This window comes from Lentibacillus songyuanensis (genome assembly GCF_039548255.1).
Taxonomy (GTDB): domain Bacteria; phylum Bacillota; class Bacilli; order Bacillales; family Amphibacillaceae; genus Lentibacillus_C; species Lentibacillus_C songyuanensis.
In genome coordinates this window covers 1-230,686 of record NZ_JBCLVH010000001.1, presented here as the reverse complement: position 1 = coordinate 230,686, position 230,686 = coordinate 1, and the positions used below count along the sequence as shown (strand labels likewise).

Here is a 230,686-nt window from a genome sequence, read left to right as displayed (position 1 = left end):
CGGAAATTGCTGTGATTGATAGCGATAAGGATGTTGCTTATGGGGAAGCGCTGGACCAGGAACATGCAACCTCACTTACATATATGGCGAATACAACAGTACGTGCTGGCGATTATTCAGAATGCGCAGATGCGGATGTGATCATCTGTGCTGCTGGCCCAAGCATGATAAAAAGTGAGAACGACCCCATGCCTGACAGAGCACAATTGGCTCTTGTTAATTCAAAAATCATTCGGGAAGTCATGACAGGTATTACGAAATATACGAAGGATGCCATTCTCATTTTTATCACAAACCCGTTAGATAGCATGGTGTACATAGCAGAAAATGAATTCGACTACCCGAAAGGACGCATATTCGGAACGGGAACAATGCTTGATTCCGCACGCCTGCGTAAAGTGATCGCCACGAATTATGACATCGATCCAAAAAGCGTGACAGGTTATATGATGGGCGAACATGGACATACTGCTTTTCCCGTATTGAGCCGCTTAAATGTGCAAGGGTTCGGTGAACAGGAACTCGACCACGTTTTTCAAGGAAACGTGCCTTTAAATCGGGAAGTAGTAAAAGAACAAGTGGTAAAAGCCGCCTTTGATGTTCTGAATGGAAAAGGGTGGACCAATGCTGGTGTTGCCCAAGCTGCTGTTACATTGGCGAAGGCTGTCATGCTGGATGAGCGCAGCGTTTACCCAGTATGCACCACATTAAACGGCCAATATGGCTACAATGGAGATGTTGCATTAAGCATGCCGTGTATCATCGGCAAAAATGGCGTGGAAAAACAATTGGAAATTGACCTCGATGCCCAAGAAATGGAATGGCTGCATCAATCCGCGGATTATATAAAAAAAGCAATGGAAGTCGCTGGGACAGGAAAGAAGGTCTAAATCCTTCTTCTCTCCGATACTTTATTTAAGCAGATATGCACGAGAACGGAACACTAAACGATATGCTCCATAATTTTACCCCGTCCTACTATCGGACGGGGTTATTTATTAGTACAGATGTCAAATTCGTCCATCCTATCCCAATTTATTTCTTCATCGGTGATAACAGCCTTTTCCTATCCCTATAAGTCTATTGCGTTAGCTTTAATCATTAGACAAACTATTGACACACATATTAGTTCTTGCTAATATAATGATTATAAAAACATATTAGCTTTAACTAATATAACAGGAGGTTGGAACGTGATAAACATTGACATAGACACGAAGATGAAATTCATGCATGGCTTTTCACATAAAACGAGAGTTCAAATACTTGAATGCATAAAAGAAGAAGAAAAGACAGTTTCGCAAATCGTGGATAATCTTAAAGGTAATCAATCCAATATATCTCAGCATTTAGCATGCTTAAAAGGCTGCGGATTAATTGTAGGGAGGCAAGACGGAAAATATGTTTATTACCGCGTACGCAATCAATTAGTGCGGGATTTATTAACGATGGTTGATGTCGTACTGGAGGATGTCCAAAACGATGTGGCAAGCTGCCAGAATCATATAGATTAGAAGGTGGAATATATGACTGATCAAGGTTGCGGTTCTAACAAACATAACACTGCGACTGTTGTTCATAACCAAGCATGTTGTAATCACCACGCTGCAGTCAATGAAAAGGAAATGAAAAAGGAGCCATGCCGCAGCCCTAAGATAGAAGAAATGAAATCCAATCGTATAACAGAAACCAGCCAATGCTGTTGTAGTAATCATACAGGCGAAACGCAAATGGATGATCAACCATCCATGACAGAAAAAAAGGCTGAATATCATATAATTGGAATGGATTGTCCATCCTGCGCTTTAACAATCGAAAAAGGATTGCGTGGGTTAGATAACATTCAGGAAGTAAAGATAAATTATAACACTGCAAAATTACAGGTTATCGGCCACACCACCCAAGCCTTTGCTTCAATCGAAAATATCGTTCAAAAGTTAGGGTATACAGCTGAGCCAATTGAGCAAAACAAGCATGTTAGAACGTACGAGGTAACAGGAATGGATTGTGGCAGTTGCGCCAAAAGTATTGAGAATCACTTAAATACGATTCCGGCAGTTAACAGTGTGCAGGTTCATTTTTCAACTGGGAAAATGAAGATAGAACATGATAACACCGTAGACGATATTGTGGCCGAAGTATCGAAGCTAGGGTACAAAGCTTCCTTGATCACAGAAAGTCATAAACCTGCTCAATCCCAAAAATATAAAGAGGGATACGGATTTATTATTTCTTCGGGTATTTTAATTGCAATCGGTTTTATTGGCTCTTACAGTGGCCTTTCATCATTATTATCAACCCTTTTATATGCAGCAGCTATCGTTATCAGTGGCCATAAACCGGTGAAAAGTGCCTATTTTTCGATAAAAAGCCGATCACTTGATATGAATGTTCTCATGTCAGCTGCTGCCATTGGGGCTGCTTTTATTGGAGAATGGTTTGAAGGTGCAACCGTCGTATGGTTGTTCGCTTTGGGGAATGTACTGCAAAACAGATCGATTGCGCAAACAAGAAAATCTATTCGCAATCTAATGGATCTGGCTCCAGCAGAGGCTTGGGTTAAAGTTGGCGCAGAATTAGTAAAAAAGCCAGTTGAAGCTATTTCCGTTAGCTCAATTGTCATCATTAAACCTGGTGAACGAATTCCGTTGGACGGTGAGGTTATTCAAGGCGAAACAAGTGTTAACCAGGCGCCGATCACAGGTGAATCCATTCCCGTCGACAAACAAATTGGTGACACCGTTTATGCGGGTACCATTAATGAGAGTGGTTCCATTGAAGTTAACGTCACCAAGTTAGTTGAAAATACAAGTCTATCCAAAATTATTCATCTTGTGGAAGAGGCCCAAGAACAAAAGGCACCTAGCCAGGCATTTGTCGATAAATTTGCTAGTTTATATACACCAATTGTTTTCTTGTTGGCTATTGCTGTCATCGTTGTTCCACCACTGCTCGGTTTTGGCACATGGGGAGAATGGGCTTATAAAGGTCTTGCATTATTAGTAGTGGCTTGCCCTTGTGCATTAGTAATATCTACTCCTGTTGCGATCGTTTCCGCGATTGGGAACGCGGCAAAGAATGGCGTGCTAATAAAAGGCGGCACATTTCTGGAGAAAGCAGGTGCGATAAATACAATTGCATTTGATAAGACCGGAACATTAACGGAAGGAAAGCCAAAGGTTTCTGAAATAAAGGCACTGACCATTTCAGAAAATGAATTACTATCCTTGGCGTCCACACTCGAGGATTATTCCACACATCCGATAGCCAAAATGATCGTTGCCTATGCGAAAGATAAGGGTATTCCATCTAAACAGGGAACCTTATTTAGAAATATCGCTGGTAAAGGTGTGCAAGCAACGATCGATGGTAACATATATTACGCGGGCAATCTAAAGTTATTTGAACAAATGGATATGCCCTTAGAGAAAGTGAAAGCCAAGATTGACACAATCCAAAATCAAGGAAAAACGGTCGTGATCATCGGTACAAGTGATAAAATAATGGGTATCATCACTGTGGCTGATACAATGCGCACAACGACTATTAAAGCATTACATGAATTAAAACAGGCTGGAATTAAGCAACTTGCCATGCTGACAGGGGATAACGAAGGTACTGCAAAAGTTATTTCTAAGCAAACGAAAATCAATCGCTATTTTGCAGAACTACTGCCTGAGGATAAAGTAACCGCTATTAAACGGTTACAGAATGAAGGAAGAACGGTTGCCATGGTTGGTGATGGTATCAATGACGCACCAGCATTAGCTACCGCGAATTTGGGAATTGCGATGGGTGGTGCAGGAACAGATACAGCAATGGAAGCAGCTGATATCATCTTAATGGCAGATAATCTGGAACAATTGCCCCATACGGTTAAACTAAGCCGAAAAGCATTGGCGATTATTAAACAAAATATCTGGTTTTCCCTACTAATAAAATTAACAGCATTCATTCTTATATTCCCGGGCATACTTACGCTTTGGATGGCTGTATTAAGTGATAGCGGAGCGGCTATTATAGTAATATTGAACGCTCTGCGTCTTCTAAAAATAAAAAAATAATAACAAAGGCTAAAAGCACCCGGACTAAGGAACGCCGCCTAAGTTCGGTACGTCCTGTGCCAACGTCAGCATGACCTGCATCTGGCGGGCCAACGTACACACTGCGCCCTGCCACTTAGATGGGTCGACTTTGCCGTGCAATGCGGGGAACTTAGCTGATCTTCCTCTTCATCCGCAATGAGATAATGTTACATGCTACTGCAACAGGGGTGGACATGACCCCAAGCGACAGCCAGTTCTTAGTCGGCCTTCCTTTGTCCCCTGAACCGATGTGCTTGATCTGCGTGAAGAAGGGCGAAGTTTGCTTTGGCGCTGGCGCCGGACATAGCCTATTTTGGAATGAGTAAAATAGAGTCTGATTTTTTCAAAAACATTTATGTATTAAGATACGCTATAACAAATTAAAGTGCGTTGTATAGATTAATCGTTGATTGAGCGCTATCGAAAACGCAAATAAGATATTGTCACAAAACAGACTTGTCATGTTAGAAGTAAGAAGGTGTATTAACGGCAGGCGACATTTGTGCGCCTGCCTTTTTGCCATACATTAGCTTTCAGCTCACTCCATAATTATTTTACACCTGTTCCCCGTTTATTATATAGTAAAGGTACGGTGTCAATTTATCGGAAAGGTTTAAATAACTTGTTATAAACAAATTATTCAACGGGAAAATGTAAGAATTGGTGTACAAACGAGTGGGAGGACAGGTCATGAACAAAGAAGAACAGCTTATAATAAATTTCAGGGATTTATTCAACAAGTTGTCTTGGATTAATAAACCTAAGATGGAAGAACATCTTAAGGGGTATAAGCCTTCCGAAGTACATTGTATCGAATCCATTGAAAAAAATAGAGACGCCAATTTGACAAAACTTGCGGAGTCCCTTTATATGACTAGAGGTGCCATCAGTAAATTAACAAAAAGGCTTATCAACAAAGGTCTTATTGAAAGCTACCGAAAACCGGATAACAAAAAAGAAATCTATTACCGGCTAACGGAACAAGGGAAAGTAATTTTTAATATACATGAGGAACTGCACAAGGAATTTCAAGAACGGGACAAAGCCGTATTTGAAAACGTAACTAAAGAAGAAGTTGACACTATGCTTCGATTCGTGGAAAGTTATCGCCGGCATTTGGATAAAGAAATAAAGAAACAAGGCATAGCTATTCATTAAAGCAGATTACATTTGAAAGTAAGTAAAGTAATAGGCGGCCCAACATTATATGAAACAGGCTGCTCTTTTTATTGCTACCTTTTTGTTGACAAGGAAACAAAATGACGTTATTATTTTGTTGACAGGGAAACAAAAAACTTTAAAAGGAGTATATGATGTCAAAAGATAATGTAAAAGAATCAGGTCTTCCAAAAGAAATTCTTGCTGCCGCCTGGGCTATTGCACTGGGAGCAATTGCTCCAATGCTTGACTCAACCATGGTAAACATCGCCATCGACAAACTAATGAAGGATTTCAACACGACATTGGGCACTGTTCAATGGTCCGTTACAGGTTATGTGCTAGCTCTTGCAATTGCAGTTCCAGTTTCGGGATGGTTGATGAACAAATTTAATGGAAAGAAAGTCTTCATCGGCGCAGTGGTCGCCTTTGGTGTCATTTCAATTTTTATTGGACTTAGTTGGGATATTTCAAGCTTCATCTTCTTTCGGTTAGTACAAGGATTTAGTGCCGGGATTATTACCCCGCTCATGTCAACACTTCTGGTTAAAACAGCAGGACCAGAAAATCTGGGAAGAGTGATGGCAATCGTCAGCACACCTATGATCCTTGGCCCAATCTTAGGACCTGTAATCGGCGGTTTTATCGTTCAAGGTGCCTCATGGCATTGGATCTTCTTCATCAACGTATTCATTGTCTTGATTGCTGCGCCACTTATGATGAAATATATTCCGGACTTTGAAGCCTTCAACAAGAATAGTAAACTCGATGTGTTTGGGATTGTCAATTTGTCCCTCATGAGCGCTTCCTTAATATATGGGATTACGAAAGCGGCCGACCACGCATCATTTCACAATCATGAAACAATCCTGTGGGGGAGTATTGGCCTTGTTTTAGCAATAATTTACCTTATGTATAACCGAATCAAGCAGAATCAAACAGTGCTTCCAATGAATTTATTTGCACACAAAACTTTCTGTGCATCCAGCATCGGGTTGTTTTTAGCAAATATTGCTGTGATGGGACCCATGTTAATCCTGCCCTTGTTCTTTCAAAACTTCCGTCATTTCACGGCCATCCAAGCAGCGCTTGCATTAATTCCTCAAGGCGTTGGGATGCTCATCACTCGACCAATGATCGGAAAAATGATTGATAAGTTCGGTGCAAAATATGTGGTAATCGTCAGCCTTGTCCTTTCACTTATCGGATCTATTCCACTTATCTTTATCACAGATAAAACAAGCATGATTTGGATCTCCATCGTGTTGTTCATCCGTGGTACCAGTTTTGGAGGGATTATGCTTCCATTGACGAGTGACGCGTATACAGGACTTAACAGCAAACAACTGCCACAAGCAGGAGTTGGTATTAATATTATAGAAAACCTTGGGTCAAGCTTTGGGGCAGCCATGATCGCAACTGTTGTTGCAACAGTCATACAAGGGTTTCAGCCAACAATCGCCAATGGCTTAAAAGGTTATCATGCCGGATTCTTCGTGTCCACCATCGTTCTTGCGGTAATTTTCATACCAAGTCTATTTCTCACCCATAAAAGGGATACATCATCATAGGAATTCAGAACTTGGGGCATGTTCTGAATCCCTGTTTATCTCTTATTTATTTGGAAAATGCTATGTTCATACAACCGGATGCTGAAACTATCCTTTTCCCATTGTATCGTTTCAGGTTGTCGCTCCTTCGTCGTCATTTACTTTTGGTATTTGTCTCGATGCAAATGCAACTCGATGAACTTCATTGTTCTCGTTTCTCATAAAACGAATGGTAAAATCCATTTCTCTCATATTAAATAAAAACAAGTCGTGTCCAATTGGCGTCAGCACAGCTTCCAGCAATCCGGTGATGCCCATATGCAGCTGTTTATCCTTCACATCGAACGCACATCTCATCCCATCCCCTGAGACGAACGTTCCCTCATACTCACTTAAACTTTCGGGTACTACATCTACCTGTTCTGCATTGATGTGTGACGCAGCTAACGGCTTGCCCAGGTGGTCGGCAAATGCACTAAAAAGCAGTTTGGACGACGGTGCGCCCGCTAAATTGGCAAGCGATACTCCTGTTAGACCGATTTCGGGAAGGATATTCATTTGGGCCGTTACTCCCTTCATATCTCCACCATGATGAATAAGCTTATAACCAAAGAAATCCGGGATGATCATTAAACCGTATCCGTAATAAGCACCAGGCTCACTTTGGATGTAAGGTGTTGTCATAGCCCGCACACTTTCTGGTGACAAAATTCGCACATCATCAACCTTTCCGTCATTTCGAATTACTTCCATAAACCGGAGCATGTCGTTCACCGTCGATTTTAAAAATCCCGCTGCACGCATGGCTGGTGCGTCCCACGGATGATTAGACCGAACAGCTGCCGCTTCATCATTTTTTGGTTGCATATCGTATAATACTGCGATGTCTTCATGTTCCTTCGAGTTCTCCAATTGAAAACTACTGTTAAACATACCAGCAGGCGATAAGATATTTTCTTGCACATATTGTTCATAGGACTTATCGCTGACGCGTTCAATAATCGCTCCTAACAGGCCATAGCCATCATTGGAATAACTGAATTCACACCCTGGTTCACCAAGCGGCATAAATGGTGCATTGGCGATCGCCTTCATTAACGCTTCATATGTATCAATTGCCTGGAGGGCATCCAATGGATTGTCTTCCTGTTGATTGCCTGCAAACGCTGGATCCTTTTCAATACTGCTCTTCACTGCACCCATTAGTGTTGGTAAGGACGGCAAGCCGGATGAGTGGGTCAAGAAATGATGGACCGTTAATTGTTTCGTTTGTCTTTCATTTGGCAGCTTAAATTCTGGCAAATAGCTTGTAACGAGATCGTTTACAGACAGCTTCCCTTTCTCTTGTAACTGAAGAATCGCAACAGCTGTGAATGCCTTTGTTATAGAGCCGATGCCAAAAACCGTATCCGGGGATAACGGAAGTGCTTTTTCCATATCCCGAAACCCAAACCCGTTTTCATACGTTAGCTCACCGTCTTTGGCTAGTCCGATCGCAAAACCAGGCACATTATATTTCTTCAGTATTTTCCCGCAGTATTGTTCGAAGTCCTGCATTTCTGTTTTTTGTTTCATATGTATCCCCCTTGTATGTTATTGAAAGGAAAAAATCAAGCGGGTAACGTAACGTTAAACGCTGTTCCTGCCCCGGATTCACTTTCCACCTGAATTTCACCATGGTGTAAATCCACAATCTTTTTGACAATGGATAAACCGAGTCCACTGCCCCCACTGTTGCGGTTCCGCGATTGATCCGCTTTATAAAAGCGTTCAAATATATGCATAAGCGCATCCTTTTCCATCCCGATCCCGGTGTCTTGTAGGCTTACCGTCACCATTCCTTGTTCTGAGTGAAACGCTTTGACTGTAATGGTGCCACCTTTTGGCGTGAACTTTATACTGTTATGAAGCAGATTAATCCATACTTGATCCATCATGTCTTCATCAGCAGTGATCGTTCCATTTTCAAGCGAGATATCCATGTTTATTGCTTTCTCCCTCCATTGCGGCTCATTTGCAAGTATGATGCGCCTTAATTGATAATCGAGCCGATACGGTTTTCGCTCCAGTGGTAAATGTTCGGATTCAAGAGACGAAAGCTTTAATAGATTTTCACTCAGTTTAGACAATCTGGCACTTTCCGTTTCAATAATGTGCAGATAGTGTACTCGCTCCTCTTCACTTAAATCGCTATTCTTCAACGTATGTGCAAAGCCGCTGATAGACGTCAAAGGGGACTGGATTTCATGCGACACGTTCGAGATGAATTCCTGACGCATTTCCTCCATTTCCCCCAACTTCTCTGCCATATCCTGGATACTAGTAAAAAGTTGGGAATAGGGGTGATTATCCCTTTCTCGAAACTGGTTTCCATAAAACGAAAAGTCGATATTAAAATTTCCTTCTGACATCTTCTTCATTGCCTGAAGCAAAGGGCTGAGAAACTGATTTTGTTTTGATCGAACCCATGGCAATTTTGTTACAATAGCAATGATAAAACCAAAGAGAAAGAACCCTAAAAAGGAGCTAATAATCTGTCTGCTCCATTCATTCAAGCTGATTTGCGTCCAATCAGAAAAAAGTGTTGCTAGCCAGTACCCAAAGGACCAGCACAAAAATAAGGATAGCATCACCCCAATAAAACCCAATACACGTTTTATGATTTCGGTAATTTTCATTACTTTACCTCCAGGCGATAACCAAGTCCGCGAATGGTCGTGATTTTAAATGGACAGCCTGCATAAGAAAACCGCTCCCGCAAGCGTTTAATGTGTACATCAACGGTCCGGTCATCCCCTTCATAATCAAATCCCCATATATCTTCAATCAACTGTTCCCGGGAAAAGGTTTTTTGTGGATGTGAGGCAAACTTAAACAACAGTTCAAATTCTTTTAAAGGCAGTGTCATTTCCCCGCTTCCAATCGATACCTTAAAAAGGTCACGATCCATGACGACATTTCCGATTACCACTTGATTCGACAGGTTGATTTGATAACGTTTTAGCAGAGCTTTCACTCGTACCGCCAATTCAGCTGGTGCAAATGGTTTAACCAAATAATCATCGGCTCCAAGCTCAAACCCCTGTACCTTTTGAGTTGTTTCCCCTTTTGCAGTCAACATAAGGATGGGCAATGTCTCGGAGTAATAGTTGCGTACTTCGCGGCAAAAGGTCCATCCATCCATATTAGGCATCATAATATCAAGTATAATGGCGTCTATTTTATTTTCATCAAGCAGGGAAAGCGCGGCTGTCCCATCTTCTGCCTCCAGCGTGGATAAGCCTTCATTAGCTAACGTGACACGAATTAATTCCCGAATATATGGGTCATCATCAACAATTAATAGTTTGGCCATCTCGTTCAGTCCTTTTTTATCCCGCCTTAACGGACAGTATAACTCCCACTTCAAGATGTTGAGGTGGAACGAAAAAACAAGTAGGGGTCAACTGCCAGTAAAGCTCCGATTCTGTTCACTACGGAGAACTGCCAGATCAAGAAGCAGTTCATTCAACATATCGTATACTTACTTTATCACTTTTTCCTTTGGCTTACTATGCGCGCCGCATATAAGCACGTACGGTAATAGGAGCGAAAATTGCTACAATAACCGCTGCTCCAATAAGCGACAGGGTGAAGTCCCAGCCAAACGTTCCGTTATTGGTTAAGTCCCTTACCGCCGTTACCAGGTGTGAGATTGGATTGATTTTAACAAACCATTGAAGCACTTCAGGCAGTGTCTCCGCCGGCACAAATGCATTTGAAAGAAACGTAAGTGGAAATAATACAATCATCGAGATTCCTTGTACACTTGAGGCTGTACGTGAAATAACTCCAAAGAAAGCAAATATCCAACTAATCGCCCATGCACAAGCAATAATCAGAATACCCGCAAGAAACACATAAGCTAAACCACCTTCAGGACGATACCCAATAATATATCCCATGGAAAACGTAAGCAATGTTGCAATGGTATATCGAATGGTATCAGCTAATAAGGCCCCTGCTAATGGGGAAATACGCGCTATGGGAAGTGATTTAAATCGATCGAACACTCCCTTATCCATGTCCTCTCTTAATTGTACACCTGTCACAACGGATGTTGTAATAACAGTCTGAACAAGAATTCCCGGAATAATCACGGGCAGATAGCTTTGTATATCCCCGGAGATTGCTCCCCAAAAATGTATGTGAACATGAGCGTAAAAATTATCGGCTGCAATGTCACATCAAATAATTGCTCTGGCGTGCGTTTGATCTTAAGCAGGCCCCTATATGCCATGGTTAAAGAGTTTTTTACCGATTTCCGAAAGCTTGTATGGTTACGGAGCCTTTGTTTATTAGATATGCTTCCTACTGTGTTACTCATATGATCTCCACCTTTCTATCCGATTTCCCAGCTGTGTTTTCCGCTTGTGAACGCGCATCCTGACCAGTGATCGACAGAAAGACCTCATCAAGCGTTGGTTTTTGTACACTTAATGCTGCCAATTGAATGCCCGCTTCCCTAAGCTTGATCAGCAAATCCGTTACCCGGTCAGCATCAGCCAGTGGCGCAGTGATTTTTGCACCCTCTGCAGACACCGCAGTCTGGACATGAAGCACGTGACGAACAATAGAACAGGCCTTCTGCATCTTGTTTTCGTCCTTGATCGTTACATGCAGAGTTGACGTGCCAACAGACTCCTTCAGTTCATCTACGGTACCTTCTGCCACCACTTTTCCTTGATCAATCACTGCAATACGATCTGCCAGTTCATCCGCTTCCTGCAAATACTGCGTTGTCAGCAGAACGGTTGAGCCTTCATTTATTAACCGTCGGATCGTATCCCACATCTGGTTGCGTGTTCGCGGGTCCAAACCGGTAGTAGGCTCATCTAAAAAGATAAGCGGTGGTTTAGCAATCAGACTTGCAGCTAAATCCAACCTGCGTCGCATTCCACCTGAAAAATTCTTCAATGGCCGTTTTGCCGCTTCTGTTAAGCCGAACTCCTCCAGTAATTCCACCGCCTTGCGCTTTGCTTCATTTCGACCGAATCCTAACAAGCGGGAAAAGATAACTAAGTTCTCCGTAGCACTAAGTGACTCGTCAACAGAAGCATACTGACCGGTAACGCCGATTAATTGACGCACCAGCTGCGGCTCCTTTTGCACATCGTGTCCAAAAATCTTTGCTGTACCGGCATCTGCCTTCAATAAGGTTGCAAGCATTCGAATCGTCGTTGTTTTCCCTGCTCCGTTAGGCCCGAGTACACCATAGATCTCACCTGCACGCACGGTTAAATCGACCCCATCAACCGCACGATGATCTCCAAATGTTTTAATCAATCCTTGTGCCTCAACAGCAATGTCCCGATTATTTATCCCTTTATGATTATTCAATCGTTTACTCAACGTATTTCCTCCTTCATATGCTTAGATGAACCATGTGTAGATACTAAACCGCTTATATGAACTGAATATGAACAAAAGGAATAAAGTGAACTTTTATTCAGCGGTGATCTTACTTCCCGTTAAGGCGGAATAAAATAATCACCCGTGTACGCCTGAAGTCCTAGTCAAAGATATGGCGCAGGCTGGTTACCGAAAGCGCAACACTTCCCGTATGATATAAGTAGCATTTCGAAAGGAGGCGAATCCCGTATGAAAAAGTTTCTTTTATTTGTTGGCGGACTGGCTGCCCTCACCATTTTGATTGTCAATCTGGGGCCTATGGTGCTCATGGGTGTGGGCATCTGGTTATTGTATATCGTATTTAAACAGTTCTTGAAGAGCCATTCTACCCTGGCTAAAATTGCTTGGGTCATTATTGGATTGTTGCTGGTTAGCATGGTGCTTTCCAATGTGCCCGCACTAATAGGACTTGGCGCAGCCGCGGTTCTTTACTTGATCTACAAAAACTGGAAACAGGATAATGACGAACCTGAAGTGGAAATTATCGACAAAAGCGATGACCCGTTCACTAATTTTGAATGGGAGTGGAACCATCTAAATCTCTAAAAAGGAGCAACTAAACATGACAGCAAATATATTTACACGTATCAAAGATTCCATCTCTGCGGACTTGCACACCATGATGGACAAAAAGGAACAAAAAAACCCAATGGCCGCTCTCAATCAGTACCTACGCCAAAGTGAACAGGAGAAAGAAAAGGTACGCAAACTGATTGAACGCCAATACAAGCTGCGGGATGGGTTTTCCCAGGAATATTTGAAAGCACAGGAAATGGCCGATAAGCGTCAAAAGCAAGCAACGATTGCAGAAAAGGCTGGGGAAGCGGACATGCAGCAATTTGCTCAAAAGGAATATGAAGAATATCAGGCACGTGCAGAGCGCATGAAAGAATCCCGGGCGGAAGCAATTCAACAGCTGGATGCCATGGAACAGAAATATGCCGAAATGAAGCATAAACTCAAGGATATGCATTTGCGTCGAATGGAATTGATGGGACGGGAGAACACGGCTCGAGCGAATCATCAGATGAATAAAGTTAATACGGAAGCAGTTGATAAGCCGTTCTCGCGCTTTGAAGAGATAGAGAATTATATTGACGGTCTGGAACATCAGGTGAACCGTTCCTATTACCGCAGTACATTCGATGCAAAAATTGACAAACTGGAAAAAGAGTTAGAGCGAAATATAGCGGAATAAGCAATCCAAATATGCTATAATAGGCGCTCAAGCAGACACGAGTTAACCTATTATAAGCGGGATGATACTTCTTATCCTGAAGGAGATAGTCAAGGAGGGTGCGCCGATGTTTAACCGTTTATCAACAGACACATGGAACTGGATTTTACTCATTGGTGCCATCCTCTTTGCAGTAGAAATTACCTTCTTTCACGGTGGCACGATTATTTCTGCCTTGATTTCTGGTTTTCTCATTTATTTTGGTAAAAAGCGTTTCCATAAACTGCATGGAAAAATCATCTTTTGGATTGGTGTTGTTGGGCTGGCGTTTTCTGCTATTAGCATGTTAGCGGTGCGCTTTTTTATCGTTGTCGTCATCATTCTATTCGCCTTGGAATACTATCGCACGCAGAAGGAACCATATGTGATCCAGCCAAATATTGCGGAACAACAGGAAGTCCATACCGAAGCGATCATCGAGCAAAAACCATTGTTCACGCACCGCATCTTTGGCAATCAGGAAACAGATGACACCGCTTATCAATGGCGTGACATTAATATTCACAGCGGAATCGGCAACCGAATCATTGATCTGAGCAATACAGTGCTGCCGAATGATACCGTGATTGTGTCCATTCGCCACATTGCCGGCAATATCGAGATCTTTGTTCCATATGATGTAGAAATCAGTTTACACCACAGTGCAGTATTTGGCCGGGCAGACATTTTTAACAAACGCCATCTTAAATTAATGAACGACACCATCTTCTATCAGACACAACATTACGATGATACAGTGCCGCGCATTAAAATTATCACCTCCGTTATGTCAGGGAACATTGAGGTGAGGCGCATATGAGACATATTATTCGGCAAACATTGATAGCTATGTCCTATGGCATCATCATTCTAATGCTTGCGATCGGCGTTATGCTATATATATTTGAAATAGACTGGAAAACATTATTCACACAGAACATAAACAATATTCCACTTGTAGGCATCCTGCTGATGATTCCCATTCTTATCGGGGTCATTATTGGAATCGTTACCGGGTCCTATTGGTCACAGCATATCCAACGCATAACAAGACAGCTGGAGCAATTAGTAAATGGGCAGCCCTTAAGTCAGGAAATTAACCCCGAGCAAGAATTACAAGAGATCCAACAACAAATGGAAAAGATTCAGGAAAAAATCAAGCAACAAACAGAACTGAACCAAAAAATGGCAACAGAGCGGGCTGTGGAGCGTGAACAAAGCTTACAGGAAATCGTGCTGCAGGAACGGAGTAAATTGGCACGGGAGTTGCACGACTCTGTCAGTCAAGAACTGTTTGCCGTTTCGATGATGATGTCCGCCATGAATGAAACCAAACTGCCTATGGACGAGGGAATACAGCAACAACTGCAAACAGTGGAAAAAATGATCAACCAGGCACAGTTGGAAATGCGCGCATTGCTTCTTCATTTGCGTCCGGTTGCACTAAAAGGAAAGACGATGCAGGAAGGGATCCAGGATCTATTAAATGAACTACTGCAAAAGGTTCCACTTGCCATTGAATGGAAAATAGAGGCGTTTTCCGTTGATAAGGGAGTAGAAGATCAGTTATTCCGCATTTTACAGGAGTCTGTTTCCAATACTTTGCGTCATGCAAAGGCCAATACGTTACGCGTTATGCTGATCAAGCGAGATGGATATATCATACTCCGGGTCGCCGATGACGGGGTCGGATTTGACATGAAACTGGAAAAGACAGGATCGTATGGACTGGAAACGATGCGGGAGCGTGCATATGAAATCGGTGGCTCCTTTAAATTAATCAGTCTGCCCAACCAAGGGACGAACCTCGAAGTAAAAGTTCCAATTCTAGGAAATGAAGGTGATGTAAATGATTAGTGTGTTATTTGCAGATGATCATGAAATGGTACGCATTGGTGTATCCGCTTATCTCGCTGCGCAACCTGATATTGAAGTCATTGCTGAGGCAGATGATGGGCATGCAGCAGTAGAACAGTCCCTTCGTTTACGGCCGGATGTCATCTTAATGGATCTTGTGATGAAGGACATGAATGGCATTGATGCGACCAGAGAAATTATCGACCAGTGGCCTGAAGCAAAGATCGTGATCATCACCAGTTTTTTAGATGACGAAAAGGTTTACCCTGCGTTGGAAGCTGGTGCCACCAGTTATATGCTAAAAACATCTAAAGCGAGTGAAATTGCGGACGCCATCCGTTCTACATACAACGGGAAGCCGATCCTTGAACCGGAAGTTACCGGAAAATTAATGGACCGCATGCGCCAGAAACCAGCAGATGTGTTACATGAACAACTCACCGAACGGGAAATGGAAATTCTTCTCTTGATGGCAAAAGGAAAAACAAACCAGGAAATTGCAGATGATCTCTTTATCGCACTAAAAACCGTTAAAGTCCATGTCAGCAATATCCTTGGCAAGCTTCAAGTGCACGACCGTACCCAGGCTGTCATTTATGCCTTCCATCATGAGCTTGTCTAACCAACAGGGCTGGAAGAAGACTACTGAAAAAATACTTTTTATAACTCAGGGTTACTGGATTAAACTCTTTTAAAAAGGATCGTATTACTACGATCCTTTTTAAGTTTGCCACCGATGCATCGATAGAAGACCGCGGTTTTCAGACCGTGCCCACTGGCATGCTCCAACTAATAGAAATTCAGCCATGATTTCTTCCACCGTCATTGATGGCTCTCCACCTTCAACTATACCATACAGTCAGAAATTAAAATTCGATTATAAAAGGGTGACATAATTTTTCTAAAAAAAAGTAATATTACAGCTCAGGAAAAACGTTGATTTCTACACGAAAAACTATATGGTCAACATTTGGTTAATATGTAAGCGAAATATTATCTGTTTCATAAATTGTTATAAATTAAGGTTTGCGTGCCAACACCTAGTTGTTTTTCTCTGAAAAAAGTCACGAATCCTTTAACAAAAAAATTGACAAAAACCATTCGGTCAATTAGAATAAAAAACACTTTCTACTTTGCAGTTCTTTTATGACTGGTCGGTCATAAAATTAAAAAGCATCATTATTCTATAAAGAAATGGGCAAATTGCGACACCCATAAAATATCATGCAAACTAGCAATCAACCAAGGAGGGAGGAACAATGAATAAGAAAGAAGAGATTATGCAGTCGGCTGTTCGTCTTTTCTCAGAAAAAGGTTACGTTTCTACATCAGTCCAGGAAATTGCCAATAGCTGTAAAATTTCAAAAGGAACATTATATAAGTACTTTGATTCGAAAGAGAAATTATTAATTCAAGTTATCGAGCACAGCCATAAAAAAATGATGCAAAATGCTGTCAATGTTAATTTTGATTCATCTTTGTCTGCTAAAGAAAAACTCATCAAAAAAATTATCATACAGTTTGAAGGTTTTCGAGATAACAAAGACTTTATATTGATCCTATTGAGGACTATACTGCCTCAAAACAACTCCGAAGTTTCCTGTCTTATTAAGCGTATAAAAGTTACCATGTTAAACTGGTACAAAGATTGTCTAACTGAAGTCTATGGAAGTAAAGTAGAACCTTATATTTGGGATTTTTCCATCATGCTCCAGGGGGTTTTGAGAGAATATACTTCTCTGTCGTTTCGTGATAATAAAGACATTGATTCCCAACATGTTGCCCGTTTCGTAGTTGAAACATTTGAAAGAATGATTGAACACACAATGGATCTGCAACCTGTTTTAACATCTCGTGAGATGGCGGATTTCGAAACCATCGCAACAGATTTCGAAGCAGAACCTCTTGATGAACAGCTCCGGAAACTGTTGAAAGAACTCCGGGAAAAGGTCCTAACTTCACCGATTCCTGAGCAAATCAGGCACGAGTCGATTGCAGCCGTTCACTATTTGCAACAAGAAGTACAGGAGCAAAAACCGAGAAGCTTTTTAATCAAATCACTCCTGTTATATTTAGCACAGATCGAAACTTGTGAGCCTATTATACGCCGTATGGAGGTAATCCTAAAGGCAATTTGTACTGAAAAAAGTGGAGAATGATGTGTGTTTTATCATAAAAAAAAGGTATCGATATGAACCCTGCTCAGGCATCTGGTGGCTTAATATAAAAACAAATTACTAGTATAGCAGAAGCATAGTTCAATAGATGGCTCTGCTGCAACGATAACATAGATGAATAAAAAAGAAATTCGTAACGAAGGGAATGGAAATAAATGAATGCAAAAAAAATGATCATGGTTAATATTGTTGTATTAATCATCCTAATTGGCGGTGGAATCACTGGATACTATTTTTATTATCAAGCGGCCAATTATGTAAAAACGGACGATGCTAAAATCGATGGAAAAATGATCACAATCGGAGCTACGGCAGATGGCAAGCTATCTGATTGGGACGGAGAGGTTGGCAAGAAATACAACAAAGGGGATACATTAGGAAAAATTGAAACGCCATCGGAAAACGGCATGACCAAGAAGAACGTTACGATCCCTCAAGATGCAACGATTGTAAAAGATGACACGGTGAAAGATTCCATGGTCGCAGCAGGAACGAAACTGGCTCAAGCATACAATTTAAATGATCTATGGATAACAGCTAATATTAATGAAAGCGACATTGATCATATAAAAGTGGGAAAATCGGTAGACGTTATTGTGGATGCCTATAAAGATACAACCTTAACTGGAAAGGTAGAGCAGATTGGTCTCGCAACGAATGATACCTTTTCCTTGCTGCCCTCAAGTGGAAATGATGACGATAATGTAATTCCGGTCAAAATATCCATAGACGATTACAAGGGGCTCCGGCTTGTTCCAGGAATTAACGCGCACGTTAAGATTGACCGATAGGAGGGTGATTCTATGTCCTTCATGATGACAGGATACATCATTTTTGCGTTGCTTGTTCTTGTTTTAGTCAATGTTGCTATACGTGTATCAGGCAAAAAAAAGACAGAACGTGCGAAACAACAAGCGATCGCTCGTTCTACTGATGATGAACAAGTCAAAACAGCGGCACATGAAACACGAACGGAAAAAGAAGATGCTCCAACCAACTCTCGAGAACCAGCTATGGTGGATGCAAAACAGCAAGATGAACATGACGTTCCAATAGCTGAACGAAGCAAACGTTACACGAACAAAAAGCAGCAAAAAAATGACGCCGATCCCTCTTTTGATCCAAGAGAAATCAAGAAGGGGCCCCTTATGGCCGTTATGCTGCTCGGAGCCTTTGCAGCGATTTTAAACCAGACATTGTTAAATGTGGCAGTTCCAAAGATTATGGAAGACTTCGATGTATCTGCCAGTACAGCGCAATGGTTAACAACAGCATACATGTTAGTTAATGGGGTTTTGATCCCGGTTACAGCCTTTTTGATGCGGGCGTATCCAACAAGAAAAATTTTCATTACAGCCATGAGCCTGTTCGCTGCGGGTACGATTCTTTGCAGTTTTTCCCCGACATTCTTTGTCTTGTTGCTGGGAAGAATCATCCAGGCATCAGGTGCGGGAATGCTGATGCCATTGTTAATGAATGTATTTTTAACCATTTTCCCACCAGAAAAACGTGGGGCAGCAATGGGAACAGTCGGCATTGTAATCATGTTTGCCCCTGCAATCGGACCGACGCTTTCGGGATGGATTGTGGAACATTATTCATGGCGGGTTCTGTTCTACGTTGTATTGCCATTTGCGATCGTTGACATTATATTAGCGTATTTTTTATTAAAAAATGTACTAAAGCTGACCTTTCCGAAGATCGATATCTCAGGGATCATTCTTTCCACAGTCGCATTCGGTGGAATCTTATACGGATTTAGTGAAGCAGGAAATGATGGCTGGAGTTCAGCAAAAGTCATCCTTTCATTCGTCATCGGTGGCATTGCACTCCTGTTATTTATCTGGCGTGAATTGGTCGCTGAGGAGCCAATGCTGGAGCTTCGGGTCTTCAAATACAACATGTTTACATTATCAAGTCTCATCCGTTTAATCGCCGTGATGGCTATGTTTTCTGCTATGCTGCTGATCCCGATTTACATGCAGACGATCCGCGGTTATACAGCATTGGAATCCGGATTACTGTTGTTGCCCGGTGCCATCTTGATGGGTATTTTTCAACCGATTACCGGCATATTATTTGATAAAATCGGGGCCCGTCCACTTGCTTTGATTGGACTTGCGTTAACCGTGTGGACAACGTGGGAATTACATGATCTATCCGCAACAACATCGTTTAGGTTTATTATGATTATCTACGCTCTGCGCATGGTCGGGCTAGCAGGGGTGATGATGCCAATCATGACAGCAGGACTCAATCAGCTTCCACAACGGTTAAATGCACACGGAACCGCAATGGCTAACACATTGCAGCAAGTCGCAGGATCCATCGGGACTGCTGTTATGGTTTCCATTTATACTGCCCAGACGAAAACACATATGGGAACGATTAGTAACCAAATGACATCTGAACATACCCATCAGCAATTTTCAGACCTGGTCCATCAGCTTATGGGAGCCACAGGAATGTCATCCGACGCGGCTGGAGCTGCTGGACAACAAATGATTTACGGTCAGGCATACAAACAGGCATTGATTGAAGGAATGAATGATTCATTCTATGTTGCCGCCATTTTAGCTGCGATAGCATTTGTTTTGTCATTATTCCTAAAACGGACCTATCCACCTGATGAAGAGCAAGAAACCAAAACAAGGTGAGCATGGAGATCGTCCTATTAGGAGACAATCAATGGTTTGCATGAAAGAAGGCACAATTAGCGGGGGTAATCTGCTACTTGTGCCTTCTTTAAGCTCCCGTAAACTAACTGCAAGACTAGATGCAATAGATCCTGCTTAATAAAGGGAAACTTCATTAAGTGGGGGGTCCTTCTCGAAATCCCGAATTAAAAGGTAAACGGCTTATGCTTAATTTTTCTATACTCAAAAATTAACAATTCCATCAGGGAAGCCTTTTATTGCCAATTTACCTATCCGCTATTTTATTAGAGGAAGAAATATCTCATCTATAATCTCTTCAATTGTCTGCTCTGTTACAGGTTCATATGTGGTTAATAGTTCATGTCTAACCAGATCGACGGGAAGTGTTGCTATCCTCGCCGATACTTTTTCTGCTTTTATTTCTCCCCGCTCAATTGCTTGTTTTAGAATTGTCTGCATGGTATTCGTTCTTCGCATATTTAATAACTCGGAAAATGGAATCCCTGCAAGTACAGTCATTAACCCATGTATGGTCTCGGGGCCAATGGTGGAGATAAGATTATTGATTCGTTTCAATACGATAATAACGTCACTCCTTATAGATCCTGTATTCGGAATGTCATCGATTGGGTTTGGTATGTTTTTCTGGATTGCAGCTAATACAAGTTCCTCTCGATTCGCCCATCTGCGGTAAATCACTGGTTTACTTGTTTTTGCCTTGATCGCAACTTCTTCTATCTTCAAATTTTGGTATCCAACATCCATCAATTCTTTCCAGGCAGCTTGAAGAATAGCATCTTCCAGCTCCACGCCCCTTCTTCTCGTATGCATCGTTCCATCTCCCTTCTTTTTCACCTGCACAACTTGAAATAAAAAACCTTGCGTTTCTTATTATTTTATTATATCATATTTACGAATAGGAAACTTAAAGTATCTTATATACAAAAAGGAGTCTTAAAAATGGATAAAGCAATTAATAATGAAAAAATTGATCCAGCTGTCTTAAAAATAGCATGGATTTTGCTAATAGGGGTTTTAGCCCCTTTGTTTGACACAACCATTATGAATGTAGCCATCGATACGCTGGGTCATTCATTAGACGCACCTGTTTCTATGGTTCAATGGGTTATGACCAGTTATTTAATCGCACTTGGCATCGTTGTCCCTATTTCAGGATGGGCATTGGATCGTTTTGGTGATAAAACGATGTGGATCTTTGCTTTAAGTTTATTTCTAATAGGATCCATTTTATCCAGTTTAGCCTGGAATATTGAAAGTCTTATCATATTTAGAGCCGTCCAGGGACTTGGCGGGGGATTGATGATGCCGATTATGCAAACCATTGTCGTGCGGGCTGCTGGTGGCGAAAAGTTAGGAAAGCTGATGGCCATCGTAGGCTTACCTGCACTACTTGGTCCGATTTTAGGCCCTGTTTTAGGCGGCATCATCATCAACTCGCTTGATTGGAGATGGGTTTTTTATGTTAATATTCCCCTTTGCGCAGTTGCCTTAGTACTGGCAATCTGGAAGCTGCCAAAGGATAGTGCTCCAAATAGATCGCAAAAATTAGACATCATTGGATTATTGCTGCTCTCACCTGCCGTTATTTTAATTATTTACGGACTTAGTTTAGTTAGTGACTATCATGGATTCCTTCATCAGCACGTCCTGATTCCAATTGGAGTCGGCATCATAATCCTGATTCTTTTCTGTATGCATGCATTAAAAAAGAAAAGCAAATCCATCATGAATATCCTGCTGTTTAAAAATCGCTCTTTTACAGCTTCCTCATGCCTGTTGTTTCTATCCGGGTTAAGTTCTTATGGGGGAATGCTTTTGCTGCCATTATATTTCCAGCAAGTTCGGGGAGACAGTGTGCTTATGGCCGGAATTTTACTAATACCCCAAGGAGCAGGAATGCTGCTCACTCGTTCCGTGGCAGGCAAGCTGACCGATACAATCGGTTCGCGATGGGTTGTCTTTTTGGGTACGGCGCTTACCATACTTGGTACCATTCCGTTTGTCTTTAGTGAGGCAGATACATCCACCGTGCTCATTTCTTTGGCGCTGATTCTGCGTGGTGCCGGGCTTGGTGCCGTATTGCTTCCAGTTATGGCAACCGCTTATATCGGATTAAATAAAGAAGAAATACCCCATGCAAGCAGTATGACACGGATCCTCCAACAAATCGGCGGTGCCTTTGGGGCTTCGGTACTGGCAATTATTTTACAAAGCCAATTTCATTCCCTGCAAGCGATTGATATTACCGCCCGTAATATAGCGTTCAACCATACGTTTATGTGGTCAACCATCTTTACAGCAATCTCCTTGATTTTTGTTGTCATGTTGCCCACTAAATTAAGCAAAAACCAATCAGTTGCTAAATAGAGAAAACAATTGGGGTATTTGGGCTTTCGAGCGTGGCGTCCCCACCACATTCCTTATCTATTTTGGATTGAGATATCTCAAAAAACAAAAGCTGCCACGATTGAAATTGTTCGTGGCAGCTTTTATTTTCGTCCTTGTTTGATAATGCTTTTTTAGTAGTATCCATAATATGGCGGGTACGGATAATTAGGATAGCCCTGATATGGTGGGTAAGGTGCTGATGGGTAAGCTGGATAATATCCAGTATTAGGGTAAGGTCCATATGGCGGGTAGCCCCCGTATGGAGGGAACAAAGAGCCAGCCAGCAAACCTCCTGCTAATCCACCCAGAAAAGGCACACCGCCTTGGAAGCCACCGTGAGCTCCATGTGATCCATGAGGCGGTTTACCATGACCACCATGGTGCCCTGGATTCCCATGGTGGGGTCCGCCATGATATCCGCCTCCATGTCCATGCTTCGGTTCTCGCATCATTGCCTCTTGCACATCCCCTTGCTGGTATGGAAAAGGCATTGGATCCGCTTGATACCATTCATGATTCATGTTTTTCCCTCATTTCAAAATAATCCTTTATCCATACAGCATATGCAACCGCCTATTGAGGTTACTGGGCAGTTGTCCTTAAGATTACAGATTATTGTTCATTTCAGCAGGAGACCCTTCCATAGCGGGAGTATGCAGCAGATAGTTGCGTATTTATTTCACCAGCCTAGAAACTGACAGGATAGCAGGATGACGCAGACCTAATAAAACAACCTGCTTCATCCGTGATAACCATTTAGCCCCAACAAGCACCTCTAATTCAGTTAAACCGTATGGAGACTTTTTCGAGTTTAGTATCTCTATGTTCGTCTAATACCAATAACACGGCCAACTATTTTCGGCTTTTCCTCCAATGTGTGCTGCTTAGCAAGTTCCTTTACACGCGTAAAAATGGCGTCTGGAAATGGTGCAGCTTTCCCTGCCGTCTGATCAATGCCCATCAGCATCTGTTCACATGTTGCTGCATATTTCTTATTTTCACCGATCAATTCATAAAATAGATGTACACGTTTGTCATCATAATCAATCACTTGCATATGAATTTCAAATGATTCACCGTAGTTCATTTCATCCAGATAGCAGATATGATTTTCCATAGTAAAGATCGTGTACTGCGTCTGTTCACGAAAATCATCGGTAATACCAATCCATTTCATGAAGCGGTCCACGCTCCAGCTAAATGCACGGGCATATGCAGCATCATTCATATGACCATTATAGTCAATCCAATCTTTCGGTACCTTGTCCTTAATCAGGATTGTTGGTTCACCCACATAAACCCTCTCCTTTTTAAAACTTTTGCTACAGCTTTCCTGATAAGTTTGCGCCTGGCCAATACTTTTCCAATAATTGCTGCAGCTCAATAAGGAATTGATCGCGACGTTCTTCTAGTTGTTCCATTTCTATTTCTTTGGTTTGACCTTCCGTACCCATCACAACTTTGTCGGCCAGTTCATCTGTTAATTCTGGAGCTTCTAATTTCGTCCATGGAAGTTTCAGTGCCGGGCCAAATTGTTCCAGAAGATGGCGCATACCTTGCTTGCCTCCACCCATGTGTAATGTTAAGAATGGCCCCATTAGTGCCCAACGCAAACCCGGACCGTAAATAATGGAAGCATCTACTTCTTCCGTGGTTGCCACCCCATCATTAACGATGTGCAAGGATTCACGCCATATTGCCTCCATTAAGCGATCAGCGATATGCCCTTCAATTTCCTGTCGAACGATAAGTGGCTTCATGTTCATAGACTCATAAAAAGATTGCGCCGTTTCGATATAGCGTTGCGCTGTTTTTTCACCGCCAACCAGTTCCACAAGTGGCATCAGGTACACTGGATTGAATGGATGGGCCACCATTACCCGTTCAGGATGGTACGTACAATCGGCTTGTAATGTACTTGGCAATATACCAGATGTACTGGAGGCTATAACCGCTTCCGCTGGTGCATATCGATCAATATCCGCAATCACGCTTCGTTTTAATGCTTCTCGCTCAGGAACATTTTCTTGAACAAAGTCTGCTTGCTCTAACGCTTTTTGCAGATCTTGTTCAAAGGATAGATTATCTATGGCTGCCCCATCAGCCAAACCCATTTTCTCCATGGCTGGCCATGCTAGCTGCACAGCGTTGCGGGTTTTACCTTCAGCAGCTGGGTCCGGGTCAAAAGCCGTTACGCTGTATCCATTTGCTAAAAATCGTGTAATCCATCCGTTGCCAATCACGCCTGTCCCCACGACAGTTATTTGTTTCATTGGTTTTTCAGGTATCAATTGCTAGCCTTCTTTCCATCTGGGTTGGATAATTTTAACTGTTCACGTGCCTCCGCTGGTGTCATAATCTCTGAACCAAGACTATGGGCAATCCCAACTGCTTTATCAACAAGTTGTTCGTTCGTTGCCAGCTGGCCTTTTTTCAGGTATAGATTATCCTCAAGTCCCACACGAATATTCCCGCCTTGTAAAATCGATTCTGCAACCATTGGCAGTTGCATTTTACCAATTCCAAATGCTGACCAGCGGCCATTTTCCGGGATACGGCTTTTCATGTAAGAAACGGTTTCTGCATCTACTGCCGCACCCCAAGGTATACCGAGACAGAACTGAAACATTGGATCTCCCTCAATCAAACCTTCGTTAATCAATTGGTTTGCAAAGCGGACGTGACCTGTATCAAAACATTCCAGCTCTGGTTTAACTCCACTTTCCTGCACAAGTTTAGCCTGCTTCCTCAGCCAGTCAGCTGGGCTAACATATAACATATTGCCAAAGTTGACACTGCCACAGTCAAGCGTACACATTTCCGGGAGCAATTTCCCAATCGGTTCATGGCGTTCCTCTGGTGTTTGCATATCTGTTCCGGCACCGCCTTGTGTCGGATCATCGGCACTTGGTATCCAATCACCACCGCCGCCTGAGGTAAGGTTAATAATCACATCCGTCTCTGATTCGCGGATTCGTTCCACAACTTCCTGAAATAAATTAACATCATGGCTTAGCTTGCCGGTTTTTGGATCGCGCACATGAATATGAGCGACCGTTGCCCCGGCTTTTGCCGCTTTAATCGCTGAATCGGCAATTTCCTTCGGTGTAACTGGCACGTGTGCACTTTTTGCTGTTGTATCTCCCGCACCTGTGAGTGCACATGTTAGGATGACTTTTTTATTCACTGCTGTTCCCTCCTGATTGTTTTTTGGGTACATACTTGAATATTTCTCCGGTCTCAAACAATTCCGTAACCCGGCGTATCCAATCGTAATAATCTACCCATTCTTTTATTTCCCGCAGAAACGCATTTATGATTTGCTCATCTTCTTCTGTCAAATCCGGCTCCTGCTGCAGTTTATCCAACTTTTTCATCAGTTGCTGTTCAAAGTTACGGCTTCGATTTGCCGCCTTTTGCCACGTGGCGGTAAAAAGGGAGATAAACGTTTCATAGTAGTCCTCTTCAACGTGATATAAATCTTTCCGGACACCTTTTTTAAAAACGCGCTCCGCAATATTCATATCGATCATTTCGCGGACAACCTGACTCATTCGTGTCTTACTCATTCCCGTTTCTCTTGAGAGATCATCCAGTGTCATGGGGTCTCCATTCATATAAATTGTCCCTAGCACACGGCCAATACTTGTAGAGACGCCAAACGCGTTCATGTTATCCGTGATTTTTTCAATAAATTGCGTTTTGACATCTTCAAATTTAGCGTTATGATTCATTATACGTATCTCCTTTTCAACAGGCATCCTGAAATGATCGTTTACGTTCATTTATCATTTCCCCAAGCAAGTTGTGCTATGACCTCTGACGTCATTTATCCCGCCTTAAGCGGGCAGCCAGCCATGTGTTATCGGAAACAACGTGGTTGGCTGACGATCGAAGTGTATCGATCCTATTATACGTCATTTGTACCTGGAAAACGATACAAGCTGATCGCCCACTCTTGCCTGGGGTACCGTAGAATCAAAGGTGTCCGTATCCGAAAATGCTGCGGCGTTTGCCATTCGTAAGCCGACTACCTGTCCAGGCATAAGGGTAACAATATTACCGCCATATCCCTTCATATTAGGCAGATAAAACTCGTGTCCTTCTGATGTGCGATAAGGCTCCACGTGCCAATTCATCGCATAATATTTTGGTCCAAATTCATTCTTCGCTTCTTTGGGAAGAGCTAACGTAGGGGGATCCTGTTTTGGCAATATACTATCCACCAATTCGCGATGTAAGATCTGATTGCCATTCCAGTTGCCATGCTTTTCATAAAGCAACGCAATTTTAGCCAGCTCGTCCAGTGTGGCGTAATAACCGAAATCCATTCTCGGATGACCAGCTGATTGGTTTTCCTCAATCGTGTGATTTACCGGCTTGTAGTAAATACCAATTGGTTCATACACTTCATCCTGAAGCATTTGGTCCAACGTAGCGTCCTCACCCTCTTTGCTTTGGAGGTACTTCTCAAGGGCAACCCCAAGAAGAAAGGCATCTTGATCCCGATAGTTATACTTCGTTCCCGGTTCCCAAACCCGCGGGTAATCTAATGATTCCACGACCTTCTTATTCTTCGACGCTGCTAAATACCATCGGTGGTAATCACACAAATAACACGTGGGATCATCTGCGGTGGCACCGCGTCCGGAAGCCATGTTAGCCATATCTAAATACGTGACATCATGCCAATCTTCTTGGGAGTCCGGTATATTTATATAGTCAGCAATCCTCTGTCCCAGCAGGTCTCGCCCATATTTCTCCGCTAAACGTAACATCGCAACGTTCATCATCGCCGTTTTGGTAACTGACCAAACACCATAACGAATTTCATTGCAATAAGGAAACGGACCACCAGCAAAATGACAAGGCGATAGATAAAGCACCCCTTCATAAAGCAAACCTGTCTGGAGAACGTGTTTTTCCTCCGCTTCGTCCGTTGCTCCATTAAACGCGGCCAAATGATGCTCACCGACCTGTTGTTTTAATGCATGAAGCGGGGCAGTTGGAAATCGGCTTTCAAGATGAAGACGATAACTCTTTTTGTGTTTCTCCAGGTTTTCTATTCCGCCGGGCTTGTATGTCGCTTTCGCAATCCCCCAGGAGTTAAAATAGCCTGACACATCAAACGAACCTGTCTGGGCCACGATTTGAAATCGAACATAAGAAACCTTCTTTTCTTTATAAAGGAACATGGCAATCCCAATATGTGTCTCTCCCTCCAAACGATTGACAAGCGAAAATGGAAAGGAGGCACGATTCCAACCATTATCTTGGGCGTCGCTCCATACGCGCCCCGGTTGGACAATGATATCCCAGTAACTTTTTGTCCCCTCCAACGTACCATTTGGGATGACATCCAGTGTCACAGGGACTAAATATTTATGATCTACCGTAAAAAACTCCAGCGATACGTCCGGAAAAAAGGTAATATCTTTTCCGTCTTCGTTGTTTGTATGAAACGCTTTGCTCATACCCATGTGTGTACCCGCAAGCGTTAACGTACCTTCAAATTCCGCAGAGGGAGCCTTTGCGCTATCAAGGGGTGCAAAAAAGCAATTCTTTGTTAAGCCCTTGACTTCTGTCCCCTCCATGAGTTCTTTCCACATAATTGGTTCGTTAGCTATCTTCATTATTTTATAGTCCTTTCTTGCCTTTCTCCAACCATAGAAAGTTACTAGTTGACTGTCTATTTCCAGTTGCCTTCATCCACAGAGTCAAGTTAGAATGATCGGCTAAATGAAGAGCAACTCATTTAACCGATACGACATGAAATAGAAAACTTGTGATCCTGACAATTCTTTAATTTCCTTTTTTCATTTTGTCAATTTTATCTTGATTGTTATCGATCCAAGCCTGTGTGACTTTATCGGGATCCTTCCCATTATCAATTTCAGCGATCATCTTTTCCATATCTTCTATTGATATACTCCAGTTGCTTAAGAAATTGTATGCTTCAGGCGCTTGTTCCTTAAACTTTTTATTCGCAATCACATGAACACTGCTCTTGTCAAACAACCCTTCCTCAGAAGCTGCCTTTTTATTGGTCAGTATCTTCAAGTCGTATTTTTCAAACATGGAATGCGGGCGCCATCCATAAAACAAGACAGGTTTTTTCTCTTCCATTTTTGGCAGAGCAGCTGCTAACATGGCCGCTTCAGAAGAATTGATCATTTCAAGGTCAAGATCATAGAAGTCGATCATTTTTTCCATCTCCTGCATCGCTGGATCCCCTTCGCCAATGGCAAACATTTCATGATTTACTATATCTTCCTGGCCTTTTAAATCTTCCACGTCATTGATGTCTGTCATATACTTCGGAACAACCATCCCTGAATTTGCATCATCATAACTGACAGCAATACTTTCTATGGAATCAGCGTACTTTTCAATGTATTGTTTTTGCGCCGGATACCATGAATCCATAAAAACATCAATATCGTCATTTGACATCCCGGTATAAACACTTCCTGCATCCGCATTTATTTCCTCTACTTTATAACCCATATCCTTTAAAATTTTTTCAGCTATTTTCGTTGGCGGAACGGTACTTGTCCAATTTGTAACACCAAACGTTAATGTTGGTTTGTCCCCCTCACTTGCATCCTTTGAATCACCACTTGATGAGCAGCCATACATGGCCAATGATACTAAAATTGTTATTAGAACAAATAACGTTTTCTTTTTCATTATACTCTCTCCTAACATATTAAATATCGTCTATTGTAGTGCTAAACTTACAACAAATAAGCTCTTAAATGGTTCATTGTCTCAGGAACACTCATACCAAAACAAAGCATCCCCAGGTCTCTCCAATCCTCTGGTATATCTTCATTCTGAATCAAATCCTATCCCTCTTTCTCGTGGGCATAGAGAAAATAGTGCCTATGTGTTATTACTTTTTGTTAAGGACAACGTATCACTGGTGTAGGCTTTTTAAGCCATTTTCATAATCGCACTTCACTCCCTTACGATGGTTACAGAACACGCCCATCGTTACTTAGATATTAGCAATGCAAATCTGCCCGATAATCAATTAATGTAACAGGCATTCCGTCAAGACTCTTTTTAAGCGTAAAGCAACTCAAATTAAAAATCAAACACTTTATACAATAAATATTGTACAAATAATATATATTATTTAAATTGCACACGGGTTTCCTTTTGTTTTCTCCGTATATCTGCGTATATCTTGGAAATGATTGTTTTGAATTTTGTTTCCAGCATGAAATGGTAAAAGTCAAGTTGGTTGGGGGATGTAAAATTTAAAGAAGTAACAGTATTTTCACTTTTATCCCGTCTTTTTTTAAGCCGCTGGCAGTTCCTCAATCGCATGCAAAAGGACTTGGCTACTGCGTATATTGGTAATTATAAGCGAATGGAGAAACATATGGGTCACTGTGAAGATTGTCGGAACTGTTTAAACAACAGGAAAGAGGATTTATATGATGCGAGAGTTAGGGCTGAATAGTTGAGGGGGAGTGTAACTGTGGGTGTGCGACTCTTACTTCGCAATACACTCCCGCGGATTCAAGAACTGGAGACCAAGTGGGAAAGTGGTCATATGATCCAGAATTGGAATGATGGTGATGAATCAGTTTATCCCGCCTTAACGGGCAGTAAGACCCCTACTTCAAGATTTTGAGGTGGAACTAAAAAGATAAGTTGGGGTCAACTGCCCGTAAAGGTCCGATTCTGTTCAACTAACATTCAGTGGAGGAAAAAAGGAAACCCCCACTGAATGAAGTTTCACTTTATTCTTCATAGTACTTCAAAGACAGGGTTTTAAAATATCTAGAGTAAGTTATGACTTACACACTTTTTTTTGACAAACCCGATAAACCCTTTTCATCCATGAAATTTCTTGTAGAGCTTATTCTTTCTACCACTATCCCTAATTATAGTACGTTTCAGTTTCCGTTATTAAAACATTCTATAAGTCAGCGTGTTAATTATCATAAGCTTTATACCAATGATATGGTTGAATATGAGTATTTATTTCTTTAGGTCATTGTTTTCGATAAAGCGTTCAAAGTCGTCATTAGACTGATAAGTAATTCGTTCTTGATTATATTTTTCATACTCCTGAATTGCTAATTTATCAGCCACGGTCTTTGAAATTTTCCCTGCATTTTCAAGAATTTCACGATCATTAAACTGAAGAAAGGCATTAAGTTTATCAATCCAATCCTTCATATGCATTGGCTGTTGTCTTTCTGCTTGATCTTCAGCATAATCTAGATACATTGTGACAATACGATTGAGTGACTTTAATTCCTTTTCCGTTAAGTAATTTTTAGCAACTATTACATCTCTTTTTCGGACTTTGTCGCCTTTCCATGAAGTGAGACCCATATTTTCCTTTTCTGATTTTGCTCTTTCTACTATAAGTTCAGCAGCTGTTTGACCATGAATGGCAAAGTGTAGTTTATTTTGAACAGTAGCGAAAAAATCCTGTGTGATTTCTGCTTTTGAATCATAGTCAACAGATGTTGCATAAATATCTGTAATATTTTGATAAAACCTTTTCTCTGAAGCACGAATGTCACGGATTCTTTCCAACAACTCATCGAAATAATCCTGTCCAAAGTTGCGCATTTCTTTCAAACGATCGTCATCCATCGTAAACCCTTTAACAAGATATTCATTCAAGCGTTCTGTTGCCCACTTACGAAATTGCGTTCCTCGGTGAGAACGAACACGGTAGCCGATTGCGAGAATCATTTCAAGGTTATAGTGTTTGGCTTTTCTTGTTACTTCTTTTGAACCTTCATTTTGAACTTGTAAGTAATACTTACAAGTTGACTCTTCCTGCAATTCTGCTTCCTCATAAATATTTTTAATATGAAGTGTAATATTTTGTGGTGAAGTTTGATATAACTCTGCTATGGCCTTTTGTGTCATCCAAACAGTTTCATTTTCTAATCTAACATCTATTTTTGTGTTTCCGTCCTCTGTTTGATAAATCAATATGTCAGTTTTATTTTGCATTGCTCATACCCCCTTTGTATAATAAAAGCTATCTTTCTCACCATCTAAATCTTTTATTATGTAGTATTATACCACTTACAAATCGAATATTTAATATTATAGGGAACGTTTATTCCTGTAAATCTTGATCTTTTTAGTTAAAAACTGACTTTATGGATACGGGTCGCCGTACCGGTTTGTAGGGTAAAATAAATTATTTCTTGTCATCCAAATACGAGGTAAAACCATATTCCGTAAAGGTTTTACCTCGTTTATCATCCCTAATGTCCTTATTATGTCCCTATTATTGTCCCTATTTTCCTGTTGGCGCTTTGATTATAGAGAATCCAATTCGAAAATATGTCCACTTTTGTCCCTATTTTTTAAGGGGCATAAATATATTTAGTTCCTGCTCCTTTTCCTACAATCTTAACACCATCAGGTTCTAATTCTTTTACCAAACGTTGTACTTGCTTCTGATTCATACCTGTTAATTGCCTTATTTCCTTGTTAGTCAAACTTCGATCTGTTTTTAGTATGGATAATATACGAATTTTTACTGCTTCCTTGTCCAAACTTTGCCGTCTCTCATATTGCATGTCACCTTTTAACAATTCATATGCACTACGTGAAAGAGTAAAGTATCTTCCCTTGCCACGACCAACTGATTCTAATAGGTTAAATTCATTTTGCATCTTACTAAGCAATTCACGGGCTTGTTCCATGCTTCTTTGTGCAACATCAGCAGCTATTGAAGTATCAATTTCTTCATGCCTTATTAGATATTGCAGAATAAGCAGATGGTCAACGTCAACATGGTTGCTTTCCAGTGTCATATGATCAATTAAATTTTTAAAGTCCTTATTTAAAGGCGAAGATATAAAAGTGAGTTCAATGTTGTTGCCAACTTCTCTATATATTGGAGGTTCTTTTCCTTCAACCAACAATGAGCGAAATATCCTTGATACCCCTAAATTTGAGCGGTTTACCAACTTTAATCTGTCTAACAAATCCATTAAGTGATTATTCCTTGCTACTGGTGGATGATGAAGAATATTCTGAGGTGTAATCCCGCCGACAAACTCCCCTGGATTGGTAAGTATCAACTTATCCTTGTATTGTTTCAGCATAATCGTTCCATTCATTCGATAATCCCGATGGCCAAACGCATTGAGTAAAGATTCCCTTAAAGCGATAGTCGGATAGGTGCTAAATTCCGGATGTACAAGTCCTGATTCTACTGTTACCATTGGATTATCTACAGCAATGTATCGTTCTAATTCATATAGTGCGACTGGAATAGCATGTGTTCCGTCATCCCTGTGAGAATAATCTGTATCACTAATCATTTTTCTGTAAGACCATCTATGTTGAGGAATAAACCTGGAAATAGCCTCAGGTTTCCCAACAAGTAATAAAGAACCCTTTGTAAGGAAATTATCTTTCAATGCCCCTATTGATCTCAATAAATCTTCATCAGTTAATGTTAAAAGACTTTCATCGGCTCTTTCTTTAGACATAATTTCACGAACACGTTCCATTGCAGAATGTGAGAAGAGATCTTCCCAATCTTCATGAATAACTTCAGCAGTATAATCCATTTGGATTGAGGTATCCATCATTTTCCGTCTTAATGTTCCCGTGTACGGAATGCAATCCTTACCTTGCCTTATCGTTGCTGCCCCATCTGTTGTAGTATAAGGTGGCATTCCCGGATAAACATTCATCAATAGTAAGCGCTCTGTTCCTTCTGATACAGTGATATCTTCAAATACAGGAGTCAAATGTGGATCAGTTTTTTCATAAATCCTTTTTTGAAGTACAGTAGTATCAATCTCTTGTGGAACACCTAATATAGCATTAGACCTTCCTTTTACCTTGTCTGCTACACCAAACACAACGCTTCCCCCACCGCCATTTGCCATGCACACAGCCATTTTTAACATCAACTTAACATTGTCATCCAAACTCCTTTTAATCCATTGTTTAAAATCTAATGTTTGTGATTCAAGGTCATCAGCTATGTTTGATTCCAGTCTGTCTAATAACTCGTGAATTTCTTCCTTGGATATCATCCTAGTGCACCTCCCCAGCATTCGAAATTTGACATATTATATCATTAGCAACCCCGCCAAAAAGCCTTGCTTTAATGGAAATTCCAGTTTATCAATAATGATTTCTATTTCCGCAATATTTAATACATCTTTTGCAACCAGGAGCGCAACGCTCCTGCAACTATCGGTGTTTGTCCATGCCGCTTCAATTAGAAAATAGCGATATAAGGGGATCTTTCTTCATGCCCTTTTGTCACATACTTTTTATAATATATAGATTTATCTTCCCAAAGTATACTTATGACCTTGTTCGCCTATTATCATTTCTTCCTCCTTATGTGAATCTACAGGATCAGTTTGTAAGTCTTTTATCCATATTTCTGACGGCAATACAGTTTTTGACGGTTCACCAAATTCTTCTCCATCTATTTTTACCTCCATAGGAATAGCAAACGAGTCGCCAACAATTAATGCAACTCCCGTTCTTAAAAATGATAATCTGTTTAATTGACCATCGTTTATATATGGGATACTTTTTCGCATTTGCTCTAGGTCTACGTTGTTGCGAATTCGATGTAAAATATAATTATTACATTGTGATAGTACTGTTTTGGACAACTCCCCTGGCCTTTGACTAGATAAAATTAAGAAAACACCAAACTTCCTCCCTTCCTTGGCCACTGTCCGAAACATTTTGGAGTAGTCCACTATATTATCCTCATTTTTTTCTGAAATATATTTATGTGCTTCATCAAATACAAAATTATAACTTTTAGTAATACTTCCAATTACCCTTTTCATTTCAAGTTGTTTATTAAAAATATTTCTTAAAACATAATTTGTGAAAAACAAAAGAACATCATCATCGATAAAGGTGCAATCAAATACTGTAAAAGTTTTTTTAGTTAGCAACATGTCTTCTAACTCTGCTTGTCTTGTAAAATCCTCAGAAAAAAGGTTATCGGAATATGTAGCTTCCAAGTTATCTATTCGGGTCATTAAGGTAGAACAAAAAGTTCTTATCTGACTGTTACCTTTGGATTCCTCTAAAAGCAATACTAAATCTACTGCCAGTTTTAAATCTTTAATAGTTTTAGTTTTACATTCAGTAGATTCTAAACAACCAATTAAATATGAATGAACATCGTCATATTCGTAACCCGTTTTATTCTTTACATAATCCTTAATTTCACTTCTAAATGTTTCATCATAGCTATTTGGCTTAAAGTTTCCAAACTGGGCATCATAATAATTCAGGCATTCATTAATTTTCGGTGAATCTATTCCCTCCAACAGGCCCTTAATCTTTGCCCTTTTTGGAACTGCATCTGTTGACTGGCTATTAAACAATTGCAATGCACAAAAAGCTTTTATCCACAAAACATCATTATTATTTGAATCAAGATGATTAGCTAATTTTAATGCATTAAGTAATACAGGCCTCTGCGTCGCATGTGAAGGTTGCAGTAAATTCATCCAATCCTCTGTTGTTAGGTTCTGCAAATTTATAGAAATATCATTAACCTTTTTTGATACTGTTAACTCTGGTGGTAATTCCGTATATTCACCATGAACATCGAAAATGAAAAAATTTGCTTTCGAAATATCAATCATCGGATTGTCTTTAAGTTTCGTTATCTCATTTAATAACTTTCTTACTGTAGTAGATTTACCGGAACCAGTGTTTCCTAATACACTCATATGATTAGTCAATATACTATCTACACTAATCTTGGGAATTATATCTTGAGTAGTTAATTTTCCAAACCTAATCGACATTTTGTCATCAGATAACACTAACATGGTTTTTATATCATTGACATTAGTTAAAAAGGTCTCTTCACCAATAACAGGAAATGTAGCCAAGCCGTATTCAAATCTGTCGTGTAATATTTCCCCCACGGGTGCAGCTTCAAAAAAAGCCTTTTGACTAAATTTCGATTGCTCTTGTTCATTTAAAGGCTTTTCTTGTTCATACAAGCCTGTAATTTGATAAATATACTTATGCATTCCATTATCATATATAGTTATAAAATCATTTAATCCATTAAGCATATACAGACTTCCCTGATAGTTATGTTGAATTAATGTAGTATCCGGGACTTCTATCACAATCTTTCGAAAAAACACCTTAGTAATTACACCAAATGCATGTTTAATCATCTGTGTCATCACCTTTCACATACCTAATTATGTTATCAAAATGATGTCCGTCATTAAAATCAACATCTTCAGAAAAACAGCCACCTATAAGATGAATATTTTTTATATCTTTATGTTTATTGAAAAAGTCTTCTATCTTCTTTTCAGATAAATCCCCAAAGATAATTAAGGTGAAGTCCTCATTGCTTAATGCTTGTGACATAAGCTGGTTAATATGTTGATCTGGAAAACCATATCCTAAAACCATTAAAGTACTATTTGACTTTTGTAGATTAATAGTGAATTCCCTAAATAACTCGGAGTATGGAGTTTGCTGTGTTTCAATATGCTTATTGATTGTGGGATATATTAAAACATTTTGTGTATCATGATCAGAATTACTTTTTTGAATCACTTTTTGAGATTCTATATCATAAAACCAATCTATCGATCCATGGATTTTATACAATTTTACAAACCTACGAACAATGCTCCACTTATCCTTATAACGATTTAAATCATCTACTAGCCTAAAATGAAATTCAGAAGGATCAAATACTCTATTTATGGTACCTCTAAAACCGTTTGTATATCTAATATTTAATTTTTCCAATGCTATTTCGTTAAACAAATCATAGTTGGTAGTGAATATTTTTACTGGTGAATAATCTTTGTTTCCCCTAACAGAAAAAACCTCGTTATAAAAGTCCTTGTACAAGTCCATAACCCGTGTATTTGCTTTATAGTCAATTTTAGTGCTTTCAGCAAGGGCTTCTTTGGTTTCCCTAAAATTTTCCTGATAATCCTTAATTGTTTCCTTTGATTGTCTTGATTCCTCTAAAAATTTCAAAGCCGTATTTAACCAATTTAAATAGTCTTCAATATCCTCATTTTCTTCATCTATATATTTACCCAGAGCAGTTTCATTCAACTTTGTTTTTACCCCTTTAAAGGTATCCCCCATTGAAGGTATTGCCGAAAAGGAACATCCAGATCCCATAAGGAAATTTAGGTTATCAGTTAATAATTGCCTTCTAATAAAGGAACCTATTTCTTTCCTTTGTTCTTTTAAAGATAATCCCTCTATAATATCTTGATTCCCTTGATAATGGTATAAGCCTTCTGATACTTGGGACATATGCCTCCTCCTTATGTTTGTGTAAATAATTAACTGTTTATATTCGCTCAAAATTACTTAAAACACCTAATTAAATGATTTAAATAAGTATTTAATTAGGGTATAATGTGTATCTGGTTGTAAATACCTGATGCTAAACGAACTCTTTTAACTTCTCATAACTACTCGTAACATCGTACTTAATACCATTTTCCAGTGTAGCAAAATGTTCACGTCCATATGACTTTTTCCCATCTTCATGTAAACGGAGAATAATTTTTCTACACCATCATTTTCAACTAAGATTTCCCAATCAGGATTGTAGTTCCCAATGGTGTGTCAATAACAAAGGATCCGCATATAAGACATTCCACTATCCCTCCGAGTTATATTACTCAGTTTGAAAATACAAACCACTATAACTATATCTCTTTACTTTTCTCCACTGGTTTTCCTGCGAAAACAATTTCCTCCAATGGTTATTTCACCAATTGATTTTCAAAGTGCTTTAGGATGTCCCTTTAGACGTATTCTGTGGGGCTAGCTTACCTTTTTTTCATCAAAGCTTTTTTCATAAACATTTTACGTCATCTTTACCACACCGGAGATAACCAGTCTATCTCTTCCAGATCTATAATGCTTAAAACATTCTCATTATATTTGCCAAAGAAATCTAACTGATCAGGCAACAAGTATTTCCTCGACCTTATATCTAGTAAATACTCAACCATATTCACTACAATATTAAAAATATGTTTCACTGCAAGATGTTGAGCTTGATGATTGATTTTTAACTCACTCAGCAAATTACCAGCTTTATCTATAAACTCACCGTTTAAATTATGAAACATAAAAATATCATTTTTATGTAGTTCATCAAATAATTGTCTATTTTCAAATTCAGTTATATTTTCTTTGTATCGTTCAATAATAAGACCTTTAATCCGTTCCCATTCTGCTAATGGGTTCTTATTATTTGAATTACCTTTAGACATAATATCAACATTATAATATCTTGAAGTATTAGCAAATTCATTCAAAAGGTTAATTATAGAGTTATCAATTTCATCGAAAAATTTTATATCAGCCTTTTTAAGTAGAGTATCTAATTTATGTCCATATTTCCTTATTCTATTGCTATTCGGAAAGTGACCATCATTCTGAGCTCTGTATTCTGAAATCAAAATAATTTTCAATAATCTCTCAATACCAATTGACAGAGAAAAGAGAGCTTGATAGTACAATCCTTTTTGGGAAATATTCGCCTTACTGAGTGCATCAAATCCACTATCAATCATTGAAACTGTTAATGCACATTCATTAGCCATTAATTTTTCTTTTTCTGAAAACATATTACGTATCCCCCCTATTACGTCAGCCTCTACTCAGGTACATACATCTTCTGCAACGGCAACAATGCCCTCGTTTCATTCGGCATTTGTTCATACCATTGTACAACTAAATCTACTAACTCCTCCAAATCCACTAACCTCACATAATTACGTTTTGCTACTGCTTCTGCATGTGAAGTAAATCCACCTGTTGAAACAAATAAATTATTAGCATCAATAGGGTTTGCACCTAACAACTGTTGAATCTCCTGTGAACCTGACGTAGACTTTCTATGCTTTACCTGTACCTTGATTATAGGTTTTTCAAATCCAAATGCATCTTTGTACGCTAATACATCCACTCCGCCATCAGGGCCTTTAGGACTTACTTGAGCATTATAGTCCATTGCTTGTAAAAGTCCTCCAACCAATTCTTGCATTTGCCATGGGTCAAGTTTGTCGACTTTATCTTGCACCATAACTAATGCTTTACTGACGAGATCTTCAATTATTTCACTTTCTTCTATTTCATCATCTTCATTATCATCCGGCTCATAAAACGGTTCTTCTAATAACTTTTCAAATTCACTTCCCCAATCATCCACTCGAAAGACTGTTAATACTGACCCCAAACTATTTTTAGCGGCTTGTGATAATGCATCTCTTTCTACAGTAATACCTTCCCAATCTACTCTTATGTTATTTGGATAAGCAGGATCACCGATTGATGTATCAAAAAAGTGCTCCTCCGTAACTGTTCCTACCATATAAATTCGAGTCTCTTTAAAATAAGTTATTACACGATCACCTTTATTGATTTCTCTGCTGAAACGCCATACTTGATTCACCCAACTATTTCTGGACTTAGGTTTACTTCCTGCAAAAACATTATCAGCCTTTGCAACCATTTCTTCTTTTGACCGATATTGTTTTGGATCACCTAATTTTGGCCATCCAATAGAAGCAATACCTTTTTCCTTCCAAACCGGGATTAACTCATTATTATCCCCTGCACGAATCATCCACCACTTTGTCATTGTTCAGTCCTCCCATTAAATAAACATTAATCCCTGTTCTAATCGGTGCTCTGTTATTTGGTTTTCAATTAACTCATAAATAAACAAACGGCTCTTAATCGTCTCATAATCTTCCTTAACGAGTTGCTGTTGAAATTGATGTAAATCGTTCGTAACTACAATTAATCGATTTTCTCCATCTACTTCTTCACTAATGAAATCAACTAACCCAAATGCTTGCTGTTCCTTTACATTCAACCTACCTTGTTGTAGCTCATAATCTTCAATTATTGGTAGATAGTCTTCAGGTACAACGCGACCATTAGCCACACCGCTAGGTTCAATTTTAAATTGCGCAATTCGTTTAACAGGCTTCAATTGAATCGAGCGTTCACGATCAATTTGGCTCAATCGTTCTTTGCTTCGGTCTTCCATTTCATCAATTTGAGCGTAAGTTTGGTTGATCAAAGCACTGTTCTTTCCCTCTACATTTTCCTGTTGGTATTTAATCAGTCGCTCCTGTAAGGTTTCCATCTGATCTTCAAATGATTTTCTCAAGAAGACCCGTTTGCGATTGGCATAGTCTTCACGTTTACGTTGAATCGTCTTTAACAGTTTTCTAGCGTGTTTGATGACATGACGTTTAATATCCCGATTTTCACCGACATATGTGCACGTAACATCTAGTGACTGACTGAAGAGAAAATATGGTGAAACATGTATAAAATCCCCGTTAGCACGTTGTCCAATCATCAATAGCTGTTGTTCGAGCTCCCGTCCATTACCATCCACGATCGTGACCTGATTTAATTCCATCGTCATTGCTTCCGAAATAGCAGATTTTACTTCATAGAATGGTAAAACCGCCTGTTGCATCTCTTTAATCGTCAGTTTCATTACTAAATTAAATAACGGTTCATCATTTTGAATCATCGGCATTGCATCCGTTTCTTTCGTTGAGGTTAAGGAAAAACGGATGGAGTCATCAAAATTGAGCATCAATTTCTGATCATGCGCGAAGTCACGTATTCGTTTCGGAAAACGATCAATACGTGCCGTTTTTCGATCTGCAGAAATATTTAAGCGCGTTCTCGTGTTTTGTAATTCATCAACTACAAACTGACCATAAAAACGATTCGGAATGCTTTGCATGGAAACTTTATCAAATGAACGCTTGGCACCAGGTAAATCAAAATTATTATCCAATCGTTCGTTTTTAGCAAGTTCCAGTAACCGTTTATGCTCTACTGATAATGTTTTCTCCATATGTTCGATGACTTCATCCAAATTTTCCCGCCCTGTAATCGCTTGTTCCATCACAGAAGATAAATCAGCTTGACGATCTTCCAAGACTTCACCAATGAAATCATAAACTTGTTCTTGTCCAAGATCCTCACGCATTTGTTCCATCTTCGTTAGAAGTCGAATCAATACGTCGCCTTCACGTGTGTTTGTTGCTACTAAATTAAACACAAACACTTCATTCTTCTGGCCAATACGATGAATACGACCCATTCGCTGTTCAAGTCTGTTCGGATTCCATGGTATATCGTAATTCACCATTTGATTACAGAATTGTAGGTTAATAGATTCCCCACCGGCATCAGTTGCTACCATGATTTGGACATCGTTCCGAAACTTCTCCACTTCATCCTGTCGTCTATCCATGGAAAAATCACCAACGATTTTCGCTATGTCAGACACATAGGCTTTCAGCTTCTTTTCTAAATAATTAAGGGTGTCCTTTGATTCAGTGAAGATTAAAATTTTCTCCCCTTGTGCTAATAAACCACCAGCTCCGAATAAGGTCTTCTCCAATTCTAAAAATTTCCGTTCATTTTCATTCTGTCTAACGACGTTTGCCTTTCGGATGAGTTGATCTAGCATCTCAATTTCTACTTGTAACGCCTCAAAATCAATTTCTTCATACTCACCTTCAGCACGCTCTTCCATCAATTCTTGTTCTTCCAGTGAACTGTCTTCATAATCATCAAAGTCCAATACTTGTTGGATTTTACGTCCTGTTTCTAACACTTTTTGAAGACGTTCTTTACGTCGGACTAGTGATAAATAAATGGCTTCCACGGATGAACTTAATCGCCTTTGTAAAATCATCATCGCAAAGGCAACATTTGGTCTATTATTTTGTTTTGCTCGGTTAAAATAATGTCTTACATATTCAGTAACCGCTTCATATAAATCAATTTCTGCGGGACTTAGTTCAAAGCCTAATGTTTTGGTGGTTCGTTTCGGAAACAAAGGTGTACCATCAAAATTAACCATGTTTTCTTTTAATCGTCGAATGACATATGGATTGCTTTTGTCTAAAATAGAATCCCCACGGTTTAACTGCGAAAAGATATCATGATCAATCAAGCTCATTAAATGACGAAAATTTTCCCTGTCACCTTTGTGTGGCGTTGCCGTTAATAGCAGACAATGCTCTGTATGTCTCAGCAAGTTTTCGCCAAATTGAAACATTTTTGTCCGCTTCACTTTTCGTTTTTTCTGACCAACTGTATAAGCTGCCATCTTATGTGCCTCATCGACAATGACTAAATCAAACTGCGAATTAATAATCATGTTTTTAATATCTTCTCTAGATGCCCAGTACATCGAAGCAATAACTTGTTGATGCATTTCAAAGGGATTTAGTTCCCCCGATACATCCAAATAAGACCGTGTGATGATTAAGAAGTCTTCATCAAACTTTTCCTTTAATTCTGTTTGCCATTGCTTTAAAACAAGTGGAGGAACTAAAATCAATGTTTTCCTTATCATGTTTCGTGCTTTTAATTCACGTATGAGCATCCCAGACATAATGGTTTTACCTGCACCTGGATCATCGGCTAATAAATAACGTACCTGGGGTGCTTGTAGCATTTTACTATAAACAGCTTCAATTTGGTGCGGTAACGGAATCATGTTTTTATTCCCACGAGCCCGTGACTGGGAATATTCTTTCTCTGTTTTTAGCACATGATATTGCAGATAATGTTGAAACCTTTCCTTCAATTGATCTGAAGCATTTTCATCGGAATAATGCTCAACTTCCTGTAATTGATGTTTCTCTAGATAATTTTCAAAGAATTGATTGGACTCTCGCCCCACCGCTTCTACTAAAAACAAATCATCATCAATGGTTTCAATATGTTTCACCTGCACAGCCTCTGGCCAAAAAGATGCCCCGACAATTTCACCTTTTTTCAGCAAAAGTAACACCTTCTTTTCTTTCCAACTTAGTACAATGCTTCATACATTCGTAAGACAAAATCTTCTTCAATATACAGCTCTTTGCCTTTTTCCGCTATCGTTTCAATCCTAAGTGTACACGTGTCACCAATCTTATAATGTTTCTCAATCAAATCAAACTCAACTTGTATATTGCGATCACGATTTTCTCCTCTTAAATCAAAAACGAGATCTACCTCATTGGATATACGTTCGTCTCCCTGGTAAAAAGCAACACGAACTTTACGGGAACTATATTCATCTGAAATGCTTTGCTCTTGATAGAAGGAAATTGGAACACGATAATTCGTAATCACCTTATTAATCATTGCAACAGCAATCTCAACGGGTTGCGCTTTTTCAATACGACGGTAATCAATTAACGGTACAACCGCTTCCTGTGGCAAAGCTCCACCATGAATAAACTGGAGGCCACCACCTGTTTTAAATCGGTTCATGCCTTTTGCCAAAACAACTTCAACATTTTTTAATGGTGTCTGCTGTTCGGTTAGTTTCATAGAACCTTCAGGAATAGATAAATCATATCCGATAGCAAAACGTCGGTTATTATCCATCACTTTTCCCTCAACTGCTGGTATCTTTCCATGGGCTTCTATTTGTTTTAGCTGGAATAAGAAACCATGGTCAGCTGTAATAAAAATTCGTTTTGCTTGAAGACGAGACAATCGCTCTACAGCATAATGTAAATCATGAATTGCTTGTTGAACAGCCCCATAGGTTTCGTGTTCTGACTTAGTCGAATCACCATGAGCATCGATATGATCATGGTATAAATAAACTAGTCTTTTGCCTTTTAATAACTGATCGGCCTCACGTGCTTTCATATTCAGAAGATCTTTTAACCGCAATGCCGCTGCGTTACTCTCGGCATGCTGTAGGATTTGACAACGTTTATCTACCCCTTTTGTGGAATGTCCATCTGCAAGAATTCCTTTTCGTTCGTCTGCTTCCAGATTTTTATGCGGTAATAACGATGCCATACCCAATTGCGTGTACGTTGGATAACTAGCAGCCATTGGTTGAATGCAAGACTTCCCATTTTCTCGTTGTTCTAATCTTTCATGCAGCTCATAAGCCGCTTCATAACGTAAGGCATCTGAAATGATGACAAACACTCTTGTCTGCTCTTTATCCAATATTGGCCGAATGACTCTGGAAAAGAACGTTCGTTGTGGCATCAGATTTGATACATAACCATCTTCCAACATATAGTTTGTTTCCTGTGCAAGTCGAAGCAAAAATTCATTCTCATACCAATTCGTCATACTGCTTGCAACATCTTCTAACATCACTTTCGCATCAAGGCGTGAATAATGATGCATAAAATGACGATAAGTCTGGTCAATTTGATGGAGATGTTCCGCATAGTTTTGATAAAAGTCATCTTCCTGATGCATGCGATGGATAATATGCTTCAACTTATCCATCCGTATCGCTTGATAGAGCGTTTTATATATAGCTTCTAATTTTCCTTTTGATCCCCAAAATGTCTGTAAACGTTGTCCAATTAAAGACAAACGCTCATCAACTTGAATTGTTTTATGATCCAACTCATCAATACATTTTTCGATGACAAGGACATCAACCATCGGAAATGTAACGACCTGTTGGAAGTTTTCGATGTCCTGATTACTTAAAATACCTCTTACCTGATATGTTTTTTCCCAGTCTTTGATATATTGTTCAAGTATGTCATGATCATTATGCTGGAACCATTCTTCAACAAATAGAGCACAAACATTAGGGGAAGAGGATGCCCATTTATTTTCCCATTCCTCCATCTCAAAGACTGCATCCCGTCGGAAATGTTGATAAATCAGCACATGTAAAATTTCCTTCAGGGCTTCATCTTTGTTTTCAATTGACATCCCAAAATAACGACCAATGATTTCAAATGCACGTTCTATGGAGAAGTTACGCTTGATTTGTTTAATAAACTCATTTTCTTCCATATGTAAGTCATTCATAAGTAATTGACGTGCAATGACTCGTATATCCGGAACTGTAGTCTTGACTAATACAGCCATCATGCTTAGTTCAAAGTCATATTCCTCTGCTTGCTGAGACAACACTTTTCCTAGCTTTTGCTTTCTTTCTTGCGCTTTAAAAAACAATGGATATTGTTCCATCATTGGACGGAGTATGTGATCGGATACCTGCAATGTCTCAGAAAGAATAGCCACTTCATCTGCTTTAAACTCGACACTATATGATAAAATATCCAACAACACATTTTCCTTATCGTTCGGTCTTGGGGCATCCGAGTATATCAAAAATGATTGCTTTGATTGTTGAAGTTCAATTTCTACTTTCAACTGGAAAAAATTACGATCTGTTAAATGTCGAACTAGAATATCATCAAGTTGGTCACTCAATTCCTCTACACTTACTTGTGCTTGTGGATCATACCAAAACACGATTGCACGTCCCTTGGTTTCCTTTTCCTGTTGTATTTTTTCTTGTAACTTCTCGATTACATTCACGGATTCCACCTCAATATGTAAGGAGAAAGAGGGGAACACCCTCCTTCTATTATTTAATCTTCGATAATACCTTTTCAAACTGTGCATAGTTTACATTTACACCGTCATCTAGGTCAATATCAATTGGTTCACTAGCATAGGTAGCTAAATGTTTATCGAATTCCTGTAGTTCCTCTATCTTCTTTTGATAAACAGTTTTCAATTTTTCAAGTCCCCGTCGATCAGTTGCTGATAAACTTGGATTCGCTAGTCGCGTATCAATCATATCAATTTCATTCTGATATTTAGACTGAATTTCTTGAAGTTGCTCAAATCGGATTGTTGCCATTGTATCGGGTTGATAACGATGCATATAAATTAGTGTTCGTAATCCTTTTTGTTTTCCCGAATCGACTAACCAATAAATTGGGCGCTTTTGATACGTTTTACAATGATCTTTAAAAAAATCGTCTAGGAAATAGCGACGCAAACGTTCTTCAGGCGATTCATTTTTCTTCATTTTCAAGGATTCAGCTAACCATTGCATATTCTCATCTACAGTATCAGGACTAAATGCCACAGATAAAAACTCGCGCAAACGCACAATGATATCATTATCAAAATAATGAACATCGGTTAGTTGAATTAATCCATCATTATTTGGTTTAAAAGTTTCATAGTTTGATTCATTAAAGTTCCCACCTGCATAAGCAAATCCTTCAACATCTAAAGAATAGCGACCCATGATACAACCAATAAAATAAGATAAAAATGACTTTGTATCTTTTTCACAATTAGCTACTTCCAATGTAATCTCTTCATCAGTCACTTCTGGCTCTAACTCTTCTTCTATACCATATAAATTAATAAAAATCCTATTAAGTTCTACCTCATTGCTTTTCATCTTTTTAAATTGTTCTTCTTTAATTTCCTTCCAGTCACTAAATGCATTGCATAACAAAGACGTGTTGGAACAAAGAAAAGGATGCTTTTTAAAACCCCAAGATATCTCTAGTGAGTCAAGATCTGATCTTGAGATTTCTATATTATGGTTTGCAAGCCTAATTATTTGGTTTACAATCTTACTTTCTATCGCATCTAAATATGGTAGCCGAGAAATATTACCTTGTTCAAAGTTTATAGTTTCTGAAATTTGACCAATAATTAGCTCTACTATTTTAGAATTAAGAAATGAAAGGATTACCTTAATACTACCTTTATCAGCAAAAATCTTCATTCCTGCATCACTGAATATGAATCCTTCCTCCACATATCTTACAGAAAATAATCCACTAGAAACTTTTCCCCACGTTACACCTTCTCTAAAGTAGAAGCTCATATTTTGAGGTCGTGACTTTATTTTACCTTTGTCATCCTTAAAGTTACGAATTTCAAACCCATCATTTTCCCAATTTACAACATAATCCCTATCCCCATACCATTTCCTATATCCTCCGCCTTTATTGATAGGAAACCACTTTTTCCCGCTATTGTTAGCATCTATTCTATTATTAAATCCAAAACCAATGTCTAAATAGTCCACCTCATGCCATAGCTTTAAAAATCGATTTGTATCAGAGGATTGTAACCCTACCTTGGGTTCAGAAAAGTCACCTAACAGCTTATTATTTCTAAAAATATGACGAACCTGATCAGATGCCCAGTATGCAATTGGAGACTCAGGTATGTATTTATAGTCTTTACTATTAAAGTGATAATAATAATCCACATTATTATTATCCGCTGCTTCTTTTACCTTTATTGGTTGTATGTCCTCTCCATGAAATTCACTTAAACGTATATATGAACCTACCGGTGAATTAATTTGATTTTGAATAACGAAAGTGCAAATAGGTACAGTTGCTTCTTTAAATGCAGAATACTCAAGCTGTACTAGGCTTGTAATACTTTGGTCGTTAATTATAAAACGCCTTAATTTCTCATGCGAAGAAATAAACATCCATGTAAAAGGAGACATTAAGGTTGCGTACCCATTTTTCCTTGTCATTTTTATCGAACAATATATAAAAGCTGAGTATAAATCAGATTTATAATTTTTATATTCTTTGTTCATAAACTTCTTAAGTACAGAATTATATTTATTATGATATGGTGGATTTGTTACTACCACATCATACTTTTGAAACAACAATAATGCTTGTACAAGCACTGGCAATAGCTTGTCTTTTAATTCATTAAAGTAAGATTCATCAAGCAAATCGTTGTTTCGGCATTCTAATTCATTTATCCGTTTAATCCATTCTTCATAAGGAATTTCAATTGGATTTATTAATGAACCAAATTGTTTTCCGTTCTCAAATTGGCTTACTAATTCATTGATCAATGATTTTTCCGTTTCACTTTCCGCAAAATAATTAATCGCTTCTTCAGATAAGGATTGGTCTGCATCAACAATTTCATATACGTTCAGCTTTGGACTTTTTCCTTTGCGACTTAATCGTGAAATAAAACGTGGTTGCTTTTCAGCTGCTTTCATTAATAAGGCGAAGTTTGCAATTTGTTGCGCACGTTTGTCAATGTCCAATCCATACAAGTTATTTTCTAATATCAATTGTGGAATCTCTCTTGATGGATATCCCGTTTCTTCATACATGTCATACAGCATTTCAAAAGCGTAGAGAAGAATATGACCCGAACCACAAGCCGGATCTATAATCTTTAAATCTTCCAAGGAATCGAACTCTGGACATAAATGATGATTTTCTTCGTGCTTTAAATAATACTCCCAGTTCCGAGACAACTGATTGCTTTCATACTTTTCATCGTACAATTTTCCCAACGAATTCTGCACCATATACTGCACAATCCATTTTGGTGTAAATAATTGCGTTACGACAGGTAGGTCTTCTTTTTTAACGGCTGTATTTTTCAACCCACCAACCTTTTCCTTTTTCTCAGACATATAGTACTGGTATAGCCAACCCAAAACCTCTACATTATCTGACCGGGATCCGTCATCATGAAGTTGATAGAAGTTTTCTTCAGATAGAGAATGAACGATTTTTCGTATAATAGATTCCTCATCGAGTAAGTAATCAGGTAACAGTAATTGTGTATAATCCTCAATTTTTTCAAACAGAAAAGGCAATATCTTGTTTAATGCATTACATTGCGCAACAAACAACCTTCGATAAACTGGCTCGTTATTTTCTTGTTGCTCCAAATCCTTTATTTGTTGATAATCAATGTCTATATTCATTGTTTCATATTGAAGTAAGATATCTGGTTCATCTTTCCCTGTACTACTTGATAAGACATTCACTCGATCAGGCAGGTAATTGTTTACTTCCATATAACGAATCGCAATAATGCGGTTAAACCAAGTGTATGCAACTTCCTCAATAAGCTGTTCATAATTTGTTGTATTTAAACGTTTTTGAAGGCTTTGAAATGCATGTTTCATTACTGTTGGGTAGGTTTTACCATTTACAATTAATTGTCCAAAGTTTTCTTCAATCTGTAGACCTTGATCTTTGGTTATACCGTATTGTTCAGCCTTATATGAAACTTTTTCAATTAAATCACGTCTTGCTTCTACAGCGAATTTCTTTAACTCAGCCTTATTCATTGTTCCACCCCTATATGTAGAGGAGCAGATAATACACCTGCCCCATAATTTATGATTTCACGAAATAATGTGTCTGTAATTCCTTCATTAGACTTCTCTTTAATGATTCAACGGCACGATCTAAATCTTCTTCTGATTCAATTGTATCAACTTGACTAAAGAATGACTCGTACAATTCCTGCTTCGTGATTGTCTTTGGTTGCCTTTGAACTTTATCAGATTCATCCATTAGATCACTCATCATTCGACGGGCCTTTGATTTTGTTGTATCAACGTGTTCATTTAATTGTTGCTGGTTAATTCGGGCACTAGAAATACGTTCACTGCCTTTTATTTTTTCGTAAAGTTGATTTGCCTGATGTCTTTGCGATTGAATGTAATTGACAATTTCTCCATATTGGCCATATTGATCCAATAAGTCGTTAATTTGAAACAATAATTTTTCTGAGTGAACCAGCACTGCCTGTTTTTGTTTGTTGGTCTCTTCTTGGATTACATTCTTTAAAGTCTCCGTTAATCTCGGTAATTGACTAATTTCCTTGGTCGGTTTTTCATTTAATAAGATCTGCTTCATTCGCTGTGCTGTCTCTTCTAATTCGTCATTATGAATGATTTCAAGATCTTGTTTATGTTCATTTAATGCTTGGACAGCTTTATCATAGTTAGCAATTGGTTTACCTTTATAAAACCCCTGAAGATTATCTAATATGTTATACCAACTTTCCATATCATCTTCATATTGAGTAAATGTCCGACAGAATTGTTCCGGATCAAGAACTGTGAGTAATTTTTGAGTTGCATTCACAACCGTGCTTATATCCCCCTCACCAGGATAAGGATATTCATTCGATGGATTTTGTTGACGTCTTTCGCGTATAGATTTAATGGGTTGAACAAATTCAACATCAACCTTTTCTCGTATAATTTCAGCATAAGCATCATACGTGTCATATGTTTGCGTAATGGAAAAGAAATCACGAACAAGCGCAATAAGTTCCTGTTTGACTTGATGATCCATTTCAACAATTGGTAACACAACGATACGATCACGTTCTGACACCTTTTCAAGACGATCATAAAACTGATTAGAGTTAGGGTTAAAAACTTCACCTGCATACATAAATCGAATTTTACCTGCATTCATCAGTCCCATTAAAATACCAATTGTGTCCTGTTCTTCCCAACCATACGGGACAGCTTTAAACTTTTGCACGACTTGTTTTAAGGTGCGCTGGTCATGGAAACGCTCAAGTTCTTCAATAAATCGTTTCATTTCATCGAATGCATCTTTATTTAAGTCACTAAACAATTCCTGTTGCCCTACATTTTCTGCTACCTGCATCCATTCATTTTTACTATTTTTGAATGAAATAGGCTCATCAATGTAGCGAAACTTTTTATACGTATTACGTATCAGCATGTCCATTGCTTGATCAACTTTACTTTCAAAGTTTCCGCTAAAATCGCGACGTTGACCTTGAATATAAAATTCAGCGTTTTCACATGCCTTCTCCAATAGTTCCTCAGACTTCTTTGCGTACTCATCTACTTCAGTCAGCTTCGTTTCATAGATGCGTTTTTGCTGTTGCGTTGTTGTGGTTGATCGTTTACGCCGGACATAACTATCTACTTGCTGAATATATGCAAATGCACTTTCTGCCTCAGCAACGAGTTCTTTATCCAACAAGATAATTAAATGTCCAGAGTTGGCTTGTGCAATTGCCTCTGAATCCGTCATTCCTTCCGAAAACACTTGCATCGTTAGTTCATGATTCATTTGGCCTTTTACATAACTGTCAAATCGCTTATTGTAATCAAAATGCTTCGTTTGCGCATGGTGTTTATATTCATATTTTGGATAACGGTACATGACGTTGAAAAAGAGATTGCCCAAACGTTCTTTTACAGCTGCCGTATTATATTCTTCAACACGGATTTCGCGATTAATCTCTTGTTCCTCATCCGACAAGAAGGAATACGTTCCATCAGCATGTTGCTCAATAAACATCTTCGTTTGTAGACGGTTCAATGACTCTTTGACACGATACTCCAGAGGTTGACGTTCATCATAGATTGTTTCAACCATTAAGGTTGCAATATTACCAGGTGTTGCTTTGATGTCATCAATTCCTTTAATTAAATAGAGAACCTGTAATACTTTTACATCATAATCTTGTAATCCTTCATTATTTCTAGCACGATCTTGAGCTCTTGCAATCGTGCTCGTAATAGATGATTCCAAATAATCACGGATAGAAGGATAAAATTCAGCCATTGTCACCATATTATCGACATTCTCATTTGCATTTAATTGCCCAGCCTCTTGGAAAGCTTTTAGCAGAGAACGTTCGCCACGAGATGTATGCTGTCCACCTTCACCCAAATTACGAATTTTAGTGAAGATCTTCTGCAGTAACTCTATTTGATATGGTACAAATGGATAGAACGATACAAATTCTTCTATGGAACGATAACCTGATCGCAACTGTGTATTTTTCACATCAAAGGCTAAACGATTGTGAATCAGTTTACCTTCCTGATCGTGTATTGTTTTTAATGTATCCGCACCAACATCTGTTTTTTCTAACAGACGCTTTTTGATAACTTCATCTGTATTCGCACTTGATAGGTTGATTTTTGTTTCAAAACGACCCTGAATTTTAGAAAAGTCCTTTGTGCTATCCAGGTCAGAAACCGTCGCTTCTAGTTTTTCTTGTGACGTTACAATCACCCATGCCTGACCTTTACAAATATCACCTAAACGCTCTGTGATTGTTTGTAAATTAAGCATCAAGCTTGTGTTCGTACCAAGGTACTGCCCAACCTCATCAGCAAGAAAAACGATACGATATTCTGGCCCTTGTTTTTTACAATAGTCCGCTACTAAATGAGCTACCCTATCAGCATTGACTGAGAACCAATCACGGCTCATATTAAAGAAACTTTGAGCTGTATCTTCATCATATCCAATATTCACCAAAGCCTGAATAACCTTCTTCTTTCGCAATAATATCTTCAACCGAAATTCATCCCAGGGTTTACCGTTTTGATCATAGATAGCTTGTTTAAATGCTTCATATTTACCATCGTCATCCAATTGTCGTTCCATTTCCGCAACCCACAATGTATCCGAATAACCTAAATGATTGTTGAATACTCGCAGGAACACTTCAAAAATACGCTCTTTTTCCGAGTCATTAGATGATGATGTGGAACGAGAGTCTATATTAAATAGTAAGGCATCCGATTTTTTCTCAGATACTTGCTGCATCATGTTTAATAGCTCTTGATTCTGTGTTTTTTCACGAAAATAATCGGCAGGTGTCCTTTCTGCAATAGATTGATTGTGTAATAGATAGGATAATATCTTTAGAAAGTGTGACTTACCGGAACCGAAGAAACCAGAAATCCACACACCAACCTTCGTTGATGGCTGTTTATAAACAGCTAGATAATTACGATAAAAACGCCCTAAATAATGTTCACTTTCTTCTGTTAGAACATATTCCTCTAATTCATTTTTAACAACTTCCTCTTCAAGCTGTTCTGCCTGAACAACATTATTAATCGGACGGAATATATCTTTAAAAAATATGTCTTTAATTTGCATTTTTGTCCCCCCTAAGAAATACGAGATAATTGATAGTCATCTTCATAATCCAGAATTCCAAATAATTTTAGCCTTAACCCTGTGAATTCACCAGGATAAAATAAAACAATCGGCTTTTTATATCCTTTACTTGCTATAGCTTTCAACAGCTGACTGGATCGCAAAAATGGATGCGCTGTACCAACTCCCGTAATAAAAATTAGATCCGCTTCTTCAGTAGCATCCACAAACTGCTGCAGCATTGTTTTGCTTTCATTTAAAATTGGTTCAAATACATCATTTAATCCCCGCAGGCCTTCTTCTTCACATACTTCATATAGTTCTTCTATTTCATCCTCTTCAAAAAAGGAAAGTAGAAATTCAAATAAATTTACTTCTTTGATATTAACTTTCGTACGCTTCAGCATATTTTTTATATAAACACGAACTTGTAATTCGTCCTTAGCTGGGTAATCTAGTACAAAATGAGGGATGTCACTTCCAATTCCTTTTGGTTTTGTGAATCCATCCTCCGTGATTCGTGCTTCCATCTGTTCTAAACGCCCATAAGTTGATTTCATTGCTCATTCACCTTCTCTAGGACTGTAAAAGAATACAAAAGTGATGCATTCTTCTCAGCATAAGTTTTTAAGGATTGACTCATATGTATTGGTCTCACTGTATACTTCGTCTGATCAACCTTTTCAATCATCTTTGATTCCTTAAAAAATAGATATAACGTTCGTGTGAGGCGCTTGATGGTTTCAGGTCTCCATTGGCGAACCTTTTCACTTTCATTCGCTTTTCCTTCAAAGAAATAATGAAGGTCACTAGTGTACAATTGCTCTTGCTGTTCATATTTATAAACGATGACTTCCAAGTAGAACTCTAATGGCGCTCTATACACTTTCAGAAACGAATATAGCGTCATAGCTTTACGATCATAATCGTTAGCTTGTAAAAAGTACTGTTTCATCCAATCATCCAGTGCAGAAGCACGATTATAGACCATATTAAAGCGATTTTTAATACTTAATGGGCTCCTCAACTGAAACAAATTATGATCCGTAACGCGCTCTAATATTTCCTTTTTAGTTTTCCCCTGTAACATAAGCTCGAGAACAATAGCAATATCATTCTCTGACCATTTTTCTTTCGTAAATCCTGCCGAATATTCCATGTCATTTAACACCCGACTTCCTTAAACGACGTTATATTGATTAATAACCTTATCAACCACTTCAAGTCTACGTTTCCCGCATTGCTGCCGAAGAATTGTTGTATAGTTACCTCCTTTTTTAAATTTATTTGTATTGGTAGCATATAACTTTTGAATAAGCTCAATCATATTAGATTCATCAATTTCATCTTCCCAGTATTTATCAATAACAAGGTTAATAGATGCTGCTAGATCTCTTTGCGTCTTCTGAAACAACTTTATGTCCATCGAATCACCTCGGTGTTCTTACTTTTTTTATACTTTATCTTTATTCTATATGTAGTTCTTTAGTAACACAATAGAATATCAAAAATACCAACACATTTTCTAACTACCACCCTTCATTATAAACAAAGGGGCATACCATCGTTTCATGCCCCACCCCTTTTAATAAGCCGTTATTTTATCACTGGAATAGATCGAAACTTCATTCCAATACCGTAATTTTAATGATTGTTCACCATCAAAAAGAGGGGCATCTCAAAACCGATGTCCCCCTTTAAAAAGCCTGCTCCCTACATATGAACAAGTGTAATACAGTGTTTTTATCATATCTACTTCAAAGCATTTTCTAGGATCGCTTAGGAATTCATGGTATCATCATCTTCCTCAACTAACCGTTATGTTACCCCCATTTCGTCGTCTTTCGTATTCGCTCGAATAGTTCAGATTTTTATTGCGGCTGAATCTGCTTAAAATGTTGTTCCAATTTTTCAAGTGTCAGGGCACCTTCAACAATTTCTTCAATCTTCCCATCCGGATTAATAAAAAAGGTGCTTGGTATAGGCACGATTTTGTATAAATCCATAACCTTACTGCTTTTATCCCGCGTTATGGGGAATGTCAGATCATACTTATCGATAAAACGGTGTACAACCTGTTCATCGGCATCTATATTTACACCAACAATTTCTATTCCCTTATCCTGGTATTCCTTATACAATTTCTGCATATAAGGCATTTCTGCTTCAGATGGTTCACTGTAGGTTGCCCAGAAATTTAGCACAACACCCTTGCCTTCCAGATCACTTAAATGGATGGTTTCAGAATCATTATTTTTATTTATTTGTTCGAGCTGAAAATCAGGTGCCTTATCACCGACACCGCCCAAGTTAGTGGAAGCAACTTTATTATTGTCCCGATCCTCCCCTTTGTCAGTTGCCCCATAACTTTCCAATAAATCAACAACACTGGTAAATTTTTTATCTGTTGCTGCATCTAATGCCGAACTCCCATTTACAAATATGGTATTTGGATCTGCACCATTTTCTAATAATAGGGAAACCAACTGATAAGCATCATCTTCTGTTAGAACTTCACCTTCTGGAAAGCTAGCCAATGCCGCTTCTAATGGGGAATAACTGACCGCTGCGCTAGTTAGATTCGGATCTGCACCAGCTTCCAGTAACATCTCTGCTATTTTTAAATGTACACCTCCGATAGCAGCAATTAATGGCCTTGTATCCTTGATATCGGCATTGACATTGACATCTTTATGAATTAATTTTTCCACACGATTAATATCGTTGTCTGAAATAGCATGGTATAACAATTCTTCATTAGATAACTTTTCTGATGAATGGTTACTTGAAGAATCGTTAACACTACCCTTATCTTCAGCAACTGTATCTTCTTTGTCATTAGTAACTGTGTCATCATCTTCCTGAGTATCTTGTTTTGCTGAATTGCCGTCCCCTGTATCCAAATCATTAGCATCAGGACTAATATATCCTTTTAACTCCTGTCGATGGGTTAAATACATTTCTAGTGCATCTCTTAAAGCATAGGTATCTTTATGTTGACTCGCCTCATAGGAATCTTTAGCATCCAATATGATATTTACCACAAGATCGTATATCTTCTTTTCTTCGCCCGTGTTTCCTTTACTTTTGTACCTAGATATATATTCCTCAAACGACTGCACATCATTTTCATTGAGCTCGTACCTATTTTCAAAGTAATAGTCTATTTTCCCAAATGTCTTTTCCGAATCATCTATGAATTGGTCATCCATCGAAATTGCATTTGCTGAATTGGTATCATCTGATAACAGCACTGCTGCAGACAAAGTGGAAAACGTTATTACCAAAAACAATATAAATCTAGCCATTATCCCACTCCTGCTACCTACTTTTTATTTGAACTACACATCCACTAGCCATATCATGTAGTGCTTGCTTTTTCTCCGTCATTGCAACCATTAAATATCCAATCAGCAATGTTAGATTAGATAGTAGATGAAGAAAATACCGTGCTGTTGCTCTAAAAAAAGAAATCCTATCACCATATTTATTACATACAATAATATTCATTGCCTTTTTCCCTATTGTTCCTTGCCAAGTCGAGCTATCAAGTAACGCATAATACATCCAAGCCAAGAAGAACCCTATTAAACCATATGCCCTATCATCAATAGGCAGATATAATACTATGACGATGATGAACGCAATCCATATGATGCAGTCTATTATTGTAGCAGCCACTCGTTTCCAAAAACTTGCATAAATGATATCAGACTGTTCATCTTCTTCTTGACCATTCCTTTGATATGTAGTTGAGTGATAACCTTCTTGTGTGGCAGCAATTTCGTCATATGTTTCGAACACATGAGATCCACACTTAATACAAAAATTTGCTTCTTTATTAAGTTTGTATCCGCAATTTAAACAGTAAATCCTTGACTCCCCCTTACGTTTCAATAATTGAATGTCTAATATGTAATATCGGTACAAAAGTATTGTTTATAAAGCTAAATAGTACTCATATGCAAAATAAACGGATGTTTTTTCTATTTTGTGTATCTGTTTGTTAATGAAACACTTCTCTACTCTAAAAGAGAGGTGATTGAAATGCCTGATCTGAAAAAGGTAATAGGTGAGCGAATTCGTTCAATAAGGAAAGATAAGGGTCTTACTCAGGAAACATTAGCAGAAAAAGCAGATATCCATTATTCATACATTGGCGGAGTGGAACGTGGTGATCGAAATATTTCCATTGAGACATTGGAGAAAATCATAAATGCACTAGAAATACTGCCAGTAGAGCTGTTTCAATTCACCACAATTGATGACGATAATAAGGTCTTATCAAAAAGAATGTCTATAGAAGGCTTAAATTCTATTTTGTTGAGCCATAGTGTTGACGAAATTAATTTAATACATAGGATAACTAAAGATATATTTAACACGCTGGATTCAAAGGAAGATTAGCCTAACATACAATCATTTCTTAATACATGGTCTGTGACTTTCAAAGTCGCAGGCCTTTTTTATTTGTCCAAATTTCCCAAAAGGTAGCACAGTTTAAAAATACCAACACATTCTCTCTCTACCACCATTCAATATGAACAAAGGGGTACACCACCGTTTCATGCCCCACCCCTTTTTTATAAGCCGTTATTTATCCAATCGGATAGATGGCGGCTTTCTTTTTATTTACAGAGACGACAAGCGCGGTGAGAGGAGCGCATTCCTAAAAGGAGGTGAAAAAATGAATGATTCATTAGTACAGATCCTTGTCAGTGCAAAAGAAATGGACAAGTGGGTTCCAGTGAAGTTCTTGATCAAGTATGACATACGGGATGTGGATCTTTTGGACTTGGAAGATCGGGGTTTACTGTTGGTTAATCGAAGCAAAACGAATGAACTTTCTTTGAAGCTTACACTAAAAGGCTATCACTACTTTGGATAGTTCACCAACGCTTCAACAAAAACACATTTATTAGGAGGAACTTAATTATGAGAAGAAAATATCGAAACACAGATGAGTTGTTAAACGGAAAAAGCATTTCAATGCCGGAGATTAGAACAATCTATCAAACATTGATTGATCAGTATGAAGGCTTATCGAGCGAAATAGTAGATTCAATTGAACGAAATGATTATGTCAGGCTGTCACACCTACTGACTAGGAGAAAGAAATTACAAACAGCATTAGAAGATATTGAGTCTTTGCACGAGGATGAGCTAATTCCGCAGCGAACTGTTAAAGAAAGAATTGCTAATGTATTTAAAGTAAGTGCGGAAGTAACTGAATCAAAAGGTGAAGATACTTTGATTAAGATCACTGACAGCATTGAAAAAGTAAATCATTCAGCGCACAACATTGCATCGAAAACATTGGGTTTCTCAAATAAAACAATTAGCAAAGGCAATCAGCTTAATCACAGCGTTGGAAAGTTTCTTGTGAATAAGACATCAAAGGGCTTATCAAAACTTGCAGATGTCTTCAATAAGTCACGAGGTTAATCCCTTGAAAGGAGGTGAAAATCAAATGAGGGTGGATAAATATGCAAACAACATCGTACCATTTGCGAATAAGTCAGATGTAAATCGATCATCTCTACCTAATATTGTCCTATCATCAGATGCATCGAAACATCGTATTGAAGAGCTACAAAAATTCGTTCAGGACGTGATGATCAAAGGAGTTGATTATGGGTTAGTTCATGGGTTCTCAAAGCCCACGCTACTAAAGCCTGGTGCTGAAAAACTATGTGATGTATTCGGCTTCTCGAAAACAGCTGAAGTCGTTAACCGCATTGAGCAGTGGGATTCAGGAATATTTGCATATGAAGTGAAGATGAAGTTGATACGTAAAGACAATGGTGTTATAGAAGCTGAAGGTTTAGGTTCATGCAACAGCAAGGAATCATCATTTCAACACCAAGATCCCTATACGATCGTCAACACTGTACTGAAGATGGCAAAAAAGCGGGCATTGATTGATGCGGTGTTATCTGCAACACGTTCAAGTGGATTGTTTACGCAGGACATCGAGGATTTCCCTAAGCAGCAGAACACGAAAAGAAGTGGTGACCTAGCAACAAAAGTTCAATTGCTGACGATATTCCGCATCGTCAAGGAAATTGATATGCGGAACGACGTTGCAAAAGAGATGATGAAGATGACTTTTGGCGTTGAACGTAGTACGCAGCTTACAAAGAAACAAGCATCCGATTTCATTCAAGATTTGTTGTACTTGAAAGAGGCCTATGAGGAGGTGAAGGAGTAATGGAATTACAGGAAAATATTCATCAATGAAAAGCTCATGGATTGCAAATGCAGTCGATGGTTTTTTTATTGCACAAAAAAGATGAGATCATCTGCACATGAACTCATCCCTAGAGACGCAAGTGTAATTGCTTAATTACATTGTATCTCATAAAGGCTATTCACTCAATCAGGAGGGGCGTATATCGCCTCTCCTTTTTTCATTCAATCAGACAAATAATGGAGGAATTTATAATGAACAATTCAATCGATAAAATCACTTTTAAAAATCTATTGGCAACAACTACACGGGAAAAGGAGGACAGCTACGTGGTGAGTGAACTATTCAGCCGCTACCCATCAATCCAAGAATTGTTGGACGTAACTGAGGAGGAACTGTTGCAAATCAAAGGAATAGGGAAAGTAAAGGCCAAACAAATCATCGCTGCACTGCAACTTGCTCGCATGAATCCGTGTCCAGTTGAACAGCGATTTACGATTCGTTCACCTGAAGATGCATATGATTATTTGAAGGACATGCAATACCTCGATAGGGAGCATTTTGTTGTGCTTGGCTTAAATACAAAGAATGAAGTATTGTTTCGCGAAACAATTTTTATCGGTTCGCTTAATGCATCAATAGCACATCCAAGAGAAATATTTAAGCATTTAATACGTAGGAGTTGTGCAAGTACCATTTGTGCACACAATCATCCTTCCGGCTCACCACAACCTAGCCAGGAGGATATTCATGTTACGAGACGATTGTCCGAAGTAGGGAAAATGGTTGGTATCGAATTGCTTGATTCGATGGTTATTGGCCACGAGAAATATGTCAGCTTAAAGGAAAAAGGGTATCTATAAAATCATGCTGAGAGTCAGTGACTTTGCTGACTCTCTTTTTATTTAAAACTTATTGGGCTAACCTTTAAGCTTATATAAACTCTTTGTCTTAGTACCTGCACGAAAGCAGGCAGAATGTTGATATAACAGCGTTCAATGCTATCCCATCATTTAACGTTTATTAATGGAAAGGATGGAATAACACATTACTTTGTATTAATCGTTCACGAGCCGAAATTGTAACATTGGAATAACAGGTTTTTTAGATTACCTCTAGTATATGTTGCATATTAGGGGGTGTCATGTATCTGCTAAAACCCTTGATATACATATCCTGAACTACGGTTGCGTACTATTACAATTTACATGCATCTCTATTAACCCTTTCGTATTTGGATCATGTACCTTTAGCAATTCAAGCGCAACAACATTACTTTCCTCAAGTGACTGTGATTGAAACATGATGGGTAGATAGCATTTCGCCATATTGTCTAAATCCTTCGATTGCACTGCTCCTGTGAAAGATAGTCTTACCGCACACTCATCTGCACTGGACATTTGAAATCCATCTTTACTTAAGGCCTGCCAAACGTAATGGGGGTATAGCTCAAGGTGAGGATAAAAAAACTCCTCATCACGACCATTAACCAAGAATGGATTGCGTTTCGGTACAATAAATGTGCAAAGTTCCTTAAATCCTATTACAGTCCTGTTCATTGTCATATCTACAATGGATAATGTAACTTTATCTAAAGGGACACTTTTGTTGGCTCTAGAACGCGAAGTGAATCTACGAACGTTAATTTTCAATCTGTAAATCTCATCATCATCACAGACTACCTCATTATTTATTGCATCTACAATTGCTTTAGTAGTCTGAACAATAGGGACATCGTTCGGTGGCCTCTGTGTTGTTATATAAATTTCCACACCATACATCCCATTATTAAGTGGGAGATGAATGCCAAGTTGTTTTGCATGGGCACGAAGAACCATAGATATTTTCCCCTGAAAATCCATCATAGAGATATCTTGTAATCGATCATCAGATTTGGAACTGGCATGTGGTAACTCTTTAGGCTGATCATGTAATTGAATATACATGTGTTGATCATGCTCTATTAAAACATTTCTTCCTGATATGTTTGTATTTAATTTCCGTAGTTTCATAAAATCATCACCTTCTCTTGGTATCTAGTTCTTTCCTAAATATCTTCTTGCTCGACAAGTGTGTTGGGCGTAATACCGAATACCTCACCTCTCTTGGTTGAGGAGGAAGCAAAGCTTTGTCACCAGCATACACACCGTTTACAAAGGATACATCTACAACATTTATTAAAGACATACCCATGAGCACTCTAATTGTTTTGATAACTTGTTTCTCGGATCCTTGCATATTGAAAGAGAATGCTGGATTAACAGTAATCCCGCTGGAATTGTGATCATCAATCCTAATAATGTCTGGATTTATTCCACCAAAGTATTCAAGCCAACAGTGTGCATATAAATTCAAAAAGACCTTAAGCTTAAAATATGTCCATTCCCGCTTTGAAGTAGCGGTGTCCATAAGCATACGGGTGGTAATAGCATCTGATGGAATCATAATATAACCCTGATTTCTGCTTTTTAACGCACCTGTATGAAAAGGTATATCCTCACAGCTAGCAAAAGAATTTGTGAATGGATTATAATCAGGTGCTGTTAATATACTCGCCTGATACATTTGTTGTTTATGCTTATTGGTTCTCTCGATAAAGAAATGATTCTCAAGCCAATCTAATGTTTGATTTAGCTTTACACGACTTAAATTCAAATCATGTTGTATTTGGCTCTTTGCTTTTCGTACCCTTTGCAGTTTCCACTCGTATGATTTGCATAGATAAATGTATACCTTAAACGTTATTAAGTCTGGAAAATCAGGATAGATATCAGAAAAGATCTTCCTCTGCACAATAAACTGACCGTTTGTTGATACGTTAAATTGAGTAACACCTGATGAATGAGTATGTAGTACCTTAAATTTCTTCACGTCCATAAAATATTATCACCACTTCTATTATTTTGGTTTAAAACCCACATATTTGCATTTATGTTACAATAATGTTACTATTAAATCAAGAAATTATTCCCAAGAGGTGTTTACATGTCAGGAATTTATATTAACTCTTATGATTTTCAATTCTTAAAGGGCCGTAGTCTAGGTGGACGGCTCCGCTTTTTCAGGCAACATATGTTACAGTATCATGGATCTGATTACTCTATCACATCACTCGGTTCAAGAATTGGTGTCGCACCACAGTCAATTTCAGCTGTTGAAAGGGGAGATTCTAATAATCCGTCTTTCCAATTGGTTCATAAACTTACACAGGAATATAGTGTTCCACTTGAGTCGGTTACAGATGAATTCTACAGTGGTAAGGAAAAACTATTTCCAATAGGCAAACCTGATACTATTACTTTAGATGATGAGGATTTTACATTCGAGGACGAGTTTCCAACTGGTAAATGGACAGATCACTATGAAACTTTAGATGATTATTTCGCGGATAATGATGTTAAAGGGCTATTACTCTATCATTGTGTGGATAAGAAATCCATAACACCTTTATTCCATACACATTTAAAAGTGGACATTACTCATGATGAGATTTTCCAACTGGTCTCCAGACTCATATTTGAAACCTCAATGCTTAAAGCTGATGCAATTGATGAAAACAAGGATTCACATCCAATGACAGAAGCAAACGATCTATTGGATAACATCGAGTATTCTTTATCAGCCGATGAGCTATTCCATCTTTTATCTGAAAGAGTTATTGATTAAAACTACTGACTTTGGAAAGGAGAGAATTCTGTGCAAAAAAAGCCGGAAAAAGGAATCGTTGATATACTTGAAGCAGAACAGCGAAAAAGGGATGCATTTTTAAATCAGATGGTTTCAATTCTAGAAAACACACTATCAAAGATCGAAGTAAATTCAAAAAGCAGTAAGGGGCAATGAAGCATATGACAATAACAAGGAGGGGATTCACATGTTAACGGGGGTCATCTATGCACGTGTAAGTACTGAAGAACAGGCTTCTGAAGGTTACAGCATTGAAGCACAGAAGCAACTACTCCATGACTACGCTCAACAACGTAATATTCAAATCATTGACGAGTACATCGATGAAGGAAGGAGCGGAAAAAGCATTCAGGGTAGACCACAAATGCAGCGTCTACTGAAGGAAGCAAAAAGTGGGGATTTTGATGCTGTTATCACCTACAAGCTTGATCGATTAGCTCGCAAAACGAGGGATTCACTAGAAATCGTTGAAACCCTTGAACGTCATAATGTCCAGCTTATGAGTTACTCAGAAAGTATTGACACAACAACACCTGGTGGCAAAATGTTCTATACGGTCATGAGTTCTGTTGCAGAAATGGAAAGAGCAACAATAATTGATCGTGTGAAGTTGGGGATGAATCAGCGTGCTAATCAAGGATTGTGGAATGGTGGAATTGTTCTCCTTTACGATGTTATCAACAAAGAACTTAATGTAAATGCAGATGAAGCGAAAATAGTAAAAGAGATATTCCTTTTGGCTAGTAAAGGCCATGGATATAAGAAAATTGCCTATGAGATGAACAAGCGTGAGTATAAAACGAAAAAGAAAAAAGATTTTTCCATCTCAACTATAAAAGGAATTCTTGAAAACCCAGTATACATAGGGAAAATTCGTTTTAATCAACATGAGAACTGGTCAGAAAAGCGAAGAAAGGGTAAAAATAAAACGCCTATAATTAAGGACGGAATCCATGATCCGGTAATTGAGATGGAATTATGGAATCAAGTCCAACAAAAATTAAAAAAGCGCTCCTCTCGTCCAGCTCAATCGACAAAACCATATTTTTTAGGTCGTTTGCTCCGATGCCCGGAATGCGGATATGGAATGACTGCTGCGAAATCCAGAGGTAAAAACGGCAAACAATATAGACTTTATCAATGCGGTCAGTATAAAAACAAAGGTAGGACTGCTTGCCAGTCACATACCATTAATGCAGATAAAGCAGAGAAGTGTGTTATTTATGAATTAAAACGGGTTGTAACGCTACCTTACTTTATTGATAAATTAGTCGATAAAATGAATGCGGAACGGTTAAACGCTGAATCTCCACTATTAGATGAGAAAAAACGGCTGCTGAAAAACAAAAGGAAAATAGAAAAGCAATTAGACAACCTAGTGACATTGCTTATGGACGATCCTGATTTAAGGGATATTTACAGTAAGAAAATGATGGATCAGAAAAAGCAACTTACTGCACTAGAAAGCCGTATAGAAAATGTAGATCAAGAGCTACAATCCATCAGTAAAGATCCGATTGACGCAGAAGCACTTACACATCTACTTAAGAATATAGACACTCTACTAGATCAGGCAGATGCAGCTGAAAAGAAGGAACTACTCGCCCTTTTTGTAAAAGACATTCAGATCACCAAAGAAAAGGTATCGCATAAGGAGGGGCGACAAATCAAGTGCATAAACTTAATGTTTGATTTCACTGTTGAATCATTACAGGGTAGTTCAAGTACATTAATAAATGAAATATCCAAAATAAACTGCATCGCACCAGTAGATTTGTCCTTTATGGATGCATCATTTTCAAGGGAAGAAATATACAGGGAAACCTTTTCTTCCCTTAGTATTTTACCCTTATTTATGGTACGGTTCTCCCCTAACAATCCGAAACCCCCGATAAACCTGCTCCAACAACACCAGCCGCATAACCTGATGTGGAAACGTCATTTTAGAAAACGACAACGCCAAATCACTCCGCTCCTGCACTGCCTCACTAATCCCAAGTGAACCGCCAATAACAAATGCAACCTTACTCTTCCCATACGTAGCCAGCTCGTCCATTTTCGCTGCAAACTGTTCCGAACTCAACATCTTTCCATTAATCTCCAGTGTAATCACAAACGTATCTGGCTTGATAGACCTGAGGATACGCTCGCCTTCTTTTTGTTTGACCTCTACCATTTCCGCTTCACTCATGTTTTCCGGAGCCTTCTCGTCCGCTACTTCCACGATCGAAACCTTGGCATACACGGTAAGCCGTTTCATGTATTCCGCTATCCCTTGCTTGAGGTATTTCTCTTTTAACTTGCCAACTGCAACAATGGTGATATTCATGTATCCGTTCCGTCCCTTTTCTATTGAAATAGATGATGGAGCATGCGGTCTTTATCCGTGAAAAATTGCTTCATCATTCGATAATGTCCGGTTTCTTCCAGTACGGTTTCCTGCATGCCATCCACTGTTAGTTCTAATATTTTTGCGTCATCATATGCCATGATAATCGGGGAATGCGTCGAGATGATGAATTGCGACCCTTCATTCACTAAATCATGGATTCGGGTTAACATGGACATTTGCCTTAAGGGAGACAGGGCGGCCTCTGGCTCATCCAGGATGTAGATGCCATTGCCGCGGAATCGATTGGTAAATGCTGCGAAAAAGGCCTCGCCATGCGATTGTTTATGCAGTGAGGTACCGCCATAACCATCAATAATCTTTGGACCAGGCCCCTTATCCAGATCTTCAATATTCGTTGCCACATTATAAAATGTCTCCGCTCGGAAAAAATAGCCATCTTTTGGTCTAATGAATCCCTTTGCCACACGCAAATAGTGATGCAACTCCGAGTGGGAATCATAGCTGGAGAAATTATTATTTCGTGTCCCGCCCTCAGGGTTAAACCCTAATGCGACAGCTATACCCTCTAACAGTGTGGATTTGCCCATCCCATTTTCCCCAATTAAGTACGTCACATTTGGATGAAAGGTTAGCGCATCTAACGTCTGCATTACTGGCAAGTTGTAAGGAAACGTATGAAAGGATGGTATCTCTTCACGTTTTAACGAAAGCCTTTTTATGTATTGTGTATGATAATCCAATTTAGCCATAGCCAAAACTCCCTATGCACATGGTAAACAACCGCTTATGATAACCAGTTTATCAAATCAGCGTGCATTTACCTAGCCGTGTTGCCACAAAAATTGTAAACAAAAATGATAAGGGGCATCACTATGGAAGGTTCACGATTGTTAGCGGCACAAGATATGGGATAATGGATAAAATCACAGTCTTTTTCAGCAGGGAGAATCCAAAGTAATATTCGATGCGCACCAAATCCGATAGATCGATGGTCCAATCGAGCTGACCAGTCCGTTATCCTCCTCATGCAGACTCTTATGTGAAGTGAAAAAATTGCTGGGGGTAGATTGAAGTTATTGGGTTACGACTTGGGGATAGCCTAGCGTTTATTGTTTCCGTTGGCCATGGTTCCGATAAAAATATTATGGAAGCTCCTCCAGAAAGAGGGACCACTGATAAGTTAACGGTTTCTGCCTCGGTGCTAGGTGGCTCGCTCATCTACTAAACTTCGTATGAAAAGTTTATCAGCGATTCACCTTTTCAGTAGTCCCAAACTAATCAAAAGGGGCCTAATCGTCATCCACAAATGGGAATAATATACCTTCCCAGGAAGATGTGAACATACATTGCAAAAACGCTACAAAGGCCAAACAAATAAGTTACTTCCTCGTATCCTCATCCATCGCAACCAGATACTCATTTTTACGAGTGTTATACTTAAGCTGTACCAAATCCGGACGCGAATAATGACCAAGCAGATCAAACATATTCTTGGCCGCTTTAATCAAGCTGCCATCCAATTCAGCGACAATGAGGGCCTCTTTATCATAGACCGGTTCCACAACATAATTGCCATATGGATCAACAATTGAACTTCCGCCATTGGCCCAGTCCCAGTTCGTCCGTTGTTTATATGGAAAACTATCCGGAACTGTATCAGTCGGCTGATAACCACATGCACTAATCACAAAACTCTGCGCTTCAAACGCATGTGCCCGGATGGCCGGCTCGATGTCCGATGTGTTATACGATTGTGGATTTTTACCTTCATGATCTCCAAGCGTCATTTCCGGTGTTGGCATATTACTCCACGTTCCCGGCCATGTGGCGATATGCAGTTCTTCCCCTTGAAAAGCCATTAGTGCGCGAACCAAAATCATATGATTTTCCCAGCAGACCAAACCGCCAATGCGGCCAATATCCGTGCCATATACCTTAAGGTTATCGCCACCGTCACCTCGACCATGGAACGTCCGCTCCTGGTTCGTCGGCATGACTTTTCGATGACGGCCATACAGCATTCCCGATCGGTCAAAGTAAAGCATGGTGTTGTACAAAGTCCGTGAGCCCACCGCGTCATCCAATTCCGTACAGCCCATGACCAAGTGGACACCTGCTGACTTTGCTGCCTGTCCCAATATGTCCGTATCCTCGGAATGGACCACAAGTGCCTGATCCTGAAAATTGACATGGACATCAAACCATTCAGCAGCGTTATCGTTGGGACCCTGCTGCCAATACGGGTATGCCGGAATATATGATTCAGGGAACACAACAAGATCCGCTCCTTTTGACCCTGCCTCATGAATATAGTGAACGGCTTTCTCAATCGTTTGCTGTTTATTGAAGAAAACCGGTGTGACTTGGGCAATTGCTACTTGAATACTGCCTCTTCCTGCAAATACTTCTTTACGCATGCTATCACTCCCGATGATTACAATTACTGGTTTACTAGTTAAAATTGCCTGACGCTGAGCCCCGCCTATGTATCGGATAGCAATACCGCTACATTGCGAAACCTTTTCTAACACCAGGTTTATTCCATTTCTGCTAACTAGGAAGCTTTCTTCTTCGCCTCTTCTTCCTCCAAATCGTGTCGCAAATACTGGTTAATTGGTTTGATCAGGCTCATCAGATAGTAGGCTATTCCACTAACAATCACAGCAAATCCAGTTGCCGTGGTGAACATGAAAATAGGTGACCGCGGTACGGCATGAATCGGATCATAAACGAAAACATAGCCGGCAACTCCTAATGCAAATGCGACAATGGCCGGAATATTAAATCCCTTCGTATATCTATACGCATGTTTTCCTTCCACCCGATACAATGACCGCATGGAGAACTTCTGCTTCCTAATCAGATAAAAATCTACCAGAATCAGCGCTACAGCCGGTCCACAAACGGCACCGACGACGGAAAGAAAGACATTGTAGTACTCCCAGATTCCGCCCCAGAAGATCAGTACAAAACACCATACCGACCAGAAAATAGCAACCTTGTTAAAACTCCACTCCGGCCTAATGACTTTTGTACTGACAGTCATACTGTATACAGCGACTGCCTGTGTGGTAATATTAGCAATCCCGATAAAGACGAGGGAAAGCAACCCAAATAATGGACCACCCATTTCAATTAGCCAATCGGTCGGGTCATTTGACTGGATTCCTGTTCCCGCAAGCATCGCCAACGATGTCAATGCTCCAAAGCCGATAAATACTGCCATCAAGACGGAAAATCCGCCAATATGACCCCAATAACTGGATCGCTCTGTTTTAACCAGCCTTGCAAATACTCCAAGTGCCACAAACCAGGCAAAAATAAACGCAATATTCCATTCTGTCACGACCATATAACCTTCCCAAAAGCTGGAATAGGTATTACCTTCTGGCGGCTTGATACCAGCCATATCACTCGCTGAATATTTCAGGAATACCGATGCAACAATAATGACCCCAACAATGATTAAACTGGGAACCATGATTCGCGTCGCCCGTTTAACGGCAATTGGCCCCCTTAAGGCAATTATCCCACCTAAGATAATACACGTACTGGCAATCCAGGGACTCCACCTATCGGATAATGATACACCGGATGCTTCGACAATCTTCATGATCGAGCTGGCATATACTTTTGCATTAAGCGCTGGATAGCCAAACTGGGCAGCAATCATGAATATTGCAAAAAATATTACTCCCGTATACCCAAACAAAGCCCGTTGATACACCCAAATATCAATCCCGTGCCTTGTCGAAATGATAACCAAAAAATACATTATCAATCCGACCAAAACCATACTGAATAGTGTATTGGTAAGGGCCGCCTTCAACCCGACAATTTTGGCAATCTGAGCACCATGGACATAGCACCAGGTTGCAATTGCCCATGCCCCTGTCGCCAGCAGAACGTCCCAAAAACTATAAACTCTTTCATGACGTAACATAGGAATAATTCCATAATAAACTTCATTGTCTGTTTGATTTAAGCTATTTTGTTTACTCACCATATCACCTGTCTTTGTGTAGTTTCATGTATTAATAGACCCCCCATATCAAACCCGCTATACATATGATGCCAAGCGTTGCGATGCCAATGAAATCTGCACGTTTTAAACACGGTCCATGATCATAGGATGCGCTTTCCATTTTATTGATTCGCTCGATTATTTCCTTATCCATATCATTACTCAAATTAATCTTTTCTCCCACCTGTTAGCCTCCTTCCGTTCATCGCGCTATTATGTAACAGTGAAGTTATTTCGGGCAAATACAGCTCATTTTCATAGCTGCCGTCATCTTAAGTTCGCGTCACAACGCTAATTACAAAAGTGTTATATATAAAATGATAGATAAAATAGCGTTTTATATCAAACAGTTATTAATACAGGATATGTGAGTAAATCAACAAGATAATGAATATAAACTCGTTGTGTTACAAGAAACATTTAAATAAAACGTTATATTAGCCTTTTTAAAGCTATTCGCGTAAATATCCAAATTACCAATATACGGAATATTATAACATTAGTGTTCCACCAGGGTAATTACTATTTATAGATGAAACTCGATTCACCATTACGTATCGAAAGTATTATTGGAAACTGGATTATAAAAGGACTAACTATGAATCAATTTGACAAAAGTTGCCGAGGTAACAAATGCTGCCAATGTGTCAGAGCTGTTTATATCATCATTTTAAATCGAAAAAAAATTAAACCTTGAAGTATTAAATCGACCCTTCACTGGTACTGAATCACGTTCCCAACATCATTTATCTTCATTGAAAACAAATAATCACATGAATAGTTGCCAAACGATTCATTTCTACTCAAAATTACACATAAAAATCCTGACTACAAAAAAGGGGTAATTTTGTAGTCAGGATTTTTCAGTTCCTGTGAGAGATCCTTAAGCCATATACACCTCCATTTATTTTTTAAAGTTCCGAAGCAGTTTCTGATGAATCGCTTGGAACTGCTTGATTTCCTCATCTGTTAACACCGAAAACAATTCTTCTCGTAATGCTTGTCCTGTTTGCTGTGCTTCATCAAGCAGTGCTTTTCCAGCATTGGTAATCCCCATGCGGATAATCCGCCGATCAGCTTGATCATAGATACGCTCAGCATACCCATCCTTGATGAGCCGGTTAGCGATATTGGTCATTGCCCCAGGGGTATATCCCAATTCTTTGGCAAGTTCAGATTGCTTTTGCGCCCCTTTTTGCTTTAATTGGAACAGAACAAGGATGGGTGAAATGCCAATATTATGCTGAAAGGATTTTGTCCATTTGATTATCGATTCATTCGTAAACAACTCGACTGTTCGAATGAGTTGAAACACATTGCTTTCTTCCAAAACGCTCACCCCCTATTAGCGCAATTTGATTGAGCCTCCGTCAACCATGATCGTCTGTCCTGTAATATAATTGGAATCGTCACTCGCCAAAAATACAGCGGCCCGTCCAATATCACTCTCCAACTCACCAAACCGGCGCATCGGGATGTTGTTCAATACCTTCTGATAATATTCTGGTTCTTCCTTCGCCCATGCCTGCACCCCTGGTGAATTAGCGATTGGTGAAATCAAGTTCACATTAATGCCAAATGGACCAAATTCATTGGCAGCCACTCTGGAAATAGCCCGTATCGCTTCTTTCGCTGCTGCATAAGAAGCCTGTGTTGCATGTCCTTCAATTCCGGCACCAGAAGCGAAATTAATAATGCTTCCTTGTGACTCTTTTAAATATGGTAACGCAGCTTGCATCAAATAAAACGTTGGATAAAACCCGGTATTAAATGAAAGATCCAACTCTACTTTCGTTGTATCTGCAATGGTATTACGCTTTGATGCATGTGCATTATTTACCAAAATATCTAATTTGCCATATTTATTCACGACTTGCTTGACCATATCTTGGAGTTTATCATGTTCCGCGAGATTCGCCTGAATAAACATGGAGTTTGGCTGATATTCCTGTAATTCTTTAACCGTTTCTTGACCTGTTTCTTCGTTGAGATCGACAATAGCAACCGTTGCACCCTCTTTAACAAAGGCAGTCGCCATCCCTTTTCCAATACCACCAGCACCGCCTGTAATGATGGCTACTTTATCTTGTAATTTACCCATTCAAATCAACTCCTTATACGTTTATTTTAACATTAAACTATTTAACAATAAAATAATTTAGCTTAAAACGTTAAAAAAGGACTGTCACTCATGTGGTTAGTAACAGTCCTTGTTTTATGTATTTCTAGGGGCCTGTCCCCATGTAAAGTGCATCGGTTATTAATCTTACTGTGACAGTCATAAACTTGACCGCAGTATTATTGGTAAAGAAGCGCAAAGATGGGGGAGATTATATATGCTGATTCTATCACTCATTATATCGATTATCGCTCTAATTTCTTTTGCAAACGTGGTTCCCAACGCTTCGATAGACGAACGCAAATCAGCAATTCCTTGCTCAATCACCTTAGGCTAATGCTTGATTTCAACACTCATGATCGATTTTCCACCTCCAACTTTTTCGCCGACAGTGTTGCCAGCTGTGTTTCTAATGATGAAATACTGCCTTGTAAACTTGCGATTTCTTGTTGCAACGTCTCCATTCGTTCACTTATTTTATCTGCTGCATCACGAACTTGTTCATTGGGGATAGCCTCAAAACTCACCTGTAATGCATCATCCCTCAATGTATCCAAATGGTCAGCATTCTCCCCGTAAAGCGTTGTTTTCGTAAACTTGGGTTCCAGACAAATTCCTTTTGACTCTGTAAAATCACTTTTGTTATTTCCCAATTTGGTTAAAGCCTTCTTTAAACGCCTCAAATCATCTTCCTTATCGCTCAATCGTAAACTGTATGCCCCCATCAGCCGCTGAGCCTCCATCAGCTCCGTGTTGATACTGTACAAATCTGCACGCATCTAACCACCTCACAACATTCTCCACTAATCCATTAGTCTTAATTTCAATCGTAAAATTAACGTACTTTTCTAGTAATTTAATCATACGTGAAAACCAATATGGTTTGCAGGGTATTTGGTTCCATTTTCCATCACAAAATGGGACTTCTTAGGATTTTTAAGCAGGTAAATAGAACTAAAAATATATTTTGATAAACCCGTCGGGGGAAATACTAGTGTTTGCTGGTTTAGTGGAGAGGAGCACAGATCCTTCATCGTTGTACTAACTAAGGCGTGCATTCACCCAAGTATATCTTGTAATGCATCCGCGTATGCCTCATAGTCTTTTTTCGAAAATAACGTCATGACAATCTGTCCGAATGAACATTTCTGTAAAAAATCAACGAGCGTACTCATGGCAATTTGCGCAGCTTTATCAACAGGGAAATGATATACACCGGTTGAAATGGAAGGGAAAGAAATACTGGCAAGATTATGTTCAACAGCGAGCTGAAGAGCGTTTTCATAGCAATTGGCCAATAACGTTTCTTTCTCCTGCTTATCTCCGCTCCAAACCGGTCCAACAGTATGGATGACAAATCTTGCCGGTAGTTTATATCCCTTGGTGATTACAGCTTTGCCGGTACTTAAGCGTTCCCCGTTCAGCTGATTCTCTCGTACCTGTTTACACGCTTGGAGCAATTCTTTGCCTGCCGCGCTATGAATAGCTCCATCCACTCCGCCTCCTCCCATGAGCGTTCCATTCGCTGCATTGACAATCGCATCGGTATTCTGCTTCGTAATGTCTGCCGTCACCAGGATCAATTCATTATTATGGATTGTTATTTCCATATTCTGTCCCCCTCTTTGCTGCAGGACAATCAAGATATAGATTATCCTGCTTTGTTTCTTCCAGTTTCTACCGCTGTATTTTCTGCTTCATTCCCTTTTCAAATACCTTTTCCTTTCCCGCATCAAACGTCCAGTTGTCCATTTTACACGAGAATGACAATAGGAAATGACATTTCAAACTATTTTTGATATTGTATAACAATATATACCATAACGTTATGAGGTGACGGAAAATGGGAAAAGAGAAATTACATAACTATTTAATTGAACATAAACAGGAAATGATACAGAACTGGTTAGACCATGATACATTTGAAGAAGACTCTTTTTATACTGTTCCTGCCTCTTCATCTGCGGAACAAGCTTTTAGTAAACAATATCAGGATTTAATCCAAGGGTTGGCTGACTTTCTCATACAACCGGAAGATGAATCACGTCAACACTTAATTGATTGGGCCACGAAGGTAGCGCAAGACCGGGTCCAGAACGGTACGACAATCGTAGAATGGATTACGCATTTCCAGTCCTTTTGTGAAGTTTTCTGGAGCGATGTTAGTTCCTATATTAAAAACACGTCTTCTATATCCAAGAATACCACCATCCTGTGGGCTGATTTGTTTTCATCCATGTTTGACACCATTACAAAGGAATTTATTAAAGAATACCTTGATATTACAGAAGGCCAATTGAAGGCACAAAGGAATACCATAACCAGATTAAGTTCACCTGTTATTCCTATTGCGAGTGAAATTGGTGTACTTCCAATCATCGGAGAGTTCGATGATGATCGTGCACAAGCCATTCTAAACCAAACCCTAACCGAATGTGTTAATAAGCAAATATCCCATCTCTGCATGGATTTATCCGGTGTACCAACGATTGATACAATGGTTGCTTACCAAATCTTTAGGATTATAACCTCCCTAAAGATGATCGGTGTTAAAGTAACTTTATCTGGAATTAGTCCGGAAATTGCACAAACCGCTGTCCAAATGGGAATTGACTTTAAACATATTCCAGTGCAAAGCACATTGCAAAAAGCCCTCTATGATATTGGGTTTAAGGTTGAGACGTGAGATCTCATCCAAAAGCGTATCGTTCATCCGTATCTTTTTATAAAATCATAACAAGAAAGGGGTAATATCAATGCAACAACTCTTATTCATCCAAACTGGGACAGGACTTGATGTACATGGACAGGATGTAACCAATGCAGCACAGCGAGCGGTGGAGGATGCAATTCATTATAATTCCATGCCCGGGATTGCCAAAATGCTTCCGGGTGAAAAGCTGGAAAATATGAAAGTAAACCTAAAATTAGCGATCCCAGCTGATCAGGATCAACTAGATACAGAAAAAATAAAGGCAATGATTCCATATGGTACGGTAACCGTTGAGGTCGTTACTGGCGGAATGGCCACCACAAGCGGGATTTTTCTTAAGGATAAACAGGATAAGAATGATCTGATGTATATCGTCAACGCAGCGGTTGAAGTGGGGTATTAAACAAAGCGATCCAGCACCGGGTACGCTATGTAGTTCGGTATCCCAGAAATTGTCCTTTCCCGACTATGTAAACTCCCTTACATCAAGCAAATGGAAATAGGCAATACTTTTTAAGAAGTTCCTAAAAAATACAATGTTTTTTACTCGTAAGAAGCTAGCAATTACGCTATCATAGGACTAATGGTCACACAAGTATGTCTAGGAATGGGCTGGAGTACACGGGCATTGAAAAAAGCAGGATCCTTGTAATAGAGCACAACTTTCAACACCATTTCAATTTTGGATAAAACGTAAAAATAGACCATCTAAAAAATCAGTACAGCAACAGGAGTGAATGTCATCATGTTAAAACATGTCTCGAATGGTTATGTCGCAAAAAAAGTTTTTAATAGCAGTTTACCGAAAGTAAAGAACGATGATCAAACAGCCCAGCAATTTGAAAAGGGATTTCATTTATCTAGAAATACAATGCGAATTGTAGGTCTTTTTGAATTTGTCGGTTCGCTATTTTTATTTATGACGTTATTTGGTAAAAAGTTTGTCCGCATTGGAACGATTCTCATTAATATCGTCCTGCTTGGGGCCATTTTTAAACATTTAAAAGCCGGCCATGGTCTCAAAGGAGCCAAGTCAGCACTGGAGTTATTCGGTTTAAATGTACTTAATTTTATAGAGACCCTGCGCAAATAAGTGTTTTACGAATGGACAGAATAGAGCCGAATACTTTCTTTACTAAGACAAAGGCGTATCCAACGATGTGGATACGCCTTTTATACATGCTAATCTTATGCCCGTTTTGGTTCAGATTCTCTGGAAACCATTGGTCTGGTCAAGGAGAACATGGCACAAAACAATGAAATAACAACAATGACACAGCCAACCCAGGCCATATCCGCTACAGAACCGATGTGACCCATCGCGATACCGCCGATTGCGGAGCCAAGGGAAATGCCAATCTGCAAGGCCGAGTTATTAAAGCTTTGCTGAATATCAGCTGTACCTGGATCTGTTTGAATCAAATAACTTTGCTGTGGTGGGGCAAGTGCCCAGCTCAGCGCACCCCATATGATCATGACCGGCGTAAATAAGATAAGCGAAACAGTTGAAAATGGAAGCACAAACAGGATTGCCGCGAATAAACCAATCACAATGAGAATACTTTTCTCGGCTCCAATCTTGTCCGAAAGCGATCCACCGAATGCCCCGCCACTTACTGCTGCTATTCCAAATACAAAATAAGCAATGCTAATCCATGTGGAATTCAGGTGGAGTGTCGTTTCCAAAAACGGTGTGAAATAAGCATAGAGGGTATAGTGTCCAGCGAGCATAAACATGGTAGCCAGATGTGCACTGCCCAGTTTCGCACTTCCTAACGCCTTTAATTGCACCTTTAACGGGACAGATTTAACGCTCGGAATCCTCTCTAGAAATAGCGAAATGAGTATAAACGAACCGATACAAAAGGCGGCGATGCAGAGAAATATAACTCTCCAGCCAAATGCATCTGAAATTAAAATACCTAATGGAACACCTAAAACCAGCGATGAGCTGATTCCCATATATACCAAACCGACTGCCTTCGCTCGATGGGCAGGTTCCACAACCTTGGTAGCAATGTTCAACGATAATACCACAATTAATGCGGCACTCATCGCCATTACAATTCTAGCAATCATCATAAATGTAAAATTAGGACTGAAAAATGTCATAACATTACCTGCCAAAAACACGAGCAATGAAATAAGATATAATTTCTTCCGCTCCATGTTACCGGTTAATACGAGTAACACGGGCCCTGCAATTGCATATACAAGCGCAAACACCGTGATCAGCTGTCCGGCAGTTCCGATTGAAATATCGAAATCAGTTGCAATGACGGGTAATATTCCCCCAACAATTAACTCCACAAGACCAACTGCCACCGCTGAAATTGCTAGTATAACTACTTTTAAATTCATAAAACCATAATTCCTTTCTACTTTATCTTGACGTTAAAAATAACAAAAAAATCCTGACCACAAAAAGAGTAAATTTTTGTAATCAGGATTTTTCGGTTCCTGGTAGAGACCCTCCAGCCATATTCTGGAGGTTATACATTGTTATTTAATTCACCTATAACATATTCCAATATATAAATATACTACGCTATTTTCTATTTTTCAAGGTTTTATTTCTGGTAGATTTGAACAAATCATTACTTTCCTAACGCAAAAGCCGCTTGTATTCTATCATACAAGCGGCTTTTAACATGTTTTTAGCGGAAAAGATCCAACAGCCGATCCCAAAAGCCTTTATCTTCTTCTTGATCTGTATCGTCCGTTGTATCGGGTTCTTCCGCTTCAATCGGGTCTGTTTTCAGGACGAACTGAACCACATCAATGTCTTTATTCTTATCCGACACAAAGGATACCGGATCAAAATCAGATGCGTCATATTCGTCCAGCATATCATCTACTTCTGACTGCATTTCATCCGGCATATCGCTCGTTTTGTCTTCGAGCTCTTTTGTTCCATCCTGTAGTTCTCCAGTGCCATCGTTAAGCGAATCGGTACCTTCTGCAAGGCCCTGGATCCCTGTATCAATGTCCTGGTAATTTGATGCCAAATCACTCACGCCATCGGTATACTTTACTAAACCTTGATGGAACGATTGATACTGGGAAGCAAATTCAGATAAACCGGACTGCAGATCATCCAATTCATCCAGTCCGTCCATATCGTTCAAGCCACTTTCAATTTCCGTTGCCATCGCATTCGCTTCATCGGCCATTTTTCGTATGGAAGCCGAAACGTCATCCAATGTCTCTGTCACCGCATCAAACGCTTCTTTCACTGCTTCGTACGTCCCTTTCGCTTTCTTCGCTGCTTTATAGGTATCTAATAATTGGTTAACCACTTCCTGATCGGCATCGCTTCCTAATAGTTTCTTGATTTGACTCTCGGAAATGTCATGATCAGGAATCTCACCTATTGCATGATCCAATTTTTTATAGGCCATAGCATAGTTATCATGCAATTCATCCAGTCCATCAGCCGATTGCTCTAACCCATTGGCCATCTCCCGGATACCATCAGGCAATTGGTTGAAATCACTCATGTCTGGTGCTTCATCTGGGGCACCTTGTACCGCTTTGCTCAATTGTTGAAAAGCATCACTCATTTGCGATGATCCATTAACAAGTTTACCGGACGACTGATCCAGCTGCTGGATGCCATTCAGGTAGCTGTCGGATCCATCACTTAGCTCCATGGCACCATCATTTAAATCTGAAATACCATTTTTTAAATCCCCAACACCGCTATTAATCGCTTTAATTGCATCGGCTAATGACTCTATATCACCTTTCATATCACCCAGATCCGGGTCATCCATCGGCATGGAAGCTGGTGTGGCCGAAATATCTATCGGATCCATCTCTACATCCGTTACATCAGCTGATACAATGAATGTTTCTTCCTTTTCCGGCAGAACGGTGAACGTCAGGTTCGTATCTTTACCGGATTTTGCTTTCGTTGCATCCGGTGCCTGAATCTTGTCAAAATGCACCGGATCCAATGTTAGCGAAATCTGCATCATATAGTTTTCAAAAAACGCAGGATCTGCATCCTTATTGCCGGAAGTTTTAATCTGAATTTCCAGCGGGCCATCTTTACCAGCCAATTTATCCGGGTTGATTTTTTTCCCGTCCAGTTTATAGGTAATATCGATATTCCACGGTAATGGCTGATTTTTCAAGGCACCCTGATAGTAAAAGTCCTTGTCACCTTTTTCTGTCTGGAAGCGGACTTTATCATCATCCGATTGATTGATATCCGTTAAATTACTCAAGTTGCGAACATCGGTATAATTTCCATGGTCTGTGATGGTACCAGGCTTCGTATCATGAAACGTATTTACCACATACATTTCCTTTAATGCGCCATTTGCCCCCAGGTTACCATAAATGGCTTCGTCCTTTGTGGAGAAATTACCGGTTTGCTCATCCTTGTTCGGATTATCCTTCGCAATTGCAGAAACAGGAAGTGAGCCAAATACCAAAACAGTCCCCATCATCACGGTTGCTAGTTGTTTCCATCGCATTGTATCACTCTTTCCCTTTATAAAAATTTGGTCTCCAGGTCGTTTTTTCAATCACCCGGTCAAATATAACAAGCAATGCCGGCAAGAAGAATACCACCAGCAAAAATGCCAGTAACGCACCGCGTCCGAGCAAGAGCCCGATGGACGAGACGATCGGATCGGATGATGTGCCCGACAAGATAAACCCGACACTGGAAAGAATCGATGCCGACACCCCAATGGAGAAAATCTTCTCATTAATCGTTTTCTTCACCGCATCAAAAGCACTCATTTCTTTGCGAAGCTGTGTATAGTTTTCCGTAAACAAAATGCCGTAATCGACGGTTGCTGCCAGCTGGACCGTGCTAATAATCAAATACCCGACATAAACAAGTGGTGTATCGGTCAAATACGGCATGGCCAGGTTAATCCATACCGACGTTTCGATCGTGAGCAGTAAAATCACCGGAAAAGAAATCGACCGGAATGTCACCAGCAGAACAATCGCAATGGAAATCACGGTCAGGGCATTGACGAGCGTATTGTCTTTTTCCACAATATCTTTCATATCATACATCGTTACGCTTTCCCCAAGCGCATGATAGTCATCACCATAATAACCAGCGGTAATATCTCTCACCTTGTCAACCAGGGCAAATGCCTCGTCCCCTTCTGTTTCGGTTGTCGTGTTTAACGTGATTCGACTGTAATGCTTGGAGAAAAAACTTTCGGTTTCCGATTCATCGAGGTACGCTGGCGGGATGCCTGACCCGACTGTATTCACGTACGATATCGTACTTTTCACCTGGTCAAGGTTATTCAGATCATGCACCAGTTCGTCCTCGCGCGCCAGATCTCCTTTTGGGACCAATAGAACCATCGGAGTAAATTTATCAAATACCGTTTCAATCGCCTTTTCATCCTGACCGGCACGGGTATTATCCGGATTCCCTCCCGTTCCATAAAGAAAATTCGTTTGTCCTTGCGCTAAAAAGGCCGGCACAATAAGAACCGCGATAAGTAACAAAACCGGAATCCGAAGCTTCATGATATATTTGCCAATAGGATATTTACTTGGCAGAAATGGTCTGTGCTTGGTTTTATCGATCCATTTATACAATATTAATGTAAGAGCCGGCAGGAAGATCATAACGCTGATAAAGCTGAGCAGAATCCCTTTTAACAGATTTAGTCCCAAATCCGCCCCGAGTTCAAACTTCATAAACATCAACGCAGTAAACCCGAAGATCGTCGTCGATGCACTCGCTGCTATAGCCGGGAACGACCGCTTCATTGCCAGCTTCATCGCTTCTCCCGGTGTCTGTGCTGTCTTGCGGTAATCGGTAAAACTATGAAGCAGGAATATGGCGTAGTCCAGTGACACCGCCAGCTGTAAAATTGGCGCAACTGCTTTGGTTACAAAAGAAACTTCACCTAAAAAGATGTTCGTTCCCATATTAATCAGTACCGATACACCTATGGCAATTAAGAAAAAAGCAGGCTCCAGCCATGACGTTGTAGACAGAACCAGAATGATAATGACTACAGGTACGAGAATGAGTGCAGCATTCATCGTCTCATCACCCGTCGATTGCTGCGAAATTGCCGTATCCAGGGCATCTCCCGACATGGCATTGTCCTTACCAATCAAATCATAGACTGCATCTGTCGCTTCCACTTCTTTTCCACTTTCAATTTCAAAGGAGAACAGCGCATTTCCATCTTTATAGTACGATTCAACCGTATCCTTGTTTTCCATTTCAATTGGTGTCGTAATGTCCATCACATCATCGAGCCACATGACACTAGAGACACCATCAATTGCCTCTAATTTATTCTTGTATGTTAGTGCTTCCTGAATGTCAACGTCCTTTACCATCACTCGTGTGTTGGCCACGTTATCATCAAATTCCTCGTCCATCACATCCTTGGACTTGATGGACGGTGCATCATTGGACAGATAATCGACCATATCAAAATTGGTTTTCACACCAAACTGCGCTGCCACACTAACCAAGGCAAGAACAATAAACGTAATGACAACCGATTTTTTATGCTTTAAGATAAATTCAGTCATTGCTGTCTTTTGTTCATCCTTTCTTGCTTCATGCATTCAAACACGATACCATTATAAACGACACCGTGTTGCAGAGACAACAAACAGTTTCTTTACATACGTATAAAAGACAACATATAACATGAATGTGTTGAAAAAATAAAGCAAACGAAGGTGACAATTATATGAACAAAAAACTCGACCGACGAAAGAAATATACCCGTATGGTGTTAAAAGACAGTTTAATGACGTTGCTAAAAACGAAGCAACTACCATCGATAACGGTGAAAGAAGTTTGTGAACAGGCAGATGTGAATCGTTCGACGTTCTATGCCCATTATCAGGATTTATTTGATTTAAGGGGGCAGATAGAAGAAGAAATAATCGCGGATTTAAACACCTATTTAAGTCAATGTGATCTCACAGAGGAGAAGGAGACCCTGCAATTGACCGAGAAACTCCTGGAGTATATTGCTTCGGATTACAACACTTTCCGGACACTCCTGAATGAAAATAATGATCCTTCATTTGAACGGCGCATCATGGATGTTGCACGAAGATTTTTGAAGCAAAACTGGGCCGAGCAGTACGGCTTTGATAGTGATGTATCCGCGTACGCTGGAACCTTTTTTATCGGTGGGGGGATTAACGTCATGAAATATTGGCTGGCAAACGACATGGATCAGCCGGCCGAAAAAATTGCCCGGCTGATTAACAGTGTCATGATTCAGAAGACGTCGGATAGTAAATAAAAAACAGTCCGGTATCTATCTGTTTAGGTGAGTTTACCTTATCAAGCACCGATTTAAAATGTACGCAGCAGCATACAGGATCCCCCGTTAAATCAGCATAAACGATATTATTTCTAAAAGAAACTACTTTTATCTCATGCTAGGAACGAATAACCGCTATATCTCTCAATATATGGTATTATATGAAATTTGTATGTAAATCGAATATACCGTAAAGTATTTTGTAATAGTGTATAAGAGAGGAATGGATGGTAATCATTATGTTGAAGAAATTTTATTTAATCGGTTTCATTGGTGTTATTGTTATGTTTTCAATTCTATTATCTGCTTGCGGAAACAGTACGGACAATAACTCCAAGAAAAATAAAAATGGTACCACTAAAACGGAACTCGGGCAAGAAAAGTTGACGATGCCCTATGTTTCCTGGGCGTCTACAGTCGCCGGGGTTAATGTCATGAAGGCCGTACTTGAAGATACAGGTTATAAAATTGATTTAAAACAGGTATCACCTGGAGTAGTATTCGCAAGTCTTGCCGATGGATCAGCAGATATTTCAGTTGGTACAGTTACACTTCCAACCACACACGCCGACTACTGGAATAAATACAAAGATCAATTGGAAGATCTCAGTGTATCCATGAAAAAAGAAGTTACAATCGGTTTAGTGGTTCCTTCTTATGTAAACATTGATTCCATTGAAGATTTGAAAAAGAATACGAATAATATTGGCGACAAACTGGATTGGACAATCACCGGAATTGACCCTGGCGCAGGACAAATGGAAATTACCGAGAATGAGGTAATGCCAAAATATGGGCTAAACAAATGGGATCTGCAATCCAGTTCCGATTCGGCAATGACGGCTGCACTTAAAAAAGCAATAGATGCACATGAACCTATAGTTGTAACACTTTGGGAACCACACTGGGCCTTCTTAAAATGGGATTTAAAATATTTAGATGATCCCGATAATCTATTTGGAGATCCGGACAGCTTACATGCGGTGTCTCGTCAAGGCCTGGAAAAAGATGCTCCCGCTGCAAATAGGATTTTAAAACAATTTCATTGGACAGCTAAAGATATGGGCGAGGTCATGGTTATGATCAATGATGGAATGGATCCTTACGAGGCCGGGAAAAAGTGGGTCAAAGATAACCCGGATAAAGTAAGCGAATGGACAAAAGGTGTGAAATAGATCTATTATTCACCGATTGTGCGGTACATGGAAGTGGTTGTACAGGGGCAGCTGTTTACAGACCTGAATGCCTCAAATTTACCTGTTGGTTAACATTACCGTACTAAACTTTTATAACCCATAATATGCAAAGAGGTAATTTCTTTTGAGCCTAATTTCTGCCTGTTTTTGGCGGTAAATTAGGCTTTTGTTTTTCAAAAATTGCACCTGTTACTTGCGGATCATTTGTTGTCTTAGTCTATAAGCGGGGGAGGTATGTATTCCAAAAAGGCAATTAGGAAGGCCCTGGAGACCCCAAAAAAGCTTAGTATCTAAGGCTTGTCCGCTGCAACGATTTATCTCATACTGAACTTTTTAATTTTCGTATGGAAGCACGGAAATTCACACTTCTAAATGCCAACGTACAGATTAATGTAAACAGAATATACGTCATACCAACGAGAAAAGAGCTGTGCAATGGGGGAATCCATTGTGTTAAAAACCCTGCTCCAATCATTGCAATGCCCATCGAGCTATTCTGAAACATGGATAAAGTACCGAATAAAAATCCTCTTTTAGAAGCAGGTAGTATCTTCATCAAGACCGTATCAAAGCATATGTCACTTATTCCACCGACAAAAGTTATTGCTATGGCAAGCAATAACGCTTGTACAAAAAATAATGATTGACTAAGTAATAGATGACCTACGCCTTCTAGTAGAATCATCAAAACCCCTATTGCTATATATTTTCCACGAATATACTTAACAATCGTTGAACTTAAGACAAACCCCATCCCTAGCGCTGCATAAATGAAACCAACTCCTAAATCTCCTTTATCAAAGATATCTAATGCAATTAAGTTAAATATGACATTATCAACACCATTTGCCAGTGGCATGAGCAGCATGACCATTAAGAATACGCGTAATAAAGCAACTCTTATGATAAGCAAGCTGCTTTCTTTCAATGAAGATTCTGCAACTTCAATTTTTCGACTCTTGGTAATATCACTTCTTGTTAAACGCCGTACTAGAACTGCCGCTAGCATAAGAAACATCGCATGGAAGAAAAATAAAACAGTACCATCAGATACAAAAGCGATGATACCTCCTAGCAGAGAGCCCGAAACAAGCGTTATACCAACAACATTCTGCTCTAAACCATTAACAGAAACTAAATTTTTCTTTTCAACGATATCAGGAATAATGGAAAATCGAACTGGTTTATATACTGCCTGTCCGCTAGCGATAACAAATGTACTAAGATACAGCAGGCCTAACTGTCCTGTAAATGCTGCCCAAATTGGAAGTAATGCGAATGGTGCTCTTAAAAGATCTGTCCAAAATAACAGCTTCGCCTTATCAAAACGATCAGCCAGGTATCCGCTAATAGGAGCGAATATAATTGTTGGTAAGACAAGCAGAGCCATAAGCATCCCTAGAGCAACCCCGGACTCAGTTAATAGATAAAGTAGCGCAAAGGAACCAACTTGAGCGAATCGTCCCCCAATACCATTCAACACCGAACTCCAAAATATAATTTGATATTTTGGTTCCTCTTTCAATATTTGAAAACTAAACAAACCAACCCCTCCAACAAAATAGACATGTATCTAATTAGATGTTCAAAAAATTGACCTGATTATACAGGCCACATTTCAACCGGGTTAAGTTCATAAATGCTATCCTGGCGATACATAAAGTGAGCCATTACAAATTCACGCCTAATCGTTGCGAAATCTTGATGATATTGCTGAATATGTTCATTGATTTCTTTTTCCGGATACGTTTTTCCGTGTTCTAGACCGCGCAACATATATTCTAAGAGAATTAGCTTCTTCTTTCTTTGTGCTGGCAACGTCTTTAATTTTCCATTACCATCTATAAAATTCCTAATAACATTTGATTTTTCTTCATCTGTTATCGTAAACTTTTCGAACATTCCTTCACCCCCGATTCGAGTAATCTCCAGCGCCATCCGTTCAAGTTTATCTTCGTTTAAATAAAAATAAATCGTATTCTTATCTCGCCGTTGATAAACAATATCAATCTCTTTTAATTTTGTTAAATGGTGCGAAATTGTCGGTGGCTTTAACCCTAACTTACCTGCAATTGCTTGACCATGAAGAGGCCCTACTTTCAATAAGCTAATAATGCGGATTCGAGTTTTATCTCCAATTGTTTTATGAAAATTAACCATTCGATCTAATTGCATAATAGTCCCCCCATCTAATTAGATTATAATCTAATTAGATGGGTTTGAAAACACTTTTGTTAAAAAATTATTTATTATTGCTTTTTATCAGAAGAAGAAAATCTCTTTTACACTTATTGCAGAAAAAAGACTGATTGTTTAACTAATTAAGCAACTTTCTATTAAAAAAATATATACGTAATGGTTAACAAAAACAACATAGCAACCACAAGAACTGTTGCTTCATAAGGCTAGTCAATAAAATGAAACTTCATTCAGTGGGGCTTTCGACGCACAGGACGTGACGGTGGTTTTAGCCTGCCCTAACTGCCCCACTGAGACAGGGCAACAAAGACTAAGAGCAAGAACGTCTGAGTTGCAACACCTTTGTGACCTGCATCGTGCAGGCCCGCACAGAATCGGCCCGTTGTCATGCAGTTCACCCTCACTTACTTTTTTGTTCCACCTCAAAATCTTGAAGTGGGGGTCTTACTGCACGTTAAGGCGGGATAAATGAATACTGCTTTGCCGCAAACACACCGGATTGTTCAAATGACCTACCTAAAAGCTGATACTCAAGACACACAACCGAATTAGATTGTTCTTACCTTAACTTTGCAGCGTTTGTTTTTTTCGTATGGAGAGCCATTTTCCATAAGTTCCGCAACGCCAAATCCATTCTAAGGGACCATACTTAAAAAATTTGAGCCACAATGACGAAGCAATGATCTGCGCTATCACCACAAGTGCACAAGTAATGGTTGCTATCGTGTACGAAGCCGCCCTATCCATTGGAATAAATAGTAATACGATAAGCAATATAATGGATTGACCAATGTAATTTGTAAACGCCATTCGTCCAAATGAATTCAATGGTAACAACAATTTTCCTACCAGGGGTTCAAGCAAAACAAGAAAACTAACATAAAAAACGGAAAAGAATGGTGCGAAAGTCAAGGCCAAGTCTGCGAAATCATAAAAAGAAATATTAGATTCTATTTGTGTTTCAGTTAACTTATGCCCTTCCATAAGGGTTACCAATCCGTTGTCAGGTGCTTTTTGCCAAAGAAAAACGATGATAATACTAGTTGCAATAAGTGAAAGAACAGCAACTGTCATCCACGCTTTCCGTTTTTCCTTGTACGTTTCAAATACACGATATTGCCCAAATGCCAAACCCAAAATCATTAACGGTAACGTGGTTAGCACTTTTACCCCCAAAAGACTTGCTATAATAATTCCAGCTATTCCTAATATTAAGTTGACCTGTTTTGGAGCCTTATCAAGGAAAAGAACAGGAATTCCCATAATTGCGTAAACCAACAAGGCTTCGCCAGGATTTATTAGGTGATGCATTATTCCCACTACTGCCAAGATCAACATACGCCGAATAAACAGGGCATATGGATGATCATTTTTTTCTTTAGCTCGTGATAAAAATATCCAAAGTCCTAAGCCAAACAAGAAGGAAAATATAGCGTAAAAGCGCCCTTCAATAAATATATATAAGAAGCGCTGAATCCAAATATCCCCTTGCGTTCCTGATAGGCTAAGGTTTGTGCTCCAAAGGGCAAGCACATTAACGAAAGGAAGCCCAATCAGGGCAAATCCTCGAATTAGATCAATAACATTAATTCTATCCGTATTTATGGTTGGTTTCATTCTTTTTTACCTCTCTCCTATAACTTCACGTATCGTTCTATTATAGGAAAAACACAAAAAAGTAACCATCGATTTTTCTTACAATCCATCTTAGAGTATTACGATTTTGTAATTTAAAGAATCAAAAAACCCAATATTGATGTTGCTGCGTATTCATAATTTTGGCTCATTCGTGCATTATCTCACATAGTTAGCGACCAATAAAGTCGTTTAAATCAATTAGCCCCACCACATGAATAAAACAAATAAAGACCAACAAGAGGTAAGCAGGCCGACAATGAAAAAGACGGAAATATATGCGCCGAATTTGTCCTTTTCAATTTTTTGTTTTTTATACTGAATATACGTTAAAACAAGAGAATTTAAAAACAAGAATATGCTTACTAATGTTAAAACTGTTAAATTATATATCGGGTCTAATTTAGTAAAATTTTCATGCAACAAGTAAGCAAAGTCCTGACCAAAAATCCCAAGTATAATCCCTAAAATTAAACTTCCAAATATGACAGCATTACTTTTTTTCACCAATGCATCCCCCTATTTTTTTAGCCTGCTCTTTTTCAGTTGATCTTCACTTATCTTTTTTCGTCCCACCTCAAAATCTTGAAGTGGGGGTCAACTGCCCGTTAAGACGGGATAAGTAACCACAATCCAAATGACAAACACATACTCCAAATACTTCTAAAAGCTTTCAACCAACCACCGAGTCATCCCGCTTGCTCCCGCTATAATCACGCATCAAGAAGTAAGCACAAATGTATAGTATCGCACACACAATGAAAACCATAACATCCGGTTTACGTATGAGTTCTATCGTCGTTTCATAGGTATAAGCATGGGAAATTTCACTAAAGCTAAGAATTGCCAGCACACCATTCACCAAGCCTAGGATGAAAGCAGATATAAGCAGTTTCTTGCGTTTAAGGGTCGTGATTTGATAAAAAAGGTACCAAATCGTACAAACAACGGCTAGCAGTACGACCAATAACGTAAGTACAACAATCGCATTCGATTCACGCCCCAGCCCGGAAAATACCAGCATGATATAGGCGAATGCGAGTATAATAAACGTATTCACCAAATTTGCAATGAAAAGGAAGATAGACCCGATTATTTCCCTTATCATACCAACCGCTCCCAATAAGTAATTAACCAAATTATAGCAAAATATGAACCATAGTCTCCCGAATATGCATAACTTTAAAAAAATGAGCAAAAGGTCTTACTGCTATGGAGTAAAAAGGAAAAAGAGGAAGCATGAAAGCTTCCTCTTCTAAAAGTTATTCATTTGGTGTTTTGCTGCTCTCGTTTGTTTCTTTTGCCGATTCTGCTTCGTTATCACTAATCAGTTCATTGGCTGAATGCTTGAATTCATGCAGTGTTTGTCCAGCTGCCTTTCCGATTTCTGGAAGTTTTTTCGGACCAAAAATAATCAGCGCCAACACGACAATCAGAATTAATCCAGGGATGCCAATATTGGTTAGTCCCATAAGGTCACCTCTTTTAATATTTCCTTGGGATCGTAGACATTTGTATTTTAACCAAATGAGTGTACCTTATTCCTAATCACCCCATCAAACAAGCAGGCCACCACCTTTATTCAAGTAGTGATCAATCCCTTCCGCTGCTCGGTAAGCAAAAGCCCCAACAGTCTCGGTAGGATTATAATTACTAAAATGAGGAAAGGAGGAGGCCCCCACCACAAATAAATTATCCATATCCCACATTTGGGAGAAATTGTTGACAGCCGATGTCTTTGGATTGTCCCCCATAATTGCTCCGCCAGCAAAGTGACCAGTGGTGTACGAACTATTAAAGGCAACATCATCTGGAATTTTATCCGGATCGACGGTGTCTGCTCCCATTTCTGCCATAATTTTTTTACATTTATCCACTGCATAGCGACTTATATTACGATCTTGGTCCATATATTTATACGTTACTCGCAATAGTGGATTACCAAGGAAATCCTTGTAGGTAGGGTCCAAATCTAAGTAATTATGTTGCCAGGGCATTGCCCCTGATAAGGCATTTACATAAAGGTTTCGATTCGTATAATACAGCGATTTATCCTTGAATTTCTTTCCCCACGATGGCGTTCCGTCCGGGACAAAATTGTATTCGATTGGTCGATTACCCGTTGTCTGGATCTGCACTTCAAACCCATGCAGGAAATCCAAATCCGTATGATCGATGTTGTCTCCGCTAAAATCATCGATTGTCGCTCCTAATGCCCCCGCTCCCATAAAATTATTGAACTTTTTCTCATCAAAGAACCCTCTGGCACCGAGATACGTTATATTATTAAAATGCCCAGTAAAGTTTTTTCCGATGGTCCCCGTACCTGTTTTTGGGTCATATGGCTGTCCAATATCAGATACTAACAATAAGCGGGTATTGGTGAAAACGAATCCGGCCAAGACCACAATATCAGCAGGTTGCTCATACTCCTGACCTGTGCTTATGTCAACGTACTGTACGCCAGTTGCACGTTTACCATTATGTAATACCCGTGTCACCATTGCTTCATTTCGCAGTTCATAATTTCCGGTTTTCTTTGCAGTTGCCAGAACCGTAATAATGGGATCTGATTTTGCCCCAAAGTCGCAACCATACGTTTCACAAAATGCACAGTACATACAAGCATTAATTGTCTCCCCATCCGGATTTTCATACGTTTCTGACAGATTAGCAGATGGAATATGATATGGATGGTAACCAAGATCTTTTGTAGCTTTTTTGAATAATTTAATTGCTGGGGTATCCTTCATCGGCGGAGTTGGGTATTTATCAGAGCGCTTTGGACCAATGGGATTTTCCTCTCCAGATATCCCGGCTGTTTTTTCATAGCGATCATAATATTTCTCTAATTCGTCATATGTGATGCCCCAATCCTGCAAGATCATCCCTTTAGGTATTTTCCCTATCCCATACCGATCTACCGTTTGACTATATATTTCAAAATCATAGGGCAAAAAGCGGAAGTTCACCCCGTTCCAGTGTACACCACCACCGCCTGTATCCGTGCCGAATAAGGCATTTTCATTGGTTCTAACAGGAAGTGCCTTTTGCTCTGCGCCATTTCTAGAGGTAATCGTTTCTTTGGTTAAATCCTGCATCATCTCATATCGTCTTGAATAGCGAAGTTCGTCTTTGGAGCCGATATAATCATCATGCTTTTTATCCACCCCACGCTCCAGTCCCACAACGTTGTATCCTTTTTTAGTGAGCTCGGCTGCGATAATGCCACCTGCCCAGCCAGAGCCAACAATCACTGCATCTACTTTGTTCATCTTTTTTGCCATTGTTTTTTCCTCCCATCTTCAAGAGGCTTGTTTTATGAATGCCCTTGATAATTGTTTAAACTAATTGGCTTCATCTTTGCAAATTCGTCTTTTTCAATAACACTGGTATAGGATGGCTGGGCACCTGGAAATTCCTTCATTTTCCATCCGAGCATATCCTTATTGCCTCCATACAATGGATCCGCATAAGCCCCTTCCAATGTGGATTGGCGCAGTAAAATGAAGAAGTTCTCTGCAGCCACTCCTTTCATTTGAACTTTTCCATTCTCAAAGTCCTGCAATATTTCAATTTGTTGATCTTCCTTCGCTTTATCAAAAGTCGTTTTAAACCGATCCTTGCTTTCTTGATTCATTTTCCGCAACCCTTCCACGAAAATATCCCTTCTCGTTAGCCGTGATTGGTTGCGCTGATTTTCAGTTGCTGTTTTTCTGTCTTGTCCCTGTGCCCCTTGTGGATTTGGCGGCGCCTCTTCGTCAGCATCCTTTGCCGCTTGGTTTCCTACTTGTTGGAACTTCATGAATGGACCCTGCCGGTAATCCTTGGCATTCAGGCCCCATGAACCCGCCAGTTGTTTATCAATAAAGTACGGTACCCCTAACTCAATTGCTCCTGGCCCATTATCATCCTTTGGATAAATGCACTCTGTTGCCGCTTCTAGTACAGCAAAGTCTTCCAAACGACTAAAAAACGTTCGCGCCCTTTGAAATGTTTCCGCATGTTCCTCTTTGGGTTTGGTATTTGGCTCTGTTTGCCATTGATTGGTGAAAAAACCACCAAGTAAGGAGCCGCCAACCACGCCCCCTGCAACCATACCAGTATTACGAATGAATCGCCGCCGACTTATCCCTTCCTCTTGATTCGCATGAGAGTCTTCCTCTGTTTTATCAGCTGACTTGTCTTTTGAATCCTTGTCTTTATCGGAATATTTATCTGTCACTTGGCCTTCCTCCCAACCTATATGTTTTTCTAACCTACGAATGATTGTTATCATTTTTATACTTTGTCATAAAGCCATGATTTATTCTGTAGAATGAAGATAGACCTCAAAGTTCAAAAAGGGATTAAATTTAAAGCAAGAAGGTGGAGGTGACAGTGTTTCCAGCAGGGCAGGCTTGCACAGTACGTGGGTTTTAGTAGAAGATCCTTATCCCAATGCATACGCAGGGAGAAACAAGCCAATAAAGGGAAACTTCATTCAGTGGCGGTTTTCGACGAAGGGACGTGGCGTTCCTAGTCTGCCCATTCTCCCACTGAATAGAGGAACAAAGGCTAAATTCTCAGGCATCTGAGTTGCAACGACTTTGTGACCCATCGTACAGGCTGAGAACGGAATCGGGCCTTTGTCATGCAGTTGACTCCCGCATATCATTTCATTGCTTTTTGTGGGATAAAAATCTAACCTTCACTGAATTTTGTGATACAATATCAGGTAACCAATTGATTAGATAAGGGGTGTTGTTGCCATGTTCTATCAAGAAGTCGATGAAGAAGTCACATTAAAATTATTGGTGTTCACTGATGCTCAAGCCTTATTTCACTTAACCGATCAATCACGTGACAATTTGCGGGAGTGGCTCAGCTGGGTGGACCAGACAGAAACAGTCGATGATTCCCGGGCCTTCATTGAACATACATTGCAACAGTATGATGACAACAAGGGTCTTACCGCTGCAATCATGTATCAGGGGCAGCTTGCTGGAACGATTAGCTTTAATAGCTTTGACTGGTCCTGCAGAATTGGCTACATTGGCTATTGGCTGGGTGAGGAATTTCAAGGCCAAGGGATTATGACACGGGCGGTTCGTGCATTCATCGATTATGGCTTTACCGATTTAGCACTCCATCGTATCGATATTCGCGCTGCATATGAAAACAGCAAAAGTAGAGCCATACCTGAGCGATTAGGTTTTGTCGAGGAAGGCTTGTTACGTCAAACGGAATGGCTCTATGACCACTATGTTGACCATGTGGTGTATGGGATGCTCGAAAATGAATGGCAAACACCTCAAAACGAGGATTCTCCAGCATGAAATTTTATATTGCATCCAGCTTTACCAACAAGGAACTCGTCAACTATGTCCGTCTAAAGCTGATTACAAAAGGATACCAGCTTACCTACGACTGGACCAAAAATCAGCGGGCAACCACCACTAAAACATTACAGGTTATTGGAGAAAATGAGAAAAAAGCAGTTGCCTCCTGTGACATTTTTATTCTCCTGCTCCCGGCTGGCAAGGGAAGCCACACAGAGCTTGGTATGGCTCTCGCCTTAGATAAACGTGTATACCTTTATTCCCCAAAACATTTGGATCCATCCGCAGCAACATCCTTTTATTTCGTCGATGGGGTCACACGTTTTTACGGCGAGATTGATGAATTTGTACAAATAATTGGGCTGGCATAGGGGGAGATAAAATGGAAATTAAAATTACCGCATTAGATGGATATTCACCGCAAATCGGACATTTGATATCGATGATGAATTATGTCCGGAAAACCACATTAGATGCCGTTCATGGATTAGGTGTTGAACAACTTGATTATTTGCCACACAAGAAAGGAAATTCCATTGGGGCTCTGTTATGGCACATGGCTGCTGTCGAATTCGGCTTTCAGGTCGAACTTTTTGACGGCCGAAAACCAACCAAACAGGAAGCAGACGAATGGGGTGCGGCATTTGACCTTGGGGAACAGGGGAGGCAGGTCATCAAAGGACATTCACTTGAATTCTATTTAGAGAAATTAGCGCATGTTCGTAAACGGACCTTAGCTGAATTCAAGAAAAAAGATGATGATTGGCTATACCAGAACGTAGGATGGGGAGACATTCCATCTAATCCTTATTTCATCTGGTTTCATGTTTTTGAGGATGAAATTAATCACCGCGGACAAATACGAGTCATCCGGAATATGCAGGCTGTGTAAAAATCAGCCTGTGTGTCATCACTCTTTACGCTCTGTCTCCACAAACCTTAGCATATCCAGCATCTCCCCAATTTGTTCTTGTTTGTACTTTAGTTCCTGCTCCTCTTGCTGGAGCTGTCGCTGTTGTTCTTGTAATTTCTCGGTTATGCTACCCAATAGCTCCGGCGAACCACAACCGTTGCTGCGCTTCAGGCCAAATACCCCTTGCACTTCCTTTAAAGACAAGCCAAATGCCTGCATTTCCTTAATTGCTTGGAAATCTTGGATATCCTTTGGTGCATATATCCGCCGATTGTTCTGCCATGACGGGCAAATCATCCCTAATTCTTCATAATAACGAACCGTATCCTTCGTTGTTTCTACTGTTTTAATAAACTCACCAATTTGCACGTTTCCATCACTCCTAAAAAGTTCCTTTACATGGGGTTCACCCCACCATATATGCTGGATATATAGCTCAATTGGAGGGGAGGGTCGCAAATGTTGCCCAGTATCATCATTATTCTTTATTCACTTCTTAGTATAGCAGGAAGCAGCATAGCTTTCCGTAATAATTTTAGCCGATGGAAGCTGCCGCAGCGATTGTCCATTATGTTGTTTGGTTTTGTTCATTGCTTATTTCTGGCTATTGGTATCACTGCTCTTTTCACTACCATACCTGTTTTTTTGCTTATTATCATTATGGTTTTAATCATTATTTCCCGGGTTATTAATGGCCGGTTCTTATACGGGAAAAATAATTGGCGCCATTATTTCATTAGCATTCCCATCCTCGGGATTATTTTTATCTTGTACGTTTTTGGTTGGTGAAATGGTAACCACACTCATCTCAGTTAATGGTATACTAGTAGAAAATTCCGAGAGGGAGGTTGAATCTCATGAATTACATGATCCGCACCATGACAGTTGATGACATTTCACAGGTACAGCATGTCGCGAAAACAAGCTGGAACAGTACGTATGATGGATTAATTCCAAAGGCAGTACAAGATGACTTTTTAAAAAGGGCCTACAGTGACGAACGAATGAAACAGCGTCTGGAAAATTCTTTATTGCTTGTGGCCGAAGCAGGGGGTGAAATCGTAGGCTTTGCAAACTTTTCACCGGTAAACAAGGACGGAATTGCGGAACTTGGCGCTATTTATCTTCTGCCTGCCTATCAAGGAAATGGAATCGGAACAGCATTACTAGATAAGGGGTTAGAGCAACAGCCGCGTACAAAGGAATTATTCATAAGTGTCGAAAAGGATAATAAGATTGGCAAGCAATTTTATGATGCAAAAGGTTTTAAGGTTATTTCCGAGTTCGAGGAAAACGTTGCAGGCCATGTCCTGCAGACTGTTCGCATGGTGTTACGGATATAAAGCTCGCTAAATTGCGAGCTTCTTTTTTCATCATTTCCCGGGAAATATCGACAAAATTCTCACCTGCGGGATATTCATTTTGACATCCTGTCCTTTTAACTACTTCTCCACTTGTTCGAATAACTGATCAAAGTAACGAATCATTTCAAAGTCTAGGTCCGTCAATCCCTTGGCCTGCCAGGATGTGATTTTTAATGTAACCGCTTTATAATCAATAGAAATAAAAGGATGGTGATTCTTACTTTCGGCATATTCAGCTATTTGGTTTACATAATGGACACCAGCCAAAAAGTTTTTGAAATGATATTTTCGCGCCATCCATTTCTCATCAAGCCGCTTCCATTTAGGCAATTGTTCCAGTTCATTTGCAATTTGCTCTTCACTCAATCGTTCCATCCGTTTAACGCTCCTCCTTTTTACATTTACATATCCATCCCTATTCACATTCCCGGAAAAAAATACCTATGCACAGCTTATCCACAGGTTTCTGTGCATAAGTTTGTGGAAAACACTACTTTTCTTATTATAACTGATTTATCCACAACCTTTCAAACTGTAGCTTAACAAAAAGAGGACGCTGTACGAAGCGTCCTCTTTCCATTACCGCATCTGTGCACGGTGCAAATGGGCAAATATTCCATCCTGTTTTATTAATTGATCATGATTTCCTTCTTCTTCAATGCCATTTTTGGTCACAACCATAATCCGATCGGCATTTTTAATTGTCGCTAGACGGTGGGCAATAATCAAGGTTGTCCGATCCTTAGCCAATTCGGTCAGCGCCTGTTGGATAATCATTTCTGTTTCTGTATCCAACGCCGACGTTGCCTCATCCAAGATTAGAATCGGAGGATTTTTTAAGAACATACGTGCAATAGCAATTCGCTGTTTTTGACCGCCAGATAGCTTGAGACCACGTTCTCCCACCTGTGTCTCATACCCATTCGGAAGTTCCTTGATAAACTCCTCCATATGGGCCCGTCTTGCTGCTTCTTCAATTTCCTCCATGGACGCGTTCAATTTACCATATGCGATATTTTCTCGCAATGTCCCGGTAAATAAAAAGACATCCTGCTGGACAATACCAATCTGCTGACGCAACGACTCTTTCGTCATGTCCCGAACATCAATTCCGTCAATGGTAATATGCCCGCTATCCACATCGTAAAAACGAGGGATCAGAGAACATATCGTTGTTTTTCCTGCTCCCGACGGACCGACAAATGCAATCGTTTCGCCTGCATGAATCGCAAAGCTGAGGGACGTTAACACGGGACCTTGTGTTTTTTCATAGCCAAACGTCACATGATCGAATGCGATATCACCATTTAAGTAGGAAACAGTCTGAGCATTTTTGTGATCCACTACTTCAGGCGAAACGTTTAGCATATCGGTAAAGCGTCGAAAACCAGCCATTCCTTTTGGATATAATTCCAGTAATGCACTGATTTTTTCAATCGGTTTGAATAACACATTTGCGAATAAAACAAACGCGACCAATTCACCCATCTCAAGCTCGCCTTTAAATGTTAGCCACGCGCCAACAACAAGCACAATTAATACAATCAGCCGCATCAGCATATAGATATTCGAATTGACAAAAGCCATTACTTTATAGGCGCTTAATTTAGCTGTACGAAAGCTGGAATTATCCGCAGTAAAGCGATTCATTTCAAATGTTTCATTGGTAAACGATTGGACAACCCGAACCCCGGAAACAGCATCCTCTACCCGGGCATTTACTCCGGCTATATCATGATACATCCTCCGCCAGGCTTTACTCATTTTAATATTGCTATAGGCAATCAGCCAGATTAAAATAGGTACAATAATCAAGATAATGACGGCCAGCTGAAAGTTAATATTGAACATTAAAATGAAGGCACCAACAAACGTCATGATTGCAATAAAGAAGTCCTCCGGGCCATGATGTGCCAATTCTCCAATATCAAATAAATCATTGGTTATCCGGCTCATGATATGCCCTGTCTTGGTATTGTCAAAAAAGCGGAATGATTGCTTTTGCACGTGATTAAACAATTGCTGCCGCATATCCGTCTCAATATTAATGCCGAGTTTATGCCCCCAATACGTCACCACATATTGTAAAAATGTACTGAGTAAATAAACAAGCAGCAGACCGACACTGACTAACACAATCCAATTCCAGTTTCCACTTGGAAGAAGTTTATCGATAAACGATTGCACGGCTACTGGGAAAGCAAGCTCCAGTAATGCCACAACTACGGCGCAAGAGAAATCAATCAAGAATAGACGCCGATGGGGTTTATAGTATGAAAAAAACTGTCTGATCACCTGTTGCACTTCCTTCTATAAATAATGCATTACTTGCTAGAAAACAAAGCAGCACTCATTTTGCTATCTATCGGAATTATACGTGCTGATCACATACTTGGCAACAGGAATGCATTTGGACTTTCTGGTCTGTCGAAATATGAATTCGTGACTAGCTACAGTGATTGTCTTCTTGTTTGCGTTGATCCTTACCTAGCACCGGTTGATGTCAGCTCCAGTTTCCTAAAAAAATTATTTCCCCGCACATTTCTGTAACTGCTTGTCAAGGTTGTCTCCTCTTCTGCATAGACATTAATAAACACGAGATCTGGAGGTGTACGTAATGAAAAACCTGTCCCTGTTCCATTGCGTCTGTTATGCGGTTGGGTATGTTTTTATTATTTCCGGTATTTTGAAGCTGATTGATAGCAACTTTCGGGTTATGTTCAGCAACCTGGCATTGCCATTTCCTAATTCGTTTCTTTTTCTAATAGCAATTACCGAGTTAGTTTGCGGCACACTTATTATTGCTCGACTTTATTTAAAACACGCTTCAGGAGCCCTTATCATTATCATGCTTGGTGCAATCTTTCTTACTAAATTTCCTATTCTTACCACGGACCGCGGATTGCTAACTTTCTTATTCGAAGCACGCCTGGAAATTGTCATGCTGATGCTGCTGTTTCCACTATGGTTTCAAGCACCAAAGCGGATATAAGGTTTGGCTTGAGATGCCAGGTACTTACATAATCCCGTTTAAAAAGACTAGTTAACCTAGTCCATGCTCACTTATAACAAAGGGTCTCTCGCAAGTACCTGGTACCATCCCAACTTATCCACAACTTTATCCACATGTGCACAAATGTTCGCGAATCAGATGGCACTATTTTTTTCACTAAAAAACTGCCCCAATACAGGAGCAGTTTTTACTTTATTTCTCCGCCAGTTTAATCGACGTAGAATGTTTCTTCCCATTTCGGTAATACGTAATATCGACTGTGTCACCAATTTTCTTCTCCCGGTAAAGGATTTTTCGTAAATCAATCATATCATCTACATCCTTGCCGTCGAGCTGGGTGATCACGTCAAGACGTTTCAATCCGGCTTCATCAGCTGGGGATAACGGTTCAATACTCCAAATATACACACCACCATCAACTTCTTTCGGCAGCTTCAGCGTACTCTTCCATTCGGTTTGCGGGACTTCTTCGAGTGAGTAAATCTCTACACCAAGGTACGGTCTGACCACTTTTCCGGTTTCGGCTAATTCATTGACAATTGGTTTTGCCGTATCAATCGGTATCGCAAAGCCTATGCCCTCTACGGCTGTTTGATTGATCTTCATGGAATTAATCCCGATCAGCTGTCCTTCAATGTTAATCAATGCCCCACCACTATTTCCTGGATTGATCGCGGCATCCGTTTGTAACACCTCAGCCTGCCAGTCAGCCCGCCCATCCTGGTTAAAATCCTGTGGAATCGTCCGCTGTTTGCCACTGATGACACCTTGGGTTACTGATCCGGAAAAGCGCATGCCAAGCGGGTTTCCGATGGCAATTGCCGGTTCACCAACCTTTACATTTTCAGAGGTGCCCATTTCAATCACACCAGCTGCTTTATGATCCTTCATTCGCATGACGGCCAGGTCAGAAAACAAATCACTTCCCAATAATTCAGCCTTTAAATGGGTTTCATCAGATAATACAACTTCTAATGCATCAGCACCCTCGACGACATGGTGATTGGTAATCACATAGGCATATCCATCCTTCTTCTTATAGATAACTCCGGATCCAGTTCCTGCTTCGCTTTCCTCTCCTTGCTGATCCCAAAAGTCACCCTGCCGCTGGATATTGGAGACGCCAACTACCGCCGGACTTACCTTTTCCACAATATCTGTCAGCTGTGTTGTAACGTCAACATTAACATTTCTACTTTCTACAGCCCCATCATTTGGCGCGGGTTCCAATCCGGAATCATTCGGCTGTTCGGCCTGTTCAGTCCATGTATCCGGCATGAAGCCTGTTCGCATTAATGTTGGCATGGCTGCAATCACCACGATAATCCCGATCACAACACCTAAAAGAATGGGAGCCCAACGACGCTTCTTATTATTTCGATTCGGTGATCGATAATCATTATCGTAATAGCCCATACATTCACCCCTTCATTCTACCCATATCATATGTATAATTGACAACTATCATGCAAGTAGTTATACATGTGTTATACCTCTGATAAGTTTTTTCTCAAAAGTAAAGAGAGTATGATGTAAATGTCGGCAAGGGTTAGCCAACCTCATACAAAGCGGTTGGCTTATACGGATCTGTATCACATAGTTTGATCGTATGATTCACATCAATTCCTCGTTCATTGAGAACATTGCCGACAGACATACGAGCCAGATCCTTCATGTTATTATCTTGACTTAAATGGGCTAAATAAATACGCTTCGTCCGATTGGAAATAATATCACATAAAGCAAGTCCACTATCATCATTCGACACATGACCCGAGTCACCAAGGATTCGGCGCTTGATATTCCAAGGATACCTTCCCATCCGCAGCATCTCCACATCATGGTTTGCTTCAAAAATATAGGCATCCGCATCTTCCACCGTCTTCTTGATCCGCTCGGAAACATAACCCAAATCCGTTACCAGGGCAACCTTTTTCCCATCGTGACGAAATGTATAAAACATTGGTTCGGCAGCGTCATGAGAAACACCAAACGATTCAACTTCGATGTCGCCAAATGTTTTTACTTCTTCCATGCCAAAATGAAATTTCTGATCCAGCGATAGTTTCCCAATGGATCCCTCCATTGCCTGCCATGTTTTTTCGTTAGCGTAGATCGGCAGGTTATATTTGCGGGCAACAATCCCAAGGCCTTTAATATGGTCACTGTGTTCATGGGTGACCAAAATTCCTGTTAATGTATTTGGATCAACGTGCACCTCTTTTAACAGCCCGTCCATTTTCTTCCCGCTAAGTCCTGCATCAACTAAGAGACGTTTTGTTGCCGATTCAATATAAAATGCGTTTCCTGTACTGCCTGATGCCAGCACACTAAAACGTAAGGTCATTTTGCTTCACTCCGGTTAATCATTTCTAATTTCATATCAAGCTGTTTGATGATGTTCTTAAAATCTTTATCCTTCTGAATTGTGGCGAGTGACCCTTTGATGGAAGTCATGGAATCCTTTAAAAACGTGACGTCGTCCATAGGAAACACAAATCCCTCAATGGCGTGAATAAAATAATTTCGTTCGCCATTCACCGTAATCTTCCATGTCGGTGCAAAGGTTTGGTCCTCACTTGTTGCAATTGGCTGGGTTGTATAGTACCCGATCTTGGCACTGGTGATTTTCTCCCCAGAATACAGTTCATTTCGATTATATAACGTATCGATTGCCCTGATCGGCTTAATTAACAGTTTCTTGCTGTTATCAAAGTCCTTATTTTCCTTCCCAAGCATTGTTTGGGTATAACCCACCATCTCATCGTTATCATTTAAGAAAGCAAGCAGCAGACCTTTCTCATTATAATAAATAGGCTGATCATGTTTCTTTTGGAAAAAAATGATCACATTCAGATCCTTATTCCAATCCCAATAATCATAATCGTCCGACTCCATAACATTACTCATAATGACTTCCTTCGCATCATCGCTATCCTTAATCTTAATCGGCTTATCGAACTTCGAAACAAGCAGTGTATCCTTTACCACTGTGATCTTTTGATTATCCGTACTGTTTATTTTACGTAAATCCGTCTCGGAAAATTTCTTCTGTTGCACAGAGATATACGATTCCTCCAGTTCTTCATCTGGTAACGTCGGCAGCTTGATATCTTCTAAACTGAGTTGTTGTTCAATCGTCGACTCCTGCTGTTCCATGACATCCAGGTCATTTTTATCCTGCTTGTCAAAAAATTGGATGACCAGGTATATATCTAACACGAGAAAGCAGAGGATAAACAGCGTTTTGATTTGACTCCATTGCATCCTCTAACTCCCCCCTTTATCCATCGATAACTCATCAAAGGTAAGCTCTACCCAGCTGCCATTATACTTCACATACCAGGCTGGTTCCATCGTTACATAAAATGATGCATTTTCATCAGCAGTCAAATGATAACCAACACGAATATCATCAATATCTTCTGTTTTAAAACTTGATCTTTCAAGCAAATAAACAACATCCTCACCAGATTGTAATTCAACAACACTTTCACCTGGCTGATTATTAAAACTAACGAGCGGTCGCTGGTACTTATATATATCTTCATTGCGCAATTCCTGTTCAATAACCGCTAAATCATTGTTAAACACCGGATATCCGGAATAATTCATGCGAAATCGAGTGAAATTGGTCGCCGGCCGTAGTTCTTCCAGGCTGAATTCAGCAGTCCATCCCTTTTGTTCATTGATGTTGTTCATGCTTTTGTCCAATAATTCATTTGGTTCCATTTGATGGTAATTCTTATTAGATGGATTAAAGAATTCAATACTTTTTCCATTCCCTTTTACCCGCATACCACGAAGATCATCGGTATAATAAACCTCCCCAGCATTTGACGTTTCCCGCCTGACAATTTCCGGATTGCTAAATAGAATATCAACCAGCTCACCTGGATTAATGTCTCTTATCGTCAATTTCCGCTGTTTCATTTCCGGTTTATATTTAGGAATATAGATCGGCCTGTCTGATGCGTCAAATGAAATGTATTCCACTAAATCATTCTGCTTGGTGACATACGACCATAATTGATTATATTTCTTTGAATTATTGACAAGCACACTTGCCTGTTTATCCTCATTCGCTGACAGAAACTGCACCTTCAATGATGAATCGTCATTAAATGTGATAAACATCCGCTTGAAAGACCAATTTGGCAGGTCCACCTGTGCCTGCTCATTGAACGTAAACAGACTATCGATCATACTCATCGGCAGCTTATCCGGAAATACCAGCTCTATTTGATTATCTTTTTCAGGCGGACCATTTGCATCGCTTACTTTAAAGTTATTCATCACCCATGACTGCATATCATGATACAGGTGTTGCTGCTTTTTCGGATCGGTGAACCCATACACACGGTTATATCGATGGAACACAAGAGTGGCTGGCTCGACGACATCCTTCTTGTGCAGTTCACCGTTTCCGCCAATATCCGCTTCCGTGTAATTTATATTTGCTAAAAACTTGTAATTTGGCTGGTAGCTCCACAGCCCCAGCGTTAACAACAGACTAATCCCAATTAAAATTGCCAACGTAAATGATTTTACCGTCTCTAATTTCATAAGCTGGTCCTCCGCTTCTGATTCATCAACGGAAGGGTAAAGTAAATGGTCGTTCCTTTCCCCTGTGTACTGCGTGCCCAAATCTTTCCGTGATGGGCTTCGACCAATTCTCTGGCAATTGCCAGTCCTAAACCAGTCCCACCGAGTTTTCTTGTTCGGGCCTTATCTGCGCGATAGAATCGGTCAAAGATTTTATCCACTTTGTCATATGAAATGCCGATACCTTCATCCTGGATGCTAACGAGTAATTGATAGCGGTGTTTCTCAACAGCAATACAAATTGTTCCGCCCTCAGGTGAATATTTAATCGCATTGGAGATAATATTATCCAATACCTGGGTTAATTTGTCCTTATCCATCCAAACATAATATTGACCATCATCCGGCAGCACACGTTTAAGCTTGATCCCTTCATAAGCATTCATCTCAAACCGATCGATAATATGGTGAATATATGTCATGAAGTCGGTCTTTTCCCAGTGCAGACCATAATCTTTATTATCCATTTTGGAAAGCTGCAGCAAATCATTGACCATCCGGATCATCCGCTCGGTTTCATTTTGGGTTACCTGCAAGAATTTAGGCGCAATCGTTTTCTCCTGCCAGGCACCGTCCGTCAATGCCTCTAAATAACTCCGCATCGTCGTTAACGGGGTGCGCAGCTCATGGGATACGTTTGAGACAAATTCCCGACGCTCCTGTTCGACTTTCTCCTGGTCGGTTACATCACTAATAACGGTAATAAAGCCAATAATATCGTCTTCATCATCAGCAATCGTCGAAAAGTTCGCCCGGATAAGAAAGATATCCTCCTCTTCACTTAAATCAATAACCATCGATCCGCTATCATTCATTTGGGTTAAATCAACATCCTTTTCCCCCAACTGTAATACATCAAGCAAAAATTGTCCTTTAACATCATCTGGATTTTGACCAATTAACTTACCCGCGGCATCGTTCAATAGATTAATGGCTCCGGTTCCGTCCGTTGCAATCACACCATCAGACATGTTGGATAGGACCGTACTAAGCTTGTGCCGCTCTTCATCAATGGTCGCATAAGAGTGTTTCAGCTGATCATTCATATCATTGAATGCTTCTGCTAGATTACCAATTTCATCGTTTCCATACACATTTACTTTCTGGGTAAAGTCTCCCTTGGCCATGGTCTGTGCCTGCCGACGCATTTCTGTAATCGGCTTGGTAATTGTCCGTGCTACCAAAATACCTAACAGAGCGGAAACGATGATGGCCAGGATGGAGGCCTGTAAGAAAATCCGGCTGATTTCCTCCAGCTGATCATACACATCTTCTAACGACGACTCCAAATAGATGGCCCCAACGACTTCCTCACCTACCTCAATCGGCTCTACCCGGACAAATACACGATTCCCGGTTTCACCGTTGAGCATCGTATTTTTATATGGTACATCATAAGAAAGTGCTTTTGTAATGGCATTGTCCGTTATTTTTTTTCCGACCTTGTCCTGGTCGTTATAGTTATTGGCACCTATTACCCGGCCAACTTTATTGACGACCAGCAGGTTAGTAATTTCTTCTGGGGAAACATTATTAACAATATCTTGTACATCTTCCTGCAAGGTTGGCACGGTGTCATCCTCGGTTCGTTCTACAGTAAAGGCATCCTTCAAATTATACGATAGATACTCCACCCGATTGTTAACCGATTCCTTGAAATTATCTTTCAATCGTTCCTCCAGTTCCCTTGCAACATACGATCCAATTACTTGTACAGCAACGAGCAGAAGTAGAATATAAATAATAATAAACTTTAATTGGATCGATCGGAAAAAACCGACTTTGTTCATAAAAACCTACTCCTCGCCAGGATTACGTAAATAATAACCAACTCCGCGGCGTGTTACAATCCACATAGGATTACTTGGATTCTCCTCAATTTTTTCACGAAGTCGTCGCACGGTTACATCAACGGTTCGTACATCACCAAAGTAATCATAGCCCCATACGGTCTCCAGCAAGTGTTCCCTTGTCATTACTTGGCCAACATGGCGCGCTAAGTAATGGAGCAATTCAAACTCCCGATGGGTAAGATCAACTTGCTCACCATCACGTGTCACCGCATAAGCATCCGGGTGAATGACAAGGCTGCCCATTACGATGTCTTTGGTTTGCTTCACTTTATCGTCCGGAACATGCTGCTGCCGCCTTAGGTTTGCTTTTACCCGTGCAACCAGCTCCCGGTTACTGAATGGCTTGGTGACATAATCGTCGGCTCCAAGCTCCAGCCCTAAGACTTTATCAATTTCGGTATCTTTTGCTGTCAGCATAATAATTGGCATGGATTGTGTTTTCCGGATTTCCCGGCACACTTCATTTCCATCCTTATTTGGCAACATAATATCTAATAATACCAGGTCCGGGGTTTCCCTTTCTGCAAGTTCAATTGCCTCATCTCCGTCATACGCACAAATGACTTGATACCCTTCCTTTTCCAGGTTGAATTTCAATATATCTGCAATTGGTTGTTCATCATCTACAACTAAGATCTTTTGACTCAATCCAGTCACATCCTTTTACGAAATTAGCCAGAGGCAGGAGCTTTAAGGTGACGTTCTCGTTCGCTATAGCACGAAGAGGCTCCCACGTTAAACTAGGTTATTTTTATTTAAGCTCAGGCCTTCATATGACCCTACTTTTCCATCATTAAACGAAGTGATGATCGGTTCACCACATACCTTTATCTATTTTACCTTACTTTTTGCAAAAAGTCTTTCTTTGAATTTATTTAGGAATGAGTCAAGTTTTTACAGCCTGTAACCTAGATGTCCTAAGATCCTATCCCTTGCTTTAATTGCACCGTTAAAAACGAATGGATTATTTGCTTAGACCTTGATAATGATCAGCAAGGTACTGCAAATCCTCCAAGAATCGTCTCCATAGATTGGGACGTCTTCTTACTGCAGTTGGTAATTCTTATTAGGTAAAAAAATAAGCCTTCATGCTGCGTGAAGGCTGTTGGTAAACTTATACGGGAACTGGCGGAATATCACTTTCCTGATAGCGATGATCCAAGTCAACAAACTTATTATATTCTTTAACAAAAGCCAGCTCTACTGTGCCAACCGGGCCGTTCCGCTGTTTAGATATGATAATCTCAATAATGTTTTGTTTCTCTGATTCCTGGTCATAGTAGTCATCACGATAGAGGAAGCCAACAATATCTGCATCCTGCTCAATACTTCCCGACTCACGCAAGTCCGACATCATGGGACGTTTATCTTGACGCTGCTCCACACCACGGGAAAGCTGTGATAAAGCAATGAGTGGTACATTTAATTCACGGGCCAGTCCTTTTAGAGCCCGAGAAATCTCAGAAACTTCCTGCTGCCGGTTCTCCCGTGAATTAATACTTCCTTGAATAAGCTGCAAGTAATCAATTAAAATCATACCTAATCCGTGCTCCTGCTTTAACCGGCGACACTTGGAACGAATTTCACTCACCCGTATACCCGGAGAGTCATCAATATAGATCCCGGCATTAGAGAGGCTTCCCATTGCCATAGTTAGCTTACCCCAGTCATCTGCCTCCAGGCTTCCTGTACGAAGGCGCTGGGCATCAATATTGCCTTCTGCACAAAGCATCCGTTGAACAAGCTGCTCGGCTCCCATCTCCAAACTAAAGATCGCAACATTTTCATCCGTATTAATGGCTACGTTTTGCGCAATGTTTAACGCAAATGCAGTCTTACCAACCGATGGACGAGCCGCAATGATGATCAAATCATTGGGCTGAAAACCAGAGGTGATTTGATCAAGATCCCGATAACCGGTTGGTACACCTGTTACATCTGCCTGATGGTTATGGAGCATTTCAATATCGTCATAAACTTCTATCAGGACATCCTTGATCGACTTAAATGCCCCAGAGCTTTGCCGCTGAGAAACCTCCAGGATATTTTTCTCTGCTTCATTTAATACATCATTAACCTCATCTTCCCTGGTAAACCCTGTTGTGACAATATCAGTTGCCGTACGGATTAAACGTCTGAGAATTGATTTCTCCTCAACGATTTTACTGTAGTAACTTATATTCGCCGCGGTTGGCACACTTCCAGCTACATCAGTTAGATAGGAAACGCCGCCAACCTCGTCCAACAGCTTTGCATTGGATAATGATGTCGTTACGGTGACCAAGTCAATGGGTTCACCAAGGTCAGAAAGCCGCATCATCGTTTCAAAAATACGCTGGTGACTGGCCCGATAAAAATCTTCTGGCATTAATCGTTCAGAGGCTTGCGAGAAGGCATCTGGTTCCAAAAAGATAGCACCAATTACCGCCTGTTCCGCTTCGATGTTATGTGGTGGCGTACGATCAATCCAATTATCATTCATTTGTTACCTTTCTCCCTTTGAGGCGAGACCAATGGAGGTTGTCTTTTATGTCCCACCAAATGAGCGGTGGGGCAGGAGAATCCTCCCATGTCCCATTATTTTTCTGCAACATGTACTTTGATGGAACCAGCTACTTCGGGGTGGAGTTTAACTGGAACGGTGGTATACCCCAAGGCCCGGATCGGTTCGTCTAATTCAATTTTACGTTTATCAATCTTATATCCGTACGATTTCTCCAATGCTTCGGCAATCTGTTTACTTGTTATGGAACCAAACAAGCGGCCGCTTTCCCCTGATTTTGCCTGTAATTCAACCGTTAGATCAGCAAGGGTGTCTTTTAAATTCATTGCTTCTTCTTTTTCCTGTTGCTCTTCCTGGGCCTCTTTTCGTTTTTTTGCGTCCAGTGCTTTCATATTTCCTTGTGTAGCTTCTTCTGCCAATTTATTTTTAAGTAAATAATTGCGCGCATATCCATCGGAAACATTCTTGACGTCACCTTTTTTTCCTTTTCCTTTTACGTCTTTTAAGAAAATAACTTTCATTCTATTTCTCCTCCTCCGAAATATTCTTCCAGTATTTCTTTTAACAGTGCTTCCGCATCATCGATGGTGGTATCCTGAAGCTGCGTTGCGGCATTGGTTAAATGACCGCCGCCATTCATTTTTTCCATGATAACCTGGACATTTACATCACCGAGTGACCTGGCACTTATACCAATTTTATCATCTTCGCGTTCAGAAATAACGAATGAGGCATTGATCCCACTCATCGTCAACAGCGTATCTGCCGCCTGGGCAATCATTACCGGGCCGTAATTTTCCCCCTGATTTCCCTTGGCTATCGCAACCGAATGATGATAAAGCTCAGCGTGTTCGATTAACTTGCTGCGTTTAATATATAAATTTAAATCCTCTTTCATAAATTGCTGGACCAATACCGTGTCGGCACCCTTCGATCGTAAATAGGAAGCGGCATCGAACGTTCTCGATCCAGTCCGCAATGTAAAGCTTTTCGTATCGACTATGATACCAGCAAGCAAAGCCGTAGCCTCCAGCATCTTCAGTTTCAATGTCTTCGGTTGGTATTCCAAGAGTTCGGTAACCAGCTCTGCCGTAGATGACGCGTACGGTTCCATATAGACAAGCGTAGGATTATCCACAAACTCTTCTGCCCGGCGATGATGATCAATAATTACTTTAAAATCTGTCTTATTCAATAAGCGGGCATCAGCCGTCATGGATGGCTTATGGGTATCAACAACAACGACCAGGCTTCTGCTGGAAACGAGCGCTTCTGCTTCATCCGGCTCAATAAAATACCTCCATAGGCTTTCCTCTTTCTTAATAGCCTCCATCATCCGATATACACCTGTATTAATATCGTTTGGATCGAGGACAATATATCCTTCTACATCATTCGCTTGAGCAATATTTAAAATACCAATTGCGGCACCAACCGAGTCCATATCAGGGGATTTATGCCCCATGATCAGAACGTTATCACTTTCCTGAACCAATTCCTTCAGTGCATGCGAGATAACCCGGGCACGGACTCTTGTGCGCTTTTCCATTGGGTTTGTTTTTCCGCCATAGAAACGAACCTTGCCCAGATCATCCTTGATCGCTACTTGATCGCCTCCCCGGCCGAGAGCAAGGTCCAGACTGGATTGTGCCAATTCTCCTAGCGCAGGAAGATCCATGTAGCCATACCCGATACCGATACTAATGGTAAGGGAGAGATTTTGCTCGGAGTTTAGTTCTCTCACCTCATCAAGGATGTCAAACTTTGCTTTTTCCAGCTCAGCAAGAATTTCCTTTGTACCAACTGCCAGGAATCGTTCCTGTGATGTACGTTTTAGATATAATCCATACGCATGTGACCAATTGTTTAAAACCGATGTTACCTTTGAATTCAATTGACTCTTCAATGTATCATCCATGTTTTGTGTGATTTCTTCATAGTTATCTAAAAATATAATGGCTAATATCGTCTGGTCATTTTGATACAATGTCTGAATCTTATTCTGCTCGGTTCGGTCAAAAAAGTACAATAAACGTTCTTCTTTCCTGATAACCGATTGAAAGCTATACCCTTCCAATTCAAACCATACGTTATCTTTTCCCTCTTTAATCATTGGAATTAGTTCTTCAGACAGTAGATTCAGTGACTTACCAACTAATGTATCTTCCTCATTAAAACGATTCATATAGGGATTTACCCATTCAATGTAGTAATCCTCATTGTAAAGGACGATCCCGATCGGCATTTCCAATAATGCCTCTTCTCCCACCTTCTTAATCCGATGAGACAGCGTTGCGATATATTCCTCGGTCTGATTGATAATTGTTTTTTCCGTCCTGATACTATAGTAAAAAGACGCAAATAAAAACAATGTCATTAATATCCCTAATATCCATTGGTAATACCAAATAACACCAAGCAGGATGATCGATAACAAATAAATAATCCATAAATGCCTACTAAGTGCTGTTTTCTTCTGTAAATCTGGCATAGAATTCACTCCATAACCTTATTCGGGTCTGTAGTAGACGGCAAGACGTGCTGTTCACAACTGTTTACACTGATTGTTGCCGACTTAACAGGCCCCATGACGCTTTTCCTTCTTTATTTTTTTTCAGCTGTGATTCGATCCCGTAACTTAAAGCCAATGTCAATGATACCCAGAATACGCACTAAGACCACCACAATGGGTATAAGGAGTGCCGCAATAATGCTAATGACGGGTATCGCCTTTGACCACTTTTTATGATGGGAATAAAGAAAAATTAGCGAGTATCCTTGCAAAATCATTAAGGTTCCCACCAGAATCAACACATTATTCACTGCCAGAAACAATGTTCCGCTTGAATCCAAATCAAAAAAAGTAAAGATTAACGCGAAAAAGTAAATCCAAACCAGGGATACTGGCAATGTCAGATTACGAAATGGCGGAAAGCGATAGTCCTTGCTCCACACACGGTTAATCACCTTATAACTAAGCCATTGGCTAATAAAGGCATAAATAATCCCTATGATCGCAATCCCGGCCGGTAATAAATTTTTCATTATATCGATTTGCTGTTCCATCATTGCCAACTGTTCCTCTGCCTGATCAGCAAAACCGAATTGTTTCATGATTCCTTGTGCCTGGTCCATGGATTGATTAAGCATTTGGTTGATTTCTTCTACAATATTCACGTTAAAGACAAACTGTGTAAGGATGAATAGAAAAACCATGCCAATTACAAATCCTACTGTACCTCGTGCCCAAGTTTCATATGCTGATACATTGTTATACATAGCGGCACCAATCATAATCCCGCCAAGCGCCATAAAAATGGTTAACGGAACGGACATGATTGTTGCAAGTATTGCTGACAGAATGAGCGAAGCAGCCAGCATTACGAGTGCCGGCTTCCAACTATACCTCGATGCATATACCACGAACGGGATTGGCAACAGGAAGATAGCAATACTCCCAACCACCGGCACCATCATGGAAATGACAAAGAGCACCGCATAAATTGCTGTAAATAATGCCCCTTCCGTCAGTATTTTAGATCGATTCATGAATTGCACCTCTTAAAAGAATTTACGTATCTTTTTCATATCATTACTATATGATAACATTTTTTATAGGCGTTTGGGGGCTGAAAATTATAGAAATATATTTCCCAGGCAATGTTGAAGGAAAGTGAAACTTCTAGTTGTCAGTTGACAAAGCCTTTTGTTGCATTCATAGAGAAATTGTTAAATTCTATTCACCACCTTATACGCGATTTTTCTCGTTTTTTTTACTATAATAGGTGGGAAATAGTTTTCGCATTGCATGGAATAGTATAGATCAATTATTTGACGACAGAAGGATGAATCGGAATGGTTTTTTTACAAGCATTACGTCACAGCATCAAACTGCCAGCAAAAGAGGCCATGTTTAAGCTGAATCGAATTGGAATGGATATCACAGTCGTGTATATGTTTATATTACTGCTGATTGTTTCGATGCCATCATTATTGGATCGCCTGTTAACACCTAGTGAAACAGGGCTTACCGTTCATTTTTTCTTTTTAATCATGTACTTTTTTATTTTTTATTATTTGCCATTAGTCATTTTTGTATTTATCATGCTCGCGGCAACTGCGTATGTTGGCGTCTTAATCAGTCGCGGCCTGTCACGTAAAATTCGCTTTTCCATCCTGTGGAAAATGTGCGCCTATACAACGACAATCCCTTTTATCATCTATACGTTCGTTGCTTTGCTAACTCCAATTAGTGATCGTTGGCTATGGCTATTTCTTGTATATACTGTAATCCTAATGGTTAAGATCATAACCGTTTATCCCAGAAGAAAGAAAAGGAGGAAAAAATAATGCGTTCTCTTTTACTATCGACCTTATTCATTAGTCTCCTGCTTGCTGGCTGCCAGCATAACACTCCTTCTGATCAGAAGACAACCGAAATCTTTGTCTCTGCTGCTGCCAGCCTATCCGATGCCATGGATGAAATCAAACAGGAATATGAATCCGCCCACCCGGATGTGAACCTTACGTTTAACTTTGGCGGATCTGGTAAGCTTGCACAGCAAATTCAACAGGGGGCAAATGTTGATGTATTCTTATCGGCAAATCAGGATTGGATGGATGTCTTAGCAGACGAAAAGATGATTGTAGCCGATACAAGATCCGACTTTGTAAAAAATAAACTCGTCATGATAGGTAAGAAAAATGCCGATTTAAATTGGACAACATTTAAGGATATTGATGCATCAGTCGGTCAAATTGCCATTGGAAATCCCGACAGTGTCCCTGCTGGTAATTATGCAAAAGAAGTACTAACACATTTGGATAAGTGGGATGCACTAAAGGATAAATTTGTTTATGCCAAAGATGTCACCCAAGTGCTTTCGTATGTAGAATCGGGTAATACAGCAATTGGCTTTGTTTACCAGAGTGATGTATTACGCTCTAATAGTGTGGAAGTATTGGCAGAAGCAAATAAAAATTGGTATACCCCGATTGTTTACCCGGCTGCGGTAACCAGTTCAAGTGAAAATCGGGATGAAGCTGATGACTTTATCTCCTTTTTAACAAGTGATGAAGGACAGGCCATTTTAGCCGATTATGGATTTGCCAAATAGCCGTCTTGATGGAAGGAAGAGGTAAATGAATTACACACCACTACTACTATCATTAAAAATAGCCAGTATCGCCACCGGAATTGTACTTGTATTTGGCATTCTCTTTGCCCGTATTCTGGCAAGGCACCATTTTCCCGGCAAACGGATCCTCGAGTCCATTTTAATGTTGCCTCTGGTCCTTCCACCAACCGTTGTCGGCTTTGGACTTTTATACATCTTTGGCAGAAATGGACCAATCGGCAAGCTTTTCTTGCACACCTTTGACCTCCAGATTGTCTTTACCTGGGTCGGTGCCGTCGTCGCAGCCACCGTTGTCGCATTCCCGCTCATGTACCAAAGTGCATCTGCAGCCTTTCAAAATTATGATCAAAACGTGGAAAATGCAGCCCTGACAATGGGTGCCTCAAAATGGCGGGTCTTCTGGACAATCTCTTTTCCCCTTGCATGGCCAGGGCTGTTAGCTGGATTGGTCTTAACCTTTGCTCGTGCATTAGGGGAATTCGGAGCGACGCTGATGATTGCCGGATACATACCAAATAAGACGGAAACCATCCCATTAGCCATTTATTTTGCCGTCGAATCAGGTGACACAAGCACAGCTGTTTTTTGGGTGGTTGGCATTATCATCATCGGATTCAGCGCTATTTTATGGCTAAATTGGTGGAGTGACCGTAATATTTTGAAATTCAAAAAGTAATGAACAAAGGCGCAAGCGACCGGACGAAGGACGTGGACGTAATCTGTTCTTAGCCGGCCTACCTTAACCCAGCGAACCGATATTGACATATCGCACGGAGGCAGATGTCAGCTACCAGTATCTGGGAGCTGGGGCTATCGCTGACAGTAAAATTAACAACGCCAAATTTTATACTTTCTTTAGTTTAAATGATAGAAGGGATTTCAATGTTAACCTGTACGTTTGAAAAAAAACTGCCCGCCTTCACAATCGATATCGATTGCCAGATTGGAGAAGAAATAGCCGTACTATTCGGCCCATCCGGAGCAGGAAAAACGACTATTTTAAATTGCATCGCGGGCCTTTCCCATCCAGATGCTGGGGAAATTACCTTAAATAATGCTGCCCTTTATCGAAAACGGCATAAACCAATGCCTATACAAAAACGGCAGATCGGCTATTTATTTCAGGACTATGCGCTATTTCCCCACATGACCGTGAAGAAAAATATTACTTATGGGGTGAAAGATCCAAATCTATTGGATAAGTTGGTACAAGTGATTGGAATTGAGCATCTGCTGGACAGCTATCCACACCAGATTTCTGGAGGAGAAAAGCAACGAGTCGCGCTCATTCGCGCACTAGCTACCAAGCCACAAGCATTGTTACTGGATGAACCATTTTCAGCTTTGGATGAACAAACACGTAACGAATGTCACGAGGAGTTACTGCACCTGCATCAACTGTGGAAGATACCAATTGTTATGGTAACGCATAATCGAGAAGAAGCGGAGAAATTGGGAGATCGTATTTTTAATATTGAACAAGGAAAACTGATTTGAGACAAGATCGTCTAAATAGGTCCAACCTCATTGTAAAAGGCACCCAAAATAATTTGGGTGCCTTTTACTTACTCAGAAACGTAAGGCAATAATGCCATTTGACGAGCGAGTTTAATTGCTCTAGTCAATTTACGTTGATATTTTGCAGATGTTCCTGTTACACGGCGTGGAAGAATTTTTCCGCGCTCTGAAATGAAACGTCTTAGTAGATCAACATCTTTATAGTCAATGTGTGTGATTCCGTTTGCTGTGAAGTAACACACTTTACGACGCTTTGCACGTCCGCGACGAGCTGCCATTTTTTACTCCTCCTTTTTATTTATGTTTAAAGGTTTCACATATGGAATAGTACTTTAAACAAGTATTCTAAAACGGTAAATCATCATCTGATATATCGATAGGCTCCCCATTATTTCCAAATGGGTTCCCTTGATTTTGGTTTTGCTGATTTTGATTCTGATCTTGTCTCTGGTTTTGGTTCTGATTCTGATTCTGGTTGTAATTTGGCTGAAAATCAGATGGCGCTTGGCTTTTATTCTGCGAAGATCCTTTTGTTTCTAAAAATTGTACACTATCTGCGACAATTTCCGTGACAAAAACTGTCTTTCCATCCTGACCTTCATATCTGCGTGTTTGCACACGGCCATCAACACCGATCATATTACCTTTTTTCATGTAATTTGCAAGGTTTTCTGCAGGTCTGCGCCAAACAACACAATTAATAAAGTCTGCTTCTCGTTCACCCTGCTGATTGGAAAAAGGTCGATTAACCGCAATGGTAAAGTTAGCTACTGCTACTCCAGTTGCTGTATAACGTAAATCTGGATCCTTCGTTAACCTGCCAACTAGTACGACACGATTCAACATCAGAACCACCCCTTAATTATTGATCTTCTTCTCGAATTGCCATATGACGAATAATGTCATCGCTAAATTTCGCTTGGCGATCAAATTCATTAATTGCATTTTCATCACCAGAGAAATTAATGACGACATAGTATCCATCACGATAGTCGTTAATTTCATACGCAAGACGACGCTTGCCTTTTTCGTCAACTTTTTCAATCTCCGCGCCATTATCAGTTAGAACGTTATTAAAGCGCTCAATCAAAGCTGTTTGCGCTTCCTCTTCTATGTCTGGGCGGATGATGTACATGATTTCGTATTTTGTCATCCGTTACACCTCCTTTTGGTCTTAGCGGCCCCTATCTATTGTTAACAAAAGAATCAAGCTTTCATTTTCCGCAATAGGAGCAAGGAGTAATCATTAGTAATTACTCACAATAAAATATTATATCAAATCAATTAAGAAAAGACAACTATTCGAGAGAATCCAAATTTACATTTTCTAACTTTCCAAGATCAACCGTTCTGACAGCCTCTGATACCTAATTTTTGCCCTACACATTAAACCGGAAATGGATAACATCACCGTCTTGTACGATATAGTCTTTTCCTTCTAACCGTACACGACCATTTTCACGAGCACGGGCCATTGACCCCGCAGCCATTAAGTCCTCATACGAAACAGTTTCTGCACGAATAAACCCGCGCTCAAAATCGGTATGAATAATTCCCGCTGCTTGTGGTGCTTTAATACCTTTTCGGAATGTCCAGGCCTTTACTTCCTGCTCGCCGGCGGTAAAATACGTTGCCAATCCAAGCAAGCTGTAAGAAGCCTTGATAAGCTTGTCCAATCCGGATTCTTCAATGCCAAGTTCTTCTAAAAACATATCCTTTTCATCCGGATCTAATTCGGCAATTTCTTCCTCAATTTTTGCACTAACCACAATCACTTCTGCATTTTCCCTCGCAGCAAAATCCTTCACCTGTTGCACATTCGCATTGTCAGCTGGATCAGCAATCTCCTCTTCCTTCACATTGGCTACATACAATGTCGGCTTACTGGTTAATAAATGCAGGCCTTTGACGACTTTCCACTGTTCTTCACTGAATTCCAGTGCACGTGCAGGTAACTCGTCTTCCAGCCCTTGTTTTAATTTGCTAAGCACATCATATTCCTGAACTGCCGCTTTATCTTTCTGCCGGGCTAATTTTTCCACACGTTGATAGCGTTTATTAACGGTTTCCAGATCTGCTAAAATCAGTTCCAAATTAATGATTTCAATATCAGCAATCGGATCTATCTTGCCAGATACATGGGTAATGTTTTCGTCTTCAAAACAGCGCACAACCTGACAAATTGCATCCACCTGGCGTATGTGGGATAAAAATTGGTTCCCTAAGCCTTCCCCCTTGCTTGCACCCTTCACAATACCGGCAATATCAGTAAATTCAAATGCTGTTGGTACTGTTTTTTTCGGGTTTACTAATTCGGTTAATTTATTCAAACGATCATCCGGTACTTCAACAATGCCAACATTCGGATCGATCGTCGCAAACGGATAATTGGCCGCTTCAGCCCCTGCTTGCGTAATTGCATTAAATAAAGTTGATTTCCCAACGTTTGGAAGACCAACGATTCCTGCTGTTAAAGCCATAACTAACTTCCACTCCTTAAGGATTCCATTCCATGAACGCGTTCGTTACTATCATTATAAGTACATGCTTAATAATTGACAAGTAATCAAAAAGCAAAAATGGGCATACAAAACAGACCATTTTTGCCAATTTGTCATTCAAAATTTAATTTTTGTTGTTACTATCTGCCTGTAAACAACATTTTCAAGCAGAAAAAATAATTTTAACCTTTTTTATCCCGCCTTAACGGGGCAGTAAGACCACTACTTCAAAATTTTGAGGCGGAACCAAAAAAGATAAGTGGAGGCCAACTGCACGATGCAGGTCACAAAGGCGTTGCAACGCAGATGCCTAAGAACTTAGCCTTTGCTCATCTATAAGGAAAACCTCCACTGAATGAAGTTTCACTTTATTCCCCTGCTTTTTCAAGCACTTTTTTCATTTTTTTCGTAAAATCCTTGCGTGGAATCATGACACTATGGTCACAGCCCATACATTTGATTCGAATGTCCATTCCCATGCGAATAATTTTCCAGCGGTTTTCGCCACATGGATGTTGTTTCTTCATTTCCACTACATCGTTTAACGCAAATTGTTTATTGACCATTCCCATACCTTCCTTTCCCTGTTAATGATCATTGTCCCGCAACCGATCCTGAGCCCGATCCTGACTTATTTGAGCCTCATTACGCGTGTACATGACAAGCCTTGGTGCTGGGATTTCAATACCTTCATTATAAAGTCTCTCTTTTACTTCTTTGCGAATATTTCTGGCCCCAGCCCATTGATACACTGGCCATGTTTCTGCAATAACCCGGATAACATAATGGGAGGTTTCCAGTGATTGAATTCCATGAATGGTTGGTGTCTCCACTATTTCTTCATACTTCGCAGGTAAATCCTTCATTGTCTCTTCAATGATTCGCTCTGCGGCTGGTATATCACTTTCATACGGAACATTTATATCAACAACAGCCAATCCATTATGAACGGAATAATTAGTAACTTGTGTCACATTACCATTTGGAATTACATGTTGTTCCCCAGTCCAGCTCATAATTTTCGTTGTACGAATACCGATTTCTTCCACTGTTCCCTCAGCATTTGACGTAATAATATAGTCCCCAACAGAAAACTGATCTTCAAAGATGATAAAGAAGCCGGATATAATATCACGTACCAGATTCTGTGCACCGAAACCAATTGCTAGTCCTACAACGCCGGCTCCAGCTAATAGTGCCCCGACATTAAAGCCAAATGCATTGTCCAATATCATAACAATCGCGGCAAAATAAACCGTATAGGCCAACATATTCTGAATTAATTTTTTGAGTGTAGCCTCTCGGCGCGCCGATATCCGAAGCGGGCCACGCTGTTTATTAATAAATAATCGGCCAATCACCTTTTTGCCGACGCGAACAATAATCACAGCCACTAACCAAATGAGAACAATTTGGAGTACTTTTTCGCCTAAGGTGAGCCAAAGCTTAGCACCAGTCAAATTATCCCATAATTCGTGAATGTCGTTCATATTAATTCCTCCAAAAATAGTAAACTCATAATGGATACTCTCCTCTATAAAGTTTACATCAAGATGGGGAATTAGGAAAGGAAATAGCAATTCAGAACACATCCTTTTATCCCACTCTGAATAGGATTTCATACCCTGCTGAATGGAGATTTACTTTAACTATTTTTATACCAAAGTGGAAATAATAGGAGCCTGGTCAGGACATATAAATTGAGTACGCCATAAAAAGGATAGACATAGGTAATTAAATTTGAGAAACCGAGTGTTGTTAGTGGCACCATAATAATCAACAACAACAGTACCAATAACCATAATGGTACATGGATATAATGCTGCAATCTGGTAACAAGTCCCATCACACCCGAAGCTGCTGTGGTAAAAATAGCGAACCACAAGAGAACAGACATAAATATAAGCATTCCAAATGAGTAATGTTTTAAGATAGCAAATAACGGAATTTCATAGAGTAATAATTCATCTGCAATCTGAATCAAACTATTATTATAGATATACGATATACTCCCTAAAATAACTCCGCAGCCAATACTGGCAACCCATATCTCTCCTTTCGACCGAATCTTGTTGCCAATGGCTCCTAATACAGCAATTAACGGTAATATGTTCAAGGCTGTAAATGGAAAAGCTGCCGTCCAATTCCGCTGTTCATGCCAATGTGAAAAAAGGGTTAGTTCCTGATCATGAGTGAACAACAGTAAGACATAGACCAAACCGCCAAGCAATAAAGGCAATACCAGCTGATTAATGGATAAAAGCCCACTAATATCCTTTGAAAACAGTAAGACGAGGGTAATGACAATGAAAATAACGCCCCACCAGTAGGAAAAGTTAAATGCCTGTCCTGTTGCACCACTCCCGGCAATCATCACAACCGTGGTCGTGAATAAATAAAGAAAAATCATAACGTCATAGAAACCCGAAAACTTCCTACCGACAATATCACGTAATATTGGTACATAATCGGTCGACTGCCTTCGATAGCTTAACGTTAAAATAACGTAAACCGATATGGAAAAAAACAATGCAAACAATACGATAGCCAGTCCACTTTCATGCCCAAAAAACTGCCATAACTCTCTCCCTGATGCATAGCCAGCACCGATGGTTGTACCAATAATTAAAAACATCCATTTTAGACCAGCTCTAATCATTACTGTTCCTCCAATAATTTTTAATGTGGTATGTATACTTCCCTTTTAAAATCCGTATACTAATACCAATATGTTTGTGGAGGATAAGCTATGAATCTAAAAAAGCGATTACGCACAAAAAATGATGTTTTACGAATGGCCTATACTGATCCTGACGTACTTGAAATAATGAGTGAAAAACTTATCTCATGGCTTCCTAAACTTCCTCATGAGTATGTCGTTGTCTGTATCGGTACGGACCGTTCAACAGGAGATGCGCTCGGTCCATTTATTGGGAGCTTTTTCAACGAATTAAAGCCAAGGCATATTACGGTCTATGGAACGTTAAATAAACCCGTTCATGCTGCCAATTTAGCTGATTATGTACAGCATATTAATCGGCGGCATCAACATCCATTTATCATTGCCATTGATGCTTGCTTAGGGAAGAGTCATTCCGTCGGATCACTGGTTACCGGAACAGGACCGATCAAACCTGGAGCAGCCCTGAATAAGAACTTGCCGAAAATAGGCGATGTCCATATAACTGGCGTGGTAAATGTCGGAGGATTCATGGAATACTCCGTACTGCAAAATACTAGATTATCCATTGTTGTCGAGATGGCTAAAAAGGTAACGTCTATTTTAGATCGAATTGATCAGCAATTAACATATGGCCGAACTCTCCCAGCAATTATTGCCCACAGAACGGCAGCATCATCCATTATTGATATATAACATCATCTATTTCAGGGATAGAACATATAAAAGAGTTTTTTATGGTTTGTGACTAATTATATAAACTGCACGTAACGGAATTTATTTTCGGTAGGTGTGCTGCGGCCGGCGTCCGGGATCGCTCCGGGCGGAGTATTCTGACGGAGCGAATTTAAGCTCTCATCTTCCATTAGAACAAGGAAAACGGTCACGATAGAAAATTATTCACTACGTCGCATTTTCTATCAAATTTATGAAAAACATCTGATTCCAAAACACTTGTTATTATGCAGTATTTGGTCTTCCTATTCATCTAACAAATTGCTTGTCCAGACTCCTGTATTTAGTAATCATAAAACAAGCGCCCTTTCTGGGTGATTTCACCGGTCAAGGGCGCTTATCTTTACTAAAATAATTGATAAATATAAAATATAATACCTACTGTCACAAGAGCGGGCAACAAATTACCGATGCGAATGTTCGTCAATTTTAACAAGTTCAGACCAATTGCAACAATCATTAGTCCGCCTACCGCTGTAAGTTCGACAATAAACCCATCAAGGAAATCCTTTGGCAGCCAATTTTCAATTTGTGTGGCTAACAAGGCCACCAAACCTTCATAAAGAACAACCGGAATCACCGAAAAGATGACACCAAATCCCAGCGTTGTAGTTAACACAAGGGCCGTAAATCCATCAATCACTCCCTTTGTGATTAATATCTCATGGTCCCCTCGTAACCCGCTATCTAAAGCGCCAAGGATCGACATTGCACCGATTCCAAAAATAAGAGATGCCGTAACAAAACCCTGGGCAACACTAAAATTGTCTCCCTTTGTTCTAAATTTACTGCCAATCCATTCCCCAAGCTGATTCAACCATTCTTCAATATGCAGCCACTCCCCGATCAGTGCCCCACTTAACAGACTTACTAACAAAATAACAATAACATCTGCCTGGAAGGCCATCTGCAGGCCAATTAGTATCACAACAAGTCCAATTGCTTGCATAACAGTTTCTTTATAACGTTCTGGTATCTTGGTGAAAAACACTCCAATTAAACTGCCGACAATAATGCATATACCATTTACGATCGTGCCGAATAGTGCCATTAGCCCATCTCCATTATCTCGTTAAAATTCATCATCATAAGCTGCCGCGATTTCGGTTATTGCTTGAAGGAATTCCTGTACTTCTCCCTCCGAATTACAAAAACCAAGACTGGCTCGCACAATTCCTTGGTCGGTTGTTTCCAGCATTTCATGGGTCAATGGACTGCAATGTAATCCAGCTCGTACTGCAATATCGTAATGGGAGTCAAGAATGGTAGCTACCTCTTGTGAATCTACATCCATGATATTAAAGGCGACTATCGGCATTCTGGCTTCCACTTCCGACGGACCATAGCATTTTACACCAGAAATATGCTGAAGCCCGCGATATAATTGATTTGCTAATAATGTTTCACGTGGAACATTATCTGTTTTTCTTTGTTCGTAAGTTGTAAACGCAGCATAGAGACCAGCAATGCCAGGGGTGTTTAGCGTACCACTTTCCAGCCGCTCCGGCCATTGATCCGGTTGATTCGGATTGTCTGAAAAACCGCCTGTCCCGCCGTGATGAATTGGTTCCAATTCAACACCCTTTTTGACAAGCAGCATTCCCGTTCCTTGTGGCCCAAGCAACCCTTTATGGCCTGGAAAGGCTAACATATCAATACCTGTTTGCTGCATATTTATCGGCAAATGCCCAGCTGTTTGCGAAGCATCCACCAGTGTTAAAATTCCATTCGTTTTAGCGGTGTCCATAATATCCTGAAGCGGGATTACCGAACCAGTCACATTCGAGGCATGTGTCATGGCAATTAACGTCGTAGCAGGCTGGATCGCTTGCTGAACATCTTTAACAAACGCTGTACTGCTTCCTTTCCATGGTATATAGGTAACAGACACACCAAACGTTTTCTTTATGTATTCCAGCGGCCTGCGAATCGAATTGTGTTCAAACGATGTGGCAATCACATGATCACCTTCTTTCCAAGGCAATCCCTTTATTGCCTGGTTCAATGCTAAAGTTGCATTATAATAAAAAAGGGCCCGTTTTGGATCCTGTAAGCCAAATAGTGCTGCTGCTTTTTCTCTTGTCTGATTAATAATCTCAGATGCTTTGCGGGCAAGCCTATGGCCCCCTCTCCCGGGATTTGCACTATAGTTTTCCATTACATCTACCATGGCGTTGACCACTTCTGGCGGTTTTGGAAATGATGATGCTGCCTGGTCAAAGTATATCATACAGGAGACCTCCTTATTTGTGAATGTTAACAAGCGCCATCTTTTTGATAGAAAAAAAGACTGACAGGAATCTGAACGTCAGTCTTTATTAATCCTATTTTATCTCCATTGATTCCATAATTCGTTCTAAATCCTCGTCGGAATAAAATTCAATTTCGATCTTTCCTTTTCGTTTTCCCCGCTGAATCGTGACAGGAGTACCAAAACGATCGCGTAAAACAGACTCATGCTCTTTTAGAAAAATATCCTTTTTTGGTTTTTCCTTTTTCCGTTCCGGTTTTTTATTTAGTTGAATAATAAGCTGCTCAACTTGCCGAACGTTTAGCTTTTCCTTGCGAATTTTATTAACAAACGGGATAAGTTTGGTTCGATCCTTTATTCCTAAGAGTGCCCGTCCGTGCCCCATGGATAGTTCACCATTATTAATGTACGCAATAACCTGATCCGGTAAGGAGAGTAAACGGACAATGTTGGCAATATGTGATCTGCTTTTGCCAAGCCGTTGGGATAAGACTTCCTGAGTAATATGCAGTTCATTCATTAAATTAGCGTATGCGTGTGCTTCTTCAATTGGTGTTAGGTCTTCACGCTGCAGGTTTTCCAATAATGCAAGCTCCATCATCTTCTCATCGGTTAATTCCTTGACGATGACCGGAATTGTTTTCAGACCCGCTTCTTTCGCTGCCCTAAATCGTCGCTCCCCGACAACAATTTCATAACCTTTAATACTTTCACGAACAATTAATGGCTGAATAATTCCATATTGAAGAATGGACTCTTTCAATTCTTCAATAGCATCTGCATGAAATGTTTTTCTGGGCTGGTACGGATTTGGCCTGCATTCTGTAATAGCGATTTCTTGAATGTTAGCTTTATCCTCCTCTTCTACCCCGGGGAAAAGCGCATTAATTCCTTTACCTAACCCTCTCGCCATTATTCATCACTTCCTTCGCTAATTCAAGATATACTTCGGCACCTCTTGACTTCGGGTCATACGTAATAATCGGCTGACCATGACTTGGGGCTTCCCCTAAACGAACATTTCGTGGAATAACTGCATTGTACACCTTATCCTGAAAATATTTTTTCACTTCTTCAATAACCTGAATTCCCAAGTTAGTCCGGGCATCAAGCATGGTTAAGAGAACTCCTTCGATCATCAAATGCTTATTCAAATGTTTCTGAACTAAACGAATGGTATTCAATAATTGGCTAAGGCCTTCTAACGCATAATATTCGCATTGGACAGGAATTAAAACTGTATCGGATGATGTTAATGCATTGATTGTCAGCAGTCCTAATGATGGTGGACAGTCAATAATGATATAGTCATAGGTCTCTTTCAAGCTATCCAGTGCTTTTTTTAAGCGGATTTCACGTGATATGGTTGGGACTAATTCAATTTCTGCTCCTGCCAGTTGAATGGTGGCTGGTATAATATCCAAGTTGTCAACATTGGTCGGAACACATACATCTTCGGCAGGTAAATCCTCTACAAGTACATTGTATACACATTTATCCATGTCTGCTTTGTTAATACCCACCCCACTTGTAGCATTTCCTTGTGGGTCAATATCAACAAGTAATACCTTTTTATTCATATACGCCAGACAAGCACTTAAATTAACTGATGATGTTGTTTTTCCAACACCACCTTTTTGATTTGCTATGGCGATTGTTTTACCCATGTTGTCACCTACCTAAAAACTCTATACATAGTATTTTATCATTTTTTTAATAGAAAGAACTACCTTTTAGAAAAAAAACAGGTAAAATCTCTATTTAATAGCAACCAAATAAGGAGCGAACAATCTAATAGTTGGCGCATATCAACCGGCTTCGAAAATATACTTCGCTTTCCGCGGGCGGCTGAGGGAGCCCTCAGGCCAACACGATGTTAGTCATGAAGGCGTTGCGACAGGACGTCACGCTCTTAGTCTTCCATATCCTTACTTGTGACTTCTGCGGGGTCTCACCTAAGCCTTTCCTCCCGTAGAAGTCTACGTATATTTTCTACGCTAAAATATTGCATTGTTCGTCTTTTAACATGTAAAAACTACCCATCAAAGATAGGTAGTTTCGTTTCATTATCATTAACTTTACTTATTCTTAGGGATTTTAATAGTGATCTGATAATATTCATCCAGGTCTTTTTCATCTGTTTCCACATCAATACCCGTGTCAGAGACCATCGTTAACGACTGCCGAATCGTATTCATTGCGATACGTATATCTTTATTAACACCTTTTAATTTTGGGCGTTTTTTCTTTTTTTCTTCTGTTTCCTCGCTTAACTTTATGATACGTTCTTCTGTTTGTTTGACATTGAGATCCTTGCCCAAAATTTCCTGAAGCAGCTTTTCTTGCTTTTCAAGGTCTTTCAGCTTTATTAAAGCCCGCGCGTGCCGTTCAGTAATCGTCTTTTCCATTAGCGCCATTTGGACGCTCTCTGGCAATTTTAATAATCGGAGTTTATTTGCAATAGTCGATTGATTTTTTCCTAACCGTTGGGCTAACGCCTCTTGGGTTAAACCATGAAGATCTAATAGTTTAGCATATGCTGTCGCCTCTTCAATGACTGTCAATTCCTCCCGTTGCAGGTTTTCAATTAATGCAACCGAGGCTGTTTCTGCATCCGTCATTTCTCGAACAATTACTGGCGCCTGTTCCCATTCCAGTACTTGAATAGCACGCCATCTCCGCTCCCCGGCAATTAGTTCATACGACTCCTCGCCTACCTTTCGAACAACAATAGGCTGAATCATCCCGTGGGTATGTATAGTTTGCGCTAGTTCTTTTATTTTCTCCTCATCAAACACAGCTCTTGGCTGAAAGCGGTTCGGCTCTATACTTCGAACAGGAATCTGAATGACCTCATCCGAGCGATATGACGCTTCTTCCGCCTCCGGATCTGACTTTTCACCCAATCCAAAAATGCGGTTAAAAGGCTGCAACATGATCAGACACCACCTTTACTTTAAGTGAAACTTCATTCAGGGGGGTTCGACGCACAGGACGACATGCTAGTGCAGGCATTGTCACAGGACGTGACGCGTTTAGTCCATCCTTTCTCCCCTACTGAATGTGTATACGGACCATACGACATGGATACATAGAAGTGCCACATGGTATGGTGTGGTTCGTCTATGTTTATCATTGCTTTTTACTCAAATATAAATAATAACGATAAAATACAAATTGTTTCACGTGAAACATCATCCTAAAAACAAGTAAAAATATAATAGCAAAAAATATGATACTAGAATCTACCATGTCTCACAACGATATCTTTCCATCTATTGATATATCGTACATGCCCTTGCCCCTATTCTACCACAGATAGAACGATAAAAGTATGGCATAACAAAAAATAAATTACCGATCACCACTGGTTAGGAAAGTGGTTTTTTATTTGGAACGCCTGGTTTTCTGGGATATTTAGAAGGCGTGTGGCGTTCTTTATGAATGACAACAATCGACCGTTCACTTTCTTCTTCTGGTAACTCAAACGTATATACGCGTGGAGCTCCTCCACCTAATAGTTTTAGCGCAGCCTGGGAATCCTTTAGTTCTTCACTGGCTTGGGCACCTTTCATTGCCAGAAACGCTCCATCCTTTTTACATAACGGCAAGCATAGTTCACTTAAAACAGACAATCTAGCTACAGCACGGGCCATAACAATATCGAATTGCTCCCTAAAAGCAGGGTTCTTCCCAACATTTTCTGCACGATCATGGTGAAATGTAACATTCGTTAAGTCAAGTTCCGATGCCAAATGGTCAAGAAAATTAATTCGCTTGTTTAAGGAATCAACGATCGTCACCTGTAAATCCGGAAAACATATTTTGAGCGGGATGCTTGGGAATCCAGCACCAGCACCCACATCACAAATATGCTGTTCATTGGTAAAATCGTGGTAAAAAGCAGCTGAAATAGAATCATAAAAATGCTTTAAATACACATCTTTTTCCATCGTCAATGCTGTTAGATTAACTTTTTCATTCCATTCAATTAACGTTTTAAAATAGATGGAGAATTGCTCTATTTGACGGTCATTGAGTTCAATTCCCTTCTGTTGCAGTTCATTAACAAATTGCTCTGGATTCATGACACTACGTCTCCTTATTGTTAGTTCGCCACTCGTGCGATCTTCCCTTGTTCAATATAAATTAGCAAAATCGATACATCGGACGGGTTTACCCCGGAAATCCGTGATGCCTGACCAACAGATAATGGTCGTACTTTCTTTAATTTTTGTCTTGCCTCCGTTGCAATACCACTGACATCATCATAATCCAGATTATCGGGGATCTTCTTATCCTCCATTTTCAACATACGTTCAACCTGCTCATTAGCCTTTTTAATATAGCCTTCATACATGATCTGGATTTCTACCTGCTCTTTCACAATCGCTGGTAAGGTATCATCTCGCTCTATCACACGTTCAAGCAGTGCATAGGTCATCTCTGGACGCTTTAATAAATCTGACGCCGGTACCGCTTCTTTTAATGGTGTTGCATTTACTTCCTTCAATAGCTCCTGTACATTTTCTTGTGGTTTAACTATTATTTTTCGCAAACGAGCCTTTTCCTGCTCCACTAACCGATTTTTTTCCAAATAGTTTTGATACCGTTCTTCGGTAATTAGTCCAAGCTGGTAACCTACCTCTGTTAATCGTAAATCCGCATTATCATGGCGCAGTAATAAACGATATTCCGCCCGGGAAGTCAACAAACGATATGGTTCTTTCGTTCCCTTCGTTACCAAATCATCAATTAATACACCAATATATGCCTGGGAACGGTCCAAAATCAATGGGTCCTTCCCTACTACTTTAGCAGCTGCATTAATTCCAGCCATCATCCCTTGAGCAGCAGCTTCTTCATAGCCGGATGTACCATTAATTTGACCAGCCGTAAATAGTCCCGGGATTTTCTTTGTCTCCATAGTTGGCCAAAGCTGAGTCGGAACAATCGCATCGTATTCGATCGCATATCCTGCTCGCATAATTTCTGCATTTTCCAGCCCTGGAACGGAGTGTACCATTTCATGCTGCACCGATTCTGGTAAAGAAGTTGATAATCCTTGGACATATACTTCTTCTGTTTCCCGTCCTTCTGGCTCTAAAAATACCTGATGGCGCGGTTTATCGTTAAAACGAACAATTTTATCCTCAATCGATGGACAATACCGTGGACCCGTTCCACGTTTGGCACCGGAGTACATAGCAGATAAACTTAAGTTATCGTTAATAACCTGATGCGTAAATTCATTCGTGTATGTTAACCAGCAAGGAATCTGATCCGTAATGTATTCCGTCGTCTCATAGGAAAACCCTTGTGCTTTTACATCACCAGGTTGGATTTCCGTTTTGGAATAGTCGATCGTATGACTATTCACCCGTGGTGGTGTTCCGGTTTTAAATCGAGTAAGTTCAAAACCGAGTTCCTCTAAATGCTCTGACAATTTAATCGATGGACGCTGGTTATTCGGGCCACTTTCATATTCCAGATCACCCATCAATACTTTTCCACGCATGAAGGTTCCGGTAGTAATAATAACTGTATCCGCATGATAAGCAGCTTTCGTTTCCGTAATGACCCCTTTACACACGCCATCTTCTATAATTAATTGATCTACCATTCCTTGACGAAGCGTCAGATTTTTTTCGTTTTCCAATGTCTGTTTCATTTCCCGGATATATAATGGCTTATCCGCTTGTGCACGTAATGCCCGTACAGCAGGACCTTTTCCAGTATTTAACATTCGCATTTGGATATAGGTCTTGTCAATTACCTTTGCCATTACTCCGCCAAGTGCATCAATTTCCCGAACGACAATCCCCTTTGCTGGTCCCCCAAGCGAAGGGTTGCATGGCATAAACGCCACCATATCTAAGTTAAGGGACAGCATTAATGTCTTGGCACCCATTCTGGCAGCGGCAACACCTGCTTCACAGCCGGCATGGCCTGCACCGATGACAACAACATCATAATGTCCAGCATCATATACCATATGATTCATCCTTTCCTATATATCAACTAAAGTATCCGTTATCGAATACTTAACTTTTAAATAACCGTCTGCTCCAGCGCCCAGCGGCTAGTCGGGCGCTCTTAGCCTTTGAATCCTATTTTCCTAAACAGAATTGCGAAAATAACTGATCAATTAAACTGTCACTCGCTGTATCGCCGATTATTTCTCCTAACAATTCCCATGTTCGTGTGACATCAATTTGCACAATATCTAATGGCATCGCTATTTCCAGACTGTTTATGGCATCTTCCAATGCCTGATTTGCTTCTTTTAGCAGCTGAATATGTCGAACATTGGAGACGTACGTCAAATCACCGGTATCTATATCTCCTGCAAAAAACGTTTGCGCAATGGCAGTCTCCAGTTCATCAATTCCAGCTTCATTGACCAATGATGTAGTAATGATCGTGTTCCCCTCTGCAAGCGTATGGAGCTGATCCAGATCAAGCTTCTTCGGCAAATCGGTTTTATTGATAATAACAATATACTCCAAACCCTCCACCGCTTCAAATAGCTGTTTATCTTCTGCGGTCAGTTCCTCATTATAATTCAGTACAAATAAAATAAGATCGGATTCCTTCAGTACCTTTCGTGACCGTTCTACCCCAATTTTTTCGACAATATCCTCTGTCTCCCGAATTCCTGCTGTATCGACCAGCTTCAACGGCACTCCACGTACATTGACATATTCTTCAATAATATCACGTGTTGTTCCAGCAACTTCGGTGACGATGGCTTTATTTTCCTGGACAAGGGCATTCATTAATGATGACTTGCCAACATTCGGACGTCCAATGATAGCAGTTGCCAGTCCCTCACGCAGGATTTTTCCTTGCCTGGCAACTTCTAATAGCTGGTCAATTTCATCATGCACCTGGCGTGTTTTCTCACGCATCACCTGATGGGACATTTCCTCGACATCATCATATTCAGGATAATCGATATTTACTTCCACATGGGCAACTGTTTCCAGCAATTCTTGGCGTAAACGCTGAATCAAGCCTGATAATCGTCCATCCATTTGTTTTAATGCTACCGACATGGCTTTATCGGTCTTAGCTCGGATGAGATCCATCACTGCTTCCGCCTGAGATAAATCAATCCTGCCATTTAAAAAAGCGCGTTTTGTAAATTCCCCAGGTTCCGCTAAACGAGCCCCTTTATTCAGGATAATTTCCAGCACCCGATTTACCGAAACCATTCCACCATGACAATTGATTTCTACCACATCTTCTTTGGTAAATGTCTTCGGTGCACGCATTACGGAAGTCATAACTTCTTCTGCAATGGCCCCTGTTTCTGGATCAATGATTTTTCCATAATGAATCGTATGGGAGGGAACCTGTCGCAAATCTTTCCCACGAAATAATCCACTTGTTATTTCAACCGCTTTCGGTCCACTCAATCGAACAATTGCAATCGCACCTTCACCAATCGGCGTCGAAATGGCTGTAATTGTATCTGTTTCCATTCTTTTCACCTCCATTACTCCATCTATTATCTATAGCAATTAAATTAATTTTAAGGTCACTAACTTAACAGAATATCATAATTTCCTGGAAAAATAAACTTATCCACAGCAAAAACATATTCGTTTTTTGTTTGTCAATTATCCACATGTGTATAATTATTTTTCCCATGAACTCGTCTATACACACCCTTACTTTATCTAAATAAGGATAAAGTGAAACTTCATTCAGTGGGGGTTTCCCTTTCTCCTCCACTGAATGTTAGTTGAACAGAATCGGACCTTTATGCGCAGTTGACCCCCACTTATCTTTTTTAGTTTTACCTCAAAATCTTGAAGTGGGGGTCTTACTGCCCGTTAAGGTGGGATAAAAAAGACTGGAACATAGCGGAAACCTTCTATTCTAAGAACGAACATTTACAGGAGATTGAGACTTTAGAATGTAATTTTTTTAAGAAGGATGGAATACACAGTTGATGGATATTGCGACGTAGTGAATATTGTCTAACATGACTCTCGTTCTATTGGAAGAGGTGTGCTAACGCCGCCGTCCGGGATCGCTCCGGGTGGATGCTTTCCGTGGGCACGGCCTCAGTTCCTTGCCCCTTCATAGGGGTATGCCGACGTTGGCCGCAAAGGCCGTTCTTAGTCGGCCTTCCTTAATAACCGCTGTGGGGTCTTCGGACACGTGCTGTTCTCAGCAGGAATCAACTACCCTTCGATTCAATGCTCCAATTATTAAATAGTTAAGCGATGAGCGCATATAATTATAGGTGGCACCAACCCTAGCGAAGGAAATACACGGAGACTCTTGTGGGACAAGTGGCCAGCGTGAGACCCCGCAGTGCGTCACAAGCAAGGATGGAAGGCTAAGTGCACGACGTCCTGTCGTAACGCCTTCATGACCAACATCATGTTGGCCCGAGGATCACGGGTCACCCACGGAAAGCGTAGTGTATTTCCGTAGCGGTAAGATAACTACTGTCCAAAGTTACGTCGCAATATATGCATATTTGGTACTTAAAAAACTTAGTTACAATGAAATATCTCAATACTAATGTTCTAAACGCTGCTAATACACAAAAAATCCGAACGAATCCAAATTCCAATGGAGGAAATTTGGATCATCGTTCGGATGTCTCTATGACGAACACACTTTGTTCCAGTCTCTTTTTAATTCTATTTAGGATGGCTTAATAACAATATGACGATGCGGTTCTACACCATCAGAATACGTGGAAATACCGCTATTGTTTTGCAATGCACTGTGGATGACTTTACGTTCAAACGCAGGCATCGGTTCTAAGGCAACTTTTTTATGCAAACGCTGCGCTTTATCCGCCATTTTTTCTGCTAACGCTTGTAATGTTTCCCTTCTCCTTGCACGGTAACCTTCTGCATCAACGGTTACTGTATAAAATTGCTCACCATCTTTATTTAAAGCAAGGTGAACCAAGTATTGCAGCGCATTTAAGGTTTGTCCGCGTTTGCCAATCAACATGGCAATCTTTTCGCCCGTTAACTGGTAGTATACATGGTTACCTTCAACAGTTGTCGTAACCTTAATAGATACATTCATTTGTTCCGTAACTTCATGAAGATACTGCTCAACTAATTCTATCTTGTTCTGTTTAACAGTTACTTTCACAACTGCACGTTTCGATCCGAAGACACCAAGAAGCCCCTTTTTTCCTTCATCAATAACTTCAACCTCGACATGGTCCCTTGTGGTGTTTAACTGCTCTAATGCTGACTGGACCGCTTGCTCAACTGTTTGTCCACTAGCAGTTATTTCTCTCACTTTTTGTCTCCTCCATTACTAGTATTCATCATCGGTTTACGGATAAATATAGTCTGTGCCACCATGAAGCAGTTACCAACTACCCAATATAACGCTAATGCGGATGGGAAGAAAATAGCAAATACCGTAATCATAATCGGCATCATATAGAGCATGACCATCATTTGCGGGTTTTGTCCAGCAGGATTGCCTGCCATCATTAACTTTTGCTGTAAAAACGTTGCGCCACCAGCAATTATCGGCAAAATAAAAAACGGATCGGGTGAACCAAGCTCAAACCACAAAAATTGGTGTGATTGCATCTCTTCTGTACGTCTAATCGCATGGTAAATTGCAATTAAAATCGGCATTTGAATAAAAATTGGCAAACATCCAGCAAGTGGATTCACCCCATGCTTTTGAAACAATGCCATCGTTTCCTGCTGCAGCTTTTGTTGCGTGTTGGCATCTTTGGAACTGTACTTCTTTTGCAGTTCCTTTAACTGCGGTTGAACATCCTGCATCGCTTTCGAACTTTTTAATTGTTTCACGTTCAGTGGTAATAATATCATGCGTATAATAATCGTTACAATAATAATTGCCAACCCATAGTTACCCCCGAATAAGTCGGCAAAATAAGTAATAAGCCATGACATGGGATAAACAAAATATTTATTCCAAAATCCGGTACTCTCTGCTGTAATCGGTTCATTAATTTCGGTACAACCAGAAAGCAGTGCCAGCAAACCAACCAGGCTCACAAGCAGCAATATTTTTTTACGCACCCTGTTTCCTCCTAACTCTCATGCTATAGCCTTTTAAAAAAGGTATAGCCAAAGACAAGCGTATGTATAGATAGCCTATTCATTAGTTTATCATTAAATTAGTATAAAACTCTATATAAAACAAGTCTTCATTTCATATTTTTTAAAAGATGTTCCTTCATTAATAAATGCAGCAAACTCTTTTTTATTTGATGAAAGTGCATTTCTTTTGTTGGCCGTCTCGCAATAATCACGATGTCATATTCTGGCCGTATATTAGCCTCTAATTCATGAAATGCCTGTCTTAAGTATCGTTTAATTTGATTTCTTGTGACTGCATTGCCAATCTTTTTCCCCACCGATAGACCAACTCGAAAATGGTGCTGATCCGGTTTTCGTAAAAAATAAATAACAAGCTGCCGATTGGCAAACGATTTCCCCTTTTTAAAGACATGCTGAAATTCTTTGTTCGCTTTTATTCGAAATTCCTTCTTCATACGTCAATCACCTTTATAAAATGCATAAGCTTGCGACATAAGGAATCAAAGGGCGCCCATTAACAAGGACACCCGCCATCCTCTTATATAATACTGCTTTTGCCTAAATATCTTAAACGGAAAAAAGACCACTGACGCTTTCAGTGGCCTATGCAGATAATACTTTTCTTCCTTTACGACGGCGACGAGCCAAAACCTTACGTCCATTTTTTGTGCTCATGCGTGTGCGAAATCCGTGAACCTTTTTACGTTTACGATTATTCGGTTGAAACGTTCTTTTCATCTATCATGCACCTCCCAGGGGAAATAAAATATTAGAAAACTTGGCATTCGCAAGCATTTTGGTAAATGCCTTAGTTGCACTTATGCAGAAGGAAAGAATTATTATACTTCCTTCCTGCCATCTTTAAACTAATCCTTCAGACAGTCTAACTAATTATACGTAATACAAGCACCATCTGTCAAGATACAAAACATTCTCCAAACCTTATCTTCCTCCTCGTCATTTTTTCACATTGAGTCAATTTCATAAGTACTTTCTTTTATTTGTAATTCAAACAATAAAACATATTATCGCTTTCATGTTCGTTAAATGCACAACATTGTTGATTGGAACGAAAGGTGGCAACTCCTGCGGGAAAAGCATGAGCCTTGAGACCCCGCAGTGAGCGTAGCGAATGAGGAGGCTCAAGCCATACCCGTGGAAAGCGTCCGCCTGTAGTGGAAATCAACGGGGCTAGCACATATTCGAGTTGTTCAGAATTTCATACTGCTTTTGATTATGAAATTGACTCACATAACATCCTTATTCACAAAAATCTTTCCCATTCTTTTTAATCAAATTTTTTATCCACAGTACATTGTTGTTCCTTTTTCGACATATTTTTCTATCCACAGCAGATATCGACAAGAAATTAACAAAATATAGTGGTGTGGATAACAACTATCTACAACGTATAGTTTTTGTGGATAACTGTCGAAAAACCGTTGCACATTACGATTTTATTTGGTATTATATTTGTGTTTTAGTATGTGGAAAAAGTTTAATTGATTTTTGTTTATCCACAAGTTGTGAATAACCTGTGGATAGTTGTACACATTTATGTTAGTCTTTTATCAACAAGTTAGTGGATATTGTTCATAAGTTTTGTTACAACTTATCTATAAACCAGTCGGCTGTCCACAGATCAGAAAGCAATCATTTTTGATGCAAGATGTTGAGATGAAACCAAAAAATAAGTGGAAATCAGCTGTTTGACAAAGGTTCCATTCCGTTCTCAGCCTGCACACAATACATGCATGAGAACGCAGCTTTTGTTTCTCTATTCAGTGGATAAGAAAAGGCAAGCTAAAACGTTACGCCCTGTTCGTCGAAATCTCCACTTAATGAAATATCACCTTATAGATGCCTTTCCATCTTTAGTATTTACTAAAAAGATTGAGAGAGGCTTTTTTTATCATGATGTCCTGAAAGGAGTGAAAATCGATTTGGAAAACATTGATGAACTATGGATGGCTACATTAGAAGTAATTGAGGAACAAATTAGTAAACCTAGTTATGAAACCTGGTTGAAAAACACGAAAGCATATTCGCTCCATGACAACACACTTACGATTTCAGCTTTAAATGAATTTTCCAAGGATTGGCTGGAAAGCAAATATACCAATTTAATTTCCAATGCTTTATATGAAATTACCGGATCACAATTTCAGGTTAAGTTTGTTATTCCTGAAATAAATACCAACTCAAGTGAATCAAAACCAGCACCAAAACCAACTGCAAATACAAATTCCCAAGGCCAACAAGTTTCAAAAACGATGCTCAATCCGAACTATGTTTTTGACACATTTGTCATCGGATCTGGAAACCGTTTTGCTCATGCTGCATCCCTGGCAGTTGCGGAACAGCCAGCAAATGCCTATAACCCGCTGTTTATTTACGGTGGGGTTGGACTTGGCAAAACACATTTGATGCATGCCATTGGCCATTATGTCCGGGAACATAACCAAAAAGCAAACGTCGTTTATATTACTTCGGAGAAATTTACGAATGAATTTATTAATGCCATTATGGACAATAAATCAAATAATTTTCGTAATAAATACCGAAATGTCGATGTTTTACTGATCGATGATATTCAATTTATTGCTGGAAAAGAATCAACACAGGAGGAATTTTTCCATACGTTTAATGCATTGCATGAAGAAAATAAACAAATCATTATCTCTAGCGATCGGCCACCTAAAGAAATACCGACACTGGAGGATCGCTTGCGTTCGCGCTTTGAATGGGGTCTCATAACGGATATTACCCCACCTGATTTAGAAACGAGAATTGCTATCTTAAGCAAGAAAGCTAAAGCGGAAGGTCTTGACATACCGAGTGAAGTCATGAATTACATCGCCAATCAAATTGATACTAACATCCGGGAGTTAGAGGGTGCATTAATACGTGTCGTTGCTTACTCATCACTGGTAAACCATGATATTGATGCCTCCCTTGCTGCGGACGCCTTAAAAGATATTATCCCAAGCAGCAAGCCAAAAGTCATCACCATTGATAAAATTCAACAGGTTGTAGGTGAGAAGTATAATGTCAAATTAGAGGATTTTGCAGCGAAGAAACGAACTAAATCGATTGCCTTTCCTCGACAAATTGCGATGTATTTAGCACGCGAATTAACCGATTTCTCCTTGCCTAAAATTGGTGATGAATTTGGCGGCCGTGATCATACAACCGTCATTCATGCGCATGAAAAAATAGTTAAGTTACTCGAAAATGATACCTTGCTGGATCGAGAAATTGAGCAAATCAAAGAACAACTGAAATCATTTTAGAATTATATACACATGTGAATAATGTGAACAGCAGAACATATTTATTAACAGTTTATCCACATGTGTATAACAGCGTTTTAAAACTCAAAAATGTACTTATCCACATAATCACAGGACCTATTATTATTACTATTACTTTTTTATAAAAAATAAATATACCATATCAACAATCGCCCTGTTAACAGCAGCCGGCATATGCAATCACCGCTTATGCTGTGACTTCGTATATGTACTCTAACGTCCACATAGGAGGATATATTTCATGAAATTTATAATTCAACGCGACCAATTAATTGCCAGTGTACAGGATGTCATGAAGGCAATTTCAACAAGAACAGCAATCCCAATCTTAACCGGAATGAAAATTGATGCACATCAACATGGAATCACGTTAACTGGCAGTGACTCAGATATTTCCATTGAATCATTTATTCCAGCTGAAGAAGATGGTATTGTTCAAGTAGAAAACATAGAAAATGGAAGTATTGTATTACAAGCCAAATATTTTCCAGAAATTGTACGAAAATTACCAGAAAGCATGGTAGAAATTGAAGCAGATGAAAACTTAAAAGTGACCATTCGCTCCGGTAAAGCAGAATTCAACCTAAATGGTCAAGACGCGGCAGAGTATCCGCAGCTGCCAAAATTACAAACCGAAAATAGTTTTCAAATGCCAACTGATTTACTCAAGAGTTTAATTAAACAAACCGTGTTCGCTGTATCCACCATGGAGACACGTCCCATTTTAACTGGGGTTAATGTAAAGCTTAATGATAATATACTGAGCTTTAATGCAACCGACAGCCACCGTCTTGCATCACGTGATGTTCCTGTGAGCGGTGCAGCTATTGAGTTTTCAAATGTTGTTGTACCAGGAAAAAGCTTAACCGAATTAAATAAAATTTTGACAGATTCTGAGGAACCTGTGGAAATTAGTGTAACCAATAACCAAATCTTGTTTCGAACCAAGCATTTATATTTCTTATCCCGCTTACTAGATGGGAATTATCCAGAAACATCCCGTTTAATCCCTGACCAAAGTAAAACAGAAATTACTGTAAACTCGAAGGATTTACTGCATACAATTGATCGTGCCTCCTTATTAGCAAAAGATGAACGCAATAATGTTGTAAAACTGATAACAAAAAACGATCAAGTATTAGAAATCACTAGTAATTCTCCTGAAATTGGACGCGTTGTTGAGGAAATTTCCGCAGACCTGTTAGAAGGCGAAGAATTAAAAATATCATTCAGTGCGAAATATATGATGGATGCTTTGAAGGCTATTGATAATGACACAGTTAAAATTGAATTTACTGGTGCCATGCGCCCATTTATCATCCGTCCTGTCAACGACGAACCAATTTTGCAACTGATTCTACCTGTCCGCACATACTAATATATGTTAATTCACAAGTATGTAATAAGGCTCTTATCTTATTTGGGTAAGAGCTTTGCGTTGTTTCAATACTACTTATATCCAAACAATTCACAGGTCCTTCCTTCCCTTAATCGTAAAACTTTAGTAGAATAGAGAAAGAACGATTTATGTACGTTGAACAATTTGTAAAAAAGTGGTGAATAGATTGCATAAGAAAATGGAAATAAACACGGAATTCATTACATTAGGTCAATTGTTGAAACTGGCGAATATTTTTGAATCCGGCGGGATGATCAAAGGCTTTTTACAGGAACAAGGCGTTTTACTAAACGGTGAAAGAGAGCATCGTCGTGGTAAAAAGCTCTTTGAGCATGATGTGGTTGAAATTGAACGGAATGGTTCTTATGTTATTGTGAGAAAGTAGGATATCCTAAACAAATGGAAAAAAGAGGAATTTGAATGCATATTCAGCAATTAACCCTGAAAAATTACCGAAATTATGAACAGCTGAACATCGCGTTCGATGATAAAGTGAATCTAATTATTGGTGAAAATGCACAAGGGAAAACAAATTTGATGGAAGCCATTTATGTTTTAGCGTTTACTAAGTCTCATCGAACCTCAAGAGAGAAAGAACTTATCCATTGGGGACAGGAATATGCTAAAATAGAGGGAAGGATAACAAAACGTAACCAATCACTGCCACTTGAAATGGTTATATCCTCCAAAGGAAAAAAAGCAAAGCTGAACCATATAGAGCAAAAACGCCTAAGCGATTATATTGGTGCATTTAACGTCGTCATGTTCGCCCCGGAAGATTTAACGTTAGTAAAAGGTGTACCACAAATTCGCCGGCGATTTATCGATATGGAGCTTGGGCAAATTCAACCTCGTTATGTGTATCATTTAGGACAGTATCAAAAAGTACTAAGGCAACGAAATCATTTATTGAAACAAATGCAACGCCAGCCAGGAGTAAATAAAACGATGCTTACCGTGTTAACCGAACAATTAATTGAGCATGCAGCAACATTGCTGGAGAGACGATTTGGTTTCCTTGATTTATTACGGAAATGGGCCGGTCCCATTCACCAGGGGATAAGTCGTGGATTGGAAAACCTTGAAATCCAGTATTCTCCAACGATTGAAGTATCAGAAACAGCAAATAGGGAGAAAATAGAAACGATATACCTAGAGAAGTTTCAAAGCATTCAGGAAAAGGAAATCGAACGGGGAACGACATTAATCGGTCCACATCGGGATGATTTGCTCTTTTTTGTTAATAACAAGGATGTGCAGACGTTTGGCTCACAAGGACAACAGCGGACAACCGCGTTATCCCTGAAGCTCGCTGAAATTGAGTTGATTTGCAATGAGGTTCGTGAATATCCTGTATTGTTACTTGATGATGTATTAAGTGAATTGGATGATTACCGGCAGTCCCATTTACTCAACACGATTCAAGGAAAGGTGCAAACGTTTGTATCCACAACTAACATTGAGGGAATTAAGCCCAATACCATGAAGGAGGCGGAGCTTTTTCATGTAAAGGATGGAGCAGTAGATACATAGGGGTGGTGAAGCAGGTGTTTATTCATATTGGCAATGATACAGTAATTCAATCAAATGACGTTATTACTATTGTTGATCGAAACGTTGTTACATCATCCTCGATTATGGAGGAGATGATCAACGATGCCCAACGGAGGAAAAAATTAGCTGGTGATATTCCCGATTCAAAGTCCGTTGTAGTAACAAACGATCATATTTATTACAGTTCATTATCTGTGTCCACGCTCAAAAAACGAGCCAGCATGATTTCAACAATAAGCAAACTTGATGATTACTCAGATGAGATTGAGTAAGTATGTAACCATCAAGTACTTTTTATTTTTCAATAACAAACAGTATAAACAGCTGTAACAATCAAATCAATACCTTTTAAAAGAGAGCATCTCTTGTATATAGAAATGTGGGTGAAAAGATGTCAATAAATGACAGAGTATCAGAAAATCAAGCCTATAATGCCGACCAGATCCAGGTACTTGAAGGACTGGAAGCTGTTCGTAAACGGCCAAGTATGTACATTGGTTCAACAAGTGGAAAAGGCTTGCATCATCTTGTATGGGAAATTGTAGATAACAGTATTGACGAAGCATTGGCAGGATACTGCGACCATATCCAAGTGATTATCGAAAAAGATAACAGTATCACCGTGAAAGATAATGGCCGGGGGATCCCCGTTGACATTCAAAAGAAAACCGGAAAACCAGCACTCGAAGTAATCATGACTGTCCTTCATGCAGGAGGAAAATTTGGCGGTGGAGGCTACAAAGTTTCCGGCGGCTTGCACGGTGTTGGTGCTTCTGTTGTAAATGCGCTGTCTACTAATTTGGAAGTGTATGTTCATCTTAATGGAAAAATCCATTATCTTGCATTTGAAAAGGGCGTTCCATTACATGAAATTAAAGTAATTGGTGAAACAGAAATTACTGGTACCATCACACACTTTAAGCCTGATGCGGAAATCTTTACGGAAACAACAACATTTGAATTTGAGATTCTGCAGCAGCGTGTACGAGAATTAGCCTTTTTGAACAAAGGAATCCGGATTTCCCTTGAAGATAAGCGTACAGATGAAGAACCAGTGACGTATCATTATGAGGGTGGAATCAAGTCGTACGTTGAGTATATTAACCGGACCAAAGAAGTATTGCATGCGCCATTTTATGCTGAAACAGAAGAACAAAAAATTACGGTAGAAGTTGCGATCCAATATAACGATGGATTTGCCAGTAATATCTATTCATTCGCTAACAATATTCATACCTATGAAGGTGGAACACATGAATCAGGGTTTAAAACAGGGTTAACCCGGGTGATTAATGATTATGCTCGAAAAAACAGTTTGTTTAAAGAAAATGATCCGAATTTATCCGGTGACGATGTTCGGGAAGGGTTAACTGCGATCGTGTCTATTAAACATCCCGATCCACAATTTGAAGGACAAACAAAAACAAAACTTGGAAATAGTGAAGTACGAACGATTACTGATGCTGCCTTTAGTGAACTGTTTTCCACGTTTTTATTTGAAAATCCGACAACGGCAAAAATAATTGTTGAAAAAGGATTAATGGCTTCACGTGCACGGATGGCTGCTAAAAAGGCCCGGGAATTGACACGAAGGAAAGGTGCATTGGAAGTATCTAATTTGCCAGGAAAACTTTCTGATTGTTCGTCAAGAGATGCAAGTATTAGTGAACTGTATATCGTTGAGGGTGATTCCGCAGGCGGATCAGCAAAACAGGGACGTGACCGGCATTTCCAAGCTATCCTGCCATTACGTGGTAAGATTTTAAATGTTGAAAAGGCACGCTTGGACAGAATTTTATCAAATAATGAAGTTCGGGCAATGATTACAGCTTTAGGTACTGGGATTGCGGAGGACTTTGACATTACAAAAGCACGCTATCATAAAGTCGTCATTATGACCGACGCCGATGTCGATGGTGCCCATATCCGAACCTTATTATTAACCTTTTTCTATCGCTATATGCGCCCATTGATTGAATATGGCTATATTTATATTGCCCAGCCACCGCTTTATAAAGTACAGCAAGGAAAAACTGCTCATTATGCATATGATGACAAAGAGCTTGACCGAATTTTAGCTGAGATTCCTAAAACCCCAAAACCAGGATTACAGCGGTATAAAGGTCTTGGAGAAATGAATGCTGAGCAGTTATGGGAAACAACAATGGATCCAGAAACAAGAACGTTATTGCAAGTAGAACTTACCGATGCAATTGATGCAGACCAGGTATTTGACGCTTTAATGGGTGATAAGGTCGAGCCAAGACGTCACTTTATTGAGGAAAATGCACAATATGTCAAAAACCTGGATGTATAAGATAGCATCAGGATGGTATAAAGACGAGGTCGGAATCAGGAGGTAAAGTAAATGGCGGATCAACAACGTCCAAATGTTCTAGGGGTCAATCTTAGTCAGGAGATGCGTACATCTTATCTTGACTATGCCATGAGTGTTATTGTATCACGTGCACTGCCAGATGTACGTGACGGTTTAAAACCTGTTCATCGCAGAATATTATATGCCATGAACGATTTAGGTATGCATGCAGATAAAGCATATAAAAAATCTGCCCGTATTGTCGGTGAAGTAATTGGTAAATACCATCCACACGGTGATTCGGCTGTTTATGAATCCATGGTACGTATGGCACAGGATTTTAGCTATCGTAACATGCTTGTGGATGGACACGGAAACTTTGGCTCGGTAGATGGTGATTCAGCTGCTGCAATGCGGTATACAGAGGCACGGATGTCCAAAATATCGATGGAATTATTACGTGATATCAATAAGGATACAATTGATTATCAGGATAACTATGACGGTTCAGAACGTGAGCCTGTCGTGTTTCCATCACGTTTTCCCAATTTACTTGTGAATGGAACATCTGGTATAGCGGTTGGGATGGCTACCAATATTCCACCACATAATTTAGGTGAAACCATTGATGCGGTTCTTGCAGTTAGTAAAGATCCGGAAATTTCCATCGATGAATTAATGGAGAACTATATTTTTGGTCCTGACTTTCCAACTGCCGGGCAAATTCTTGGCCGTAGTGGTATTCGTAAGGCATATGAAACGGGTAAAGGGTCCATTACCATCCGGGCGAAGGTAAATATTGAGGAACAGGCAAATGGCAAAGCAACCATCATCGCTACGGAACTTCCATATCAGGTCAATAAGGCAAAGCTAGTAGAAAAAATCGCCGAACTTGTCCGGGATAAACGTTTGGAAGGAATTACCGATTTACGTGATGAGTCTGATCGAAATGGCTTACGTGTCGTAATTGAGCTGCGTCGGGATGCGAATCCAAATGTAGTCTTAAATAATTTATATAAGTACACGGCGCTCCAGACTACATTTGGGATTAATATGCTGGCGCTAGTCGATGGACATCCTAAGGTGCTAACAATCAAACAATGTCTCATGCATTATTTGGATCACCAAAAGGTTATTATTAAGCGTCGTACTGCTTTTGAGTTAAGAAAAGCAGAAGCCCGTGCCCATATTCTAGAGGGCTTGCGTGTAGCGCTGGACCATCTGGATGAAGTTATTTCCCTGATTCGTAATTCGAAAACAACGGATATTGCCCGCGACGGGTTAATGGAGCGCTTTCAGCTTTCGGAAAAACAGGCACAAGCCATCCTGGATATGCGTCTGCAGCGGTTAACAGGATTAGAACGGGAAAAGATTGAGAATGAGTACAACGAACTCAAGCAATTGATTGAAGAATTACGCGCTATTTTAGCAGATGATGAAAAGGTATTGGAAATTATTCGTGATGAATTAACCGAGATCAAGGAACGATACGGTGACGAACGTCGTACGGAGATTATGTCCGGTGGTGCAGACTTTTTTGAGGATGAGGATCTCATTCCAGAAGAAAATATCGTTATCACCCTGACACATAAGGGTTACATTAAGCGTCTTCCATCATCGACCTATCGCACACAAAAGCGTGGCGGCCGGGGAATCCAGGGTATGGGAACCAATGAGGACGATTTTGTAGAGCATTTGGTATCGACATCCACTCATGATACTGTACTTTTCTTTACCAATAAGGGGAAGGTATATAAAACAAAAGGGTATGAAATTCCAGAATTTAGTCGTACTGCGAAGGGAATTCCAATCATTAACCTCTTGCAGGTAGAACAAGGGGAATGGGTGAATGCTGTCATTACGGTCAGCGAATTTGCCGATGACTGGTATTTCTGTTTCACGACGAAATATGGAATATCGAAGCGGACAAAGCTGTCCCAATTCGCGAACATCCGAAAAGGCGGCCTCATTGCCTTAAATGTACGGGAGGATGACGAGCTTATCTCGGTACGTTTAACCGATGGATCGAAACATATTATGATCGCCACCCGAAATGGTTACCTGATCCGCTTCCCAGAGGAACAAATTCGCTCTATGGGTCGTACAGCTGCCGGAGTCAAAGGTATTTCATTACGCGGTGATGATAAAGTTATCTCTATGGAAATCCTTGAGGAAGGGTCTAATATCCTAAATGTCACTAGTAAAGGATATGGCAAACAAACACCAGAAGCAGAATATCGGGTAACGAATCGTGGTGGTAAAGGAATATTCACCTGCAATGTAACAGAAAAAACCGGTCATGTCGTCGCAGTAAAGGCTGTTACAGGTGAAGAAGATATGATGCTGATTACGGTTGCAGGCGTATTAATTCGCATTCCTGTAGAAGGCATTTCCGAAACGGGAAGAAACACACAAGGTGTCCGTTTGATTCGTTTACATGATGAAGAAGAAGTTGCAACGGTTACCATGGTTGAACGTGATGATGAGGAAAATGAAGAAGAAACCGTATCAGAACCAGAAGCTGAAAAAATAGAAGAAGCAGAAGAGAACGGTGAACAAGAATAATGCCTGGATGCAGGAGTTCGTTCAAAACGTATGGATAAGCGAATCGAAATGACGTTTGTAACATCCTCATAAAGGCTTCTCAAAGGCGATCAATGCAAACAGACTGCTGTGCTATTGTGTCGCCTTATTTTTACAATTTAAACCGTAAGCTATATAGCAACAGTCGAGATGAAATAAGCATTATACAACGAGTCCTGGGAGGAGAGGAAAATGCAGGTAGATTCATCACAGCTTGTGCCTGGATGCATATTGATGCGTGATATTCTTGGCAAAACAAATAGGCCGATTATTCCAATGAATACGGTTTTGACTGAACAACACATTACGATACTGGAAAAGTTTATGGTTCCAACCGTGGAAGTAGCTGCCAAACTACAGACAGGCGAGCGCTTCACCCCAACATACATAAGTAATGAAACAACAGAAGAAAAAGGCAAGTCTCAACTAAAAAACATCACTCCAGCTTGGCGGGATCAGTATAGTAAAGCTGTGAAACAGTACCGGCGGATGTTCACCGGCTTGCAAAATGGAGCCATGCTTGATATAGCTGCAATTAGAAAATTAGTTACCCCCTTGTTGAAGCGGGTAACAGAAATTGGTTCAGGCGTATTCACCCTGGATCGTGATGTAACAAAACAAAATTATTTTTATCATCACAGTGTTGCCGTTGGAGTATTAGCAGCCTATATAGCGCAAAAAATGGGATATTCAAAGCAGAAGCAATTACAAATTGGATTGGCTGGATTGTTGGCAAATTGCGGGATGGCAAAGCTTGATATAGAGACAATCCAAAAAGAAGACGAACTGACGGCAGTGGAACGGACTGAAGTTAGAAACCACCCAACATACGCTTACAAATGGATCCGGGATGATACCACCATCCATGATAAGGTGAAATTAGCTGTCCTGCAGCATCATGAACGATTGGATGGCAGCGGTTACCCACTTGGACTAACCAAGCAAAATATTCATTCCTATGCACGAATTATTGCTGTTTGTGATAGCTATCACGCCATCATTTGTGAACGTCCATACCAGCAAAAGCAATCGCCACTTCAAGCGATGGAGGAAATACTCTCTGAGGGAATTGTACGATTGGACCAACAAGTAGTCCGCACGCTGACTGGCAGCTTGCGTAATTTTTTAATCGGCGCACACGTCCGGCTTTCCAATCAGAAACTGGCTGAGATCGTTTTTATAGAGGAAAAGCACCCAACGAAACCCATTGTAAAATTAGATGCTACCGGTGAGGTCATATCTCTAAAAACGAATACCACATTGGTTATGGAAGAAATAGACCTATCGTGCCAGGAAGCTTAGCGAATGGTTGGGCTGGACGGACGGGACTTTTTATCCTGATGATGAACAATTACAGATGTAGTTTCATACGTGGTTGATATATTGCAACGTAAGGAGCCTGTTCATTTTCGATAACATGTGCTAATGCCGCCGTCCAGCTAGCGAAGGAAATACTTGCCCATGATGAGGCCCGAAATGTTGCCGGAATTCCGGGAACAGTGGCTTCATCCAAGCGATGAGGCCACGAACGAAGGAATTTTTCTCGCCTTCGTGGCTTCATTAAAATGATGAGACCCGAAAACGAAGCTGAAATTCCAGGCAAAGTGGCTTCATTGATGTTATGAAGACATGTATTTCATTCGTTCGTACGCCGCACCCGCAATTTCTATCCAATCTAATTGACTCAATCTAATTAGATAGTCAATTCCTGCGCTAATAAAAACGGTATTTTTTCCGTAGCCGTTAGCAGAAACTGTTTAATCAGTGGAAAATCGATGTCGGATTTTGCTGTTAGTAGTTCTCCCCACCATTCCGTTTCATATCGACTGATCATGCTCAAATTATAAAGCAGCAGATAATGGATTAGCGCTTCAGGTATTGCCAGATAGTAGTCTCTGTCGCTTGGAAAGTAAATCGTTCCATTCTGGTGACAAAAAAACGGTCCGTTTGAACAGAGGATTGGTCTATCTAATTCAATATGAATGTGCTTGGCTTGTAGGGAAATGTCGCGAATGACAGGTATGTGTGCTGAAATACGATGGACAAATGCTTTTTGTGTTAAACAGTAATCATCTAAAATGGTTGCTGGAAAGAGGAGTCGATTGTTGTCGTTTCTTCCAACGACAGTTAGCTTCGATTGACCGGAAAACGCCCATAAATCATTCATTTCCGGAAGAAGTGAAAATAATTTTCCCATCTTGATTTTCGCTAAACGAAGGCTGTCCATGTTATATACATGTTTCGCCGCATAAGAGAATAACCCATTATGCTGTATCTTTACCTCGTCATTTACAAATGTATATTGTTTTTTTTTCCGTTTTCTTGTTGAAACGCCGTGCGCCAGAATGGAGGTGGATTCTGGATAATTTGGACGTTTCGTTAATAGGCATGCCTTCAATAAATGGGTTAAGCCATAAAAAAGTAGAATTGGCTGCATGAACATAGGAGAATGCCGACTAGCAGTGAAAAATTGATTGCCATGGTCAAGGTAGTACATGAATGCGGTACAGTTTTCATAGCTTTTTGCCTTCGCTTCTCCACTGTTGAGTCTTGTGTATTGTTGCTCTAAATAACTCTGGGCAGTCTCTTGGGATTGTAAATATGTGTAGAATAATGCTGGATCCTCTTGTGTCATAGTTAACCCCTTATGGAATGAAAAGATTTTGAATCTACTTTCTTTTTATAGAAAGCTAACTTTTATTGAAAAAGCAGGTTAGATGTCGTATTGTAAATAACAATAATAATTAGTTTAACCTAGTACTTATAAATATACACAAACGATTACATCAAAGGAGGAGATGTCATGCGAACGGATAAGTTTGCCAAAGAGGGATTAACGTTTGACGATGTATTACTCATACCAGCTAAATCAGATGTCCTGCCAAAGGAAGTAACACTGGCAACGCAACTATCAGCTAAGATCAAGCTTAATGCCCCATTGATTAGTGCTGGAATGGATACAGTAACCGAGGCAAGTATGGCAATTGCCATGGCCCGTCAAGGTGGTTTGGGTGTCATTCATAAAAATATGTCGATTGAAGAACAAGCTGGGGAAGTGGACCGGGTCAAACGGTCAGAAAGTGGTGTCATTACGAATCCATTTTTCCTGACTCCGGATCATCAAGTCTATGATGCAGAACATTTAATGGGTAAATTTCGCATTTCGGGAGTCCCAATCGTGAATAACTTTGACGAACAAAAACTGGTGGGGATTTTGACGAATCGTGATTTACGGTTCATTCAAGATTATTCGACATTAATTAAAGATGTCATGACGAGTGAAAATCTTGTCACTTCACCAGTGGGAACCACGCTTGATCAAGCAGAAAAGATACTGCAGCAGCATAAAATTGAAAAGCTGCCATTAATCGATGACCGGGGAGTTTTAAAAGGATTGATCACGATTAAGGACATTGAAAAAGCGATTGAATTTCCAAATGCTGCTAAAGATGAACATGGCCGGTTATTGGTTGCTGCAGCAGTTGGGGTGACCGCTGATGGCATGAAACGTATTGAAAAGCTCGTCGAAGCTGGCGTAGACGCGATTGTTATTGATACGGCGCATGGTCACTCGATGGGAGTAATTGATCAGATACGCAAGATAAGAGAAGCATACCCTGATATAGATATTATTGCCGGTAACGTGGCAACTGCGGAAGCAACAAAAGATCTCATTGAGGCTGGGGTAACAACAGTGAAGGTTGGAATTGGACCAGGATCCATTTGCACGACCAGAGTTGTTGCTGGAGTCGGCGTACCACAAATCACAGCGGTTCATGATTGTGCACAAATGGCTGAGCAGTATGGTGTGGCAGTAATCGCTGACGGTGGGATTAAATATTCCGGTGATGTTGTCAAAGCGATCGCAGCTGGTGCCCATGCGGTAATGCTTGGCAGTATGTTTGCTGGCGTTTCGGAAAGCCCTGGTGAAACAGAAATTTTCCAAGGCAGACGCTACAAAGTCTATCGGGGAATGGGATCAGTCGGTGCGATGAAGGCTGGCTCGAAGGATCGTTATTTCCAGGAGTCATCAGAAACGAAAAAGCTTGTCCCAGAGGGCATTGAAGGCCGAGTTGCATATAAAGGACCACTCGCTGATACGGTTCACCAGCTGTTAGGAGGATTACGTTCGGGGATGGGGTATTGTGGTGCTGCAACCATCCATTCACTGCGGGAAGATGCTCGATTTACTCGTATTACGAATGCCGGATTGCGGGAAAGTCATCCACATGATGTCCAAATAACGAAAGAAGCTCCAAACTATTCGGTGTAAGTTTTGCTTAGAGAGAATATGTACCGACGTTATATTAAAGTTAGATTACATGATGCCTGCTAAAAAAATGACAGACCTGTTTAAACCCCTGTTATGATGCAAGGGAAACGGGCTTGGTCTGGTATATTTTCCTATAAAAAATTTACTAGATAGGGACTATTCCCTGTCTATTTTTTTATCATTTCTTATGGTAAAATACTAAAGATGCATACTATTTTTCGGTGGAGGTAGAAAAGGTGAAACACACGTTACAGAAGAAATTGTCACTATTACTTGCCATGCTTGTTCTAATGGCATCGTTTTTAGTACAACCATTTACGGTACAAGCAGCAGCAGTAGACATTGATGCGGAAACAGCTATTCTAGTTGATGCAAATACAGGGAAGATTCTTTATTCCAAAGACCCTGATGTCGCACTCCCTCCAGCTAGTATGACCAAAATGATGACCGAATACCTTGTATGGGAAGCTATCGATAAAGGTCAAATCAGCTGGGATACAACAACACAGATTAGTGATTATCCATACAGTATATCTGCAGATAATATTGCTTCTGGTATTGGCTTAACACAAAATAAAGATTATACGGTTGAAGAACTCTATAAGGCCATGGCCATTAATTCGGATAATGGCACAACGATTGCGCTTGCCGAGTTAATCGCTGGTTCTGAAGGGGACTTTGTTAAGCTTATGAATAAAAAGGCAAAGGAAATGGGACTGCCAGATTATAAGTTTGTCAATTCAACCGGGTTGGCCAATGCGGATCTTGGTGATAATTACCCAAAAGGTACAAAAGCGAATGATGATAATTTAATGTCGGCCAGATCGGCTGCCATGCTTGCCTATCATCTGGTGAAGGATTATCCGGAGGCATTGGAAATTTCCAGCGTGCCAGAGGCAAAATTTGAGGATAAGACGATACGTAATTGGAACTGGATGTTAAAGCATGACGAAAAGGATGCAAGTTCGTTAACCCAATTTTACTACGAAGGGGTAGACGGTTTAAAAACTGGTTTTACAGATGCTGCTGGTTATTGTTTCACCAGTACCGCTGAGCGCGACGGTCAACGTCTGATCTCTGTGGTGATGAAGACCAAAAGTGATAAAGCACGTTTTAAACAAACAGCCAAATTACTGGACTATGGTTTTCAAAATTTCCAAACCAAAGAGTTGTTTGCAAAGGGTTACCAACTAAAGGATAAAAAAACCCTGCCGGTTACCAAAGGCAAAGAAAAAACAGTTGGAATTGCAATCAACCAAGCAGTAAAAACACCAGTTAAAAATGGGGATGAAAAAGAGTATTCCCTTGAATATCATATTGATAAAGATAAACTGAGTGAAGATGGTGAATTAAAAGCACCGGTTAAAAAGGGTGAAAAGATCGGTACTGCCGAGATCAAATATAATGGTGAAAAAGATGATGGTTTTATCACTGATAAAAGTGGATCTGATCAAGTTGATATTGTGACAACAGATTCCGTGGATAAAAAGAATTGGTTTATGCTTTTACTTGGATCTATTGGACATTTCTTCAGCAATCTATTTTCAACAATTGCTGATACTGTAAAGGGCTGGTTTTAGTGCTATAATAAAAGATAAAAAATGACAAGGGGGAATTTGGAATGGGGAATACAGGCACAGACCGTGTAAAGCGTGGAATGGCTGAAATGCAAAAAGGCGGCGTCATTATGGATGTTGTTAATGCAGAACAGGCAAAAATAGCGGAACAAGCTGGGGCAGTTGCTGTAATGGCATTGGAACGCGTTCCATCCGATATTCGTGCTGCTGGTGGTGTTGCGCGTATGGCGGATCCAACGATCACGGAGGAAGTTTTAAATGCAGTATCCATTCCAGTAATGGCAAAAGCACGTATTGGCCATATTGTGGAAGCACGTGTGTTAGAAGCAATGGGTGTGGACTATATTGATGAAAGTGAAGTACTAACACCTGCTGATGACGTATTTCACTTGAAAAAATCAGATTATACCGTACCATTTGTTTGCGGCTGCCGTAATTTAGGAGAAGCAGCCCGCCGAATTGGTGAAGGTGCTTCTATGCTGCGAACAAAAGGGGAACCTGGAACAGGAAATATTGTGGAAGCTGTCCGGCATATGCGTCAAGTACAGTCGGAAATCCGCAAGCTTACCGCAATGTCTGCTGATGAAGTCATGACTTTTGCCAAAGAAATTGGTGCACCATATGAACTTCTATTACAAATTCGCGAAGAAGGCCGTCTTCCGGTTGTTAACTTTGCTGCTGGCGGTGTTGCGACACCAAGTGATGCAGCCTTGATGATGGAATTAGGTGCTGACGGTGTATTTGTTGGTTCTGGTATTTTTAAATCGGATAATCCGGAACGATTTGCTAAAGCGATTGTCGAAGCAACCACACATTACACGGATTATGCATTGATTGCTGAGCTTTCTAAAGGGCTTGGAACGGCCATGAAAGGCATTGAAATGAGTACACTTCAGGCTAGTGACCGCATGCAGGATCGCAGTGAGTAGAAAGAAGGAATCTCCGATGACAACGATTGGTGTACTAGCATTACAAGGTGCTGTTCGTGAGCATATGCGTTCGGTGGAGCAAGCAGGAGCAAAGGCTATAGAAATTAAGCGGAAGGAACAGCTGGAAGCAATCGATGGGTTGATTTTGCCTGGTGGGGAAAGTACGACAATGCGCCGGTTGATTGACAGTTATCATTTCTCTGCTGCCATTCGAAAATTTGGTTCACAGGGCAAGCCGATTTTTGGTACTTGTGCTGGTCTTATCCTATTGGCACGTGCGATTGAGGGTCAAGAAGCCCATCTCGGGTTAATGGATATGAAAGTAGCCCGAAACGCATTTGGACGCCAGGTGGCAAGCTTTGAAGCCGAGCTTTCGATTGCCCATGTTGCGGATGACTTTAATGCTGTCTTTATCCGTGCACCATATATACTGGAAACTGGTAAGGATGTTGAGGTGCTGGCAACGTATGATGATAAAATCGTTGCGGCCAAACAAGGGAATTATGTTTGCACTGCTTTTCACCCGGAATTAACCGATGATAATCGATTTATGGAATATTTTTATCAGTTAGTGGAAGACTCAGTAAAAACACTTGCTTCTTAAGCTGTTATTAGCTATGATGTTAGATAATAAAGAACGAAAAAGTAATGACGGGAAATAGTAACAGGATTACTTGCTAAAGAGAGTCGATGGCTGGTGGGAATCGATGCAGGTATGCTGTGAATCCATCCTTGAACTGGTTTGCTGAAATGAGTAAGTAAACCCGGTTAATCACCGTTATTGTATGGAGCCGGAAGAATCTTTTCTTCAACAAGGGTGGTAACGCGGGAATATACTCTCGTCCCTATTTTTAGGGGCGGGGGTTTTTTGCTTTATATGGATGAAATAGGAGGAAAATAATCATGCTTGATATGAAGTATTTACGTAACAATTATGATGAGGTAAAGGGGAAATTGGCGCATCGCGGTGAGGATTTATCAGAGCTTGAGAAATTTGGGAAGCTTGATACACAACGCCGTCAATTGATTGCGGAAACGGAACAATTGAAAGCAAAACGCAACGAAGCGTCACAACAAATATCGGCACTAAAAAAGGAAAAGAAGGATGCTGATGCTGTCATCAAAGAAATGCGTCAGGTGGGTGAACAAATCAAAGCCTTTGATACCGAGCTTAAAGAGATTGAAGAGAAGCTGTCACATATTATGCTCTCTATTCCAAATATCCCTCATGAAAGTGTGCCCGTTGGCGAAGATGAGGAGGATAATGTGGAAATACGTCAGTGGGGAGATATCCGTGCATTTACATTTTCAGCAAAACCGCATTGGGATATTGCTACTGATTTAGATATTCTTGACTTTGAGCGGGCGGGAAAGGTAACTGGAAGTCGATTTGTTTACTATAAAGGACTGGGTGCCCGTCTGGAGCGCGCATTGCTTAACTTTATGATGGATTTGCATGCAGATGAGCACGGCTATGAAGAAATGCTGCCGCCGTATATGGTGAATCGGACAAGTATGACAGGGACCGGGCAGCTGCCGAAGTTTGAGGAAGATGCGTTTAAAATTTCCGACTGGGATTATTTCCTGATTCCGACCGCAGAAGTACCGGTAACCAATTATTATCGTGGGGAGATTTTAAAAGCAGCAGATTTGCCAAAAAAATACGTTGCCTTTAGTGCCTGTTTCCGTTCTGAAGCGGGTTCAGCCGGACGGGATACACGCGGCCTCATTCGTCAGCATCAATTCAATAAAGTAGAACTCGTTCATTTTACCAAACCGGAAGATTCGTATGTTACATTAGAAGCTTTAACGGGTCATGCGGAAAAGGTGCTGCAGCTATTGAAATTACCATACCGTGTGATGAGCATGTGCACTGGTGACTTAGGGTTTACCGCTGCGAAAAAGTATGATATTGAAGTATGGATTCCGAACCAGGAAACATACCGGGAAATTTCTTCTTGCTCCAACTTTGAGGATTTCCAGGCAAGACGGGCAGGTATTCGCTATCGCAGAGAAGACAATGGCAAACCAGAATTTGTCCATACCTTGAATGGATCTGGGCTGGCACTCGGCCGAACAGTTGCCGCCATCCTGGAAAATTATCAGCAGGAAGATGGAACGGTTGCGGTTCCGGAAGTATTGCAACCGTATATGGGTGGAAAGAAAGTAATCAAATAAGTAACGTTTTAAAAAACCTGGATGTGTAAGACTCAGTCCAGGTTTTTTATTCCGCCTTAACGGGCAGTAAGACCCCCACTTCAAGATTTTGAGGGGAAACAAAAAAAGATAATTGGGGGTCAACTGCATGACAAAGGTCCGATGCTGTTCGAGCCTGCACGATGCAGGTTACAAAGGCGTTGCAACAGGATGTTGCGAACTTAGCCTTTGTTCCTCTATTCAGGGGAGAAAGGGAAACCCCCACTGAATGAAGTTTCACTTTATTCTATTGATGTTTTAGCATCTTAACTAAAAATGGGAGAGAGAAAAGAATTATTTCTCGCCTAGTCTCTCTTCAACAAAGTTACCTAATTCATCGGCAAATTCATCAAGCTTTTTAGGTGTGATATCATCTTTATTTGTTCCTTCTCCTTCGTGTTTTCAACTGTTCCATCTTCAAATTGCAGCCATAAACTCCAACTGTATCCATCCTGGTAGGAATTCGGTCTTCCATGTATAATCTGTTTTCCAATTTTTCTTGCTGAATCCTCGTGTCCAGTTACAGTCAAATACAAAGTGAAAATAATTAAGAAGCAAACGATTTTTTCATGGGTTGTCACCTGCTATTCCATTAATTGTTTTGATTCAGTTAGAAATTGTTCGATGCTTTGTATTCCTGCATTATTGATTGTCTTCCTCTTTTTACATACAGAATGTCTCTAAAACCCATGGCGCAGGGGAGACATATAAATACATTGAAAAGTTTTTATTTTATGTGTCAACTTTTTAGAATTATTTAGATATTGATAAATATAATTATAACTAGAGTGAACATAAATAAACATCAATGATCATCAATGAACGCTGGCGAGGAGTGGAGATATGGAAATGAAGGACACTGTGAATTCAAGAGCTTATCGGTTGATTGAGCCGGAAAAATTTGAAGAAGTGATCATTCAACATACAATCAACAATAATCAAGTTGTGGTACAACCAAGTCTAGCGAGTATATGTCATGCAGATACTCGTTATTATACCGGACAACGACGAAAAGAAGCTTTGCAAAGGAAGCTTCCTATGGCTCTATTCCATGAAGGGATTGGTCATGTCGTAACGTCAAAGAGTAGATCCTTTAGTAAGGGCCAACGTGTTGTTATTGTTCCTAATATCCCTGCAAGACGCTTGAATACAATCGAGGATAACCTAACCTCTAATGGGCGAGCTGTGAAGGATAATTATTTACCAGACAGTGTTTTCCTGGGCAGTGGTTATGATGGGATTGGACAGCAGTATGTGGTACTTCCCGCAGAAAATGTGATAGCTATACCTAATGATGTTCCGGATGAAATTGCTGTTTTGGCTGAACTGACTTCTGTATCATTACATGCTGCTAGTAATGTACGCGATTACTTAGACGATGGTAAAGTAGCTGTTTTTGGAGATGGCCCGGTCGGTTACTTGACGGCAGCCGCATTACATCATGTTTTTGGTATATCAAAAGAAAATCTGTTCGTTTTTGGTGCTGTAAGTGAGAGATTGGCACATTTTGATTTTGCGACAACATATCTTGTGCAACATTTCAATTTTAGAGAGGAGGCTAATGTTGTAGCGGTAATGGAATGCACAGGAGGAGCATTCAGCAAAAGTGCTATTAATCAAGCAATTGATTTAATCGAGCCACAAGGAAAGATTATCTTAATGGGGGTATCAGAAGAACATGTGCCTATTAATACAAGAGACATTCTTGAGAAGGGATTAACGGTTTATGGCAGCTCTAGAAGTACAGAAGAGGAATTTAAAAGACTAATGAATGCTTTTCAGAGTCAAGCATATCAGCATTCGTTGCAGAAGCTATTACCGGATCAAAAAGAATTAATTAGAAATGCAAAGGATTTAGAAATAGCGATGAATAAAGCTACCAAAAACAAGGACTGGAGAAAGACCTTCTTATCCTTTGCCTGGAATTAATGTCCTCGAAATGGTATTTTAATCAGCCTCATGCGTGAGTTTGGAGACATGAATGAAAAGGAACTTCATTATGCATAACAAGGGAGGAAAGGAAGTTGAAAAAAGCCTTTACGTTTATTTCGATCATTTGTGTGTTATTTTTAGCTGCTTGCGGAAGTAGTGAAACATCTAACGGGGATAAAGGCTCATATGATAAATTGACGCTGTATACGCCTATGCCGGAAGAAAACGCAGAAGCATATATAAAAAAGTTTGAAGAAGATACTGGGATTGAAGTTAATTATACCCGTCTTAGTACAGGAGAGATCCTGGCCAAACTGAAAAGTGAAAAAGGCCGTAGTGATGCAAGTATATGGTTTGCTGGACCATCTGATAGTTTCATTGAAGCAGATAAGGAGGGTCTGTTGGAAAAATATGACCCTGATAACCTGGAAAATCTGGATGAAATTGATGAAAATGCAATGATAGAGGATGCTAGCTGGCTCCCGATTTATCAAGGACCCATAGCCTTTGCATCCAATGAAGATTGGCTGAAGGAAAACAATGTGGAGGCGCCAACGAGCTGGGATGATCTATTAAAACCAGCGTTTAAAAATAATATAATGCTGGCCCACCCTGGAGCATCAGGAACTGGATATCAGTTTATATCAACACTTGTTCAATATATGGGAGAAGATGAAGCATTCGATTACTTAAAAGCGTTTAATAAAAATGTAAAACAATGGACGAAAGGTGGTTCAGCAAACGCACAATTTATTGGGCAAGGTGAAGTTGGTACTGGGCTTGCCTTTGCTCAGGATTTGTTACCGCTTAAAGAGGAAGGATATCCTATTAAAATCACTTATCCTGAGGATGGTGTATCTGTAGCTATTGAAGGGGCAGCTAAAATAAAGGGCGGACCGGAAAAAGAAAAGGAAAATGCAAAAAAGTTTATGAAATGGATCAACAGTAATGAAGGACAAAATGTGTATGCGGATACTGGTTTCTACCATCTTCCCGTAATACCGGACGCTAAAATACCCGAGGGTGCTCCGGATTTGCGTAAATTAAATGTAGCTGAGACAGATAATGTTTGGGCAAGTGAACATCGTGATGAACTAGTTGATAAATTTGAACGAGAGGTTCAGTCAGAAGATGCGGCTAGTGACAAATAACTAACTTTTTCAAATTTTGCTTTATCTAAACCGCTTAAATATGGTGAAGCCTTTATATTGGTGAGTCAATTCCATAAGTAGTTTCATTTATCCCGCCTTAACGGGCAGTAAGACCCCCATTTCAAGAATTTGAGGGGCAACTAAAAAAAATAAGTGGGGGTCAACTGCTCATAAAGGTCCGATTCTGTTCGGTCCTGCATGATGCAGATCACAAAGGCGTTGCAACAGGATGTTGCGTTCTTAGCCTTTGTTCTCCTGTCTCAGTGGGGAAGAAAGGGCAGGCTAAAACCATCACGTCCTTATGCCTTCGCCTGCACTAGCTCGTCTGAGTGCATCGGCCCCCCACAGAATGAAGTTTCACTTTATTTGTAACCCGAACAATAAAACATATTATCGCTTTCATGTTTGTTCGTTAAACGCACAACATTGTTGATTGGAACGAAAGGCGGCGACTCCTACGGGAAAAGGCATAAGCCTTGAGACCCCGCAGTGAGCGTAGCGAATGAGGAGGCTCAAGCCATGCCCGTGGAAAGCGTCCGCCTGTAGTGGAAATCAACGGATCTAGCACATATTTGAGTTGTTCGGGATTTCATACTGCTTTTGAATGACGAAATTGACTCTGGCAAATAGAAAAAGAACTGCTTGAAATAATGGCGTGATTCTAAAATAATAACTTTCTGATATGGAGGATTTATTACATTGTCTTATTCAAGTGTCGTTGGGAAATCGTTCAAAAATAAGCTGAAAGCAATCACAAAGAATCCATATTTATTTGGGTTAGTCACTTTGGTGTTACTATCACTTCTTTTATTTTCGGTTTATCCGATCTATAGTATTTTCAAAACAATTTTTGTCGGTGAGAATGGATTGGATTTTCAAGCAGTGCAAAATCTCTTTGACAAGCCGCGTATCTATCAAACGGTATGGAATAGTCTGGAGCTTGGCATTTCATCGGCAATCATTAGCACGTTGATAGGGTTTATTTTTGCTTATTCCGTAGCAAGAACGCGTATGTTTGGCAGGAAATTTTTTAATTTTATTGCTGTATTTCCGGTTATTTCTCCTCCCTTTGTATTAGCGTTAGCTATGATTTTACTCTTTGGGAGTTCCGGCTTAATTTCTAGAGAAATATTTGGGATGCAAAGCACCGATGTTTATGGTTTTAAAAGCTTATTAATTATTCAAGCTATGTCGTTTTCTCCTATTGCGTATCTAAATTTAAAAGGTGTACTTGAATCAATGGATGCTTCATTGGAGGATTCTGCTTTCAATTTAGGTGCTTCCAGATGGAAGGTATTTTGTACGATCACTTTACCATTGGCGATACCTGGCATTTTTAGTTCGTTACTTTTAACGTTCATTAAATCATTGGAGGATTTTGGCAACCCGATGATTATTGGCGGAGACTTCTCAACCTTAGCAACAGAGGCATATATGACAATTACAGGCAGAAGCGATTTAAGGACAGGTTCATTGTTAGCCGTTTCGATGTTGCTTCCTGTTTTAACAGCCTATTTGGTTCAACGGTTTTGGGTCAATAAAAAGTCATATACTACCGTAACAGGGAAAGCCTCTCAAGGATCAACAATCATCAAAGAAAAAAAGGTAGTTGTACCATTATTTATCATCTGTATGTTCATCACAGGAACAATCGTTTTATTTTACGGAACCATTATTGTGGGCGCTTTTGTCAGACTGTGGGGGGTAGATTACTCCTTATCGCTGGATCATTTTAAATATGTTTTTGATTCGGGCTTAGGCACGGTGAAGGATACAGTAATTATCGCTGTTATTGCCACTCCGATAATGGTTTTGCTAGGTATGGTAATTTCATTCTTAACGGTACGAATACGTTTTCCAGGAAAAAAATTAATCGAGATAGGCTCGATATTGCTCTTTGCCGTCCCTGGAACAGTTGTTGGCATCGGTTATCTTTTAACATTTAATAGCCCTCCATTAGCGATTACAGGAACGGCAGCCATTATCATTTTGGTGCTTGTGTTTCGGTACATGTCCCTGGGTATTGAAGCGGGATCGAACGTTTTAAGACAAATTGACCCATCGCTGGAGGAAGCATCCAAGTCATTGAATGCGAACGGGTTCACTACTTTTCGGAAAATAACTTTTCCATTAATGAAGTCAGCGCTATTTTCAAGTGCAATTTATGCATTTACCCGGGCAATGACGTCTATAAGTGCGGTCATATTTTTGGTTTCTGCGAGTTGGAAGCTGATGACAGTGGCCATTTTGTCCGCGGTTGATTTTGGTAAGCTAGGTGTTGCTGCAGCTTATTGTGTTATCTTGTTCGTCATTATTTTCCTTGCATTCTCCGGCTTGAATTTATTGTTAAAACAAAATGAAAGGTCGATGTAAATGAGCTTAAAGCACGCAGAATCGAATTCTGTAAAGATGAGAATCGAAAACGTAGTGAAACTATTTCCATCTCGTAATAAGAAAAAAGATTTTAATGCGGTTGATCATGTTTCTTTAAATTTTAAACACGGAGAATTAACAACATTATTGGGTCCTTCTGGATGTGGCAAAACAACTACATTACGCATGTTAGCGGGATTTGAGTTTCCTACAAGCGGCAAGGTGATTGTGGATGGGGAGGATATTACAAACCAGCCTCCAAATAAACGCGATGTAGGTATGGTGTTTCAAAATTATGCCTTATTTCCTCACTTGACTGTTTATGAAAATATATCGTATGGCTTGAAAATAAAAAAAGTAAACAAAGCTGAGCTTAAGAAGAAGACAGAAAACGTATTATCGCTTATGAATTTAAGCGAGTTGAAGGATCGCAGTCCGTCACAGCTTTCGGGAGGACAACAACAACGTGTCGCCATCGCGAGGGCAATTATAACGGAGCCAAAAATATTGTTGTTTGACGAGCCGCTTTCTAATTTAGACACGAAGCTTCGTCAGTATATGAGGACAGAGATTCGAAATTTACAGCAAAGGCTTGGTATCACGAGCATATATGTTACCCATGATCAGGAAGAAGCAATGGCTATTTCCGATCAAGTAGTCATTTTACATGAGGGAAAGATTCAACAAGTGGGTTCACCACTGGATATTTATTTAAATCCTGTTAATAGCTTTGTGGCAGATTTTATTGGGGACTCAGATATCTTAACGGCTTCCGTAAAGGATATTACGGAGGAATTTGTAAAGTTAAACCTTGAAGAAACGGTTTTTCAAGTGAAAAATGTCGCTGATCATACATTTCAAAAAGGTGATGAGATTCATTGTGTAATGAAACCCGAGTTCTGGTCCATCTCTGATCAAGGGAATTTTTTAGTAGAAGTCATTCAAGCTACATTTTTAGGATCTCATGTGGAATATGAAGCACGACTAGGACAACAATCATTTAAATTTTTTGATTACCATTATTATGAAAACGGGCAAAAAGAAATAGGATCAAAAATACGATTAAAATTAAGAAATGATTTGGTTAACGTCTTAAAGTACAACACGTAAAAGAAAAAATTCTGATATGACTATTCAACAAACACCAATAAGAAAAAAACTGGAAAGAGATGATATCATGCTTCCACTAGAAAGACAAAAAGGATTATTGGCATTCTTAAAACAAAATCATGCATCGACTGTATCAGAGCTTGCTTCCCAATTTCAGGTTCATGAGGCAACCATTCGACGTGATCTCACCATGCTGGAGAAAAAGGGGCTAATGAAGCGAACTTATGGCGGTGTGATGTTGGAGGAAGAAGTCCATTCCGAACCCTCTTTTCAGGACAGGGAATCCGTTCAATATGAGGAAAAAGAAAGAATAGGAAGTTGTGCAGCGGAACTTGTAGAAGACGGCGATACGATTATTCTTGATTCCGGAACAACCACATTACACATTGCAAAGTCAATCATGAACAAGAAAGACCTCACAGTTGTTACCAATGATATTAACATTGCAGCAACATTACGCTTTTCCAAGTCTATTAAAGTGATTGTAACTGGTGGTGTGCTTTTTCCCGAAAGCTACATGCTAAATGGAATGATCACGGATGAAACATTACGTACAGTAAATATCCAAAAAGCATTCATCGGGACACCGGCCTTACATTATGAAAAGGGCCTAACGCATTTCGATGAATACCTTGTACCAGCAAAACGGGGAATGATTCGCGCAGCAAAACAAGTGATTGTCACAGCTGATCATACAAAAATTGGCCGAATTTCGATTCATTCCGTTGCTGACACAAATAAAATTGACGATCTGGTGATTGGTCAAGAACTTGAGCAAGTCGATGTAAAACAATTGCAAAACACAGGTGTACATCTACACCTGGCGTAATCAGTTTCAAACCATCGAAGAAGTAGCTTCACACAAATCAATCCTATCATCGGATACTTTTTGGAGGTGGTATATGCTCAATAATAGCAAATCGGGTGTACACTTGCGAAAAAAGACAATCACACATTTGGTCAATATGAAGCTGGGAGAATCTATTGAAATGGGTCACGTGAGATGTTCGGGATAATAAGAAAAACTTTAATGATCATGGGAGGATTATCATGGGGAAAATGAAATCGTTCATACTTTGTCTGTTAGCTATAGTTGCACTCTCTTTTACATTTGGCAGTGCAGTTCATGCAGAATCAGCTGACAAGACCGATGATTGGCTGCGCAGTGATAAAACAGAAATAAGTGCCCATCGCGGTGCACATGTTGTCGTTCCAGAAAACACTGCCGAAGCCATAAAGTGGGCCGGAATACTAGGATATGATTTTGTGGAAATCGATATACAGAAAACGAAGGATGGTCAGTATGTATTAATGCATGATGAAAAAATCGATCGAACAACAACGGGCTCAGGAAAAATAGAAGATTTAACGTTAGAAGAAATTAAAAGCTATAACATGGTAGATGCAGATGGAAATGAGACAAATTATAAGGTGCCGACGCTAAATGAAGCGTTAAAAGAAGCTGACAGTTATAATGTTGGTGTTAATTTTGATGGTTCAAAAGGTGATTGGGATAATAAGAAATTCGTAGATGATGTTATGCATATAGCTGAGCAAAATGGAGTATTAAACCATTCCTTTTTTGTACTAAGCGATAAGAGCATTCGAGATCAGTTCAACGCTTGGTACCCGGAAGCAACTGTCACTTTTCTTGGAAATGCATCAAAAAATTTAGAGGCAGATATGAAAGAATTAAAGAAATATAATCATGCGATTTATACAACATCCATTAACAATATTGATAAAGCAGCTGCGGAAAAAATTGCTGAAGAAAATATAAAATTACACGTTTATCAAGTAAACTCAGCAGAGACATACGCGAAAGCTTTGCATATAGAACCACGTTTAATGGAAACAGATGTGATTGTACCGGATGGAATCGATCAATTAGTGGATCTTGTGGAGCAGTTGCGTAAAGAAGGGGTAATAAAAAACGATCAAACTGCGCATGCTTTGAAGATACACCTGATTGCGATCAAGCATTTTGAAGAATCAGGAAAGGGTGATAAGGTCGTTAAACACTTGCAGAACTTTAAGAAGCTATTAGAACATCAAGAACACAAACAGTTGATTACTGAAACGACTTATAACACGCTGAATGTTAATGCAAATAAATTGATCGATAAATGGCAGTAAACGTTTAATGGTGATGTCCTCTGTGGCAAATTATGAATTTGTCACAGAGGATTTTTTTGTTAGCCAAGGTCAAAGGGGTTACAAAAATATCCAAAACATAAAAGCATGCAAATCTTTTACGTATTGTTAAAACCCACGTGAGTTCAACCCCTTCTGCATGACACCATTTCGAGCAAAGAATAGAAGGGTAATAGCAACCAATCCTTCAGCTATCGGCAAGGCCAGCCAGACCCCATTTGTGCCAAACAAGAGCGGTAAAATGTAAAGCGCCCCGATCAATAGAATAAACCCACGAAACAATGTGATGCTGATTGCCGGGCGCACATAACCGATTGATTGATAATAGGTCATATAAATGAAATTCGTACCCATAAACAAGTAGCCAAGGAAGAATAATTTTATTCCTTTGGCGGCAAGTGCAGCAGTTTCCTCGTCAGCCACGCCAAAAATAGCAACTAACACATCTGCGCCAGCATAACCAATACCTAAGAAGAGCAGACCAAGAATAAGACCGGTAATTTCAGCAATTTTAACTGTTTGCTTAATCGAATCATCTTGTTTTGCCCCATAATAATAACTGATCATTGGCTGAATGGATTGCCCCATGCCAATAAAGGCCAAAAACATAAAGGTGTGCAAATAATTAATCACGGAAAAGGCAGCCAGCCCCGTTGTGCCAGCATAATAAGCAATCGCTATATTGTAGCCCATGACAAAAATTCCTGTACCCGCCTCAGATAGAAAACTTGGCAGGCCAATAGCGCTAATTCGCTTTAAATCACGTTTGTTCCACTGCAGGCGGGTGAATGTTAAACCGGTATCTTTTTTGAAAAAATGAAACAGATAAACAAGCAGGCCGATCAATGTGGCGATCACTGTCGCCAATGCTGCTCCAGTAACTTCCCACTTCAGAATAAAGATCATCCAGTAATCCAGCACAATGTTAAATAAAGCAGAAACAACCAGCCCAATCATGGCCAGCTGCGGATCGCCATCATTTCGGACAAAAATACTAAAAAAATTTTCCCACGCTAAGATCAGTGAAAAAAGAAACAGGATGCGCATATAATCAACCGCATAGGTCAACGTTTCTTGATTTGCGCCTAATAGATGTGCAATAGATTCCATGTTCCAATAGCAAGCCACAGTGATGATAATGGTAATGACTGTCAGTAGTGCAAATGTCATCGTGAAAAGCTGCTGGGCCTGCTTTGGTTTCCCTTCTCCCATCAGCATCGAATAGATGGTTCCACCGCCAACCCCAATAAGCAGTGAAATGGATATAATAATCGAAAATACCGGTACAGCCACATTAACACTGGCCAGGGCGACAGAACCAACCCCATTCCCAACAAAAATACCATCCACAACAATGTTTACTGACATTAGCATCATACCCAGAAGCGTGGGAATAAAATATTGAAAAAAACTTTTTGTTGCTGATTGGGTATTTAACCGTTGATTTACTATACTCATCAGTGCCACCTACGTTTAAAAGTTACTTTTTTCCTGTTCAAATTGGCTTCCCCTTTTTAATATAATTTTGCGTAACTTTATTTTTTTTACTAACTCAATCGTTTCGAATTTGCCGTTCCAAGTTATTTGCACATTAATTTCATCTTTATGTTTATGATCAATTGGGGAATTCACCTTTAATATACCTTTTTTAAGATTATCCTGTCCATCTGTTGTTTTCAACCCTTGTTTGATGTCATATTTTATTTTTTTCGGAATTTCATTGTCACCGATATATTCCATTATAAAATTTCTGTCTCTTTGATACGTTACTTGCCAATTATCACTCTCGCCAATATAATTTCTATTATTATCAGTTGAACAGGCATTTGAGTAGATTGCAAGTAGTAGAATTAGAAGGATTATAATTGACGTTTTTTCAGCATAATGATAGTTCCTCCTTTTTAAGTATTCATATAATTGGATCTAGTTTCTCCCTTTTACATTATCACATGAATCAGTTACCCTCATTATTAAAAACTTAACTTTTCTATTTCAAAACAGATTATAGCCGGATATAATAAATCGTCGATTATTTAGATTCAAATAGTTGCTTTGTACATATTTCATCCTTTAGTATAGGTACCATTAATAGGTGCCAGATAGGAGCTGGGTATATGAAAGCAGTCATTGTAACGAATCCAGGTGGACCAGAGCAATTACAGATGATGGAGCAGCCGAAACCGACGATAAATAAAGGGGAACTGTTAATTGAGGTAAAGGCATGTGCGATTAACCGTACCGATATCATGACACGAAAACAAGGATCCAGCTATATGACAAACCCGATTCTTGGTGTTGAGGTTGCTGGTGTCGTAGTGGATGCTGGGGCAGCGTGTGATGTAGAAGTTGGTACCCGAGTTATGGGATTGGTAAACGGTGGTGGTTATGCTGAGTATGCCGTCATGCCCGCAGACCGTGCCATGGTCATTCCAGATACTCTTTCATTCCAAGAAGCAGCAGCAATCCCGGAAGTTTTTCTTACTGCATATCAGACATTGTTTTGGTTAGGAAATGTAACGGATCAGGATACGGTATTAATTCATGCCGGTGGAAGTGGTGTTGGCACAGCAGCAATCCAGTTAACCAAACAGTTAAGCCATGCCAAAATTATTACCACTGCCGGATCGCAGGAAAAATTAGATTTCTGTCGGTCTCTTGGGTCGGATATTGATATTAACTACAAAGAACGGCAATTTGATGAAGAAGTGTTAGCAGCAACAAATCAAGCTGGTGCCGATGTAATTCTTGATTTCATCGGTGCATCCTATTGGGAGAAAAACATGAACAGTATTGCCGTTGATGGTCGCTGGGTTCTCATAGGTGTCCTAGGTGGGTCAACCGTCGACAAGGTGGATCTCATGTCACTGATGGCTAAACGAATTCATTTAAAGGCGACATTATTAACACCAAGAAGTGATGCGTATAAACGACAATTAGCCGAGGAATTTACTGAAAAGGCACTTCCACTGTTTGCACAAAGGAAACTAAAGGCAATTGTTGACCGAACGTTCTCATTGACCACTATTCAGGATGCACATCGATATATGGAAGCAAACAAAAATATTGGCAAAATCGTGATTGATTTAACATGATCGCATGTATGTAAAAAGTAATATTATAAATAGATCAATTTTTTGGGTGTTCTCCGTTGACAAGCTGTTTCTATTCATGATATATTAAATCTTGTCGATTACGGAGGTATACCCAAGTCTGGCTGAAGGGATCGGTCTTGAAAACCGACAGGCGGGTCAAACCGCGCGGGGGTTCGAATCCCTCTACCTCCTCCATTGAAAACATTCGCGCATAAAATTTGGAGATAAAATAAAGCTGTTACAATCATGTAGCAGCTTTATTTTTTTAACAGAAGAAACTACCACGGTTCACTACTTGACAATTCACGTAATCCATCGTATAGTACATAAACATATATAATTTAAACATTTTAAACCGAATGGGATTTTCTTGTTCCCCTATATAATAAGATGAAGAACAGGCCAGTAGCAATTGTTAGCCCGATAGAGATTGGAATTCACCGGCTGAAAGATTCCATCGCATACTGCAATAGTGAACCTACCTGGGAGTCGTTAGACCAAAATCTAACCGCAGAAGCATGCGTTATCAGATCAAGCGGGCATAATTTATGTATGCCAAATTAGGTGGTACCGCGGATAAATCAAGACCTCATTTCCGTCCTTATAAATAAGGGCGCAAGTGGGGTCTTTTTACAGTTAAAAAGTAAAAAGAAAGGATGGTTTAAATATGGTTGAAAAAATTTGCTTTATTGGCGCGGGATCGATGGCTGAATCAATTATCGCTGGAGTGATAAATAAGCAATTTCTATCAAGTAGCCAAATAGTTGTAACGAATAAGAATAACCAGGAGCGGTTAACCAAGCTGCAAAACAAATATGATATTCAGAAAACAATCGATAAGAAGTTCGCGGTGGATGGAGCGGATATGATCATCCTGGCCACCAAACCACATGACATTGGTGATGCGATTGCTCAGGTCAAGGATTTCATTCAGCCAACCCAGCTCATCATCTCCGTTGTGGCTGGAGTAGCTACTGGATATATTTCCGATCGATTGGGGTCCAATGTACCAGTCGTTCGCGCTATGCCAAATACATCCGCTTCGATCGGACTATCCGCAACAGCAATGACTGCTGGAATTTATGCCCAACAGGAGCATATGAACTTGGCTGATTCCCTGTTTAAGAACATTGGTTTAACAACGACTGTTGCGGAAAAGGATATGCACGCAGTGACAGGAATCTCCGGAAGCGGTCCAGCATATTTCTACTACCTGGTAGAAGCAATGGAAAAAGCCGCTATTCAGGCAGGACTGGATCACACAGTTGCAAGTGATTTAATCACGCAAACGATTATAGGTGCAGGTGAAATGCTCAAACGTTCCGGCGATTCAGCAAGCACACTACGTGAAAAAATTACCAGCCCAGGGGGTACAACACAGGCAGCCATTGAGACGTTGGAGGCAAGTCATTTCCAACAAATGATTATGGAATGTGTGGATCGTGCCAGAAAACGATCGATTGAATTGGGAGGAAAGTAAACAAGAGATGGCGGAGAAAGCCCTGCTCCGTCATCTCTTGTGGACAATTAGCTTTCTTTGGCTTATATTTGTGCATGCAATGTTGCAATCATGCCATAAAATGCAAAATAGAATTCATCAGGCGCATCAAGCCGAAAATGACCAACATCACTTGTATCAAAATCCATTGCCGCCTCCAGTAAACGATAGGTGGAATAAGCGTAAAAACAAAAATATTTGTAATCAAACTTGGGCATTTTCTCATATATTACTGCTATTTCCTCTTTGTATTGATCGATGTTTTTCGTTGCTTCGTCGATTAGAATTTGCAAATCTGGTAAATCCGCTTCCAGAACCATATCCCGCTCATTTTCCATTCGTATCTTAGCCATCCTTATACCTCCATATTATCAAGCATTACCTTTATCATAACCGATGAACAATCAATTTTCGGTGATGTATATCACGCTAAAAATGAAAATGGCTGCTGTTTTAAACAAGTAAACAGGCACTTGATAAGAAAGGCATAGATGACTTTCCTATTCTTGATCTCTGCCCAACATTCGTAAAGGCATGGAAGATAGATCACACTATTTAAAACATGACAAAATTGTAAGGTTTGACACGACAATTGAAAGGAAAATCGATATTCGTTTCTACATTTTCCGCTTTATAATGGAATTATCGTTGGAACTATTAATACGCACGCTTACGGTTTGTGATGTAGCATTTTCAACAATAAGGAAAGGATGCGTTTGTAATGAAACAACTCTTTATCGTTTGCATGGTCCTCAGTATAGGTCTACTGACTGCCTGTAGTCCGCAACCAATTAAAACGATTGGTTCAAGTAAATATTACGTACAAATTCAAGATAACGGAGAAGAATATACGGAACAAGATAATACTAGATACAAATATAAACTCCAAGGTTTTAATGAAGATGGAGAAGGTAAAAAATTTACATTCACGGCCAATCACCAATTGAAACAAGATGCCTATTTACGGATTTATTCCAAGAAAGATGAAGTGATCACTTATGAAGAAGTTGATTATGATGACATCCCAAAAGAGGCTCAACAGCTGTTGGAGGACGGGAACAATTCTTAAGATACCGTCAGTTTAATCTCATTATAAAGAGGTGAAGCGTATGAAGGCAGATAAGCTTTTGTCATCCTTATGTTATTTTAGTATCTTTTTTGCACCATTTTTATTTCCAATCATTATGTATATTGTTGCATCAGGGGATGTGCGGCACCATGCGGGGAAATCATTATGGACACACCTGGTTCCTTATCTTTCTTTATTTATTGGTATAGGAGTATTGGCTTTAAATATTGGGAACCAAAGTTCATCACTGCTCATTATTTGTATTTTTACTGCGATTGCCGCCTACTATTTGATCTTAAACTTTGTAAGAGGAATAAAAGTGTTAATCGAGAGTTAAACTTGCGAATCGGGTAAATAAATAGTTAAAGTTAATATTCCCAATCGATCGTGACTGTTCTGTCCTACTTTTTTAAACAAGTAAGAAGGCATTCTATTCTAAAAAAAGCGAGATAATAGATCTCCTATCATCTCGCTTTTCCTATTTAATCATTTCCCCAGATTTCCAGCGTCGTGACTGACGAATAAAATGGCCAATCTTTTCTAAGATCGGTTCAATGGAGTTTCCTTCCGTTAATAAATCGTAATCGGATATGTTCAAGCGTAGGATCGGACAAGCATTAAAATTATTAATCCAGTTGTCATATCGCTCGTACATTTCTTTCCAATAGGAAACAGGGGTACTTTTTTCCATTTCTCTGCCGCGGAGTTGAATTCGTTGCAAAATCTCATCCAGGGAGCCTTCCAGATAAATGAGTAAATCCGGATGTGGAAAGTACGGGGTCATCACCATCGCCTCAAACAAATTGGTATAGGTTTCATAATCGACTTTGGACATGGTCCCATTATCGTAATGCATCTTGGCAAAAATGCCTGTATCTTCATAAATCGACCGATCCTGAATAAAGCCGCCGCCATATTCAAAAATTCGCTTCTGCTCTTTGAAACGTTCAGCCAGAAAGTAAACTTGCAGATGAAAACTCCAGCGCGCAAAGTCAGCATAAAAGTTTTCCAAATATGGATTCGTATCTACCTTCTCGAAGGATGTTTTAAAACGAAGCGCATTGGCAAGAGCTCTAGTCATCGTGGATTTTCCAACCCCAACCGTACCAGCAACGGTAATAATGCTGTCATTGGGAATCTGATATTTCTCACGTAAATTCATATTGATTTTCTCCTTCATTGTTTCAAAGTCTTCTTGTGTTGATAAAGCTGGTGTTCAACTAGTTGGATAATCCTGTTTAAATCATCCTGCCGTTTAATGAAATCTAATTTATCACCATCAATGCGTATCACTGGAATGTCCGGATGAAGCACCTCGAACTGACGCATATAATCCTCGTAATCCTGGGCAAGCTGAGCCAAATAGGAAGGTTGAATGTTCTGTTCAATCGCTCTCCCTCGCAATTTAATCCGCGCTAAAATGGTATCAAGACTGGCATGTAAATAAATCATCATATTTGGTACAGGCATATCGCTTGTTAAAATATGATATATCTGTTCATATTTTTTATATTTATCCTGCTGTAGTGTACGCTTGGCAAAAATCATATTCTTAGATATATGATAATCAGCAATAACCGCTTTGTCCTGGTTTAAGTATTGTTGTCCAATATCTTCCAGTTGCTTAAATCGATTGCATAAGAAAAACATTTCGGTTTGGAAGCTCCACGCATCAATATCCTCATAAAATTTGCCAAGGAATGGATTTTCCTCGACAATTTCCTTTAGTAAGTGAAAATCAAAATGGACGGAAAGTTTTTTTGCCAGTGATGTCTTTCCAATACCAATCGGCCCTTCAATAGCAATGAATGGAACCTCTGCCATCGGTTTCCCTCCAATCAAACATGTATAACAGATGGGTTTATTTTATCATATGAGGGCGGATGGTTCCATAAGGCAGAAGTGAATGCTTTTCATTTTCCGTTGATTTTTGTATAATATATATTGTCGGTTTATTAGCCCCCGTAGCTCAGGGGATAGAGCGTTAGTTTCCTAAACTATGCGTCGCAGGTTCGAATCCTGCCGGGGGCGTTATATCTTAAATGAATTTTAATAACCTCATTATTTGTATGGTAGACAACCGTCCCCTTTTTGGCATGCAGTAATTCTTTGGTTGCCTCCCTGGGGTCAGAGATAGTACGAATTAGCGAAACATCATCAATGTATTGGATATCTCCCGCAGTATGCGATTGAAGAATACCTAGTAAGATATATTGATTAGGATAAATGTTTCTTACTTCTTCCCACTTCATTTAAAATACCCCTTTCATTAATTTGACTTTATTTTATCATAAACTTCTGTAAGTGTAATTGTAATGTTGCTGTCTGTTTTGCCCCTGTACATTCCACATGTAAATTCTCCCTTTTTGAGTATATCACTTTAAAAGTGTCACAAAATGTTCTAAAATATGAAGTAGTTAGCAAAGGTTTTGATTCTTTTCAATAGTATATTTTCTACTGTTGAAAAAAAGAAATTTATAAAACAGCAATTGTAACCGATTTCAAATTTACAGATGAGGTGATGGAATGGATATGCAGCGTATACCTGCACGAGAAGGTAATTATAATTTACAAGACTATGAAAAAATTCAAGCTAATTTTTCCTGGGAAGATGTACACAAAAACTTTACCTGGAATGATACCGGAAAAGTGAATATTGCGTATGAGGCAATTGATCGTCACGCAGCAGATCCTGATAAAAAGGATAAGGTTGCCCTGTTATATTCTTCGCCAGATCGGGAAGAAGCAATGACCTTTGCTGAATTGAGCAAGCAAAGTAACCAGTTTGCCAATGTGTTAAAAAAATACGATATTGAAAAAGGCGATCGTGTTTTTCTATTTTTACCAAGAAGCCCGGAGTTTTATGTTACATTCTTTGGGATACTAAAAACGGGTGCGATTGCTGGACCGTTATTTGAGGCATTTATGGAGCAGGCCGTTCGTGATAGATTACAAGATAGTGAGGCACGCATGCTGATTACCACTCCCGAACTGCTAAGTCGTGTTCCACAGGAGGATTTGCCAGCATTAGAAAAGATTGTACTTGTTGGCGATCATAAGGAAACTGGTGAGCAATATATTGATTATGCGGCGGAGATGAAAAATGCTTCTGAGGATTTTGCTATCGAATGGGTTGATCTGGAAGATGGGATGGTGATTCATTACACATCTGGTTCCACTGGTAAGCCTAAAGGTGTGTATCATGTGCATAATGCGATGATCCAGCATTATGCTACAGCAGAATGGGTATTGGACTTGAAAGACGATGATGTCTACTGGTGTACCGCTGACCCTGGCTGGGTAACCGGCACAAGCTATGGAATTTTTGCGCCTTGGTTAAAAGGAGTTACCAATGTCATTCGTGGTGGACGATTTACACCGGATGACTGGTATGGCACGCTGGACAAATTTAATGTAACCGTTTGGTATACAGCACCAACCGCATTACGGAAATTAGTGAGTGCCGGCGAAGATGTGGTGAAGAAATATGATCTTTCTTCATTGAGACATGTAATGAGTGTGGGTGAACCACTCAATCCAGAAGTTATTACGTGGGGATTACAAGCCTTTGACTTACGCATTCATGATACATGGTGGATGACGGAAACAGGTGCCCAGCTAATTGTTAACATTCCATCACTGGAGATTCGCCCTGGTTCGATGGGTAAACCAATCCCAGGAGTGGAAGCATCAATTGTTGACAATGAGGGAAATGAATTACCGCCAAATCAAATGGGTAACCTAGCCATTAAACAAGGTTGGCCTTCCATGATGCGGAAAATATGGAAACGTCCGGAGAAGTTTGAGAGCTATTTTATTAATGGTTGGTACGTATCTGGTGACAGCGCGTATAAGGATGAAGATGGCTACTTCTGGTTCCAGGGACGGCTTGATGATGTCATTAATACATCAGGTGAGCGCGTGGGCCCATTTGAAGTGGAAAGTAAACTAATTGAACATCCAGCTGTGGCAGAAGCAGGTGTCATTGGAAAACCGGATCCAGAGCGTGGAGAAATCATTAAGGCGTTCATCACTTTAAATGACGGTTATGAAGATTCGCCTGAATTACTGGAAGAAATTCGCCAATTCATTAAGACGGGATTAAGTGCACATGCAGCACCAAGGGAATTAGAAGTGAAAGATACGATTCCAAAAACGCGCAGTGGTAAAATTATGCGCCGCCTTTTGAAATCATGGGAGTTAGGGCTTCCTACCGGTGATACGTCAACTTTGGAAGAATAAATATGTAAGAAAAGGAGCCCGATTGGCTGGGCTCCTTTTGGAGAGGCAGAGGGAAGGAATAACTCCTTTGTCTCATTCTTTATAGGAAAAAAAGTGCGGCCAATCGACCTGTCTCTTCGCTCCATTTAGGCAGTGATATCATCTGCCGGTCCAAAGATTTCAAAGTGAATATCGGTATCGGCAACTTGATGCTTTTTCAATACTTGATACATAGCACGCATGAATCCTTTAGGTCCGCAGAAGTAAAATGCCGCATCATTGGTCGGTACAACCGATGAGATCCATTCATAATCGATATAGCCTTTTTTATCGAAATTACCATCATCGTCAGTGGCAGGACGGTCATAAACGGTGTATGCGTGTAGTTGTTCATGTTCGGCAGCCAGGGTGCGGATGCGATTCTTCATGGCATGCACACGTCCATTTTGTGCGGCGTGGACATAATAAATTTCCCGCTCTGGTTGTTGTTTCAACGTTGTCTCCATCATGCTAAGTAATGGTGTTAAGCCAACCCCGCCACTTATGAGAACTAATGGCCGTGTGTCTTCCTGATCCAGCACGAAATCTCCGGATGGTGCACTAATTGGGATAATGCTGCCTTTTTCAACATGGTTGTGGAGATAACTGGACACAATGCCGGCTGGAAGATCTTCAAGTGCATCTTCCCGTTTGACACTGATTCGATAGACACCTTCGTTCGGTGCACATGACAAGCTGTATTGGCGCAAATGATCATGAGGTTCACTGTCAATTTCAGCCTTAACCGTTACATATTGGCCAGGCTCGTATCCCGGGAATGGGTTTCCATCGGCTGATTCCAAGTAGAAAGACGTAATGACGTCACTTTCGACTACTTTATCAATCACCTTAAATGGACGAAAACCTACCCAGCCACCGACTTTATTTTTCATTTCTTCATACATTTTTCGTTCTGTTTCAATAAACACGTTAGCAATCACGTTGTATGCCTTTTCCCATGCGTTGATCACATCATCATTAGCAGCGTCCCCCAACACTTCTTTCATCGCTAATAATAAATACTTGCCAACGATTGGATATTGCTCAGGCTTAATATGCAAGCTCTTATGTTTTTGGGCAATTTGTGTAACCTTTGGTAAAATTGCTTCCAATTGATCAATATTGGCAGCAGCAGCTAATACAGTTCCAGCTAGTGCCTTTGATTGATCGCCTTTTCGTTGATTCGTTTGATTGAAAATGTTTTTTAATTCGGGATGGTTCTCAAACATGCGCTGATAGAATCGTGCGGTAATGACATCCCCTTGTTCTTGCAAAATTGGTACCGTAGCTTTTACAATATCCATAGATTCCTTATCTAACCCTACAGCAGCTTGTGTTGCCAAAGCAAAGCACTCCTTCTTATCTAGCTCCTGCGCCCAGTGGCCAGTGTACAACATCCGCCTTCGTATGATAAGTGAACATCGGTTCAGGGGAAGTTCGGTTAAAACCGCGATGCTATGCACAGCAATACTGAACCACCCTGCATGGCAGAGCGCAGCACATACGCTACTAAACGGGCGCATCCGCTTTTAAGTTTTAAAGATGTATTTCGAATACATGTTTATTGTATCGAACCATTTGCACTGTTTCAATAGGGTAAACAGGGATAACTGTTACAGTTTTGTGAAAAAATTAACAAGGAGTAAAATCATGAACTTAAAAAAATATACCGATTATGCATTACGGGTGCTTATCCATACTGGGTTGAAACGCGATGGTGAATTAGCCAGTATCAAGGAGATATCGGAAGTATTTTCCATATCCCAGCATCATTTGGGCAAAATTGTGTTTGAGTTAAATAAACTTGGCCTGCTGGAAACGGTGAGAGGCCGTAATGGCGGTATTCGCCTGGCAAAAAAGCCGGAAGAGATAAATGTTGGTACGGTGGTACGTGAATTGGAGAATGACTTTGTGTTGCTGGAATGCTTCGATAAGAACAATAACTATTGTGTGATCTCTCCTGCCTGTAAGTTAAAACATGCTTTACATGAAGCATTGCAGGCATTTTTCAACGTGCTTGATCAATATACCATTAAGGATTTATTAGCAAATGATACTGAGCTGCTTCAATTAATGGGCATGGACTAGCTATGTTTTATTTCATTCCAGACGGGAACAAGTATCATGTACTATTTTTACAAGGAGCGGATAAAAATGGGCAAAAAAATAGCTACTGTTGTAACCAATATGTTTGAGGATGTCGAATATACCGATCCGGCCAAAGCGTTTAAAGATGCTGGTCATGAGGTCGTTACCATTGAAAAGAAAAAGGGTAATAAGGTGACTGGCAAGAATAATGAAGCAACGGTCACCATTGATGAAGGAATTGATGATGCAAATCCGGATGACTTCGATGCACTCTTTATCCCTGGTGGATTTTCACCGGATCAGCTGCGTGCAGATGAACGCTTTGTTGCGTTTGCTAAGCATTTCATGGATGTAAAAAAACCGGTATTTGCGATTTGCCACGGACCACAGCTGCTTATCACGGCGAAATCACTGGAGGGTCGTGCTGCAACAGGGTATAAATCCATTTGGGTAGACATGGAGTATGCCGGTGCTAGTGTAAAAGACCAAGAAGTTGTTGTATGTAGTAATCAATTGGTAACCAGCCGTGACCCGAATGATATTCCGGCGTTTAATCGGGAAGCATTGAATCTGTTGAAATAAAAATTTTAAAGGGACAGTCCCCGCCATGTTAATACTAGTGGGGACTGTCCCTACTTATACCTTTCTAATCGCAAAATTATCCTGAAGTAACAGCCAATTCTGTGGGAAGCTCAACCCAAGCTTCCAGTAACTGATTCCGCGTAATCCCAATTCCTTTATCAGGTCAAACTTTGCCTGAATCGAACGGGCATCTTCAAACCAAACTTCATGACGATTCCCTTCCGTATCCGTATAATGAAAAAACGGTGCCTGTGCTTGGCTATCATATTGGATGGCTGCATTGTTTTCTCGGGCAATGGTAATCGCCTGCTGTGGACTTACAGCACGTGCAGCTTCCCCTCCCTGTTCATATGGCAATGTCCAATCATAGCCATATAAATTCTGCCCTAGTAAAATTTTATCCGCTGGCATGACACTTATGGCAAAGTCCACCACTTTACGTACTTCATTGATCGGTGATACTGCGAGTGGAGGTCCATAACTATATCCCCATTCATAGGTCATTAATACAACCATGTCAGCAATTCTTCCGTGTGCAGCGTAATCATGAGCCTCATAGAGTACACCTTGTTGGGTTGCACTTGTCTTTGGGGCTAAAGCGGTTGACAGTAACAGCCCATTGGCATGCAGCTGATCTCTAGCTTTTTGTAAAAAGGCATTATAGTCTTCCCTGTTCTCTGGTGGGAGAAATTCCAAATCAAAGTGGACATCATGGTATCCCCCATTTGTTGCTGTTGTTATAATATTATCTAATAAGTTATTTTGTACGGTTTGATTGGTAAGGATTCTCCTGCCTAATTCGGTACTGAACTGAGCCCCTTGTAGATTGGATACAACAAGCATGAGTGATGCACGATTGTTTGCAGCTATTTGTCTAAAGTTATCTAACGGCGGTGCGCTAAGTGTTCCGTCATTATTAATGGTGTAGCTGAATGGTGCAAGATAGGTTAAATATGGTGTGGTGCTGGTAGCGGCATTGATTAACCCTTGTGAGACCGTGTTCCCATACGGCTCAATATATGCATTGGCTGTGATCTCGGGTTTTGGCTGTTGCGGAATATACAATCGTAAACCAATTTGTAGAGGGTGATTGAGCTGGATTTGGTTGATCTGGGCCAGTTGCTCGGCTGACATGCCAAAATTTTGCGCGATAGAGGACAGGGTATCTCCAGATTGAACAAAGTAAAATTCACCAACGATAGGGATAACCAATGCTTGCCCGACAACAAGATCGTTTGGTGCAGCAAGTTCGTTTGCGTCAACTAAATGGTTGATTGTTGTGCCATATGTATGGGCGATTTGAGCAAGATTATCTCCTGGTTTGATAACATATATTTGCAAGGAAACTTCCTCCTTTCCATTTTGTCTCTGCTTACAAATTATGTGGAGGAAGCTTCCGATATGCATAGGTTCTTAAGTCTTTCTCAAGATGATCCCCAACGTGGCAAGTGAAACGATTGATGCAATAATGGAAATGATGAACGATAAAATAAGCATACACAAATCTCCTTTGCACTTGCGCTTTTTTATTAATAATACCGTGGTTAAGTTTATAACTGTCACAGCAAGATTAATTATCGAACCGGCAAGGATGATTATATTCTTCATCATTGGTTCCCACTTTTCAAAGTGGGGGTTGAGGATTACCATACCCTCAATGTAATTATACAATCTATCATTGTTGGAATAAATTGAATTTACACTCATGACGCGATCTAAATTGGTTTCGTATTTGCATCCATCACCGTACGCATTAAATAGAGCGCGTATTCATTCCCTTGTTTTTCATTGGAGGCCATACAATTCTCCGGAATATGCAGAGAATATTCATACATATGCGCATCCTTTGCCGAAAAAAGGATACAAATATCACCAGCAATTCCTGACATAATCAAATGGGTCTTGTTTAACTGATTCAGTAATGACTGTAACGGTGTTTGGAAAAAGGCCGAGTGTTTTGGCTTAATGAAAAAGTAGTCATCTTCCTCGGGTTTTATTGCTTCAATAATGTCACGGCTCATATCGTTCGTACAATAATCCATTATTTTATGAAAATCAGATTGCCATAAGTTATAATGGTCATTAATGTAAATAACAGGCAGGTTGTTTTGTTTGGCGAATGCTTTCAGGCGTTTTACATTTGGCAGGATTTCTTTGGTATGTTTCAGTAAACGTTCGCCCCGTTCAAATTTAAAATCATTGATAAAATCGATGAATAAGACAGCACTGTTTTCTAGCAAGATGTTCATAAAATACTCCTTTCGTTTCTCTTATAATTTTAACCCGATAAACAGATTTCAAACTCTTTCTTAAAGTGGTGATGACTAATGGATGATGAAAAGTATATGCGGCAGGCAATCCAACAAGCACTAATGGCAAAAGAAATGGGAGAGGTTCCGATTGGTGCTGTGATTGTTTATGATGGAGAAGTCATTGCAACGGGATACAATGTCCGAGAAACATCACAATCAACCTTGTCACATGCGGAATTAATTGCGATGGAACAAGCAAATAAAAAAATCGGTAGCTGGCGTTTGGAGGATTGTACACTTTATGTCACCCTGGAGCCTTGTCCGATGTGTGCCGGGGCGATTGTCCAGTCACGTATTCCTCGAGTTGTATATGGAGCTGCTGATTCAAAAGCTGGATGTGCTGGAACACTCATGAATTTACTAGGTGAGGATCGATTTAATCATCAGGCAGAAGTAGTTTCTGGTGTGTTGGGGAAAGAATGCGGACAATTATTAACAGATTTTTTTCAGGAGTTACGAAGGCGAAAAAAGCAAAACGCGCTGGATGAAGGTTAAATAAATCTGTTATGTATTTCCATTGCATTTGTCCGGTAAAATCGTTATAATGATAAATGCCGTGCTAAGTGGGGAGGTAGCGGTGCCCTGTACTCGCAATCCGCTATAGCGAGGCCGAATCCCCATCTGAGGTGGAACGTTTGTAAGGTCTGCCTTAAGGGATTGGTGTTGACGCTCTAGGTCCTGCGCAACAGAGACCCATGAACCCTGTCAGATCCGGAAGGAAGCAGCAGTAAGTGGACTCCTCTGTGTGCCGCGGGGAAGCCTGGGCAGAGCCATGAACTTGAGTAACGCTTAGGAATGTTTCATCGAAGCTGGGTGCACGGTATACATATTGCAAAAGGCTGTATCAACGCTACGTGGTAAGTTGATACAGCCTTTTTATACATAAAATTGACGAATTTAGAAGATGCACTAATTCCATCCAAAATAAAGGTTTTGGTTCACATTCATGCCCCATATCGGGTATAATTAGAATGGATTAACAAAGGGGCCGTGCATTATGAGTTATCAAGCATTGTATCGTGTTTGGCGTCCGAGAACGTTTGCCGATGTTGTCGGGCAGGAACATATTACAAGGACATTAAAAAATGCGATTGTGCAGCAGAAATTTTCTCATGCCTATTTGTTTTCCGGCCCACGTGGAACAGGGAAGACAAGTGCAGCGAAGATTTTTGCGAAGGCAATTAATTGTGAACGTCGACCGGTGGAAGAACCATGTAATGAATGTGCATCCTGCCGCGGTATTCAAGACGGGTCGATATCCGATGTTATTGAAATGGATGCGGCATCGAATACAAGTGTGGAAGATATCCGCGAAATACGGGATAAAGTAAAATACGCATCAAGCTCTGTTCCATATAAAGTGTATATTATTGATGAAGTCCATATGATATCGGTGAATGCGTTTAATGCCCTGTTAAAGACTTTGGAAGAGCCCCCGAAGCATGTGGTATTTATATTAGCAACAACTGAGCCGCATAAAATACCATTAACAATTATCTCCAGATGCCAACGTTTTGATTTCAAACCGATTACCAACCAGGCTATCGTTGAGCGTATGAAGACGATTGTGGAGGCAGAGAACATTTCTGTTTCCAGAGAGGCATTAGATACGGTGGCACTTGCCGCTGAAGGCGGAATGCGAGATGCGCTGAGTATGTTGGATCAAGCAATTTCATATAGTGAGGATCAAGTGGAATTAGCTGATGTGCTGGCGGTTACTGGTGGGGTCTCCCAGCAGATTTTAACGAATATGGTAAAGGCAATGTACAATCAGGAGGCTCAGCAGGCATTAACATTACTGGATGAATTAATTCAGCGCGGTAAAGACCCGGGAAGATTTGTCTTTGACCTGATTTACTTTATGCGGGATTTGCTGCTTTACCAAAGTGCACCCTCCTTAGAAGGCATTTTGGAGCGGGCGATGATTGATGAGCAGTTTAAACAATTGACAGATCAGGTACCTGCAAGCTGGATTCAGGAAGCCATTATCCAGTTGAATCAGTGCCAGCAGGAAATGAAATGGTCGAACAGCCCAAAGGTATTTATTGAAATTGCCATACTGACGATTGTAAACCAGCATCACGAACCAGAAGCAGCGGCTGGAGGTCTTGATAATCAGGTTGTTTTAAAGCTTACCAATCGATTGGAACAGTTGGAAAAAGAATTAAAAACGCTGAAGGATACACCTGCCCAGCCAGCCAATCAACCGACACATACGGAGCCACGGCGTACACAGCCAAGACCATCTAATAATAGCTACAAAATACCGTATGAAAAAATTCGTTATGTTTTACAAGACGCGACGAAACCGGCACTGAAGCAAGTGAAATCAGAGTGGGCTGCATTTTTAAATGACCTTAAGGCAGCAAACGCACCGGCACATGCGTCCATCCAGGACAGCAAGCCAGCAGCAGCATCTGAGCAGGAACTTATCGTTGCATTTAAATATGAAATACATTGCTCCCTTTTTCTCAATCATCGGGAAATGAGTGAGCATGTACTGGAAAAAGCAATCGGTAAACATTTGACAATTATCCCGATACCGGACAATAATTGGCAAGAGTTACGCCGTGAATATATTCAACAACAAGAACAACAATCACCAAGTCAGCCAGAGGAACAACAAGTTGATCCCCTCGTTGAAGAGGCAAGGAAATTAGTCGGTGATGAATTGCTGGAGATCAAGGATTAGCGATAATAAAGTATGTATCCAGTTTTTGCTCCCCGTAAGTAAAGCATCGAACATAAACGAAAACATTTAAGGAGGAATTTTTCCATGAAAGGGAATATGGGTAATATGATGAAACAAATGCAGAAAATGCAAAAGAAGATGATGGCTGCACAGGACGAATTATATGAAATGAATTTTGAAGCAACTAGCGGTGGCGGAATGGTAACCGTGAAAGCAAATGGAAAAAAGGAAATCACTGAGGTGGAAATTAAAGAAGAAGCGGTGGATCCGGACGATGTGGAAATGCTGCAGGATATGATTTTGGCAGCTACAAATGATGTCATCAAACAAATCGATGATAAAACCAATGAAACCATGGGGCAATTCACGAAAGGATTAAATATGCCCGGCATGTTTTAGGGGGCAACAGTATGTACTATCCAGAACCGATTTCTAAACTAATTGATAGCTTTACCAAACTGCCAGGGATCGGACCAAAAACAGCAGTCCGACTGGCTTTTTTTGTCATTAATATGAATGAGGATGACGTCATGGATTTTGCCAATTCACTGGTAAATGCCAAACGTGAGCTTACCCATTGCTCCATATGTGGGCATATAACGGATCAGGATCCATGTGCCATTTGTCAGGATAATTCACGCGACGGATCGATTATTTGTGTTGTCCAGGACCCAAAGGACGTTATTGCGATGGAAAAGATGAAAGAATTTCATGGCAAATATCATGTATTGCATGGCGCCATCTCTCCCATGGATGGGATTGGACCAGAAGATATCAATATTCCTGACTTGTTGAATCGGTTAAAAGACGATGAAGTCCAGGAGCTAATCTTAGCAACAAATCCAAATATTGAGGGTGAAGCAACTGCTATGTATATTTCCCGACTTGTGAAACCATCAGGGATAAAGACAACACGAATAGCCCACGGCTTGCCGGTTGGTGGTGACCTTGAATATGCTGATGAGGTTACGTTATCTAAGGCATTAGAAGGCAGAAGGGATTTGTAAGGAATGTTCAAAAGGTCCGGTGAAAATGACATATAAAAAGGGGAACTTCCACTAAAATCGTCCACGTCCTGTGGACAACGCGGAAGTCACCACATCCTGTGAAAGCTCGTTGGCTTGTTTTTCCGCTGCTCATGTATTTAAATAACATACACTGTGCTGCTCAAAACTACACCGCCTCGAACTTCGACGCACAGGACGTTGCGACCTTAGCCGCCCTCGGTCCTTTTCATCCTCCTTTTTGAACATGCTATTGTAGGAGTTGGTTACATCATGAGCAAAAAGATAAAGAAGAAAGATATCGATGAGGAACTATTGGATGCTATTTTTACGTTAGAAAGGGAATGGAAGCAAATCCGTTCCCTGCTGGAAAAGAGTATTGAACCAATGGATTCCAGTGTACACATGGAGAAACTTGCTGAGGCAAAATATTTATATTTGCTGCGTGAGGCGCGCCACCGAAAGATTAGTGCGATTCGTTATAATTCATAGTTGATAGGTTCTTTTTCCCTCCTTTTTTTCATAGATAATAGAAAGGGACAAGGAGAAGGAGTTGAAGGCATTGAGCTCTACTGTAGTTATTTCGATTATGGTTGCACTAATTATTGTACTTTTAATTGTTGGCGCACCAGCAAAGCCAATGCGATTTATCGCCCATAGCATCGTGAAATTGGGTATTGGCGTCTTGTTTTTATTTTTCTTTAATGTATTTGGTGGTGCAGTTGGATTGCATATCCCTATCAATCTATTTACAACCATTATCTCAGGGTTCTTAGGATTATTTGGGGTTGCCTCTCTTGCTGCTATTCAGTTATTTATTATTCCATGACCCGAATTTTGCATGTTTAAAATAACATCCACCTCACTTTTTGGAAACAAACAGGCCTATGAAACATATAGTTAAATTAAAGGAAAGTTTCACAGTTTACATGTATACATTTCGTTAGATTAGGAGATACTAAGCTAACGGAGGTGGGGAGATGAAACAAACTATTTTAATCGAACGTTGTGGAATATGTGAGGAAGAAAAGGAAACGGGAATTCATTTATACAATCTGTTTATCTGTTGTGAGTGTGAGCAAAACATGATTCACACGGAACCAAGAGAAGAAAAATACCACTATTACTTACAAAAATTAAAAAATATGAATCAACCAACATTATATTCCTAGCATGTTAAGTCTTTGCATTAGTTACGTGCAAAGACTTTTTTCTTAGGATATGGAACAAGTGCACATTTTAAAAAATACACTAGGTTAATGTTCACGTTCCTAGGTCGATGATGAGCTGAATTGGGTTGATGTCCTCGTTCGCGGGTCGATGATAAGCCGAGTTGGGCTGACGTCCTCATTCCCAGGTCGATGATGAGCTGAATTGGGTTGATGTTCTCGTTCGCGGGTCGATGATAAGCCGAGTTGGGCTGACGTCCTCATTCCCAGGTCGATGATTAACCGGATTGGGTTGATGCACACGCTCTCAGGTCGATGATGAGCTGAATTGGGTTGATGTTCTCGTTCGCGGGTCGATGATAAGCTAAATTGGGCTGATGTCCTCATTCCCAGGTTGATGATGAGCCGAATTGGGTTGATGCACACGTTCGCAGGTTGATGATAAGCCGAATTGGGTTGATGCACACGTTCGCAGGTTGATGATAAGCCGAGTTTGGTTGATGCACACGCTCCCAGGTCGATGATGAGCCGTGTTTGGTTGATGTTCTCGTTCGCAGGTCGATGATAAGCTAAATTGGGCTGATGTCCTCATTCCCAGGTTGATGATGAGCCGAATTGGGTTGATGCACACGCTCCCAGGTCGATGATGAGCCAAATTGGGTTGATGCACGCGTTCGCAGGTCGATGATAAGCCGAATTGGGTTGATGCACACGCTCCAGGGTTTATGATTAGCCAAAATCAGTTGATACTGCCGATGCTAGCAATAACAACTATGCTCGGACAAGTAGTATTGGAAAGGTGAGGGAAATTTTGAAACAAAACCAGCAGCATAAACCTTTATATACAGCATTAATTCAATTTAACCAGCAGCATTCAATTTCCTTTCATGTACCAGGGCATAAGAATGGAACTATTTTTCCACATGAAGCTAGAAACGCATTCAAAAATATCCTGCCAATCGATGTGACGGAATTAACTGGTCTGGATGATTTGCATGCGGCGAGCGGTGTGATTGCTGAAGCCGAACAACTAGCTGCAGATTTTTTTCATGCTGATCACACTTTTTTCCTTGTTGGTGGTAGTACAGCAGGGAATTTGGCGATGATCATGGCCACTTGTGCACCTGGGGAAAAAGTAATTGTGCAACGAAATAGTCATAAGTCGATTATTAACGGGTTAGAACTGAGTGGGGCGAACCCGGTATTTATCGCACCTGAATATGATGAAGCAGCTAACCGTTATACATCTCCCAGTCTGGATACCCTAAAAGCAGCTTTACGGAAGTATCCTGAAGCAAAGGCGGTTGTGCTGACCTACCCTGATTATTTTGGCCGGACATATGCGATCGATCCAATGATTCAACTGGCACATGCATATGATATTCCTGTTTTAGTTGATGAAGCACATGGGGCTCATTTTATACTTGGTGATCCATTTCCAGCGTCTTCCTTAGCACTTGGTGCCGATTTGGCTGTGCAATCTGCACATAAAATGGCACCGGCGATGACAATGGCGTCCTATTTACATATAGCGGGGCAACGTATTTCTAACGATCGGGTGGCCCACTATTTACAAATGCTGCAATCCAGTAGTCCCTCCTATCCGCTAATGGCCTCATTAGATATTGCGCGGGCCTTTTTAGCGACATTTTCCGAGCGGGATATGAAAATGGTGCTGGGAAGTGTCCAACAGGTGCGAAGGCTGTTTGCCAATAGTGATTACTGGAACCTTATTCCGCTTACAACACATGATGACCCACTTAAAATAACCTTAAGCATCAAACAAGGCTACACCGGATTCACAGTGGCCCACTTTTTTGAACAGGCTGGCATCTATCCGGAACTAGCGGCGGACCATCACGTATTATTTATTCATGGTCTGCAAGCCTTCCAAAAATTAGACAAATTAAGTAACGCCATAAAACAAGTACAAGATCGATTAAAAATTACGGCAAAACATGCTACAATAGAAGTAATAAAACAGTTCCCTGCCAAAATAAATACACTTGCTATGTCATATGAACAGATGCGAAAGTGTCAAACTGCCATTGTTCCATTTCAACAGGCAAAAGATAAGGTGGCGGCAGAGGCTGTTATTCCATACCCCCCAGGAATCCCGCTTATTATGAAAGGGGAACAGGTCACAGGGGAACATATTAAGCGAATCGAGCAACTAATTATGCAGGGTGCAGCTTTTCAGCATCGCGATCTAACAAGCGGTATACGTATATTAATGAAGAAAGGCTGAAGCTAAACATGGCTTTGGTATAAAGGAGAAACATACGTGAACGGACATTTTATAACCTTCGAAGGCACGGAAGGCGCTGGAAAAACAACTATTCTTCATTCATTAGGAAAAAAACTCAAGCAAATGGGTCTGCCTGTAATCATTACCCGTGAGCCTGGCGGGATTGAAATTGCGGAAAAAATTAGGGAGGTTATCCTCGACCCACGGCATACAGAAATGGATAGCCGTACAGAAGCGTTGCTATATGCGGCAGCACGGAGACAGCATTTAGTCGAAAAAGTGTTACCAGCACTGCAAAACGGGAATATTATATTATGTGACCGGTTCATTGACAGTAGTCTTGCTTATCAAGGGTATGCAAGAGGGTTGGCAATGGATGATATTTGGTCTATTAATCAATTTGCAATTGAGAACTGTATGCCGAACCTGACATTATTTTTTGATATTGATCCAAAGAAGGGATTACAGCGTATCACAGCGAATAAAGATAGAGAAATGAACCGGCTTGATTTAGAAACGCTTTCATTTCATGAGCGCGTATATGAAGCATATACGATACTAAAAGAAAAATTTTCAGACCGGTTTGTTTCCATTGATGCTGAATCACCTCTGGAACAAGTAGAATCAGAAGCACAACATAAAGTTATCGCTTATTTGGAGCAACAAAATATGTAAAGGAGGTTAGTTCCATGAAGTTAATTATTGCAGTCACACAGGATAAAGATTCGAATCGTCTTGTCGATGCACTTGGTGAGGGAAATTTTAAAACAACGAAGCTTGCGACAACAGGTGGCTTTTTGAAAGAAGGCAATACGACATTAATGATTGGTTGTGAAGATGCGTATGTTGATGAAGCGTTAGATATCATTCGTGATAATTGCTCGCAACGTGAACAAATGGTGGCTCCCATTTCGCCAATGGGCGGGAATGCAGATTCCTATATTCCCAAGCCAGTTAAAGTAGAAGTAGGCGGAGCAACTGTCTTCATCCTGCCAATCGAGCAGTTTCTTCAATTTTAAAACAAATTTGCTGGAGTAAGGGTATTCCAGGCATTCGCTGTGGGTGTATCCAATTTACCTACTCTTAACGGGTGGTAAGACTCCCCTTCAAGATTTTGAGATAAGATAAAAAAGATAAGTGGGAGTCAACAGCATGACAAGGGTCCGATTCTGTTCGGGCCTGCTCGATGAAATTTCACGTTATCCAATCATCCCATGCCGTATAAAAGGGGTTAAACCTATGAAAATTAGTCAGGAAATGCGGGCGCAAATGGATCCCACGACCAACCATAATCGAAGCAGTGCGGCGGAGAAACCATCATTTGATGGTGTGATGGCATCCCAGACGCAAAAAATGAAATACCAGGAATTACAGCAGTTAATGGATAATATTACCAGGCAAGGAGATAAACTTGCCCGGTTTCGCTCTTTTCGTGATTTCGTGAAATTTAAGCGTTTGGTAAAAGGATTCCTGCAAGAGACGGTACATAGTGGCCTTGCATTGCAAAGTGGTCATAGTTTTCAATTAGATACCCAAAGCAGGAAACTGAGCATTGTGAAAGAAGTAGATGAAAAATTAGTAGAATTAACCGAAGAAATGATGAGTCAAGAAAAGAAGACCGTTGATTTGTTAGGAATGATCGGAGAAATCAAAGGGTTATTGATTAACTTATACAGGTAATGAAGGACGAAAAAATGATGAAAACATGGGCAGAGATTATGGAAATCCAACCATTAGCGGGAAAGATAATTACAAACAGCATGCGGAAAAATCGGATTTCCCATGCTTATTTAATTAGCGGGGAGCGTGGAACCGGGAAAGAATCGATTGCCACCCAGCTTGCCAAAAGCATGTTTTGCACCAATAAGGATGGAGTAGAGCCATGTCAAACATGTCATGCATGTAAACGCATTGAATCCAAAAACCATCCGGATGTACATTGGATCGAACCTGAAGGGCAATCGATTAAAAAAGAACAAATCGATAATTTGCAAAAGGAATTCAAGTATTCAGGTCTGGAATCCAATCGGAAAGTTTATATTATCAAAGCTGCTGAAACACTGACATTAAATGCAGCGAATCGCATTTTGAAGTTCCTGGAAGAGCCGAACAAAGAAACAACCGCCATCATGCTGACAGAGAACAGTCAATCGATTATCCCTACCATTCGCTCCCGCTGCCAGATACTTGAATTACAGTCATTAAATCCCTACTACTTTCAGCAGCAGCTAATGGATGCCAACATACCAGAAGGAAATGCCAGATTGTTTAGTGCACTAACCAATAATTTAGCAGAGGCAACCCATTGGAATGAAGATGATTGGTTTGCCAGTGCACGAAAGTTAATGGTACAATTAATTGAAAAGTTCATCGAAAATCCAGATGATGCTTATTTGTTTATCCATAGTAAGTGGTTGCCCCACTTTAAGGAGAAAAAGGAGCAAGAACATGGCTTGGATTTGTTGCTATTAGCATTTAAAGATATTGTGATGTCTCATATTGGATACGATGAAGCGATTGTCGTCTTTGATAAGTCAAGTCAGAAGTTAGAAGACCTCACGATGGCTTTTTCACAAGCAAAAGTCCTTGCAATTTTAAATGCCATTTTATCAGCAAAACAGAAATTGAAGCAAAATGTCCATCCGACGTTGGTGATGGAGCAGCTTACACTTCAAATACAGAGGTGATATTGATGATTGAAGTGATTGGAGTCCGTTTTAAAAAGGCGGGTAAAATATATTATTTTGATCCTGGTGAACAGGAGATTGAGATAGATAGTTACGTAATTGTGGAAACAATTCGTGGCATTGAATTTGGCAAGGTTGTTATTGCCGGTAAGCAGGTTGATGAGGAAGATGTCGTCCTTCCGTTGAAGAAGGTTATTCGGATTGCCGATGAAAAGGACAAATTATCGGTTGTCGAAAATCAGGAACAGGCGGAAGCAGCCTTTGAAACATGTGCGCAGAAAATTATCGAGCATAAGCTGGATATGAATCTGGTGGAGGTAGAATATACATTTGACCGGAACAAGATCATTTTTTATTTCACAGCAGATGGCCGTGTTGATTTCCGCAATTTGGTCAAAGATTTAGCAGCATTATTTAAAACACGGATCGAGCTCAGGCAGATTGGGGTACGGGATGAGGCCAAGATGCTTGGCGGGATTGGTCCCTGTGGCCGGATGCTATGCTGCTCGACTTTCTTGGGTGATTTTGAACCAGTGTCCATTAAAATGGCCAAGGATCAGAATCTTTCCTTGAATCCGGCAAAGATCTCGGGACTATGCGGCCGGTTAATGTGCTGCTTGAAATATGAAAATGATGATTATGAAACAGCAAAACGTGTATTGCCTGATCTAGGCGAAATGATTACAACACCGTTCGGAAACGGAAAAGTGGTTGGTCTGAACATCCTTGAGCGTGTCATCCATATTGAGCTTCCAGAGAAAGAACGTGTCATTGAGTATACATTAGATGAACTAATCGAAGAAGGAATCATTTCAGCACAAGCCACAGAATAGTGGGGTGTAAAGCTTGAGCAAAAGGGAGATTTTTGACCAAGTGTCGGATATGGAAGAACGAATTGGTAAATTATATGAACAACTTGGTGATTTAAAAAATCAATTAGGCAGCTTGCTGGAAGAGAATCAGCGTCTAGCGGTGGAAAACCATAATTTGCGTAATCATTTAAACACAAAGGAACAAGCTAGTGATGATACAAGAGATGCGACGCATACGAAAGATATTCCTGGTGAAGGGTACGACAACCTGGCCAGATTATATGAAGAAGGATTCCACATTTGTAATTTGGAATTCGGCAGTCCAAGAAGGGATGAGGATTGTATCTTTTGCTTGGACTTCTTAAGCAAAACAAAATAGGGAACAAATTAGAAATCACCGGTATAAAGCTGTCTCATGTCTTCAATAAGACACACGAGGCAGCTTTTTTAGTGAATGTGTCCAACTGCTGCAAAGAAGGGAGAGATGAGAATGGTGCGATTACATCATGATGAGCGGATGGATTATTTACTTGGGGACGAAGAAATGACAATTATTCAAAGCCCTACCGTATTTTCATTTTCACTAGATGCAGTGTTACTTGCCCATTTTGCTTCTGTTCCAATTAAACGGGGAAGTATTCTTGAGCTTTGTTCCGGAAATGGTGTGATTCCGCTGCTGTTATCAAGGAAAACCAATGCCCAGATCACCGGGGTAGAAATTCAGGAGCGACTGTATGATATGGCAAGAAGAAATGTGCAGATGAATGGATTGGAAAATCAGGTGACCTTCCTTCATAAGGACTTAAAAGCACTAAAGCCTGCACTTGGCCACAGTAAGTTTGATGTGGTTGTATGTAACCCTCCTTATTTCCGTACCCCGGCAAAGACAGAGCATAATAAGAATGACTATTTAACGATTGCCAGACATGAAGTTTTCTGTACGTTAGATGACGTGGTAAAAGCTTGCAAACTACATGTGCGTCCTGGTGGCAAGGTAGCAATGGTACATCGGCCAGGTAGACTGGTTGACATTATCACCGCATTTCGTCAGTATAAATTGGAACCAAAACGGATGCAGCTTGTTTATCCCAAAATGGGCAGGGAGGCAAATATGCTTTTAGTGGAGGCAATCCGGGATGGCAAGGCAGATCTAACTATCCTGCCGCCATTATATATTTATAATGAGGCTAACACATACACGAACGAGGCAGAGGAAATCATCTATGGGCGAAAATAAGCACATCGTTTACATACTGCAATGTCATGATGGCACGCTATATACTGGGTATACGAATGATATGAAACGGCGTCTGCGTTTACATGAGTCCGGTAAAGGGGCAAAATATACACGGGGGAGAGGACCGTTTCAGGTGAAATATATGAAACATTTCCCTACAAAGGAAGAAGCGATGCAACAGGAGTATGCGATTAAACGGTTAAGTCGAAAGCACAAAGAACAATTAATATGTCGTAACCATGAGGAAGATAGGCATGAAAATACAGAAGAGTTTTGAACATCAGGAGGCAGGGACCATTTATGTTGTTCCGACACCAATTGGGAACCTGGAGGATATAACGTATCGGGCGCTAAAGACCCTGCAAACGGTTGCCGTGATTGCTGCTGAGGACACACGTAATACAAGAAAGCTTTTGAATCATTTTGATATTACAACTCGGTTGACTAGTTATCATGAACATAATAAAGAGACAAAAGAGGCTCCATTGATGGCCCGATTACATGCTGGTGAATCAATTGCGGTTGTTAGTGATGCCGGAATGCCGGGGATATCAGACCCAGGGTATGAGCTTATTCGTGCTGCGATTGCTGAGGACATCCCCGTCGTTGTCTTGCCAGGGGCAAATGCTGCATTATGTGCACTGGTGGGATCCGGACTTCCGTCTACAGAGTTTCTGTTTTATGGATTTTTGCCACGGAAAAAAAAGGACAAGGTACATGAATTAGAGCGTCTGCAGCAGATGCAGGCAACATTACTATTTTATGAATCCCCATTTCGGGTAAAAGAAACACTGGCAGTAATACATGAGGTGTTCGGTAACCGGCATATTGCGATTGCCAGAGAATTGACCAAACGATATGAAGAATATACACGAGGCACGATTGCGGATATCCTGGCTGCCGTTGAGGATCAGACGTTAAAAGGCGAGTTTGTGATGGTGGTAGAAGGCAATACCGAAGAGGAAAAGCACCAGGAAACATTATGGTGGGGACATCTATCTGTGGTTGAACATGTCCATTATTACCTGGATCATGATGGTATTTCCAGTAAGGATGCCATCAAACAAGTTGCCAAAGATCGTCATATGCCAAAACGGGAGGTATATCAGACGTTTCATGTTGATCATGATCCGAAAGAATAAAGTGAAACTTCATTCTGTGGGGTACTTTCCCGTTGAATTAGAGGAACAAAGACTAAATTCTCTTTGCGTCTGAGTTGCAATGCCTTTGTGACCTGCTTCGTGCAGGCTAAGAACAGAATCTAACCTTTGTCATGCAGTTAACCGGCATAAAAAAGAGGCTGACGTTCGTTGCGAAAGCGTCAGCCCCCTTTATCACATGGAGGTCATCTATAGTAGTCATTGCTCACTTTTTATTTATCAAGCCGTGATTGTATTTCACTGACCAAATGCTTGGCTCCGTCTGGGCTAAGTACCAGTTTTCCATCGGCAAAGGCCATGTTTTCGTCAGAGGTTTCCCCAGTAATTTGACAAGTCATGTTGGGCGTGTATTTCTTTAATACTATTTTATCATTATCGACATAAATTTCTAATGCGTCTTTTTCGTGAATATCTAGTGTTCGACGTAATTCAATCGGAATGACAACGCGTCCTAATTCATCGACCTTTCGTACAATCCCTGTAGACTTCATACATTTCCTCCTCCCTTTTAATAGATTAGAACAAATTTTTCGTCAAGGTTCGACAAGTATCTAGCAATATCGTACCAACCTTTACCAAAAGTGTCAATTAATTTTTTAAAAGATGTGAAATTATAAAATTCATCGTAATCTTGTGTTGTACCCTGTTAAAATTGGAAATGATGGAAAAAAGGCATGAATACCCCGAAAATGGAAATCTTGTGATAAAATCGCTACAATAGAAAGAGGAATTTAGTCGTATAGGAGGAAGAGTCACATGTCAAACGAAAAGAAGACATTTTATATCACGACACCAATTTATTATCCGAGTGGCAATTTGCACATTGGACATGCATATTCCACGGTAGCTGGTGACGCGATTGCACGGTATAAACGGTTGCGGGGATTTGACGTGATGTATTTAACCGGTACAGATGAACATGGTCAAAAGATCCAGAAAAAGGCGGAGGAAAAGGGTGTTTCGCCTCAGGAATATGTGGACGATATTGTTAGTGGTATTCAAGCACTATGGAAAAAGCTGAAGATCACCAACGATGATTTTATCCGTACTACGCAACCGCGCCATAAACAAGCGGTGGAAAAGATCTTTGCCCAGTTGTTGAAGCAAGGGGATATTTACCTTGATCAGTACGAAGGCTGGTATTGTACATCCTGTGAATCTTTTTTCACCCAACGGCAATTAGTGGATGGGCATTGTCCAGATTGTGGGGGCCCGGTTGAAAAGGTAAAAGAGGAATCGTATTTCTTTAAAATGAGTAAATATGTCGATCGGCTTGTCCAGTTTTATGATGCGCATCCGGAGTTTATCCAGCCGGAGAGCCGTAAAAATGAAATGCTGAACAACTTTATTAAGCCTGGATTAGAGGACTTAGCGATATCCCGGACATCATTTGACTGGGGTATTAAAGTGCCAGGAGATCCCAAACATGTGATTTATGTGTGGGTCGATGCCTTGAGCAATTACATTACGGCGCTCGGGTATGGCACGGATCATGATGAAAAGTTTCAAAGATATTGGCCGGCGGATGTTCATTTAATGAGTAAGGAAATTGTCCGATTCCATACTATCTATTGGCCGATCATGTTAATGGCATTGGATCTGCCATTACCGAAGAAAGTGTTTGCTCATGGCTGGATTCTGATGAAGGATGGCAAGATGTCCAAGTCAAAAGGAAATGTCGTTGATCCTGTCAGCTTAACCGACCGGTATGGACTGGATGCATTGCGTTACTATTTATTACGTGAGGTACCATTTGGATCGGATGGCGTATTTACACCGGAGGGCTTTGTGGAACGGATGAATTACGACTTAGCCAATGACCTTGGCAACTTGTTAAATCGTACGGTTGCTATGATTGAAAAATATTTTAATGGAGAAATTCCTGCATATAAAGCATCGGAAACGACAGTTGATCAGACCCTGAAACAGTTTGCTGAGGAAACAATTCAGAAAGTGGAAGATGCATTGGAGAACATGCAGTTTTCGGTAGCCCTGTCTTCCTTATGGCAATTAATAAGTCGGACGAATAAGTATATTGACGAAAATGAACCGTGGATTTTGGCGAAAGATGAAAGTAAAAAAGAACGGTTAGGCAATGTCATGGCTCATTTAGCGGAATCATTGCGCATTGCTGCTGTTATGCTCCAACCATTTTTGACCGAATCACCTGCAGAGATCTTCAAGCAGTTAGGGATCAAGGATGACGCGTTGATGGAATGGGAAAGTGTCCATCAACAAGGGCAAATTAAAGCCGGAACAAAGGTGGAAAAAGGAAACCCAATTTTTCCGCGTTTGGATGCAGAGGCAGAGGTTCAGATGATTAAAACCATGATGCAAAAGCCTGCGGCGGAAAAGAAGGAAACGACGTCGCAGCAGCCTGCACCAAAAGAACAAATTGTTTATGATGACTTCATGAAGCTGGATATGCGTGTTGCTGAAGTTATCAAAGTGGAGAAAATGAAAAAGGCAGATAAGCTTTTAAAGTTTCAGCTTGACTTAGGTAATGAAAAGCGCCAAATCATCTCCGGTATTGCCCAACATTATCAGCCAGAGGAGCTTGTTGGCAAAAAAGTAATTTGCGTAACCAACTTAAAACCAGTGAAATTACGTGGAGAGATGTCTGAAGGAATGATTCTTTCCGGTGAATCTCCTGAAGGTAAACTCGCACTTGCTACGGTTGAACAAACACTACCGAACGGGTCGGTTGTAAAGTAATATCAAAAAAGTCATATCCAAGGTACGGATATGACTTTTTTTACCAGTAAAAAGCTAAGTGAAGTGGAGGAAAAGTTTAATGTTATTTGATACTCATGTCCATGTAAACGTGGAACAATTTGCTGAAGACCGTGAAAAGGTAATACAGCGTGCATTTGATACAGGTGTGAAATACATGGTTGTTGTTGGGTTTGACAGGGAGACAATCCCGCTTGCCATTGAACTTGCCGAACAATACGAAACGATTTATGCCGCAGTGGGATGGCACCCGGTTGATGCGATTGATATGACCGATGAGGAATTAGCCTGGATTGAAGAGCTGTCCGCCCATCCAAAGGTAGTGGCTATCGGTGAAATGGGGCTGGACTATCATTGGGATAAGTCACCTAAAGATGTGCAAAAAGATGTATTCCGTAAACAAATCCGTCTTGCCAAAAAAGTAAATATGCCGATTATTATTCATAACCGGGAGGCCACTGAGGATATATTGGAGATTTTACAAGAGGAGGATGCCAAGCAGATTGGGGGGATCATGCATTGTTACAACGTTTCTGCTGATTACCTGCAAACGTGCCTGGATATGGATTTCTACATTTCTTTTGGTGGTACAGTTACGTTTAAAAACGCACCATTACCGCAAGAGGCAGCCATTCAGGTGCCGGCTGACCGGCTCCTCATCGAAACCGATGCACCATTCTTAGCTCCACACCCAAATAGAGGGAAACGAAATGAGCCGGCATATGTTAAATTGGTTGCCGAAAAGATCGCTGAACTTAGGGAGACAACGATCGAGGAGATTGGCAAGATCACGACAGAAAACGCCTTTCATCTCTTTGGAATCTCGTAAATTCGTCGTAAATTGACTGTAATAGTCGATAAAAAAATCACTATATATTTTAGGGATCAGCAGGGTTGCTGGTCTCTTTTTTTACAATTATGTAACACGGATGATCGCTTGATATACCAACATTTTACAGGTTACTTAGAAAAATAAAGTGCTGTTAGGATTGTGTGTGTAATTTGTTTGTAACCAAACCGTAAACGTAATGGCTTTGACTTTGTATAGGAGTGTTACTATACTCGATTAGGAAATGAGGGGAGGCAAAAAGCATGGAGATTATTTCAAAGCTTATGCCGGCATCGAAATGGAAGCTGGTTATCTCTAGTATTGGTGTAGTAGCACTTGCAGTATTCTCCAGTCTGTTGCTGATCGAAGCACAGAAGTCAGAGGTAGACATAACAGAAGACGGCGAACAACGAACAGTGAGTACACATGCAAATACGGTAGAAGAACTGCTTAACGAGGAAGGAATAACGGTTAGTGCACATGATGAGTTATCGGCAGATCCTAATACAGAGCTGAAAGATGGCATGGAGATTACATTAAATCATGCCAAGCGGATTACAGTCCTCATGGATGGTGAGGAGCAGGAGTTTTACACAATGATGCAAACGGTTGGTGCATTCCTTGATAAACCTAAGAATGGCTTATCGGTTTCCAAGCATGATGAACTGTCTTTTAACCGAGGTGATGAACTAAAAGATGGCATGCAATTAACGATCGATAAGGCTTTTCAAATTACTGTTAACGATGGTGGAAAGAAAAAGAAATATTGGACGACAGGCGTTACTGTTGCAGATTTCCTTGAAGATAACGAAATTACATACGAAGAAGACAGCAAGGATAGAATTAAACCAAAACCAGGTGATCAGATAACAAAGGATACGAAGATCGCCATTACCCGTATTGAAAAGTTACCGAATATTGTTTTAGAAGAGGAGATCCCGTTTGAAACAGAAACCCAAAAAGACAACACCTTGGCCAAAGGGGAAGAAAAGGTGCTGGAAGATGGCGAGAATGGAATACGGGAATTGACATATAAGGCATTTAAGAAAAATGGCAAGAAGAAAAAAGGCAAATTAATCGACTCTGAAGTAACAACAGATAGTCAAAATAAAATTATAGCAATTGGAACCAAAGAGCCAGACCCGAAACCAAAACCGAAAAAGAATGCAGAACCGAATGTTGTTAACACGTCATCTAGTAATAATAATGCAAATAGTGACGTATTATATATGACTGCAACAGCTTTTACTGCAGACTGTAGCGGCTGCTCCGGCCATACTGCAACAGGTATTGACTTGCAGGCAAATCCAAATGCAAAGGTGATTGCTGTTGATCCAAGTATCATTCCATTAGGATCAAAAGTATGGGTCGAAGGATATGGAAATGCTATTGCAGCAGATACAGGCGGCTTTAGCGGCAAGCAAATTGACTTGCATGTACCAACCAAGGCTGATGCGTACAGTTTTGGCCGCAAGCAAGTTAAAGTGAAGATCTTAAATTAAGGCAATCATATGAGGTATGCTTATTCAAGAAATGCGTGAAAATAATACTCCTGCCATGCTATGATGGTAGGAGTATTATTTGTTTACAGGAATAAATGAAGGAATGAAGAATATGGAAAAGATAAAAGAAGTCATCGTTGTTGAGGGGCGTGACGATACAGCGAAAATCAAACAAGCGGTTCGGGCTGATACCATTGAAACAAATGGATCTGCGATTAATAAGGAAACACTAGCACAGATACAGCATGCCAAGGATAAGCGTGGAGTTATTATTTTTACGGATCCTGATTATCCAGGGGAGCGAATTCGCCGGATAATTGATCAGGCAGTCCCTGGGTGCAAGCATGCCTTTTTAAAGCAAGAAGAAGCACGACCAAAGCATACCCATCATAAGAGTCTCGGAATTGAGCATGCGTCCATTGCTACGCTTCAACGTGCTTTAGCGGATGTATATGAAGTAGCCCAGACGAAACATAATGATATTACCAAGCAAGATTTGATTCATTATGGGCTTATTGGCGGGCCGCGGGCAAATTCCAGGAGGGACCGGCTTGGCAAGCTATTGCAGATTGGACATACAAATGGCAAACAGCTAATGAAGCGGCTTGGTATGTTTGAAATAACCCATTCCCAATTTGAACAGGCAATTAATCGTGTGCTTCAGGAGGAGACCAATGACGAATAAAAAATATATAGCAACCCCAACTCGTACAAAAGAAATTCTTCATACCTATCAATTTTTCTTTAAAAAGAGTTTGGGCCAGAACTTCCTGGTTGATGTGAACACCTTGGAAAACATTATCAAACATGCAGGAATTGACAAGCAATCAGGGGTTATTGAAATCGGGCCGGGAATAGGCGCATTAACGGAACAGCTGGCGATCCATGCCAAAAATGTGACAGCATTCGAAATTGACCAGCGTTTATTTCCCATATTAGGGGAGACATTAAAGCAATATGACAATGTACAACTGATTCATCAGGATATATTAAAAGCGGATGTCCACCAGACAATCCAGGCTAACTTTTCCCCAGATCAAGCTATCCATATCGTGGCTAATTTGCCGTATTACATTACGACACCTATCCTGATGAAATTGTTACAGGAGAAATTGCCGATCAATAGTTTAACGGTGATGATCCAAAAAGAGGTAGCTGCCCGTATGGCGGCTAAACCCAATTCCAAGAGCTATGGGTCGCTCTCGATCGCCGTCCAATACTATACACATGCGGAAGTGGTCATGCAGGTCCCTAAGCGTGTATTCATGCCACAGCCAAATGTCGACTCAAGTGTACTAAAACTAACGATGAGAGAAATGCCGCCCGTTGATGTTCTTGATGAGGAATTCTTTTTTACGATTGTTCAAGCAGCATTTGCGCAACGACGGAAAACATTGCGTAACAACTTAACCAACCACTTTAGCGGTTCTTTGACAAAAAATGCAATTAATCAGTTGCTGGATACGATTGAAATCGATGGAACCAGGCGCGGTGAATCATTAACAATGGATGAGTTTGCAAAGCTGGCTAATGCCTTTTTCCAAATAACGACATCATAACTGTCAGAAGAGGATAGAGAAATTACTTTGCTTGGAATTTAGCTTCGTTCGTAGCCTCATCGCATTGTTGAAGCTACGAAAACGAGAAAAAATTCATCGTTCGAGGCCTCATTGCATGGATGAAGTCATACCTACATATGAAAATCCACATAAAAAGTAACTCCTAACCTACCTGACATGTCATCGTTCGTTTAGGTAGGTGTTTTCGTTATATCCCTATCCTTTTTACGCACAAAACGCCTCATCTCACATAGGCTATTTCAGGGATGCCTTCATGAATGCGAAGGCTTGTGAGGTGGTTTGATGGATTTTTCAACTGGTGATTTAGTGACACGTAAATCATATCAGCATGATGTTTTATTTCGGGTCTCAGCCCGGCATGGGGACACGGTCATCCTCCATGGGGAAGATGTTCGTCTGGAGGCAGATGCGCCTGCAACCGACCTTGTACATGTTCAACAGCGGGAACTGGATAAACGGCGCAAACGGGACAAGGAAAAGGAAGAATCTTCCTATCGTTTGTTTCGGCAGGATTATCAATTAATGAAAGAAAAGCGGGATTACCAATCGACTGAGGGATTCACGTACCCAACCAGCTATTTTCAGCTTCCTGCTAAGGTGTTACATGTGGATGGTGATAAACTGTACTTAAAGAAATGTATAGAATTATATCAGCGGATGGGCTTGCAGGTTCATGGCATTCATCTGCTTGAAAGGGAAATGCCATTAGAAATCGGCGCGCTTGTCGAGAAGATTCAACCAGATATCATTGTCATTACAGGTCACGATTCATTTTCTAAAAATAAAGGGTTAAAAAGTGACCTTCGTGCATACCGGCATTCCAAGTATTTTGCCGAGACGGTTCGATCGGCCAGACAAATTGTTCCTCAATTGGATCAACTCGTTATTTTTGCAGGTGCGTGTCAGTCGCACTTTGAGTCACTTATTCGGGCTGGAGCAAACTTTGCCAGCTCTCCTTCGCGAATTAATATCCATGCCCTTGATCCCGTTTATATTGCCGCAAAAATTGCCTATACGCCATTTATGGAGAAGGTAAGTGTATGGGATGCACTTCGCAATACCCTCACCGGAGAAAAAGGAATGGGAGGCGTGGAGACTAAAGGATTGCTTCGTACTGGTATGCCGTATGTAGAAGAAGAACCGTATGATAATTAGGAAGATGGAATGTATGGAATCATAATTGTGGCTGATATTTTTTCGCGGCCACAATAATTTTTCACTTTCCATACATAATTTTTTAACATTTACGAAATAATAACATAAATATTTCGTTTTAACTGTTGACATTAAAAAAGGTATACTGTTATAATTATAAGTTTTATTTGACTTACAAACGAGCATGTGGTATGATCATTATAGCGAGGTGGAGTATAGTGGCAAAAACATTAGTCGAAATTAAGCAAGGTCTTGAATGCCAAAAAGGCAAGCGGTTAAAGCTAAAAGCCAATGGAGGGAGAAGGAAAACGATTGAGCGTTATGGGGTGCTGGCTGAAACGTATCCTTCCGTCTTCATTGTCGAACTTGATCAGGACGAGAACGCATTCGAACGTGTTTCATACAGCTATGCAGACGTTTTAACAGAGACAGTAGAACTAAGTTTTCAACAAGAAGACAGAACAAAAGCAATGATATTAGAGCAGTAGACGACATGTTTACTGCTCTGCTTTTGTTTGTTGTTACATATTTGGCAGTACCGATAGAAGATTTCTCTTCCACGTTAAAAATAAATAAACTTCATATTTTGCGCTTCACTTCAATTCATTTCCTGTTTTGCAAACAAATAACTGGAGTATGTTTAACAGATGGAACAAATGCTATAACTGTCGTAAGAAAGGATGCTCAAACAAAAAGGGGGATCTTTCATGGGTAGACGAGGAATTATGTCAGACCAATTGAAAGAAGAAATTGCCAAAGAGTTAGGTTTTTACGACACCGTGCAAGAGGAAGGCTGGGGCGGCATTAAAGCACGGGATGCCGGTAACATGGTGAAACGAGCGATTGAAATAGCCGAGCAAAACATGCAGCAAGGAGGCAGACCCTAATGGGGTTTGTCTTTTGCTTTTAAGAAAGGTTTCCTGCTATAGTACGGCGGAACTTAAAATAGTGAAACATCGACTAAGGCAGCCACTTTTCGCTTTTCATTTCATGACACAATTTGGTATAGTTTGATAAAGTGGGTGACGGAGATGATTCATTTTGAGCGAGCGCCGGCTAAGATAAATTTGTCTTTAGATGTGCTTAGAAAGCGTGAAGATGGCTTTCATGAGGTAGCGATGATTATGACTGCCATCGACTTGGTGGACCGTATTGAATTGCATCCGCTAGCTGAAGACCGAATTGAGGTGGCTGCTGATAATCAATATGTGCCGAATAATGAGCGGAATTTAGCGTATAAAGCCGCAGCAATCCTTAAAGATAAGTATCATGTGCGTGAAGGGGTGCGGATTAAAATAGAAAAAAACATCCCTGTCTCGGCAGGGCTTGGCGGTGGCAGTAGTGATGCCGCAGCAGTATTACGTGGATTGAATCAAATGTGGTCGATTAATAATTCTTTAAAGGAATTAGCCAGTATTGGCGAGGAGATCGGATCGGATGTTCCTTTTTGCGTATATAGCACAACCGCCCTTGCTACAGGTCACGGGGAAAGAATCCAGGAATTGTCTTCTCCGCCATCATGTTATGTTGTTTTAGCGAAACCAAATATCGGTGTATCAACAAGAGGTGTTTTCCAGCGGGTTGATCTTAGCGAAATCATTCATCCCAACACGAATGAAGTTTTAACAGCAATTGAGCAGGCGGATTTTGGAAGCCTTGCTGCAAATATTGGCAATGCCCTGGAGAGTATTACGTTTCGTTTGCATCCGGAGGTCGAACAAATCAAGAAAAAAATGATCCAATCTGGTGCAAACGGGGTACTTATGAGCGGAAGCGGTCCTACCATTGTTGGTCTTGTCGAACATTACAGCAAGGCTAGACGCATTTATAATGGATTAAGGGGATTTTGTGAGGAAGTTTACATTGTACGGCTGCTTGATCAACGCCGGCCTTGATGAAACACGTATAAAAGTGGTATATTTTAAAGTAAATATTCGGCTTTAGAGGTGTAGTTATGAAGAGAAGTGATCGTCTTGTATCATTAACTAATTATTTTCTAGAAAATCCTAGAACCCACACATCATTACCTTACTTTTCCAGTAAATATGAGGCAGCAAAGTCCTCGATAAGTGAAGATATTGATATCATTGATCGAGTATTGCAGGAAGAAGGACTAGGGTTTCTGCAATCGGTTGCAGGAGCAGCGGGTGGAGTAAGCTATATACCGGATTATGCACAGGAAAAAAGTAAGCAGTTTATTGATGAATTGCGCCTAACACTTGAGGACCCAAATCGAATTCTCCCCGGTGGTTATTTATATATGAGCGACATTTTAGGTAATCCGAAAATGGTGAAACAAATTGGCCGAGTATTGGCTGCGTCATTTTCTTCAGTGGATATAGACGTTGTGATGACCGTGGCTACAAAAGGGATTCCGTTAGCATATGCTGTTGCTGCAGTTTTAAATGTTCCTGTAGTAATCGTAAGACGAGATCCAAAAATAACGGAAGGCTCGTCGGTAAGTATAAATTACGTTTCGGGTTCCTCACGAAAGGTGCAATCGATGGTCTTACCAAAACGAAGCCTGCAAGAGGGTGCGAAGGTTTGTATTATTGATGACTTTATGAAAGCTGGCGGAACCATTACCGGGATGGTCAGTATTCTTGAGGAATTTAATGCAACGGTAAGTGCAATCGGAGTACTGGCTGAGGCTGATGATGAAGAAGAAGATCGGGTCGTGGAGGATTATACATCACTGGTTAAGATTAAAAATGTTGACTTAAAGTACAAACAAATTCAAGTTCTCGCAGGAAATATAATGAATCATATGTAAGCAAATAGGGACTAGCAGACTATATATTAGTCTATACAAAAAGACCCTGCTTGACAAAGTTAATTAAGGATCAGCAAACTAGTTCACACGGTATGGTCAAGCAACCCTCCCATGTTTCAAAACAATCCCTTATGTAATTATTTAAACTTTTTTTAATATTAGGCAGGAATTATCATTTTTTTGTTGAATACTGGTAATAAGTTTAAAAGGGAAAAGGTGGTGAAACATCATGGAAGTGACTGACGTAAGATTACGCCGCGTCGCTACAGAGGGGAGAATGCGAGCAATCGCCTCGATTACTTTGGATCAGGAGTTTGTTGTCCATGATATTCGCGTGATTGACGGTAACAATGGTTTGTTTGTGGCAATGCCGTCCAAGAGAACTCCAGATGGGGAATTTCGCGATATTGCACATCCGATTAATTCTGGAACCCGTGCCAAGATTCAGGATGCCGTTTTAGAAGAATACCGCCGTGTAGGTGAAGAACTGGAATACGAGGAAGCAGGCGCTTCGTGATATGTGTAAACAACAAGAGATCTAATCTACTTAGGATTAGTCTCTTTTTTTGCCATCTAGGAAATTATAAATTTTTATGCCTGTGGATAAATGGATGGCCAAGTTGAGCCCCGTCCGGCTCCAGCGCCAGCAACTAGCAAACTTCACACTTCTCCACTACGATAAGTCAACATCGGTTCAGAGGACAAATGAAGACCGACTAAGAACGGGCTGTCGCTCGGGCGTCGGCATATCCCTGTTGCGGGGGCATGTTTCCTTTATCTCATTGCGAAGTGCTCCAGTTTGTACGTTGCTAACCGGGCGCTTGCGCCTTTGTTCCTATAAATTGGAACATAATAGAAACGACGGCCTGTTATCAATAATATACGTACATAAGATAGTTACGTCGACACCTGCTTGAACTTATATGTGTTGAAATTATCCCCTTTTTGAGATATATTCATAGTGGATAATTATAAAGAGGATAAACATACAGTCTGGCTTAAATAGAGTCTATGGACACACATCGAATGGAGGTCTCCTCATGACGGAACGCTTTTGTGTTGTTCTTGCAGCAGGACAAGGTACAAGGATGAAATCGAACCTTTACAAAGTATTACATCCGGTAGCGGGTAAACCAATGGTCCAACATGTCATCCACCAATTAAAAGCTGTAAACGTCGATGAAATCGTCACAATTGTTGGCTTTGGCGCTGATCAGGTTATGGAACGAATCGGGAATGAAAGTAAGTTTGTTACCCAGAAGGAACAATTAGGAACTGGACATGCGGTATTGCAGGCAAAAGGATTATTAGAGCATAAAACGGGCACAACCATTGTCGTATGTGGTGACACACCGTTAATTACCAGTGCAACTTATCGATCCCTTTGTGAACATCATGAAAAAACAGGAGCCAAGGCTACCGTTTTAACAGCGAAGGCACCAGATCCAACTGGTTACGGGAGAATCATTCGCAATCAAGCTGGCGAGGTAGAGAAGATCATTGAACATAAAGATGCAAATGAGTCAGAACGTGCGGTTAGCGAGATAAATACAGGTACATATTGCTTTGATAACCAAACACTCTTTGAGGCATTAAAGGAAGTAACCAATGATAATGCCCAAGGGGAATATTATTTACCCGATGTGATGGAAATCATTCGTGACAGAGGGGAAAAGGTTAGTGCTTTTCAAACATCTGACTATGAGGAAACGCTGGGTATTAATGACCGGGTTGCATTGGCTCATGCAGAGCAGGTGATGAAAAAGCGAATAAATGAACGTCATATGCGCAATGGTGTCACCATTATTGATCCTGCAAACACCTATATTGGTCCGGATGTAACGATTGGACAAGATGTCATCATCCACCCGGGGAGTGTAATTGGCGGTGTAACATCGATAGGAACAAATGCTGTGATTGGGCCACATTCTGAAGTCACAAATTGTCTGATAGGGGAGGCCACCATTGTCAGGCATAGTGTTGCGAAGGACAGCAGTATTGGTGCACGAGTACAAATCGGACCGTATGCGCATATTAGACCTGAAGCACAAATTGGGAATGAAGTGAAGGTCGGTAACTTTGTCGAAGTGAAAAAATCTTCTCTCGGTGATAAAAGTAAGGTTTCTCATTTGAGTTATATCGGTGATGCCACGGTCGGCAGTAATGTGAATGTAGGCTGCGGGACGATAACGGTTAATTATGACGGCAAAAATAAGCATCTAACTACCATTGAAGATGATGCTTTCATTGGCTGTAATTCGAATTTAATCGCACCTGTTACAGTAGGAAAGGGATCATATGTCGCGGCAGGGTCTACCATTACGAAAAACGTACCAGAGGATTCTTTATCCATTGCACGTTCGAGACAGACCAATAAAGAAGGCTATGCATCAAGATTAAAAGGTAGACAAAAAGATTAACGAAAGGGTTTTTTTCTCATGACATCAACCTATAAGGATCCAGCTTTAAAGGTATTTTCACTCAATTCAAATCGGCAGTTAGCAGAAGAAATTGCCAACCACATTGGTACTACCCTTGGCAAGTGTACAGTGTCTGCGTTTAGTGACGGGGAAATTCAGATTAATATCGAGGAAAGCATACGCGGCTGTGATGTATACATCGTACAATCGACATGTGCCCCGATTAATCAGCATATCATGGAACTATTGATCATGATCGACGCCTGTAAACGAGCATCAGCCAAATCGATTAATGTAGTTATGCCGTATTATGGATATGCACGTCAAGACCGTAAAGCGCGTGCCAGAGAGCCAATCACCGCCAAGCTTGTTGCAGATTTATATGAAACGGCAGGTGCCGACCGGATGATCACCCTGGATCTGCATGCTCCGCAAATTCAAGGATTCTTTGATACGCCAATTGATCATTTGCAAGGAGTGCCTATTTTAACGGACTATTTTGAAAAAAAGAATCTGGAAGATATTGTAGTTGTTTCACCAGATCACGGCGGGGTGACCAGAGCTCGGAAAATGGCTGATCGATTAAAGGCGCCAATTGGTATCATTGATAAGCGCCGACCACGGCCAAATGTTGCTGAAGTGATGAATATCATTGGAAATATCGAGGGCAAAACGGCAATATTAATCGATGATATTATTGATACAGCCGGTACGATTACATTAGCAGCAAACGCTTTAATCGAAAGTGGTGCAACGGAAGTATATGCCTGTTGTACGCACCCGGTATTATCCGGACCGGCGATTGAGCGCATCCAGAATTCGCAAATCAAGGAACTGGTTGTAACCAATACCATTCCGCTTCCGGAAGAAAAACGAATTGATAAAGTAAAAGAATTATCCGTCGCACCGCTGATGAGTGAAGCGATCATCCGTGTGCATGAACTGCAGTCAGTAAGTATCCTGTTCGATTAAAGGTTTAGAATCATGTTATTTCGGGAATAGAATATAGTACGAACACTGTCTTACTTATGGACGTTTTCTAAAAGATTGTTGCTTTAGGACGGCTTAAGTTACTAAATAATACAATCTGTATGATAACACCACTTTATTTGGAAAGCACAAGCTCGTATATCAATGAATTTAGCATTATTCAAACAAAAGGACTTAGTATACAGCTAGGTTTTAAATAATTGGAGGATGATAAACATGGCAGTAACATTAAACGCATCAAAACGGGAAGATCATCGAAAATCCGCTACAAAGGCGATCAGGGAAAAAGGACATATACCTGCTGTTGTATACGGTAAGGATAGAGAAGCAAAGTCGATCTCAGTCGATACATTAGCACTATATAAAACGGTTCGTGATGAGGGTAGAAATTCCATCATTTCTCTTGATGTCGAAAATGATAAACCTGTCGATGTCATGCTGCACGATTATCAAATGGATCCGATTAAAGATGAAATGCTGCATGCTGACTTTTATATTGTTAATATGTCTCAGGAAATGGACGTTGAGGTACCACTGAAATTAGAAGGGGAGGCAGTTGGTGTTAAAGAAGGCGGCGTGTTACAGCAGCCATTCTATGAACTTCAGGTTCGAGCAAAACCAGCTGATATTCCAGAAGAAATTAGTGTGGATGTTTCTAACCTTGCAGTTGGTGACAGTATTGCGATCGCTGACCTGCCTGCAAGTAATACGTATCAATTCCTTGCTGATGCAGAAACGACCATCGCAACGGTCATACCACCTGATACAGTGGATGATGTGGAAGAGGCACCGGAAGAAAATGATGAACCAGAATTAGTCGATGAGGACGCAGAATAAATATGCTTAAGAAGTGAGATTGGGACGTAACCGAAGCTTTGTACACTAAAGATGAACGATTATAGGTAAATTTTTTAAGTAAAGTGTAATCCGTAGTTGATAAGAGGATGCGGAGTCTCAAATACATGTGCTGATGCCGCCGTCCGGGATCGCTTCGGGTGGATGCCTTCCGCGGGCACGGCCTTAGCCTCCTTGCCCCTTTATCGGGGTATGCCGACGTTGGACGCAAAATCCGTTCTTAGTCGGCCTTCCTTTTAATCACCACTCTGCGGGGTCTTCCGATTCTGTTCGGGCCTGCACGATGCAGGTCACAAAGGCGTTGCAACAGGATGTTGCGTCTTTAGCCTTTGATCTTCTATTTCAGCAGGGTAAACCACCCTCACTGAATGAAGTTTAACTTTATGAAACAATAATATGCACATCCCTTCCTTTGAGACACATGAGGTTGATGAAAGGGATAAATTATAGGATATGCTGAAAAGGAAGAAGTAACCATGAAATGTATAACAGGACTAGGTAATCCAGGCAGGAAGTATGCCAAAACCAGGCACAATATTGGTTTTATGGTTGTTGATGAATTATTATCCCGATTTCATACCGATTTGACAAAATCAAAGTTTAATGGAAAATTCACAGTAGAATCCATTGCTGGTGAAAAGGTCATGCTTCTGCAGCCGCAAACCTACATGAACCTTTCCGGTGAAGCGATTCGACCCTTAATGGATTATTACAATATTGCGGTTGATGAACTGCTGGTTATTTATGACGATTTAGATTTGCCAACGGGAAAAATTCGCTTGCGGCAAAAAGGCGGCCATGGTGGGCATAATGGAATCCGTTCCACTATTGATCATTTAGGGACGAAGGAATTCAATCGGCTGCGTATTGGTATTGGCAGGCCGATCGGACCAATTCCTGTCGTAGATTATGTGCTGGGAACATTTCCGAAAGAGCAGCAGACAGATGTTACGGCCAGCATTAAGAAAGCGGCTGACGCTTGTGAAGAATGGCTTCAGAGTCCTTTTGTTGAAGTAATGAATCGTTTTAATGCATAATACATATAGAGGCTGTTCAAAAAGTCCGGTAAAAATGACACATCGAATTTCTTCGTTGGCTTGTTTCTCCGCTCCTTGGAAAAGAAAACCACTTTTCCGGCGCGCGATGCGGATTCAGAGAAGCATTTACTTGTGCTTGCTCATGTATCTATTTGCATACATTCCGCTGCTCGAAACTACGCTGCCTCGAACTTCTCGGTCCTTTTTATCCTCCTTTTTGAACATGCACATATAGGGAATAGATAACTTTCGCTTATCATTTGGTGATTTTAGCAAACGTTTAACGAAAGGCTGACTATATGAACCTGAATAATAGACGTATAAAATATAGCTTTTCGGATAAACTTTAGGGTACCCCATGTTTATTCGAGGAGGTACACTTATGTCTATTGTCTATCGATGCAGGCATTGTGGCGATGTTGTTGGGAAGATTGACCAGCAAGTGATTGACGAATCAATGCTTGGCTTGGATAAACTATCAGCAGAGGACAAGAGGGAAATGATTGACTATCAGGATGGAGACCTTCAGATTAAGACAATTTGCGAAAACTGTGAAGCGTCTCTAGGAGCTAACCCGCAATACCATGAGTTAGACTTTTTCATTCAATAATATCGGAAAAATAGCTTTGGTTCTTTAGCCAAAGCGTTTTTGCGATTGTAGTTTACAGGGGGTTACGATGAAAGGGATTAATGCATTTTTACAATCAAAAGAAGACATACAGTCGATTATAACGGGGATTTCCAGCGGCATGAAAGAACAACTTGTTGCTGGTTTATCAGGCTCAGCACGAAGCCTGCTCGTTTCTATCATAAATGAATCCGTGAATAGGCCCGTCCTGCTAGTGACACACCAGTTAGTACAGGCCCAGCAGTTATATGATGACTTATCAGCATTTATGAACGATGAGGATATCTATCTTTATCCGGTAAATGAATTGATTGCCTCGGAAATTGCTGTGGCAAGTCCAGAGTTAAGAAGCCAGCGAATCGAGGCGTTATCAGCCTGGTCTGAGAAGAAGTCTGGTATCCTGATTGCTCCTGTTGCAGCATTGAAACGGATATTGCCACCGCCAAGTTATTGGGCGAAGTATCAGTTGCCATTTAGTATGGGAAAAGAGATTGATATCCACTCCTATGTCCAATCATTGGTTGATATGGGGTATGAACGTCAAGCCATGGTTAATACACCAGGTGAATTCAGCATGCGAGGCGGAATTATTGATATCTATCCGGTAACCGAGGAACACCCGATCCGTATCGAGTTGTTTGATGAAGAAATAGATTCGATACGCTATTTTGATGCCGATTCGCAACGGTCTCTGGAAAAGCTAGATGCCATTACAGTTGGCCCCGCTACAGAGCTATTATTGACCCAGGAGGATATTCTTACCGGTGCCAAGCGACTGGAGGATGCATTACAACAGTCACTTCAGAAAATCAAAAGCAGTGAAGGAAAGGAAAAATTAAATGATGTGATTTCTCATGACCTGGAACGTTTAAAAAATTTGGAACATTTCCCGGAAATGAATAAATACATCGGATTCCTCTATCATCGTCCTGCTAGTTTGTTAGATTATTTGTCGGATCAAGGCTTGATTATCCTGGATGAATTGAGCCGAGTCCAAGAAACCGCAACTCATTTGGATACCGAAGAGGCAGAGTGGTATAGCAGTATGCTGGCCTCCAATCAGATAGTCAGACATAATCGATTGTCCCTTGATTGGCACGATATTGTAAACATGGTTCAACAGCAGCAGCGAATTTATATGTCCGTATTTCTGCGGCATATCCCAAACACCCAGCCGGAAAATATTATCAACCTGTCAACGAGAGCCATGCAGGAGTTCCATGGTCAAATGCACTTGTTTAAAAATGAACTAAAGCGCTGGGAAAAAGGGGAGTATTCGGTTGTCATTTTGGCTGAAAACGACGAACGTGCCGAGAAGGTTCATTCGATCTTTACCGATTATGATATTGAAGCGGCATATTCCAAACAACTAACTTTGCCTGTCAAAAAACCAACCATTACTGTGGGTCACATCAGCAGCGGTATTGAATTTCCTATGCATAAGCTAGTGATTATTACGGAAAATGAGTTGTTCAAAAAGGTCACTAAGCGGGCCCGAAAAAAGCAAAAGATTTCTAACGCAGAACGGATTAAAAACTACCAGGAATTAAAAATTGGCGACTATGTTGTTCATGCTAACCATGGTATTGGGAAATACATTGGGATTGAGACATTGGTTGTAAATGGCTTGCATAATGATTACATGCTGATTCGCTATTCCGGTGATGACAAGCTATATGTACCAATTGATCAAATTGATCAGGTACAGAAGTTTGTCGCCTCAGAAGGCAAAGAACCTAAATTATATAAATTGGGCGGAAGTGAATGGACAAAGGTAAAACGAAAAGTCCAATCATCCGTCGAGGATATCGCCGACGATCTGATCAAGCTTTATGCTGAGCGGGAGGCAAGAAAAGGATACGCATTTTCCGAGGATACCGATCTGCAGCAGGAATTTGAAGCATCCTTCCCCTATCAGGAAACGGAAGATCAATTACGGTGTATTGAAGAAATTAAGCAGGATATGGAAAAAGAGCAGCCAATGGATCGGTTGCTGTGCGGGGATGTGGGCTACGGAAAAACAGAAGTCGCGATTCGCGCAGCCTTCAAGGCGGTTGTCGATGGAAAACAAGTGGCGATCCTCGTACCAACAACGATTTTGGCACAACAGCATTTTGAAACGATCCGGGAGCGGTTCCAGGATCAAGCAGTTACCATTGGCGTGTTAAGTCGATTTCGTACCAAGAAGCAACAGAAGGAAACATTGGAAGGATTGAAAAGGGGAACTGTCGATATCGTGATCGGCACCCATCGGCTACTATCAAAGGATGTTCAATATCGTGACCTGGGTCTGTTGGTCGTTGATGAGGAGCAACGATTTGGGGTAAAACATAAGGAAAAAATTAAGCAGCTGAAAACAAATGTAGACGTGTTGACCTTAACAGCGACACCAATCCCAAGAACCTTGCACATGTCCATGTTGGGTGTGCGTGATTTATCTGTCATCGAAACACCACCAGAAAATCGGTTTCCAATTCAAACCTATGTGACGGAATATAATCCGGTGTTCATCCGCGAAGCAATCGAGCGCGAAATGGCGCGTGGAGGGCAAATCTTTTTCCTTTATAATCGCGTGGAGAACATTGATCGTATTGCCCGGGAAATTGGCATGCTTGTAGAGGACGCTAAGGTTGGCGTTGCCCATGGTCAAATGAATGAGACGGAATTGGAAAGTGTCATGTTTGGATTTTTAGAAGGTGAATTTGATGTGCTGGTGAGCACGACCATCATCGAAACTGGAGTTGACATCCCGAATGTCAATACATTAATTGTTTATGACGCTGATCGCATGGGGCTCAGTCAATTATATCAGTTGCGCGGACGAGTCGGGCGTTCAAACCGTGTAGCATATGCCTACTTTACGTATCAGCGGGATAAAATATTATCAGAGGTCGCTGAAAAGCGTCTGCAGGCCATTAAGGAATTCACGGAGCTTGGTTCCGGGTTTAAAATTGCAATGCGTGATTTATCCATTCGCGGAGCAGGTAACCTTCTTGGTGCACAACAACACGGGTTTATTGACTCGGTCGGCTTTGATATGTATTCACAAATGCTTAAAGATGCTATCGATGCTCGTAAAACCGGAAAAGATTTGGACGAAGTAAAAGCATTTGAACCAGAGCTGTCTGTTGATCTGGATGCGTATATACCGGACACCTATATTGACGATGGCAAACAGAAGATAGACATGTATAAACGTTTTCAAACCACTGCATCCTTAGAAGACTTAAACGATTTACAAGAAGAACTAATTGATCGGTTTGGTGATTATCCTGAAGAGGTTGCTAATTTATTTATTATTTCCAAACTGAAACTGTATGCCAAACGCGAGTGGGTAGAGTCCATCCGTGAGAAAAATAAGAAGATAGTGTTGCTCATCGCGGAGAGTCGTAGTCAGCGTATTGATGGAGCCAAGCTGTTTACATTAGCAAATACATTTGGCCGGGATGTACAGCTTGGAACGGAAGATAAAAAGTTGAAAATCGTGTTTAACGCGTCAAAAGAATCGAAAGATAAACGCTATGATATTGTCACGAGCTTGATGGAACAACTGTCCACTGTTGATCGGGAGAATTAGAAAAAAATGTGTTTTATGCATAGTTCTTACCAGTTGAACTATACTAAAACCATAACTGGTGCTTTTTCACATTTGAAAGAAGGTGTGTTTTCAAAAGGCCGTTCAACACTTACATCGCTAAAGGTAGCAATGCTGTTATATTGGCTAAGGAATACGGGGATGAATCAAAAAGGCAAAGCAAGTGGTAGTGATTTGAGCGGCATTAGGTGAAAAAGATACCGGAGACGATCAACTTAAGAAAGTGAGGCTCCATAAGATGAAGGCAACAGGAATTGTTCGTCGAATTGATGATTTAGGAAGGGTTGTTATCCCGAAAGAAATTAGAAGAACATTACGTATCCGTGAAGGCGATCCATTGGAAATCTTTGTCGATCGTGAAGGTGAGGTTATCCTCAAGAAGTACTCTCCAATCAATGAACTTGGAAGCTTTGCAAAGGAATATGCCGAAGCATTATTTGATTCATTAAATTACCCTGTCATTATTTGTGACCGAGACGAAATTATCGCAGTTGCAGGCGATTCGAAAAAGGATTACTTAAATAAAAATATCGGGACGAAATTGGAAAAGGCAATTGAAAACCGCAGCCCTTTATTTGAAACTGAAACAAGTACATTGGAAATTTTGGAGGGGAATGAGGAAGAATTAACCTCCTACAGCGTCAGTCCGATCATTGCAAACGGTGATCCAATCGGCTGTGTCATGATATATGCCAAGGAGGACAAAGCGCTTAGTAACGTCGAGCAAAAGGCAGCTGAAACCGCAGCTAACTTCCTGGCAAAACAAATGGAATAAGAAACAAAGGCGAAAAGCGATCGGTTAAGGGATGGTCGGCAAAAGTCGGCCCGTCTTGTACCAGCGCCGGCTGACCTGTATCCTGCAGGCCCGCGTATATGCATCGCCCTGCCACTTAGTACTGTGCCGGTGTTACTCTAGCCGTTGGATGCTGAAGCCGGATGTGGCCTATGCTGGCATGAGCAGAATAGGGCCTAAATTTACTTACCTTTAAAAATGGACAGTTCCCCACCACTCTAATATGTTAAAGCGGTGGGGAACTGTCCATTTAATTTTCTCTATCGTGCCTTTGAACATTCCTGCTTCACTTTTCCTATGCTACAATGAAAGAAAACATCCAGAAAGGCGTTTGTTATGGAAGATAGTCAATCGAAGCGATTGGTGAAAGGTGCACTCATGTTAACTGTAGCCGGCTTTATTAGTAAACTGTTGAGTGCCGGGTATCGAATACCACTGCAAAATATGACGGGGGATCTTGGATTTTATATTTATCAGCAGATTTATCCATTTCTTGGTATTGTTCTTGTGCTGTCATTGTATGGTTTTCCTTCAGCGATATCAAAAGTAGTGGTAGATTTACGAACTGCAAATAAAGGGCTTTCGTTTACTAGCTTCTATGTACCGATTTTTATTATTTTATGTATTATAAATGGAGCGATCACACTTTTTTTATTTTTAAAATCCGGGGAGATTGCCCAGTGGATGGGAAATGCCCGCTTGGAAACAGGACTTAAACTTAGCGCATTCGCATTTCTCCTTATCCCTTTTACGGCACTGTTTCGCGGCGTATTTCAAGGGAATTTTCAAATGAAACCGACCGCGGTGTCTCAGGTCGGTGAACAATTCATGCGTGTCTTTATTATTATTCTTGCTGCAGCATTTATTGCCATAAGGAAAGATAATATTTATCATATTGGACCAGCAGCGGCGATTGCTTCGATCGCTGGTGGAATGGTTGCATTGATGCTTCTAATTGGAAGTTTACGAAGGCAAAAGCCAATTGGAAACAGCACATTCGCTGTACCATGGAGCTATTACCTAAAAACAATGCTCTTGTTTGGTGTTTTCGCATCCCTAAACCACATGGTATTATTGTTCATTCAGTTTGCCGATGCTTTTACCCTTGTACCAGGATTAGTGACATATGGTTTAACACAGCTTGATGCAATGGAGTTGAAAGGGGTATTTGACCGGGGACAACCATTGATTCAGTTAGGGACGGTCATTGGATCCTCCTTTGCTTTGGCTTTGATTCCGTCCATTAGTAGGCAACGACTGCAAGCTGACCCGGAGCAATTTTACTTTTATGTCCGCACTGCCATGAAATGCAGCATTTATCTGGCAGTTGGAGCAACGATTGGATTAGTGATGGTTTTTCCGGAAGCAAATATGTTATTATTTCAAGATTTTCAAGGGACAGGCAGTTTACGTATTCTAGTCATCGCCATCCTCCTGTGCTCGGTTGCGATTACCGCTGCTTCCATCCTGCAGGGATTAGGGTATATAAAACGGACAGCCCTATATATTACAGTGGCGTTGGTAATCAAATGGATGGCCAATCTGTTGCTTGTTCCTTCGTGGGAGATTACCGGCAGCGCTTTAGCCACCGTCATTAGCCTGTCTGTATTGTGTGGCTTCGTGTTAGTCGAGTTGAAAAGGAAGCTGCCAGGTTTGTTGTTGGGGAAAGGATTGAATTATCAAGCCCTATGTACTTCCGGCCTGGGGATGGTTATCTATCTATTAATCGCTAAGTATATCATCACCAGGCTTGGCTTGCATTCTCGTATTGGATTACTTATTTATGTTATGGTTATTGCATTGACAGGTGCTATTGTTTATTTGACATTGCTAATAAAGAGGAAGGCGTTTACGAAAGAGGAATTACGGTTACTGCCATTTTCCTCATTGTTCATTCGGATTTTACCAAGGAAGGATTGATAACCATGGAGAAAACAATTGAAGTTATTGGTCTGGGAGCAGGTAATATCGATCAGCTGCCATTAGGAATCTATAAAAAGTTAACCGACTCTCAAAAAAAAATATATGTACGAACAATGGATCATCCAGTGATTGCAAGTCTCAAAGCGCAAGGAGTGGAATTTATTGCGTTTGATGATGTTTATGAGGCCAATGATCATTTTGAGGATGTTTATCAGGAGATTACCAATCAATTAGTTCAATATGCGCTTATGTCACCGATCATTTATGCTGTACCAGGTCATCCTATGCTAGCAGAAAAAACAGTCCAGCTTTTACTCGAGCAAAAGCAAGTTACGGTTACTGTAGTTGGCGGACAAAGTTACTTGGACGATTTATTTACAAGCTTACATATTGATCCGATCGATGGGTTTCAATTTGTTGATGCGACTTCATTTAAACGGAATCAGCTTGATTATCGGCACCATGTGATTTTTTGTCAGGTTTATGACCGGTTTATCGCATCTAATGTGAAGCTTGTGCTGTTAGAGGATCTTCCCGCTGATTATCCTGTTACCATAGTAGAAGCGGCAGGCAGCAACGAGGAAAGCCTGAAAACGATCCCATTGGAAGAACTGGATCATTCGCTTGCCGTCAGTAATTTAACAAGTGTGTATATTCCGCCGGTACCACAGGAATCACTCCATCATACGTTTGCAAGGCTGCGTGAGGTGATGGCCCAGCTTCGGGGACCAAATGGCTGTCCGTGGGATAAAAAACAAACGCATGAATCACTAAGGCAATACGCTGTGGAAGAGGTCTATGAGTTGATCGACGCCATTGATGACCAGGATGACGAAGGGGTCATTGAAGAGCTTGGTGATATCCTGTTGCAGGTGATGCTGCACAGTCAAATCGGCGAAGATGCTGGTTATTTTTCCGTTGACGATGTCATTCAATCGATAACCGACAAAATGATCCATCGTCATCCACACATTTTTGCGGATAAAGTGGTGGAAACCGTTGCGGATGTAAATCGAAATTGGGATCTCTTAAAACAGGAAGAGAAAGGAAAAGAGCAGCGCCAGTCTGTTCTGGATGGTGTACCGAAGCGTCTGCCCGCGCTTTTTAGGGCATATCAGCTGCAAAAAAAGGCAGGCAAAGTCGGATTTCAGTGGGAAACGGTTGACGAAGTGTGGGAAAAACTAAACGAAGAAATTGCCGAAGTACGGGAAGCGGTCAAACAAGCTGATCTGGTCGAAATAGAAAAAGAGCTGGGAGATGTCCTGTTTGTCCTAGCGAATATTTCCAGGTATTATAAAGTAAATCCTGAAATCGCGTTAAACCGAACCAACCAAAAATTCATTTCACGCTTTGCTTTTATTGAAAAACGACTTGCTGAACAAAAGAAAGACATTCAGGAGGCAGGGTTGGCTGAAATGGATCATTATTGGAATCAAGCAAAAGGAAATGAGTGATGACGATGCGTCTTGACAAATTTTTAAAAGTATCCCGATTAATTAAACGTCGTACCCTTGCCAAGGAGATTGCCGATAAAGGACGAATCACCATTAACGGTAGCCAGGCAAAGGCCGCCACGGATGTAGCTGTTGGCGATGTGCTTGCGATTCAATATGGGCAAAAGCGGCTAACAGTTGAGGTAACGGCACTGCAGGAAACCGTAAAAAAAGAGGAAGCAGAAAACTTATATAAGGTACGAAAAGAAGAAAAAAGTTAAGTTCTAACCTTGTCCATCCTGTCATAAGCATATAGTGATAAGGAGGGACAGGGCATATGAATTATTATGAAAAAGATACCGTACAACGTGTAGAGCAAGATCACTTTATAAAAATTAATAACCGTAAAAACTTAGAAATCTCCGGTGTGAAAGAGGTAGACAGCTTTGACAATGAAGAGTTCTTATTGGAAACGGTAATGGGTTATTTGATTATCCGTGGTCAAAATTTACAGTTAAAGAACCTTGATGTTGGACAAGGCCTGGTTTCCATCAAAGGTAAAATATATGAGCTTTCCTATGTAGATGAACAACATCAGGAGAAAGCTAAAGGATTCTTTAGCAAGCTATTCCGATGACATTGGACGTGCAGTTCTTGACGATGGTGGTTATGGCAATTAGTGGCGTTTATCTGGGAGCAGCGCTCGAAACCTTCCATCGCTTTCAGCCGTCTTGGAAATCCAATCGTTTCCTGTTGTACTTTATGGAAATTGCCTTTTGGCTGTCACAGGTATTGCTTTTATTTTATGTACTCTTTCGCGTGAATTCCGGCGAGCTTCGTGTGTATGTTTTCTTGGCACTTTTCCTTGGGTTCTCCGCTTATAAAGCGTTAATAGCACCACTCTATAAACGCTTATTAGAAATTATTATTCGTATTATTGTCATGTGTTACCGTTTTTTGGAGAATGTAATCAAAACGTTACTGATCAAGCCAATCAAGTATGTTATTCAATTCATCATTACCCTGCTTTTATTTGCTGGTCAGGTTATCATCAGTATTGTACGTTTTGTAGGTAAAATCGTTTTTTATCCAATCAAATGGGTTTTATCGTTGATCTATCGCATGCTCCCAAAAAGTATTCAAAACTTTTTCTACAAAACAGCAGGATTTTATAGTACAATAAAGAATATATGTAAAAAGGGTTTGGAGTATTTGAAGTTTAAAAGGAGGTAGCGAAGATTTGCAGACAAAGAAAAAAACGGTAGCACGATTAGACTCACAATATATGCAGCAATATGACGCGTACATAGAACGACAGAAAAAGAAGAAGAAACGTTTGGTCCGCCGTCTTATGCTATTCTCAATTGTTTTTCTCATTGCACTTGGCAGTATGGCTGCATACCATGTGAAACAGCGATCCGTTCAAGCTGACAAACAGGAACAGTATGTAGAAATGAAGGACAAGCTATCCACGTTAGAAACAGAAGAAAAAAGCATGAAAGAAGAAATTGATCTGCTGAAAGATGAGGATTACGTTCTAGATATAGCGCGAACGAACTACTTCTTTTCGGACAAGGGAGAAACCATCTTTAAAATTCCTGACGAGGACCCCTCATATTGACACGCTTTCATATGCTTAGCTATAATATAATAGAACTATATATTTAAACTTTTAAGGAGGAGCATTTTTTTTATGTCAATCGAAGTAGGCAGCAAGCTGCAGGGAAAGGTAACTGGTATTACTAATTTCGGGGCCTTTGTTGAGCTCGGTGAGGGAAAAACAGGTCTTGTTCATATTAGTGAAGTTGCCGACAACTATGTTAAAGACATTAATGATCATCTTAGTGTCGGAGATGAAATTAAGGTGAAAGTAATTAATGTCGAAAAAGATGGCAAGATCGGTTTATCGATCAAGAAAGCGAAGGATCGTCCGCAGCGTCAAAGGAACACCCGAGAGCGTACTGAAACATTTGAAGCCAAAATGAATCGTTTTCTCAAAGATTCTGAAGACCGTTTAGCCTCTTTAAAGAAGCACACGGAATCCAAACGTGGGGGTCGAGGTGCTAAAAGAGGATAGCAACTGCTGTCTATAGAGATGCTCTTGTCTAATAGATCAAAAAGCAGGTACTAACATATGTTGGTACCTGCTTTTTTTAGAGGTCAGCTACCAGAAGTCAGGAGTCGGAAAACGGGGTATAACGGAAGCTTTCTACACGAAAGACGAACGACTACAGAGAGGGAAGTTTAGACAGTTACTTTTTTATATGGGTTTTCATACGCAGTTGATGGAAAATGCGACGTAGTGAATATTAATTTCCAACTGGATGTGCTTATGCCGCCGTCCGGGATCGCTCCGGGCAGTCGCTTTCCACGGGCACGGCTTCAGCCTCCTTGCCCCTTCATAGGGGTATGCCGACGTTGGCTGCAAAGGCCGTTTTTAGTCGGCCCACCTTAAGAACTACTCTGCGGGATCTTAAGCTCGTGTTCTGAGCGGGAGTCGACTGCCCTCCGCTCACCCGTACTGGTGTGGCTGTTTATAAATAATTGCAAACACTATACTAGCAATGGGAAATGGCCCCTAAAAAAATGCCAAACGTTGAACGTAAAAACCGTTAATCGGCTCCACACGGATCGCATTGTAAGGCTATGGAGTTGTGCTGTTCTGAGCGGAAATCACCGCCCTTCATTCATCGGGAAAGGTATAGTCGTTAATAAAAAGATATGGTCGTTCCAGTGTAGCTAAGAATTCCGTTGAAACACACTATACCAGCGTAGTGTTTTCCTGTAGCGGTAGTTCAACCACTAACTCATTCTACGTTGTAGTTTATGTATAATTTGCATCACTATTTTTAAATACAAATAGGAAACCTCCCATTCATAAAAGTATGACTGAATGAGAGGTTTCCTATCGAGATACTGTGTAATAGCGGCGGAGGGGATCGAACCCACGACCTCACGGGTATGAACCGTACGCTCTCGCCAGCTGAGCTACGCCGCCAAATAAGTCACAAATGATATCTTACAACAGGGGAACACAACTGTCAATAGTCCCCGTATTTTCCAGAAAAAATAAAAAACAAAATCCGATGTAGTGGGAAAAGTTTTATCCATAATTCGAGTATTCCCGATTGTTCTAAACACAACTTGCTTTCGTTAGCGCGAAAAATCGTTCGTAACCTCTGCCATCGGTATATTGTTTTTATTCAAGGAAAATAAGGCTTTAAGAAGAGAAAAGCGTAGCAAAGGGGTTTGTAGAAAAATCCCTTATCCACGGAAAACTTAGTCGAACGATTTCTGGAATATGCTCTGTCATTTTGACAAAAAAAGAATCCATCCTATGATTTAATAACTTCAGAAGGAGTGGTATTGTATGATGGATTCAATTCCTGGAGTAGAAGCGAAGTCCCTTAGAAAAGGGGCAAAAAGCATGCACAAACTAAGAAGAAAGGTATCATCCGCAAGCAAGACCATTTTGCTAGAAAAGGGATGGCTATTTGTGATGGTTGGCTTTTTGCTTGGACGAGCTGTCATCTTGTCGGTGGTATCTCCATTTGCTGTCGCTTTTTTAGCGACGATTTGGTTTGCCCACAAGGAGAATACTTTCAAGGTAATGTTGGCCATCATTGCCGGAGCGTTAAGTTTTTCCGGTACACAGGGGCTATTTGTTTCATTAGCGATGATTACATTTGTGTTCTTGGCCGGGCTGTTTAAAAAAGTGAACAACCAGCAAATCGCCATTCCACTATTTGTATTTCTATCCACGATCGCACCCCGATTATTTCTATATTCCATAGCGGGTCAGCTTTCATCCTATGAATGGATGCTGTTAATTGTTGAAGGGGTGCTTGGAACGGTATTAGTATTAATCTTTATGCAGAGTATCCCGTTATTATCACCAAAAAAATATAAACCGACATTAAAAAATGAAGAGATTGTCTGTATGATTATCCTTATTGCTTCGATCCTGACCGGTACCATTGGCTGGGAGGTATATGATGCATCATTTGAACAAATATTTTCCCGCTACTTCGTCTTAATTCTCGCTTTCGTTGGCGGATCGGCTGTTGGATCAACTGTCGGTGTTGTGGCAGGTCTAATCCTGTCGCTGGCAAATGTGGCGAATCTGTATCAAATGAGTTTACTGGCATTTTCCGGACTGCTTGGTGGGCTATTGAAAGAAGGAAAAAAGACTGGAGTTAGTGTGGGGTTACTTGTGGGTACGTTTTTGGTTGGGATTTATGGTGACGCTTCCTCGTTGGTCCCCTCGCTTATAGAATCGACAACCGCGATTGTCCTTTTCTTTTTAACACCGGCAAGTTGGTTTAAACGATTATCGCGGTATATTCCCGGGACAGAGGAGTACACGAATGAACAGGAGCAATATTTACAAAAGGTGCGCAATGTTACTGCGAAACGGGTAGAGCAATTTTCCGATGTATTTGAAGCGTTATCAAAAAGCTTCACAAACGCACAAGAAACGCCACAGGAGGATATGGACCGTAAACGGGAAACGGACTTTTTCCTTAGTCAAGTGACCGAGAAAACGTGTCAAGGCTGTTTTATGAAAAATAAATGCTGGCAGCAGCAATTCGATAAAACGTATTCCTTAATGGAAAATCTAAAGGACGAGCTTGAGGAAGGCAAAGAGCCAAACCGTAAACTGCATCGCGATTTTGCCAATCACTGTGTCAAATCCAAAAAGGTCATTGACGCGATGCAGGAGGAAATGTCATTCTTTGAAGCAAACCAGAAATTGAAAAAACAAGTGATGGAGAGTAAACGGTTTGTAGCCGATCAGCTGCAAGGGGTATCCGACGTCATGGATAATTTTGCTAAGGAAATTTTAAAGGAGCGGCAACAGCATGAAAACCAGGAAATACAAATTGTGCATGCATTAAAACAGATGGGGATTGATTTGGACAAGCTTGATATTTTTCGTTTGGATAAGGGAAATGTGGACATTGAAATGACGGTATCATTTTACGATTACCATGGTGAAGCGGCAAAATTGATTGCACCAGTACTCTCCGATATTTTAAACGAAATGATTATTGTGAAACAGGAGGAAATTTCACCGTTCCCAAATGGGCTTTGTTACTTGGCGTTTGGCTCGGCGAAGGAATTCGTGATTGAAACAGGGGTTGCCAATGCTGCTAAAGGTGGCGGGTTAATCTCGGGCGACAGTTTTACCACGATTGAACTTGGGACAGGAAAGTATGCCATGGCCATCAGTGATGGCATGGGAAATGGAAAACGGGCACATGAAGAGAGCGATGAAACGTTGCGGTTGTTGCAGCAAATTCTGCAGACAGGGATACAGGAAAAGGTGGCTATTAAATCGATTAATTCGATTCTTTCGTTACGTTCAACGGACGAGATGTATGCCACGTTGGACCTTGCTGTTATTAATTTGCATAATGCGTTTGTCAGCTTTTTAAAAATTGGCTCAACACCGAGTTTTATCAAGCGTGGACAAGAGATGCGAAAGATTGAGGCGAGCAATTTACCAATGGGCATTATTCAGGAGTTTGATGTCGACATTGTCAGTGAACAATTGATGGCAGAGGATATCTTAATCATGATGAGCGATGGAATTTTTGATGGTCCAAAGCACGTGGAGAATACTGATATTTGGCTGAAACGCAAGATACGGGACATGCATACTGACGATCCACAGGAAATGGCTGATTTGTTGCTGGAAGAGGTTGTCCGAACCAGGTCAGGCGCCATCGAGGATGATATGACGGTAATGGTGGCAAAAATTAAGAAGAACACACCAAAGTGGGCCAGTATCCCTGTTTATGGGAAGGAGGCACAATGATAAGGTATATCGTTTCACCTCGATGTGGATAAAAGTTTTTAAGTACCGAGCATAGGAAAACTTTGATGCTGATTAGATATATATTGCGACGATAACGGGATTTATTTTTCGGCAGGTGTGCTGAGGCCACCGTCCGGGATCACTCCGGGCGGATGCTTTCCACGGGCACGGCCTCCTCGCGGAAAGACCCCACAGGAAGCGGTCTTTGCTTTTAGAGGAGGCTGAGGCCATGCCTAAGGAAAGCGGAGTATTCTGACGGAGCGAATTTAAGCTCTCATCTTCCATTAGAACACGGGAAACGGTCACGATAGAAAATTATTCACTACGTCGCATTTTCCATCAACTGCGTATTACATTTTACCTGAATAAGTAACATTCTCTGCCTACTATCCTGTCACTGTATGTCTTCAGTGTAATAAGATAAGTTTCCGATGTGTCTCAACCTCTTGGCTCCATGTATATTCTTCCAATATTCTGGTGATGATGGTACTGGAATAGTTGGGAGGTATCGTGGTGAAAAAAGGTACATTAAAACAAATCTTATTAATAACAGATGGTTGCTCCAATCGCGGAGAAGATCCTGCGGCAACAGCGGCTATTGCAGCACAGCAAGGAATTGCAGTGAATGTTATTGGTATTTTAAGTGATGATCAAGTAGAAGAACCAGAGGGATTAAAGGAAATTGAGGACATTGCCAAGAGTGGCAGCGGTGTTAGCCAATTAGTGTATAAACAATCATTAGCCCAAACGGTGCAAACAGTTACGAAACAAGCCATGACACAAACATTGCAAGGCTTTGTTAATCAGGAGTTAAAGCAAATTTTGGGACCGGAACAGTCCATGGATGATTTAGAACCAGAAAAGCGTGGAGAAATCATGGAGGTTGTAGAAGACATGGGAGAGACCTGTGACTTGGAGGTACTTGTACTTGTGGATACTAGTGCCAGTATGAATGATAAACTTCCAACGGTTAAAGAAGCGCTGATCGATCTGTCTATCAGTCTAAATGCTCGGATTGGCCGCAATCGTTTTTGTATTTATAGTTTCCCGGGACGACGCAAAAGTATTCAAAAAGTCTTTGACTGGTCCCCTAAATTGGACGCTGTATCCACCGTGTTTCCAAAATTGACTAGTGGTGGGATTACACCAACCGGGCCAGCCATTCGTGAGGCAATGTACCAATTCGGTAAAAAAAGCTTGTTAAGGAGCTTTCAAAATGATGAGGAATCAGACGCAGAAGAAGCAGGATATTGATTTACATGCAGGCATGATCATAAAAGGAAAATGGCACAACCAGCAGTATGTCGTAAAAAGAAAGCTGGGAAGTGGTGCCATTGGCTCGGTTTACCTGTGTGAACATCATGGCAAAAAGCGAGCCTTAAAAATAAGTGATAACAGTACATCGATGACGATGGAAGTAAATGTATTAAAATCACTGGCAAAGGTCCAAGGAAATCGGCTTGGACCTTCTTTGTTCGATGTCGATGATTGGGAGTCACCTCAAGGATCTACGTATGTATTTTACATTATGGAGTATTTACAAGGAGAAGGACTTGCTCATTTCATTAAGCGACATGGCAGCGAATGGATTGGTGTGCTCATGCTGCAGTTATTGGACGATTTGGAAAGGCTGCATCAAGCGGGATGGGTGTTCGGTGATCTGAAAACGGAAAATCTCCTCGTGCTATCCTCGCCGCCAAAAATCCGTTGGGTAGATGTTGGAGGAACAACACAGCAAGGAAGGGCGATTAAGGAATATACCGAGTTTTATGATCGTGGATACTGGAAAATGGGGTCGCGACGTGCAGAACCAAGCTATGACTTGTTCGCGTTTGTCATGGTGTTTTTAACTATATTTTATCCCAAGCGGTTCAGCAAGGGGCCGCACCCGGAAAAAACGCTGCTCGCTAACATAAACCAAGCGCAGCCATTGCGGGTGTATCGCGTATGTTTACGAAAGGCCATTCAAGGAAACTATCAAACAAGTGCACAAATGAAAAAAGAAATTGCCGGGGTAATCTATCAAGCGCAACGCAGCAAGACTCCGATGCGAAGTACAAGAAAGAGAAAAGCAGGAAGCCATACACCGACTGTCGTCGAGTTGACAGGGATTTCGGTTCTGTCTCTTACTTGTTATTTATTTTCACTTTTGCTACCTTAAGTTCGTATCGAATTGGTTGATTATGTTATACTAACGGGGGATTGGGTGAAGCGGGCAAAACGTAATTTAAAAAAGTAATAGCAGCCGTTTATTATGAAAGCAGAAGTCACAAAGGAGTGCGGTTGGGTCATTATGTATCAGAAGGTTATGGCATTTATCAAAAACCATCAGTTGCTGGCCAAGAATAAGACGGTTGTTGTCGGCGTATCCGGCGGTCCGGATTCGATGGCATTGCTCCACTTTTTTGTATCGATACGAACCTTGTTTCAGCTGCGGATTATTGCAGTTTCAGTCGATCATCAGCTGCGCGGTGAGGAATCCAGAGGTGACCTTTTGTATGTCCAAAAAAAGTGCGCCGAGTGGAATATCGAATGCTATGGAACCTCGGTGGACGTTCTAGCGCATATGCGAAAACGAAAAATTGGCATAGAGGTGGCCGCAAGAGAATTGCGCTATCAGGTGTTTGCGGAACAAATGAATACGTATAACGCTGATTATCTGGCGCTTGGGCATCATGGCGATGATCAAGTGGAGACCATGCTGATGGGTCTGGTTCGATCCGCTAATACGAAAGCCTTGGCAGGTATCCCTTTAAAAAGGCCTTTTGCGGATGGAATGGTTATTCGTCCGCTGCTAGTTGCTGGCAAGGGGGAAATCGAAGCATATTGCCAAAAACATCATATTGTTCCCAGACGAGATCCAACCAACGAGGAATCAACGTTCACCAGAAATTATTTCCGGAATGAAGTTATTCCGTTAATAAAAAAGCAAAATCATAATATACATACTACAGCACAGCATTTAAGCGAGGCTTTGCAAGCGGATGAGCAATTTATACATCAAGAAGCATCAAGGCTTTTTGGCGAGGTGATTACATTAGATGAAACAAGCGGATCCGCCTGGTTTCAAATTGATCATTTTCAATCCTACCCCCTTGCTTTACAAAGGCGGTTCTATCATCTAATATTAAACTATCTATATGTTGAATTGCCAAAGGATTTATCCTATGTTCATGAGGAGCATTTTTTTGCGTTGTTAACCACGAACAAAGCTAACATTCAAATGGATTTCCCTCGGCAATTAAAAGTCGAAAAGTCGTATCAGACGCTGCGTTTTTATTTCCTTTTTTATGCATTGCGAAATATAGAGTTGAATGAGGCTCTGGCTGTTCCCGGGGAGGCAATTTTACCGGATGGCTCCATGGTTCGTACGGAATGGACAGAAGATCCTGTTGAAAATGAGCATACATATGTCTGTGGAAAGGATCAGATTGCACTGCCATTACATATTAGAACGCGTCAAGATGGGGACCGCATGCGCTGGAAGGGTTTGAAGGGAAGTAAAAAGCTAAAAGATATCTTTATCGATGCAAAAATTCCAAAGAAAGAACGGGATAATTGGCCGATAGTAACCGATAATAAGGGTGAAATCCTTTGGCTGATCGGATTGAAAAAAGGACAGCCAAGAAGCGAGACAAATGCAACGTCATTTATTAAACTGTACTATGAGCATAACTCGAAAGAATCTGGCGAAGGATCGAAACAGGGGAGACTGTAGGAGGATTAAAACATGCATCAGGATATTGAAAAGGTTTTGATTTCACAAGAGGATATTGCTAAGAAGTGTGCTGCAATTGGTAAACAGCTAACCGAGGAATACGATGGTAAATTCCCATTAGCCGTTGGTGTGCTAAAAGGCGCACTGCCATTTATGTCGGATGTATTGCGATATACCGAAACATATTTGGAAATGGACTTTATGGATGTATCCAGCTATGGTGGGGGAATGCGCTCTTCTGGTGAAGTCAAAATTGTCAAGGATTTGGATACGAAAGTAGAGGGCCGTGATCTGTTGATTATTGAAGATATTATTGACAGTGGCTTAACATTAAGTTATCTGGTTGATTTGTTTAAATACCGCAAAGCAAAGTCGATTAAGATTGTCACACTGCTTGATAAGCCTTCGGGACGGACGGCGAATATTAAAGCAGACATCATTGGCTTTGAGGTACCAAATGAATTTGTCGTCGGGTATGGCCTGGACTACCAGGAAAAGTATCGTAATTTGCCGTATATCGGTGTGTTGAAACCGAAAGTTTATGGCGGCGAAGAGTGACCCATTTAGAAGCAAATATTCATTTTTATTCTCGATAGGAATGATGGAAATATAATGAAAAAAATGAAAGCCAATTTGAAGAGGAATTAGTTGTATTCGAACTTTTTCCTATGGTACGATGTAATATAGTTTTTCCCGCTTGGGAGGAGGTAGGCAATGAACCGACTATTTCGAAATGTGATCTTTTATTTCCTTATATTCTTGGTTATTATTGGCGTAATCAGTGTATTTAAAGGGCAGAATGATCAAGCAGAGCAATATAACGTAGAAGAGTTTATGCAAGCGTTAAATAATGGTGAAATCGCCGAAATGACGATGCAGCCAGCACATGGAATTATGCGCTTGACCGGGACGCTTGAGAAGGACGATAAACAATTCGTTGCTCAGGTGCCGGACAATACGGATGTCGTTGCGGATATTTATGCAAAGGCACAGGAGCAAAGCGCGCTCAAAGTGAAGGAAGAGGAACAACCAAGCGGATGGGTTACCTTCTTAACGACAATGATTCCATTTTTGATTATTGGACTATTTTTCTTCTTTATTCTTAGTCAATCGCAAGGCGGCGGCGGTCGCGTGATGAATTTTGGTAAGAGTAAAGCGAAAATGTATAGTGAAGATAAGAAGAAGGTTCGCTTTAAGGATGTAGCGGGTGCCGATGAAGAGAAACAAGAGCTTGTTGAAGTTGTTGAATTTCTCAAGGATCCGCGTAAATTTGCAACAATCGGTGCACGCATTCCAAAAGGTGTGCTGTTAGTGGGACCACCAGGGACAGGTAAAACCTTGTTAGCACGTGCGGTGGCCGGTGAAGCAGGAACGCCATTTTTCTCCATCAGTGGATCGGACTTTGTGGAAATGTTCGTTGGTGTTGGAGCATCACGGGTTCGGGATTTATTTGAAAATGCCAAGAAAAATGCACCGTGTATCATTTTTATTGATGAAATCGATGCGGTTGGCCGTCAGCGTGGCGCCGGACTTGGCGGTGGCCATGATGAACGGGAACAAACGCTGAACCAATTGCTTGTAGAAATGGATGGTTTTGGTGCAAATGAAGGAATTATCATTATTGCAGCAACCAACCGTCCAGATATCCTTGACCCGGCATTGCTTCGTCCAGGCCGATTTGACCGGCAGATTCCGGTTGGCCGTCCAGACGTAAAGGGTCGACAAGAAGTGTTAAAAGTGCATGCCAAAAATAAACCGCTTGATGAATCAGTGGATCTTAAAGTTATTGCCATGCGCACTCCTGGTTTCTCCGGAGCCGATTTGGAAAACCTGCTTAACGAGGCTGCATTAGTTGCTGCCCGTCAGGATAAAACAAAAGTCGATATGTATGACGTTGATGAGGCAATTGACCGTGTGATCGCCGGTCCTGCGAAGAAGAGCCGGGTGATTTCTGAAAAAGAACGCAATATCGTGGCATATCATGAAAGTGGACATACGGTTATTGGTATGGTGCTTGATGATGCGGATATGGTCCATAAGGTTACAATCGTCCCACGTGGGCAAGCTGGTGGTTACGCAGTGATGCTCCCAAGGGAAGATCGATACTTTATGACCAAGCCGGAGCTGTTTGATAAAATTACCGGTCTATTAGGTGGCCGGGTCTCTGAAGAAATTATTTTCGGGGAAGTAAGTACTGGCGCTTCAAATGACTTTGAACGGGCAACAGGTATTGCACATAAGATGATCACTGAGTACGGTATGAGTGATAAGATTGGTCCGCTTCAATTCACCAGTGGAGGTGGCGGTAATGTCTTCCTTGGCCGCGACATTCAAAATGATCAAAACTATAGCGATACAATCGCATATGAAATTGATAAAGAAATGCAAAACTTCATCAATTATTGTTATGACCGGGCAAAGAAAATTCTTACTGAGAATAAAGATAAGCTGGAGCTCATTGCCAAAACATTGCTTGAAGTAGAAACGCTGGATGCTAAACAAATCAAAGGGTTGTTTGAAGAGGGAATTCTACCGGAACCTGATGAATCAACATCAATAACACAAACCACTTCTTCTGATAAGGACGATGTACGTGTCAATATTCATTCAAAAGAAGATGCGGCGGAAAGTCCGGAAAGCTATGATGAAGCAAAGGCCAAATCAGAACAAAAGCTCAAGGAAAACCACGAAGAAAAAGAAAAACCAGATGCGGACGATTCATCCTCACCCGATGAGAAAAAAGAATAACAATAGCTTAAACAACCTCTCATTTGCAATGAGAGGTTGTTTCTCGTTGGAGGTTCCCCCGGTGTTCAATTCTTAAAATAAAATATGGTATAGTATAAAGGGAAATAACAAGTGTTTAATGTCACACGAAATAGAGCTGTAGCAATAAACTTTGGATGAAGGGTTTGATTGAGAGATGCTTTTTGTGCTTGATGTGGGGAATACGAACACAGTCTTGGGTGTATTTGAAAATGATCAGTTGCAACATGAATGGCGAATTAAAACAGATCGGCATAAGACAGAGGATGAATTTGGTGTCTTAATCAAATCATTATTTGATCATAAAGGAATTCGATTTTCTGATATTCATGGGGTTGCCATTTCATCGGTGGTCCCGCCAATTATGTTTTCACTGGAAAAAATGTGTCAAATTTATTTTCATCTAGAACCGTTAATCATTGCCAGCAATACCGTTCAATCGTTGCTAAAAATGGGGTATCCAAATCCGAATGAGATTGGTGCTGACCGGATTGTCAACGCAATTGGCGCGATTGCCGAATACGGGTCTCCGCTTATCATTATTGATTTTGGGACAGCAACTACGTATTGTTATGTCAATGAGCAGGAAGAATACTATGGCGGAGCGATTGCACCAGGAGTTCACATATCGATGGAAGCATTATATAGCAAAGCATCTAAACTGCCAAAGATTGAAATTGAAGCACCGGGAAATGTGATTGGCCGCTCGACCGTCGAAGCAATGCAATCGGGGATGTTTTACGGTTATGTTGGACAAGTAGATGGAATTGTTACACGGATAAAGCAGCAGGCTAAAATGGAACCGCAAGTTATTGCAACCGGCGGACTTGCATCGCTTATTTCCGATGCATCAACAACCATCGATTATGTGGATCAGCATCTGACATTAAAAGGATTGCATTTAATTTATGAAAAAATGGCAATAGGAGGTAGTACATCATGAGTGATTATTTAGTAAAAGCAACTACTTACCAAGGGATGATACGTGCTTATGCAATTACATCAACGAGCTTGGTTGAGGAAACAAGAAGGCGACAGGATACATGGGCAACGACATCAGCGGCAATTGGTCGTACTGTTTCGATCACTGCAATGATGGGCGCTATGTTAAAGGGTGACGATTCATTAACGGTAAAAGTAGAGGGCGATGGTCCAATTGGGGCGATTGTTGCAGATGCCAATGCCAAAGGAGAGGTTCGTGGATATGTAACCAATCCCCATGTTGACTTTGACTTAAATGACAAGGGTAAACTTGACGTTGCCCGGGCAGTTGGGACACAAGGCAGTTTGAGTGTTGTGAAAGATTTAGGGTTGAAGGATTACTTCACCGGTCAGGTACCGATTGTTTCTGGAGAAATTAGTGAGGACTTCACCTATTATTATGCCAATTCGGAACAGGTGCCATCTGCTGTAGGTGCGGGCGTATTAGTAAATCCGGATCAAACCATTTTGGCTGCGGGCGGGTTCATTGTTCAGGTGATGCCTGGAGCAGATGAGGAGGTCATCACCCGTTTAGAGGAACAAATTCAATCCTTCCCAGCTATTTCAACATTAATCCGGGAAGGGAATACACCAGAGGAAGTCCTGCAACGGCTCTTTACAGATGAAGACGTAACCATTCATGAGCAAATGCCGATTATGTTTTACTGTCAATGTTCCCGTGAGCGGATTGCCAATGCGATTAAAGGGCTTGGCGATGAAGAAATAGAGAATATGATTCATGAAGATCATGGGGCAGAAGCGACGTGCCACTTTTGTAATGAACGATACCAATTTTCTGAGGCTGACCTTCGTGCACTAAAGCAATCGTAATGGTATTATCCAGCTGTTTGAAGCAAAAATCCGCGCTAAAATAGTTGACAAATTAGGGCAAACAACGTACATTATAATAAAATCCTATAAAATTACTAGGAATTGGGAGGTAATGAGATGAGAGTTGCCGAGAATATTGCAGGATTAGTTGGGCAAACCCCGATTGTGAAGTTAAATCACGCAGCAGATGATGAAGCTGCGGCTATTTATTTAAAATTAGAATTTATGAACCCGGGCAGTTCCGTTAAAGACCGAATTGCTGTAGCGATGGTTGAGGCAGCAGAAAAAGCAGGTGTGCTAAAAGCAGGGGATACAATCATCGAACCAACTAGTGGAAATACTGGAATTGGATTGGCGATGGTTGGTGCGGCAAAAGGCTATAAAACGGTTATTGTTATGCCGGATACAATGAGTAAAGAACGCCGTAATCTACTGCGTGCATATGGCGCGGAATTAGTGCTGACGCCTGGTGCAGATGGGATGAAAGGCGCCATTAAGAAAGCGGAAGAATTAAAAGAAAAAAATGGCTATTTCATGCCCCAGCAATTTAACAACCAGGCAAACCCGGACGTACATGCAAGAACAACCGGTCATGAAATTGTAGAGCAAATGCCGGACGGGGTAGATGCATTTATATCTGGAATTGGTACTGGAGGAACCATCACAGGTGCTGGAAAGGTATTGAAGAATCATTTTAGTGACATGAAAGTTTATGCGGTGGAACCGGAAGATTCGGCTGTCTTATCTGGTGGAAATCCAGGCCCGCATAAAATTCAGGGACTGGGCGCCGGTTTTGTTCCTAAAGTGCTTGATACGGAAATTTATGATGAAGTGATCCGTATTTCCAATGATGAGTCATTCCAAGCAGCACGGGAAGCGGCGAGATTGGATGGAATTCTAGGAGGTATCTCTTCTGGTGCGGCTATTGCTGCGGCGAAAAAGGTTGCCAAACAGCTTGGAAGAGGCAAAAAGGTGTTGGCGGTGCTGCCAGACAATGGAGAACGTTATTTATCCACCCCGCTTTACCAATTTGATGAAGAATAAAGACACTGCGGTTTTTGTTATATGTCAGGATTAGCATCAATTTGTCTGGTGCTAATCCTTTTTTATATGATAGGATAGGAGAGAAATCAACAAGAGGCAGGTTGGACATATGTTGTTAAAAACGAAAACAAAAACATTCCATTTAGCAGAACGGACACATATTATGGGGATATTGAATGTGACGCCTGATTCCTTTTCGGACGGGGGCAGCTACACCACCCTTAAACAAGCTGTAGACCAGGCAGTACTGTTGGAGGAGCAAGGTGCGGATATAATTGATATTGGTGGTGAATCTACCAGACCTGGGTATGAAGCGGTCCCGGCGAAGGACGAGCTGGATCGGGTTTTACCCGCTATCAGGGCTGTCAAACAGCACGTGAATATACCGATCTCTATTGATACGTATAAGGCGGAAACAGCAAGACAGGCAGTTGAGGCCGGCGCGGATATGATTAATGATATTTGGGGTGGGAAGCGGGATCCAGGTATCTTGAAGGTTGCCGCGGCATACAACGTGCCGATTATTCTCATGCACAATCGGACAAACATGGATTATACTTCTCTGATTGATGATATGTTGCATGATTTACAGGAAAGTATTGATATGGCATTAAAAGCGGGAGTTCCAGATGAAAATATTATTCTTGATCCAGGAATTGGTTTTGCTAAAACGGCAGCAGATAATTTAATAGTCATGAATCATCTGGAGATGTTTTCTGAATTAGGGTACCCTATCCTTTTAGGTACGTCCCGAAAAGGATTTATTGGAAAAATATTAGATCTGCCTGCTGAGGAACGAGATAACGGAACAGGGGCAACCACGTGTTTGGGAATAACCAAAGGGATGCACATCATCCGCGTTCATAATGTGAAAGTGAACACTGAGCTTGCCCGAATGATGGATGCAATGTTAGGGAAAGGAGCGGCTGCCAATGGATAAAATTATTATAAAGCAAATGGCTTTTTACGGATATCATGGATTGTTTCCGGAAGAAAATAAATTAGGTCAGCGATTTCTAGTTGATGTAGAGCTATTCATGGATTTAAAGAAACCTGGTGTTTCTGATCAAATGGATGATTCCATTGATTATGGGCGTGTGTATGGTATGATAAAAGATATTTTAGAAGGCGAACCAAAGAACTTGATCGAGGCTGTTGCGGAGCAGGTTGCGGATAAAATGCTGCAATCATTTATGTTATTATCCGCCTGTACGGTCAAGGTAGTGAAGCCTGATCCGCCAATACCTGGTCATTATCAATCGGTGGCTGTGGAAATTTTCCGGGAGAAAACATCATGACGAAAGCTTATATTGCCTTAGGATCAAACATTGAACCACGTGATCACTATCTAACTGAAGCGATCACGTTACTAAAGAAAGAAGAATTAGTCACAGTAAAGCGACAGTCATCTGTTTATGAGACAAAACCGGTTGGCTATACGGAGCAAGCAGATTTTTTAAATATGGTGATACAAGCAGATACAACACTTTCGGCAACTGCTTTGCTTGATGTGTGCCAGTCGATTGAACAGAAGTTGGGACGCAAAAGGGAAATACGCTTTGGTCCCCGGACGGTCGACCTGGATATTTTACTTTATGACGATGAACAAATAGAATCAGAGCGACTTATTATACCACACCCTAGAATGCACGAACGCGCTTTTGTACTTATCCCGTTAGCGGAGATAGCACCTGATTTACATGTTGCGGGTTGTGATCGTAGTGTGTATGACATGGTGCAAGATTTGTCTGCGAATGATAAGAGGGATGTTACAACATGGACCGAAAACGACTCGGCAAACGAATAAAGGCGTTTCGTAAGTTAAAGGGGTATACTCAGATGTCCCTGGCTAAGCATTTGGGCGTCTCGGTGGCTGTACTTGGAGATGTTGAACGGGGAACGAAAGAAGCGAATGATGAACTGATTGCTAAAATCGTTCTTGCGTTAGCTGTATCGCAGGAAGAATTAATGCTTGAGCAGCAAGTGGGTTACGGTGAACAGAACAAGGATGAAAGATATATCAATTAGATGATATTACGAATTAGCACCAGTGGCTGGAGTGTCGTGGTCTCCAATGATTGACACTATCAGTTGAGTTTTCTATACTAATGATGAAGCGACTCTGCCAGCAAGCCACTGGCAGTTTTTTATATGGTACGCGTTACGAATATTAAAGTCTTTATTGGCGGGAAAAGAAACTGCTATTAAAAGGTTCTTTTTATCCTCCTTTTTGGACAATCTTATAGAACCGTAATTAAACTATTGGAGTGATGATGGTGTCAGAAGAAGCAAATATGCATATGCGTGTAAGAAAAGAAAAACTCGATACATATCGGGAGCATGGAGTCGATCCATTTGGCAGCAAATTTAATCGAACAGATTTGGCGTCGGATCTATTAGATAAATATGAACAGTTTTCTAAAGAAGAATTAGAAGAAAAAACGACAACAGTCACAATTGCAGGTCGTATCATGACTAAACGCGGAAAAGGAAAAGCCGGGTTTGCTCATTTGCAAGACTTAAGTGGACAAATTCAGATCTATGTACGCAAGGATGCCATCGGGGATGAAGCGTATGAATTATTCCAATCAATTGATCTGGGAGATATCGTTGGTATTACCGGTGTGATGTTTAAGACAAAAGTTGGAGAACTGTCCGTTAAGGCAACCCAATTTGAATTATTAACGAAATCCCTTCGTGCATTGCCGGAGAAATATCATGGATTAAAAGATGTGGAACAGCGGTATCGTCAGCGGTATCTCGACTTGATTACCAATCAGGATAGCAAAGAGACGTTCATTCTGCGCAGTAAAATCATGCAGTCCATGCGCCGTTATCTGGATGGTCAGGGCTTTTTAGAGGTAGAGACACCAATGATGCATGCGATTCCTGGTGGTGCAGCAGCACGTCCGTTCAAAACACATCACAATGCTTTGGACATCCCATTGTATATGCGCATAGCTATTGAACTGCATTTGAAACGCCTGATTGTTGGCGGAATGGAAAAAGTGTATGAAATTGGCCGGGTATTTCGTAATGAAGGTGTATCAACACGACACAATCCGGAATTCACCATGATGGAATTATATGAAGCATATGCCGACTTTCATGATGTGATGAGCTTAACTGAGAATCTGATTGCTCATATTGCCAAAGAAGTACTTGGTAAAACGACGATCACTTATGGAGAATATGAAGTTAACTTAGAACCGGAATGGAAACGTCAGCATATGGTTGACGCCGTCAAAGAATACACTGGAGTAGACTTTTGGGAATCGATGAGTGATGAACAGGCGCGGGCACTAGCAAAAGAACACGAGATTGAAATTAAAGATTCCATGACGTTTGGCCATGTCGTAAATGAGTTCTTTGAACAAAAGGTAGAAGAAAGACTTATTCAGCCAACGTTTATTTATGGCCACCCAGTAGAAATCTCTCCACTTGCAAAAAAGAATAAAGAAGACAGCCGATTCACAGACCGTTTTGAGCTCTTTATTGTCGGCCGTGAACACGCAAATGCTTTTAGTGAATTGAACGATCCAATTGATCAGCGTGAACGTTTTGAAGCGCAATTAAAAGAACGCGAGCAGGGAAATGATGAAGCACACTTAATGGACGAAGACTTTCTGGAGGCATTGGAGTATGGGATGCCGCCAACAGGAGGACTTGGTATTGGTGTGGACCGACTTATCATGCTATTGACGAACTCCCCATCAATCCGTGATGTGTTATTGTTTCCGCAAATGCGTAACAAATAATAGAATGTAAAGAAAAAGCCAGGTGGTCTAAAGATGACCTTTAAAATCAACCTGGCTTTTTAATACGTTGTTATAATAGCATTCACACTGCTTTGGATAGGCGAAAATACTGCGTAAGTACACAGTATTTTTTCGCTGATAACAGGAAAAATGTTCGTTTATAAATTTTTCCATGTATTTCCCTCTTGCACTAAGGACACATTCATGGTAAATTAGTAAACGTTGCGTTGTTAGTTCAACACAGCACAAAAAAACTTTAAAAAAGTTATTGACATTGAGAAACAAAGTTGATATACTAATCAAGTCGCCAAAAACGGCGGCGAAAAACATTCGCTCTTTGAAAACTGAACAAAACAACCAGTATGATAACAGATGTCAGAGGTTAGGTCGAAAATGGAATCGTATGATTTGATGGACGATTTAGACCCTGGAATCAATTTTTGAAGCTAAGACTATTAATAGGATTGATTGGTGTCAATCCTATGACAAACTTTTTTGGAGAGTTTGATCTTGGCTCAGGACGAACGCTGGCGGCGTGCCTAATACATGCAAGTCGAGCGCGGGAAGCAGGCAAACACCCTTCGGGGTGTGCGCCTGTGGAACGAGCGGCGGACGGGTGAGTAACACGTGGGCAACCTGCCTGTAAGATCGGGATAACTCGCGGAAACGCGAGCTAATACCGGATAATACTTTTTCCTGCATAGGAGGAAGTTGAAAGATGGCTTCGGCTATCACTTACAGATGGGCCCGCGGCGCATTAGCTAGTTGGTAAG

General features: G+C 40.5%; 213 protein-coding genes, 3 tRNA genes, 1 rRNA gene, 1 other RNA gene, 3 pseudogenes, 1 riboswitch and 1 other annotated feature (1 of these 223 cut by a window edge). Of the genes and pseudogenes, 126 read left to right on the top strand and 95 right to left on the bottom strand.

All coding sequences use genetic code 11. The features are described from left to right. The 5 genes from WMZ97_RS01100 to WMZ97_RS01080 all read left to right on the top strand — a co-directional run. Positions 1 to 890 carry the 3' portion of an L-lactate dehydrogenase gene (locus WMZ97_RS01100; protein ID WP_343270201.1) on the top strand. Its footprint begins 85 nt before the window's first position, so the window shows 890 of its 975 coding nt (coding positions 86-975); its start codon lies beyond the left edge, outside the window; its stop codon occupies positions 888 to 890. Between the two features lie 303 nt (positions 891 to 1,193). Beyond that, complete coding sequence (locus tag WMZ97_RS01095; RefSeq protein WP_343270200.1) at positions 1,194 to 1,514, top strand: ArsR/SmtB family transcription factor; 321 nt, start codon at positions 1,194 to 1,196, stop codon at positions 1,512 to 1,514. 12 nt (positions 1,515 to 1,526) lie between these two features. After that, positions 1,527 to 4,064, top strand: a complete 2,538-nt coding sequence (locus tag WMZ97_RS01090; protein ID WP_343270199.1) for a heavy metal translocating P-type ATPase — start codon at positions 1,527 to 1,529, stop codon at positions 4,062 to 4,064. Between the two features lie 711 nt (positions 4,065 to 4,775). Beyond that, positions 4,776 to 5,243, top strand: coding sequence for a MarR family winged helix-turn-helix transcriptional regulator (locus tag WMZ97_RS01085; protein WP_343270198.1), 468 nt, complete (start codon positions 4,776 to 4,778; stop codon positions 5,241 to 5,243). A gap of 155 nt (positions 5,244 to 5,398) precedes the next feature. Next, positions 5,399 to 6,814, top strand: a complete 1,416-nt coding sequence (locus WMZ97_RS01080; RefSeq protein WP_343270374.1) for an MDR family MFS transporter — start codon at positions 5,399 to 5,401, stop codon at positions 6,812 to 6,814. 111 nt (positions 6,815 to 6,925) lie between these two features. Here the strand turns inward: WMZ97_RS01080 and WMZ97_RS01075 are convergent, their stop codons facing one another. The 5 genes and pseudogenes from WMZ97_RS01075 to WMZ97_RS01055 form a co-directional block, all read right to left on the bottom strand. Next, positions 6,926 to 8,368 (bottom strand): serine hydrolase domain-containing protein, encoded by a 1,443-nt coding sequence (locus WMZ97_RS01075; protein ID WP_343270197.1) that lies wholly within the window; start codon positions 8,366 to 8,368, stop codon positions 6,926 to 6,928. Between the two features lie 35 nt (positions 8,369 to 8,403). Further along, positions 8,404 to 9,471: a sensor histidine kinase gene (locus tag WMZ97_RS01070; RefSeq protein WP_343270196.1), complete on the bottom strand. Its 1,068-nt coding sequence runs from the start codon at positions 9,469 to 9,471 to the stop codon at positions 8,404 to 8,406. Next, positions 9,471 to 10,148 carry a response regulator transcription factor gene (locus WMZ97_RS01065; protein ID WP_343270195.1) on the bottom strand — a complete coding sequence of 226 codons (678 nt, stop codon included), beginning with the start codon at positions 10,146 to 10,148 and terminating at the stop codon, positions 9,471 to 9,473. The genes WMZ97_RS01070 and WMZ97_RS01065 overlap by 1 nt, the downstream gene beginning before the upstream one ends. Before the next feature lie 196 nt (positions 10,149 to 10,344). Beyond that, positions 10,345 to 11,159: pseudogene (locus tag WMZ97_RS01060) on the bottom strand (ABC transporter permease). After that, positions 11,156 to 12,184, bottom strand: a complete 1,029-nt coding sequence (locus WMZ97_RS01055; RefSeq protein ID WP_343270194.1) for an ATP-binding cassette domain-containing protein — start codon at positions 12,182 to 12,184, stop codon at positions 11,156 to 11,158. Before WMZ97_RS01055 ends, WMZ97_RS01060 begins: the two are co-directional and overlap by 4 nt. A gap of 249 nt (positions 12,185 to 12,433) precedes the next feature. On the opposite strand from WMZ97_RS01055, the gene WMZ97_RS01050 reads away from it, so the two are divergent. The 8 genes from WMZ97_RS01050 (at position 12,434) to WMZ97_RS01015 (ending at position 20,151) form a co-directional block, all read left to right on the top strand. Next, the gene (locus tag WMZ97_RS01050) at positions 12,434 to 12,790 is read left to right on the top strand and encodes a lmo0954 family membrane protein (RefSeq protein WP_343270193.1); all 357 of its coding nucleotides are present in this window, start codon (positions 12,434 to 12,436) and stop codon (positions 12,788 to 12,790) included. 16 nt (positions 12,791 to 12,806) lie between these two features. After that, entirely contained in the window at positions 12,807 to 13,442 is a 636-nt protein-coding gene (locus tag WMZ97_RS01045; RefSeq protein ID WP_343270192.1) for a PspA/IM30 family protein, read from the top strand. Positions 13,443 to 13,548: 106 nt separating this feature from the next. Then, entirely contained in the window at positions 13,549 to 14,280 is a 732-nt protein-coding gene (gene liaF / locus WMZ97_RS01040; RefSeq protein WP_343270191.1) for a cell wall-active antibiotics response protein LiaF, read from the top strand. Beyond that, positions 14,277 to 15,317 (top strand): sensor histidine kinase, encoded by a 1,041-nt coding sequence (locus WMZ97_RS01035; protein ID WP_343270190.1) that lies wholly within the window; start codon positions 14,277 to 14,279, stop codon positions 15,315 to 15,317. Before liaF ends, WMZ97_RS01035 begins: the two co-directional genes overlap by 4 nt. After that, positions 15,310 to 15,939, top strand: coding sequence for a response regulator transcription factor (locus tag WMZ97_RS01030; protein ID WP_343270189.1), 630 nt, complete (start codon positions 15,310 to 15,312; stop codon positions 15,937 to 15,939). Before WMZ97_RS01035 ends, WMZ97_RS01030 begins: the two co-directional genes overlap by 8 nt. Before the next feature lie 637 nt (positions 15,940 to 16,576). Next, on the top strand, positions 16,577 to 17,476 hold the full coding sequence (locus WMZ97_RS01025) for a TetR/AcrR family transcriptional regulator (RefSeq protein WP_343270188.1): 900 nt from the start codon (positions 16,577 to 16,579) through the stop codon (positions 17,474 to 17,476). Positions 17,477 to 17,649: 173 nt separating this feature from the next. Further along, positions 17,650 to 18,285, top strand: coding sequence for an HlyD family secretion protein (locus tag WMZ97_RS01020; protein WP_343270187.1), 636 nt, complete (start codon positions 17,650 to 17,652; stop codon positions 18,283 to 18,285). A 12-nt stretch (positions 18,286 to 18,297) separates the two neighbouring features. Beyond that, positions 18,298 to 20,151: a DHA2 family efflux MFS transporter permease subunit gene (locus WMZ97_RS01015; RefSeq protein ID WP_343270186.1), complete on the top strand. Its 1,854-nt coding sequence runs from the start codon at positions 18,298 to 18,300 to the stop codon at positions 20,149 to 20,151. Between the two features lie 276 nt (positions 20,152 to 20,427). Here WMZ97_RS01015 and WMZ97_RS01010 read toward each other — a convergent pair whose 3' ends face one another. Next, a complete protein-coding gene (locus tag WMZ97_RS01010) occupies positions 20,428 to 20,982 on the bottom strand; it encodes a TetR/AcrR family transcriptional regulator (RefSeq protein ID WP_343270185.1) in 555 nt (184 codons plus the stop codon). A 129-nt stretch (positions 20,983 to 21,111) separates the two neighbouring features. On the opposite strand from WMZ97_RS01010, the gene WMZ97_RS01005 reads away from it, so the two are divergent. Beyond that, on the top strand, positions 21,112 to 22,539 hold the full coding sequence (locus WMZ97_RS01005) for an MDR family MFS transporter (RefSeq protein WP_343270184.1): 1,428 nt from the start codon (positions 21,112 to 21,114) through the stop codon (positions 22,537 to 22,539). 152 nt (positions 22,540 to 22,691) lie between these two features. Here the strand turns inward: WMZ97_RS01005 and WMZ97_RS01000 are convergent, their stop codons facing one another. The 7 genes from WMZ97_RS01000 to WMZ97_RS00970 form a co-directional block, all read right to left on the bottom strand. Continuing rightward, the gene (locus WMZ97_RS01000) at positions 22,692 to 23,081 is read right to left on the bottom strand and encodes a cobalt transporter (protein ID WP_405027639.1); all 390 of its coding nucleotides are present in this window, start codon (positions 23,079 to 23,081) and stop codon (positions 22,692 to 22,694) included. A 299-nt stretch (positions 23,082 to 23,380) separates the two neighbouring features. After that, on the bottom strand, positions 23,381 to 23,854 hold the full coding sequence (locus tag WMZ97_RS00995; protein WP_343270183.1) for a thioesterase family protein: 474 nt from the start codon (positions 23,852 to 23,854) through the stop codon (positions 23,381 to 23,383). A 28-nt stretch (positions 23,855 to 23,882) separates the two neighbouring features. After that, positions 23,883 to 24,833: a 3-hydroxyacyl-CoA dehydrogenase NAD-binding domain-containing protein gene (locus tag WMZ97_RS00990; protein ID WP_343270372.1), complete on the bottom strand. Its 951-nt coding sequence runs from the start codon at positions 24,831 to 24,833 to the stop codon at positions 23,883 to 23,885. A 14-nt stretch (positions 24,834 to 24,847) separates the two neighbouring features. Further along, positions 24,848 to 25,747 carry a BKACE family enzyme gene (locus tag WMZ97_RS00985; protein WP_343270182.1) on the bottom strand — a complete coding sequence of 300 codons (900 nt, stop codon included), beginning with the start codon at positions 25,745 to 25,747 and terminating at the stop codon, positions 24,848 to 24,850. Continuing rightward, on the bottom strand, positions 25,740 to 26,294 hold the full coding sequence (locus WMZ97_RS00980) for a GbsR/MarR family transcriptional regulator (protein ID WP_343270181.1): 555 nt from the start codon (positions 26,292 to 26,294) through the stop codon (positions 25,740 to 25,742). The genes WMZ97_RS00985 and WMZ97_RS00980 overlap by 8 nt, the downstream gene beginning before the upstream one ends. A gap of 183 nt (positions 26,295 to 26,477) precedes the next feature. After that, positions 26,478 to 28,193: a serine hydrolase domain-containing protein gene (locus WMZ97_RS00975; protein WP_343270180.1), complete on the bottom strand. Its 1,716-nt coding sequence runs from the start codon at positions 28,191 to 28,193 to the stop codon at positions 26,478 to 26,480. Between the two features lie 169 nt (positions 28,194 to 28,362). Continuing rightward, a complete protein-coding gene (locus tag WMZ97_RS00970) occupies positions 28,363 to 29,250 on the bottom strand; it encodes a glycine betaine ABC transporter substrate-binding protein (RefSeq protein ID WP_343270179.1) in 888 nt (295 codons plus the stop codon). Between the two features lie 799 nt (positions 29,251 to 30,049). On the opposite strand from WMZ97_RS00970, the gene WMZ97_RS00965 reads away from it, so the two are divergent. Continuing rightward, complete coding sequence (locus WMZ97_RS00965) at positions 30,050 to 30,205, top strand: hypothetical protein (protein WP_343270178.1); 156 nt, start codon at positions 30,050 to 30,052, stop codon at positions 30,203 to 30,205. A 350-nt stretch (positions 30,206 to 30,555) separates the two neighbouring features. Here WMZ97_RS00965 and WMZ97_RS00960 read toward each other — a convergent pair whose 3' ends face one another. The 16 genes and pseudogenes from WMZ97_RS00960 to WMZ97_RS21865 form a co-directional block, all read right to left on the bottom strand. Then, positions 30,556 to 31,551 carry a virulence RhuM family protein gene (locus tag WMZ97_RS00960; protein ID WP_343270177.1) on the bottom strand — a complete coding sequence of 332 codons (996 nt, stop codon included), beginning with the start codon at positions 31,549 to 31,551 and terminating at the stop codon, positions 30,556 to 30,558. Between the two features lie 362 nt (positions 31,552 to 31,913). Next, positions 31,914 to 33,605 carry an RNA-binding domain-containing protein gene (locus WMZ97_RS00955; RefSeq protein ID WP_343270176.1) on the bottom strand — a complete coding sequence of 564 codons (1,692 nt, stop codon included), beginning with the start codon at positions 33,603 to 33,605 and terminating at the stop codon, positions 31,914 to 31,916. Positions 33,606 to 33,863: 258 nt separating this feature from the next. Further along, on the bottom strand, positions 33,864 to 35,747 hold the full coding sequence (locus tag WMZ97_RS00950; RefSeq protein ID WP_343270175.1) for an ATP-binding protein: 1,884 nt from the start codon (positions 35,745 to 35,747) through the stop codon (positions 33,864 to 33,866). Beyond that, the gene (locus WMZ97_RS00945) at positions 35,740 to 36,864 is read right to left on the bottom strand and encodes an SIR2 family protein (protein WP_343270174.1); all 1,125 of its coding nucleotides are present in this window, start codon (positions 36,862 to 36,864) and stop codon (positions 35,740 to 35,742) included. Before WMZ97_RS00945 ends, WMZ97_RS00950 begins: the two co-directional genes overlap by 8 nt. Before the next feature lie 572 nt (positions 36,865 to 37,436). Continuing rightward, positions 37,437 to 38,195 carry a hypothetical protein gene (locus tag WMZ97_RS00940; protein WP_343270173.1) on the bottom strand — a complete coding sequence of 253 codons (759 nt, stop codon included), beginning with the start codon at positions 38,193 to 38,195 and terminating at the stop codon, positions 37,437 to 37,439. Positions 38,196 to 38,224: 29 nt separating this feature from the next. Continuing rightward, the gene (locus WMZ97_RS00935; RefSeq protein WP_343270172.1) at positions 38,225 to 39,211 is read right to left on the bottom strand and encodes a restriction endonuclease; all 987 of its coding nucleotides are present in this window, start codon (positions 39,209 to 39,211) and stop codon (positions 38,225 to 38,227) included. Positions 39,212 to 39,226: 15 nt separating this feature from the next. Continuing rightward, positions 39,227 to 42,412: a DEAD/DEAH box helicase gene (locus WMZ97_RS00930; protein ID WP_343270171.1), complete on the bottom strand. Its 3,186-nt coding sequence runs from the start codon at positions 42,410 to 42,412 to the stop codon at positions 39,227 to 39,229. 17 nt (positions 42,413 to 42,429) lie between these two features. Beyond that, positions 42,430 to 44,925 (bottom strand): BREX-1 system phosphatase PglZ type A, encoded by a 2,496-nt coding sequence (pglZ, locus tag WMZ97_RS00925; RefSeq protein WP_343270170.1) that lies wholly within the window; start codon positions 44,923 to 44,925, stop codon positions 42,430 to 42,432. Positions 44,926 to 44,974: 49 nt separating this feature from the next. Continuing rightward, positions 44,975 to 48,493, bottom strand: a complete 3,519-nt coding sequence (gene pglX / locus WMZ97_RS00920; RefSeq protein WP_343270169.1) for a BREX-1 system adenine-specific DNA-methyltransferase PglX — start codon at positions 48,491 to 48,493, stop codon at positions 44,975 to 44,977. Between the two features lie 49 nt (positions 48,494 to 48,542). Further along, positions 48,543 to 52,103, bottom strand: coding sequence for a BREX system P-loop protein BrxC (gene brxC / locus WMZ97_RS00915; protein WP_343270168.1), 3,561 nt, complete (start codon positions 52,101 to 52,103; stop codon positions 48,543 to 48,545). Between the two features lie 11 nt (positions 52,104 to 52,114). Next, positions 52,115 to 52,663: a BREX protein BrxB domain-containing protein gene (locus WMZ97_RS00910; RefSeq protein WP_343270167.1), complete on the bottom strand. Its 549-nt coding sequence runs from the start codon at positions 52,661 to 52,663 to the stop codon at positions 52,115 to 52,117. Beyond that, positions 52,660 to 53,262, bottom strand: coding sequence for a DUF1819 family protein (locus WMZ97_RS00905; RefSeq protein WP_343270166.1), 603 nt, complete (start codon positions 53,260 to 53,262; stop codon positions 52,660 to 52,662). Before WMZ97_RS00905 ends, WMZ97_RS00910 begins: the two co-directional genes overlap by 4 nt. Before the next feature lie 21 nt (positions 53,263 to 53,283). Next, positions 53,284 to 53,529 (bottom strand): TIGR04540 family protein, encoded by a 246-nt coding sequence (locus WMZ97_RS00900; RefSeq protein WP_343270165.1) that lies wholly within the window; start codon positions 53,527 to 53,529, stop codon positions 53,284 to 53,286. Between the two features lie 445 nt (positions 53,530 to 53,974). Then, the gene (gene resA / locus WMZ97_RS00895) at positions 53,975 to 55,411 is read right to left on the bottom strand and encodes a thiol-disulfide oxidoreductase ResA (protein WP_343270164.1); all 1,437 of its coding nucleotides are present in this window, start codon (positions 55,409 to 55,411) and stop codon (positions 53,975 to 53,977) included. 13 nt (positions 55,412 to 55,424) lie between these two features. Next, positions 55,425 to 55,907, bottom strand: a complete 483-nt coding sequence (locus WMZ97_RS00890) for an RDD family protein (RefSeq protein ID WP_343270163.1) — start codon at positions 55,905 to 55,907, stop codon at positions 55,425 to 55,427. Positions 55,908 to 55,913: 6 nt separating this feature from the next. Continuing rightward, positions 55,914 to 56,000: pseudogene (locus WMZ97_RS21865) on the bottom strand (zinc-ribbon domain-containing protein); the annotation flags it as partial. A 150-nt stretch (positions 56,001 to 56,150) separates the two neighbouring features. Here WMZ97_RS21865 and WMZ97_RS00885 point away from each other — a divergent pair. The 5 genes from WMZ97_RS00885 to radC all read left to right on the top strand — a co-directional run bounded on the left by WMZ97_RS00885 (position 56,151) and on the right by radC (position 59,156). After that, positions 56,151 to 56,510, top strand: a complete 360-nt coding sequence (locus WMZ97_RS00885; protein WP_343270162.1) for a helix-turn-helix domain-containing protein — start codon at positions 56,151 to 56,153, stop codon at positions 56,508 to 56,510. Between the two features lie 280 nt (positions 56,511 to 56,790). Then, positions 56,791 to 56,991, top strand: a complete 201-nt coding sequence (locus WMZ97_RS00880) for a hypothetical protein (RefSeq protein ID WP_343270161.1) — start codon at positions 56,791 to 56,793, stop codon at positions 56,989 to 56,991. 47 nt (positions 56,992 to 57,038) lie between these two features. Next, entirely contained in the window at positions 57,039 to 57,548 is a 510-nt protein-coding gene (locus WMZ97_RS00875) for a hypothetical protein (RefSeq protein WP_343270160.1), read from the top strand. Between the two features lie 25 nt (positions 57,549 to 57,573). Next, on the top strand, positions 57,574 to 58,314 hold the full coding sequence (locus tag WMZ97_RS00870; RefSeq protein WP_343270159.1) for a hypothetical protein: 741 nt from the start codon (positions 57,574 to 57,576) through the stop codon (positions 58,312 to 58,314). A gap of 233 nt (positions 58,315 to 58,547) precedes the next feature. Beyond that, positions 58,548 to 59,156 carry a RadC family protein gene (gene radC, locus WMZ97_RS00865; RefSeq protein ID WP_343270158.1) on the top strand — a complete coding sequence of 203 codons (609 nt, stop codon included), beginning with the start codon at positions 58,548 to 58,550 and terminating at the stop codon, positions 59,154 to 59,156. Between the two features lie 318 nt (positions 59,157 to 59,474). Here the strand turns inward: radC and WMZ97_RS00860 are convergent, their stop codons facing one another. Both WMZ97_RS00860 and WMZ97_RS00855 read right to left on the bottom strand, forming a co-directional pair. Beyond that, the gene (locus WMZ97_RS00860) at positions 59,475 to 60,305 is read right to left on the bottom strand and encodes a hypothetical protein (RefSeq protein WP_343270157.1); all 831 of its coding nucleotides are present in this window, start codon (positions 60,303 to 60,305) and stop codon (positions 59,475 to 59,477) included. A gap of 7 nt (positions 60,306 to 60,312) precedes the next feature. After that, a complete protein-coding gene (locus WMZ97_RS00855) occupies positions 60,313 to 61,170 on the bottom strand; it encodes a hypothetical protein (protein ID WP_343270156.1) in 858 nt (285 codons plus the stop codon). Between the two features lie 108 nt (positions 61,171 to 61,278). Between WMZ97_RS00855 and WMZ97_RS00850 the strand changes: the two genes are divergently transcribed. From WMZ97_RS00850 to WMZ97_RS00840, 3 genes and pseudogenes are all read left to right on the top strand, one after another. After that, a complete protein-coding gene (locus tag WMZ97_RS00850) occupies positions 61,279 to 61,959 on the top strand; it encodes a helix-turn-helix domain-containing protein (RefSeq protein ID WP_343270155.1) in 681 nt (226 codons plus the stop codon). A gap of 30 nt (positions 61,960 to 61,989) precedes the next feature. Then, a complete protein-coding gene (locus WMZ97_RS00845; RefSeq protein WP_343270154.1) occupies positions 61,990 to 62,136 on the top strand; it encodes a hypothetical protein in 147 nt (48 codons plus the stop codon). Between the two features lie 31 nt (positions 62,137 to 62,167). Next, positions 62,168 to 63,193 (top strand): annotated as a pseudogene (locus WMZ97_RS00840) (recombinase family protein); the annotation flags it as partial. Positions 63,194 to 63,829: 636 nt separating this feature from the next. Here WMZ97_RS00840 and rlmH read toward each other — a convergent pair. The 9 genes from rlmH to WMZ97_RS00795 form a co-directional block, all read right to left on the bottom strand. Further along, positions 63,830 to 64,309, bottom strand: a complete 480-nt coding sequence (rlmH, locus tag WMZ97_RS00835; protein ID WP_343270153.1) for a 23S rRNA (pseudouridine(1915)-N(3))-methyltransferase RlmH — start codon at positions 64,307 to 64,309, stop codon at positions 63,830 to 63,832. 20 nt (positions 64,310 to 64,329) lie between these two features. After that, entirely contained in the window at positions 64,330 to 65,082 is a 753-nt protein-coding gene (locus WMZ97_RS00830; RefSeq protein WP_343270152.1) for an AAA family ATPase, read from the bottom strand. A 630-nt stretch (positions 65,083 to 65,712) separates the two neighbouring features. Then, on the bottom strand, positions 65,713 to 66,864 hold the full coding sequence (locus tag WMZ97_RS00825; protein WP_343270151.1) for a carbon-nitrogen hydrolase family protein: 1,152 nt from the start codon (positions 66,862 to 66,864) through the stop codon (positions 65,713 to 65,715). 23 nt (positions 66,865 to 66,887) lie between these two features. Further along, positions 66,888 to 68,339, bottom strand: a complete 1,452-nt coding sequence (locus tag WMZ97_RS00820; RefSeq protein WP_343270150.1) for a purine-cytosine permease family protein — start codon at positions 68,337 to 68,339, stop codon at positions 66,888 to 66,890. Between the two features lie 28 nt (positions 68,340 to 68,367). Next, on the bottom strand, positions 68,368 to 68,541 hold the full coding sequence (locus WMZ97_RS00815) for a hypothetical protein (protein ID WP_343270149.1): 174 nt from the start codon (positions 68,539 to 68,541) through the stop codon (positions 68,368 to 68,370). A 720-nt stretch (positions 68,542 to 69,261) separates the two neighbouring features. Beyond that, positions 69,262 to 69,687 carry a MarR family winged helix-turn-helix transcriptional regulator gene (locus tag WMZ97_RS00810; protein ID WP_405027637.1) on the bottom strand — a complete coding sequence of 142 codons (426 nt, stop codon included), beginning with the start codon at positions 69,685 to 69,687 and terminating at the stop codon, positions 69,262 to 69,264. Positions 69,688 to 69,702: 15 nt separating this feature from the next. Then, positions 69,703 to 70,458, bottom strand: a complete 756-nt coding sequence (locus tag WMZ97_RS00805) for an SDR family NAD(P)-dependent oxidoreductase (RefSeq protein ID WP_343270147.1) — start codon at positions 70,456 to 70,458, stop codon at positions 69,703 to 69,705. Between the two features lie 371 nt (positions 70,459 to 70,829). After that, complete coding sequence (locus WMZ97_RS00800; RefSeq protein WP_343270146.1) at positions 70,830 to 71,255, bottom strand: YwqH-like family protein; 426 nt, start codon at positions 71,253 to 71,255, stop codon at positions 70,830 to 70,832. A gap of 279 nt (positions 71,256 to 71,534) precedes the next feature. Beyond that, entirely contained in the window at positions 71,535 to 72,086 is a 552-nt protein-coding gene (locus WMZ97_RS00795; protein ID WP_343270145.1) for an O-acetyl-ADP-ribose deacetylase, read from the bottom strand. Positions 72,087 to 72,319: 233 nt separating this feature from the next. Between WMZ97_RS00795 and WMZ97_RS00790 the strand changes: the two genes are divergently transcribed. From WMZ97_RS00790 to WMZ97_RS00780, 3 genes are all read left to right on the top strand, one after another. Next, entirely contained in the window at positions 72,320 to 73,162 is an 843-nt protein-coding gene (locus WMZ97_RS00790) for an STAS domain-containing protein (RefSeq protein WP_343270144.1), read from the top strand. 70 nt (positions 73,163 to 73,232) lie between these two features. Beyond that, positions 73,233 to 73,592, top strand: a complete 360-nt coding sequence (locus WMZ97_RS00785; RefSeq protein ID WP_343270143.1) for a Lin0512 family protein — start codon at positions 73,233 to 73,235, stop codon at positions 73,590 to 73,592. Positions 73,593 to 73,931: 339 nt separating this feature from the next. After that, entirely contained in the window at positions 73,932 to 74,282 is a 351-nt protein-coding gene (locus WMZ97_RS00780; RefSeq protein ID WP_343270371.1) for a hypothetical protein, read from the top strand. Between the two features lie 95 nt (positions 74,283 to 74,377). On the opposite strand, the gene WMZ97_RS00775 is transcribed toward WMZ97_RS00780, so the two are convergent. The 3 genes from WMZ97_RS00775 to WMZ97_RS00765 all read right to left on the bottom strand — a co-directional run bounded on the left by WMZ97_RS00775 (position 74,378) and on the right by WMZ97_RS00765 (position 79,765). Further along, positions 74,378 to 75,550 (bottom strand): MFS transporter, encoded by a 1,173-nt coding sequence (locus WMZ97_RS00775; protein WP_343270142.1) that lies wholly within the window; start codon positions 75,548 to 75,550, stop codon positions 74,378 to 74,380. A 59-nt stretch (positions 75,551 to 75,609) separates the two neighbouring features. Further along, positions 75,610 to 75,709: riboswitch (purine riboswitch) on the bottom strand. Positions 75,710 to 75,846: 137 nt separating this feature from the next. Further along, positions 75,847 to 77,673, bottom strand: coding sequence for a YhgE/Pip domain-containing protein (locus WMZ97_RS00770; protein ID WP_343270141.1), 1,827 nt, complete (start codon positions 77,671 to 77,673; stop codon positions 75,847 to 75,849). Between the two features lie 4 nt (positions 77,674 to 77,677). Continuing rightward, positions 77,678 to 79,765, bottom strand: coding sequence for an efflux RND transporter permease subunit (locus WMZ97_RS00765; protein WP_405027636.1), 2,088 nt, complete (start codon positions 79,763 to 79,765; stop codon positions 77,678 to 77,680). Positions 79,766 to 79,893: 128 nt separating this feature from the next. Between WMZ97_RS00765 and WMZ97_RS00760 the strand changes: the two genes are divergently transcribed. Together WMZ97_RS00760 and WMZ97_RS00755 are read left to right on the top strand one after the other, a co-directional pair. Further along, positions 79,894 to 80,460 carry a TetR-like C-terminal domain-containing protein gene (locus WMZ97_RS00760; RefSeq protein ID WP_343270140.1) on the top strand — a complete coding sequence of 189 codons (567 nt, stop codon included), beginning with the start codon at positions 79,894 to 79,896 and terminating at the stop codon, positions 80,458 to 80,460. Positions 80,461 to 80,708: 248 nt separating this feature from the next. Then, complete coding sequence (locus tag WMZ97_RS00755) at positions 80,709 to 81,656, top strand: glycine betaine ABC transporter substrate-binding protein (RefSeq protein WP_343270139.1); 948 nt, start codon at positions 80,709 to 80,711, stop codon at positions 81,654 to 81,656. Positions 81,657 to 81,996: 340 nt separating this feature from the next. On the opposite strand, the gene WMZ97_RS00750 is transcribed toward WMZ97_RS00755, so the two are convergent. From WMZ97_RS00750 to WMZ97_RS00715, 8 genes are all read right to left on the bottom strand, one after another. Next, the gene (locus tag WMZ97_RS00750; RefSeq protein WP_343270138.1) at positions 81,997 to 83,220 is read right to left on the bottom strand and encodes an MFS transporter; all 1,224 of its coding nucleotides are present in this window, start codon (positions 83,218 to 83,220) and stop codon (positions 81,997 to 81,999) included. A 59-nt stretch (positions 83,221 to 83,279) separates the two neighbouring features. Next, complete coding sequence (locus WMZ97_RS00745) at positions 83,280 to 83,852, bottom strand: DUF2087 domain-containing protein (RefSeq protein WP_343270137.1); 573 nt, start codon at positions 83,850 to 83,852, stop codon at positions 83,280 to 83,282. A gap of 588 nt (positions 83,853 to 84,440) precedes the next feature. After that, positions 84,441 to 85,493 carry a DUF418 domain-containing protein gene (locus WMZ97_RS00740; protein ID WP_343270136.1) on the bottom strand — a complete coding sequence of 351 codons (1,053 nt, stop codon included), beginning with the start codon at positions 85,491 to 85,493 and terminating at the stop codon, positions 84,441 to 84,443. 219 nt (positions 85,494 to 85,712) lie between these two features. Next, positions 85,713 to 86,018, bottom strand: a complete 306-nt coding sequence (locus tag WMZ97_RS00735; RefSeq protein WP_343270135.1) for a hypothetical protein — start codon at positions 86,016 to 86,018, stop codon at positions 85,713 to 85,715. Positions 86,019 to 86,184: 166 nt separating this feature from the next. Continuing rightward, a complete protein-coding gene (locus tag WMZ97_RS00730) occupies positions 86,185 to 86,619 on the bottom strand; it encodes a hypothetical protein (RefSeq protein WP_343270134.1) in 435 nt (144 codons plus the stop codon). A 154-nt stretch (positions 86,620 to 86,773) separates the two neighbouring features. Next, positions 86,774 to 86,983: a twin-arginine translocase TatA/TatE family subunit gene (locus WMZ97_RS00725; RefSeq protein WP_343270133.1), complete on the bottom strand. Its 210-nt coding sequence runs from the start codon at positions 86,981 to 86,983 to the stop codon at positions 86,774 to 86,776. 84 nt (positions 86,984 to 87,067) lie between these two features. Then, entirely contained in the window at positions 87,068 to 88,798 is a 1,731-nt protein-coding gene (locus WMZ97_RS00720) for a GMC family oxidoreductase (RefSeq protein ID WP_343270132.1), read from the bottom strand. 32 nt (positions 88,799 to 88,830) lie between these two features. Then, positions 88,831 to 89,736, bottom strand: a complete 906-nt coding sequence (locus WMZ97_RS00715; protein WP_343270131.1) for a gluconate 2-dehydrogenase subunit 3 family protein — start codon at positions 89,734 to 89,736, stop codon at positions 88,831 to 88,833. Between the two features lie 526 nt (positions 89,737 to 90,262). Here WMZ97_RS00715 and WMZ97_RS00710 point away from each other — a divergent pair. Genes WMZ97_RS00710 through WMZ97_RS00700 form a run of 3 tightly spaced genes read left to right on the top strand, consistent with a single transcriptional unit; the run spans position 90,263 to position 91,724 of the window. Next, positions 90,263 to 90,829 carry a GNAT family N-acetyltransferase gene (locus WMZ97_RS00710; RefSeq protein WP_343270130.1) on the top strand — a complete coding sequence of 189 codons (567 nt, stop codon included), beginning with the start codon at positions 90,263 to 90,265 and terminating at the stop codon, positions 90,827 to 90,829. Continuing rightward, positions 90,826 to 91,203 carry a nucleoside 2-deoxyribosyltransferase gene (locus tag WMZ97_RS00705; protein WP_343270129.1) on the top strand — a complete coding sequence of 126 codons (378 nt, stop codon included), beginning with the start codon at positions 90,826 to 90,828 and terminating at the stop codon, positions 91,201 to 91,203. Before WMZ97_RS00710 ends, WMZ97_RS00705 begins: the two co-directional genes overlap by 4 nt. A gap of 11 nt (positions 91,204 to 91,214) precedes the next feature. Continuing rightward, complete coding sequence (locus tag WMZ97_RS00700) at positions 91,215 to 91,724, top strand: DinB family protein (protein ID WP_343270128.1); 510 nt, start codon at positions 91,215 to 91,217, stop codon at positions 91,722 to 91,724. Between the two features lie 18 nt (positions 91,725 to 91,742). Here the strand turns inward: WMZ97_RS00700 and WMZ97_RS00695 are convergent, their stop codons facing one another. Continuing rightward, positions 91,743 to 92,114 carry a MerR family transcriptional regulator gene (locus WMZ97_RS00695; RefSeq protein WP_343270127.1) on the bottom strand — a complete coding sequence of 124 codons (372 nt, stop codon included), beginning with the start codon at positions 92,112 to 92,114 and terminating at the stop codon, positions 91,743 to 91,745. A gap of 90 nt (positions 92,115 to 92,204) precedes the next feature. On the opposite strand from WMZ97_RS00695, the gene WMZ97_RS00690 reads away from it, so the two are divergent. Next, on the top strand, positions 92,205 to 92,534 hold the full coding sequence (locus WMZ97_RS00690) for a hypothetical protein (RefSeq protein WP_343270126.1): 330 nt from the start codon (positions 92,205 to 92,207) through the stop codon (positions 92,532 to 92,534). A 68-nt stretch (positions 92,535 to 92,602) separates the two neighbouring features. Further along, a complete protein-coding gene (locus WMZ97_RS00685) occupies positions 92,603 to 93,088 on the top strand; it encodes a GNAT family N-acetyltransferase (RefSeq protein WP_343270125.1) in 486 nt (161 codons plus the stop codon). 99 nt (positions 93,089 to 93,187) lie between these two features. Here WMZ97_RS00685 and WMZ97_RS00680 read toward each other — a convergent pair whose 3' ends face one another. Continuing rightward, a complete protein-coding gene (locus WMZ97_RS00680) occupies positions 93,188 to 93,484 on the bottom strand; it encodes a 4a-hydroxytetrahydrobiopterin dehydratase (protein ID WP_343270124.1) in 297 nt (98 codons plus the stop codon). A gap of 204 nt (positions 93,485 to 93,688) precedes the next feature. Next, positions 93,689 to 95,404, bottom strand: coding sequence for an ABC transporter ATP-binding protein (locus tag WMZ97_RS00675; protein WP_343270123.1), 1,716 nt, complete (start codon positions 95,402 to 95,404; stop codon positions 93,689 to 93,691). A 322-nt stretch (positions 95,405 to 95,726) separates the two neighbouring features. Here WMZ97_RS00675 and WMZ97_RS00670 point away from each other — a divergent pair, with 322 nt between their 5' ends. Beyond that, complete coding sequence (locus tag WMZ97_RS00670; RefSeq protein WP_343270122.1) at positions 95,727 to 96,101, top strand: DoxX family protein; 375 nt, start codon at positions 95,727 to 95,729, stop codon at positions 96,099 to 96,101. 213 nt (positions 96,102 to 96,314) lie between these two features. On the opposite strand, the gene WMZ97_RS00665 is transcribed toward WMZ97_RS00670, so the two are convergent. The 10 genes from WMZ97_RS00665 to WMZ97_RS00620 form a co-directional block, all read right to left on the bottom strand. Then, positions 96,315 to 97,538, bottom strand: coding sequence for a S1C family serine protease (locus tag WMZ97_RS00665; RefSeq protein WP_343270121.1), 1,224 nt, complete (start codon positions 97,536 to 97,538; stop codon positions 96,315 to 96,317). A 133-nt stretch (positions 97,539 to 97,671) separates the two neighbouring features. Continuing rightward, positions 97,672 to 98,469: an MBL fold metallo-hydrolase gene (locus WMZ97_RS00660; protein ID WP_343270120.1), complete on the bottom strand. Its 798-nt coding sequence runs from the start codon at positions 98,467 to 98,469 to the stop codon at positions 97,672 to 97,674. Then, entirely contained in the window at positions 98,466 to 99,389 is a 924-nt protein-coding gene (locus WMZ97_RS00655) for a two-component system regulatory protein YycI (protein WP_343270119.1), read from the bottom strand. The genes WMZ97_RS00660 and WMZ97_RS00655 overlap by 4 nt, the downstream gene beginning before the upstream one ends. 3 nt (positions 99,390 to 99,392) lie before the next feature. After that, positions 99,393 to 100,688 carry a YycH family regulatory protein gene (locus WMZ97_RS00650; RefSeq protein ID WP_343270118.1) on the bottom strand — a complete coding sequence of 432 codons (1,296 nt, stop codon included), beginning with the start codon at positions 100,686 to 100,688 and terminating at the stop codon, positions 99,393 to 99,395. Continuing rightward, complete coding sequence (gene walK / locus WMZ97_RS00645) at positions 100,685 to 102,517, bottom strand: cell wall metabolism sensor histidine kinase WalK (protein WP_343270117.1); 1,833 nt, start codon at positions 102,515 to 102,517, stop codon at positions 100,685 to 100,687. The genes WMZ97_RS00650 and walK overlap by 4 nt, the downstream gene beginning before the upstream one ends. 6 nt (positions 102,518 to 102,523) lie before the next feature. Beyond that, on the bottom strand, positions 102,524 to 103,228 hold the full coding sequence (gene yycF, locus WMZ97_RS00640; protein ID WP_343270116.1) for a response regulator YycF: 705 nt from the start codon (positions 103,226 to 103,228) through the stop codon (positions 102,524 to 102,526). Positions 103,229 to 103,694: 466 nt separating this feature from the next. Continuing rightward, positions 103,695 to 105,062, bottom strand: a complete 1,368-nt coding sequence (gene dnaB / locus WMZ97_RS00635; protein WP_343270115.1) for a replicative DNA helicase — start codon at positions 105,060 to 105,062, stop codon at positions 103,695 to 103,697. 95 nt (positions 105,063 to 105,157) lie between these two features. Next, positions 105,158 to 105,604 (bottom strand): 50S ribosomal protein L9, encoded by a 447-nt coding sequence (gene rplI / locus WMZ97_RS00630; RefSeq protein WP_343270114.1) that lies wholly within the window; start codon positions 105,602 to 105,604, stop codon positions 105,158 to 105,160. Then, positions 105,601 to 107,574 carry a DHH family phosphoesterase gene (locus WMZ97_RS00625; RefSeq protein WP_343270113.1) on the bottom strand — a complete coding sequence of 658 codons (1,974 nt, stop codon included), beginning with the start codon at positions 107,572 to 107,574 and terminating at the stop codon, positions 105,601 to 105,603. The genes rplI and WMZ97_RS00625 overlap by 4 nt, the downstream gene beginning before the upstream one ends. Positions 107,575 to 107,687: 113 nt before the next feature. Further along, positions 107,688 to 108,632: a YybS family protein gene (locus tag WMZ97_RS00620; RefSeq protein ID WP_343270112.1), complete on the bottom strand. Its 945-nt coding sequence runs from the start codon at positions 108,630 to 108,632 to the stop codon at positions 107,688 to 107,690. 306 nt (positions 108,633 to 108,938) lie between these two features. Here WMZ97_RS00620 and WMZ97_RS00615 point away from each other — a divergent pair, with 306 nt between their 5' ends. From WMZ97_RS00615 to WMZ97_RS00600, 4 genes are all read left to right on the top strand, one after another. After that, complete coding sequence (locus WMZ97_RS00615; RefSeq protein ID WP_343270111.1) at positions 108,939 to 109,433, top strand: DUF1189 family protein; 495 nt, start codon at positions 108,939 to 108,941, stop codon at positions 109,431 to 109,433. Beyond that, positions 109,433 to 110,200, top strand: a complete 768-nt coding sequence (gene modA, locus WMZ97_RS00610) for a molybdate ABC transporter substrate-binding protein (protein ID WP_343270110.1) — start codon at positions 109,433 to 109,435, stop codon at positions 110,198 to 110,200. Before WMZ97_RS00615 ends, modA begins: the two co-directional genes overlap by 1 nt. A 25-nt stretch (positions 110,201 to 110,225) precedes the next feature. Next, on the top strand, positions 110,226 to 110,897 hold the full coding sequence (gene modB, locus WMZ97_RS00605) for a molybdate ABC transporter permease subunit (RefSeq protein ID WP_343270109.1): 672 nt from the start codon (positions 110,226 to 110,228) through the stop codon (positions 110,895 to 110,897). A gap of 206 nt (positions 110,898 to 111,103) precedes the next feature. Then, positions 111,104 to 111,718, top strand: a complete 615-nt coding sequence (locus WMZ97_RS00600; RefSeq protein WP_343270108.1) for an ATP-binding cassette domain-containing protein — start codon at positions 111,104 to 111,106, stop codon at positions 111,716 to 111,718. Positions 111,719 to 111,786: 68 nt separating this feature from the next. Here WMZ97_RS00600 and rpsR read toward each other — a convergent pair whose 3' ends face one another. The 7 genes from rpsR to WMZ97_RS00565 form a co-directional block, all read right to left on the bottom strand. Continuing rightward, on the bottom strand, positions 111,787 to 112,017 hold the full coding sequence (rpsR, locus tag WMZ97_RS00595; protein WP_343270107.1) for a 30S ribosomal protein S18: 231 nt from the start codon (positions 112,015 to 112,017) through the stop codon (positions 111,787 to 111,789). 67 nt (positions 112,018 to 112,084) lie between these two features. Continuing rightward, complete coding sequence (ssb, locus tag WMZ97_RS00590; RefSeq protein WP_343270106.1) at positions 112,085 to 112,585, bottom strand: single-stranded DNA-binding protein; 501 nt, start codon at positions 112,583 to 112,585, stop codon at positions 112,085 to 112,087. A gap of 16 nt (positions 112,586 to 112,601) precedes the next feature. After that, entirely contained in the window at positions 112,602 to 112,892 is a 291-nt protein-coding gene (gene rpsF, locus WMZ97_RS00585) for a 30S ribosomal protein S6 (RefSeq protein ID WP_343270105.1), read from the bottom strand. 226 nt (positions 112,893 to 113,118) lie between these two features. Continuing rightward, positions 113,119 to 114,219 (bottom strand): redox-regulated ATPase YchF, encoded by a 1,101-nt coding sequence (ychF, locus tag WMZ97_RS00580; RefSeq protein ID WP_343270104.1) that lies wholly within the window; start codon positions 114,217 to 114,219, stop codon positions 113,119 to 113,121. Between the two features lie 389 nt (positions 114,220 to 114,608). Further along, positions 114,609 to 114,806 carry a DUF951 domain-containing protein gene (locus WMZ97_RS00575; protein ID WP_343270103.1) on the bottom strand — a complete coding sequence of 66 codons (198 nt, stop codon included), beginning with the start codon at positions 114,804 to 114,806 and terminating at the stop codon, positions 114,609 to 114,611. A gap of 21 nt (positions 114,807 to 114,827) precedes the next feature. Then, positions 114,828 to 115,730: a mechanosensitive ion channel family protein gene (locus WMZ97_RS00570; RefSeq protein ID WP_343270102.1), complete on the bottom strand. Its 903-nt coding sequence runs from the start codon at positions 115,728 to 115,730 to the stop codon at positions 114,828 to 114,830. A gap of 155 nt (positions 115,731 to 115,885) precedes the next feature. Beyond that, entirely contained in the window at positions 115,886 to 116,899 is a 1,014-nt protein-coding gene (locus WMZ97_RS00565; protein WP_343270101.1) for a YkvI family membrane protein, read from the bottom strand. Between the two features lie 90 nt (positions 116,900 to 116,989). On the opposite strand from WMZ97_RS00565, the gene yyaC reads away from it, so the two are divergent. Next, positions 116,990 to 117,616: a spore protease YyaC gene (gene yyaC, locus WMZ97_RS00560; RefSeq protein ID WP_343270100.1), complete on the top strand. Its 627-nt coding sequence runs from the start codon at positions 116,990 to 116,992 to the stop codon at positions 117,614 to 117,616. A 385-nt stretch (positions 117,617 to 118,001) separates the two neighbouring features. Here the strand turns inward: yyaC and WMZ97_RS00555 are convergent, their stop codons facing one another. From WMZ97_RS00555 to rpmH, 12 genes are all read right to left on the bottom strand, one after another. Next, positions 118,002 to 118,706: a DUF554 domain-containing protein gene (locus tag WMZ97_RS00555; protein WP_343270099.1), complete on the bottom strand. Its 705-nt coding sequence runs from the start codon at positions 118,704 to 118,706 to the stop codon at positions 118,002 to 118,004. 21 nt (positions 118,707 to 118,727) lie between these two features. After that, a complete protein-coding gene (locus tag WMZ97_RS00550) occupies positions 118,728 to 119,885 on the bottom strand; it encodes an aminotransferase class V-fold PLP-dependent enzyme (protein ID WP_343270098.1) in 1,158 nt (385 codons plus the stop codon). A 94-nt stretch (positions 119,886 to 119,979) separates the two neighbouring features. Continuing rightward, positions 119,980 to 120,819 (bottom strand): ParB/RepB/Spo0J family partition protein, encoded by an 840-nt coding sequence (locus WMZ97_RS00545; protein ID WP_343270097.1) that lies wholly within the window; start codon positions 120,817 to 120,819, stop codon positions 119,980 to 119,982. Beyond that, complete coding sequence (locus tag WMZ97_RS00540) at positions 120,800 to 121,573, bottom strand: ParA family protein (RefSeq protein ID WP_343270096.1); 774 nt, start codon at positions 121,571 to 121,573, stop codon at positions 120,800 to 120,802. The genes WMZ97_RS00545 and WMZ97_RS00540 overlap by 20 nt, the downstream gene beginning before the upstream one ends. Positions 121,574 to 121,984: 411 nt before the next feature. Continuing rightward, on the bottom strand, positions 121,985 to 122,842 hold the full coding sequence (gene noc, locus WMZ97_RS00535; protein WP_343270095.1) for a nucleoid occlusion protein: 858 nt from the start codon (positions 122,840 to 122,842) through the stop codon (positions 121,985 to 121,987). Positions 122,843 to 123,277: 435 nt separating this feature from the next. Further along, a complete protein-coding gene (gene rsmG, locus WMZ97_RS00530; RefSeq protein WP_343270094.1) occupies positions 123,278 to 123,994 on the bottom strand; it encodes a 16S rRNA (guanine(527)-N(7))-methyltransferase RsmG in 717 nt (238 codons plus the stop codon). 20 nt (positions 123,995 to 124,014) lie between these two features. Next, the gene (gene mnmG / locus WMZ97_RS00525) at positions 124,015 to 125,901 is read right to left on the bottom strand and encodes a tRNA uridine-5-carboxymethylaminomethyl(34) synthesis enzyme MnmG (RefSeq protein ID WP_343270093.1); all 1,887 of its coding nucleotides are present in this window, start codon (positions 125,899 to 125,901) and stop codon (positions 124,015 to 124,017) included. A gap of 115 nt (positions 125,902 to 126,016) precedes the next feature. Next, a complete protein-coding gene (mnmE, locus tag WMZ97_RS00520) occupies positions 126,017 to 127,393 on the bottom strand; it encodes a tRNA uridine-5-carboxymethylaminomethyl(34) synthesis GTPase MnmE (protein ID WP_343270092.1) in 1,377 nt (458 codons plus the stop codon). A 1,180-nt stretch (positions 127,394 to 128,573) separates the two neighbouring features. Beyond that, positions 128,574 to 129,191, bottom strand: coding sequence for an RNA-binding cell elongation regulator Jag/EloR (gene jag, locus WMZ97_RS00515; protein WP_343270091.1), 618 nt, complete (start codon positions 129,189 to 129,191; stop codon positions 128,574 to 128,576). Further along, positions 129,188 to 129,955 (bottom strand): YidC family membrane integrase SpoIIIJ, encoded by a 768-nt coding sequence (gene spoIIIJ / locus WMZ97_RS00510; protein ID WP_343270090.1) that lies wholly within the window; start codon positions 129,953 to 129,955, stop codon positions 129,188 to 129,190. Before spoIIIJ ends, jag begins: the two co-directional genes overlap by 4 nt. Before the next feature lie 128 nt (positions 129,956 to 130,083). Beyond that, entirely contained in the window at positions 130,084 to 130,431 is a 348-nt protein-coding gene (rnpA, locus tag WMZ97_RS00505; RefSeq protein ID WP_343270089.1) for a ribonuclease P protein component, read from the bottom strand. Positions 130,432 to 130,579: 148 nt separating this feature from the next. Further along, complete coding sequence (gene rpmH / locus WMZ97_RS00500) at positions 130,580 to 130,714, bottom strand: 50S ribosomal protein L34 (RefSeq protein ID WP_019377820.1); 135 nt, start codon at positions 130,712 to 130,714, stop codon at positions 130,580 to 130,582. 1,205 nt (positions 130,715 to 131,919) lie between these two features. Here rpmH and dnaA point away from each other — a divergent pair. The 8 genes from dnaA to WMZ97_RS00460 all read left to right on the top strand — a co-directional run bounded on the left by dnaA (position 131,920) and on the right by WMZ97_RS00460 (position 142,445). Next, positions 131,920 to 133,269: a chromosomal replication initiator protein DnaA gene (gene dnaA / locus WMZ97_RS00495; protein WP_343270088.1), complete on the top strand. Its 1,350-nt coding sequence runs from the start codon at positions 131,920 to 131,922 to the stop codon at positions 133,267 to 133,269. Between the two features lie 262 nt (positions 133,270 to 133,531). After that, a complete protein-coding gene (gene dnaN, locus WMZ97_RS00490; protein WP_343270087.1) occupies positions 133,532 to 134,668 on the top strand; it encodes a DNA polymerase III subunit beta in 1,137 nt (378 codons plus the stop codon). Between the two features lie 178 nt (positions 134,669 to 134,846). Beyond that, on the top strand, positions 134,847 to 135,074 hold the full coding sequence (gene yaaA, locus WMZ97_RS00485) for a S4 domain-containing protein YaaA (protein ID WP_343270086.1): 228 nt from the start codon (positions 134,847 to 134,849) through the stop codon (positions 135,072 to 135,074). 35 nt (positions 135,075 to 135,109) lie between these two features. Next, entirely contained in the window at positions 135,110 to 136,222 is a 1,113-nt protein-coding gene (recF, locus tag WMZ97_RS00480; protein ID WP_343270085.1) for a DNA replication/repair protein RecF, read from the top strand. A gap of 14 nt (positions 136,223 to 136,236) precedes the next feature. Then, positions 136,237 to 136,515, top strand: coding sequence for an extracellular matrix regulator RemB (gene remB / locus WMZ97_RS00475; RefSeq protein ID WP_343270084.1), 279 nt, complete (start codon positions 136,237 to 136,239; stop codon positions 136,513 to 136,515). A gap of 119 nt (positions 136,516 to 136,634) precedes the next feature. Further along, the gene (gene gyrB / locus WMZ97_RS00470) at positions 136,635 to 138,560 is read left to right on the top strand and encodes a DNA topoisomerase (ATP-hydrolyzing) subunit B (RefSeq protein WP_343270083.1); all 1,926 of its coding nucleotides are present in this window, start codon (positions 136,635 to 136,637) and stop codon (positions 138,558 to 138,560) included. A 51-nt stretch (positions 138,561 to 138,611) separates the two neighbouring features. Beyond that, the gene (gene gyrA / locus WMZ97_RS00465; protein ID WP_343270082.1) at positions 138,612 to 141,125 is read left to right on the top strand and encodes a DNA gyrase subunit A; all 2,514 of its coding nucleotides are present in this window, start codon (positions 138,612 to 138,614) and stop codon (positions 141,123 to 141,125) included. Positions 141,126 to 141,335: 210 nt separating this feature from the next. Beyond that, a complete protein-coding gene (locus WMZ97_RS00460; RefSeq protein ID WP_343270081.1) occupies positions 141,336 to 142,445 on the top strand; it encodes an HD-GYP domain-containing protein in 1,110 nt (369 codons plus the stop codon). 391 nt (positions 142,446 to 142,836) lie between these two features. Here the strand turns inward: WMZ97_RS00460 and WMZ97_RS00455 are convergent, their stop codons facing one another. Beyond that, on the bottom strand, positions 142,837 to 143,778 hold the full coding sequence (locus tag WMZ97_RS00455; protein WP_343270080.1) for a YaaC family protein: 942 nt from the start codon (positions 143,776 to 143,778) through the stop codon (positions 142,837 to 142,839). Positions 143,779 to 143,946: 168 nt separating this feature from the next. On the opposite strand from WMZ97_RS00455, the gene guaB reads away from it, so the two are divergent. The 11 genes from guaB (at position 143,947) to WMZ97_RS00400 (ending at position 158,820) form a co-directional block, all read left to right on the top strand. Beyond that, on the top strand, positions 143,947 to 145,416 hold the full coding sequence (gene guaB / locus WMZ97_RS00450; protein ID WP_343270079.1) for an IMP dehydrogenase: 1,470 nt from the start codon (positions 143,947 to 143,949) through the stop codon (positions 145,414 to 145,416). Positions 145,417 to 145,652: 236 nt separating this feature from the next. Further along, positions 145,653 to 146,996 carry a D-alanyl-D-alanine carboxypeptidase family protein gene (locus WMZ97_RS00445; protein ID WP_343270078.1) on the top strand — a complete coding sequence of 448 codons (1,344 nt, stop codon included), beginning with the start codon at positions 145,653 to 145,655 and terminating at the stop codon, positions 146,994 to 146,996. 41 nt (positions 146,997 to 147,037) lie between these two features. Beyond that, on the top strand, positions 147,038 to 147,922 hold the full coding sequence (pdxS, locus tag WMZ97_RS00440; RefSeq protein WP_343270077.1) for a pyridoxal 5'-phosphate synthase lyase subunit PdxS: 885 nt from the start codon (positions 147,038 to 147,040) through the stop codon (positions 147,920 to 147,922). 16 nt (positions 147,923 to 147,938) lie between these two features. Next, the gene (pdxT, locus tag WMZ97_RS00435; protein ID WP_343270076.1) at positions 147,939 to 148,526 is read left to right on the top strand and encodes a pyridoxal 5'-phosphate synthase glutaminase subunit PdxT; all 588 of its coding nucleotides are present in this window, start codon (positions 147,939 to 147,941) and stop codon (positions 148,524 to 148,526) included. A 35-nt stretch (positions 148,527 to 148,561) separates the two neighbouring features. After that, positions 148,562 to 148,772, top strand: a binding site (T-box leader). A 53-nt stretch (positions 148,773 to 148,825) separates the two neighbouring features. Continuing rightward, a complete protein-coding gene (serS, locus tag WMZ97_RS00430) occupies positions 148,826 to 150,100 on the top strand; it encodes a serine--tRNA ligase (protein ID WP_343270075.1) in 1,275 nt (424 codons plus the stop codon). An 861-nt stretch (positions 150,101 to 150,961) separates the two neighbouring features. Beyond that, positions 150,962 to 152,047: an alcohol dehydrogenase catalytic domain-containing protein gene (locus WMZ97_RS00425; RefSeq protein WP_343270074.1), complete on the top strand. Its 1,086-nt coding sequence runs from the start codon at positions 150,962 to 150,964 to the stop codon at positions 152,045 to 152,047. Positions 152,048 to 152,142: 95 nt separating this feature from the next. Next, positions 152,143 to 153,201 carry an ABC transporter substrate-binding protein gene (locus WMZ97_RS00420; RefSeq protein WP_343270073.1) on the top strand — a complete coding sequence of 353 codons (1,059 nt, stop codon included), beginning with the start codon at positions 152,143 to 152,145 and terminating at the stop codon, positions 153,199 to 153,201. Between the two features lie 699 nt (positions 153,202 to 153,900). After that, positions 153,901 to 155,574 (top strand): ABC transporter permease, encoded by a 1,674-nt coding sequence (locus WMZ97_RS00415; RefSeq protein WP_343270072.1) that lies wholly within the window; start codon positions 153,901 to 153,903, stop codon positions 155,572 to 155,574. Beyond that, positions 155,575 to 156,684: an ABC transporter ATP-binding protein gene (locus WMZ97_RS00410; protein ID WP_343270071.1), complete on the top strand. Its 1,110-nt coding sequence runs from the start codon at positions 155,575 to 155,577 to the stop codon at positions 156,682 to 156,684. A gap of 67 nt (positions 156,685 to 156,751) precedes the next feature. Then, positions 156,752 to 157,513 carry a DeoR/GlpR family DNA-binding transcription regulator gene (locus WMZ97_RS00405; RefSeq protein WP_343270369.1) on the top strand — a complete coding sequence of 254 codons (762 nt, stop codon included), beginning with the start codon at positions 156,752 to 156,754 and terminating at the stop codon, positions 157,511 to 157,513. Between the two features lie 221 nt (positions 157,514 to 157,734). After that, a complete protein-coding gene (locus tag WMZ97_RS00400) occupies positions 157,735 to 158,820 on the top strand; it encodes a glycerophosphodiester phosphodiesterase (RefSeq protein WP_343270070.1) in 1,086 nt (361 codons plus the stop codon). 126 nt (positions 158,821 to 158,946) lie between these two features. Here the strand turns inward: WMZ97_RS00400 and WMZ97_RS00395 are convergent, their stop codons facing one another. Both WMZ97_RS00395 and WMZ97_RS00390 read right to left on the bottom strand, forming a co-directional pair. Beyond that, entirely contained in the window at positions 158,947 to 160,296 is a 1,350-nt protein-coding gene (locus WMZ97_RS00395) for an MATE family efflux transporter (RefSeq protein WP_343270069.1), read from the bottom strand. Positions 160,297 to 160,311: 15 nt separating this feature from the next. Beyond that, positions 160,312 to 160,578, bottom strand: a complete 267-nt coding sequence (locus WMZ97_RS00390; protein WP_343270068.1) for a hypothetical protein — start codon at positions 160,576 to 160,578, stop codon at positions 160,312 to 160,314. Between the two features lie 374 nt (positions 160,579 to 160,952). Between WMZ97_RS00390 and WMZ97_RS00385 the strand changes: the two genes are divergently transcribed. The 3 genes from WMZ97_RS00385 (at position 160,953) to proC (ending at position 163,410) form a co-directional block, all read left to right on the top strand. Next, positions 160,953 to 161,930, top strand: a complete 978-nt coding sequence (locus WMZ97_RS00385; protein ID WP_343270067.1) for an NAD(P)H-quinone oxidoreductase — start codon at positions 160,953 to 160,955, stop codon at positions 161,928 to 161,930. A gap of 102 nt (positions 161,931 to 162,032) precedes the next feature. Next, positions 162,033 to 162,125: transfer RNA gene (locus WMZ97_RS00380), tRNA-Ser, on the top strand. Between the two features lie 472 nt (positions 162,126 to 162,597). Further along, positions 162,598 to 163,410 (top strand): pyrroline-5-carboxylate reductase, encoded by an 813-nt coding sequence (proC, locus tag WMZ97_RS00375; protein WP_343270066.1) that lies wholly within the window; start codon positions 162,598 to 162,600, stop codon positions 163,408 to 163,410. A 62-nt stretch (positions 163,411 to 163,472) separates the two neighbouring features. Here the strand turns inward: proC and WMZ97_RS00370 are convergent, their stop codons facing one another. Next, a complete protein-coding gene (locus tag WMZ97_RS00370; RefSeq protein ID WP_343270065.1) occupies positions 163,473 to 163,781 on the bottom strand; it encodes a hypothetical protein in 309 nt (102 codons plus the stop codon). A 368-nt stretch (positions 163,782 to 164,149) separates the two neighbouring features. Between WMZ97_RS00370 and WMZ97_RS00365 the strand changes: the two genes are divergently transcribed. Next, a complete protein-coding gene (locus WMZ97_RS00365) occupies positions 164,150 to 164,497 on the top strand; it encodes a YxeA family protein (RefSeq protein WP_343270064.1) in 348 nt (115 codons plus the stop codon). A 40-nt stretch (positions 164,498 to 164,537) separates the two neighbouring features. Beyond that, entirely contained in the window at positions 164,538 to 164,834 is a 297-nt protein-coding gene (locus tag WMZ97_RS00360) for a DUF4870 domain-containing protein (protein WP_343270063.1), read from the top strand. Between the two features lie 141 nt (positions 164,835 to 164,975). On the opposite strand, the gene WMZ97_RS00355 is transcribed toward WMZ97_RS00360, so the two are convergent. Both WMZ97_RS00355 and WMZ97_RS00350 read right to left on the bottom strand, forming a co-directional pair. Then, the gene (locus WMZ97_RS00355; RefSeq protein WP_343270062.1) at positions 164,976 to 165,659 is read right to left on the bottom strand and encodes a deoxynucleoside kinase; all 684 of its coding nucleotides are present in this window, start codon (positions 165,657 to 165,659) and stop codon (positions 164,976 to 164,978) included. A gap of 14 nt (positions 165,660 to 165,673) precedes the next feature. Then, positions 165,674 to 166,321: a deoxynucleoside kinase gene (locus tag WMZ97_RS00350; RefSeq protein WP_343270061.1), complete on the bottom strand. Its 648-nt coding sequence runs from the start codon at positions 166,319 to 166,321 to the stop codon at positions 165,674 to 165,676. Positions 166,322 to 166,455: 134 nt separating this feature from the next. On the opposite strand from WMZ97_RS00350, the gene WMZ97_RS00345 reads away from it, so the two are divergent. Next, positions 166,456 to 166,528, top strand: a tRNA-Arg gene (locus tag WMZ97_RS00345). On the opposite strand, the gene WMZ97_RS00340 is transcribed toward WMZ97_RS00345, so the two are convergent. After that, the gene (locus tag WMZ97_RS00340; RefSeq protein ID WP_343270060.1) at positions 166,495 to 166,749 is read right to left on the bottom strand and encodes a hypothetical protein; all 255 of its coding nucleotides are present in this window, start codon (positions 166,747 to 166,749) and stop codon (positions 166,495 to 166,497) included. The two genes, WMZ97_RS00345 and WMZ97_RS00340, sit on opposite strands and share 34 nt — an antisense overlap. A 274-nt stretch (positions 166,750 to 167,023) precedes the next feature. Between WMZ97_RS00340 and acsA the strand changes: the two genes are divergently transcribed. Beyond that, a complete protein-coding gene (gene acsA, locus WMZ97_RS00335; RefSeq protein WP_343270059.1) occupies positions 167,024 to 168,739 on the top strand; it encodes an acetate--CoA ligase in 1,716 nt (571 codons plus the stop codon). 125 nt (positions 168,740 to 168,864) lie between these two features. On the opposite strand, the gene hmpA is transcribed toward acsA, so the two are convergent. Beyond that, a complete protein-coding gene (gene hmpA / locus WMZ97_RS00330) occupies positions 168,865 to 170,100 on the bottom strand; it encodes an NO-inducible flavohemoprotein (RefSeq protein WP_343270058.1) in 1,236 nt (411 codons plus the stop codon). Between the two features lie 307 nt (positions 170,101 to 170,407). On the opposite strand from hmpA, the gene WMZ97_RS00325 reads away from it, so the two are divergent. Continuing rightward, the gene (locus WMZ97_RS00325) at positions 170,408 to 170,845 is read left to right on the top strand and encodes an Rrf2 family transcriptional regulator (RefSeq protein WP_343270057.1); all 438 of its coding nucleotides are present in this window, start codon (positions 170,408 to 170,410) and stop codon (positions 170,843 to 170,845) included. A gap of 66 nt (positions 170,846 to 170,911) precedes the next feature. Continuing rightward, positions 170,912 to 171,427 carry a type 1 glutamine amidotransferase domain-containing protein gene (locus WMZ97_RS00320; protein ID WP_343270056.1) on the top strand — a complete coding sequence of 172 codons (516 nt, stop codon included), beginning with the start codon at positions 170,912 to 170,914 and terminating at the stop codon, positions 171,425 to 171,427. Positions 171,428 to 171,481: 54 nt separating this feature from the next. Here WMZ97_RS00320 and WMZ97_RS00315 read toward each other — a convergent pair whose 3' ends face one another. Continuing rightward, the gene (locus tag WMZ97_RS00315; RefSeq protein WP_343270055.1) at positions 171,482 to 172,768 is read right to left on the bottom strand and encodes a glycoside hydrolase family 18 protein; all 1,287 of its coding nucleotides are present in this window, start codon (positions 172,766 to 172,768) and stop codon (positions 171,482 to 171,484) included. Positions 172,769 to 173,142: 374 nt separating this feature from the next. After that, complete coding sequence (locus WMZ97_RS00310; protein ID WP_343270054.1) at positions 173,143 to 173,676, bottom strand: isochorismatase family cysteine hydrolase; 534 nt, start codon at positions 173,674 to 173,676, stop codon at positions 173,143 to 173,145. A gap of 78 nt (positions 173,677 to 173,754) precedes the next feature. Here WMZ97_RS00310 and tadA point away from each other — a divergent pair, with 78 nt between their 5' ends. The 18 genes from tadA to rsmI all read left to right on the top strand — a co-directional run bounded on the left by tadA (position 173,755) and on the right by rsmI (position 186,730). Continuing rightward, positions 173,755 to 174,234: a tRNA adenosine(34) deaminase TadA gene (gene tadA / locus WMZ97_RS00305; RefSeq protein WP_343270053.1), complete on the top strand. Its 480-nt coding sequence runs from the start codon at positions 173,755 to 173,757 to the stop codon at positions 174,232 to 174,234. Positions 174,235 to 174,293: 59 nt separating this feature from the next. Then, positions 174,294 to 174,560, top strand: an RNA gene (ffs, locus tag WMZ97_RS00300) — signal recognition particle sRNA large type. 176 nt (positions 174,561 to 174,736) lie between these two features. Continuing rightward, positions 174,737 to 176,431, top strand: coding sequence for a DNA polymerase III subunit gamma/tau (dnaX, locus tag WMZ97_RS00295; protein WP_343270052.1), 1,695 nt, complete (start codon positions 174,737 to 174,739; stop codon positions 176,429 to 176,431). Between the two features lie 84 nt (positions 176,432 to 176,515). Continuing rightward, the gene (locus tag WMZ97_RS00290) at positions 176,516 to 176,830 is read left to right on the top strand and encodes a YbaB/EbfC family nucleoid-associated protein (RefSeq protein WP_343270051.1); all 315 of its coding nucleotides are present in this window, start codon (positions 176,516 to 176,518) and stop codon (positions 176,828 to 176,830) included. A gap of 11 nt (positions 176,831 to 176,841) precedes the next feature. Next, a complete protein-coding gene (gene recR / locus WMZ97_RS00285) occupies positions 176,842 to 177,438 on the top strand; it encodes a recombination mediator RecR (protein WP_343270050.1) in 597 nt (198 codons plus the stop codon). 270 nt (positions 177,439 to 177,708) lie between these two features. Further along, complete coding sequence (locus tag WMZ97_RS00280; RefSeq protein ID WP_343270049.1) at positions 177,709 to 177,927, top strand: YaaL family protein; 219 nt, start codon at positions 177,709 to 177,711, stop codon at positions 177,925 to 177,927. Positions 177,928 to 177,997: 70 nt separating this feature from the next. Beyond that, entirely contained in the window at positions 177,998 to 178,264 is a 267-nt protein-coding gene (locus WMZ97_RS00275) for a pro-sigmaK processing inhibitor BofA family protein (RefSeq protein ID WP_343270048.1), read from the top strand. 151 nt (positions 178,265 to 178,415) lie between these two features. Beyond that, positions 178,416 to 178,607, top strand: coding sequence for a sigma factor G inhibitor Gin (locus WMZ97_RS00270; RefSeq protein ID WP_343270047.1), 192 nt, complete (start codon positions 178,416 to 178,418; stop codon positions 178,605 to 178,607). A gap of 808 nt (positions 178,608 to 179,415) precedes the next feature. Further along, entirely contained in the window at positions 179,416 to 180,852 is a 1,437-nt protein-coding gene (locus tag WMZ97_RS00265) for an aminotransferase class I/II-fold pyridoxal phosphate-dependent enzyme (RefSeq protein WP_343270046.1), read from the top strand. A gap of 36 nt (positions 180,853 to 180,888) precedes the next feature. Beyond that, positions 180,889 to 181,527: a dTMP kinase gene (tmk, locus tag WMZ97_RS00260; RefSeq protein ID WP_343270045.1), complete on the top strand. Its 639-nt coding sequence runs from the start codon at positions 180,889 to 180,891 to the stop codon at positions 181,525 to 181,527. 14 nt (positions 181,528 to 181,541) lie between these two features. After that, positions 181,542 to 181,871 carry a cyclic-di-AMP receptor gene (locus WMZ97_RS00255; RefSeq protein WP_343270044.1) on the top strand — a complete coding sequence of 110 codons (330 nt, stop codon included), beginning with the start codon at positions 181,542 to 181,544 and terminating at the stop codon, positions 181,869 to 181,871. A 220-nt stretch (positions 181,872 to 182,091) separates the two neighbouring features. Next, on the top strand, positions 182,092 to 182,532 hold the full coding sequence (locus tag WMZ97_RS00250) for a YaaR family protein (protein ID WP_343270043.1): 441 nt from the start codon (positions 182,092 to 182,094) through the stop codon (positions 182,530 to 182,532). A 17-nt stretch (positions 182,533 to 182,549) separates the two neighbouring features. Next, the gene (holB, locus tag WMZ97_RS00245) at positions 182,550 to 183,539 is read left to right on the top strand and encodes a DNA polymerase III subunit delta' (RefSeq protein ID WP_343270368.1); all 990 of its coding nucleotides are present in this window, start codon (positions 182,550 to 182,552) and stop codon (positions 183,537 to 183,539) included. Positions 183,540 to 183,544: 5 nt separating this feature from the next. Continuing rightward, positions 183,545 to 184,372 (top strand): PSP1 domain-containing protein, encoded by an 828-nt coding sequence (locus tag WMZ97_RS00240; protein WP_343270042.1) that lies wholly within the window; start codon positions 183,545 to 183,547, stop codon positions 184,370 to 184,372. Positions 184,373 to 184,385: 13 nt separating this feature from the next. After that, the gene (gene yabA, locus WMZ97_RS00235; protein WP_343270041.1) at positions 184,386 to 184,730 is read left to right on the top strand and encodes a DNA replication initiation control protein YabA; all 345 of its coding nucleotides are present in this window, start codon (positions 184,386 to 184,388) and stop codon (positions 184,728 to 184,730) included. A gap of 111 nt (positions 184,731 to 184,841) precedes the next feature. After that, positions 184,842 to 185,588, top strand: a complete 747-nt coding sequence (locus tag WMZ97_RS00230; protein ID WP_343270040.1) for a tRNA1(Val) (adenine(37)-N6)-methyltransferase — start codon at positions 184,842 to 184,844, stop codon at positions 185,586 to 185,588. Further along, positions 185,575 to 185,865, top strand: coding sequence for a GIY-YIG nuclease family protein (locus tag WMZ97_RS00225; RefSeq protein ID WP_343270039.1), 291 nt, complete (start codon positions 185,575 to 185,577; stop codon positions 185,863 to 185,865). Before WMZ97_RS00230 ends, WMZ97_RS00225 begins: the two co-directional genes overlap by 14 nt. Beyond that, the gene (gene rsmI, locus WMZ97_RS00220; RefSeq protein ID WP_343270038.1) at positions 185,843 to 186,730 is read left to right on the top strand and encodes a 16S rRNA (cytidine(1402)-2'-O)-methyltransferase; all 888 of its coding nucleotides are present in this window, start codon (positions 185,843 to 185,845) and stop codon (positions 186,728 to 186,730) included. The genes WMZ97_RS00225 and rsmI overlap by 23 nt, the downstream gene beginning before the upstream one ends. A 230-nt stretch (positions 186,731 to 186,960) precedes the next feature. Here the strand turns inward: rsmI and WMZ97_RS00215 are convergent, their stop codons facing one another. Continuing rightward, positions 186,961 to 187,239 carry an AbrB/MazE/SpoVT family DNA-binding domain-containing protein gene (locus WMZ97_RS00215; protein WP_343270037.1) on the bottom strand — a complete coding sequence of 93 codons (279 nt, stop codon included), beginning with the start codon at positions 187,237 to 187,239 and terminating at the stop codon, positions 186,961 to 186,963. A 265-nt stretch (positions 187,240 to 187,504) separates the two neighbouring features. Here WMZ97_RS00215 and metG point away from each other — a divergent pair, with 265 nt between their 5' ends. The 26 genes from metG to WMZ97_RS00085 all read left to right on the top strand — a co-directional run bounded on the left by metG (position 187,505) and on the right by WMZ97_RS00085 (position 213,071). Further along, positions 187,505 to 189,463, top strand: a complete 1,959-nt coding sequence (metG, locus tag WMZ97_RS00210; RefSeq protein ID WP_405027635.1) for a methionine--tRNA ligase — start codon at positions 187,505 to 187,507, stop codon at positions 189,461 to 189,463. Positions 189,464 to 189,542: 79 nt separating this feature from the next. Beyond that, positions 189,543 to 190,310 (top strand): TatD family hydrolase, encoded by a 768-nt coding sequence (locus WMZ97_RS00205; protein WP_343270036.1) that lies wholly within the window; start codon positions 189,543 to 189,545, stop codon positions 190,308 to 190,310. A gap of 263 nt (positions 190,311 to 190,573) precedes the next feature. Continuing rightward, positions 190,574 to 191,812: a ubiquitin-like domain-containing protein gene (locus tag WMZ97_RS00200; protein ID WP_343270035.1), complete on the top strand. Its 1,239-nt coding sequence runs from the start codon at positions 190,574 to 190,576 to the stop codon at positions 191,810 to 191,812. 112 nt (positions 191,813 to 191,924) lie between these two features. Continuing rightward, positions 191,925 to 192,497: a ribonuclease M5 gene (gene rnmV, locus WMZ97_RS00195; RefSeq protein WP_343270367.1), complete on the top strand. Its 573-nt coding sequence runs from the start codon at positions 191,925 to 191,927 to the stop codon at positions 192,495 to 192,497. Further along, entirely contained in the window at positions 192,487 to 193,371 is an 885-nt protein-coding gene (rsmA, locus tag WMZ97_RS00190; protein ID WP_343270034.1) for a 16S rRNA (adenine(1518)-N(6)/adenine(1519)-N(6))-dimethyltransferase RsmA, read from the top strand. The genes rnmV and rsmA overlap by 11 nt, the downstream gene beginning before the upstream one ends. Before the next feature lie 303 nt (positions 193,372 to 193,674). Further along, complete coding sequence (gene yabG, locus WMZ97_RS00185; RefSeq protein WP_343270033.1) at positions 193,675 to 194,547, top strand: sporulation peptidase YabG; 873 nt, start codon at positions 193,675 to 193,677, stop codon at positions 194,545 to 194,547. 218 nt (positions 194,548 to 194,765) lie between these two features. Then, positions 194,766 to 195,035: a biofilm formation stimulator Veg gene (veg, locus tag WMZ97_RS00180; RefSeq protein WP_343270032.1), complete on the top strand. Its 270-nt coding sequence runs from the start codon at positions 194,766 to 194,768 to the stop codon at positions 195,033 to 195,035. A gap of 219 nt (positions 195,036 to 195,254) precedes the next feature. Further along, positions 195,255 to 195,434 (top strand): small, acid-soluble spore protein, alpha/beta type, encoded by a 180-nt coding sequence (locus tag WMZ97_RS00175; RefSeq protein WP_269410822.1) that lies wholly within the window; start codon positions 195,255 to 195,257, stop codon positions 195,432 to 195,434. Positions 195,435 to 195,578: 144 nt separating this feature from the next. Next, the gene (gene ispE, locus WMZ97_RS00170; protein ID WP_343270031.1) at positions 195,579 to 196,442 is read left to right on the top strand and encodes a 4-(cytidine 5'-diphospho)-2-C-methyl-D-erythritol kinase; all 864 of its coding nucleotides are present in this window, start codon (positions 195,579 to 195,581) and stop codon (positions 196,440 to 196,442) included. A 59-nt stretch (positions 196,443 to 196,501) separates the two neighbouring features. Continuing rightward, positions 196,502 to 197,320: a pur operon repressor gene (gene purR, locus WMZ97_RS00165; RefSeq protein ID WP_343270030.1), complete on the top strand. Its 819-nt coding sequence runs from the start codon at positions 196,502 to 196,504 to the stop codon at positions 197,318 to 197,320. Positions 197,321 to 197,549: 229 nt separating this feature from the next. Continuing rightward, entirely contained in the window at positions 197,550 to 197,837 is a 288-nt protein-coding gene (spoVG, locus tag WMZ97_RS00160; RefSeq protein ID WP_343270029.1) for a septation regulator SpoVG, read from the top strand. Between the two features lie 523 nt (positions 197,838 to 198,360). Further along, positions 198,361 to 199,740, top strand: coding sequence for a bifunctional UDP-N-acetylglucosamine diphosphorylase/glucosamine-1-phosphate N-acetyltransferase GlmU (gene glmU / locus WMZ97_RS00155; protein WP_343270028.1), 1,380 nt, complete (start codon positions 198,361 to 198,363; stop codon positions 199,738 to 199,740). An 18-nt stretch (positions 199,741 to 199,758) separates the two neighbouring features. Then, positions 199,759 to 200,712: a ribose-phosphate diphosphokinase gene (locus WMZ97_RS00150; RefSeq protein WP_343270027.1), complete on the top strand. Its 954-nt coding sequence runs from the start codon at positions 199,759 to 199,761 to the stop codon at positions 200,710 to 200,712. A 234-nt stretch (positions 200,713 to 200,946) separates the two neighbouring features. Further along, positions 200,947 to 201,567 (top strand): 50S ribosomal protein L25/general stress protein Ctc, encoded by a 621-nt coding sequence (locus WMZ97_RS00145; protein ID WP_343270026.1) that lies wholly within the window; start codon positions 200,947 to 200,949, stop codon positions 201,565 to 201,567. A 494-nt stretch (positions 201,568 to 202,061) separates the two neighbouring features. Further along, positions 202,062 to 202,622: an aminoacyl-tRNA hydrolase gene (pth, locus tag WMZ97_RS00140; protein WP_343270025.1), complete on the top strand. Its 561-nt coding sequence runs from the start codon at positions 202,062 to 202,064 to the stop codon at positions 202,620 to 202,622. Positions 202,623 to 203,004: 382 nt separating this feature from the next. Further along, a complete protein-coding gene (locus tag WMZ97_RS00135; RefSeq protein ID WP_343270024.1) occupies positions 203,005 to 203,232 on the top strand; it encodes an anti-sigma-F factor Fin family protein in 228 nt (75 codons plus the stop codon). A 67-nt stretch (positions 203,233 to 203,299) separates the two neighbouring features. Beyond that, positions 203,300 to 206,827: a transcription-repair coupling factor gene (mfd, locus tag WMZ97_RS00130; protein WP_343270023.1), complete on the top strand. Its 3,528-nt coding sequence runs from the start codon at positions 203,300 to 203,302 to the stop codon at positions 206,825 to 206,827. Between the two features lie 6 nt (positions 206,828 to 206,833). Then, positions 206,834 to 207,037, top strand: coding sequence for a hypothetical protein (locus WMZ97_RS00125; protein WP_343270022.1), 204 nt, complete (start codon positions 206,834 to 206,836; stop codon positions 207,035 to 207,037). A gap of 46 nt (positions 207,038 to 207,083) precedes the next feature. Continuing rightward, positions 207,084 to 207,620, top strand: coding sequence for a stage V sporulation protein T (gene spoVT / locus WMZ97_RS00120; RefSeq protein WP_343270021.1), 537 nt, complete (start codon positions 207,084 to 207,086; stop codon positions 207,618 to 207,620). Positions 207,621 to 207,974: 354 nt separating this feature from the next. After that, complete coding sequence (locus WMZ97_RS00115; protein ID WP_343270020.1) at positions 207,975 to 209,558, top strand: putative polysaccharide biosynthesis protein; 1,584 nt, start codon at positions 207,975 to 207,977, stop codon at positions 209,556 to 209,558. Positions 209,559 to 209,563: 5 nt separating this feature from the next. Next, the gene (locus WMZ97_RS00110; RefSeq protein ID WP_343270019.1) at positions 209,564 to 211,015 is read left to right on the top strand and encodes a bifunctional methyltransferase/pyrophosphohydrolase YabN; all 1,452 of its coding nucleotides are present in this window, start codon (positions 209,564 to 209,566) and stop codon (positions 211,013 to 211,015) included. Between the two features lie 5 nt (positions 211,016 to 211,020). Continuing rightward, positions 211,021 to 211,275, top strand: coding sequence for an RNA-binding S4 domain-containing protein (locus WMZ97_RS00105; RefSeq protein ID WP_343270018.1), 255 nt, complete (start codon positions 211,021 to 211,023; stop codon positions 211,273 to 211,275). Positions 211,276 to 211,331: 56 nt separating this feature from the next. Further along, positions 211,332 to 211,631, top strand: coding sequence for a sporulation protein YabP (yabP, locus tag WMZ97_RS00100; RefSeq protein WP_343270017.1), 300 nt, complete (start codon positions 211,332 to 211,334; stop codon positions 211,629 to 211,631). Continuing rightward, positions 211,628 to 212,227, top strand: coding sequence for a spore cortex biosynthesis protein YabQ (gene yabQ / locus WMZ97_RS00095; protein ID WP_343270016.1), 600 nt, complete (start codon positions 211,628 to 211,630; stop codon positions 212,225 to 212,227). The genes yabP and yabQ overlap by 4 nt, the downstream gene beginning before the upstream one ends. 7 nt (positions 212,228 to 212,234) lie before the next feature. After that, positions 212,235 to 212,615, top strand: coding sequence for an FtsB family cell division protein (locus WMZ97_RS00090; RefSeq protein WP_343270015.1), 381 nt, complete (start codon positions 212,235 to 212,237; stop codon positions 212,613 to 212,615). A 72-nt stretch (positions 212,616 to 212,687) separates the two neighbouring features. Next, on the top strand, positions 212,688 to 213,071 hold the full coding sequence (locus WMZ97_RS00085; RefSeq protein WP_343270014.1) for a S1 domain-containing RNA-binding protein: 384 nt from the start codon (positions 212,688 to 212,690) through the stop codon (positions 213,069 to 213,071). A gap of 847 nt (positions 213,072 to 213,918) precedes the next feature. Here WMZ97_RS00085 and WMZ97_RS00080 read toward each other — a convergent pair. After that, positions 213,919 to 213,992, bottom strand: a tRNA-Met gene (locus tag WMZ97_RS00080). Positions 213,993 to 214,364: 372 nt separating this feature from the next. On the opposite strand from WMZ97_RS00080, the gene spoIIE reads away from it, so the two are divergent. The 15 genes from spoIIE to WMZ97_RS00005 all read left to right on the top strand — a co-directional run. Beyond that, complete coding sequence (gene spoIIE / locus WMZ97_RS00075) at positions 214,365 to 216,815, top strand: stage II sporulation protein E (protein WP_343270013.1); 2,451 nt, start codon at positions 214,365 to 214,367, stop codon at positions 216,813 to 216,815. A 513-nt stretch (positions 216,816 to 217,328) separates the two neighbouring features. After that, the gene (locus tag WMZ97_RS00070; protein ID WP_343270012.1) at positions 217,329 to 218,069 is read left to right on the top strand and encodes a VWA domain-containing protein; all 741 of its coding nucleotides are present in this window, start codon (positions 217,329 to 217,331) and stop codon (positions 218,067 to 218,069) included. After that, positions 218,032 to 218,976 (top strand): protein kinase domain-containing protein, encoded by a 945-nt coding sequence (locus WMZ97_RS00065; RefSeq protein WP_343270011.1) that lies wholly within the window; start codon positions 218,032 to 218,034, stop codon positions 218,974 to 218,976. The genes WMZ97_RS00070 and WMZ97_RS00065 overlap by 38 nt, the downstream gene beginning before the upstream one ends. A gap of 93 nt (positions 218,977 to 219,069) precedes the next feature. After that, complete coding sequence (gene tilS, locus WMZ97_RS00060) at positions 219,070 to 220,533, top strand: tRNA lysidine(34) synthetase TilS (protein WP_343270010.1); 1,464 nt, start codon at positions 219,070 to 219,072, stop codon at positions 220,531 to 220,533. 12 nt (positions 220,534 to 220,545) lie between these two features. After that, positions 220,546 to 221,091 (top strand): hypoxanthine phosphoribosyltransferase, encoded by a 546-nt coding sequence (hpt, locus tag WMZ97_RS00055; protein WP_343270009.1) that lies wholly within the window; start codon positions 220,546 to 220,548, stop codon positions 221,089 to 221,091. Positions 221,092 to 221,247: 156 nt separating this feature from the next. Continuing rightward, entirely contained in the window at positions 221,248 to 223,281 is a 2,034-nt protein-coding gene (ftsH, locus tag WMZ97_RS00050) for an ATP-dependent zinc metalloprotease FtsH (RefSeq protein WP_343270008.1), read from the top strand. Between the two features lie 175 nt (positions 223,282 to 223,456). Continuing rightward, positions 223,457 to 224,242, top strand: a complete 786-nt coding sequence (locus WMZ97_RS00045) for a type III pantothenate kinase (protein WP_343270007.1) — start codon at positions 223,457 to 223,459, stop codon at positions 224,240 to 224,242. Further along, entirely contained in the window at positions 224,239 to 225,111 is an 873-nt protein-coding gene (hslO, locus tag WMZ97_RS00040; protein ID WP_343270006.1) for an Hsp33 family molecular chaperone HslO, read from the top strand. The genes WMZ97_RS00045 and hslO overlap by 4 nt, the downstream gene beginning before the upstream one ends. A gap of 117 nt (positions 225,112 to 225,228) precedes the next feature. Then, positions 225,229 to 226,155 (top strand): cysteine synthase A, encoded by a 927-nt coding sequence (cysK, locus tag WMZ97_RS00035; RefSeq protein ID WP_343270005.1) that lies wholly within the window; start codon positions 225,229 to 225,231, stop codon positions 226,153 to 226,155. A 109-nt stretch (positions 226,156 to 226,264) separates the two neighbouring features. After that, the gene (gene folP / locus WMZ97_RS00030; RefSeq protein WP_343270004.1) at positions 226,265 to 227,095 is read left to right on the top strand and encodes a dihydropteroate synthase; all 831 of its coding nucleotides are present in this window, start codon (positions 226,265 to 226,267) and stop codon (positions 227,093 to 227,095) included. Beyond that, positions 227,088 to 227,453, top strand: a complete 366-nt coding sequence (gene folB / locus WMZ97_RS00025) for a dihydroneopterin aldolase (RefSeq protein ID WP_343270003.1) — start codon at positions 227,088 to 227,090, stop codon at positions 227,451 to 227,453. Before folP ends, folB begins: the two co-directional genes overlap by 8 nt. After that, positions 227,450 to 227,962 carry a 2-amino-4-hydroxy-6-hydroxymethyldihydropteridine diphosphokinase gene (gene folK / locus WMZ97_RS00020; RefSeq protein ID WP_343270002.1) on the top strand — a complete coding sequence of 171 codons (513 nt, stop codon included), beginning with the start codon at positions 227,450 to 227,452 and terminating at the stop codon, positions 227,960 to 227,962. The genes folB and folK overlap by 4 nt, the downstream gene beginning before the upstream one ends. Then, a complete protein-coding gene (locus WMZ97_RS00015) occupies positions 227,932 to 228,183 on the top strand; it encodes a helix-turn-helix domain-containing protein (protein WP_343270001.1) in 252 nt (83 codons plus the stop codon). The genes folK and WMZ97_RS00015 overlap by 31 nt, the downstream gene beginning before the upstream one ends. A gap of 266 nt (positions 228,184 to 228,449) precedes the next feature. Beyond that, positions 228,450 to 229,913, top strand: a complete 1,464-nt coding sequence (lysS, locus tag WMZ97_RS00010) for a lysine--tRNA ligase (protein WP_405027645.1) — start codon at positions 228,450 to 228,452, stop codon at positions 229,911 to 229,913. A gap of 492 nt (positions 229,914 to 230,405) precedes the next feature. Next, positions 230,406 to 230,686 (top strand): 16S ribosomal RNA (locus WMZ97_RS00005); the annotation flags it as partial.

Bases quoted from the DNA above. Each gene is read 5' to 3' on its own strand.
- WMZ97_RS00400 (WP_343270070.1), top strand. From the start codon at position 157,735: ATGGGGAAAATGAAATCGTTCATACTTTGTCTGTTAGCTATAGTTGCA.
- WMZ97_RS01010 (WP_343270185.1), bottom strand. From the start codon at position 20,982: ATGCATACGAGAAGAAGGGGCGTGGAGCTGGAAGATGCTATTCTTCAA.
- ychF (WP_343270104.1), bottom strand. From the start codon at position 114,219: ATGGCTTTAACAGCAGGAATCGTTGGTCTTCCAAACGTTGGGAAATCA.
- WMZ97_RS01030 (WP_343270189.1), top strand. From the start codon at position 15,310: ATGATTAGTGTGTTATTTGCAGATGATCATGAAATGGTACGCATTGGT.
- WMZ97_RS00085 (WP_343270014.1), top strand. From the start codon at position 212,688: ATGTCAATCGAAGTAGGCAGCAAGCTGCAGGGAAAGGTAACTGGTATT.
- WMZ97_RS00650 (WP_343270118.1), bottom strand. From the start codon at position 100,688: ATGAAATTAGAGACGGTAAAATCATTTACGTTGGCAATTTTAATTGGG.
- WMZ97_RS00940 (WP_343270173.1), bottom strand. From the start codon at position 38,195: ATGTTTTCAGAAAAAGAAAAATTAATGGCTAATGAATGTGCATTAACA.
- WMZ97_RS00955 (WP_343270176.1), bottom strand. From the start codon at position 33,605: ATGATATCCAAGGAAGAAATTCACGAGTTATTAGACAGACTGGAATCA.
- WMZ97_RS00320 (WP_343270056.1), top strand. From the start codon at position 170,912: ATGGGCAAAAAAATAGCTACTGTTGTAACCAATATGTTTGAGGATGTC.
- yyaC (WP_343270100.1), top strand. From the start codon at position 116,990: ATGAATCTAAAAAAGCGATTACGCACAAAAAATGATGTTTTACGAATG.
- WMZ97_RS00310 (WP_343270054.1), bottom strand. From the start codon at position 173,676: ATGAACATCTTGCTAGAAAACAGTGCTGTCTTATTCATCGATTTTATC.
- yabP (WP_343270017.1), top strand. From the start codon at position 211,332: ATGAATTATTATGAAAAAGATACCGTACAACGTGTAGAGCAAGATCAC.
- WMZ97_RS01085 (WP_343270198.1), top strand. From the start codon at position 4,776: ATGAACAAAGAAGAACAGCTTATAATAAATTTCAGGGATTTATTCAAC.
- WMZ97_RS00785 (WP_343270143.1), top strand. From the start codon at position 73,233: ATGCAACAACTCTTATTCATCCAAACTGGGACAGGACTTGATGTACAT.
- WMZ97_RS01005 (WP_343270184.1), top strand. From the start codon at position 21,112: ATGGATAAAGCAATTAATAATGAAAAAATTGATCCAGCTGTCTTAAAA.
- WMZ97_RS00370 (WP_343270065.1), bottom strand. From the start codon at position 163,781: ATGGCTAAGATACGAATGGAAAATGAGCGGGATATGGTTCTGGAAGCG.
- rlmH (WP_343270153.1), bottom strand. From the start codon at position 64,309: ATGAATATCACCATTGTTGCAGTTGGCAAGTTAAAAGAGAAATACCTC.
- rplI (WP_343270114.1), bottom strand. From the start codon at position 105,604: ATGAAAGTTATTTTCTTAAAAGACGTAAAAGGAAAAGGAAAAAAAGGT.
- acsA (WP_343270059.1), top strand. From the start codon at position 167,024: ATGGATATGCAGCGTATACCTGCACGAGAAGGTAATTATAATTTACAA.
- WMZ97_RS00065 (WP_343270011.1), top strand. From the start codon at position 218,032: ATGATGAGGAATCAGACGCAGAAGAAGCAGGATATTGATTTACATGCA.
- WMZ97_RS00805 (WP_343270147.1), bottom strand. From the start codon at position 70,458: ATGGGTAAATTACAAGATAAAGTAGCCATCATTACAGGCGGTGCTGGT.
- ssb (WP_343270106.1), bottom strand. From the start codon at position 112,585: ATGTTGAATCGTGTCGTACTAGTTGGCAGGTTAACGAAGGATCCAGAT.
- WMZ97_RS00910 (WP_343270167.1), bottom strand. From the start codon at position 52,663: ATGAAATCAACTTATGGGCGTTTAGAACAGATGGAAGCACGAATCACG.
- WMZ97_RS00655 (WP_343270119.1), bottom strand. From the start codon at position 99,389: ATGCAATGGAGTCAAATCAAAACGCTGTTTATCCTCTGCTTTCTCGTG.
- WMZ97_RS00575 (WP_343270103.1), bottom strand. From the start codon at position 114,806: ATGGTCAATAAACAATTTGCGTTAAACGATGTAGTGGAAATGAAGAAA.
- WMZ97_RS00800 (WP_343270146.1), bottom strand. From the start codon at position 71,255: ATGCGTGCAGATTTGTACAGTATCAACACGGAGCTGATGGAGGCTCAG.
- walK (WP_343270117.1), bottom strand. From the start codon at position 102,517: ATGAACAAAGTCGGTTTTTTCCGATCGATCCAATTAAAGTTTATTATT.
- WMZ97_RS00670 (WP_343270122.1), top strand. From the start codon at position 95,727: ATGAAAAACCTGTCCCTGTTCCATTGCGTCTGTTATGCGGTTGGGTAT.
- WMZ97_RS00175 (WP_269410822.1), top strand. From the start codon at position 195,255: ATGGGTAGACGAGGAATTATGTCAGACCAATTGAAAGAAGAAATTGCC.
- WMZ97_RS00755 (WP_343270139.1), top strand. From the start codon at position 80,709: ATGGTAATCATTATGTTGAAGAAATTTTATTTAATCGGTTTCATTGGT.
- glmU (WP_343270028.1), top strand. From the start codon at position 198,361: ATGACGGAACGCTTTTGTGTTGTTCTTGCAGCAGGACAAGGTACAAGG.
- WMZ97_RS00680 (WP_343270124.1), bottom strand. From the start codon at position 93,484: ATGGAACGATTGAGTGAAGAGCAAATTGCAAATGAACTGGAACAATTG.
- WMZ97_RS01050 (WP_343270193.1), top strand. From the start codon at position 12,434: ATGAAAAAGTTTCTTTTATTTGTTGGCGGACTGGCTGCCCTCACCATT.
- WMZ97_RS00615 (WP_343270111.1), top strand. From the start codon at position 108,939: ATGGTTTTTTTACAAGCATTACGTCACAGCATCAAACTGCCAGCAAAA.
- spoVG (WP_343270029.1), top strand. From the start codon at position 197,550: ATGGAAGTGACTGACGTAAGATTACGCCGCGTCGCTACAGAGGGGAGA.
- WMZ97_RS00730 (WP_343270134.1), bottom strand. From the start codon at position 86,619: ATGATAAGGGAAATAATCGGGTCTATCTTCCTTTTCATTGCAAATTTG.
- WMZ97_RS00795 (WP_343270145.1), bottom strand. From the start codon at position 72,086: ATGGAAATAACAATCCATAATAATGAATTGATCCTGGTGACGGCAGAC.
- WMZ97_RS00405 (WP_343270369.1), top strand. From the start codon at position 156,752: ATGCTTCCACTAGAAAGACAAAAAGGATTATTGGCATTCTTAAAACAA.
- WMZ97_RS00150 (WP_343270027.1), top strand. From the start codon at position 199,759: ATGACATCAACCTATAAGGATCCAGCTTTAAAGGTATTTTCACTCAAT.
- WMZ97_RS00105 (WP_343270018.1), top strand. From the start codon at position 211,021: ATGCGTCTTGACAAATTTTTAAAAGTATCCCGATTAATTAAACGTCGT.
- gyrB (WP_343270083.1), top strand. From the start codon at position 136,635: ATGTCAATAAATGACAGAGTATCAGAAAATCAAGCCTATAATGCCGAC.
- WMZ97_RS00600 (WP_343270108.1), top strand. From the start codon at position 111,104: ATGTTAACCTGTACGTTTGAAAAAAAACTGCCCGCCTTCACAATCGAT.
- WMZ97_RS01045 (WP_343270192.1), top strand. From the start codon at position 12,807: ATGACAGCAAATATATTTACACGTATCAAAGATTCCATCTCTGCGGAC.
- WMZ97_RS00905 (WP_343270166.1), bottom strand. From the start codon at position 53,262: ATGGAATATTCGGCAGGATTTACGAAAGAAAAATGGTCAGAGAATGAT.
- WMZ97_RS01070 (WP_343270196.1), bottom strand. From the start codon at position 9,471: ATGAAAATTACCGAAATCATAAAACGTGTATTGGGTTTTATTGGGGTG.
- WMZ97_RS01090 (WP_343270199.1), top strand. From the start codon at position 1,527: ATGACTGATCAAGGTTGCGGTTCTAACAAACATAACACTGCGACTGTT.
- yabQ (WP_343270016.1), top strand. From the start codon at position 211,628: ATGACATTGGACGTGCAGTTCTTGACGATGGTGGTTATGGCAATTAGT.
- WMZ97_RS00360 (WP_343270063.1), top strand. From the start codon at position 164,538: ATGAAGGCAGATAAGCTTTTGTCATCCTTATGTTATTTTAGTATCTTT.
- guaB (WP_343270079.1), top strand. From the start codon at position 143,947: ATGCGAACGGATAAGTTTGCCAAAGAGGGATTAACGTTTGACGATGTA.
- WMZ97_RS00545 (WP_343270097.1), bottom strand. From the start codon at position 120,819: ATGGCGAGAGGGTTAGGTAAAGGAATTAATGCGCTTTTCCCCGGGGTA.
- spoIIE (WP_343270013.1), top strand. From the start codon at position 214,365: ATGATGGATTCAATTCCTGGAGTAGAAGCGAAGTCCCTTAGAAAAGGG.
- lysS (WP_405027645.1), top strand. From the start codon at position 228,450: ATGCATATGCGTGTAAGAAAAGAAAAACTCGATACATATCGGGAGCAT.
- WMZ97_RS00665 (WP_343270121.1), bottom strand. From the start codon at position 97,538: ATGGGCTATTACGATAATGATTATCGATCACCGAATCGAAATAATAAG.
- WMZ97_RS00460 (WP_343270081.1), top strand. From the start codon at position 141,336: ATGCAGGTAGATTCATCACAGCTTGTGCCTGGATGCATATTGATGCGT.
- dnaX (WP_343270052.1), top strand. From the start codon at position 174,737: ATGAGTTATCAAGCATTGTATCGTGTTTGGCGTCCGAGAACGTTTGCC.
- WMZ97_RS00350 (WP_343270061.1), bottom strand. From the start codon at position 166,321: ATGGCAGAGGTTCCATTCATTGCTATTGAAGGGCCGATTGGTATTGGA.
- WMZ97_RS00110 (WP_343270019.1), top strand. From the start codon at position 209,564: ATGGAGAAAACAATTGAAGTTATTGGTCTGGGAGCAGGTAATATCGAT.
- WMZ97_RS00740 (WP_343270136.1), bottom strand. From the start codon at position 85,493: ATGAAACCAACCATAAATACGGATAGAATTAATGTTATTGATCTAATT.
- WMZ97_RS00550 (WP_343270098.1), bottom strand. From the start codon at position 119,885: ATGATATACTTTGACCAGGCAGCATCATCATTTCCAAAACCGCCAGAA.
- recF (WP_343270085.1), top strand. From the start codon at position 135,110: ATGCATATTCAGCAATTAACCCTGAAAAATTACCGAAATTATGAACAG.
- mnmE (WP_343270092.1), bottom strand. From the start codon at position 127,393: ATGGAAACAGATACAATTACAGCCATTTCGACGCCGATTGGTGAAGGT.
- resA (WP_343270164.1), bottom strand. From the start codon at position 55,411: ATGGCTAGATTTATATTGTTTTTGGTAATAACGTTTTCCACTTTGTCT.
- WMZ97_RS00290 (WP_343270051.1), top strand. From the start codon at position 176,516: ATGAAAGGGAATATGGGTAATATGATGAAACAAATGCAGAAAATGCAA.
- WMZ97_RS00765 (WP_405027636.1), bottom strand. From the start codon at position 79,765: ATGCATGAAGCAAGAAAGGATGAACAAAAGACAGCAATGACTGAATTT.
- tilS (WP_343270010.1), top strand. From the start codon at position 219,070: ATGAAAGCAGAAGTCACAAAGGAGTGCGGTTGGGTCATTATGTATCAG.
- ispE (WP_343270031.1), top strand. From the start codon at position 195,579: ATGATTCATTTTGAGCGAGCGCCGGCTAAGATAAATTTGTCTTTAGAT.
- WMZ97_RS00225 (WP_343270039.1), top strand. From the start codon at position 185,575: ATGGGCGAAAATAAGCACATCGTTTACATACTGCAATGTCATGATGGC.
- tadA (WP_343270053.1), top strand. From the start codon at position 173,755: ATGGATGATGAAAAGTATATGCGGCAGGCAATCCAACAAGCACTAATG.
- gyrA (WP_343270082.1), top strand. From the start codon at position 138,612: ATGGCGGATCAACAACGTCCAAATGTTCTAGGGGTCAATCTTAGTCAG.
- WMZ97_RS00540 (WP_343270096.1), bottom strand. From the start codon at position 121,573: ATGGGTAAAACAATCGCCATAGCAAATCAAAAAGGTGGTGTTGGAAAA.
- WMZ97_RS00620 (WP_343270112.1), bottom strand. From the start codon at position 108,632: ATGAATCGATCTAAAATACTGACGGAAGGGGCATTATTTACAGCAATT.
- WMZ97_RS00725 (WP_343270133.1), bottom strand. From the start codon at position 86,983: ATGGGACTAACCAATATTGGCATCCCTGGATTAATTCTGATTGTCGTG.
- WMZ97_RS00885 (WP_343270162.1), top strand. From the start codon at position 56,151: ATGCCTGATCTGAAAAAGGTAATAGGTGAGCGAATTCGTTCAATAAGG.
- purR (WP_343270030.1), top strand. From the start codon at position 196,502: ATGAAGAGAAGTGATCGTCTTGTATCATTAACTAATTATTTTCTAGAA.
- dnaN (WP_343270087.1), top strand. From the start codon at position 133,532: ATGAAATTTATAATTCAACGCGACCAATTAATTGCCAGTGTACAGGAT.
- hslO (WP_343270006.1), top strand. From the start codon at position 224,239: ATGAGTGATTATTTAGTAAAAGCAACTACTTACCAAGGGATGATACGT.
- yabG (WP_343270033.1), top strand. From the start codon at position 193,675: ATGGATTTTTCAACTGGTGATTTAGTGACACGTAAATCATATCAGCAT.
- WMZ97_RS00960 (WP_343270177.1), bottom strand. From the start codon at position 31,551: ATGCAAAATAAAACTGACATATTGATTTATCAAACAGAGGACGGAAAC.
- WMZ97_RS00395 (WP_343270069.1), bottom strand. From the start codon at position 160,296: ATGAGTATAGTAAATCAACGGTTAAATACCCAATCAGCAACAAAAAGT.
- WMZ97_RS00205 (WP_343270036.1), top strand. From the start codon at position 189,543: ATGTTATTTGATACTCATGTCCATGTAAACGTGGAACAATTTGCTGAA.
- WMZ97_RS00760 (WP_343270140.1), top strand. From the start codon at position 79,894: ATGAACAAAAAACTCGACCGACGAAAGAAATATACCCGTATGGTGTTA.
- WMZ97_RS00850 (WP_343270155.1), top strand. From the start codon at position 61,279: ATGTCAGGAATTTATATTAACTCTTATGATTTTCAATTCTTAAAGGGC.
- WMZ97_RS00280 (WP_343270049.1), top strand. From the start codon at position 177,709: ATGAGCAAAAAGATAAAGAAGAAAGATATCGATGAGGAACTATTGGAT.
- proC (WP_343270066.1), top strand. From the start codon at position 162,598: ATGGTTGAAAAAATTTGCTTTATTGGCGCGGGATCGATGGCTGAATCA.
- rpmH (WP_019377820.1), bottom strand. From the start codon at position 130,714: ATGAAAAGAACGTTTCAACCGAATAATCGTAAACGTAAAAAGGTTCAC.
- holB (WP_343270368.1), top strand. From the start codon at position 182,550: ATGAAAACATGGGCAGAGATTATGGAAATCCAACCATTAGCGGGAAAG.
- rpsR (WP_343270107.1), bottom strand. From the start codon at position 112,017: ATGGCAGCTCGTCGCGGACGTGCAAAGCGTCGTAAAGTGTGTTACTTC.
- WMZ97_RS00215 (WP_343270037.1), bottom strand. From the start codon at position 187,239: ATGAAGTCTACAGGGATTGTACGAAAGGTCGATGAATTAGGACGCGTT.
- WMZ97_RS00570 (WP_343270102.1), bottom strand. From the start codon at position 115,730: ATGAACGACATTCACGAATTATGGGATAATTTGACTGGTGCTAAGCTT.
- WMZ97_RS01000 (WP_405027639.1), bottom strand. From the start codon at position 23,081: ATGAATCATGAATGGTATCAAGCGGATCCAATGCCTTTTCCATACCAG.
- WMZ97_RS00250 (WP_343270043.1), top strand. From the start codon at position 182,092: ATGAAAATTAGTCAGGAAATGCGGGCGCAAATGGATCCCACGACCAAC.
- WMZ97_RS00385 (WP_343270067.1), top strand. From the start codon at position 160,953: ATGAAAGCAGTCATTGTAACGAATCCAGGTGGACCAGAGCAATTACAG.
- WMZ97_RS00820 (WP_343270150.1), bottom strand. From the start codon at position 68,339: ATGGTGAGTAAACAAAATAGCTTAAATCAAACAGACAATGAAGTTTAT.
- WMZ97_RS00145 (WP_343270026.1), top strand. From the start codon at position 200,947: ATGGCAGTAACATTAAACGCATCAAAACGGGAAGATCATCGAAAATCC.
- WMZ97_RS00425 (WP_343270074.1), top strand. From the start codon at position 150,962: ATGGAAATGAAGGACACTGTGAATTCAAGAGCTTATCGGTTGATTGAG.
- WMZ97_RS00565 (WP_343270101.1), bottom strand. From the start codon at position 116,899: ATGATTAGAGCTGGTCTAAAATGGATGTTTTTAATTATTGGTACAACC.
- WMZ97_RS01080 (WP_343270374.1), top strand. From the start codon at position 5,399: ATGTCAAAAGATAATGTAAAAGAATCAGGTCTTCCAAAAGAAATTCTT.
- WMZ97_RS00950 (WP_343270175.1), bottom strand. From the start codon at position 35,747: ATGATTAAACATGCATTTGGTGTAATTACTAAGGTGTTTTTTCGAAAG.
- spoVT (WP_343270021.1), top strand. From the start codon at position 207,084: ATGAAGGCAACAGGAATTGTTCGTCGAATTGATGATTTAGGAAGGGTT.
- pdxT (WP_343270076.1), top strand. From the start codon at position 147,939: ATGACAACGATTGGTGTACTAGCATTACAAGGTGCTGTTCGTGAGCAT.
- WMZ97_RS01020 (WP_343270187.1), top strand. From the start codon at position 17,650: ATGAATGCAAAAAAAATGATCATGGTTAATATTGTTGTATTAATCATC.
- WMZ97_RS00270 (WP_343270047.1), top strand. From the start codon at position 178,416: ATGAAACAAACTATTTTAATCGAACGTTGTGGAATATGTGAGGAAGAA.
- brxC (WP_343270168.1), bottom strand. From the start codon at position 52,103: ATGCAAATTAAAGACATATTTTTTAAAGATATATTCCGTCCGATTAAT.
- folP (WP_343270004.1), top strand. From the start codon at position 226,265: ATGTTGTTAAAAACGAAAACAAAAACATTCCATTTAGCAGAACGGACA.
- pth (WP_343270025.1), top strand. From the start codon at position 202,062: ATGAAATGTATAACAGGACTAGGTAATCCAGGCAGGAAGTATGCCAAA.
- WMZ97_RS00770 (WP_343270141.1), bottom strand. From the start codon at position 77,673: ATGCGATGGAAACAACTAGCAACCGTGATGATGGGGACTGTTTTGGTA.
- WMZ97_RS00015 (WP_343270001.1), top strand. From the start codon at position 227,932: ATGGACCGAAAACGACTCGGCAAACGAATAAAGGCGTTTCGTAAGTTA.
- WMZ97_RS00790 (WP_343270144.1), top strand. From the start codon at position 72,320: ATGGGAAAAGAGAAATTACATAACTATTTAATTGAACATAAACAGGAA.
- WMZ97_RS00365 (WP_343270064.1), top strand. From the start codon at position 164,150: ATGAAACAACTCTTTATCGTTTGCATGGTCCTCAGTATAGGTCTACTG.
- ftsH (WP_343270008.1), top strand. From the start codon at position 221,248: ATGAACCGACTATTTCGAAATGTGATCTTTTATTTCCTTATATTCTTG.
- WMZ97_RS00455 (WP_343270080.1), bottom strand. From the start codon at position 143,778: ATGACACAAGAGGATCCAGCATTATTCTACACATATTTACAATCCCAA.
- WMZ97_RS01075 (WP_343270197.1), bottom strand. From the start codon at position 8,368: ATGAAACAAAAAACAGAAATGCAGGACTTCGAACAATACTGCGGGAAA.
- WMZ97_RS00980 (WP_343270181.1), bottom strand. From the start codon at position 26,294: ATGAATCATAACGCTAAATTTGAAGATGTCAAAACGCAATTTATTGAA.
- rsmG (WP_343270094.1), bottom strand. From the start codon at position 123,994: ATGAATCCAGAGCAATTTGTTAATGAACTGCAACAGAAGGGAATTGAA.
- WMZ97_RS00720 (WP_343270132.1), bottom strand. From the start codon at position 88,798: ATGGCAAAAAAGATGAACAAAGTAGATGCAGTGATTGTTGGCTCTGGC.
- noc (WP_343270095.1), bottom strand. From the start codon at position 122,842: ATGTTGCAGCCTTTTAACCGCATTTTTGGATTGGGTGAAAAGTCAGAT.
- WMZ97_RS00710 (WP_343270130.1), top strand. From the start codon at position 90,263: ATGTTCTATCAAGAAGTCGATGAAGAAGTCACATTAAAATTATTGGTG.
- serS (WP_343270075.1), top strand. From the start codon at position 148,826: ATGCTTGATATGAAGTATTTACGTAACAATTATGATGAGGTAAAGGGG.
- WMZ97_RS00325 (WP_343270057.1), top strand. From the start codon at position 170,408: ATGAACTTAAAAAAATATACCGATTATGCATTACGGGTGCTTATCCAT.
- rsmI (WP_343270038.1), top strand. From the start codon at position 185,843: ATGAAAATACAGAAGAGTTTTGAACATCAGGAGGCAGGGACCATTTAT.
- WMZ97_RS00935 (WP_343270172.1), bottom strand. From the start codon at position 39,211: ATGACAAAGTGGTGGATGATTCGTGCAGGGGATAATAATGAGTTAATC.
- WMZ97_RS01025 (WP_343270188.1), top strand. From the start codon at position 16,577: ATGAATAAGAAAGAAGAGATTATGCAGTCGGCTGTTCGTCTTTTCTCA.
- WMZ97_RS00900 (WP_343270165.1), bottom strand. From the start codon at position 53,529: ATGGACATAAAGTTGTTTCAGAAGACGCAAAGAGATCTAGCAGCATCT.
- dnaB (WP_343270115.1), bottom strand. From the start codon at position 105,062: ATGAATGATAATTGGATTGATCGTACGCCACCACATAACATCGAAGCG.
- WMZ97_RS00775 (WP_343270142.1), bottom strand. From the start codon at position 75,550: ATGAATTTAAAAGTAGTTATACTAGCAATTTCAGCGGTGGCAGTTGGT.
- WMZ97_RS00230 (WP_343270040.1), top strand. From the start codon at position 184,842: ATGGTGCGATTACATCATGATGAGCGGATGGATTATTTACTTGGGGAC.
- mfd (WP_343270023.1), top strand. From the start codon at position 203,300: ATGAAAGGGATTAATGCATTTTTACAATCAAAAGAAGACATACAGTCG.
- modA (WP_343270110.1), top strand. From the start codon at position 109,433: ATGCGTTCTCTTTTACTATCGACCTTATTCATTAGTCTCCTGCTTGCT.
- pglX (WP_343270169.1), bottom strand. From the start codon at position 48,493: ATGAATAAGGCTGAGTTAAAGAAATTCGCTGTAGAAGCAAGACGTGAT.
- WMZ97_RS00410 (WP_343270071.1), top strand. From the start codon at position 155,575: ATGAGCTTAAAGCACGCAGAATCGAATTCTGTAAAGATGAGAATCGAA.
- WMZ97_RS00240 (WP_343270042.1), top strand. From the start codon at position 183,545: ATGATTGAAGTGATTGGAGTCCGTTTTAAAAAGGCGGGTAAAATATAT.
- WMZ97_RS00355 (WP_343270062.1), bottom strand. From the start codon at position 165,659: ATGAATTTACGTGAGAAATATCAGATTCCCAATGACAGCATTATTACC.
- WMZ97_RS00970 (WP_343270179.1), bottom strand. From the start codon at position 29,250: ATGAAAAAGAAAACGTTATTTGTTCTAATAACAATTTTAGTATCATTG.
- WMZ97_RS00390 (WP_343270068.1), bottom strand. From the start codon at position 160,578: ATGGAATATATCGGTGACAATGAAATTCCGAAAAAAATAAAATATGAC.
- rnmV (WP_343270367.1), top strand. From the start codon at position 191,925: ATGGAAAAGATAAAAGAAGTCATCGTTGTTGAGGGGCGTGACGATACA.
- WMZ97_RS00975 (WP_343270180.1), bottom strand. From the start codon at position 28,193: ATGAAGATAGCTAACGAACCAATTATGTGGAAAGAACTCATGGAGGGG.
- WMZ97_RS00625 (WP_343270113.1), bottom strand. From the start codon at position 107,574: ATGCCAGATTTACAGAAGAAAACAGCACTTAGTAGGCATTTATGGATT.
- liaF (WP_343270191.1), top strand. From the start codon at position 13,549: ATGTTTAACCGTTTATCAACAGACACATGGAACTGGATTTTACTCATT.
- WMZ97_RS00660 (WP_343270120.1), bottom strand. From the start codon at position 98,469: ATGACCTTACGTTTTAGTGTGCTGGCATCAGGCAGTACAGGAAACGCA.
- WMZ97_RS00875 (WP_343270160.1), top strand. From the start codon at position 57,039: ATGAGAAGAAAATATCGAAACACAGATGAGTTGTTAAACGGAAAAAGC.
- WMZ97_RS00115 (WP_343270020.1), top strand. From the start codon at position 207,975: ATGGAAGATAGTCAATCGAAGCGATTGGTGAAAGGTGCACTCATGTTA.
- pdxS (WP_343270077.1), top strand. From the start codon at position 147,038: ATGGGGAATACAGGCACAGACCGTGTAAAGCGTGGAATGGCTGAAATG.
- WMZ97_RS00135 (WP_343270024.1), top strand. From the start codon at position 203,005: ATGTCTATTGTCTATCGATGCAGGCATTGTGGCGATGTTGTTGGGAAG.
- modB (WP_343270109.1), top strand. From the start codon at position 110,226: ATGAATTACACACCACTACTACTATCATTAAAAATAGCCAGTATCGCC.
- WMZ97_RS01035 (WP_343270190.1), top strand. From the start codon at position 14,277: ATGAGACATATTATTCGGCAAACATTGATAGCTATGTCCTATGGCATC.
- WMZ97_RS00855 (WP_343270156.1), bottom strand. From the start codon at position 61,170: ATGGACGTGAAGAAATTTAAGGTACTACATACTCATTCATCAGGTGTT.
- WMZ97_RS00045 (WP_343270007.1), top strand. From the start codon at position 223,457: ATGCTTTTTGTGCTTGATGTGGGGAATACGAACACAGTCTTGGGTGTA.
- WMZ97_RS00700 (WP_343270128.1), top strand. From the start codon at position 91,215: ATGGAAATTAAAATTACCGCATTAGATGGATATTCACCGCAAATCGGA.
- cysK (WP_343270005.1), top strand. From the start codon at position 225,229: ATGAGAGTTGCCGAGAATATTGCAGGATTAGTTGGGCAAACCCCGATT.
- WMZ97_RS01065 (WP_343270195.1), bottom strand. From the start codon at position 10,148: ATGGCCAAACTATTAATTGTTGATGATGACCCATATATTCGGGAATTA.
- recR (WP_343270050.1), top strand. From the start codon at position 176,842: ATGTACTATCCAGAACCGATTTCTAAACTAATTGATAGCTTTACCAAA.
- WMZ97_RS00690 (WP_343270126.1), top strand. From the start codon at position 92,205: ATGTTGCCCAGTATCATCATTATTCTTTATTCACTTCTTAGTATAGCA.
- WMZ97_RS00255 (WP_343270044.1), top strand. From the start codon at position 181,542: ATGAAGTTAATTATTGCAGTCACACAGGATAAAGATTCGAATCGTCTT.
- WMZ97_RS00340 (WP_343270060.1), bottom strand. From the start codon at position 166,749: ATGAAGTGGGAAGAAGTAAGAAACATTTATCCTAATCAATATATCTTA.
- WMZ97_RS00830 (WP_343270152.1), bottom strand. From the start codon at position 65,082: ATGGCTAAATTGGATTATCATACACAATACATAAAAAGGCTTTCGTTA.
- WMZ97_RS00990 (WP_343270372.1), bottom strand. From the start codon at position 24,833: ATGAAACAAATAACTGTCGTGGGGACAGGCGTGATTGGCAACGGATGG.
- WMZ97_RS00880 (WP_343270161.1), top strand. From the start codon at position 56,791: ATGAATGATTCATTAGTACAGATCCTTGTCAGTGCAAAAGAAATGGAC.
- folB (WP_343270003.1), top strand. From the start codon at position 227,088: ATGGATAAAATTATTATAAAGCAAATGGCTTTTTACGGATATCATGGA.
- rsmA (WP_343270034.1), top strand. From the start codon at position 192,487: ATGACGAATAAAAAATATATAGCAACCCCAACTCGTACAAAAGAAATT.
- WMZ97_RS00200 (WP_343270035.1), top strand. From the start codon at position 190,574: ATGGAGATTATTTCAAAGCTTATGCCGGCATCGAAATGGAAGCTGGTT.
- rnpA (WP_343270089.1), bottom strand. From the start codon at position 130,431: ATGAAGAAGGAATTTCGAATAAAAGCGAACAAAGAATTTCAGCATGTC.
- mnmG (WP_343270093.1), bottom strand. From the start codon at position 125,901: ATGGTATATGATGCTGGACATTATGATGTTGTTGTCATCGGTGCAGGC.
- WMZ97_RS00870 (WP_343270159.1), top strand. From the start codon at position 57,574: ATGAGGGTGGATAAATATGCAAACAACATCGTACCATTTGCGAATAAG.
- WMZ97_RS00685 (WP_343270125.1), top strand. From the start codon at position 92,603: ATGAATTACATGATCCGCACCATGACAGTTGATGACATTTCACAGGTA.
- WMZ97_RS00860 (WP_343270157.1), bottom strand. From the start codon at position 60,305: ATGAAACTACGGAAATTAAATACAAACATATCAGGAAGAAATGTTTTA.
- WMZ97_RS00555 (WP_343270099.1), bottom strand. From the start codon at position 118,706: ATGGCACTATTCGGCACGATCGTAAATGGTATATGCATTATTGTCGGC.
- hpt (WP_343270009.1), top strand. From the start codon at position 220,546: ATGCATCAGGATATTGAAAAGGTTTTGATTTCACAAGAGGATATTGCT.
- WMZ97_RS00705 (WP_343270129.1), top strand. From the start codon at position 90,826: ATGAAATTTTATATTGCATCCAGCTTTACCAACAAGGAACTCGTCAAC.
- WMZ97_RS00745 (WP_343270137.1), bottom strand. From the start codon at position 83,852: ATGCAATTAGATCGAATGGTTAATTTTCATAAAACAATTGGAGATAAA.
- WMZ97_RS00125 (WP_343270022.1), top strand. From the start codon at position 206,834: ATGTGTTTTATGCATAGTTCTTACCAGTTGAACTATACTAAAACCATA.
- WMZ97_RS01015 (WP_343270186.1), top strand. From the start codon at position 18,298: ATGTCCTTCATGATGACAGGATACATCATTTTTGCGTTGCTTGTTCTT.
- WMZ97_RS00945 (WP_343270174.1), bottom strand. From the start codon at position 36,864: ATGTCCCAAGTATCAGAAGGCTTATACCATTATCAAGGGAATCAAGAT.
- folK (WP_343270002.1), top strand. From the start codon at position 227,450: ATGACGAAAGCTTATATTGCCTTAGGATCAAACATTGAACCACGTGAT.
- radC (WP_343270158.1), top strand. From the start codon at position 58,548: ATGAACAATTCAATCGATAAAATCACTTTTAAAAATCTATTGGCAACA.
- rpsF (WP_343270105.1), bottom strand. From the start codon at position 112,892: ATGACAAAATACGAAATCATGTACATCATCCGCCCAGACATAGAAGAG.
- metG (WP_405027635.1), top strand. From the start codon at position 187,505: ATGTCAAACGAAAAGAAGACATTTTATATCACGACACCAATTTATTAT.